At 61.0% G+C, this 230686-nt stretch carries 213 protein-coding genes and 3 tRNA genes (1 of these 216 cut by a window edge); 88 read left to right on the plus strand and 128 right to left on the minus strand.

The window, feature by feature from the left end; all coding sequences use genetic code 11:
* Nucleotides 1-50: 50 nt before the first annotated feature.
* On the minus strand, nucleotides 51-1547 hold the full coding sequence (locus tag FAA97_RS06475) for a CoA-acylating methylmalonate-semialdehyde dehydrogenase (RefSeq protein WP_136597734.1): 1497 nt from the start codon (nucleotides 1545-1547) through the stop codon (nucleotides 51-53).
* A 106-nt stretch (nucleotides 1548-1653) separates the two neighbouring features.
* Nucleotides 1654-2559 carry an NAD(P)/FAD-dependent oxidoreductase gene (locus FAA97_RS06480; RefSeq protein WP_136597735.1) on the minus strand — a complete coding sequence of 302 codons (906 nt, stop codon included), beginning with the start codon at nucleotides 2557-2559 and terminating at the stop codon, nucleotides 1654-1656.
* 139 nt (nucleotides 2560-2698) lie between these two features.
* Here FAA97_RS06480 and FAA97_RS06485 point away from each other — a divergent pair, with 139 nt between their 5' ends.
* Nucleotides 2699-3160 (plus strand): Rrf2 family transcriptional regulator, encoded by a 462-nt coding sequence (locus FAA97_RS06485; protein WP_136597736.1) that lies wholly within the window; start codon nucleotides 2699-2701, stop codon nucleotides 3158-3160.
* A gap of 32 nt (nucleotides 3161-3192) precedes the next feature.
* On the plus strand, nucleotides 3193-4074 hold the full coding sequence (locus tag FAA97_RS06490) for a LysR family transcriptional regulator (protein WP_136597737.1): 882 nt from the start codon (nucleotides 3193-3195) through the stop codon (nucleotides 4072-4074).
* Nucleotides 4075-4084: 10 nt separating this feature from the next.
* Here the strand turns inward: FAA97_RS06490 and FAA97_RS06495 are convergent, their stop codons facing one another.
* The 3 genes from FAA97_RS06495 to FAA97_RS06505 are packed head-to-tail and all read right to left on the minus strand — an operon-like array spanning nucleotide 4085 to nucleotide 6026.
* Nucleotides 4085-4684 (minus strand): DUF1007 family protein, encoded by a 600-nt coding sequence (locus FAA97_RS06495; protein ID WP_136597738.1) that lies wholly within the window; start codon nucleotides 4682-4684, stop codon nucleotides 4085-4087.
* Nucleotides 4681-5433: a hypothetical protein gene (locus FAA97_RS06500; protein ID WP_136597739.1), complete on the minus strand. Its 753-nt coding sequence runs from the start codon at nucleotides 5431-5433 to the stop codon at nucleotides 4681-4683. The genes FAA97_RS06495 and FAA97_RS06500 overlap by 4 nt, the downstream gene beginning before the upstream one ends.
* Nucleotides 5430-6026 carry a HupE/UreJ family protein gene (locus FAA97_RS06505; protein ID WP_206109978.1) on the minus strand — a complete coding sequence of 199 codons (597 nt, stop codon included), beginning with the start codon at nucleotides 6024-6026 and terminating at the stop codon, nucleotides 5430-5432. Before FAA97_RS06505 ends, FAA97_RS06500 begins: the two co-directional genes overlap by 4 nt.
* A gap of 219 nt (nucleotides 6027-6245) precedes the next feature.
* Between FAA97_RS06505 and FAA97_RS06510 the strand changes: the two genes are divergently transcribed.
* The 3 genes from FAA97_RS06510 (at nucleotide 6246) to FAA97_RS06520 (ending at nucleotide 9148) form a co-directional block, all read left to right on the plus strand.
* A complete protein-coding gene (locus FAA97_RS06510; protein WP_246041359.1) occupies nucleotides 6246-6881 on the plus strand; it encodes a HupE/UreJ family protein in 636 nt (211 codons plus the stop codon).
* A gap of 165 nt (nucleotides 6882-7046) precedes the next feature.
* Nucleotides 7047-8144 carry a branched-chain amino acid aminotransferase gene (locus tag FAA97_RS06515; protein ID WP_136597741.1) on the plus strand — a complete coding sequence of 366 codons (1098 nt, stop codon included), beginning with the start codon at nucleotides 7047-7049 and terminating at the stop codon, nucleotides 8142-8144.
* Nucleotides 8145-8323: 179 nt separating this feature from the next.
* On the plus strand, nucleotides 8324-9148 hold the full coding sequence (locus tag FAA97_RS06520) for a heparin lyase I family protein (protein ID WP_136597742.1): 825 nt from the start codon (nucleotides 8324-8326) through the stop codon (nucleotides 9146-9148).
* Here FAA97_RS06520 and FAA97_RS06525 read toward each other — a convergent pair.
* Both FAA97_RS06525 and FAA97_RS06530 read right to left on the minus strand, forming a co-directional pair.
* Nucleotides 9093-10157 carry a glycosyltransferase family 2 protein gene (locus tag FAA97_RS06525; protein ID WP_168800948.1) on the minus strand — a complete coding sequence of 355 codons (1065 nt, stop codon included), beginning with the start codon at nucleotides 10155-10157 and terminating at the stop codon, nucleotides 9093-9095. The genes FAA97_RS06520 and FAA97_RS06525 overlap by 56 nt on opposite strands.
* Nucleotides 10154-10888, minus strand: a complete 735-nt coding sequence (locus FAA97_RS06530; protein ID WP_136597744.1) for a glycosyltransferase — start codon at nucleotides 10886-10888, stop codon at nucleotides 10154-10156. The genes FAA97_RS06525 and FAA97_RS06530 overlap by 4 nt, the downstream gene beginning before the upstream one ends.
* A 289-nt stretch (nucleotides 10889-11177) precedes the next feature.
* Here FAA97_RS06530 and FAA97_RS06535 point away from each other — a divergent pair, with 289 nt between their 5' ends.
* On the plus strand, nucleotides 11178-12425 hold the full coding sequence (locus FAA97_RS06535; protein ID WP_136597745.1) for a hypothetical protein: 1248 nt from the start codon (nucleotides 11178-11180) through the stop codon (nucleotides 12423-12425).
* 5 nt (nucleotides 12426-12430) lie between these two features.
* Complete coding sequence (locus FAA97_RS06540) at nucleotides 12431-12817, plus strand: GtrA family protein (protein ID WP_168800949.1); 387 nt, start codon at nucleotides 12431-12433, stop codon at nucleotides 12815-12817.
* A gap of 63 nt (nucleotides 12818-12880) precedes the next feature.
* Here the strand turns inward: FAA97_RS06540 and FAA97_RS06545 are convergent.
* Both FAA97_RS06545 and FAA97_RS06550 read right to left on the minus strand, forming a co-directional pair.
* Nucleotides 12881-12957 (minus strand) — tRNA-His (locus FAA97_RS06545).
* Between the two features lie 139 nt (nucleotides 12958-13096).
* Nucleotides 13097-13537: a phasin gene (locus FAA97_RS06550; RefSeq protein WP_136597747.1), complete on the minus strand. Its 441-nt coding sequence runs from the start codon at nucleotides 13535-13537 to the stop codon at nucleotides 13097-13099.
* Nucleotides 13538-13786: 249 nt separating this feature from the next.
* Here FAA97_RS06550 and FAA97_RS06555 point away from each other — a divergent pair, with 249 nt between their 5' ends.
* From FAA97_RS06555 to FAA97_RS06565, 3 genes are all read left to right on the plus strand, one after another.
* The gene (locus FAA97_RS06555; RefSeq protein ID WP_136597748.1) at nucleotides 13787-17521 is read left to right on the plus strand and encodes an ATP-binding protein; all 3735 of its coding nucleotides are present in this window, start codon (nucleotides 13787-13789) and stop codon (nucleotides 17519-17521) included.
* 135 nt (nucleotides 17522-17656) lie between these two features.
* Nucleotides 17657-18253 carry a LysE family translocator gene (locus FAA97_RS06560; RefSeq protein WP_136598298.1) on the plus strand — a complete coding sequence of 199 codons (597 nt, stop codon included), beginning with the start codon at nucleotides 17657-17659 and terminating at the stop codon, nucleotides 18251-18253.
* A gap of 147 nt (nucleotides 18254-18400) precedes the next feature.
* A complete protein-coding gene (locus tag FAA97_RS06565) occupies nucleotides 18401-20020 on the plus strand; it encodes an ABC transporter permease (protein WP_136598299.1) in 1620 nt (539 codons plus the stop codon).
* A 250-nt stretch (nucleotides 20021-20270) separates the two neighbouring features.
* Here FAA97_RS06565 and FAA97_RS06570 read toward each other — a convergent pair whose 3' ends face one another.
* Nucleotides 20271-22223, minus strand: a complete 1953-nt coding sequence (locus tag FAA97_RS06570) for an acetoacetate--CoA ligase (RefSeq protein WP_136597749.1) — start codon at nucleotides 22221-22223, stop codon at nucleotides 20271-20273.
* A 159-nt stretch (nucleotides 22224-22382) separates the two neighbouring features.
* Here FAA97_RS06570 and FAA97_RS06575 point away from each other — a divergent pair, with 159 nt between their 5' ends.
* Together FAA97_RS06575 and FAA97_RS06580 are read left to right on the plus strand one after the other, a co-directional pair.
* Nucleotides 22383-24239, plus strand: a complete 1857-nt coding sequence (locus tag FAA97_RS06575; protein WP_136597750.1) for an AsmA family protein — start codon at nucleotides 22383-22385, stop codon at nucleotides 24237-24239.
* Between the two features lie 89 nt (nucleotides 24240-24328).
* A complete protein-coding gene (locus FAA97_RS06580; protein ID WP_136597751.1) occupies nucleotides 24329-24571 on the plus strand; it encodes a DUF6460 domain-containing protein in 243 nt (80 codons plus the stop codon).
* Nucleotides 24572-24585: 14 nt separating this feature from the next.
* Here FAA97_RS06580 and FAA97_RS06585 read toward each other — a convergent pair whose 3' ends face one another.
* From FAA97_RS06585 to FAA97_RS06605, 5 genes are all read right to left on the minus strand, one after another.
* Complete coding sequence (locus FAA97_RS06585; protein ID WP_136597752.1) at nucleotides 24586-25407, minus strand: ABC transporter permease; 822 nt, start codon at nucleotides 25405-25407, stop codon at nucleotides 24586-24588.
* A gap of 10 nt (nucleotides 25408-25417) precedes the next feature.
* On the minus strand, nucleotides 25418-26323 hold the full coding sequence (locus FAA97_RS06590; protein WP_136597753.1) for an ABC transporter permease subunit: 906 nt from the start codon (nucleotides 26321-26323) through the stop codon (nucleotides 25418-25420).
* Between the two features lie 10 nt (nucleotides 26324-26333).
* Nucleotides 26334-27488: an ABC transporter ATP-binding protein gene (locus FAA97_RS06595; protein ID WP_136597754.1), complete on the minus strand. Its 1155-nt coding sequence runs from the start codon at nucleotides 27486-27488 to the stop codon at nucleotides 26334-26336.
* An 84-nt stretch (nucleotides 27489-27572) separates the two neighbouring features.
* Nucleotides 27573-28673, minus strand: a complete 1101-nt coding sequence (locus tag FAA97_RS06600; protein ID WP_136597755.1) for a polyamine ABC transporter substrate-binding protein — start codon at nucleotides 28671-28673, stop codon at nucleotides 27573-27575.
* Nucleotides 28674-28809: 136 nt separating this feature from the next.
* Nucleotides 28810-30237, minus strand: a complete 1428-nt coding sequence (locus tag FAA97_RS06605; protein ID WP_136597756.1) for a helix-turn-helix domain-containing protein — start codon at nucleotides 30235-30237, stop codon at nucleotides 28810-28812.
* A gap of 227 nt (nucleotides 30238-30464) precedes the next feature.
* Between FAA97_RS06605 and aceA the strand changes: the two genes are divergently transcribed.
* The gene (gene aceA, locus FAA97_RS06610) at nucleotides 30465-31754 is read left to right on the plus strand and encodes an isocitrate lyase (RefSeq protein ID WP_136597757.1); all 1290 of its coding nucleotides are present in this window, start codon (nucleotides 30465-30467) and stop codon (nucleotides 31752-31754) included.
* Nucleotides 31755-31862: 108 nt separating this feature from the next.
* On the plus strand, nucleotides 31863-32111 hold the full coding sequence (locus FAA97_RS06615) for an SMc00767 family acetate metabolism repressor (protein ID WP_054150807.1): 249 nt from the start codon (nucleotides 31863-31865) through the stop codon (nucleotides 32109-32111).
* A 115-nt stretch (nucleotides 32112-32226) separates the two neighbouring features.
* Here the strand turns inward: FAA97_RS06615 and FAA97_RS06620 are convergent, their stop codons facing one another.
* On the minus strand, nucleotides 32227-33102 hold the full coding sequence (locus FAA97_RS06620) for a LysR family transcriptional regulator (RefSeq protein WP_136597758.1): 876 nt from the start codon (nucleotides 33100-33102) through the stop codon (nucleotides 32227-32229).
* A gap of 84 nt (nucleotides 33103-33186) precedes the next feature.
* Here FAA97_RS06620 and FAA97_RS06625 point away from each other — a divergent pair, with 84 nt between their 5' ends.
* Nucleotides 33187-33483, plus strand: a complete 297-nt coding sequence (locus FAA97_RS06625) for a hypothetical protein (RefSeq protein ID WP_136597759.1) — start codon at nucleotides 33187-33189, stop codon at nucleotides 33481-33483.
* Here the strand turns inward: FAA97_RS06625 and FAA97_RS06630 are convergent.
* The 3 genes from FAA97_RS06630 to FAA97_RS06635 form a co-directional block, all read right to left on the minus strand.
* Nucleotides 33456-35981: a methyl-accepting chemotaxis protein gene (locus FAA97_RS06630; RefSeq protein WP_136597760.1), complete on the minus strand. Its 2526-nt coding sequence runs from the start codon at nucleotides 35979-35981 to the stop codon at nucleotides 33456-33458. The genes FAA97_RS06625 and FAA97_RS06630 overlap by 28 nt on opposite strands.
* 223 nt (nucleotides 35982-36204) lie before the next feature.
* Entirely contained in the window at nucleotides 36205-36354 is a 150-nt protein-coding gene (locus FAA97_RS21050) for a hypothetical protein (protein ID WP_168800950.1), read from the minus strand.
* Between the two features lie 161 nt (nucleotides 36355-36515).
* Nucleotides 36516-37697, minus strand: coding sequence for a BaiN/RdsA family NAD(P)/FAD-dependent oxidoreductase (locus FAA97_RS06635; RefSeq protein ID WP_136597761.1), 1182 nt, complete (start codon nucleotides 37695-37697; stop codon nucleotides 36516-36518).
* A gap of 121 nt (nucleotides 37698-37818) precedes the next feature.
* On the opposite strand from FAA97_RS06635, the gene FAA97_RS06640 reads away from it, so the two are divergent.
* The 7 genes from FAA97_RS06640 to FAA97_RS06670 all read left to right on the plus strand — a co-directional run bounded on the left by FAA97_RS06640 (nucleotide 37819) and on the right by FAA97_RS06670 (nucleotide 47223).
* Nucleotides 37819-39255 (plus strand): glutamine synthetase family protein, encoded by a 1437-nt coding sequence (locus FAA97_RS06640; RefSeq protein ID WP_136597762.1) that lies wholly within the window; start codon nucleotides 37819-37821, stop codon nucleotides 39253-39255.
* 11 nt (nucleotides 39256-39266) lie between these two features.
* Nucleotides 39267-40553, plus strand: coding sequence for an NAD(P)/FAD-dependent oxidoreductase (locus tag FAA97_RS06645; RefSeq protein ID WP_136597763.1), 1287 nt, complete (start codon nucleotides 39267-39269; stop codon nucleotides 40551-40553).
* Between the two features lie 3 nt (nucleotides 40554-40556).
* Nucleotides 40557-40961 carry a hypothetical protein gene (locus tag FAA97_RS06650; protein ID WP_136597764.1) on the plus strand — a complete coding sequence of 135 codons (405 nt, stop codon included), beginning with the start codon at nucleotides 40557-40559 and terminating at the stop codon, nucleotides 40959-40961.
* Between the two features lie 86 nt (nucleotides 40962-41047).
* Nucleotides 41048-42520: a glucose-6-phosphate dehydrogenase gene (gene zwf / locus FAA97_RS06655; protein ID WP_136597765.1), complete on the plus strand. Its 1473-nt coding sequence runs from the start codon at nucleotides 41048-41050 to the stop codon at nucleotides 42518-42520.
* Nucleotides 42521-42532: 12 nt separating this feature from the next.
* Nucleotides 42533-43231 (plus strand): 6-phosphogluconolactonase, encoded by a 699-nt coding sequence (pgl, locus tag FAA97_RS06660; protein WP_136597766.1) that lies wholly within the window; start codon nucleotides 42533-42535, stop codon nucleotides 43229-43231.
* A 110-nt stretch (nucleotides 43232-43341) separates the two neighbouring features.
* On the plus strand, nucleotides 43342-45159 hold the full coding sequence (gene edd, locus FAA97_RS06665; protein ID WP_136597767.1) for a phosphogluconate dehydratase: 1818 nt from the start codon (nucleotides 43342-43344) through the stop codon (nucleotides 45157-45159).
* A gap of 270 nt (nucleotides 45160-45429) precedes the next feature.
* Nucleotides 45430-47223 carry a methyl-accepting chemotaxis protein gene (locus FAA97_RS06670; protein WP_136597768.1) on the plus strand — a complete coding sequence of 598 codons (1794 nt, stop codon included), beginning with the start codon at nucleotides 45430-45432 and terminating at the stop codon, nucleotides 47221-47223.
* A 232-nt stretch (nucleotides 47224-47455) separates the two neighbouring features.
* Here FAA97_RS06670 and FAA97_RS06675 read toward each other — a convergent pair whose 3' ends face one another.
* From FAA97_RS06675 to FAA97_RS06710, 8 genes are all read right to left on the minus strand, one after another.
* On the minus strand, nucleotides 47456-48832 hold the full coding sequence (locus FAA97_RS06675) for a DUF2778 domain-containing protein (protein WP_136597769.1): 1377 nt from the start codon (nucleotides 48830-48832) through the stop codon (nucleotides 47456-47458).
* Nucleotides 48833-49005: 173 nt separating this feature from the next.
* On the minus strand, nucleotides 49006-49710 hold the full coding sequence (locus FAA97_RS06680) for an SDR family oxidoreductase (RefSeq protein ID WP_136597770.1): 705 nt from the start codon (nucleotides 49708-49710) through the stop codon (nucleotides 49006-49008).
* Between the two features lie 125 nt (nucleotides 49711-49835).
* Nucleotides 49836-50192, minus strand: a complete 357-nt coding sequence (locus FAA97_RS06685; protein ID WP_168800951.1) for a hypothetical protein — start codon at nucleotides 50190-50192, stop codon at nucleotides 49836-49838.
* A gap of 200 nt (nucleotides 50193-50392) precedes the next feature.
* Nucleotides 50393-51484, minus strand: coding sequence for an ABC transporter ATP-binding protein (locus FAA97_RS06690; RefSeq protein WP_136597772.1), 1092 nt, complete (start codon nucleotides 51482-51484; stop codon nucleotides 50393-50395).
* A gap of 15 nt (nucleotides 51485-51499) precedes the next feature.
* The gene (bglA, locus tag FAA97_RS06695; protein WP_136597773.1) at nucleotides 51500-53155 is read right to left on the minus strand and encodes a beta-galactosidase BglA; all 1656 of its coding nucleotides are present in this window, start codon (nucleotides 53153-53155) and stop codon (nucleotides 51500-51502) included.
* Between the two features lie 37 nt (nucleotides 53156-53192).
* Nucleotides 53193-54353: a carbohydrate ABC transporter permease gene (locus FAA97_RS06700; RefSeq protein ID WP_136597774.1), complete on the minus strand. Its 1161-nt coding sequence runs from the start codon at nucleotides 54351-54353 to the stop codon at nucleotides 53193-53195.
* Nucleotides 54354-54367: 14 nt separating this feature from the next.
* Nucleotides 54368-55609 (minus strand): carbohydrate ABC transporter permease, encoded by a 1242-nt coding sequence (locus tag FAA97_RS06705; RefSeq protein ID WP_136597775.1) that lies wholly within the window; start codon nucleotides 55607-55609, stop codon nucleotides 54368-54370.
* A 92-nt stretch (nucleotides 55610-55701) separates the two neighbouring features.
* Nucleotides 55702-57054 carry an ABC transporter substrate-binding protein gene (locus FAA97_RS06710; RefSeq protein WP_136597776.1) on the minus strand — a complete coding sequence of 451 codons (1353 nt, stop codon included), beginning with the start codon at nucleotides 57052-57054 and terminating at the stop codon, nucleotides 55702-55704.
* A gap of 280 nt (nucleotides 57055-57334) precedes the next feature.
* On the opposite strand from FAA97_RS06710, the gene FAA97_RS06715 reads away from it, so the two are divergent.
* Nucleotides 57335-58366: a LacI family DNA-binding transcriptional regulator gene (locus tag FAA97_RS06715; RefSeq protein WP_136597777.1), complete on the plus strand. Its 1032-nt coding sequence runs from the start codon at nucleotides 57335-57337 to the stop codon at nucleotides 58364-58366.
* Nucleotides 58367-58379: 13 nt separating this feature from the next.
* Here the strand turns inward: FAA97_RS06715 and folD are convergent, their stop codons facing one another.
* From folD to flgF, 38 genes are all read right to left on the minus strand, one after another.
* Complete coding sequence (gene folD / locus FAA97_RS06720; protein WP_136598300.1) at nucleotides 58380-59279, minus strand: bifunctional methylenetetrahydrofolate dehydrogenase/methenyltetrahydrofolate cyclohydrolase FolD; 900 nt, start codon at nucleotides 59277-59279, stop codon at nucleotides 58380-58382.
* A gap of 123 nt (nucleotides 59280-59402) precedes the next feature.
* The gene (locus FAA97_RS06725) at nucleotides 59403-60224 is read right to left on the minus strand and encodes a WecB/TagA/CpsF family glycosyltransferase (RefSeq protein ID WP_136597778.1); all 822 of its coding nucleotides are present in this window, start codon (nucleotides 60222-60224) and stop codon (nucleotides 59403-59405) included.
* A gap of 127 nt (nucleotides 60225-60351) precedes the next feature.
* A complete protein-coding gene (locus FAA97_RS06730; protein WP_136597779.1) occupies nucleotides 60352-60885 on the minus strand; it encodes a flagellar basal body-associated FliL family protein in 534 nt (177 codons plus the stop codon).
* A complete protein-coding gene (locus FAA97_RS06735) occupies nucleotides 60885-61250 on the minus strand; it encodes a hypothetical protein (RefSeq protein WP_136597780.1) in 366 nt (121 codons plus the stop codon). Before FAA97_RS06735 ends, FAA97_RS06730 begins: the two co-directional genes overlap by 1 nt.
* A gap of 27 nt (nucleotides 61251-61277) precedes the next feature.
* Nucleotides 61278-61835: a rod-binding protein gene (locus FAA97_RS06740; RefSeq protein ID WP_136597781.1), complete on the minus strand. Its 558-nt coding sequence runs from the start codon at nucleotides 61833-61835 to the stop codon at nucleotides 61278-61280.
* Nucleotides 61836-61865: 30 nt separating this feature from the next.
* Nucleotides 61866-62279 (minus strand): hypothetical protein, encoded by a 414-nt coding sequence (locus tag FAA97_RS06745; protein WP_136597782.1) that lies wholly within the window; start codon nucleotides 62277-62279, stop codon nucleotides 61866-61868.
* Nucleotides 62280-62292: 13 nt separating this feature from the next.
* Complete coding sequence (fliR, locus tag FAA97_RS06750) at nucleotides 62293-63042, minus strand: flagellar biosynthetic protein FliR (RefSeq protein ID WP_136597783.1); 750 nt, start codon at nucleotides 63040-63042, stop codon at nucleotides 62293-62295.
* Nucleotides 63039-65126 carry a flagellar biosynthesis protein FlhA gene (flhA, locus tag FAA97_RS06755; RefSeq protein WP_136597784.1) on the minus strand — a complete coding sequence of 696 codons (2088 nt, stop codon included), beginning with the start codon at nucleotides 65124-65126 and terminating at the stop codon, nucleotides 63039-63041. Before flhA ends, fliR begins: the two co-directional genes overlap by 4 nt.
* Before the next feature lie 92 nt (nucleotides 65127-65218).
* On the minus strand, nucleotides 65219-65485 hold the full coding sequence (fliQ, locus tag FAA97_RS06760) for a flagellar biosynthesis protein FliQ (RefSeq protein WP_136597785.1): 267 nt from the start codon (nucleotides 65483-65485) through the stop codon (nucleotides 65219-65221).
* 57 nt (nucleotides 65486-65542) lie between these two features.
* Nucleotides 65543-66013: a flagellar hook assembly protein FlgD gene (gene flgD / locus FAA97_RS06765; RefSeq protein ID WP_136597786.1), complete on the minus strand. Its 471-nt coding sequence runs from the start codon at nucleotides 66011-66013 to the stop codon at nucleotides 65543-65545.
* Nucleotides 66004-66453: a flagellar biosynthesis repressor FlbT gene (gene flbT / locus FAA97_RS06770; protein WP_136597787.1), complete on the minus strand. Its 450-nt coding sequence runs from the start codon at nucleotides 66451-66453 to the stop codon at nucleotides 66004-66006. The genes flgD and flbT overlap by 10 nt, the downstream gene beginning before the upstream one ends.
* Nucleotides 66450-66797 carry a flagellar biosynthesis regulator FlaF gene (gene flaF / locus FAA97_RS06775; RefSeq protein WP_136597788.1) on the minus strand — a complete coding sequence of 116 codons (348 nt, stop codon included), beginning with the start codon at nucleotides 66795-66797 and terminating at the stop codon, nucleotides 66450-66452. Before flaF ends, flbT begins: the two co-directional genes overlap by 4 nt.
* Nucleotides 66798-66833: 36 nt before the next feature.
* The gene (locus tag FAA97_RS06780; protein ID WP_136597789.1) at nucleotides 66834-67898 is read right to left on the minus strand and encodes a flagellar hook-associated family protein; all 1065 of its coding nucleotides are present in this window, start codon (nucleotides 67896-67898) and stop codon (nucleotides 66834-66836) included.
* A 6-nt stretch (nucleotides 67899-67904) separates the two neighbouring features.
* Nucleotides 67905-69359 (minus strand): flagellar hook-associated protein FlgK, encoded by a 1455-nt coding sequence (flgK, locus tag FAA97_RS06785; protein WP_136597790.1) that lies wholly within the window; start codon nucleotides 69357-69359, stop codon nucleotides 67905-67907.
* 21 nt (nucleotides 69360-69380) lie between these two features.
* Entirely contained in the window at nucleotides 69381-70610 is a 1230-nt protein-coding gene (locus FAA97_RS06790; protein WP_136597791.1) for a flagellar hook protein FlgE, read from the minus strand.
* Nucleotides 70611-70757: 147 nt separating this feature from the next.
* Entirely contained in the window at nucleotides 70758-71429 is a 672-nt protein-coding gene (gene rem, locus FAA97_RS06795) for a transcriptional activator Rem (RefSeq protein WP_136597792.1), read from the minus strand.
* 278 nt (nucleotides 71430-71707) lie between these two features.
* On the minus strand, nucleotides 71708-72250 hold the full coding sequence (locus FAA97_RS06800; protein ID WP_136598301.1) for a transglycosylase SLT domain-containing protein: 543 nt from the start codon (nucleotides 72248-72250) through the stop codon (nucleotides 71708-71710).
* Entirely contained in the window at nucleotides 72213-73631 is a 1419-nt protein-coding gene (gene fliK / locus FAA97_RS06805) for a flagellar hook-length control protein FliK (protein WP_136597793.1), read from the minus strand. The genes FAA97_RS06800 and fliK overlap by 38 nt, the downstream gene beginning before the upstream one ends.
* Nucleotides 73628-75001, minus strand: a complete 1374-nt coding sequence (motC, locus tag FAA97_RS06810) for a chemotaxis protein MotC (RefSeq protein WP_136597794.1) — start codon at nucleotides 74999-75001, stop codon at nucleotides 73628-73630. The genes fliK and motC overlap by 4 nt, the downstream gene beginning before the upstream one ends.
* Before the next feature lie 3 nt (nucleotides 75002-75004).
* A complete protein-coding gene (locus FAA97_RS06815; protein ID WP_136597795.1) occupies nucleotides 75005-76315 on the minus strand; it encodes a MotB family protein in 1311 nt (436 codons plus the stop codon).
* Entirely contained in the window at nucleotides 76312-76959 is a 648-nt protein-coding gene (locus FAA97_RS06820; RefSeq protein WP_136597796.1) for a GTPase, read from the minus strand. The genes FAA97_RS06815 and FAA97_RS06820 overlap by 4 nt, the downstream gene beginning before the upstream one ends.
* 256 nt (nucleotides 76960-77215) lie before the next feature.
* Nucleotides 77216-78202 carry a flagellin N-terminal helical domain-containing protein gene (locus FAA97_RS06825; protein WP_136597797.1) on the minus strand — a complete coding sequence of 329 codons (987 nt, stop codon included), beginning with the start codon at nucleotides 78200-78202 and terminating at the stop codon, nucleotides 77216-77218.
* Nucleotides 78203-78504: 302 nt separating this feature from the next.
* The gene (locus FAA97_RS06830; RefSeq protein WP_136597798.1) at nucleotides 78505-79695 is read right to left on the minus strand and encodes a flagellin N-terminal helical domain-containing protein; all 1191 of its coding nucleotides are present in this window, start codon (nucleotides 79693-79695) and stop codon (nucleotides 78505-78507) included.
* Between the two features lie 239 nt (nucleotides 79696-79934).
* Nucleotides 79935-81125, minus strand: a complete 1191-nt coding sequence (locus FAA97_RS21370; protein ID WP_136597799.1) for a flagellin N-terminal helical domain-containing protein — start codon at nucleotides 81123-81125, stop codon at nucleotides 79935-79937.
* A gap of 290 nt (nucleotides 81126-81415) precedes the next feature.
* The gene (locus FAA97_RS06840; RefSeq protein WP_136597800.1) at nucleotides 81416-82606 is read right to left on the minus strand and encodes a flagellin N-terminal helical domain-containing protein; all 1191 of its coding nucleotides are present in this window, start codon (nucleotides 82604-82606) and stop codon (nucleotides 81416-81418) included.
* 239 nt (nucleotides 82607-82845) lie between these two features.
* Nucleotides 82846-83583, minus strand: coding sequence for a flagellar type III secretion system pore protein FliP (gene fliP, locus FAA97_RS06845; RefSeq protein ID WP_136597801.1), 738 nt, complete (start codon nucleotides 83581-83583; stop codon nucleotides 82846-82848).
* Nucleotides 83580-84107: a flagellar basal body-associated FliL family protein gene (locus FAA97_RS06850; RefSeq protein WP_136597802.1), complete on the minus strand. Its 528-nt coding sequence runs from the start codon at nucleotides 84105-84107 to the stop codon at nucleotides 83580-83582. The genes fliP and FAA97_RS06850 overlap by 4 nt, the downstream gene beginning before the upstream one ends.
* A gap of 23 nt (nucleotides 84108-84130) precedes the next feature.
* The gene (flgH, locus tag FAA97_RS06855; RefSeq protein ID WP_136597803.1) at nucleotides 84131-84850 is read right to left on the minus strand and encodes a flagellar basal body L-ring protein FlgH; all 720 of its coding nucleotides are present in this window, start codon (nucleotides 84848-84850) and stop codon (nucleotides 84131-84133) included.
* Nucleotides 84847-85383, minus strand: coding sequence for a MotE family protein (locus tag FAA97_RS06860; RefSeq protein ID WP_136597804.1), 537 nt, complete (start codon nucleotides 85381-85383; stop codon nucleotides 84847-84849). The genes flgH and FAA97_RS06860 overlap by 4 nt, the downstream gene beginning before the upstream one ends.
* Nucleotides 85380-86501 (minus strand): flagellar basal body P-ring protein FlgI, encoded by a 1122-nt coding sequence (locus tag FAA97_RS06865; protein WP_136597805.1) that lies wholly within the window; start codon nucleotides 86499-86501, stop codon nucleotides 85380-85382. Before FAA97_RS06865 ends, FAA97_RS06860 begins: the two co-directional genes overlap by 4 nt.
* Nucleotides 86498-86974, minus strand: a complete 477-nt coding sequence (gene flgA, locus FAA97_RS06870) for a flagellar basal body P-ring formation chaperone FlgA (protein WP_136597806.1) — start codon at nucleotides 86972-86974, stop codon at nucleotides 86498-86500. Before flgA ends, FAA97_RS06865 begins: the two co-directional genes overlap by 4 nt.
* Before the next feature lie 18 nt (nucleotides 86975-86992).
* Nucleotides 86993-87781, minus strand: a complete 789-nt coding sequence (flgG, locus tag FAA97_RS06875; RefSeq protein WP_136597807.1) for a flagellar basal-body rod protein FlgG — start codon at nucleotides 87779-87781, stop codon at nucleotides 86993-86995.
* Between the two features lie 15 nt (nucleotides 87782-87796).
* Entirely contained in the window at nucleotides 87797-88135 is a 339-nt protein-coding gene (fliE, locus tag FAA97_RS06880) for a flagellar hook-basal body complex protein FliE (RefSeq protein ID WP_136597808.1), read from the minus strand.
* Nucleotides 88132-88554, minus strand: a complete 423-nt coding sequence (flgC, locus tag FAA97_RS06885) for a flagellar basal body rod protein FlgC (protein ID WP_136597809.1) — start codon at nucleotides 88552-88554, stop codon at nucleotides 88132-88134. Before flgC ends, fliE begins: the two co-directional genes overlap by 4 nt.
* Nucleotides 88554-88949 carry a flagellar basal body rod protein FlgB gene (flgB, locus tag FAA97_RS06890; protein WP_136597810.1) on the minus strand — a complete coding sequence of 132 codons (396 nt, stop codon included), beginning with the start codon at nucleotides 88947-88949 and terminating at the stop codon, nucleotides 88554-88556. The genes flgC and flgB overlap by 1 nt, the downstream gene beginning before the upstream one ends.
* Nucleotides 88950-89020: 71 nt before the next feature.
* The gene (locus FAA97_RS06895; RefSeq protein WP_136597811.1) at nucleotides 89021-89584 is read right to left on the minus strand and encodes a flagellar protein; all 564 of its coding nucleotides are present in this window, start codon (nucleotides 89582-89584) and stop codon (nucleotides 89021-89023) included.
* A 2-nt stretch (nucleotides 89585-89586) separates the two neighbouring features.
* Complete coding sequence (fliI, locus tag FAA97_RS06900; RefSeq protein WP_136597812.1) at nucleotides 89587-90978, minus strand: flagellar protein export ATPase FliI; 1392 nt, start codon at nucleotides 90976-90978, stop codon at nucleotides 89587-89589.
* 13 nt (nucleotides 90979-90991) lie between these two features.
* Entirely contained in the window at nucleotides 90992-91726 is a 735-nt protein-coding gene (gene flgF, locus FAA97_RS06905) for a flagellar basal-body rod protein FlgF (RefSeq protein ID WP_136597813.1), read from the minus strand.
* Between the two features lie 225 nt (nucleotides 91727-91951).
* Between flgF and motA the strand changes: the two genes are divergently transcribed.
* The 6 genes from motA to FAA97_RS06935 all read left to right on the plus strand — a co-directional run bounded on the left by motA (nucleotide 91952) and on the right by FAA97_RS06935 (nucleotide 97250).
* The gene (gene motA, locus FAA97_RS06910) at nucleotides 91952-92830 is read left to right on the plus strand and encodes a flagellar motor stator protein MotA (protein WP_136597814.1); all 879 of its coding nucleotides are present in this window, start codon (nucleotides 91952-91954) and stop codon (nucleotides 92828-92830) included.
* Nucleotides 92827-93783, plus strand: a complete 957-nt coding sequence (locus FAA97_RS06915; protein WP_136597815.1) for a FliM/FliN family flagellar motor switch protein — start codon at nucleotides 92827-92829, stop codon at nucleotides 93781-93783. Before motA ends, FAA97_RS06915 begins: the two co-directional genes overlap by 4 nt.
* A 60-nt stretch (nucleotides 93784-93843) precedes the next feature.
* Entirely contained in the window at nucleotides 93844-94479 is a 636-nt protein-coding gene (fliN, locus tag FAA97_RS06920) for a flagellar motor switch protein FliN (RefSeq protein WP_136597816.1), read from the plus strand.
* A gap of 28 nt (nucleotides 94480-94507) precedes the next feature.
* Nucleotides 94508-95545, plus strand: coding sequence for a flagellar motor switch protein FliG (fliG, locus tag FAA97_RS06925; RefSeq protein WP_136597817.1), 1038 nt, complete (start codon nucleotides 94508-94510; stop codon nucleotides 95543-95545).
* A 176-nt stretch (nucleotides 95546-95721) separates the two neighbouring features.
* Entirely contained in the window at nucleotides 95722-96804 is a 1083-nt protein-coding gene (gene flhB / locus FAA97_RS06930; protein WP_136597818.1) for a flagellar biosynthesis protein FlhB, read from the plus strand.
* A gap of 5 nt (nucleotides 96805-96809) precedes the next feature.
* On the plus strand, nucleotides 96810-97250 hold the full coding sequence (locus FAA97_RS06935) for a hypothetical protein (protein ID WP_136597819.1): 441 nt from the start codon (nucleotides 96810-96812) through the stop codon (nucleotides 97248-97250).
* Nucleotides 97251-97311: 61 nt separating this feature from the next.
* Here FAA97_RS06935 and visR read toward each other — a convergent pair whose 3' ends face one another.
* The 13 genes from visR to FAA97_RS07000 form a co-directional block, all read right to left on the minus strand.
* Nucleotides 97312-98061, minus strand: coding sequence for a transcriptional regulator VisR (gene visR, locus FAA97_RS06940; protein ID WP_136597820.1), 750 nt, complete (start codon nucleotides 98059-98061; stop codon nucleotides 97312-97314).
* A gap of 9 nt (nucleotides 98062-98070) precedes the next feature.
* Nucleotides 98071-98817 (minus strand): transcriptional regulator VisN, encoded by a 747-nt coding sequence (gene visN, locus FAA97_RS06945; protein ID WP_136597821.1) that lies wholly within the window; start codon nucleotides 98815-98817, stop codon nucleotides 98071-98073.
* 282 nt (nucleotides 98818-99099) lie between these two features.
* Nucleotides 99100-100794 (minus strand): flagellar basal-body MS-ring/collar protein FliF, encoded by a 1695-nt coding sequence (fliF, locus tag FAA97_RS06950; protein ID WP_168800952.1) that lies wholly within the window; start codon nucleotides 100792-100794, stop codon nucleotides 99100-99102.
* Between the two features lie 153 nt (nucleotides 100795-100947).
* Nucleotides 100948-101337 (minus strand): chemotaxis protein CheT, encoded by a 390-nt coding sequence (cheT, locus tag FAA97_RS06955; protein WP_136597823.1) that lies wholly within the window; start codon nucleotides 101335-101337, stop codon nucleotides 100948-100950.
* Nucleotides 101338-101350: 13 nt separating this feature from the next.
* A complete protein-coding gene (cheD, locus tag FAA97_RS06960) occupies nucleotides 101351-101905 on the minus strand; it encodes a chemoreceptor glutamine deamidase CheD (RefSeq protein ID WP_136597824.1) in 555 nt (184 codons plus the stop codon).
* Nucleotides 101902-102291: a response regulator gene (locus FAA97_RS06965; RefSeq protein WP_006726293.1), complete on the minus strand. Its 390-nt coding sequence runs from the start codon at nucleotides 102289-102291 to the stop codon at nucleotides 101902-101904. The genes cheD and FAA97_RS06965 overlap by 4 nt, the downstream gene beginning before the upstream one ends.
* Complete coding sequence (cheB, locus tag FAA97_RS06970; RefSeq protein ID WP_136597825.1) at nucleotides 102291-103346, minus strand: protein-glutamate O-methylesterase CheB; 1056 nt, start codon at nucleotides 103344-103346, stop codon at nucleotides 102291-102293. The genes FAA97_RS06965 and cheB overlap by 1 nt, the downstream gene beginning before the upstream one ends.
* Entirely contained in the window at nucleotides 103346-104248 is a 903-nt protein-coding gene (gene cheR, locus FAA97_RS06975) for a protein-glutamate O-methyltransferase CheR (RefSeq protein WP_136597826.1), read from the minus strand. Before cheR ends, cheB begins: the two co-directional genes overlap by 1 nt.
* The gene (locus FAA97_RS06980; protein WP_136597827.1) at nucleotides 104245-104712 is read right to left on the minus strand and encodes a chemotaxis protein CheW; all 468 of its coding nucleotides are present in this window, start codon (nucleotides 104710-104712) and stop codon (nucleotides 104245-104247) included. Before FAA97_RS06980 ends, cheR begins: the two co-directional genes overlap by 4 nt.
* A 4-nt stretch (nucleotides 104713-104716) precedes the next feature.
* Complete coding sequence (locus tag FAA97_RS06985) at nucleotides 104717-106969, minus strand: chemotaxis protein CheA (protein ID WP_136597828.1); 2253 nt, start codon at nucleotides 106967-106969, stop codon at nucleotides 104717-104719.
* Nucleotides 106970-106985: 16 nt separating this feature from the next.
* Nucleotides 106986-107351: a chemotaxis response regulator CheY1 gene (cheY1, locus tag FAA97_RS06990; RefSeq protein ID WP_136597829.1), complete on the minus strand. Its 366-nt coding sequence runs from the start codon at nucleotides 107349-107351 to the stop codon at nucleotides 106986-106988.
* Nucleotides 107348-107647 carry an STAS domain-containing protein gene (locus tag FAA97_RS06995; protein ID WP_136597830.1) on the minus strand — a complete coding sequence of 100 codons (300 nt, stop codon included), beginning with the start codon at nucleotides 107645-107647 and terminating at the stop codon, nucleotides 107348-107350. Before FAA97_RS06995 ends, cheY1 begins: the two co-directional genes overlap by 4 nt.
* 136 nt (nucleotides 107648-107783) lie before the next feature.
* Complete coding sequence (locus tag FAA97_RS07000; protein ID WP_136597831.1) at nucleotides 107784-109409, minus strand: globin-coupled sensor protein; 1626 nt, start codon at nucleotides 109407-109409, stop codon at nucleotides 107784-107786.
* Between the two features lie 684 nt (nucleotides 109410-110093).
* Here FAA97_RS07000 and FAA97_RS07005 point away from each other — a divergent pair.
* From FAA97_RS07005 to FAA97_RS07020, 4 genes are all read left to right on the plus strand, one after another.
* Nucleotides 110094-110354 carry a DUF2934 domain-containing protein gene (locus FAA97_RS07005; protein WP_136597832.1) on the plus strand — a complete coding sequence of 87 codons (261 nt, stop codon included), beginning with the start codon at nucleotides 110094-110096 and terminating at the stop codon, nucleotides 110352-110354.
* Nucleotides 110351-111949, plus strand: coding sequence for a glycogen synthase GlgA (glgA, locus tag FAA97_RS07010; RefSeq protein WP_246041360.1), 1599 nt, complete (start codon nucleotides 110351-110353; stop codon nucleotides 111947-111949). The genes FAA97_RS07005 and glgA overlap by 4 nt, the downstream gene beginning before the upstream one ends.
* A complete protein-coding gene (locus tag FAA97_RS07015; RefSeq protein ID WP_136597833.1) occupies nucleotides 111946-112251 on the plus strand; it encodes a hypothetical protein in 306 nt (101 codons plus the stop codon). Before glgA ends, FAA97_RS07015 begins: the two co-directional genes overlap by 4 nt.
* Nucleotides 112252-112332: 81 nt before the next feature.
* Nucleotides 112333-112608: a BON domain-containing protein gene (locus FAA97_RS07020; RefSeq protein ID WP_136597834.1), complete on the plus strand. Its 276-nt coding sequence runs from the start codon at nucleotides 112333-112335 to the stop codon at nucleotides 112606-112608.
* Between the two features lie 148 nt (nucleotides 112609-112756).
* Here the strand turns inward: FAA97_RS07020 and FAA97_RS07025 are convergent, their stop codons facing one another.
* The 17 genes from FAA97_RS07025 to FAA97_RS21255 all read right to left on the minus strand — a co-directional run bounded on the left by FAA97_RS07025 (nucleotide 112757) and on the right by FAA97_RS21255 (nucleotide 127267).
* On the minus strand, nucleotides 112757-112999 hold the full coding sequence (locus FAA97_RS07025) for a hypothetical protein (RefSeq protein WP_136597835.1): 243 nt from the start codon (nucleotides 112997-112999) through the stop codon (nucleotides 112757-112759).
* A 158-nt stretch (nucleotides 113000-113157) separates the two neighbouring features.
* Complete coding sequence (locus FAA97_RS07030) at nucleotides 113158-114213, minus strand: glycoside hydrolase family 25 protein (RefSeq protein ID WP_136597836.1); 1056 nt, start codon at nucleotides 114211-114213, stop codon at nucleotides 113158-113160.
* A gap of 154 nt (nucleotides 114214-114367) precedes the next feature.
* Complete coding sequence (locus FAA97_RS07035) at nucleotides 114368-116416, minus strand: 3'-5' exonuclease (RefSeq protein ID WP_136597837.1); 2049 nt, start codon at nucleotides 116414-116416, stop codon at nucleotides 114368-114370.
* A 10-nt stretch (nucleotides 116417-116426) separates the two neighbouring features.
* Entirely contained in the window at nucleotides 116427-116948 is a 522-nt protein-coding gene (locus FAA97_RS07040) for a hypothetical protein (protein ID WP_136597838.1), read from the minus strand.
* Nucleotides 116949-116984: 36 nt separating this feature from the next.
* On the minus strand, nucleotides 116985-118811 hold the full coding sequence (locus FAA97_RS07045; RefSeq protein ID WP_136597839.1) for a DUF294 nucleotidyltransferase-like domain-containing protein: 1827 nt from the start codon (nucleotides 118809-118811) through the stop codon (nucleotides 116985-116987).
* Nucleotides 118812-118894: 83 nt separating this feature from the next.
* The gene (locus FAA97_RS07050; protein WP_136597840.1) at nucleotides 118895-120664 is read right to left on the minus strand and encodes a sodium:solute symporter family protein; all 1770 of its coding nucleotides are present in this window, start codon (nucleotides 120662-120664) and stop codon (nucleotides 118895-118897) included.
* Between the two features lie 12 nt (nucleotides 120665-120676).
* A complete protein-coding gene (locus tag FAA97_RS07055; RefSeq protein ID WP_136597841.1) occupies nucleotides 120677-120937 on the minus strand; it encodes a DUF4212 domain-containing protein in 261 nt (86 codons plus the stop codon).
* A 244-nt stretch (nucleotides 120938-121181) separates the two neighbouring features.
* Nucleotides 121182-121257: transfer RNA gene (locus FAA97_RS07060), tRNA-Phe, on the minus strand.
* Between the two features lie 207 nt (nucleotides 121258-121464).
* Nucleotides 121465-121677 carry a DNA gyrase inhibitor YacG gene (gene yacG, locus FAA97_RS07065; RefSeq protein WP_136597842.1) on the minus strand — a complete coding sequence of 71 codons (213 nt, stop codon included), beginning with the start codon at nucleotides 121675-121677 and terminating at the stop codon, nucleotides 121465-121467.
* A 2-nt stretch (nucleotides 121678-121679) separates the two neighbouring features.
* Nucleotides 121680-122300, minus strand: a complete 621-nt coding sequence (locus tag FAA97_RS07070) for a Maf-like protein (protein WP_136597843.1) — start codon at nucleotides 122298-122300, stop codon at nucleotides 121680-121682.
* Between the two features lie 24 nt (nucleotides 122301-122324).
* Nucleotides 122325-122543, minus strand: a complete 219-nt coding sequence (infA, locus tag FAA97_RS07075) for a translation initiation factor IF-1 (RefSeq protein ID WP_004435948.1) — start codon at nucleotides 122541-122543, stop codon at nucleotides 122325-122327.
* 138 nt (nucleotides 122544-122681) lie between these two features.
* The gene (locus FAA97_RS07080) at nucleotides 122682-123146 is read right to left on the minus strand and encodes an arsenate-mycothiol transferase ArsC (protein ID WP_136597844.1); all 465 of its coding nucleotides are present in this window, start codon (nucleotides 123144-123146) and stop codon (nucleotides 122682-122684) included.
* Nucleotides 123147-123148: 2 nt separating this feature from the next.
* Nucleotides 123149-123622 carry a UPF0262 family protein gene (locus FAA97_RS07085; protein ID WP_136597845.1) on the minus strand — a complete coding sequence of 158 codons (474 nt, stop codon included), beginning with the start codon at nucleotides 123620-123622 and terminating at the stop codon, nucleotides 123149-123151.
* A 2-nt stretch (nucleotides 123623-123624) separates the two neighbouring features.
* Nucleotides 123625-124923, minus strand: coding sequence for a histidinol dehydrogenase (gene hisD, locus FAA97_RS07090; protein WP_136597846.1), 1299 nt, complete (start codon nucleotides 124921-124923; stop codon nucleotides 123625-123627).
* A 64-nt stretch (nucleotides 124924-124987) separates the two neighbouring features.
* Entirely contained in the window at nucleotides 124988-125425 is a 438-nt protein-coding gene (locus tag FAA97_RS07095; protein WP_136597847.1) for a DUF2948 family protein, read from the minus strand.
* Between the two features lie 145 nt (nucleotides 125426-125570).
* A complete protein-coding gene (gene murA, locus FAA97_RS07100) occupies nucleotides 125571-126863 on the minus strand; it encodes a UDP-N-acetylglucosamine 1-carboxyvinyltransferase (protein ID WP_136597848.1) in 1293 nt (430 codons plus the stop codon).
* A gap of 173 nt (nucleotides 126864-127036) precedes the next feature.
* On the minus strand, nucleotides 127037-127267 hold the full coding sequence (locus tag FAA97_RS21255) for a hypothetical protein (protein WP_136598303.1): 231 nt from the start codon (nucleotides 127265-127267) through the stop codon (nucleotides 127037-127039).
* Between the two features lie 211 nt (nucleotides 127268-127478).
* Here FAA97_RS21255 and FAA97_RS07110 point away from each other — a divergent pair.
* Nucleotides 127479-127553 (plus strand) — tRNA-Thr (locus FAA97_RS07110).
* Nucleotides 127554-127619: 66 nt separating this feature from the next.
* Here FAA97_RS07110 and FAA97_RS07115 read toward each other — a convergent pair.
* On the minus strand, nucleotides 127620-127823 hold the full coding sequence (locus FAA97_RS07115; RefSeq protein ID WP_136597849.1) for a hypothetical protein: 204 nt from the start codon (nucleotides 127821-127823) through the stop codon (nucleotides 127620-127622).
* 153 nt (nucleotides 127824-127976) lie between these two features.
* Here FAA97_RS07115 and FAA97_RS07120 point away from each other — a divergent pair, with 153 nt between their 5' ends.
* From FAA97_RS07120 to FAA97_RS07145, 6 genes are all read left to right on the plus strand, one after another.
* On the plus strand, nucleotides 127977-129788 hold the full coding sequence (locus FAA97_RS07120) for a sensor histidine kinase (protein WP_425467414.1): 1812 nt from the start codon (nucleotides 127977-127979) through the stop codon (nucleotides 129786-129788).
* The gene (locus tag FAA97_RS07125; RefSeq protein ID WP_136597850.1) at nucleotides 129785-131134 is read left to right on the plus strand and encodes a sigma-54-dependent transcriptional regulator; all 1350 of its coding nucleotides are present in this window, start codon (nucleotides 129785-129787) and stop codon (nucleotides 131132-131134) included. Before FAA97_RS07120 ends, FAA97_RS07125 begins: the two co-directional genes overlap by 4 nt.
* A 212-nt stretch (nucleotides 131135-131346) precedes the next feature.
* Nucleotides 131347-132327: a tripartite tricarboxylate transporter substrate-binding protein gene (locus FAA97_RS07130; RefSeq protein ID WP_136597851.1), complete on the plus strand. Its 981-nt coding sequence runs from the start codon at nucleotides 131347-131349 to the stop codon at nucleotides 132325-132327.
* Nucleotides 132328-132430: 103 nt separating this feature from the next.
* Nucleotides 132431-132892 (plus strand): tripartite tricarboxylate transporter TctB family protein, encoded by a 462-nt coding sequence (locus FAA97_RS07135; protein WP_136597852.1) that lies wholly within the window; start codon nucleotides 132431-132433, stop codon nucleotides 132890-132892.
* A gap of 9 nt (nucleotides 132893-132901) precedes the next feature.
* On the plus strand, nucleotides 132902-134407 hold the full coding sequence (locus tag FAA97_RS07140) for a tripartite tricarboxylate transporter permease (protein WP_136597853.1): 1506 nt from the start codon (nucleotides 132902-132904) through the stop codon (nucleotides 134405-134407).
* Between the two features lie 198 nt (nucleotides 134408-134605).
* A complete protein-coding gene (locus FAA97_RS07145; protein ID WP_136597854.1) occupies nucleotides 134606-135505 on the plus strand; it encodes a helix-turn-helix domain-containing protein in 900 nt (299 codons plus the stop codon).
* 56 nt (nucleotides 135506-135561) lie between these two features.
* On the opposite strand, the gene FAA97_RS07150 is transcribed toward FAA97_RS07145, so the two are convergent.
* Entirely contained in the window at nucleotides 135562-137721 is a 2160-nt protein-coding gene (locus FAA97_RS07150; protein WP_136597855.1) for a TonB-dependent siderophore receptor, read from the minus strand.
* A 306-nt stretch (nucleotides 137722-138027) separates the two neighbouring features.
* On the opposite strand from FAA97_RS07150, the gene FAA97_RS07155 reads away from it, so the two are divergent.
* The 5 genes from FAA97_RS07155 (at nucleotide 138028) to FAA97_RS07175 (ending at nucleotide 143045) form a co-directional block, all read left to right on the plus strand.
* Nucleotides 138028-139032 carry an iron-siderophore ABC transporter substrate-binding protein gene (locus FAA97_RS07155; RefSeq protein ID WP_136597856.1) on the plus strand — a complete coding sequence of 335 codons (1005 nt, stop codon included), beginning with the start codon at nucleotides 138028-138030 and terminating at the stop codon, nucleotides 139030-139032.
* A gap of 5 nt (nucleotides 139033-139037) precedes the next feature.
* A complete protein-coding gene (locus FAA97_RS07160; RefSeq protein ID WP_136598305.1) occupies nucleotides 139038-140081 on the plus strand; it encodes a FecCD family ABC transporter permease in 1044 nt (347 codons plus the stop codon).
* Between the two features lie 83 nt (nucleotides 140082-140164).
* Nucleotides 140165-141133, plus strand: a complete 969-nt coding sequence (locus FAA97_RS07165) for a FecCD family ABC transporter permease (RefSeq protein WP_136598306.1) — start codon at nucleotides 140165-140167, stop codon at nucleotides 141131-141133.
* Nucleotides 141130-141972, plus strand: a complete 843-nt coding sequence (locus FAA97_RS07170; protein ID WP_136597857.1) for an ABC transporter ATP-binding protein — start codon at nucleotides 141130-141132, stop codon at nucleotides 141970-141972. Before FAA97_RS07165 ends, FAA97_RS07170 begins: the two co-directional genes overlap by 4 nt.
* Nucleotides 141969-143045 (plus strand): siderophore-interacting protein, encoded by a 1077-nt coding sequence (locus FAA97_RS07175; RefSeq protein WP_136597858.1) that lies wholly within the window; start codon nucleotides 141969-141971, stop codon nucleotides 143043-143045. The genes FAA97_RS07170 and FAA97_RS07175 overlap by 4 nt, the downstream gene beginning before the upstream one ends.
* Nucleotides 143046-143090: 45 nt before the next feature.
* Here the strand turns inward: FAA97_RS07175 and FAA97_RS07180 are convergent, their stop codons facing one another.
* A complete protein-coding gene (locus FAA97_RS07180) occupies nucleotides 143091-143999 on the minus strand; it encodes a hydrogen peroxide-inducible genes activator (protein ID WP_136597859.1) in 909 nt (302 codons plus the stop codon).
* A 255-nt stretch (nucleotides 144000-144254) separates the two neighbouring features.
* Here FAA97_RS07180 and katG point away from each other — a divergent pair, with 255 nt between their 5' ends.
* The 13 genes from katG (at nucleotide 144255) to FAA97_RS21055 (ending at nucleotide 159854) form a co-directional block, all read left to right on the plus strand.
* Nucleotides 144255-146429: a catalase/peroxidase HPI gene (gene katG / locus FAA97_RS07185; RefSeq protein ID WP_136597860.1), complete on the plus strand. Its 2175-nt coding sequence runs from the start codon at nucleotides 144255-144257 to the stop codon at nucleotides 146427-146429.
* 356 nt (nucleotides 146430-146785) lie between these two features.
* The gene (locus FAA97_RS07190; protein WP_136597861.1) at nucleotides 146786-147076 is read left to right on the plus strand and encodes a hypothetical protein; all 291 of its coding nucleotides are present in this window, start codon (nucleotides 146786-146788) and stop codon (nucleotides 147074-147076) included.
* A 684-nt stretch (nucleotides 147077-147760) separates the two neighbouring features.
* Complete coding sequence (ytfQ, locus tag FAA97_RS07195) at nucleotides 147761-148723, plus strand: galactofuranose ABC transporter, galactofuranose-binding protein YtfQ (protein WP_136597862.1); 963 nt, start codon at nucleotides 147761-147763, stop codon at nucleotides 148721-148723.
* Between the two features lie 114 nt (nucleotides 148724-148837).
* Nucleotides 148838-150358 (plus strand): sugar ABC transporter ATP-binding protein, encoded by a 1521-nt coding sequence (locus tag FAA97_RS07200; RefSeq protein ID WP_136597863.1) that lies wholly within the window; start codon nucleotides 148838-148840, stop codon nucleotides 150356-150358.
* A complete protein-coding gene (locus FAA97_RS07205) occupies nucleotides 150355-151362 on the plus strand; it encodes an ABC transporter permease (RefSeq protein ID WP_136597864.1) in 1008 nt (335 codons plus the stop codon). The genes FAA97_RS07200 and FAA97_RS07205 overlap by 4 nt, the downstream gene beginning before the upstream one ends.
* Nucleotides 151359-152339 carry a galactofuranose ABC transporter, permease protein YjfF gene (yjfF, locus tag FAA97_RS07210; protein ID WP_136597865.1) on the plus strand — a complete coding sequence of 327 codons (981 nt, stop codon included), beginning with the start codon at nucleotides 151359-151361 and terminating at the stop codon, nucleotides 152337-152339. The genes FAA97_RS07205 and yjfF overlap by 4 nt, the downstream gene beginning before the upstream one ends.
* Nucleotides 152336-153070, plus strand: coding sequence for a FadR/GntR family transcriptional regulator (locus FAA97_RS07215; protein WP_136597866.1), 735 nt, complete (start codon nucleotides 152336-152338; stop codon nucleotides 153068-153070). The genes yjfF and FAA97_RS07215 overlap by 4 nt, the downstream gene beginning before the upstream one ends.
* A 98-nt stretch (nucleotides 153071-153168) precedes the next feature.
* Nucleotides 153169-154212, plus strand: a complete 1044-nt coding sequence (bchI, locus tag FAA97_RS07220; protein WP_136597867.1) for a magnesium chelatase ATPase subunit I — start codon at nucleotides 153169-153171, stop codon at nucleotides 154210-154212.
* Nucleotides 154205-156055: a VWA domain-containing protein gene (locus tag FAA97_RS07225; protein WP_168800953.1), complete on the plus strand. Its 1851-nt coding sequence runs from the start codon at nucleotides 154205-154207 to the stop codon at nucleotides 156053-156055. Before bchI ends, FAA97_RS07225 begins: the two co-directional genes overlap by 8 nt.
* Entirely contained in the window at nucleotides 156052-156963 is a 912-nt protein-coding gene (bchO, locus tag FAA97_RS07230) for an alpha/beta fold hydrolase BchO (RefSeq protein WP_136597869.1), read from the plus strand. The genes FAA97_RS07225 and bchO overlap by 4 nt, the downstream gene beginning before the upstream one ends.
* Complete coding sequence (locus tag FAA97_RS07235) at nucleotides 156960-158531, plus strand: phytoene desaturase (RefSeq protein WP_136597870.1); 1572 nt, start codon at nucleotides 156960-156962, stop codon at nucleotides 158529-158531. The genes bchO and FAA97_RS07235 overlap by 4 nt, the downstream gene beginning before the upstream one ends.
* A complete protein-coding gene (locus tag FAA97_RS07240) occupies nucleotides 158528-159697 on the plus strand; it encodes a phytoene/squalene synthase family protein (RefSeq protein WP_136597871.1) in 1170 nt (389 codons plus the stop codon). Before FAA97_RS07235 ends, FAA97_RS07240 begins: the two co-directional genes overlap by 4 nt.
* Complete coding sequence (locus FAA97_RS21055) at nucleotides 159690-159854, plus strand: hypothetical protein (protein WP_168800954.1); 165 nt, start codon at nucleotides 159690-159692, stop codon at nucleotides 159852-159854. The genes FAA97_RS07240 and FAA97_RS21055 overlap by 8 nt, the downstream gene beginning before the upstream one ends.
* Here FAA97_RS21055 and FAA97_RS07245 read toward each other — a convergent pair.
* Entirely contained in the window at nucleotides 159851-160702 is an 852-nt protein-coding gene (locus FAA97_RS07245) for a carotenoid 1,2-hydratase (protein WP_136597872.1), read from the minus strand. The genes FAA97_RS21055 and FAA97_RS07245 overlap by 4 nt on opposite strands.
* Nucleotides 160699-162282 (minus strand): 1-hydroxycarotenoid 3,4-desaturase CrtD, encoded by a 1584-nt coding sequence (crtD, locus tag FAA97_RS07250; RefSeq protein ID WP_136597873.1) that lies wholly within the window; start codon nucleotides 162280-162282, stop codon nucleotides 160699-160701. Before crtD ends, FAA97_RS07245 begins: the two co-directional genes overlap by 4 nt.
* A gap of 108 nt (nucleotides 162283-162390) precedes the next feature.
* Here crtD and FAA97_RS07255 point away from each other — a divergent pair, with 108 nt between their 5' ends.
* From FAA97_RS07255 to pufC, 12 genes are all read left to right on the plus strand, one after another.
* Nucleotides 162391-163257, plus strand: a complete 867-nt coding sequence (locus FAA97_RS07255; RefSeq protein WP_136597874.1) for a polyprenyl synthetase family protein — start codon at nucleotides 162391-162393, stop codon at nucleotides 163255-163257.
* Nucleotides 163258-163262: 5 nt separating this feature from the next.
* The gene (locus FAA97_RS07260; RefSeq protein ID WP_136597875.1) at nucleotides 163263-164459 is read left to right on the plus strand and encodes a methyltransferase; all 1197 of its coding nucleotides are present in this window, start codon (nucleotides 163263-163265) and stop codon (nucleotides 164457-164459) included.
* A 113-nt stretch (nucleotides 164460-164572) separates the two neighbouring features.
* Nucleotides 164573-165511, plus strand: a complete 939-nt coding sequence (bchC, locus tag FAA97_RS07265; protein ID WP_136597876.1) for a chlorophyll synthesis pathway protein BchC — start codon at nucleotides 164573-164575, stop codon at nucleotides 165509-165511.
* The gene (locus FAA97_RS07270) at nucleotides 165508-166515 is read left to right on the plus strand and encodes a chlorophyllide a reductase iron protein subunit X (protein WP_136597877.1); all 1008 of its coding nucleotides are present in this window, start codon (nucleotides 165508-165510) and stop codon (nucleotides 166513-166515) included. Before bchC ends, FAA97_RS07270 begins: the two co-directional genes overlap by 4 nt.
* 13 nt (nucleotides 166516-166528) lie before the next feature.
* Complete coding sequence (bchY, locus tag FAA97_RS07275) at nucleotides 166529-168112, plus strand: chlorophyllide a reductase subunit Y (protein ID WP_136597878.1); 1584 nt, start codon at nucleotides 166529-166531, stop codon at nucleotides 168110-168112.
* Nucleotides 168106-169557: a chlorophyllide a reductase subunit Z gene (bchZ, locus tag FAA97_RS07280; protein WP_136597879.1), complete on the plus strand. Its 1452-nt coding sequence runs from the start codon at nucleotides 168106-168108 to the stop codon at nucleotides 169555-169557. The genes bchY and bchZ overlap by 7 nt, the downstream gene beginning before the upstream one ends.
* A 44-nt stretch (nucleotides 169558-169601) precedes the next feature.
* On the plus strand, nucleotides 169602-169835 hold the full coding sequence (locus tag FAA97_RS07285; protein ID WP_136597880.1) for a hypothetical protein: 234 nt from the start codon (nucleotides 169602-169604) through the stop codon (nucleotides 169833-169835).
* Between the two features lie 115 nt (nucleotides 169836-169950).
* Nucleotides 169951-170172, plus strand: a complete 222-nt coding sequence (gene pufB, locus FAA97_RS07290) for a light-harvesting antenna LH1, beta subunit (RefSeq protein WP_136537885.1) — start codon at nucleotides 169951-169953, stop codon at nucleotides 170170-170172.
* Between the two features lie 11 nt (nucleotides 170173-170183).
* On the plus strand, nucleotides 170184-170381 hold the full coding sequence (gene pufA, locus FAA97_RS07295; protein ID WP_136597881.1) for a light-harvesting antenna LH1, alpha subunit: 198 nt from the start codon (nucleotides 170184-170186) through the stop codon (nucleotides 170379-170381).
* A gap of 101 nt (nucleotides 170382-170482) precedes the next feature.
* Nucleotides 170483-171328, plus strand: a complete 846-nt coding sequence (gene pufL, locus FAA97_RS07300; RefSeq protein WP_136597882.1) for a photosynthetic reaction center subunit L — start codon at nucleotides 170483-170485, stop codon at nucleotides 171326-171328.
* A gap of 13 nt (nucleotides 171329-171341) precedes the next feature.
* Complete coding sequence (pufM, locus tag FAA97_RS07305; protein ID WP_136597883.1) at nucleotides 171342-172307, plus strand: photosynthetic reaction center subunit M; 966 nt, start codon at nucleotides 171342-171344, stop codon at nucleotides 172305-172307.
* An 11-nt stretch (nucleotides 172308-172318) separates the two neighbouring features.
* Complete coding sequence (pufC, locus tag FAA97_RS07310; RefSeq protein WP_136597884.1) at nucleotides 172319-173590, plus strand: photosynthetic reaction center cytochrome PufC; 1272 nt, start codon at nucleotides 172319-172321, stop codon at nucleotides 173588-173590.
* A 203-nt stretch (nucleotides 173591-173793) separates the two neighbouring features.
* Here pufC and FAA97_RS07315 read toward each other — a convergent pair whose 3' ends face one another.
* From FAA97_RS07315 to bchF, 15 genes are read right to left on the minus strand one after another with little or no spacing between them, the layout of a single operon-like run.
* Nucleotides 173794-174327, minus strand: coding sequence for an isopentenyl-diphosphate Delta-isomerase (locus tag FAA97_RS07315; protein WP_136597885.1), 534 nt, complete (start codon nucleotides 174325-174327; stop codon nucleotides 173794-173796).
* A gap of 54 nt (nucleotides 174328-174381) precedes the next feature.
* Complete coding sequence (gene hemA / locus FAA97_RS07320) at nucleotides 174382-175599, minus strand: 5-aminolevulinate synthase (protein ID WP_136597886.1); 1218 nt, start codon at nucleotides 175597-175599, stop codon at nucleotides 174382-174384.
* Complete coding sequence (gene puhE / locus FAA97_RS07325; RefSeq protein WP_136597887.1) at nucleotides 175599-176498, minus strand: putative photosynthetic complex assembly protein PuhE; 900 nt, start codon at nucleotides 176496-176498, stop codon at nucleotides 175599-175601. The genes hemA and puhE overlap by 1 nt, the downstream gene beginning before the upstream one ends.
* 10 nt (nucleotides 176499-176508) lie before the next feature.
* Nucleotides 176509-177558, minus strand: a complete 1050-nt coding sequence (gene acsF / locus FAA97_RS07330) for a magnesium-protoporphyrin IX monomethyl ester (oxidative) cyclase (protein ID WP_136598307.1) — start codon at nucleotides 177556-177558, stop codon at nucleotides 176509-176511.
* A 56-nt stretch (nucleotides 177559-177614) separates the two neighbouring features.
* Nucleotides 177615-177920 carry a hypothetical protein gene (locus tag FAA97_RS07335; protein WP_113376834.1) on the minus strand — a complete coding sequence of 102 codons (306 nt, stop codon included), beginning with the start codon at nucleotides 177918-177920 and terminating at the stop codon, nucleotides 177615-177617.
* A complete protein-coding gene (gene puhC, locus FAA97_RS07340) occupies nucleotides 177917-178411 on the minus strand; it encodes a photosynthetic complex assembly protein PuhC (RefSeq protein WP_136597888.1) in 495 nt (164 codons plus the stop codon). The genes FAA97_RS07335 and puhC overlap by 4 nt, the downstream gene beginning before the upstream one ends.
* An 11-nt stretch (nucleotides 178412-178422) precedes the next feature.
* The gene (gene puhB / locus FAA97_RS07345) at nucleotides 178423-179097 is read right to left on the minus strand and encodes a photosynthetic complex putative assembly protein PuhB (protein WP_136597889.1); all 675 of its coding nucleotides are present in this window, start codon (nucleotides 179095-179097) and stop codon (nucleotides 178423-178425) included.
* Nucleotides 179094-179873 (minus strand): photosynthetic reaction center subunit H, encoded by a 780-nt coding sequence (gene puhA, locus FAA97_RS07350; RefSeq protein WP_136597890.1) that lies wholly within the window; start codon nucleotides 179871-179873, stop codon nucleotides 179094-179096. Before puhA ends, puhB begins: the two co-directional genes overlap by 4 nt.
* 33 nt (nucleotides 179874-179906) lie before the next feature.
* Complete coding sequence (locus tag FAA97_RS07355; protein ID WP_136597891.1) at nucleotides 179907-181346, minus strand: BCD family MFS transporter; 1440 nt, start codon at nucleotides 181344-181346, stop codon at nucleotides 179907-179909.
* Nucleotides 181343-182059, minus strand: coding sequence for a magnesium protoporphyrin IX methyltransferase (bchM, locus tag FAA97_RS07360; protein WP_136597892.1), 717 nt, complete (start codon nucleotides 182057-182059; stop codon nucleotides 181343-181345). Before bchM ends, FAA97_RS07355 begins: the two co-directional genes overlap by 4 nt.
* A gap of 7 nt (nucleotides 182060-182066) precedes the next feature.
* Nucleotides 182067-182996 carry a ferredoxin:protochlorophyllide reductase (ATP-dependent) iron-sulfur ATP-binding protein gene (gene bchL, locus FAA97_RS07365; RefSeq protein WP_136597893.1) on the minus strand — a complete coding sequence of 310 codons (930 nt, stop codon included), beginning with the start codon at nucleotides 182994-182996 and terminating at the stop codon, nucleotides 182067-182069.
* Nucleotides 182993-186763, minus strand: a complete 3771-nt coding sequence (locus FAA97_RS07370; RefSeq protein ID WP_206109994.1) for a magnesium chelatase subunit H — start codon at nucleotides 186761-186763, stop codon at nucleotides 182993-182995. The genes bchL and FAA97_RS07370 overlap by 4 nt, the downstream gene beginning before the upstream one ends.
* Nucleotides 186738-188294 carry a ferredoxin:protochlorophyllide reductase (ATP-dependent) subunit B gene (gene bchB, locus FAA97_RS07375; RefSeq protein ID WP_136597895.1) on the minus strand — a complete coding sequence of 519 codons (1557 nt, stop codon included), beginning with the start codon at nucleotides 188292-188294 and terminating at the stop codon, nucleotides 186738-186740. Before bchB ends, FAA97_RS07370 begins: the two co-directional genes overlap by 26 nt.
* A complete protein-coding gene (locus FAA97_RS07380; protein ID WP_136597896.1) occupies nucleotides 188291-189589 on the minus strand; it encodes a ferredoxin:protochlorophyllide reductase (ATP-dependent) subunit N in 1299 nt (432 codons plus the stop codon). The genes bchB and FAA97_RS07380 overlap by 4 nt, the downstream gene beginning before the upstream one ends.
* On the minus strand, nucleotides 189586-190131 hold the full coding sequence (gene bchF / locus FAA97_RS07385) for a 2-vinyl bacteriochlorophyllide hydratase (protein ID WP_136597897.1): 546 nt from the start codon (nucleotides 190129-190131) through the stop codon (nucleotides 189586-189588). Before bchF ends, FAA97_RS07380 begins: the two co-directional genes overlap by 4 nt.
* A gap of 378 nt (nucleotides 190132-190509) precedes the next feature.
* On the opposite strand from bchF, the gene FAA97_RS07390 reads away from it, so the two are divergent.
* From FAA97_RS07390 to FAA97_RS07415, 6 genes are read left to right on the plus strand one after another with little or no spacing between them, the layout of a single operon-like run.
* Nucleotides 190510-191292, plus strand: coding sequence for a cobalamin B12-binding domain-containing protein (locus FAA97_RS07390; RefSeq protein WP_136597898.1), 783 nt, complete (start codon nucleotides 190510-190512; stop codon nucleotides 191290-191292).
* Nucleotides 191289-192740 (plus strand): transcriptional regulator PpsR, encoded by a 1452-nt coding sequence (gene ppsR / locus FAA97_RS07395; protein ID WP_136597899.1) that lies wholly within the window; start codon nucleotides 191289-191291, stop codon nucleotides 192738-192740. Before FAA97_RS07390 ends, ppsR begins: the two co-directional genes overlap by 4 nt.
* Before the next feature lie 60 nt (nucleotides 192741-192800).
* The gene (gene chlG / locus FAA97_RS07400) at nucleotides 192801-193724 is read left to right on the plus strand and encodes a chlorophyll synthase ChlG (RefSeq protein ID WP_136597900.1); all 924 of its coding nucleotides are present in this window, start codon (nucleotides 192801-192803) and stop codon (nucleotides 193722-193724) included.
* Nucleotides 193725-193733: 9 nt separating this feature from the next.
* The gene (locus tag FAA97_RS07405) at nucleotides 193734-195101 is read left to right on the plus strand and encodes a BCD family MFS transporter (protein WP_136597901.1); all 1368 of its coding nucleotides are present in this window, start codon (nucleotides 193734-193736) and stop codon (nucleotides 195099-195101) included.
* Between the two features lie 33 nt (nucleotides 195102-195134).
* Complete coding sequence (locus FAA97_RS07410) at nucleotides 195135-196340, plus strand: geranylgeranyl diphosphate reductase (protein WP_136597902.1); 1206 nt, start codon at nucleotides 195135-195137, stop codon at nucleotides 196338-196340.
* Complete coding sequence (locus FAA97_RS07415) at nucleotides 196337-196639, plus strand: hypothetical protein (protein WP_136597903.1); 303 nt, start codon at nucleotides 196337-196339, stop codon at nucleotides 196637-196639. The genes FAA97_RS07410 and FAA97_RS07415 overlap by 4 nt, the downstream gene beginning before the upstream one ends.
* Here FAA97_RS07415 and FAA97_RS07420 read toward each other — a convergent pair.
* Nucleotides 196606-197052, minus strand: coding sequence for a TspO/MBR family protein (locus FAA97_RS07420; protein ID WP_136597904.1), 447 nt, complete (start codon nucleotides 197050-197052; stop codon nucleotides 196606-196608). The two genes, FAA97_RS07415 and FAA97_RS07420, sit on opposite strands and share 34 nt — an antisense overlap.
* Nucleotides 197053-197222: 170 nt before the next feature.
* Between FAA97_RS07420 and FAA97_RS07425 the strand changes: the two genes are divergently transcribed.
* The 3 genes from FAA97_RS07425 (at nucleotide 197223) to FAA97_RS07435 (ending at nucleotide 200742) form a co-directional block, all read left to right on the plus strand.
* Nucleotides 197223-197612: a c-type cytochrome gene (locus FAA97_RS07425; protein ID WP_136597905.1), complete on the plus strand. Its 390-nt coding sequence runs from the start codon at nucleotides 197223-197225 to the stop codon at nucleotides 197610-197612.
* 192 nt (nucleotides 197613-197804) lie between these two features.
* A complete protein-coding gene (locus tag FAA97_RS07430) occupies nucleotides 197805-199694 on the plus strand; it encodes a 1-deoxy-D-xylulose-5-phosphate synthase (RefSeq protein ID WP_136597906.1) in 1890 nt (629 codons plus the stop codon).
* Nucleotides 199695-199815: 121 nt separating this feature from the next.
* Nucleotides 199816-200742, plus strand: coding sequence for a cobalamin B12-binding domain-containing protein (locus tag FAA97_RS07435; protein ID WP_246041363.1), 927 nt, complete (start codon nucleotides 199816-199818; stop codon nucleotides 200740-200742).
* A gap of 13 nt (nucleotides 200743-200755) precedes the next feature.
* Here the strand turns inward: FAA97_RS07435 and treZ are convergent, their stop codons facing one another.
* The 3 genes from treZ to FAA97_RS07450 all read right to left on the minus strand — a co-directional run bounded on the left by treZ (nucleotide 200756) and on the right by FAA97_RS07450 (nucleotide 204502).
* Nucleotides 200756-202498 carry a malto-oligosyltrehalose trehalohydrolase gene (treZ, locus tag FAA97_RS07440; protein WP_246041364.1) on the minus strand — a complete coding sequence of 581 codons (1743 nt, stop codon included), beginning with the start codon at nucleotides 202496-202498 and terminating at the stop codon, nucleotides 200756-200758.
* 144 nt (nucleotides 202499-202642) lie between these two features.
* Entirely contained in the window at nucleotides 202643-203773 is a 1131-nt protein-coding gene (locus tag FAA97_RS07445; RefSeq protein ID WP_136597908.1) for a Gfo/Idh/MocA family protein, read from the minus strand.
* A gap of 24 nt (nucleotides 203774-203797) precedes the next feature.
* Nucleotides 203798-204502, minus strand: coding sequence for a GntR family transcriptional regulator (locus FAA97_RS07450; RefSeq protein WP_136597909.1), 705 nt, complete (start codon nucleotides 204500-204502; stop codon nucleotides 203798-203800).
* Between the two features lie 107 nt (nucleotides 204503-204609).
* Between FAA97_RS07450 and FAA97_RS07455 the strand changes: the two genes are divergently transcribed.
* From FAA97_RS07455 to FAA97_RS07485, 7 genes are all read left to right on the plus strand, one after another.
* Nucleotides 204610-205767, plus strand: coding sequence for an LLM class flavin-dependent oxidoreductase (locus FAA97_RS07455; RefSeq protein ID WP_136597910.1), 1158 nt, complete (start codon nucleotides 204610-204612; stop codon nucleotides 205765-205767).
* A complete protein-coding gene (locus FAA97_RS07460; RefSeq protein ID WP_136597911.1) occupies nucleotides 205767-206660 on the plus strand; it encodes an aldo/keto reductase in 894 nt (297 codons plus the stop codon). Before FAA97_RS07455 ends, FAA97_RS07460 begins: the two co-directional genes overlap by 1 nt.
* On the plus strand, nucleotides 206660-207181 hold the full coding sequence (gene smoA / locus FAA97_RS07465) for an NADH-dependent FMN reductase SmoA (RefSeq protein ID WP_136597912.1): 522 nt from the start codon (nucleotides 206660-206662) through the stop codon (nucleotides 207179-207181). The genes FAA97_RS07460 and smoA overlap by 1 nt, the downstream gene beginning before the upstream one ends.
* A 189-nt stretch (nucleotides 207182-207370) precedes the next feature.
* Nucleotides 207371-207955 (plus strand): TRAP transporter small permease, encoded by a 585-nt coding sequence (locus FAA97_RS07470; protein WP_136597913.1) that lies wholly within the window; start codon nucleotides 207371-207373, stop codon nucleotides 207953-207955.
* Complete coding sequence (locus FAA97_RS07475) at nucleotides 207955-209244, plus strand: TRAP transporter large permease (RefSeq protein WP_136597914.1); 1290 nt, start codon at nucleotides 207955-207957, stop codon at nucleotides 209242-209244. Before FAA97_RS07470 ends, FAA97_RS07475 begins: the two co-directional genes overlap by 1 nt.
* 25 nt (nucleotides 209245-209269) lie before the next feature.
* Nucleotides 209270-210325: a TRAP transporter substrate-binding protein gene (locus FAA97_RS07480; RefSeq protein WP_136597915.1), complete on the plus strand. Its 1056-nt coding sequence runs from the start codon at nucleotides 209270-209272 to the stop codon at nucleotides 210323-210325.
* 96 nt (nucleotides 210326-210421) lie between these two features.
* Nucleotides 210422-211474: a YeiH family protein gene (locus FAA97_RS07485; protein WP_136597916.1), complete on the plus strand. Its 1053-nt coding sequence runs from the start codon at nucleotides 210422-210424 to the stop codon at nucleotides 211472-211474.
* On the opposite strand, the gene FAA97_RS07490 is transcribed toward FAA97_RS07485, so the two are convergent.
* The 6 genes from FAA97_RS07490 to mscL form a co-directional block, all read right to left on the minus strand.
* Nucleotides 211475-212587, minus strand: coding sequence for an ABC transporter permease (locus tag FAA97_RS07490; RefSeq protein ID WP_136597917.1), 1113 nt, complete (start codon nucleotides 212585-212587; stop codon nucleotides 211475-211477).
* A 2-nt stretch (nucleotides 212588-212589) separates the two neighbouring features.
* A complete protein-coding gene (rbbA, locus tag FAA97_RS07495) occupies nucleotides 212590-215394 on the minus strand; it encodes a ribosome-associated ATPase/putative transporter RbbA (RefSeq protein WP_136598309.1) in 2805 nt (934 codons plus the stop codon).
* Nucleotide 215395: 1 nt separating this feature from the next.
* Nucleotides 215396-216466: an HlyD family secretion protein gene (locus tag FAA97_RS07500; RefSeq protein ID WP_136597918.1), complete on the minus strand. Its 1071-nt coding sequence runs from the start codon at nucleotides 216464-216466 to the stop codon at nucleotides 215396-215398.
* Nucleotides 216467-216593: 127 nt separating this feature from the next.
* Nucleotides 216594-217628, minus strand: coding sequence for a UDP-glucose 4-epimerase GalE (galE, locus tag FAA97_RS07505; protein ID WP_136597919.1), 1035 nt, complete (start codon nucleotides 217626-217628; stop codon nucleotides 216594-216596).
* Between the two features lie 165 nt (nucleotides 217629-217793).
* Nucleotides 217794-218963 carry a pyridoxal phosphate-dependent aminotransferase gene (locus tag FAA97_RS07510; protein WP_136597920.1) on the minus strand — a complete coding sequence of 390 codons (1170 nt, stop codon included), beginning with the start codon at nucleotides 218961-218963 and terminating at the stop codon, nucleotides 217794-217796.
* Nucleotides 218964-219098: 135 nt separating this feature from the next.
* Nucleotides 219099-219524 carry a large conductance mechanosensitive channel protein MscL gene (gene mscL, locus FAA97_RS07515; RefSeq protein WP_136597921.1) on the minus strand — a complete coding sequence of 142 codons (426 nt, stop codon included), beginning with the start codon at nucleotides 219522-219524 and terminating at the stop codon, nucleotides 219099-219101.
* 196 nt (nucleotides 219525-219720) lie between these two features.
* On the opposite strand from mscL, the gene FAA97_RS07520 reads away from it, so the two are divergent.
* Entirely contained in the window at nucleotides 219721-223227 is a 3507-nt protein-coding gene (locus FAA97_RS07520) for a PAS domain-containing hybrid sensor histidine kinase/response regulator (RefSeq protein ID WP_136597922.1), read from the plus strand.
* A 62-nt stretch (nucleotides 223228-223289) separates the two neighbouring features.
* Here the strand turns inward: FAA97_RS07520 and FAA97_RS07525 are convergent, their stop codons facing one another.
* A complete protein-coding gene (locus FAA97_RS07525; RefSeq protein WP_136597923.1) occupies nucleotides 223290-225005 on the minus strand; it encodes a GH32 C-terminal domain-containing protein in 1716 nt (571 codons plus the stop codon).
* Between the two features lie 227 nt (nucleotides 225006-225232).
* Between FAA97_RS07525 and FAA97_RS07530 the strand changes: the two genes are divergently transcribed.
* The gene (locus tag FAA97_RS07530) at nucleotides 225233-226261 is read left to right on the plus strand and encodes a glycerophosphodiester phosphodiesterase family protein (RefSeq protein ID WP_136597924.1); all 1029 of its coding nucleotides are present in this window, start codon (nucleotides 225233-225235) and stop codon (nucleotides 226259-226261) included.
* Nucleotides 226262-226322: 61 nt separating this feature from the next.
* On the opposite strand, the gene FAA97_RS07535 is transcribed toward FAA97_RS07530, so the two are convergent.
* Together FAA97_RS07535 and FAA97_RS07540 are read right to left on the minus strand one after the other, a co-directional pair.
* Nucleotides 226323-227282, minus strand: a complete 960-nt coding sequence (locus tag FAA97_RS07535) for a bile acid:sodium symporter family protein (RefSeq protein WP_136597925.1) — start codon at nucleotides 227280-227282, stop codon at nucleotides 226323-226325.
* Nucleotides 227283-229479: 2197 nt separating this feature from the next.
* Nucleotides 229480-230686, minus strand: the 3' portion of a protein-coding gene (locus tag FAA97_RS07540) for a 3-hydroxyacyl-CoA dehydrogenase NAD-binding domain-containing protein (protein WP_136597926.1). The gene runs 1007 nt beyond the window's last position; the window shows 1207 of its 2214 coding nt (coding positions 1008-2214); the start codon falls outside the window, past its right edge; it ends in the stop codon at nucleotides 229480-229482.

Consider the following 230686-nt stretch of genomic DNA (forward strand, 5'->3'; position numbering starts at 1 on the left):
CGCAGCAAACGAAGTGCCGCGAGGACGTCGAAACAGGCAATCGTCCGGCATCATTTCATCGTCGGCATGACGAATTCGGCGCCGTCCTTGATGCCGGACGGCCAGCGGCTCGTAACCGTCTTGGTACGGGTCCAGAACTTGATCGAGTCCGTGCCGTGCTGGTTGAGATCGCCGAAGGACGAGGACTTCCAGCCGCCGAAGGAGTGGTAGGCGAGCGGAACCGGGATCGGCACGTTGATGCCGACCATGCCGATGTTGATGCGCGAGGCAAAGTCGCGGGCGGCATCGCCATCACGGGTGTAGATGGCAACGCCGTTACCGTATTCATGCTTCATCGGCAGGTCGAGGGCTTCCTCGTAGGTCTTGGCGCGGACGACCGAGAGGACAGGACCGAAGATTTCGGTCTTGTAGATGTCCATATCAGGCGTGACGTGGTCGAACAGGCAGCCGCCGACGAAATAGCCGTTCTCGTAGCCCTGCAGCTTGAAGTCGCGGCCATCGACCACGAGCTTGGCGCCGGCTTCGACGCCGCTGTCGATCAGGCCCTTGATGCGCGCCTGGGCTTCCTTGGTGACGACGGGGCCGAGATCGGCCTTGTCATCGGTGTAGGGGCCGATGCGCAGGCTTTCGACCATGGGGGTGAGCTTTTCGATCAGGCGGTTGGCGGTTTCCTCACCGACCGGAACGGCGACCGAGATCGCCATGCAGCGCTCGCCGGCCGAGCCGTAGCCGGCACCCATCAGCGCCTGGGCGGCCTGGTCGAGATCGGCATCCGGCATGATGATCATGTGGTTCTTGGCGCCGCCGAAGCACTGGGCGCGCTTGCCGTTCATAGCAGCCGTTCCATAGACGTAGCGGGCGATCGGGGTCGAGCCGACGAAGGAGACAGCCGAGATATCGGGATGCGTGAGGATGCCATCGACGGCTGACTTGTCGCCGTTGACGACGTTGAGGATGCCGGCGGGAAGGCCTGCCTCGATCATCAGTTCGGCAAGGCGGATCGGAACGGAGGGATCGCGCTCCGAGGGCTTCAGGATGAAGGCGTTACCGCAGGCAATCGCCGGGGCAAACATCCACATCGGGATCATGGCCGGGAAGTTGAACGGCGTGATGCCGGCGCCGATGCCGACGGGCTGGCGGATCGAATACATGTCGATGTTCGGGCCGGCACCTTCGGTAAACTCGCTCTTCGACAGATGCGGGATGCCGATGACGAATTCGCAGACTTCGAGACCGCGGACGATATCGCCCTTGGCATCTTCGATCGTCTTGCCGTGTTCGCGCGACAGGGTTTCAGCAAGGCTGTCCATGTTGTCGTTCAGAAGCTGGACGAACTTCATGAAGACGCGGGCGCGGCGCTGCGGGTTGGTGGCGGCCCACTTGGCCTGGGCCGCCTTGGCATTCTCGACAGCTGCGTTCAGTTCCTCGGCGCTGGCGAGCGAGACTTCGCCCTGTACTTCGCCGGTGGCCGGATTGTAGATGCCCTGCTTGCGACCCGAGGTGCCGGCGACATGCTTGCCGCCGATGAAATGACCAACCTGATACATGGGTTTCCTCCTGAATAGTTCTGGAGGCAGTATGCGCTTCGGTTTTCACAAATCAACAGCATGATTTACGCATCCGTTGTGCAAAAATCGAAGCGCGATGTCGTCTTCAGGTCCACAGCGATGCGTCAGTCAAAGCGCGGTGGGCGGCGACACCCGCCATGACGCCAGAGGCGCTGGCAAATGTGGCATTGTGCATGGCGCTTGCGGCATCGCCGGCGGCGAAGACGCCCGGCAGGCTGGTCGATCCCATCTCCACCTTGATGTAGGAGCCCTGCGGCCCCTCCTCGAGCGCGAGAGCGAGTTGCGCAGCAAGAGGCGAGGCGATGGACACTTTGGACTGGGCAAAAAGCGCATGGACTTCCACGACCCGGCCATCCGCCAGCCGCACCGCCTCAAGCGCCGTGCCCTCCCCGAGGAGCTCCACCACGCGCTCGGTTTCGATCGTCACACCGCGGGCGGTTAGCATAGCCTCATGCTCCTCGTCGAAAATGACGCCCGGCTCGACAAACATCGTCGTCTTGCCCCAGTCCGGCAGAATGCCCCCTTGATGCGCAGCAAGCGGTGACGAAGCAAGGATGCCGATGGGGCCGCCGCCGATCTCATAGCCGTGGCAATAGGGGCAGTGCAGCACGGTCCGGCCCCAGCGCTCGGAAAGTCCGGGAATGTCTGGCAGGCTGTCGGTGACGCCGAGTGCCAGCACCAGCACCTTGGCTTCAACGACGCGGCCATCGGCCATTCCGACCCTGAATCCGCCCAGGCACCGTTCGGCGGTCATGGCCTCCCCTTCCAATAGGGCGAAGTTGGGATAGCGTGCCAGCTGCTCCAGCCCGCGGCGGCGGATTTCAGCGGGAGCCACACCATCCTGACCGAGGAAGCCATGCGACGCTTCGGCAAAGCGATTGCGCGGGCGCGCGGCATCGATCAACAGCACGGGTCTGCGTGTGCGGGTCAGCTGCATGGCGGCGGAGAGGCCGGCAAAACTGCCGCCCACGACAATAGCATCATATTCCATGGAGTGCTCCTTTCATGTAACTTTTGAAGTTATGTATCTTATTAAGTTACGTGAAAGGTTTCCGTCAAGTGATGTAACTCGACTTGTTGCATGAGCCTGACTGCGCTAGGCATCAAAGGATAGCCGAGAGGAGGAGCGGATGCGCGGAGACAGCCGCCTATCGCGAATGCTGCATGTGCTGATCCATCTTGGACGCCGCAAGCAAGCGGCGACCTCCGAGATGATAGCAAAAATGCTGAACACCAATCCCGTCGTGGTGCGCCGGACGATGGCCGGGCTTCGCGAGCGCGGCTATGTGCAATCTGAAAAGGGGCATGGCGGCGGATGGACGCTGAGCAAAGGGCTTAATGAAATCACGCTCCTGGATGTCTACGAGGCACTGGAGCGACCGGAACTTTTCTGCCTGGTCAGCGCATCCGACCATCCGGGCTGCCTGGTCGAACTTGCCGTCAATGAGGCGCTCGAAGATGCCAGACGGGATGCAGAAGCACTTCTGCTCTCGCGCTTTGCCACCTTGAGGCTTTCCGATATCGCCACAAACTTCGACAATCGGCTGTCCATGCTCAATCTCGGCCACGACCTGCCGGGATTCGATGCCTGAACACCGCCAGCGGAAGGGAGGAGAACGCCACGATGAACTGGGATGACGTACGGATCTTCCTCGCCGTGGCGCGCACGGGCCAGATCCTTGCGGCCTCGCGGCGGCTGGGCCTCAACCATGCCACCCTCTCGCGGCGTCTGACGGCGCTCGAAACGGCATTGAAGACGCGGCTCTTCATCCGGCGCACCAATGGCTGCGAGCTGACAGCCGAGGGTGAAGCCTTCCTCGGCTCGGCCGAGCGCATGGAAACGGAGATGCTGGAGGTGCAGGCGCGGCTCGGGCGCACCGACACGCAAGTGGCAGGCACGGTGCGGATCGGCGCGCCTGACGGCTTCGGCGTCTTCTTTCTCGCCTCCCGCCTCGGCGCACTGATCGAAAAGCATCCCGGCCTCAAGATCCAGCTGGTCCCGGTTCCGCGTTCCTTTTCCCTGTCGCAACGCGAGGCCGATATCGCCGTGACGCTGGAGCGTCCCGACCAGGGCCGCCTGATCTCGTCCAAGCTCGTCGACTATAGCCTCGGGCTTTACGCCTCCAAGACCTACGTCGATGCAAACGGCCTGCCCAAGACCGCCGAGGATCTGAAAGGGCATCGCCGGATCGGCTATGTCGAGGATCTGATCTTCACGCCGTCGCTCAACTTCACCGGCGAGGTGATGCGCGACTGGAATGCCGGCTTTGAAATCTCGTCGGCCATTGGCCAGACGGAAGCCGTGCTCTCCGGCGCTGGCATCGGCATTCTGCACAGCTATATCGCCCGCCAATATCCCGATCTCGTTCGGGTCATGCCTGAGGTCACGATCCGGCGCGCCTATTGGACGACCTTCCACGAAAGCGCGCGGGAATTGGTCCGCGTGCGGGCCGTCGTGCAGTTCCTGCAGGATGCCGTGGAACGCGACCGCGAGATCTTCAGCTAAGGCCGGGTCCTCAGCGGCAGGAGAGCCGGATGGCCCGGGGCACGATGAGGCCGCCGAAATAGGCGTCATCGGGACGCTCAACAAGCTTGTGGTCGCAGGTCAAATCGCCTTCGCCCCGTGTCAGGGCCGGACGATCTTCGGCATAGCGAAAAGCGACGGTGTAATCGCGGTCACGGATCATCACCTCGACGGGTCTATCCTCGGCAACGACAAGCGGCTCGCCCATGGCGAAGGCAATCGCGATAGTGACCGCCCCGCCCTCGTTTTTTGCCGTGAAAGCGATGGGGCGCCCGAGCACCTGCAGGCGCCCGGAAGAGCGCATCTCCAGAAAGAAGGCGTGTCGCCCGAAGTCGGCGCTGATCTGGCGCGCCATATCCTCCTGCTCCTCGGGGCTGAAGACACCGTCATCATTCACATCATGATCGCGTAGCAAAATGCGACTGCGGGCTTCATCGAATGTCAGACTCTCTACCAGCCGGACAAGACGACCGTCCTCAAAATCGAACAACAGACGGGCCGTGGCCGAGATATCCGGATGCGCCTCAGCGCCGCTTGCCGATAGCAGCAGGCCGGCCGCAAGCGCCAAACGCTTGCAAAACGACAAACTCATGGGGTCACCCTTGCCTTTCCGGTATCGATCACCGCGAGGATTTCGGCAAAGCCGGGATGGTCACCGGCAGCGGGTGGGGTGGCGAAAGGTAGCGGGGTCAATTGCGTCCTGTTCTCATCGACCATCAGCACGCCGCCATAGAGCAGGCTGATGGCAATCATCCAGCTGGCCAGGATTTGCCCGGCGGTCACGGCGAAAGGATGGCTGACAGCCCTTATGAGCCCCATGACCACGAAGACGGTCCAGACTTCAAAGAGGAGGGCTGCCGGAAGATAGCTGAGAGCATGGAGGGTCGGATCGTCGAGTGCCGTGCCGACAACGAGCGCGGCTCCGGCAACAGCCAGAAGCGGCGGCGCCAGATAAGGCCTTGCTTTGCGCGGCAGGACAAGAACCAAACCAACCGCGAGCCCGGCCGCCGGCGCGGTGAAAAAGGCATTGGGCGCTGCCGTCGGCAGGGTGACCAGGATCTTGAAAATCTCTTCCCGCACGATGTAGGCGCTGAGGCCGCTCGCGACCATCACGCCGATTGCGAAAGGGACAAAGCGCGGCGGAAACTGACCGAACAGGATGCCAAGGCCGATCAGTGCCAACATGCGTTCCGGCGTTATGACCGCCGCAAGCGGCCATTCGGCAACCGGGTGGCCGTCGTTGAGCAGTGGCAGGGCTGCAAGCGCCAGGACCAGCATCCCGACAAGAAGCGGTAACGCCAGGCGAAAGCCGGCGCGGGCAGTCGCGGCATCCATGCTCATGCAGCGGACACCAGGAAATAGACCCCACCGAGGCTGATCACGGCGCCGAGCACCCGCGCAACTTCTCCGCCACGCATCCGATAAAGGCCAAGACCGACGGCCAGCCCGACGATGTGGATAAGGCCCGTCGCGATGACGAAGCCAATGGCATAATCCGTCGGGTCGGCCGCATTGGGCAATTCCACACCATGCGCATAGCCGTGATAGACGGCGAAAACGGCGACAAGGGGTGTTGCCATCCAGAGCGACGGACGCCAGGGAAAGGCGATGGCCGCACCCAGCAGGATGACAGAGAGGGCAATGCCGAGCTCGACGAGCGGCAGCTCCAGGCCGCCGATCCCCGCCATGCCGCCTGCTACCATGACCAGCGGAAAGATGATCGGCAGGAGCCAGACCGACCGCCCTCCCATCTGCGCGCCCCAGAGACCAACGCAGAACATGGCGAGCAGATGATCAAGGCCATAGAGCGGATGCTGAAATCCATGCACAAATCCGCCGCCATCGCCGGCCAGGCTATGCGCGAGGGCGACCTTGGGAAGAACCAGGACAGCCGAAGCGAGGGCAAGACGGGAAAGGATTTGGCGTGGCAACATGGGCATTCTCCTGCTTTCATCCACGGAAAGGCGGTTCTGGCGGGTTCGAACGCAAGGCCGACACCTGCAGGGCGTTCCGAAAAACCGCGGATCGGGCGCCTATCTATATCCGAATCGTGCAAAACGTTAGACGCAGTTCTCAAGGGCACGATCATGGGCATAGGGTAGATCGCGGCTGTGCCCCCTGCGCCACAGGCGCGAGATGAGGACGGACCTAAAATGACATTGCCACCCCTTAAATCCCAGATGCGGCGATCACTTGCCATGGCGCGGATCATCGCGTTCTTTATCGCTGCCTTCTCATTTGCCCCTTCAGCAAATGCGCATGTGATGGATGGTCCGCTTGGCGGCTTCGGGTCTGGCTTCGGTCATCCGCTTGCCGGCTTTGATCATCTGCTCGCCATGCTTGCCGTCGGGCTCTGGGGTGCGCAAATGGGTGGCCGGTCCGTCTGGACCCTGCCGGCGACCTTTCCGCTGATCATGTGTTTGGGCGGGGTCTTTGGCATGCTGGGTCTCTTGCCCGAAGCACCGGTGCAGATCGGCATAGCCCTTTCTGTGCTTGTCCTTGGCGCGGTGATTGCAGCCGCCTGGCGCGCGCCAGAATGGCTCGCGCTTGGTCTGATTGCCGTCTTTGCCGTGCTGCATGGCGTGCCGCATGGCATTCTGGCACCCCGGGCTGCCGATCCTGCCGCCTTTACCGTCGGCTTTGTCGTGTCGACAGGCGTCATTCACGTGATCGGCATTGCAATTGGCGCCGGCTTGAAGCCGATTCTGCGCGGAAAGCTTGTCCAGGCGCTTGGCGCGGCAATCGCAGCAACCGGCCTCTGGTTTCTCGTGCAAGCGCTGATCGGCTGATCCCCGCCTTATCCGCTTTGACTTTCCGTGGTTTTGCCGCGCCTTCTCCCGATGGTTTCAGTTGACAAACCCCTTGGGAACCGGACAAACCACGCGACCGGCTGTCACTGCCCTTAAGGCTTAAGGACAGCCAAAGACCAGCAACAGCTCAGGCACAGGCGCTCCATGACGACCACTTCCGCAATGCTCGACTTCCAGATCGTTCCGAATGCATCGTCGATGCCGGAGGCCGATCGGCTCAAGGCATTTGAAAACCTTGGCTTCGGCACGCTGTTCAGCGATCACATGGCCGTGGTGCGCTGGCATGTCGATACAGGCTGGCACGATGCGGAAGTCTCGGCCCGCAAACCGTTTCAGGTCGATCCCGCCGCAAGCGTTCTGCATTACGCGCAGGAAATCTTCGAGGGCATGAAGGCCTACAAGGCGGCCGACGGCAAAATCACGCTCTTCCGTCCGGAAGAAAACGCCCGACGCTTCAATCTCTCCGCCGAGCGCATGGCAATGCCGGAACTGCCGGAGGAGATCTTCCTCAAGGCGGTCGAAGAGCTGGTGAAGATTGACGCCAAGTGGGTTCCGGAAGGCGAAGGCAGCCTTTATCTGCGGCCCTTCATGTTTGCGAGCGAGGCTTTCCTCGGTGTGCGTCCTTCGCGCGAATACATCTTCTGCGTCATTGCCTCGCCGGTTGGCCCCTATTTCAAGGGCGGCAGCAAGCCGGTGACGCTCTGGGTCAGCGAGCACTACACGCGCGCAGCACCCGGTGGCACCGGTGCGGCCAAATGCGGTGGCAATTATGCGGCAAGCCTTCTTGCCCAGAAGGAAGCATCGAGCCGCGGTTGCGATCAGGTGGTCTTCCTCGATGCCGCCGAGCACAAGTGGATCGAAGAACTCGGCGGTATGAACGTCTTCTTCGTCATGGACGACAATACGGTGGTCACGCCGCCGCTTTCCGGCACGATCCTGCCGGGCATTACTCGCAAGTCGATCATCCAGCTGGCAACCGACAGCGGCCTGACGGTCGTCGAGCGTCCCTATTCCTTTGAAGAGTGGATGGCCGATGCGAAGAGCGGCAAAATGCGCGAGGCCTTTGCCTGCGGCACCGCCGCCGTCGTGGCTGCCATCGGCACCGTGCGCCACCCCGAAGGCGAGTTCGTCATTGGCAATGCCGGCACCGGTATGGAGACCGAAAAGCTGCGCAACCAGCTGACCGGCATCCAGCGCGGCAGCGTTGCCGACCCTTACAATTGGGTAAAGACCGTCGCCTGATTTCCCCGACCAGACAGCCCAGCAGATTAACCAGTAAACCTATCGCCCGCGCATCAGCCACTCCGGTGGATTGCGCGGGCGCAATTTTTCATGCCTAATGTGAGCGCAAACAAATATGCCGTTACAAACGGTTGGCCTTGCCGCAGCATGCGGTGACAAACGGAAGCGAAAGGGGGATCATGGGCGCGCTGCACTGGAACGCTCTTATCCTCTATGGTGTCGTGGGCGCGGTTGGCCTCACCGCAGCCTCGCTGCCGATTGACAGCTACACGCCCGCCTTTCTCGTTGAGGCCGGCACGCCCGCCCGCTCCGTCGAATTGCAGGATGCCGGGATTTTTCGCTTTCATGTGGACAAGAACGATTGCGGCGAGCGCAATGGCTTCAACGACTGTGACCATGATCGCGAGCGTGCGGAACTGACGAGCCTCGCCGACAAGCTGCCACTCAATCAACAACCGTCAGGCGGCATGCGCTACAAGGCGCGCATCTACTTCCCCAATACATTCGAGCATCCGCGTGGTGGAATGGGTGTGACGGTGTTTCAGATCAAGGTGCCGGGATCACATCCAGCGCTTGATCTTTTCCTGCGCGACAGCGGCGATCTCCGGGTCAAGATGGACCATGCCTACAAGCTCGATCGCTGGGACAGCAAACAATCCAAAAGTCGCCAGCCGGTGATCATCCCGGCCAACCGTCTCAAGGGCCGGTGGCACGATATCGATATCACCGCCTATTGGGCGGACAACAAACGCGGCAACGTGGCCATCAGCGTCAACGGCAAGCGCGTGTTTTCCTACAAGGGCGCCAACGCCATCGGCGCCGACGCCGTTTATGTGAAGCACGGCGTCTATCGGTGGGATGTCGACAAGGATCCGAACCGCAAGGGTACGGAAGTGCTCTTCAGGGATGTTTCCGTCTCGCCCGCAAGCGGGAGCTCTTCGCTGCGGCTTACGCCTGGAACAAAAGTCGCCCTTCGAACGAGCCAAGCCTACCCTGTCGAATGAGGTAGAGGCCATAGCCTGCAGCGAATGCAACGAGGCACATGGCAAATACGGGCCCGAACAGCATAGCTTCCGGCAGACCTGACCGCCAGGCATTCAACAGGCCAAAGGCCACAAGCGCGAGGACACCAAGTCCGACAGCGTAAAGAGGCGCGAGGACCAAAAGGACTGCGCCGAGAAAGAGCGCCAGCATCGAGATCTGCGCCTGAAACAAGCGGCGGCGGCCGAACTCCGATTGCGGAAAGGCCCGGCGGAACTGTGCCGCTGCCCAGCCGGTGCGCAGATATTCGCGAGCAAAATCGCGCAGTGAATTGCGATTGGCATGCTCGACGAGAAAGCCCGGATGGCAGTCGATCTCGACGCCGCGCTCGATCAAGAGGCGAACGGTGGAATAGTCTTCATAGGAAACCTTGAACTCCTTCGGAAAACCGCCGGCCTCATGCAGAAGCCGTGCCGTGGCCCGCGTGAACATCAAGGCGCCGGTAACCGGCCAGCTATCTCCCTCGCAATCGTTTTCGAGCGACAGCAGATAGCCTTCCTGTCCGAAATCCGGGTTCTTGCGCACCAAGGAATGATCGGCATAACGCGCCAGAAAATTCGCCCAGAGGCTCGAGCGCTGGGTCGTATCGCGGTAGTGTCCGGCAAGCGCGCCGGGGAATTCCGGATCGGCAAGCCAGATCCACCGCGCGATGCAATCAAGTGCGCCCTGGGTGGGGGCAACCTTGCGGTCGGTCATCAGCACGAAATCCGGCGAATGCCGTTCAAGGGCGCGCTGAAGCCCCAGGGAACGGCGGGCATTGGCATCACGCCCAACCCAATCCGATGGGCGATCGAAGGGCACCCGATCACAATAGCGAGCGAGCGAGGATGAGACGGCCTCCCCCTCCTGCCCGCCCACCAGGATAATCGAGATATCTGCGACGACCTCCAGGGCGGTCCAGCGCTCGAGATTGCGCTCGAGCGGCTGGTCGATGGAGAAGGTCGGGACGACGATGCTGATGCGGGGTCTCACGCAATCATCCTTGCGGCACAGCGCAGCTCCCAGAGGATGCGGAAGGATGTGCGCAGCGACAGCTTCGATTCCCCCGCAAGGCGCGGCGCGATCGAAAAACCGACTTCGCTATACTTCAGCTGGGCGCGGCGATCGGCCAGATTGTGGGTCAGGATGAGGAAGCCTGCCTTCCAGCCACCATGCGAGGTGCTCGGAAGCGTGACCGCCCGCTTGTCGACCGCAAAGAAGCCCGACAGCGGATCCGTGCAGCAGATGTATTTGCCCAGCGTGCCGATCAAAAAGCGGTTGATCGTGCGCGAAGCCACGCGACGGATAGCGTGGGACAAGCCTGCATCTCCATTAATGTGAATATAGCGGCTTGCGAAGACGACTGAGCTGTTGGTGAGTTGGTTGGCCAGATTGACCAGCATGTCCGTCGGATGCTGACCATCGCCATCCATGACGATGACCTGCTCGTTGGCTGAAACACGCAAACCATGCAGGATCGCGCCGGTGAGGCCATCGCGCTCCTGAGGGGTGCGATGGATCAGATTGAGGGCGATGCCGGTTTCGCTCGACAGCGCTTCGCGCGCGGCTTCAACCGTCGACAGGTCGTCGGAATCGTCCACAAGGACGATCTCGTGGCGACCGGCCGGCGCCGAGGAAATGGTGGACAAGGTTCTGACAACGGAAGTCAGGACATCGCGGATGGCAAGAGACTCATTGCGGGTAACGATGACAACACTTAGCATAACATAGATGCCTAATATTACTCGGGTTGACACAAATTTGTTCAGAAAGCAAAAATTATTGGTTGTTGCATATATAATTGCAACTGTCGGTATTTATGTTGCCTTTCATTCGCTCATTTCTTCAGACTTCCCTGGAGTTGAGTGGGACGAGTCTGTCTATGCTTGTATCACCGAGAGTCTTAATAAAGAATTTGAACTTAAACATGTATCTGATATTACTCGCGAAGGGCAGTTCTACGGGTGGCACCCTCCTTTTTACTTCTACTTGTCCGGAGCTGTTAGCCACTTCATGAGTGGCGAAGATTTCCTTCAGATGAACCGGGCACTGAACAATCTCTTCATGGGATTTGCCATGGCGATTGTGGCGGTTGGACTTCACCGGATCGGGAAACTCCCGCTGGCGACTGTTTCCGTCGGCATGCTGTTTGCCTGCGTTGACGTGTGGAACATGATTTCCGGGCGGATAGGTTGGTTTGAGAACGTCCAGTTCGTGCTGGTTGCGGCGACCCAGCTGTCGCTGATGGCGCTCCTCCTGAGCGGCACCTACCGTTCCGCGATCCTTGTCGGCTTCTTTGCCGGCTGGGTGGTGATCTTCAAGCATATCGGCGCCTGGGAGATCGTGCAGCTCGGGCTCCTGTTCCTGCTGTTCTCGTCGCGCCGCAAGCAGCTGATCGTCACCGGCGCCGTCATCGCGCTGATGGTCGTCCTCTATGGTTTGCTGCAGCTCTACCGCGGCGGCGAAGACTACATCAATCAGCAGCTCCACCACACGATGCGGGCTGTCGGCAAGAAGAAGTCACCATCGGTGAACTTCGACCTGAAGCAGGCGATCAACATTTTCCTCGATGCCTATGGCGTGTTCTGGCCAAGCATTCTGGCCACGCTCCTCGGGCTGGCCGTTGCTGGCTTCACCTATCTGCGCGCGGGCTTCATCGTCTATTGGTGTAAGGCCCAGCAGGTCTTCCTCTCCAGCCGCCGCGATGTGGGGCTGCTGGTCTTGAACACCTGGCTGCTCGGCGCCTTCATCAGCCTGTTGGCGATCAAGCTGCGCAATCCGCACTACTATTTCCTGATCTTCATTCCGGCGACCTTCACCGTCGGGGTCTTCCTGATGAACCTCTACCGGGTGCGGAAATGGCGCTACGTGGCAGCCGGCCTCCTGACCCTGTTCCTTGTCGGCAATGCCACCAGTTTCGCGATGCGGGTGCAGTGGGACGATAGCGTGCTGACGAACTTCTATCGCACCTACCACGACACCCTGAAAGGCCGGATCATCCTGACGGAAGAGCCGCTTGCCTGCCTTGCGGGCGAGATTGACGGGTTTCGTGACATCCGGCTTGCCCATAATCGCGAGCTTAAACTGCTCAATCAAGACGACATCGGCGCGGTGGTGCTGCTCAGCAGCCGCTCCTACAAACCACCGGTCAGCGAGGCCTGGAGCGACAAGCTCGCGACACGCTACAAACAGATCTACAAGGACAGTGATTGGAAATGGAACATCGAGATCTGGCTCCCAGCCACGCGCGTGGCGCGGTGAACCGAATGAAGGCCATGCTTGACCAGAAGGTGGTCCGCTTCGCCATCGTTGGAACCACGTCGCTTGTCGTCCCGGCAGCCCTCTCCGCCTGGCTGCGCCTGACGACACCGCTTGCCGACCAGACGATTTTCGCGATCTCTTCGGTGATTGCGATCGAGATGAATTATCTGCTGAACCACTTCTTCACCTGGAAGAAGGCCGGCACGTTCACGGCACTTGCCGGCACATGGCTGCGCTTCCACATCACCAAGGCCTTCACGTTCCTGATCGGGCAGATCCTGTTCTTTGGCGCAAACTACCTGACGGGCAATTTCTTCCTCGCCTATTGCCTGACCGTGCTGATGATGACCTTTGCCAACTTCGGGCTGCAGAAGCACTACATCTTCAAATAGGGAGAATTCACTCTCCCCTCCTTGGAAGTCCAATACAAAGCAAGACTTTCAAGAAGGGGAGAGTGGTACGGTTGAGTGGGGTCGAACCACCGACCTCAGGTGCCACAAACCTGCGCTCTAACCAACTGAGCTACAACCGCACAAAGCGCCTCGTGGAGACGTTGGGGTCACATACGAGCACTGGCCGAAGAATTCAAGCCCTTTTTGCAGCGGATGTGAAAAGGGCCGGCCCTTAAAGGGCCGACCCTCTTACTGATCGGGAATTGCCGTCGACGATCCTCAAGCGGCCTTGAAGGACGACATGGCCTTTTCAGCAGCGTCCTTGCCAGGCTTGGTCACGGTTTCAGCAACCTTCTTGACCGTTTCCTGGATCGCCTTGGCCTGCTCCATCGTCACTTCAGCCTGCTTGCGGATGAAGGAGGTCTGCAGCTCAACCAGTTCGGCGACCGACTTCACGCCGAGAAGCGCTTCCATGTGGGAAAGCGAGAGATCGGCATTGGTCCGCAGTGCATCGATGGCCTTCAGGCCAAGTTCAACGCTGCCGGCCTGCGCGGTCTGCACGGTGGCTTCAACGGTACGCGTTGCGTCTTCCGTGGCCGACTTCAGCTTGGAATAGGCTTCCTTCGACTGGGCAGCGCCCTTCTCGGCGAAATCGCGGAAGCTTTCCTGCATCTTGGACGGATCAAACGTGGAGAAGGAGAAGATGTCCTTAGTGGTCATTGCGCATTTCCTCATCATGGATGGGCCTGAGCGGACCCTTTGGTTTCTGGGATGACGTCTATATAACATCGCCAATTGTGCATTGCAATATCATTGTGCAGTGCACAATAAGAAAAAACGCATGTGGGAAACTCTGCGGAATTAACCTTATCCAATGAAAGGGCGGGGGTTTTATGGACCCCTGGGGTCTGTCTAGCTATTAAAAATCTGTTAATTTGGTTCGACTGCCCGCAAGCGACAGGTTTGGCAATGCCCGCTCAATACCCCTTCATCGATGTGGCCGTGCATGACCTCATTCGCCCGCGCCTTGCGCGCGGCGAAGCGCTGGTTCTGTTCACCGCCGACCTGCAAAGAGTGGTGTGGTGCAATGGCCAGGGTGCGCGCTTTTTCGGCCAGCCCTCCATCTATGATTTCCTTGAAGCGGGTCCCAACCGCAGCGATCTGAGCTTCCGCCAGATCGCCGCTGCGGCAAGGCCTCTGAACGCCTCGGGAGATCGTCGGGGCCTGATGCTGCGCGTCACGTCCGGTTTTCGCACGGTGCCGCTGCAGGCAAGCGTCGAACGCCTCGCGGTCAGGGGTGAAGACCTGGTGCTGTTGGCACTGCCCTTAGCGGAGGCAAAACCCGGCAGCCGGGCGCTGGCGCACGACCTGATGGTCGGCTTTGATGACCCCGATACGCATATGGCCGTTCTCGACGGCCAAGGTGCAATTGTTGCCGCCTCCTCAGAGTTCACCGACCTCGGCATCGCTGATTCGGTGCTACGCGACCTCGTCGCGCAGGTCTCGCTGGACCCGACGCGCCTGATCAAGCGCCCGATCGCGACCGGACGGGGACATCTTCCAACCGCAATTGGCCGGATCTCCGATGAGCCTCCGATCCATCTCCTGTTCACGGTCGACCTCCATGGCGAGATGGACACGACCGCTGATGAACCGGTGAAGGCCACGCCGCCGGCGGCTGCCCTCGATACTGCAGCATCGGTCGAGGCATTGGGAGATGAGGAGCCGCAGGCCGATGACGTGTTGGAAGATCCCGACACGATCGATCTTGCAGAGACTGCAGCCGACGCCGAAACTGTGTCCGACTGGACCGATGAGGTTCCGGATGACGATGCTGAAATGCCCGTCGACAGCTCGCCGTCGGAGGATGTGCCCCCTACAGACGACCGGATGTCGCTGATTGACGCCATTGCGGTCGACGAGCATGACGACGAAAATCCTGACGATTGGGATGATGACGACGATCTCGACGCAATTGATGACGGCGATGAGGACTTGAGCGCACTTCAGCCGGAGACCGTGGCCGCTGCACCGACTGTCGAACCGCAGCCGACCGTGCCCTCCCCGCGCGATGAGAGTGACGCCAATCGTTTCGTCTTTGACCGAGACCGTCGCGCCATCCGCTTCGTCTGGAAGATCGATGAGAGCGGACGCTTCAGCGAAGTCTCGCCGGAATTTGCCCAGGCAGTCGGCCCGCGGGCGTCCGACATCAATGGCGTTGCCTTTTCCGATCTCGCAGCCCTCTTCAACCTCGACCCCGATGGCCGGATCACCGAACTTCTGAAGAAGCGCGACACCTGGTCGGGCAAGACGATTTATTGGCCGGTCGAAGGCACGCGCCTGGTGGTTCCGGTCGACCTGGCCGCCCTGCCGACCTATACGCGCAACCGTGATTTCGACGGCTTTCGCGGCTTCGGGATCGTGCGCGTTGCCGATGCCATCGAGGACCCCAATGCCACCGGGATGACCTTTGTCGCAAATGCCACGGCAGCCGCTGACATGGTCGAAGAGACGACGGCGGAAGAGGATCTTGAAGAATTCCTGTTTGAGCTCGCCGCAGGCGAGCATCATGGTCCAGACGACGTCAGCGAGGAAGAGGAGGCAGCAGCCTCTGAGGCGCTGGATCGGCTTTGGGGGGAAGACACCGATGAGGAAGATGGCACGGAAGGCGATGACGTCTCGGAGACAGAGGCGCCCGCGGACAATGGTCCCGATACAGGCTCAGCCGCATCAGAGGATGTGTTGAGGTTTGAACCGCCCGTCATCCGCTTCATGGAGCCTGACAGGCACAAGCCAGCCGACAAGATCGTGCAGCTTGATCCGCATCGGCGCGACAAGGATCGGCTGACGCCTGGCGAACAGGCGGCTTTCCGCGAGATCGGGCGCAAGCTCGATCCGCTTGGCCTTAGAGCCCGCGTCCAGGCCTCTTTGACGCCGGCTGCGTCAGAGCCTCCTGCGCTGAGAGAAGCCGCTCGGCCTGAGACGCCGTCGGTTTCGCCCGCAAAGCCAGAAAACAAGCCTGAGCCTCAGTCCGAGGCCGTCGAGCCTGCCGAGGCGGAGAAACCCGCAGCAGTTGCCGACACTGCCGATGAGAGCAACAACGAGCCGACGCCGGCGACGCCATCCGTGGTCGAGCCGCCGCTTACCTATAGCGAGACCTTGACGGGACGGCGCGAGCGGAGCCTGAATGCCGATATTGTCGACCTGATGCCCGTTGCGCTGCTGGTGCATGTCGGCGACCGGCTAATTCATGCCAACCCGGAATTCTTCAGCCTGACCGGCTACACATCGCTTGCGGCTCTTGACGAGGCCGGCGGACTGGATGAGCTCATCCAGCGTCAGGATCTGCATGAGGCTGGCGATCAGGCAGGCCCGATGGCGGCGATCACGGCGGACGGCAAAATTGTGCCGGTGACCGCACGGCTGCAATCCGTGCGCTTCGACGATGCCAGTGCACTGATGCTTGCGCTGATTGCCCAGCCGGCCTCTGCCGCTGAGCCATCGGCACCGGCCCCGGCTGCTGCAATCGACGTGCCGACTGCGATGACGCAAGAGCCTGTCCCATCCGGTGAACTGGCGCGTCTCAAGGTCGAAGTCGAAGAGATGAAGGCGATCCTGGAGACCGCGACCGATGGCGTGGTGATCCTCGATGCCGATGGCGACATCCGCTCAATGAACCGGGCAGCCAGCGCCCTGTTCAACTTCGACGACATGGAAACCCGCGGCAAACCTTTCGTGATGCTGTTTGCCCATGAGAGCCAGAGGTCCATCCTCGATTATCTGAATGGCCTCTCCGGCCACGGCGTCGCGAGCGTGCTCAATGATGGCCGAGAGGTTATCGGCCGGGAAGCCTCAGGCGGTTTCCTGCCGCTCTTCATGACCATCGGCCGCCTTCATTCCTCCAATGGCTACTGTGCCGTCATCCGTGACATCACCCAGTGGAAACGGACCGAAGATGAATTGCGCAGCGCAAAGCGCGCGGCCGAGACGGCCAATGCCCACAAGACGGACTTCCTGGCGCGTGTCAGCCACGAAATCCGGACACCACTCAATGCCATCATCGGCTTTGCCGACATGATGGCCAACGAGCACTTCGGGCCAGTTGGCCATCCGCGCTACGGCGAATATGCCCATGACATCGTGCGTTCGGGCCGCCATGTGCTCGACATCGTCAACGACCTGCTCGATATCTCCAAGATCGAAGCCGGCGAGATGGAACTCGATTTCGCTTCCGTCGGTTTGAACGAAACCGTGCAGGCTGCCGTTTCGATCGTGCAGCCGCAGGCCAATAGCCAGCGCGTGATCATTCGCACCGCCCTCTCTCAGGCGGTTCCGAGCGTTGTGGCGGATGATCGCTCGATCAAGCAGATCGTGCTGAACATTCTTGCCAACGCGATCCGGTTTACACCGTCGGGAGGCCAGATCATCGTTTCATCCTCTTATGAGCCCAATGGCAGCGTCGTTTTGCGGATCCGTGATACCGGCATCGGCATGTCGCGCACCGAGCTGGAGCAGGCAATGAAGCCGTTCCGCCAGGTCTCGACTGGTACACCGCGCAATCGTGGCGACGGGACAGGTCTTGGTCTGCCGCTGACCAAGGCCATGGTGGATGCAAACCGTGCTCAGTTTGCGATTTCCTCGACACCCAACGAGGGGACGCTGGTGGAAATCACCTTCCCTTCGCCCCGGGTGCTGGCGGACTGAAACATCCCTCATCCCTGGCTGACCCTGGCATTTGCCGCTCCTGATGGGGTTGGCGATACCTTTAAATCACCTCAAGCTTTGGAGATCGCCTTGCTCTCGTTTGCTGCCCTTGGCGCCATTCTCCTTGCGATCGCCATGGGCGCCATGAGCCCCGGCCCGAGCTTTGTGCTGGTTTCGCGCATCTCGATTGCAAATTCGCGCCTGCATGGACTGGCCGCGGCCATTGGCATGGGGCTGGGCGGCGCGTTTTTCTCGGTGCTTGCCCTGCTCGGGCTTGTTGCCCTGTTGCAGCAGGTCGAGTGGCTCTATCTACTGCTGAAGATTGCGGGCGGGCTTTATCTGATCAAACTCGGCATCGCCATCTGGCGCGGCGCCTCGGAGCCTTTGGCGATGGGTAATAATGGCGAGGCAAACACCATGCCGCTTGCCCGCGCGCTTGCCGTGGCATTCGGCACGCAAATCAGCAATCCAAAGACGGCCGTCGTCTATGGCAGCATCTTTGTAGCCCTGATGCCGAAAGATCCTTCCGGGTTTTTCCTTGCCGCCCTGCCGCCCCTCGTCTTTCTGGTCGAAGCAGGCTGGTATGTGATCGTCGCCGTGGCCTTTTCCGCCAAGTCCTCGCAGCGCGTCTATCTTAGCGCAAAAATCTGGATCGACCGCCTTGCCGGTGCGATCATCGGTGTGCTTGGGCTGCGGCTCGTCAGTGAGAGCATCGGGTCGTGGCAGCGTTGAGACATCAGGCGGCGAATGGCGCGGTTTGATTCTCCATCGGTTTGAGCTAGAGGAGGACAGGAACCGCCAACGCGAAGGACTGGCCGCTTGTTGCCACAGACACGCCCGGAAGCATCCGTTTCGATCGAACCGACACGTCGGCGTTCCATGCCGGCAACATGGTTCGCGGTGGCTTCCGCCGTCGTCGTTGCCATTCCGATCCTGTCGATCTTCGTCATAGGCTTCGGCTCGGATCCCGATACCTGGCAGCATGTTCTGACCAATGTCGTTCCGCGGGCGGGCGCACGCACCTTCTGGCTCCTCCTCTTTACCGGCATCGCGACCGCAATTTTCGGGATCGGCACGGCCTGGCTGGTCACGACCTGCGACTTTCCGATGCGGCGCTTCCTCTCCCCCGCCCTGGTCCTGCCGCTTGCCATCCCCTCCTATCTTGCGGCCTATGCTTTCGGTGAGTTTCTGGATTTCACCGGACCCGTTCAAACCGCCTATCGCACGATAATGGGCTATCGCTCGGCCCGGGATTACAGCTTTTTCGATATTCGCTCGCTGCCGGGGGCCGTTCTGGTGATGTCGGCGGTCCTCTATCCCTATGTCTACCTCGCCTGCCGCTCGATGTTTCTGATGCAGGGGCGTGCGGCAGCAGATGTGGCCCGCACGTTGGGTGCCTCTCCTTTCAGGGTGTTCTGGAAGATCCAGGTGCCAATGGCGCGCCCGGCCATCATGATCGGGCTGACGCTGGTGATGATGGAGACGCTGAACGATATCGGTGCCGTCGAATATCTCGGCGTGCAGACGCTGACCTTCTCCATCTACGACACCTGGCTCAATCGCGGCAGTCTTGCCGGTGCGGCCCAGATTGCTTGCGTGATGCTGATCTTCGTCGTCGGCTTGCTGTGGATCGAAAGGCAGGCCCGCAAACAGCAGCGTTTCGCCACGCACAAGACCACGGCGATGGTGGCAAAAGCGGTGCGCGTTCGCCTTGGCGGAGTGCGCGGTCTTCTCGCGACCGGCTTTTGTATCTTGCCGATCATCCTGGGCTTCTGCATTCCGGTCACGGTTCTCGGCGGCTTTTCGCTGCGACGCCTCGACGAATTTCTCGAGCCGCGCCTGCTGGATGCCCTCTGGCACTCCGTTCTGGTTGCAGGTGCCGCCGGCATCATCACCGTCATCCTCGCCTTCCTGCTCACCTATGCGGTGAGAAATGATCGTTCGACATTGTCCAGGGTGGCGAGCCGCGTGGCATCACTGGGATACGGAATACCCGGGACGGTTCTCGGCATCGGCGTTCTGATCCCGCTTGCAGGCTTCGACAACATGCTGGATGGCGCTCTGCGGCAATGGATCGGCATCTCGACAGGCCTGCTGCTCTCCGGGACGGGATTTGCCATTGTCTACGCCTATTCGGTGCGGTTTCTGACCATGGCGGAGGGCACGCTCGATGCCGGCTTCCAGAAACTGTCGCCGCATCTCGACATGGCGGCGCGAACACTGGGACGCAACAGCAGGCAGACGCTTTGGCAGATCCTCCTGCCCAACCTGAAACCGGCCGTGCTGACTGCGGGCCTTCTGGTGTTCATCGAAGCCCTCAAGGAGTTGCCGGCAACCATTCTGCTGCGGCCCTTCAACTTCAATACCCTGGCAACGCTGGTCTATGAGGATGCCTCGCGGGGAATGCCGCAAAGCGCTTCCGTCGCTGCAATGATCATCATCGTTGCGGGGCTGGTGCCGGTTGTCCTTGTTTCGCGCTCGCTCGATCGCACGTCCTGACCGGCCATGACACGGCTTGCAGACAAGAAAAAAGGGCGGCTTTCGCCGCCCTGAAAGGTAATGCTGTCAAACCAGAAAACGAGAATCCGGGCCTAAACTTCGCGCATAACGCGCCAAGTGCTGACGAACCTTCGTCCTGAAGTTGGGTACAACATGCAGCACATCGCTTAACAAATCCTTACCAATTGACGGATGCCAACACCCCAAATTTGACGTACCGGCGCTCAGTCGAACGTGAGCGCTGGTCACTTTAGACCCGCAAGGCCTCCAAATTTGCAAAATGCTCCAGGGCTTGCGGATTTGCGAGCGCTTCCTTGTTCTTGACCGGCCGGCCATGGACGACCTCGCGAACGGCGAGTTCGACGATCTTGCCGGACTTTGTCCTGGGGATATCGGCAACCTGAAGGATCTTTGCCGGGACATGCCGCGGCGAGGCACCGGTGCGGATGCGGGCCTTGATCCGCGTTTCCAGATCGGCATCGAGCGTCACGCCCTCCGCCAACCGGACGAACAGCACGACACGCACATCGTCCTCAAAATCCTGGCCGATGCAGATGGCCTCAAGCACCTCTTCCATCTGCTCGACCTGATTGTAGATTTCGGCAGTCCCGATTCTCACGCCCCCGGGGTTGAGGGTCGCGTCCGAACGCCCGTGAATGATCAGACCGCCATGCTCTGTCCATTCGGCAAAATCGCCATGGCACCAAATATTGTCGAAGCGATCGAAATAGGCGGCCCGGTACTTGGACCCATCCGCATCGTTCCAGAACATGATCGGCATGGAGGGGAAGGCCGCTGTGCAGACGAGCTCTCCCTTTTCGCCGCGAACGGGCTTTCCCTCATCATTCCAGACATCGACGGCAAGGCCGAGGCCAGGCCCCTGGATTTCACCGCGCCAGACGGATTTCAATGGATTGCCGAGCACGAAGCAGGAGACGATATCGGTGCCGCCAGAGATGGAGGCGAGCTGCATATCGGCCTTGATGCCTTCATAGACAAAACTGAAGCCTTCGGGCGACAGCGGCGAGCCGGTCGATGTCATCAGACGCAGGCTTGAGAGATCATGGGTCTCTATCGGCTTGAAGCCGCCCTTGCGGACCGCGTCGATATACTTGGCCGAGGTTCCGAAAACCGCGAAGCCTTCATCCCGCGCATAGTCGAAAAGGACATTGCCATCCGGATAGAAGGGGGAACCATCAAACAGGCAGAGCGTGGCACCGCAGGCAAGGCCTGTGACCAGCCAGTTCCACATCATCCATCCGCAGGTGGTGAAGTAGAACAGGCGCTCCCCTTCCCGCAAACCACAGTGAAGGCGGTGTTCCTTCAGATGCTGCAGAAGCGTGCCGCCGGCAGAATGCACGATGCATTTGGGAACACCTGTCGTGCCCGACGAGAAGAGGATGTAGAGCGGGTGCGAGAACGGCAGGCGCTCATAGGTGATCTCTTCGACGGAAAAGCCGGCGATGAATTGCTCGAGGCTTTGACCCTCGGCAAGTTTTTCCAGCAGTGCCGGGGTATCGCCCGCATAGGGAATGACGAGGACAGGGACGCCCAGTTTCCTGGAGACCGAGACGACCTTGTCGGCGACGTCCTGACGTTTTCCGTTGTACCAATAGCCGTCGCAACTGATGAAAAGTGAAGGTTCAATCTGGCCGAACCGATCAAGCACGCCCTGCTCGCCGAAATCGGGAGAGCAGGATGACCAGATGGCACCCAGGGACGTTGCAGCCAGCATCAAGGCAATCGTTTCGGGCATATTGGGCATCATGGCGGCGACACGATCGCCTTTGCCAATTCCCATGGACCGCATCGCCTGCTGCAGGCGCGATACCATGGCCGTCAATCTGCGCCAGGTCCAACGATCGGCAACCTTGTTCTCGCCCCGAAAGATCAGGGCATCCCCCTCGCCGGCCCGAGCGAGAAGGTTTTCTGCAAAATTGAGCCGTGCCTGAGGGAAGAACTTCGCCTTAAGCATATCGCCGGGATCGTCGAGAACGGTCTCACCCTTTTCACCAACGACCTCTGCCCAGTCCCAGAGGCTAGACCAGAAGCCAGCACGATCTTCCAGCGACCAGCAATAGAAGGCATCGTAACCGTCACCAGGAGCGCCATAGTTATCAGCCGACCACTGCATAAACTCGGTCAGCGGCTGTCGCTGCTTAAAGGTCTCCGTCGGGGTCCAAAGCGGTGTTTGTTCGGCCATATCAATCCTCCATCCACGCCTGATATAGCATACCGCACTGCGATAAAAAGCAATCCGAAAGGCTGGGGTGACGGACGAGGTTTGCCCGTTTCAGACATTTGGTGTAGTGCCGGCCCTACCATTTTAGAGAGACTGTTTGCTCGAAATTAGGAACGCCGCATGATCGCGAGACCAGAGGGGGGAGCCAAGACAATTGGGACCGCCACCCGATTGGCCAGACGCTTTATCCGCATTGCGCTCATTGCAGTCATTCTGGTGATCGCGACGCTTACCCTTTCGCGGATTGCGGCCCCCTATCTGGTCTCGACCGCAATTGTGCGCAGTGCCTTCGCATCCGCCATGGCGCGCTGGACGGGTCATGACGTCATCATTTCTTCCATTCCGGCCGTCAGCTTCTGGCCGACCCCTGAGGTTACCCTCATGGGAGTATCCGTCACCCGTCAAGACGGAGAGGAGCGCGTGGCGCTTGGACAGATCGACGCGATCGAAGCGCGCTTCAGCCTGATGTCGGCGATCAAGGGCCAACCGGATTTCAAGTCGTTCAGACTGCTGCGACCGAAGATCCGGATTGAGCGGGATGCCGATGGTCGCCTGGATTGGACAGATGAAGGACTTCTGAGCGAAGCGGTTCGTGCGGCCAAGGCTGCACCTGATGGCAGCCAAAGCCTGGCTGGCACGTTCGACGCCGAAATCGGCAGTGTCGAGGTGATCGATGGCGAGATCACCCTGATCGACAATCGCGATGGCCATCAGGTGGTCCTCGATCAGTTCGATGCCAGGCTCAACTGGCCTCGACTTTCAGCACCTGTGTCGGGCACGGCATCGATGGCGCTCTTGGGCGAAGCGATAACGGTGGAACTTGCCACCCCCTCGCCGCTGCTCCTCATCAAAGGGGAGACGGCGAGGGTGACGGCGGAGGCGAGCCTGACCGCCGGCACTGGAAAATTCGAGGGCACTGTCAGCCTCACCGACGGCCTGGTCGGCCAGAGTGCCATCGAGCTTACCATTTCCGATGTGCCGGCAATTGCCAAGCTGGCGGGGCTGAGGCTTGCCGGCACCGAAAACTGGCGAAGCTTCAGCCTGCAGACGACAGTGCTGCGCGATCCCACGGAGTGGCGGTTTGATACCCTTGCCTTCCAGATTGATGGCAGCCGAGGCCAGGGGCTGGCGGCATTGCGCTGGTTGCCAGATGGCAGGTCGCGATTGAGTGGAACGCTTGCAATCGATCATCTTGGCCTCGATCGGCTGCTCGTTGCGCTGGCCCTGCCGTTTGATGATGCAGTTGCCGTGCGCCTGCCGAGCATCCTACGCTGGTTGGATCTCGACATCCGCCTTTCTGCTCCAACGGCCAGCTTTCAAGGCCTGACCCTGACGGACCTCGGCGCAAGCCTTGTCGGCGGCGCTGAGGACATCGCGCTGGTCATTGGTGATGCCCGCCTCTTTGGGGGAACATTGAGTGCCCGTATCGGTGCCAAGACCGGGATTGCTTCGACGAGCAACCTTTCCCTGAACCTCGCCAACGCACAGATCGGAGAGCTTTTTTCCGCTCTTGGGGTCGATGGCCCCCATCCCGTCGGGCCAGGTTCGCTGGAAATGCGCCTGGCACTGCCGCCCGGCAACTGGCAGAGAAACCCCGATGACATAACCGGTCATGTCAAACTTTCAGCCGACAATGGCGTTCTGCAAGGGTTTGATGCCGCAGGCGTGCGTAAAATGCTGAAGGACTACGCTCATTTTCAGCTGGACGCCGCAGGCAATGACGATTTCCCGTTTGAACAGTTCGACCTTTTCGTACGGCTCAACAAGGGAGTGGCCGAAATCGAGAAGGCGGCCATCCGAGGACGGCAGGAAGAGCTGACATTTTCGGGGATCGCCCCGCTTGGCCCTCTCGCGCTGGCGCTGAGCGGCGAGCTGAAACCTTCCTCTGTGGCAAGCACGGCAAACGCCCCGCCCCTCAACTTCTTTGTTGGCGGCACGATCCACACACCGGTCATTTCTGGCTCGACCAACCATTGAGGACAATGACCGATCCGGCGTTGATGCCCAAGCTTCGCGAAACCAAGGTCGCGCTAATATAGCTGCGAATCGAACTGTCTGGAGGGGACATGCAGGCGCTCATCGCGGGAATGATCAAACTGGCGCTCGCCTCGCTTCTGGCGGGAAGCCTGCTCTCGGTGGTCGGCGTGACACCGCGCTCCGTTATCGAAAGCATGGGCGTTACCCCGCAGGATTTGCAGAACGGCATTCTTAATGCCCTTGCCTGGACAGCACCACGCCTCCTGATGGGCGCGGTCGTCATCCTGCCGGTGTGGTTTCTCACCTATATTCTTGCACCGCCACGCAGTTGAGCGAGCCTGCCCCTTCAGGAAACGGAACCGCGCAAGGCCACATGTTCGTCGCGCTGCCGCTGCAGTTCCCGCTGCTTAGTGCCAATAGACGCCACAATGACGCCGATGGTGACCAGCCCGATAAGGATGGTGCAGACCGCGTTGATTTCAGGCGTCACCCCGAGACGGACCTGCGAATAGATCTTGATCGGTAGCGTCGTAGCACCCGGCCCCGTGGCAAAACTTGCGATCACCAGATCATCCAGCGAAAGCGTGAAAGCGAGCATCCAGCCTGAAATCACCGCCGGCAGAATGAGCGGCAGAGTGATCTTGAAGAAGGTCTTGACCGGCGGGCAGCCGAGATCGCTCGCCGCTTCTTCCAGGCTCGTATCGAAGGTCAGCAGACGCGATTGAACGACGATCGCCACATAACACATGGTGAAGGTCGTATGCGCAATCACCACCGTCATCAGGCCGCGATCGATGCCGACGGCGACGAAGAGAAGCAGGAGCGACAGGCCGGTGATCACTTCGGGCATGACGAGCGGCGCATAGACCATGCCGGAAAACAGCAGACGTCCGGGAAAGCGGCGGAAGCGTACCAGCGTCAGCGCCGCCAGCGTGCCAAGCACGGTGCCGAGACTTGCACTCAGAAGGCCAACCTGGAGCGTCACCCAGGCAGCGCTCATCAGGCCCTCGTTGCGCCACATCTCGCCATACCATTTGAGCGAAAAGCCGCCCCAGACGGTCACCAGCTTCGACTCGTTGAAGGAGTAGACGACGAGGATCAGGATCGGAATATAGAGAAAGGCAAAACCAAGGGTCAGAATTGCCGGATCGAATTTCCCAGGTCTCATGCTCGCCCCCTTACACCTTCTGCTGCTGGTTCTGGAAGATGGCGATGGGAATGACCAAGACCAGCAGAAGCAGGACGGCGACAGCCGATGCGAGCGGCCAGTCCCGGTTGCCGAAGAACTCGGTCCACAGCGTCTTGCCGATCATCAGAGTATTCGAGCCGCCGAGCAGGTCGGGAATGACGAACTCGCCGGTAATCGGGATGAAGCAGATCATCGAGCCGGCGATCACCCCGGGAAGCGACAGCGGAAAGGTGATTTTCCAGAAGGCTTTCCAGGGAGGGCAGCCCAGATCGCTTGCAGCTTCCAGCAGCGTCCCGTCCATCTTTTCCAAAGCCGCATAAAGGGGCAGCACCATGAAGGGCAGATAGGAGTAGACGATGCCGATGAACACCGCGAGTTCGGTGCGGTAGATCTGCACCTGCTGCCCCTCCTCCATCAGCCCCAGGGATTGCAGGAGGACGGTGAGCAGGCCCTCCGGCTTCAGAATCCCGATCCAGGCATAAACGCGGATCAGGAACGAGGTCCAGAATGGCAGGATGACCAGCATGACCAAGGTCGGGCGGATGGAAACGGAGGCGCGCGCCATGGCCAGCGCCATCGGATATCCGATCAGAAGCAGAAGCAGCGTCGAGATGAAGGCGATGCGCAGCGAGGACAGGTAGGCATTGATATAGAGCGGGTCTTCCGTCAGGAAAAGATAGTTCTCGAAATCCAGCTGGCTTAAGAAATCGCGGATTGCGGCAAAGCCCTCGAACACCGGTGTGTAGGGCGGCATTGCGATCGCCGTGTCGGACAGCGAGATTTTCAGGATGATCGCGAAGGGCGCCAGAAAGAACAGCGCCATCCAGAGATACGGCACGGCCACCACCAGCCAGCGGGCGGGGCTCGACTTCGGCGCGGTCACGGGTTCGACCATGCTCGCCTCCTCAGCGCGTCAAGACAAGACCGGCTTCGGCCGGCCAGGACAACCAGACCATATCGCCAAAGGTAATCGGTCGATCGACAAGGCGCGAAACATTGGCCTGAGCGGCGCGGAACATGCGCCCGTCATCGAGACGCACGATAAAGACCGAGAAATCGCCGAGATAGCCGATGTCCCAGACTTCGCCATGCAGCATGTTGGCGGCGGAAATCTCCGGCTTGGTCGTGGAGATGCGGACCTTTTCCGGTCGGATGGCAAAGGCAACGCTGTCGCCCGCCACGGCATTGCAGGCCTGATCGACCTTGATCTTCAAACCGTCGCTGTCGATGTGGACGATTTCGCCTGCCGCATGGCTTTCCTTGCTCTCGACCTTGGCTTCGAGAATATTGATGTCGCCGATGAAATCCGCGACATAGCGGGAATTTGGTGCCTCGTAGATTTCCGCCGGTGTCGCGACCTGCACCAGCACGCCCTTGTCCATGACGGCGATCCGGTCGGACACGGTCATCGCCTCTTCCTGATCATGGGTGACGATCAGGAAGGTGAGCCCCAGCGTCTGCTGGATGTCCATCAGCTCGAACTGTGTTTCTTCGCGCAGCTTACGATCCAGCGCGCCGAGCGGCTCGTCCAGCAACAGAACCTTCGGGCGCTTGGCAAGCGAGCGGGCGAGCGCCACACGCTGCCGCTGACCGCCGGAAAGCTGGTTGGGCTTGCGCTTGGCAAACTGCTCGAGCTTCACCAGCTTCAGCATTTCGCGGACACGATCCTCGATCTCTGGCTTCGGCAGATTGTCCTGCTCAAGGCCGAAGGCGATGTTCTTTTCGACGCTCATATGCGGAAAAAGTGCATAGGATTGGAACATCATGTTGGTCGGGCGCCGATACGGCGGCACACCCGACAGATCCTGGCCTTGCAGGAGAATGCGGCCTTCCGTGGGATCTTCGAAGCCCGCCAGCATGCGCATCAGGGTGGTCTTGCCACAGCCGGAGGGACCGAGCAGCGAGAAGAATTCGCGCTCATAGATGTCGAGCGTCAGATTATCCACCGCAACGAAATCGCCGAAGCGCTTCGTCACATTTTCAAAGCGGATGAACGGGGTGGCCTCAGGGTCAGCCCATGGTGAGAATTTACGCTTAACAGGCCCCAGTGTCTTCGCCATCTAACGATCCCAGCCGTTCACATCCGTCCAAGCATGAAGAAAAACGCCGGACGCTTGGGGCGCCCGGCGTGAGTATGTCGACCGTCAACTGCCGGTCTTGATCGTTGTCCAGACCCTGTTGAGAACGCGCTGCTCCCGAGGGCCGTAAGGCGAGATGGTGAAGAGTTTCTGCATTACGTCTTCCGGCGGATAGACGGCCGGATTGTCCTTCACGGCGGGATCGAGCAGATCCTTGGAGGCGAGATTGCCATTGGCATACTGAACATAGTTCGACGCCTTGGCGATCACATCCGGCCGCATCATGAAGTTGATGAACTCGTGGGCTTCGGCAACATTCTTGGCATCCGCCGGGATCGCCATGTTGTCGAACCACATATAGGTGCCTTCCTTCGGGATCACGTAGTTGATCTCGACACCGTTCTTGGCTTCTTCGGCGCGGGCCTTGGCCTGCAGGATGTCGCCGGACCAGCCGATGGTGACGCAAATGTCGCCGTTCGCGAGGTCATCGATATAGGCCGAGGAGTTGAAGGTGCGGACCGAGGGGCGGATTTTCATGTAGACATCGCCGCCAGCCTCGAGATCGGCAGTTTCCTTGCTGTCGGGATCCTTGCCGATGTAGTTCATCGCGATGGCGAAGGTTTCGTCCGATGCGTCGAGAATGTTGATGCCGCAGGCCTTGAGCTTTTCGGCGTTCTCCGGCTTGAAGATCGCGTCCCAGCTGTCGACGGTGAAGTCGGCGCCGAGCGCTTCCTTGACCTTGGCGACGTTGTAACCGATGCCGGTCGTGCCCCACATGTAGTTGATGGCGTATTCATTGCCCGGATCGTACTTTGCCAGGCGCTCCGAGACCATCGGCCAGAGATTGCCGATATTCGTCAGCTTCGACTTGTCGAGTTTCTGGAAAACGCCGGCCTGGATCTGGCGCGCTAGGAACGGTGCCGTCGGCACAACGACGTCATAACCGGAACTGCCGGCAAGCAGCTTGGTTTCGACCAGTTCATTGCTATCGAAAACGTCATAGACAACCTTGATGCCGGTTTCCTTGGTGAAATCCGCAAGCACGGATTCATCGATATAGTCGGACCAGTTGTAAACGTTGACGACTCGCTCCTGCGCCTGGACGGCCGATGCGATGAAGATCGTGGCAAGCGCCACGGACGCCGTGCGGATGAAATGAGCCTTCATTTTTTCTCCTGTTCCAGCCAGAGGGCGGAGCGCCCCCGATGCCATTCCCATTGTTTTTTAAGAGACTAGAAAGGAATTGCACGGGCGACAAGCGAAATTCTTCGCAGTCGCAAAGGCTTTATTAGGGACCACTTCCTCACTGGAAATCGAAGGCGGAGAGCCCCGTGACCATCTCATCTAGCCCGAGGGGACGGGTGAGTGGCGGCTCGGCCCGGGCAAGGCAACCGGAGCGTTCGCACAAGCGACAGGCAGATCCGACGGCGATTGCGGGGACGGCCCGATCCGGAAGGGCTGCTGCATAGGCCACCTCATCGCGGTTGGATGCGTCGCATGCAAAAAGCAAAGCCGTGCGGCGAATACGCTCGCCAAAGGCGGCTTGCGGCCCCTCAAGTGTCCGCGACATTGTCAGGAATGCGCTGCCGTCTGGCATCTCCACCTGCTCGACCAGAACCTGACCCGGCTGGGCAAAGGCCGCATGGACGTTGAGCTTGGGACAGCCACCGCCAAACCTGGCCTGGGGAAAGCCTTGCGCACCGGCCCTGCGGAAGCGGTTTCCGGCATTGTCGATCTCCATCATGAAGAAGGCGACACCCGTAGCACCCGGCCTCTGCAGCATGGTGAGCCGATTGGCCGCCTGCTCGAAGGATACGTTGAAGCGCGCCCGCAGCACATCGACATCGTAGCGTGCGCGGATGGCGGCGCCAAGAAATGCGCCATAGGGCATCATCAAGGCGTGCGCGGCGTAACGGGCAAGCTCGAAGCGCCCTATGCGTCGCGCCTCCCCAGACGACAATCCGAGAGCCTCCAACTCCGCCTGAACCTCTTCCCCCATCGCAAGAAGCGCCACTTCCATGGCGATCTCGCGCAGCTGATCGAACGGCGAAAGACGCTCCGACAGGAAGAGGCGCATGGAGTGGCGATCATACCGGCGGCGAAGCGATGGCATGGTCTGGACAGGGAGCGCCCGCACGACGATGCCATGGGTGCTGCGCAACCAGGTCTTCAGCGCAACGCCGAGATCGTCTCCAGCCGAGAGTCCCAGGGCGGCATGGAATGTCTCTGCCGCATCATCCAGCCTTGCGAAATGATTGGGTCTGCGCTCGAAGGCTTCGCGCACCTCGTCGATCGGCAGCCGGGCACCCGATAGCGATGTCTGATGGCCCTCTCGGGCCAGAAGGTCGGCGAGATCGGAAAGGCGGGCCGCCTGCTCGCGGTAAGCCCTGTAAAGCTTGACGATGCCGCTTGCGGCATTGGGGGCGGCCTCCGCCACTTCAATCAGCTCCTGGTCGCCCGGCAATTCGCCAGACAGCAACGGATCGGCAAAAACCTCGCGCAGCTGGCTTGTCGATCCGCCCGCCTCGCCCTGCAGCTCATCGAGATCGACTTTGTAGACGGACGCGAGCTTGATCAGCAACTGGACCGTCAGCGGCCGCTGGTTGCGCTCGATCAGATTGAGATAGGAAGGGGAAATTTCGAGCGCTTCCGCCATCGCCGTCTGGGTAAGGCCAAGGCCGTTGCGAATGCGCCGGACCCTGGGGCCGGCAAAGATCTTGCGCTCCGCCATTTTACAGATCCTTACAAGATCGGAGCCAGCTCGCGACCCAGTATTATTTACAGATTTTACAAATTTACAGCGAAAATCTGTCAAAGGCAAGACAGCATAACCTCTTTCATCTCGCTGATTTCTCGAATTTTCTGGCAGTTTTTGCAGTGCGATGTAAATCTCGTCACATCAGAGCCGACCTGCAGATGCGATTTTCTTCGGCACTTTCTGAGACAGGGAGAAGATATATGACTGATTTTGACAAGCTCGTTCCGAACGCCCCCAAGGGTCGCTTTGACGGCATTGAGCGCCCCTACACGGCGGCTGATGTCCAGCGCCTGCGCGGCTCGGTGGAGATCAAGTACACGCTGGCCGAAATGGGCGCGAACCGGCTGTGGCAGCTGATCAACGAGGAGGACTTCGTCAACGCACTTGGCGCGCTTTCCGGCAATCAGGCCATGCAGATGGTCCGTGCGGGCCTGAAGGCGATCTATCTCTCCGGCTGGCAGGTTGCCGCTGACGCCAATACCGCCTCTGCCATGTATCCCGACCAGTCGCTCTACCCGGCGAATGCCGCTCCGGAACTGGCCAAGCGGATCAACCGGACGCTGCAGCGCGCCGACCAGATCGAGACGCAGGAAGGCAAGGGCCTTTCGGTCGACACCTGGTTCGCGCCGATCGTCGCCGATGCGGAAGCTGGCTTTGGCGGACCGCTCAATGCCTTCGAGATCATGAAGGCATTCATCGAGGCGGGCGCTGCTGGCGTCCATTTCGAGGACCAGCTGGCGTCGGAAAAGAAGTGCGGCCATCTCGGCGGCAAGGTTCTGATCCCGACCGCAGCGCATATCCGCAACCTGACGGCTGCGCGTCTGGCCGCCGACATCATGGGGGTTCCGACACTGATCGTCGCCCGCACGGACGCCGAGGCCGCGAAGCTTCTGACATCCGATATCGACGAGCGCGACCGGCCTTTCGTCGACTACGATGCCGGCCGCACGGCGGAGGGTTTCTACCAGGTCAAGAACGGCATCGAACCTTGCATCGCCCGCGCCGTTGCCTATGCCCCGCACTGCGACATGATCTGGATGGAAACGGGCAAGCCGGATCTGGAACAGGCCCGCAAGTTTGCCGAGGCCGTGCACAAGGTTCATCCCGGCAAGAAGCTTGCCTATAACTGCTCGCCCTCCTTCAACTGGAAGAAGCACCTGGACGACGCGACGATCGCCAAGTTCCAGCGCGAACTGGGTGCCATGGGCTACAAGTTCCAGTTTATCACGCTCGCCGGCTTCCACCAGCTGAACTACGGCATGTTCGAACTGGCCCGCGGCTACAAGGATCGGCAGATGGCAGCCTATTCGGAGCTGCAGGAGGCGGAATTCGCAGCCGAGGTCAATGGTTACACCGCGACCAAACACCAGCGCGAAGTCGGCACCGGCTACTTCGACGCCGTGTCGCTCGCCATCACCGCCGGCCAGTCTTCAACCACGGCGATGAAGGAATCGACCGAAACCGAGCAGTTCCGCCCGGCGGCAGAATAGCATCCGAGGCAATTGTCCCTCACCCTGCCCTTTCCCCGCCAGCGGGGAGAGGGACAGAACTAAGATCCACCGCACTCAAGAACCCCTGATACCAAGAGGAGAAATGTCATGACACCCCAGACCCGAGTCAAGGAACGCGCCGAAGAACAATCCTCGGCGATGAGCACCGACCAGCAAGCAATGATCCGCATGCTGGCCAATGATCTGCACCGCCTCAACCACTCGATCATGAAGGCCGTCGATGCCGGCGTTTCGGTCGAACTCGTCCGCTCCGCCCGCCACCATGGCGGCGACGGCAACTGGGGTGATCTGCTGATCCCCGTCATCGTCACCCAGGGCAACCATCAGGCTGCCTGAACCAGTCCCAATCCGGTCGCGCCTACGGTCGGACCCACTGCCCGCACGGCAAATGCCTTCTTGGAGGCCATGCACGGTGCGGGCTTTTTTTACCCCTAGCCCGGCTCGAAACCAGTCAATCCGATGTGCTGGGGCGTTTGCCGGCGAAAATATCGCGACGGGATTTCAGGAGCTTTGACAGCCGTTCGACAACGGTCCTGATGTCGCGACGGTGGCGATCATCGTTGTTCATGACGATCCACTGGCGGTGGCGCAATTCTGCAATCTCTTCACCGACACGTTCAAGGCCGGGATCGAGGTCGCCGACGAAACAGGGCAACACGCCGGTGCCGGCGCCGGCACGCACCAGATCGTACAGCGTTCTTGGCCGATTGGCGGTGATGGCGATGCGTTCCGCCCTTTGTTCATGCGGCCAGCGAAGATAGGCGGAAACGGCCGCCTCGGTATCCACTGCGAGCCAGGGATCCAGACCGAGCCAATCGCGATTGCGCGCTCGATAGGCTGCATAGGCCACGTCGCCAGCGGCAATCGATGCGAGATTGGGCTCCTCGGGCTCGAAAGCGCGCATGGCAATGTCGCTTTCGCGGTGCGTCAGGCGTGCCCTCTGCTCGGCCACCGCAATCGCAAGCCTGAAGGTGTCCCGCTCGGTGCGGATCTGCTGCATGTTCTCGCCGACCAGCCAGGCATTCCAGGTGCCGAGCATCAACCGCACAAGGCTCTGGCCCGCCGCACCCTCACGCCACTGATCGACACGCCGGCTGCCCGCCTCGAACTCCGCGACAAAATCGAGAAGCTGGCTGCCATCTGCCGTCAGCGTGTAGCCGCTCTGGCTGCGCAGGAAGAGGTCGCGGCCGAGAGCCTGCTCAAGCTCGACCATCCGCCGCCCCAGCGTCGCGGGGCTCAAACCCGTGATCTCGGAGGCCGCAGACAGGCCACCCTGACGGGCGACAGCGACAAAAAGCTGATAGGCGTCCCAAGCGATGTTTTTCATGGATGAAACACATCGCACAGAATGGTCCGTTTATCCATCCAGATATGAAGGATAGTTTCGGTCCATCAAAGCAGGAGTTCAATCATGCACAGTCTGGTTTTGCCTTTTTATAAGAAAGAACCCCACACGATGAGCCAGAAGGAAAGGCGGGAGGCGGAAGAGCGCTTCTATAGGGAGCACGCCCATCCGCGGCTCGCCGCCTTTACCGCGTGGATGCGACGAGCAGGCACACGGGTCGAGGATGCGCAGCACCCGGCCTCGGCCGAAGTTTTAGTCGCGACAGAAGACAAGATGCGGCGGCGGGAAGACAGGTGCTCAGGCGAGGCCGGAGCTGCGAGCCGATCTTGCCACGCCTATGCCACCCGGCTCAAGGCCGGCTGAGCATCCGGTTCTATGCGGAACTGCTGCAGAAGGTCCCTCAGCGCATTCGTCTGACTGGCCAGTTCCTGGGTGGCCGCCGTGGCTTCCTCGACCATGGCCGCATTCTGCTGGGTCATCTGATCCATGCGCGTCACAGCGCCGTTCACCTCGAGCAGGCCACCGGATTGATCACGACTTGTCATCGCAATCGTTTCGACATGCGCGCTGATTTCGGCGATCTGGGTACCGATGCGCGACAGGACTTCGCCCGTTTGCTGAACATGGGATGAGCCCGCCGCGACCTCTGCCGCCGACCGATTGATCAGCGCCTTGATTTCCTTGGCAGCACCTGCCGAGCGCTGCGCAAGCTCACGGACCTCCTGGGCAACAACGGCAAATCCCTTGCCGGCTTCGCCGGCACGAGCGGCCTCTACACCTGCGTTGAGGGCGAGGAGGTTTGTCTGGAAGGCGATCTCATCGATCACGCCGATAATACTCGAGATCTGGCGAGAGGCCTCCTCGATCCGTCCCATGGCGGAAATTGCACTGCCGACCACCATGGCAGATTCATCCGCATTCTTCTTCGCTTCGCGCACGACACCATTGACCATGTCGGCCCGCCCCGAAGACGCCCGAACGGCTTCGGTAATCTGGTCGACGGCGGCTGCGGTTTCCTCCAGCGAGGCAGCCTGCTGCTCGGTGCGCCCTGCAAGATCGAGCGCAGAATGGGCCATCTGCCGGCCGTTGTTCTGGATCTCGTCCACATTGCCGGCAATCTGCCGCATGGTATCGCGCAGGCGTGCCAGAGACAGGTTAAAATCGGTGCGCAGGCGCTCCAGCCGACCGTGGAAACGCTCTTCAATCTCGAAGGAGATATCGCCCACAGCAAGGCGCTCCAGAGCCCGGGCCAGCTGGCCGACGGCATGATCGATCTGCTGGTCGAGCGCCTGCTTTTCCTCGTCATTGCGCTGGCGCTCGGCATCGGCCGTCATCTGGTCTCGCTGACGGTCATGCTCCATCGCGATCTTGGCACGGGCATTCGACTTGAAGACAGACAGGGCTCGCGCCATGGCGCCGATCTCGTCACCACGCCCGTCTCCGGCGATACCGGTTTCCAGGTCACCTTCCGCCAGACGCTGCATGGTGGCCGTGATGCGTGCTATCGGGCGCTGCAAAGTCACAACCAGGGCAAAGCCGCCGATCAAGGCCAGAATGACGCCGGCGATTGTCGTGCCGATCGAAAGCTGGTTGGCCTCCTGGCGTTCTGTGCCGGCTACATCTTTCTGCAGATCGGCAAAAGCGGTGAGCGAGGACCAGATGGCGTCCATGGCGCCGGTGGCCTCGGCAAAGCTCGCCTCGCGGGCCGTTCCGGTCTCGATGAGCTTGGCTGTGTCCTCGGCAAGCGCCGCCATGATCGGCGTCATCGATCCGACCAGGCTGTCATAGAATACCTTGTCGGCAATGCTGCCGCCCAGGATGGCGAGATTGTCGCCAATCAGCTTGATCTGGCGAATGACGGGCTCGCGCGCCTTTTCATCCTTTGCGGCAAGAAAGGCCGTGGTTGCGATGCGAAGGTCGTAGACATCCGAAATCAGCGTGCGACTTCCGACCTGGATTTCGGCGGATTGGACGGCAGCGGTCTCGACCGTTGCAAAACGCTCGGCAGACAGGGCGTATTTGGTTTTCGCAGCAGCGCGCAGGATTGCTTCGAAGCCCTTGAAGCGGCTGACCATGCGACTTGTGTCGATTGCGGCTTCCAGGCTGAGATCGGCTTTTTGCAGCAGGGCTTTCAAGTCGGACACGGCTGCCTGATAGTCTTTGGCCATCGCCTTGTTTTCAGGCGGCAGGGCATTGGTGACCTTGCGCTGCGTCTTCACCAATTCGCCGACCTGAGCCGCAAGATAGGAATGCTGCGCTTCCGGAAGTCCGGCCGCGAAGTAACCTTTGACGAAGGCTGCCATGTGATCGGCGCCAGCTGCCAAGCGCTCGGCCTCGCGGAGCGCGGCCTTGGCTTCGTTTTCGCCGGCAAGCACGGCGCGCTCCAGCTTCAACGCTTCGTCGGATACGCGAAACTGCTGGGCCATCAGCCCCTTGAGGTGGTCGTTGATGGCAGCCACCCGTTCGGTTTCCTGCTGGTGCAACTGCCACAAGAGATCGATCTTCTGCTGGATCTCGCCCGTGCCGACCACCGCCTGCCCGAGAAAACTGCGCCCGGCGCCGGTTTCGCCAATGGCGGCAAGATTGTCTTCAAGGTTTTTCGTCTGGTCCGACAGGCCGCTGATCACCGCATCGCGGTTCTCCTCGGAAGCGTTTGCCAAAAAGCTGTTCATCCGGGCCGTAACATCACGGAACCCATTGAGCGACCGCATCGTGCCGTTTGAAATCTCCATGCGCTCCTGCAGCAGGCCCGAGGCATAGAGGCCCATGAAGCCGACTGCCGAGATCGACAGCACAAACGGCAGGACAAAGGCCATGACCTTGGTCGATATGGAAAAACGCGAAAAAAATCGATCGAACATGCTTCCCCCAAGCCGGGCACAACAGCCCACGATCACATTCGTCGTGCGCAGCACCCCTCCCGGCGCTTTGCACAAACATGCGTCAAACTTCGCCGACAAATGTCAATTTGAGGTTAAATGCTGAAAAGCTGATCTGCCGATTGGGGACACCTGCTGCAAGCACCGCCACGCAATGCCGATCTGGCGCTTGGCCAGATCACAGGGAGATTGAAAGCACTTCGGATCAGCCGAGGAATTTCAGAGCCAGCAGCGTCAGAGCGACGGTGGCAGACAGGCAGGACACGGTGAGATAGGCAACCTGGCGGCGGAATTCTGCGGCCTGGCGGGTCGCAGCAATCGCGATGGCGCGGGGTTTACGGATTTCCTTGGTCATCGGCGCCTCCTGGCTTGGCACATCACCTGTTCGTCTTCGCCTGTTCAATGGCCCAGCCCCGTGGGCAGGTCGCGCTGGCGGCATTCTGTCAGACTATGACGAGCATGTTAACAAGTCCTGAAATTTGCGCTGATTGGCAGCAAATGGCAAGGGATTTCCGCTCAGACGCTTTCACCCGCCGCATGCCCCGAGGCCCAGGCCCATTGGAAATTGTAGCCGCCGAGCCAGCCCGTCACGTCGACACACTCGCCGATGAAATAAAGCCCCGGCACCGATTTCGCTTCCATGCTGCGGCTGTCGAGGTGGCGGGTGTCGACGCCGCCCAGGGTCACTTCGGCCGTGCGATAGCCCTCCGAGCCGGCGGGCTTTATCTTCCAGCTTCGGATGCGGTCGGCAAGGGTGGCCAGTGCCTTGTCGGGCAGATCGGCGAGCGGACGCTCCAGCCTCGCCGTTTCGGCAAGATACTGGGCAAGTCGCTTCGGCAGGTGGTGGGCGAGGACTGTCTGCACCTGCTGGCGGCCGTTTTCCTGCTTGGCTGTCTTCAGCAGGGCTGCGAAATCAACGCCCGGCTCGAGCGACAGAGTGATCTCGTCGCCCTCCCGCCAATAGCTGGAGATCTGCAGGATGGATGGACCGGACAGGCCGCGATGCGTGAAGAGCAGCGCCTCGTTGAACCGCGTCTTGCCGCAGGCAACGTCGGCATTGACCGCGACGCCCGACAGGTCCGAGAGTTCGCCAAGCAGGTTCGGCTCAAGCGTCAGCGGCACGAGGGCCGGCCGCGTTTCCGTGACCGACAAGCCGAATTGCTCGGCAATACGATAGGCAAAGCCTGTTGCGCCCATCTTCGGGATGGATTTGCCGCCACATGCAACGATCAGGCTTGAAGCGTGGATCTGGCCTTGGCTGGTTGAAAGGCAGTAGCCGCCCTCATCCCGGGCGACCTCCGAGATTTCGCAGGAGAGCCTTAGTTCGACGGCCACCGCGCGCATCTCTTCGAGCAGCATGCGGATGATGTCCTTGGCGCTGTCATCGCAGAACAATTGCCCCAAGGTCTTTTCATGCCAGCCGATGCGGTGGCGGTCGACCATGGCGATGAAATCCGCCGGTGTGTAGCGCGCAAGCGCTGACTTGGCGAAATGCGCGTTCTCGGAGAGATAGTTCTTCGGTCCGGCATGGAGATTGGTGAAATTGCAGCGCCCGCCGCCGGAAATGCGGATCTTTTCACCCGGCGCTTTCGCATGGTCGAGCACGATGACGGAGCGCCCGCGCCGACCGGCTGCGATGGCCGCCATCATGCCGGCGGCCCCTGCCCCGATAATGGCAACGTCATAGTTTCTGGCCATGGCCGCACTCCTGAAATTCCGTCGCCTGTCTTGGCAAAGTCGCCATCAAAGTCAACGTGTCCCCTCGCCAAAGGCCAAACTCCGGTTATGATGGCCCCCATCAACAACGAACTGGTGAGACATGCCCGCGAAGAAATCCATGCCGAAAGCCCAGAACGCAGCCTCCAAAAAAGCGGTTGTACCGCCGGACCCGGGATCGCTGCGCGGCGTTTCGAACTGGACCGAGGCGGCAAGCTGGCTGAGAGCCCGCGGCATCGAGGATATCGAATGCATCACGCCCGACCTCGCCGGCGTGCCGCGCGGCAAGATGATGCCGTCTTCGAAGTTCACCTCGAACACATCGCTTGCTCTGCCCTCGGCGCTCTACCGCCACACCATCTCCGGGGAATATCCCGACGAGACCGAGAATTTCCGCTACGAACCGCGCGACAGCGACCTGAAACTGCTGCCGGATCTGTCCACGCTCTCCGTCGTGCCCTGGGAAAGCGACCCGACCGCCCAGGTGATCTGCGACATCGTCAATGTCGACGGGGAAAATGTCTCCTACACGCCGCGCAACGTTTTGAAGAACGTTCTGAGGCTCTATGAAGACAGGGGCTGGAAACCGGTCGTGGCACCGGAGATCGAGTTCTATCTGGTCGCGGTGAATGATGATCCGGACTATCCGCTGCATCCGCCGAAGGGACGATCCGGCCGTTCGATCGTTGGCGGCCAGGGCTATTCGATTGCCGGCATCAATGAATTCGACGAGTTGATCGACGACATCTACCACTTCTCGGAAAAGCAGGGCCTCGAAATCGATACCCTGATCCATGAAGAAGGTCCGGCGCAGCTGGAGATCAACCTGCGCCACGGCAATCCGATCGAACTGGCCGACCAGGTCTTCATGTTCAAGCGCACCATTCGTGAGGCGGCGCTGAAGCACGGCATCTACGCCACCTTCATGGCCAAGCCGATGCAGGGCCAGCCGGGATCGGCCATGCACATCCACCAGTCGGTCGTGGATATCAAGACGGGCAAGAATGTCTTCTCCAAGCCGGACGGCACAGCCTCGCCGGAATTCTTCCACTTCATCGGCGGCATGCAGAAATACGTGCCCAAGGCGCTGGTCATGCTGGCGCCCTATGTGAACTCCTATCGCCGGCTGACGCCGGATATGGCAGCGCCGGTCAACAATGCCTGGGGCTATGACAACCGCACGACCGCTTTTCGCGTGCCTGTCTCGGATGCCGCCGCACGGCGCGTCGAAAACCGGCTGCCGAGTTCGGATGCCAACCCCTATCTCGCGCTCGCAGCCTCGCTTGCCTGCGGTTATCTCGGCATCATCAAGGAGATCGAACCGACGGCACCGGCTGAAGGATCCGAGAACGAAGGTTCGATCGACCTGCCGCGTGGCCTTCTGGAAGCCGTGGCGCTTATGGAAAGCGAGCCCGATTTCGAGGAGGTTTTCGGCAAGGAGTTCATTGGCCTCTACGCCGGCGTCAAACGCGGTGAGTTCGAGACCTTCATGCAGGTGATCAGCCCCTGGGAGCGCGAGTTCCTGCTGCTCAACGTCTGACGGAGGGCGACATGGCCTGGCAAAGCCCGATCGCACCGGGGATTTCCTGGTATCAGGACAGTGTCGGAGAGCGTCCGGACTATACGGCGCTCGACGGTTCCATCTCGACCGATGTCGCCATTATCGGTGGCGGCTTCACCGGCCTGCAGGCGGCCTATAACCTGGCGAGGCTCGGCGTCTCCGTGGTCTTGATCGAGGGCCATCGCTTCGGCGATGGCGCGTCGGGCCGCAATGGCGGGCAACTCGGCACCGGCCAGCGCGCCTGGCCGGACGAGCTCGAGGCAGAGCTTGGTTTCGAGCGCTCCAAGGCGTTGTTCGACATGGCGGAGAATGCCAAGCGCTACCTGCTGGATTTCGCCGAACAGCACGGCATCGACATCGACTATCTGCCGGGCCAGATGAACGTAGCGCATAAGGCGAAGTATGCCGGCGAATATCGCCGCTCGGCCGAGATCATGGCGGCGCGCTACAACTATCCGCATGTCGCCTTCATGGAACGCGACGAGACGCGGCAAAGGCTTGGCTCCAACCGCTATCATTACGGCGTCCGCGATACCGGCACAGGCCACATTCATCCGCTGAAACTGCTTGTCGGACTGGCGCGCGTAGCGGCAGGTGCTGGCGCGCAGATCCACGAGATGACGCCCGCCTCCGCCATTCGCCAGGCGAGCGGCAAGACGCTGATCGATACACCGAAGGGCACGATCACCGCCGACCGCGTTCTGATCGCCACCAATGCCTATATCGGCAATCTGGAACCGGTGACGGCCGCGCATGTGATGCCGATCCGCTCCTTCATCGGGGCGACGGAGCCTCTCGACAAATTTTCATCGATCATCCCCGGCTCGGAGGCCGTGGCCGACAGCCGGTTCGTCGTGCGCTATTTCCGCAAGAGCCGCGACGGGCGGCTGCTCTTCGGCGGACGCGAAGCCTATACGGCCGACAGTCCGCGGGACATTTCGAGCCATATCCGGCGGCAGATCGCCGAGATCTATCCGGATCTGGGCACGATCACGATGACGCATGCCTGGGGCGGCTCCGTCGGCATCACCCTGCCGCGCAAGCCTTTCGCGCGGGATGTCCTGCCGGGAGTGACCTCGCTTGCCGGCTATTCCGGACACGGCGTGATGCTGTCCAATTATGCCGGCAAGATGTATGCGGATACCGTGGCGGGCAATGCGCGCGAACTCGATCTGTTGAAGGACCTGAAAATCCCGGCCTTTCCGGGCGGCGCGACGCTCAGAAAACCGCTGCTGTTCCTGGCCCTGACCTGGTATGCACTCAGGGATCGAATGTGACTGATGGCAACAACATCTTGTGCAACGAGCCGTGGCGACAGAGTGACCAGGATCGGCTCGGCCTTTGGCCTCCAGGACTACGCCATAACCGACAGCTATCTGCGTGCCCATGGCATGGTGGTGGGGACACCGGCGTGGAATGTGGCGACCAACCTGCCGCATTACATGGGTGCTATCGGCGGCATTCCTATTTTTGTACCAGCACGACAGGCTGAACGGGCAATAAAGCTGCTGGAGGCGGTGGCAGCCGCGCCAGACAGCGCGGGGCGCCGACGCAGCAGCACTTACCATGTCACGATCGCCTTGCTGTGCATTGTCCTCACCGGGTTTGGCGCAGCCCCACCTTCCTCCGGTCTTGTGGTCAATCGCCGTGACCATACCTCAGGTCGCCCGCATGAGATGCCGTAATCGCAAAATCCACCGTTCCGGGGTGGCTTTTTTAAATCGATTAGATTAGAACACCTCCAACCAAATTGCCGAATGAGAGATGCCGCATGAGCAGCCAGATCATCCCCGTGGAACCCTTTGACTACGTCGTCTTCGGCGGCACCGGTGACCTTGCCGAGCGCAAACTGCTACCGGCGCTCTATCATCGTCAGCTGGCCGGGCAACTGACCGAGCCGACCCGGATCATCGGTGCATCGCGCACCGCGATGACGAATGAAGAGTATCGCAATTATACGCTTGCCGCGCTGAAGGAGCATCTGAAGGCTGAAGAGCTTGAAGAGACCGAGGTCGCGAATTTCCTGGCGCGCATCCACTATGTCTCTGTGGATGCCAAGTCGGACCAGGGCTGGGACGACCTGAAGAAGCTGCTCGATACCGGCAAGGACATTGTCCGCGCCTTCTATCTGGCCGTCTCCCCATCCATCTTCGGCGATATCGCCGACAAGATCCGCGACCACAAGCTGATCACCAAGTCGACGCGCATCGTGGTCGAGAAGCCGATCGGCCGTGACCTCGCCTCCGCCCAGGCGCTGAACGACACGATCGGCAAGGTGTTCAAGGAAGAGCAGATCTTCCGCATCGACCACTACCTCGGCAAGGAGACGGTGCAGAACCTGATGGCGCTGCGCTTTGCCAATGCCCTCTATGAGCCGCTGTGGAACTCCGCCCATATCGACCATGTGCAGATCACGGTGGCCGAATCCGTCGGCCTCGAAGGCCGCGTCACCTATTACGACAAGGCCGGCGCGCTGCGTGACATGGTGCAGAACCATATCCTGCAGCTGCTCTGCCTCGTTGCGATGGAGGCCCCCTCCTCGCTCGACGCCGAAGCCGTGCGTGACGAGAAGCTGAAGGTGCTGCGCTCGCTGAAGCCGATCACCGACGGCAATGTCGAGAAGCAGACGGTGCGCGGCCAGTACCGTGCCGGCGCCTCGGCCGGTGGCCCGGTCAACGGCTATCAGGACGAACTGGGCGCGGCTTCCGACACGGAAACCTTCGTTGCGATCAAGGCCGAGATCAACAACTGGCGCTGGGCGGGCGTGCCCTTCTACCTGCGCACGGGCAAGCGGCTTGCCACCCGCATGTCGGAAATCGTCATCGCCTTCAAGCCGATCCCGCATTCGATCTTCGGCGAGAGCGCCGGCCGCATCGAGGCCAACAAGCTGGTGATCCGCCTGCAGCCGGACGAAGGCGTCAAGCAGTGGCTGATGATCAAGGATCCAGGCCCGGGCGGCATGCGCCTGCGCCATGTCTCGCTCGACATGAGCTTTGCCCAGGCCTTCGACGTGCGCAATCCCGATGCCTATGAGCGTCTGTTGATGGACGTCATCCGCTCGAACCAGACGCTGTTCATGCGCCGCGACGAAGTGGAAGCGGCCTGGAACTGGGTCGACCCGATACTCAAAGGCTGGGAAGAGATCGGCCAGAAGGCGCAAGGGTATACGTCCGGCACCTGGGGCCCGAGCCAGGCCATCGCGCTGATCGAGCGCGACGGCCGCACCTGGCACGAAAACGACTGAGGCTGACGCACCATGCCGTACACCATGCACAACTTCGACAACGGCGCGGACCTTGCGCAGGCCCTTGCAGACCGCGTTGCGGCAAGCCTCGCCGCTGCAGTAAAGGCCCGGGGCGAAGCCACGCTCGCCGTTTCCGGCGGCTCGACGCCGAAGGCCTTCTTCGAGGCGCTCTCGACACGCGCGCTGGACTGGGGCAAGGTCAAGGTGACGCTGGTCGACGAACGTTTCGTGCCCGCGGACAATGCACGGTCGAACCATCTTCTGGTGAAGACCCATCTTCTCAAGGCAGAGGCAGCGCAGGCCGCGTTTGCGCCGCTCTACCGCCCGGAAAAGACGATCGAAGACGCGGCACGTGCCGCCTCGTCAGCGGTGCCCGGCATGGATCGCCCGTTCGACGTGGCGATCCTCGGCATGGGCACGGATGGCCATACGGCGTCTTTCTTTCCCGGCGGCGACCATCTCGCGGCAGCGCTTGACCTGAACGAACCCCGCCGGGTGATGACGATGGAAGCGCCAGGCGCCGGCGAGGCCCGTCTGACACTATCATTTTCAGCGCTGCACGATGCAGGCCTGCTGATCGTGCATATCGAAGGACCCGAGAAGAAAGCCGTGCTCGACAAGGCTCTCGCCGGATCCGACGAAGCCGAAATGCCCATCCGCGCGGTGCTTGAACGTGCTGCGACCACGCCCGACATTTACTGGGCATCCTGACCTGACGTGCGGCCCCGCCAAGGCCGGGGCACGCACATAAACAATCCCTGGGGCCAAAGTCCCGTGCGCGGCATGCGCCCAAGCGTCCGCGCCAGATGGAGTTTAATCCAATGAGTGCAGACCGCCGTATCGAAGCCATCACCAAGCGGATCGTTGAGCGATCCAAGCCGACCCGCGAGGTCTATCTCGACCGGACGCGCCGGGCGATTTCCAAGGGCGTGCATCGGTCGACACTGTCCTGCGGTAACCTCGCGCATGGCTTTGCCGTCTGTTCCCCCCGCGACAAGGATGCCCTCTCAGGCGATGTCGTGCCGAACCTCGGCATCATCACCGCCTATAACGACATGCTGTCGGCGCACCAGCCGTTCGAGACCTATCCGGCCCTTATCCGCCAGGCCGCCTCGGAAGCCGGTGGCGTGGCGCAGGTGGCCGGTGGCGTGCCCGCGATGTGCGATGGCGTCACACAGGGGCAGCCGGGCATGGAGCTTTCGCTGTTTTCGCGCGACGCAATTGCCATGGCAGCCGGCATCGGCCTCAGCCACAACATGTTCGACAGCACCGTCTATCTCGGCGTCTGCGACAAAATCGTCCCAGGTCTGATGATTGCAGCACTGACCTTTGGCCACCTGCCCGCCGTCTTCGTGCCTGCAGGTCCGATGACGTCCGGCCTGCCGAATGACGAGAAGTCGCGCATCCGCCAGCTCTATGCAGAGGGCAAGGTCGGGCGGGCAGAACTGCTCGAGGCGGAATCCAAATCCTATCACGGCCCGGGAACCTGCACGTTCTACGGCACTGCCAACTCCAACCAGATGCTGATGGAGATCATGGGCTTCCACATGCCCGGCGCCTCCTTCATCAATCCCGGTACGCCCCTGCGTGACGCATTGACCAAGGAAGCCACCAAGCGGGCACTCGCCATCACGGCACTCGGCAACGAGTTCACGCCGGCCGGCGAGATGATCGACGAGCGCTCGATCGTCAACGGCGTGGTCGGCCTGCATGCGACCGGCGGCTCGACCAACCACACGCTGCATCTGATCGCCATGGCGCGGGCCGGCGGCATCCAGCTGACCTGGCAGGATATCTCCGATCTTTCCGACATCGTTCCGCTTCTTGCCCGGGTCTACCCGAACGGGCTTGCCGACGTGAACCATTTCCATGCCGCAGGCGGCATGGGCTTCCTGATCAAGCAGCTCCTCAAGGCAGGCTTCGTGCATGACGATGTCCGCACCGTCTACGGACAGGGGCTCTCGGCCTACACCATCGATCCGAAGCTTGCCGAAGACGGTACGGTTTCACGCCAGGCGTCATCGGAGGAAAGCGCCGATCCGAAGGTGCTGACGACCATCGACAAGCCGTTCCAGCCGAATGGCGGCCTGAAGATGCTGACGGGAACGCTGGGCAAGGCCGTGATCAAGATTTCGGCGGTAAAGCCCGAACGGCATGTGATCGAAGCCCCCGCCATTGTCTTCCACGACCAGCAGGAACTGCAGGACGCCTTCAAGGCCGGTAAGCTGGAACGGGATTTCATCGCCGTAGTGCGCTTCCAGGGGCCGCGGGCCAACGGCATGCCGGAGCTTCACCGCCTGACCCCACCGCTCGGCGTGCTGCAGGATCGCGGCTTCAAGGTGGCGCTCGTGACCGACGGGCGCATGTCGGGCGCGTCCGGCAAGGTGCCGGCCGCCATCCATGTGACACCCGAGGCCGTCGACGGTGGACCGATTGCCAAGATCAAGGATGGCGACATCCTGCGCCTGGATGCGATTGCCGGCACGCTTGAGGTTCTGACCGACGCTGCAGAGTTCGCCGCGCGACCGCTTGCAACGGCTGATCTCGACGGCAACGAGTTTGGCATGGGACGTGAGCTTTTCGCCAATTTCCGGCGCATCGCGGGGCCTGCCGATCAGGGCGCAAGCGTCCTGTTCTAAGCCGACTTCACGGGAACAAAACAGACGAGGGTCGCGATGCATCGCGACCCTTTTTTGTTCTCAATTTTTTGACAAAAAACAAATGTGAAGGGTTTTCCAGCCACTTAACACTTTCGATACCGCTAATTTTGTAGATTTGAATGCAGATTGGTCCACAGAATCAGACGGGTAGACACGAGCTCCCGAAAAGCTCGATTTTGCGTGACTTTGTCTGCCTTCGCATTTTGCGGACGGCGCGATTTCCTCAATCTGGCAAAGGACCAGGCGCAAATGTTCGGCATGTCCTCTAACAAAAATTCGCAACTCGCCTCACTTGAGGTCATCACCGCAAAAATCATGATCGCGGACGTGAACCTGAACATTCGGTATATGAACACTGCGGTGAAGGACCTCTTGCGCGACGCCGCAAGTGACTTGAAAAAGGAATTGCCGCGCTTTGAATTCGACAAGCTGATCGGCAGCAACATCGACATCTTTCACAAGAACCCCAGCCATCAGCGCAACATGCTGGCCGCGCTGAAAAACCAGCACAAGGCGACGATCTGGGTCGGACATCATGCATTCGACCTCATCGTCACCCCGCTGATCGATGGGTCCAAGACCACCGGCTTCGTCGTGGAATGGGCAAATGCCAAGGAACGGCTGGAGAACCAGGACTACAGGGGCCAGTTGCACGCAATCAGCCGCTCGCAAGCGGTCATCGAATTTACGCCGCAGGGCGAAATCCTGCATGCCAACGAAAACTTCCTTGCCGTGACCGGCTATACGCTCGCGGAAATCAAGGGCAAGTCACACCGGATCCTGCTGGCCCCAGGGCCTGAGGGCGACCGCTACTTCGAAGAAATATGGAACGATCTGCGCGCCAACAAGCCGCGCATCGGCGATATCGTGCGCTACGGCAAGGGCGGCAAGAAGCTTGATCTAAATGCTTCGTATAACCCGATCGTCGACGAAAAAGGCAATGTCGTAAAGATCGTCAAGTTCGCGAACGACGTGACTGACCGCGTTCACGCGGTGTCAACGATCGGCGGTGCGCTCAACAAGATGGCAAAGGGTGATCTCAGCTTCCTGATTGACAAGCCTTTTGCGCCTGACTTCGAACCACTGCGGACAAACCTGAATGAAGCACTTAACCAGCTGTCCGATGCCCTGAGCGCAGTCTCGCTTTCCACCGACCAGCTGGATAGCGGCAGCCGGGAAATCAGCCACAGCGCCAATGACCTGTCGAAGCGCACCGAGCAGCAGGCGGCAGCCCTGGAAGAGACGGCAGCGGCTTTGGACGAGATCACGGTCAATGTCAGCAATGCGTCCAAGCGTGCTCAAGAAGCGCGACATGCAACAGAGACAGCCAACCAGAGTGCCACACGCTCTGGGGAAATCGTTGCCGAGGCGGTGGAAGCCATGGCGCGGATCGAGCAATCCTCCAACCAGATTTCCAACATCATCGGCGTGATTGACGAGATCGCATTCCAGACGAACCTTCTGGCGCTCAACGCCGGCGTCGAGGCGGCGCGCGCTGGCGAGGCCGGCAAGGGCTTCGCCGTCGTTGCCCAGGAAGTCCGCGAACTTGCCCAGCGCTCCGCCCAGGCCGCGAAGGAGATCAAGGAGCTTATCCGCAATTCATCGAATGAAGTTGATCGCGGCGTCAAACTTGTCAGCGAGACCGGCGGCGCTTTGAAGACGATCCAGGAAAACATCATAGCCGTCAACGATCATATGCAGGCTATCGCCAGCTCGGCACGCGAACAGTCGACCGGTCTTTCCGAAGTCAATTCTGCCGTCAACCAGATGGACCAGGTCACACAACAGAATGCGGCGATGGTCGAGGAATCCAATGCGGCCAGCGCATCGCTTGCACAAGAGACCATGCGTCTGCGCGAACTGATCAGCCGCTTCCAATTGGGCAGCAAGTTTGCGCAACAGGCAGCGCAGCCGAGCACATTCGGTTCGCGCCCGATCGCCTCCCCTTCCCGCGGGGACATGGCCATCGGCCGCCCGCAATCGCGCCCTGCAATGAGCTACGGCAATACGGCCCTGAAGCAGGATGAATGGCAGGAGTTCTGATCTCCTGGTGAAACCTTGAGAGCGGCCGGCGCACTTGCAGCCGGCCGCTTCTGTTTGGTCGTAAGACGAACTGCAGGTGCCGGGATCATTCCAGCAGTTTCAGGTTCCAGCCCGAGACGACACTGCGAAACGAAATCACCCGCCGCAAGTTTGTCCATGCGGCGGGCGGTTATGTTTTTACTCAGGATGTTCCAGTTGCCGGCACCTGTCGCTGGTGGCCAGCCAGGCCTTCTCACAACATGGCAGTATATCTGGGCAGGTCCCGCATGCTGGGCACGACGATCAGGGTTCGGACATCACCGCGCTTGAACGCTTTCAGGAAGCGGTTGTAATCGGCAAAGACCACGCAGCCGGAGGAATCGCCGGGGCGACGCAGAAGGTAGGTATGCGTCAGGAAACCATCGCGATTATACATCTTGGCACTGCCGACTGGCGTCATGCGAATTGCTTCAACGCCGTGGAAGCGGGCTTCCCGCATGCGCAAGCTGTAGACGTTGGGCGGCGTTGGGCCGAAATTCTTGACATGAACATATTTCGGATTGTCACGCATCTTGCCGCGGCCTGAACTGGCTTTGAGCTTCTCGCCGTTCGGCATGTGCACGACCTGGTCTTCGATCACATAGACCGCTATCCGGCTGCCAGGACCTGGCAGCTTGTTCTTGCGGTTGAAGATGCCGCCGGCACCGTCATCCGTGGTGACGGGATTGTCTGGCTTGGCATAGGCCAGCATGTTGAACAGCGTCTTGCGCTTGGGCTTTTCCTGCTCAACCGGCCTTTGCGGGGCAGCCACGACAACCGGTTCCGGCTGCGGGATTACCGCAATGCGGGGCTTTGACAATGGCAGGGGACCATCGGCCGGGAGAGCGCCATGATCATCCGTCGCCTCTTCCGTCAGCAATTCGGAAAAGGGAGCCGCTTCCACTTTTGCCACAGCAACAGCCGTGGTTTCGGCAGCGGGCGCATAGGCGAGAGCGGGCGTCAGAGCCGCTGTGGCAGCCTCCTCCGCTATCGTCGCGCCCGTCTGCGGGGCAATCGACGCTGTCTTGATCGGGTCGATTGCGACCGGCTCGGGTTTCGGTTCAAGCTGCGCCTGCTCGGCAGCAGCCGAAGCGGCCAGGGCCTGACGCATATCCGCATCGGCCTTGGTCAAGACATCGCGCAACACGCCCATCGCCTCAGCAGTGACCACGCTACCGACCCGCGTGAAGATGAGCCGGTCGGACTTTGCAACTTCGATGAGCTGCATGGCGCGCGGCAGCATGAGGAGACTGATCTTGTCCGATTCGGCAATGGCCGCAGCCATCCGGGCGTTGACGTCAGCCTGGAAGGCTAGATCGCGCATCTTCTGGCGTTCGGGCGCGGCCTTGATCGGGGCTGCCAGAGTAAGAGTGGGACGAGGGAGATTATGGCCGACAGCCGTTGCGGGTTCGACCGCAGCCGGTGACAGCGCGTTGAGCGCCGCCAGCGAACCGACACCCCAGACGAACAAAGCCGAAGTGACGCCGAGGATCGCCGTCAGGCTGGATATCCCGCGCCCGGTTCTGCGCGGAGCCGTCTTTGCAACGGCGACAGGCTTGCCACCGGAAACCCTGCTGGTCGAGGACGCCATACTCTCACTCGCTTACTGACACATCGATCCGGCATCTCTGACAAAGGTGCCGATACGCTTGGACAGGAGGCCTGAAGCCAGACTGTCAATATCAACCGAGGATGAAGATGTTTGGTAACCAACAGGTTTACAGCATAGCGAAATTCGACAATTTTCCGCACATCCCAGTGGGATTACACGTGCCGCGTCAGGCCTCCATCGACCCTCAGGTTCTGGCCCGTGATATAGGCTGCTCCCTCTGACGCAAGAAAAGCGACGGTCGCCGCAATCTCTTCGCTGGTTCCATAGCGCTTCATCGGCACCATCTCGCGCCGTGATTCGGTTGAAGGCAAACTATCGATCCAACCGGGCAAAACATTGTTCATGCGAATATTTTCTCCCGCATAGGCATCTGCATAGATCTTGGTGAAGGAGGCGAGCCCTGCCCTGAAGACTGCCGAGGTCGGGAACATCGCAGACGGCTCCATGGCCCAGGCCGTCGAAATGTTGATGATGACACCGGACTTCTGCGTCTGCATGATGGGCGTTACAAGCCGGGTGGGCCGGATGACATTCATCAGATAAACATCCATACCCTCGAGCCATTGCTCATCAGTGATCTCAAGGATCGGCGCGCGTGGGCCATGGCCTGCACTGTTGACGAGGACGTCGATCCGTCCCCATCTTTCCATGGCACCGTCAACCAACCGGGCGAGATCCTCTGATGAGCGGTTGGAGCCTGTGACGCCAAAGCCGCCACGCTCGACCGCAAGCGCCTCGCCCTTGCCGGAGGAAGACAATACGGCGATGTGAAACCCATCATCGGCCAGCCGCCTCGCAGCCGCTGCCCCCATGCCGCTTCCGCCCGCCGTGATCAAGGCAACCTTCTGATCTGTCATGATATGCTCCCCATTGTTTGCGGGAAGATCGGAGTTTCACCGGGACAAGTCCAGTCAGAAATGCTGAAGGCCGATGCAGGCTATACTGCACCGGCCTTCAAGCCTCTGTCTGATATCTCGGCGGCCTACCAGCTGCGAACGTCGAGCACGCGGTCGCGATGTGCGGGATGAGTGGAGAATACGAAGATGCGGTCCAGTTCCTTCTGTGTCAGGAGACGCAGAAAGCGGATTTCCGCTGTGTTGTTGGCATAATTCTTCATCAGAACACTGCCGATCTTGGTGATCCGCGCATCCGGAATATCGAGATAGAACTGGCGAGGAAGGTCGACCTTGGTCAGGAACAACAGAACTGCGCCGCTCATCGAAATGCGCACGACGTCGCATCGGCGCGCGGCCACATGGGTGATGCCGTTTTCGGTATATTCCAACCGACCGGCGTTCATCGTGTCCTCCATGCGATACCGGTTTTCCCGGTCGTACATGAAGGATTCCTCTTTCTTCAGGAAATGTGATCCACCTGCCGCGCCCATTGTTTCTGCCTTGGTCTTTTACAAGTTCTTATTGGCAAAAACCTAGCAAGGACACCTTAACAGTGCGTGTCGCTGGCGGGGTGAGAGATGGCCCTCAGAGGGCGGCAGAACCGCCCCCGTATTTCTAGGGATAACGATGGGTTAAAGCAGCCTTAGCGGCGGTAAGTTTTGCCATCCTGATCGAAGAGATGCAGCTTGGTCCGGTCACCGGCAAAACGTATTGTCTGGCCCTTCTTGATATCCACAATGCCCGGCAGCTTCACGACAACCGGTTCATCCTCAACCGGGCCGTCTACATAGAGCAAGGTGACCTCACCGAGTGCCTCGACGATCGAGACCGTCCCTTCGAACAAGGCGGCCTCACTGCCCGTGGCGATGGCGATGTCTTCCGGGCGTATGCCGAAGCTTACGGCCTTGCCAACCTCGGAAGCATCGGTCGCGATGTCGGCAGTGACTTCCGAACCATCGCGCAGCCGGACTGTGGTTGTTGGGCCGGCTGAAACAATGGTAGCCGGCATGATGTTCATCGATGGCGAGCCAATGAAGCGGGCGACGAAGAGGTTAGCCGGGCGCTCATAGAGCTCCAATGGCGGGCCGACCTGTTCGATACGTCCGGCAGACAAGACGACGATGCGGTCAGCCAGCGTCATCGCCTCGACCTGGTCGTGGGTGACGTAGATCATCGTCGTGTCCGACATCGTGTCATTCAGCTTGGAAATCTCGATACGGGTGGCGACACGCAAGGCCGCATCGAGGTTCGACAAGGGCTCATCAAACAGGAAGACCTTGGGATCGCGGCAAATGGCGCGTCCGATGGCGACACGCTGGCGCTGGCCACCCGAGAGCGCCTTGGGCAGACGGTCGAGATAGGGCTCAAGCTGAAGGATCGCCGCCGCCGATTTGACGCGGCGGTCGATCTCTTCCTTGCTTTCGCCGGCAATGCGCATGCCGAAGGCCATGTTGTCGTAGACCGTCATGTGCGGATAGAGCGCGTAGGACTGGAAGACCATGGCGATGCCGCGCCGCGAGGGCGGGACATCGTTGACGAGCATGCCGTCGATCCACAGTTCGCCGCCGGAAATCTCTTCAAGACCTGCGATCATGCGCAGCAGCGTGGACTTCCCGCAGCCCGACGGGCCGACAAAGACCACGAATTCGCCCTGCTTGATCTCCAGATCGACGCCGTGAATGACCTTTACCTGGCCATAGGCCTTGCGGATATCCTTGAGAACCAGACCCGTCATGCTCTTCCTCCCCTGTCAGGCCCGGCGCGCGAAGTGCGCACCCCAGGCTGGCAATTCCACCTTGTTGTCGTTGATCGTGCTTTCGAAGCCGTGGCCGTCAAGCGCCACCCACGCGCCTTCCGGCAGGCTCATTGCCTTCGGCTCGGCGCCCATGTTGAACAGGCAGACCAGCGTCTCATTGCCGAAGCTGCGGCTATAGGCGAGCGCCTCCTCTCCCGCTTCGTGGAAGGTGATGTCGCCCTTGGCAAAAGCCGGATGCTGCCGGCGGAAGGCGAGGAAGCGACGATACTGTTCCAGCACCGAGTTTTCCTTGCCTGCCTGCGTGTTGACGGCGCGCAGCACATGCTCGACCGGGATCGGCAGCCAGGTCTTCTGGGCTGTCGAGAAGCCGGCTTGAACGGCATGGTCGCCCCACACCATCGGCGTGCGGCAGCCATCGCGGCCCTTGAATTCCGGCCAGAACTGGATGCCATAGGGATCCTGAAGATCCTCGAAGGCGATCTCCGCTTCGGTGAGACCGAGTTCTTCGCCCTGATAGATGCAAACCGAACCGCGCTGGGTAAGCAGCAGCGCCGCCATCATCTTGGTATAGGCCTCGCGATCGGCGACAGCCGCACCCCACCGGCTGATGTGCCGCACGACGTCATGGTTGGAAAAGGCCCAGCAGGCCCAGCCTTCGGGCGCCGCCGTCGCGAAGGCGTTTTGCGTGTTGCGCACGACTTCCGGCGTCAGCGGCTCTGGCGCCAGGAATTCGAAGGCGTAACACATCTGCATCTTGTCATTGCCGGAGGTGTATTCGCCAACGATTTCCAAACCGCGCTGACTGTCGCCCACTTCGCCGACGGCGGCAATGGCCGGGTATTCGTCGAGCAGCGCCCGGAACCGTTTCAGGAAGTCGATGTTCTCAGGGCGGTTCTTGTCGTAGATGTGTTCCTGGAAATTGTAAGGATTGACGGCGGGCGCCGTCGACGCGTTGCGACGCTCGGGCGCAAGCGGCGGATTGTCCCGCAATTCCTTGTCGTGGAAATAGAAATTGATCGTGTCGAGGCGGAAGCCATCGACGCCACGGTCCAGCCAGAACCGGGTGGCTGCCAGAAGTGCATCCTGAACCTCCGGATTGTGCAGGTTCATGTCCGGCTGCGAGGTGAGGAAGTTGTGCAGGTAATACTGCATGCGGGTCGGATCCCAATGCCAGGCCGAACCGCCAAAAATCGACAGCCAGTTGTTTGGCGGTGTGCCATCCGGCTTCGAGTCGGCCCAGACATACCAGTCCGCCTTGTCGTTGACCCGGCTGGAGCGGCTTTCGACGAACCAGGGATGCTGGTCGGAGGAATGCGACATCACGAGGTCGATCATCACCTTGATGTTCAGGCGATGGGCCTCGGCAATCAGGCCATCGAAATCGGCGAGCGAACCGAACATCGGATCAACATCGACATAGTTCGAGACGTCGTAGCCGAAATCCTTCATCGGCGAGGTGAAGAAGGGCGAGATCCAGATCGCATCCGCACCGAGATCGGCAATATGCTGAAGGCGCGCCGTAATCCCCTTCAGGTCGCCGATACCGTCACCGTTGGAATCCTGGTAGCTGCGCGGATAGATCTGGTAGATCACCGCGCCGCGCCACCAATCCTTGTCCGGTGCTGTGACGGAAGTCTGGTCTGCAGTCATAAGTTCGTTCCTGTTGGCTTTTTATATTCGCGCCTCGTCAGCCGCCCTTGACCGAACCGGCAAGGAGACCGCGCACGAGGTAGCGCTGCATGAAGAAGAAGACGAGAAGCGGCACCGCAATCGACACGAAGGCTGCCGTTGCGAGAATTTCCCAATTGCCGCCACGAGTCCCCAGCAGTTCGACGATCTGGTTGGTCATGACCGTCGTCTCGCCGGTCGCATCGATCAGGAAGACCTTGGCGACAAGCAGGTCATTCCAGGTCCAGAGGAACTGGAAGATGGCAAAGGAGGCGAGTGCCGGGAAGGACAGTGGCAAAATGATGCGGGTGAAGATCTGGAAGTCCGTGGCACCATCCACCTTGGCGCATTCGATGATATCGCGCGGCAGGCCGACCATGTAGTTGCGCAGAAGATAGATCGCGAGTGGCAGACCAAAGCCGGTATGGGCGAGCCAGACTCCGAGATAGCCTTTGCCGATGCCGATCGACAGATGCAGGCGCAGGAGCGGGATCAGCGCAAGCTGCAGCGGCACCACGAGGAGCGCGACAACGCCGGCAATCAGCAGAGCGCGTCCGGGGAACTCCATCCATGCGAGCGCATAGGCCGCGAAAGCGGCAATGACGATCGGGATCACCGTGGCCGGGATGGTGACAGTCAGCGTATTGAAGAACGCCTTGGCCATCGAGTCCGTGGTGGAGCCGGAAAACAGGACGGTATTGTAATTGTCGAGGGTAAATTCCGGCGGCAGTTCGGCAGTCACGAAAATGCGCTCGCCGCGGCTCCCGGAAAATTCGCTGTTGTTTTCCAGGCGGTAGTCACCGTTTTCATGAACGGTGACGCGGCCGTCATCACCCAGATCGGCAGTGTCGCCCGGTGCATAGGCATCGATGGCCTGCGAAGAACTGCCCCAGGCGCCGATGGGTGCGGGGGTCGCCTTGTTGTCGACGAAAAGATTGCCGGAGACGACATACAGATTGCCCTCCTGCTTCTGCGTCGAAGGCGCTGCCGTTCTTAAAACAAGGTTCTGTTCTTGCGAGAACAGTGCGCCCCACCATCCGCTTGTCGAGATCTGATCCGCCGTGCGGAAGGAGGAAATGAACAATCCGAGGGTCGGCAGCAACCAGAGCACCACCAGAACCACCACCGAGATATGCACCGCCCATACGAGGCCGGATTTCTTGCCTGCGATCTTTGCCATGGTCCCGCCTCCCCTCAGCGCATTTCTTTGCGTGCGTTATAGACGTTCCAGACCAGGATCGGCAGGACGAGCAGCATGATCACCATGGCGCTGGCCGAACCGACACCCCAGTCATTCGAGCGGAACAGCTTGTCGAACATGTAGTTGGCAAGCACCTGGGTCTCCCACTGACCATTGGTCATGGCGAAAACGATATCGAAGACCTTGAGGACAACCAGCGTGATGGTGGTCCAGACCACGACCACTGTCCCCATGATCTGCGGGATCTTGATCTTGAAGAAGATCTCGAAATCATTGGCCCCATCGATGACGGCGGCCTCGATCGTTTCCTCTGGAATGCCGCGCAGGGCCGCCGAGAGGATGACCATGGCAAAGCCGGTCTGGATCCAGATGAGCACCACCATGAGGAAGAAATTGTTCCAGAACGGAATGGTGAGCCATGTTTGCGGCTGGCCATAGGGGTAGTCGAACATAAGAACCGAATAGATCGAGACCAGCGCCTTGTAGCCGAGCCAGGCGGCCGCCAGCGTGACCGCAATCCGGACGACCAGACCGAACCTGGAGCTCCCGCCATGGCGTCCGACACCGCCGGCAAGTGGCCGGAGCAGCTGGTAGACCCCGTAGACGACAAAGGCGAGGAATGCGGCAAGCAACAGAACGGGCACGATGCGCAGAGCGATGACCGTGCCGATGCCGCCGTCGAAGGAAAGCCAGATGGCGTTGAGGATACCAATCTGCTCTTCGCCAGCCGGGCGGGTATCATAGACGAGCTTGAAGATGACCGATGCGCCGACGAAGGAAATGGCCATCGGCATGAAGATCAATGATTTGGCGATGCTTCCCCAGGAGATACGGTCCGTGAGCTGGGCGGCCAAAAGGCCGAATGCCGTGGACACGGCAGGCACCACGGTCAACCAGAGGAGATTGTTACTGATCGCTTCCCAGAACTTGGGCTCGTTTGCCATTCTTTGATAGTTGGCAAGTCCGACGAAAGCGCCGCCGGCGCTACGATCCGTCAGAGACAGCCACAGCGTGGCGACAACCGGATAGGCGAGATAGAGACCCAAGGCAAAGATGGCGGGGAACAGGAATAACCAAGGCCGTACCATGTTGGCGCGGTTGATGTTGCGCCCGGCATGCGGCCCGGTTGCGGGGAACAGAACCTTGTCGATGAAGAGGTTCGACAAGTAGAAATAACCCACGCATCCGCCGACGCCGACGATGATTGTAAGCAGTGCCTGAAACGCTGGATTCACGGTGGTCCTCCCCCCTGCTCGCCCTTGTCTTTATTGTGTGTGGGTTGCCCGGGATATCTCCGGGCAACCCACAGGCGTTCACGCGATGTGACTTACTTTACACCATCCCAGGCGGTCTGGATCGACTTGCCGACATCCTCCGCGGACTTGCCGCCAACGAAATCGACCATGCCGGTCCAGAACGCGCCCGCGCCGACGGCGCCCGGCATCAGGTCGGAACCATCAAAGCGGAAGGTGGTGGCCTGCAGCAGGATATCATTCATCTTGCGGACCGTCGGGTCGGTGAAGACTTCGGTGTTGACGCCCTTGTGCGGGGTCAGGAAGCCCTTCTGCGCCATCCAGATCTCATGAGCGATCGGCGACTTCAGGAACTCGATGAAAGCGCGAGCGGCCTTGCTGTCCTTGGTGATGGCGAAGGTGGTGCCAGCGCCGAGAACCGGGTTGCCAAGGTTCTTGTCGGCATAAGACGGGAAATAGAAGAAATCGGCATCTTCTCCAACCGACGTGCCTTCCGGGAAGAAGGACGGGATGAAGGACGCCTGGCGGTGCATGTAGCACTGCGGCGGCGCGGCAAAGAGACCCTTGGGGCTATCACGGAAGTCGGTCGAGGCTACTGCACCAGCACCACCGACAACGAACTTGTCGTTCTTGGCAAACCAGCCGAATTCGTTGATCGCATTGATGACGACCGGATCATCGAACTTCATCTCGTTCGAAACCCACTTGTCGTAGTCTTCCGGCGAGGCCGTGCGCAGCATCAGGTCTTCGACCCAGTCGGTGGCCGGCCAGCCGGTGGCAGCGCCCGAGCCCAGGCCGATGCACCAGGGCGTGCCGCCATCCGCAACGATCTTTTCGGTGAGAGCCTTGAGCTCTTCCAGGGTCTTCGGCACTTCATAGCCGGCATCTTCAAAGTTCTCGGGCGAATACCATACCAGCGACTTCAGATCGGTCTTGAAGGGGAAGCCATAGAATGCCTTGTTGCCGTCCTTGCCGGCATAGGTGCCGAGATCAACCCAGGACTGGCCTGCCGCATAGTTATCCTTGAGCCAGGATGCCTGCTCGGCGCCGAGATCCGTCAGGAAGCCGCGCTTGGCCATGTCGGATGCCAGACCCGGCTGCGGGAAGATGGCGATGTTCGGGGCAGAACCGGCCTCGAGGTCGACGACGATCTGCTGCTCGAAGCTGTCAGAGCCCGTGTAACGGACGTCGGCACCGGTGGCTTCTGCGAAATAGGCAAGAACACTTTCTACGAGCACCTGGTCTGGCCCAAGCCAAGGTCCAAAGATGGTGATCTGCTCTCCGTTCAGCTGCGTCTTCTTCAGCTCTTCGTAGCTCGCCCAATTGAACTTGGAATCTTCACCCGGTGCAAACTTCAGGTCAGCAGCGGCAGCAGAGCCGGCTGCGAGCGCGGCAGCCGCCACGGTCATCAGGAAAAACTTCTTCATGTGATATACCTCCCATCACATCGGACCGCCAAAGGTCCGCTGGTTTTCGCTCATATTCAAAGCGCTTTGGCCCTCAATTCATCACATCGGCATGGAACATGAGTCAAGCGCTTTCGTCGCGCTGCCTCAAATAGACGCAAGGGTGCCGCTATCAAGAGCAGGTTGATCTTTAAATCGTCAAATTGGGCTTGTGCTCAGATAGGCCGCTGATCCATATTCGAAGCGCTTTGGTTCGCGAGTGAGGAGTTTGTGACCAAGCATGGGAAGAGGATAGCACAGCGTGAAACTGAAGGAACTGTCGGCACTGCTCGGCCTGTCGCAGACGACGATCAGTCGTGCCCTGAACGGCTATCCCGAAGTCAATGAAGACACCCGTCAAAGGGTTCTGAAAGCGGCTGAGGAGACCGGCTACAAGCCGAACAAGGCTGCGCAAAGACTGGCAACAGGGAAGGCAGGATCGATCGGCCTAATCATGCCGACGGCGCCGGAGCACAGCTCTGACATGCATTTTGCAGAGTTCCAGGCGGGATTGGCGGATGCAGCAATCAACCGTGATTTTCATTTCGTCATCATGCCGGCGCACCGGGAGAACGAAGAACAAGCCATCCGCTGGCTGGTCGGCAGCAGCAGTGTCGACGGCTATTATCTTGCTTACATGAAAGCTGCCGACCCGCGCATCGCGCTGGCGAAGTCGCTGCGTTTGCCCTTTGTCGTGCACGGTCGCTCGATAGGCCTTGATGAAGACTATCCGTATCTGGATGTCGACAATGAAGGCGCCTTTTTCAACGCGACGCAGCTGCTGCTGCAGCTTGGCCATCGTCGCATCGCCCTGCTCAATGGACCTGCCGAACTTGACTTTGCCGCACGCCGCAAGCTGGGCCTCGAAAAGGCGCTGGCACAAGCAGGTGCTGCTCTCGATCCTCTGCATGTCCGCCACAGTTTCATGGGCGATGAGCAAGGGTATCGCGGCATGCGGGAAATTCTATCCGGTCCGGATCGTCCGACAGCGGTGCTGTGCGCCAGTACGGTTCTGGCGCTCGGCGCGGTGCGGGCGATGAACGAGGCAGGCTTGAAGCTTGGCCGCGACATGTCGCTGATCGCCCATGACGATGAACTGCCGCTTTTGAAGCCGGAGAATTTTTTGACGCCGCTCACAACCACACGCTCATCGTTGCGCGCGGCAGGGAAACGCATCGGCGAGCGCTTGATCGCAATGATCAACCGCGACAGTCCCGAGCCACCGATGCAGGAACTCTGGAAGGCCGAACTGGTCCTTCGGGCATCGACCGGCCCCGCTCCGCGGGACCGGTGACGAGCTCCTTCAATCAGAAGGAGGGCGCCTCTTCGCCGGCGCGGCGGTAGGCGGCAATCACGGTGTTTGCCATGAGCATGGCGATGGTCATCGGGCCGACCCCACCGGGAACGGGCGAGATCGCACCGGCAACCGGTCTGCAGTCGGAAAAATCGACATCGCCGACCAGCTTGAACTTGCCCTCGCCCTTTTCCGGCGCGTCGACCCGGTTGATGCCGACATCGATGACCGTGGCTCCCGGCTTCAACCAGTCCGCCTTGACCATTTGCGGCCGGCCAACAGCGGCGACGACGATATCGGCCTGGCGAGCCAGCGCCGGCAGATCGCGGCTGCGGGAATGGCCTGTTGTGACCGTCGCATTGGCATTCAGCAGCAGCTGCGCCATCGGCTTGCCGAAGAGGTTGGAGCGACCGATGACGAGAGCATTTAGGCCGGAGAGGTCCTTGCCGTGGATCTGGCGCACCAGGATCATGGCCCCCGCTGGCGTGCAGGAGATGAGACCAGTTTTCAGATCGCCCGTTGCGAGCTTGCCAGCGTTGACGACATGCAGGCCGTCGACATCCTTTTCGGGCAGGATGGACTGGATCACCGGCTCGCTGTCGAGCGGCTTCGGCAGTGGCAGCTGGACGAGAATGCCATCAATCTCGACATCTTCGTTCAGCGACGCAACAAGCGCCATCAGATCCGCCTGCGACGTTTCGGCCGGAAGGGTGTGCTGGATGGAGTTGAAGCCGCATTGCTTGGCCATTCGGCTTTTTGCACCGACATAAGCATGACTTGCCGGATCGTCACCGACAATCACCACGGCAAGGCCGGGCTTTCGATGGCCGCGCGCTTCAAGCTTTGCCGCCGCCTCTGTCACCGCATCGACAACTGACGCTGCGGCTGCCTTCCCATCGATCACTGTCGTCACTGCGCTCATCCCCGTATCCATTGGCAAGAGGCTAATCCCGCTTGATGCACGGCAATTGCCTGTCCCCGCCCCCTATGCGGTCAAATTGCGCAGCAATCAACAGGCAAGCGCTTCAGAGCACCTTCAGCGGACCGGAGCCTCGCGGCGTTTCTCGCTGAGGACATGGAAAAGGAAGACCGGAATGCCGAGGATGTAGCGGCGCCACAGGCGGGAGGGCTCGAGCCATAAGCGGTAGAGCCATTCAAGTCGCAGCGCCCTGACCCACGAGGGCGCGCGCGGAATGTCACCGGAGACGAAATCAAAAAGCGCGCCGACGCTCATAGCCACGCGCACCTCGCCGGAACCGAGGCTGCGATCAATCCAGCTTTCCTGCAGGGGCGTGCCCATGGCCACCAGAAGGAGATCGAGGTTCGATGCTGCAAGTCTGTCAATGACCACCTCGGGCTGCGCGGGATCGAAATAGCCGTCCGAGATACAGATGAATTGGTGCCAAGGCGCATGCTGCTGCAAATTTGCAGTGGCTTTTTCCAGCACCTCGGGCTTTGCGCCCAGCAGGCCGACGCGCAATGGACGTTCCACATAGGTCAACAGGGTCGGGACAAGATCTGTGCCGTTCAGATTGGCGAGAAACCGGTCCCCATACAAAATGCGAGCAGCGATATCGACGCCGATCCCGTCGGGCAGGACAAGACTGCGTCCAAGGACCCTGCGGTAGCCTTCGTCGCTCACCATGATATTCGCATTGTTGGCATTCAGGAAGGCAATGTGCGTAAAGCTTTGGTCCTCGCCGAGCCGCTCTTCGATCAGTGCGAGGGCGCTGCTCCAATCGAGGTTGGCGACTTGCGCTCCCAAGATGGCTAGCGAACTGATCACCCGCGTGTCGTGAGCGGCGCTCCTCCTTTCAGAGGGGGCAGAGGCCGCGTCGTGCAAAGTGATGGATTTCATGATCGGGTCCTGATGCCGGGCCGGATGACCCTATGCGGTAAGCCTGAAATCCGGGTAAACGAAAAGGCCCGGATTGGCTCCGAGCCTTTCATGGAAAATTAACCGCTTGAAACCGCCCGTAAAGGCGTCAATGGCCGGATGCCGGCTTGGCATCTTCGGGCACGGCCTCCTCGGCGATCTTTGTGCGCTCCATCGGGCCGGACTGACCGTCAGCTGCACGCCTTGCCTCTGTTTGCGACACATAGTCGATCTGTTCGATCAGGACCTGCTGGATGATCTCGCCGCCCAGCCGTTCATTCATCTGCGTCTTGATCTTGTCCCGGAATGCATTGACGTCGAAATCGTTGACGTTGTCGAGATCGACCATCTTGTCGCCGGTCAGCATCGTGAAGAGCTGGTCGGTCATCAGTTCGGTCATCGGCAGCTCTTCGGCCTTGGCCTTTTCCTGGTCAACCATGAAGGAGATGCGCGTCAGGAAATATCCGGTCACGCCGCCCTGCTGAATGACCGGAACGGTGATCGATTCACCACGGACCAGCTGCAAGGCCTTTTCCGGTTCGCCCGCCGGCTCGCTCGGCGCCGTGGCAAAATAGATTGCCCCGTAGACTGCACCGAGGGTTACCAGACAGGCCCACAGCCCTATGGCCAGAAGCTTTCCCATCAGAACTCGCTGAAGATGAACTGTTCCTGGGAATAGGTACCATCACCATCGGCCTGTTGCACGGCATTCTTCAGAAGATCCGCAACTGCCCTGACGGCGTTGAGATGCGCTTCGACGCGGCGGGCATTGACGGCAAGCTTGTCTTTGAGCGTATGCAGCTGGTCGACGTAGTTGACCGCGAACTCTGACGGATCGGTGTCGCGGAACAGCATCGTCAATTCGTAGAGGCACCTGCTTTTGTGGGCATTCGAGATCTTGAAATCGAATTCCGGGTCCTTGCCGATACGCTCATTCTCATTGTCGATGATGCGCTCCAGCCGGCTCAGAACCGTCTTGACGCGGTATTCGCTTGAAATCACTTCCATGAATTGCACCCTAGTCTTGAAATTATATCAGGAATTCTTGTCGCTCGATCCCGCACCGAGCGTGCGGCGCTCCAGATCAGTGACCCAGCTCATGGCGGCATTCAGATCGGTCGCATCTGTCTTGGCATTCACCGCATCTTCACCGCGCTGACGCTGCAGCGCATCGGCATACATCTGCTTGGCAATGCCGACGCCCCCGGATTGGGCCAGGACGCCACCGATTTGCTCGGCCATCATGCTCTTCCACATCTCGCCAGCATTGCCTTTGCCGTACACTTCCTCACTCTCGGAAGGCAGAATGGACTGGACAAAATTGGTGAGATAGACGGCCTCGAAGTCGCGGTAGACCTTTGGCGGCGTACCGGGCGCTTCCGTGCGATCGGCGGAAAGCTCTATACGAGCAGCCGAGGTCGTGCGGTTGAGGATATCGACGGTCGCGCCGAATCCCTCGCCTTTTTCAGCCAGACTGGTTGCGGCGAAGTTGGCGCGGTTGACTTTCAACTGCTCCTGGGCGGCGGCTACTTGCAGCGGGTCTGCAGCGCGCACGACATCCAGAACGAGATCGCTCGGAGGGGATATAGCCACGGGTCAAATCCTCGATAGGTGTTTGACGGACTATCTCTCTTCAACCTTGCTGGAGGCTGGCGTCGCATAGCGGATATCGAGAAGATCGTAGATCGCGTCGTCCTCTGCCTCGCGATCCTCAAGATCCCGCGCGTCGCGCATGCTCTCTTCCAGCCGGTCGCCCTTGGCCCTTTCCCGCATGACCTTCATTTCCTGCACCTGCTGCAGACTGGCCAGCTGCTTGCCCGTATTGGCCAGACGATCAAAACGGTCTGCATAGTTTTGCGCGAAAAGCCGGTGGACGGGCTCCAGGGAGCCGATGGCGTTCATCACGGTTTCCATCGAGGCATTGTTTTCCTCGATGCGCGATGTCGTCAGTCGCACGTCGCTCTCGGCCATGCGCTCCATGTGCCGCTGAACGGCGACCAGGCGCTTGAGCTTGTCGGATTTCTTTTGCGGCGCCATGGTTCCCTCCGTTTCAGAAGTCGAAGATGACGGGGAAATAGCGGGCAAACTGCACAACCAGCGCCGAAATCGACAGGTACAGGAGCAGCAGGCCACCCAGAAGCAGATAGGGTGTCGAGATATAGAAGATTGGGATCTGCGGCGCGAGTTTGTTCACCAGGCCGACGGCAACGTTGAACATCAGGCCGAAGATAAGAAAGGGGCTGGCCAGCCGCAGCATCAGGAGAAACGTCGCAGACAGCGTGTCGGTCAGCGTGATCAGCATCTTCTGCGCGTCCGGCATCCCACCAATCGGCATCACGGCATAGGAGCGAACGAGCGCCTGAAAAACGACGTGATGAAAATCGAGCATAAAGAGAATGAGCAGACCCGCGAAACTGATGATATTGGTCAATGCCGTTTCGTTGGAATCTTCGAGAACATCGCCCGATCCGGGAGAACTCAGGCCGATGGCCATAGAGATCGACGTGCCGGCGAACTGCAATCCGAGCACGAAGAAACGTGGCACCAGCCCGAACATGGCACCAATCAATATTTCGCCCACGATGACGCCGATCATGCTGGCGCCAGACGCGGATACGCGCGGATAGACCGTATCGAAGAGGAGCGGCGTAAACGCCATCGAGATGGCCACGGCCAGAAGCAGCCTGACATTCACGGCAATGCGGGCGGACGAAAAACCCGGCAGGGTCATGATGCAGCTTCCGATCCGACAGAAGATCGCAAACAGCACCAGAACTGTCCCCTGCGGGTCGGCTATCATGAAATGGAACCCAGGATCTTTATCTCGATGCCCTTGGCGAGTTCGACATGCGAGAGCACGGGCAAGGTTGCAAAGAGTCGCTCGATGATCATGCGCACATAGGACCGCGTTTCGGGCGATGTGACAAGCACGAAGGGCAGGCCCTTATCCATGAATTCACGGATTACCCTGCTTGCCTGCTCGGAAAACTCCTCGAGGCTGCGCGGGTCGATGTCAAATTCGACGATTTCACCCTTCGCATCACGCTTCAGCGCCTGGTGGAAGACGAGATCCCACTTCGAGCCTAGACGCAGGACGCGCAAGACACCGTTGTCGGTCAGATCGCCGCAGAGCTGCTGGGCCATGCGCACGCGCACATGTTCGACGATCTGCTCGGTCTTACGGACATGCGGCGCGAGTTCGGCAACGGCTTCCAAAATGAGGTGGAGGTTGCGGATAGAGACGCGCTCGGCCAGCAACAGCTTCAAGACCGCCTGCAGGCCCGAATAGGACATGTGCGACGAGCAGATCTCGTCTGCGAGTTTCTTATATTCCGGGTCCAGCCTGTCGATCAGGATCTTCACGTCCTTATAGGAAAGAAGCTGCGGCAGGTTGTTGCGGATCACTTCGCTCATGTGGGTGAGCACGACCGAAACGTTGTCGATGGGGTGGAAGCCCTCGCGCTTCAGTTCTTCGGTGAAGGTTTCGAGGACCGAAACGGCGGGCATGCCGAAGGCGGGTTCTCGGATCTCGTCGCCGGGCACCTTCGGCTTGCGACCCGAGCCGGTTACCACAAGCACTTCGCCGACGCGCAAGCTGTTGGATGCGATGGTCGTACCATGGATACGGATCTGGTAGGATTTTTCGGGAATGCCGATATCGTCCGTGACCTTGATCTCAGGCACGACAAACCCGTACTGGCTGGCGAATTTCTTGCGCATCTTGCCGACGCGGAAGGCGAGCTCCTGATGCGCGCCGAGAAGCCTTGTCGAGACCATCTTGCCGAGCGCGAGCTCGATCTCGGAGGTCTTGAGTACGGACTTCACCGATTCCTTCTCGGCCTCCTTGGTCTGGATGACCTGCTTCTCTTCCTGATCGCGCTTGGCCTGTCGCTCGGCTTCGATCTGCCGCGGAATGAACCAGGCGCCGAAAGCCATGATGCCGCCCAGCGCGACGAAAGGTATGAACGGCAGTCCTGGCACGAGAGCAAGAGCAGCCATCAGGGCAGCGGCAACAAAAAGCGCGCGGGGATAGCCGCTCAGCTGGTTGACGACGGCCTGATCCGTGGAACCCGGCGTGCCGCCGCGCGACACGAGAAGGCCGGCGGCCAGCGAAACGATGAGTGCCGGAACCTGCGAAACGATACCATCACCAACTGACAGCTTGACGAAGACGTCAGCGGCCTGGCCCAATTCCATGCCGTGGCGGAAATAGCCGATGATGATACCGCCGACGACGTTGATCGCGGTGATGATGAGGCCGGCGATGGCATCGCCGCGCACGAATTTCGAAGCACCGTCCATGGCGCCGAAGAAGGAGCTTTCCTGCTCCAATTCCTTGCGGCGGTGCTGGGCTTCCTTCTCGTCGATGATACCGGCGGAAAGATCCGCGTCGATCGACATCTGCTTGCCGGGAATGGCATCGAGGGTAAAGCGGGCGCCGACTTCCGCGATACGGGTGGCGCCCTTGGTGATGACGATGAAATTCACCGTGATCAGGATCATGAAGACGATCAGACCGATCACGAAGTCGCCGCCCATCACGAGGTTGGCGAAGCCTTCGATGACACCGCCGGCGGCACCGTGTCCTTCGTGACCGTGCGACAGGATCACACGGGTCGTCGCGATGTTGAGCGACAGGCGGATCATGGTCGCGATCAGAAGGATCGTCGGGAAGGACGAGAAATCCAGCGGACGCTGGATCCAGAGCGAGACCATCAGGATCAGCACCGAAAAGGCGATCGAGAAGGCCAACCCCATGTCGATCATGAATGGCGGGATCGGCAGGAAGAGGATGCACAGGATTGCGACAATACCGAAGGCGAAGCCGAGATCTCGGCCCTGCGGACTGGCCTTCGGAATTACGAGTGCAGGAGGTTGCGCCATGTCTTGCCCATCTCTTCATGAGAAGTCAGCCGGAATCACATCTTCCGGCAGTCTGCCTCAAGAGCTAGAGACTGAAGCTTGCGCGAGGGTGGCTAGAAACCGGATTGGACGCGCGAAAACACCATGTTGGCAAACAGGGATATCTGTGCTCCCACAAACGGAGCGGAAATGCCGATGGTGATCATGATGGCAAGAATTTTCGGCACGAAGGTGAGCGTCATTTCCTGCACCTGCGTCAGCGCCTGGATCAAGGCGATGACCACACCGACAATCATGCCAGCAGCAACGGCCGGGCCTGAGGCCACGACGATCGTCCAGATGGCGGCCTGCAGGATATCGAGTGCATCTGCCTCATTCATGAGACTGTTCTCCCGGAGTGGCGAATCATGCCCTCCACTCCGGAAGGCTTAGCACTTTTACGTGGTGGGCGTCGTGGGGGTCTTCGGCGGCAATGTACCGACGCGGACGCCGACGACGATCGGGATTTCCTTGCCGTCCGTGGTCGTTGCGACCATGGTGTCGGAATAGACACGGACGGATGCCACGACCCCGGTGGTCTTTTCGTCGGCACTGGTGATCGTCTTGCCGATGTAACCAGACGCATTGGTCAGGGCGTTGCCGCTGATCAAGGTTTCGAGGTTCGAGTTCATCTGGATCGACTGCTCGACCTGCGAGAATGTCGCCAGCTGGGCAATCTGCTGGCTGGCATCCATCGGGTCTGTCGGGTCCTGGTTCTTCATCTGGGCAATCAGAAGCTTCAAGAAGCTCTGATAGTCGACGGAGGCCTTGGCCGATGCGCTTGCAGCCGACTTTGCTGTAGACGCACTCGAGGTCGGAACATTGGTCGTCGGCGTGGTTGTCGCCGACGTGACTGTGTCTACCGCCATGGGGCGATCTCCTTGCGGATCTGTTCGATGGTCGCGGGCGCCATTTCCTGATTGTTGAGGATGCGATCCTCGATCGGATAGAGCGAGCGGATGGCCTTCAACGCGTCGAATGCGCGACCGGAGGACACCATGCCGTCGATGCGCTTCAACTCCGCGAGGATTTCCTCGTTTTCGAAGCAGGAGAGCAGCATGATGACCGACTTGCGGAACATCGCCATCGACTGATCCTTGCCTTCCGGATTGATCAGCATCATCTGCGCGATGAAATAGAGCTGACGCAAAGGCGTGGTTGCCTGTTCCGGCTGCAGGACGTGGTTTTCCAGGAGGAAGGTGACGTCATTCATGAACTCGAGAGCAACCTTGCGGTCGACACGCAGCACCGCTCCGTTGATAAAAATACGTTCGCCCGACTTGAGCGAGATGCGCAAAGTGCTCTTCATTTAAGTCCATCCCTGATGATGGTTGTCACGTCGATGATGCCCTGGAAGTTGTTGGATTCGCGCTTCCGGATACGGTCGCATTCCTTCAGTATCCAAATGGCTATGGAAATCAGATTGGCCCGAACTTCGTCTTCGAGCTGGTTCTCCGGATTTTGCAGATCTTCCACGAGGCGGATCCAGACCCGGCGGGTGTAGTAGATCGCTTCAATGGCTTCCCGGCTATAACCAGAGGTGTTGCGGGCTGCGCCGAGCAGCTCAATACAGCGGTCGAGGGCCTGCCGTTCGCGATCCTTCGCGTCGGCAACGCCATCCTCCATGATTTCGGCGTATGAAAACTGGTACATTCAGTCGCCCTTCAGTGTCATTTCACCCTTTGCTCATCAAAGGTAATTTACAAGAGACAGTCCCTGGATCTTCGCGGTTAGCGTGTAAGAAGCTTCCACCATGGAAAGCAGAGAGTTAACGCGAGTCGAGGCTTCGTACGCATCCACTTCAATCTTGCTCGAAAGGCTGGTTTCCAGAATATCGATCTGCACCTTGAGCGATGCATCGGCCTTTTCGATCCGGTTTTCCGACAAGCCGAGGCTGGACCTGGTCGAATTCAGCCCGGTGATCGCCCGTCCCGTGTATTCAATCGCCTTGCTCACGGCGACATTGACCGCATTCGCGGGCGCGCCGATCAGCAGCAGTTCCTGGGTGATCACGGACGACAGCGCGAAAAAGCGGAAGCCATTGGCATTCGCGGATGCCGAGGTCGCAACCGTCTCGGACTGCGTGATGCGGCTGGTCATGACTTCATCGGTTGCGCCGGACCAATCGGTGTTCCAGTCAGCGCCCGTATACATCGGCTCCAGCACGTTGGTGATGAAGTCTTCCATGCTTGGCGCTGCACCGGTTGCCGCGATCGTCGCAGTTCCGACAGTGTCGGTCGGCGGGAATGTGAAATAGGTCGTAAAGGCCGCGTCGAAGGCGAGCTTGGCCGGAGATGTCGCGTCATAAGGCGCAAGCGGCTGCACATCCGTGTTGATACCGGCAAACAGATATTCACCATTGGCCGACTGGTTCGCCATGCTGATCATGGTCGACAGCGAATTCTGCACGGTCATGACGGTCGTGCCGATCGTATCCGTATTGGAAGACCCGGAAATGGTAATCAGCGCATTGTTCATGTCTTCAGCAGCAGTTGAGATCTGCTTCAGCGCTTCCTGCGAGGCCGACAGACGCTGGGTCGCGATCGAATTGTTGCTGACCATCGACCCCAGCCGCATGCTTTCGCGGTTCAGGTCGATGACTGTCGACGTCTTGCTGCCAAGCTCCGCACCGACATCATAGAACTGGCCGGTGCTGACCTCCTGCTGTGCCTTCAAGAGTTCCATCTGGGCCTGACGAATGGTCTGGCGCATGGAGGTCTGTATGGAAAGATTGGATACGCTGGACGTCGACATTAGGGGTTACCCCGCCATTTGAAGGACAGCCTGCAGCATTTCGTCCACGGTGGAGACGAGTTTCGCCGCAGCCTTGTAGGACTGCTCTACATCGAGCAGCAGAGAGAGTTCTTCATCCAGGCTAACCGCAGTCTTGGCGGAATAGGTCTGGAAGCTGCGCTCATAGAGCGCCGTCTTGTTTTCCTCGGCCGAGGTGGCGTTGGACCGCAATTCCTCAAGCCAGCCGATGGAATTGCTGGAAAAGGAGAGGATGGTTGCCGTGGTCTTCAGGCCGGCATCGGCGGAAAATGCGCGCTCGGCCGAAAGCTGATCAACATAGGCGTTGATGAGCGCCGTATAGCCTGTGGCACCGGCCGTGTTCTTGATGTAACCCGCACCATTGATCCCACCGTCGCGCAGGAGCATCGGATCGCCGCCGGCATCAGACCGGACAGCATTGTTCACGCGGATGAGGGCTGCGAGACCAGGCTGAACGGTCCCCGTTGCAGGAACGGTGGAGCCAGACCAGGTGAAGAGGCCCGGCAGTGGGTTCAGACCACCAGCATCGGTTTCCTGGAATGCTTCGATCAGGCCGCGCGCGATCTCATCGAGCTGGGTCTGGAAGATCGGTGCTGCAACGTCTCGCAGCTGCACGAGAGCGGCGAGCGATCCCTGGCCATCCGTGTTGCCGCCGACGCCGGCACGAACTGCCGTTCCATCGATAAAGATCGGCAGGCCGGTAACGGTGGAATCGTAGGTATAGGTACGCACGAAGCTGACTTCGCGCGGGTCTGTCTCAAACAGTGTCGTGCCGTCGGTCGTGTAGAGCACCATGTCGCTGTTGTCGCGCATGTTGACATTGACGCCGACGATCTTGGAAATTTCCTTGAGCAACGTGTCACGCCGGTCCAGGTAATTGCTCGGATCTTCCTTGGTGGCCGTCAGGCGCACAACGGTATCGTTGACGGTCTTGAACTCGGCCAACAACTTGTTGAGGGTTTCCACCTGCTCGAAGATCTGAGCATCGACGTCGCCGCGCAGCGTCTGGGTTGCGGCGGTCGCATTGTTCAGCGAATTGGCAACGTCGATGGCGTCGGTGACAACGGTCGATGCGAGCGCATACTCGCCCGGTGCCGCCGCAAACGACTGCAGGCTGCTTTGCAGGTTTGCGAGGTAGGTGGAGGGCGACAGTTCGTAGTCATTGCCGCCCAAGGCGTCGGAGAGGGTGGTCAGCCCGTCGAGCAGGTTCGACTGCGCGCTTTGCTGCGACGTTGCCGATGACAGCTGCCGCAACAGCGCCATGTGCTGCGACCGCTCGTTCTGTGTCGACGTGGCGCCGTAGATCGTCTGCACAACGACGGACTGGCGACGAACATAGTTCTCGTTGCCGTCATTGGCGATGTTCGTCGAAAGCACCGCAGTCTGCTGCGAGGTGTTTCGGAAAATCGAATTGGCCGTGTTGAGCGACGATGCAAGCGACATAGGACTAACCTACTCTTTCGATTATCTCTTCAGGTTGACCAGGACTTCCATCAATTCGGAGCCGGTCTGGAATACCTTGGAGTTTGCCGTGTAGTTACGCTGGGACTCGATCATCGCCGTCAGTTCTTCGGCCACGTCGACATTGGAGTCTTCAAGCGCGCCGGAGATGATCGAGCCGAAGCCGCTGGAGCCTGCGTAACCCATGACGATGACGCCCGACGAGTTCGACTGGGTGTAGAGGTTGCCGGCAACGGGGTTCAGCTCGTCCGGGCTCTGCACGCTGGCAAGCGCCACGCGATACTGAGGAACGAGGTCGCCGTTCTCATAGGCCAGCGATACAATGCCGGCCTCGTCGATTTCGTAGCCCTTGACCTTCGACGCCGCGTTGCCGTTGGCATCACCCTCTTCGACCGAGAAGGGCGAGGCGAGCTGCGTGGTGTTGCCGATTTCAAGCGCGATACCGCCGGCAGGTGCCGGAACACCGCCCCCGACTTCGGCACCATTGATCATGTAACCGTCGATCACCAGCTGACCCGAAGCCGGCGTGAGAAGCTTTCCAGCAGCATCAAATGTCAGTGGCTGCGTCGCAACGACCGTCGTGCCACCCTCCACTTCAACAGCAGTGACGGTCCAATCGTTGGCAGCCGTCTTCTCGTAGGTAAATTCGATCAGCCGGCTTGAACCCTGGCTGTCGAAGACCTTCAGTGAGGTCTTCTGCTGAAAACCAGGGGCCTCACCGTTCGGCAAGTTGACGTTGAGAATTGCTTCAGTTGTCGGAACGGCGGAGATACCCGACCCCGAGAGATCGACTGGCTCCAGGCCGTCGAAGCCATTGACCACGATCGTCGGGTCTACGTTGGAATCGTATTTGTAACCCATCAGCGTGTAGCCGGCGGTGTTCTTCAACGTGCCGTCTTCCTGCGGCACGAAAGAACCGGCGCGCGTCAGGTAGGGCGTACCATCGGCACCGGTGACAACGAAGAAGCCGTCGCCGTTGATTGCCATGTCCGTCGTCGAGGTCGTGTAGCTGAACGTGCCCTGGCTCGAAATGGAGTAACGTACGTCCGTCTCGACACCGCCGGAGTTATAGGCACCGTTGGTTGTCGGCAGGATCATGGAGGAGAACTGCACGGAGGCTTTCTTGTAGCCGACCGTGCTGGAATTGGCGATGTTGTCGGCGACCGTGCTCAGTCGGTTGGACTGGGCATTCATGCCGGAGACACCGGTTCGCATCGTTCCATAAAGGCTCATAGTAAATCCTCGTATCCGTGATTATGACTGAGACTATTCGGTGGGCCTTGCGTGAAGCTGTCTCTGAAAAACCGACCTCTTCCATTGAAAACGGCCCCGTCCGAACATGTCGGAGGGGCCGTTTGCCGGGCCCGCTATGCAGGCTATTCAGGACCAGTCGATGCAGTAGCCAAGGAAGCGCTTGGAATCGACCGGATCGAAGCCAAGCTTCTTGCGCAGCTTCTTGCGCAGCTTGGAGATATGGCTTTCAACGACGTTCTCTTCGACTTCCTCGTCGAAGATGCCGTAGATCGCGTTGAAGATCTGCGTCTTCGACACGCGGCGGCCGCGGTTTGCGACCAAATATTCGAGAATGCGGCGCTCGCGGCGCGGCAGGGGGAAGACGTCGCCGGCGATCTCGGGATCACGGCCGTCGGAAAAGACCTTGATCGGACCGATCTCGGTAAAATTGGTGATGGCACGCAGACGACGCCGGATGGCTGCTGCACGGGCCAGGATTTCACGAGGATGAACCGGCTTGCGCACCACGTCATCGACGCCACAGTCGAAGAGGGCAAGGGTTGCCTCAAGAGAGGGCTGATCGCTGACTGCGATCACCGGCGCCTGGGTCCGATCCCGGATCGCACGGGGCAATTCGAGCGTCATTTCGCCCTGCCCCAGCAAGAAGGCTTCGACCGCCGCAATGTCGGAATCCGCCGCCGTGCTGACCCAATCCCCAAACTCCCGGGGATCAAATCCTGTCGAGGGAATGCCCTCGCGCCCAAATAGTGAAGTATAGCCGTCCTTAACGAGCTCGCGCTCATCAACCACTACGATCATTCGTCCGCCTCCGAATCAGTGTGGTGTTGCGATAGCCATGGGTACGAATCGGGCGATTTCTGGACAACTGGGGGAAGTTAACTATAGATATTAATAGTTGATTAACCTTTAAGGCGCGATTTGACCTAGATGTAGTAGGTACAGCGGCAAGTCAGCACAAGAAATTTAGTTAAAAGTTAACGCAAGTTTCACGCAAGCTACTGAATGTGGCACTAAATCACAGTCTTGCCGCAATTCGCAAATCGCCATAATTGTGATCGTCAAGCAACTTACGATTGCTATTCACCGCAAAATTCCCGCGCCTGCCCTGTCCAGTTTCCGTAGCCTGTGGCGACCAGATTGGCGATCACGCGGCACACATAGCGCTTCTGCGCCGGATCGTTGTTGGGACCGGCGTGGTAGCGCGCCACCGCCATGGTCCAGGTTTCGTGTCTGCGATGAAGATTGCTCAGAAAGTGGGCGGCATATTCGACATTGCGGCCGGGGTCGAACATGGCCTCGACAGACGTAAAGTGCTCCCCATGGAAGTGCTGGTTGATCTGCATGCAGCCGACATCGATCAGTTTCTTGCCGGACGAGCGCGCCGCATCGAAGCCGGCAAGCGCCTCATCCAGTGTCTTGAAGTAGTAGGCCTTGCCTTCGACGTTCATTGCATAGGGCTGTAAAGACCCCTTGCGCCCCGTCTCTGTCAGGCCCACCGAATAGAGAATTCCCGCCGGAATGCCATAGCGCTGCGCGGCCTCAACGATCGCGCCTTCACAAGATCCCGTGCTCGCTGCGGCTTCAGAGGTAAAGCTGGTCAGGGCGAGCGCGAGCAGCATCGGAAGAGGGAACCGAAAGCTCTTGCGCACCGCGATCATCGATTTGTCCCATCTGGCTGAATGGCGCGCTGCGGCGCTCCTGGTTTCCGCTCTGGCTGCCCGATTGCTGCGCCTGCTGGCCCAGCTGCTGGCCCGATGCCCCGTCCTGTCCACTGCCAGCGCTCTTGTCGCCTGGTGCGATCTGGAGAGTGACCTGAACCTGATCCACGGCAAGCCCCTGGGCTTTCAGGGCGTTGATCATGTCGGACTGATCGGCCTGCAACTGACGAAGCGCTGCCTGATTGTCGACGGTCAATTGGACGCTCAGTTCTTCGCCCACAAGCTTGAGCGTGGCCGTGACATTGCCCAATTCGATGGGTGTCATCTGGATCTTCAAGGTATGGACCACACGCCCCTGGCTGGATTGCGTTGCCGCATTTGCCAGCTCCGAGCCCGGCTGCATGGCGCTCAGCCACTCGCTGTCACCCAGCATCGCCGCGGTAATGTTGGCGCCATTGGAGGTGGAAGCCGGTGCGATGATACGGCGACTGTCCACGACCGTAACGGTTTCGACCTGAACGCCCTCATCTGCTGCAGCTGCCGCTTTCTCCGCCGCCTGCAGCACCAGTGGCTCCCCCTTGCCATCCACCCGGACGAAACGGAAAGTCTTGTCATCTGACGAACCGCGATCGCTGGCCTGCTGGTTTCCACCATCAGCATCAGCGGAAACCTGACCCGTCAGATGGCCAGCCTCCAACAGTCTGTCGGATACCGTGTCTCCCATCGCCTGCCGGTTGCCCGCGCCATCACCTTGAGGTGCAGCCGAAGCGCCATCACCGATGGAAGCGACGAGCAATTGCAAGGCATCATCCGCCCCGCTGCCCTTCCCGGTTGGAACGGCATCAAGCTCGTGATCGGGATCGACAATCTCCCCGGCAGCCGGATCGACCAGCACGTCAACGGCCTGCTCGAGGGCAGCGCTCAGCTCGCCTTTGGCCCGGACGCCTCTGGGATCATCCGACTTGCCATTGGCCTTGCCAGTTTTCTCATCGTTCAATCCGGCCTGACTGGCATGCGCATCCTTGGAACCTAGGTGCTTGCCCATAACGTCCCGCACCAGGGCCGAAGAGATATCGATGATCGGCTTTGTTGCCTTTTCGCCAGCGCCTGTCTGGGATTGCTTTGCGTCCACCCCCGTTTCGCCGCCTTCAAGCACGGTATCATCCATGCCCTGCTTGTCCGACGGTTCACCATTCTGGCCGCCTTGCTGCCCGGTGCTGGACATGACCTTGGAGAAGCCCCCCTCCCCTTGCGTCTCGCCGCGACCGGCGGTGCCAGCGCGTCCGATACCCGTATCGGTCGCGGGGCCGCGAGGCGTCGATAGTGCATCCATCATCGTCATGGGTCTTCCTCCTTGAGGAGATCATCAATCGCGTTCAGCTTCGACCGGCCTGTTTCCAAAAAGGTCTCAAGCTGAGGATCCATTTTGGACTCCGTTGCTTGCTCGGGCGTTGCGTCGGCAGCAGCGGTAGGCTCAGCAGCCTCGCCTTCGGCTGCCACTGGAGCTGCATCGGCCGATGGCGGCTCCGATGCCGCCGGCGGGACTGCCGCATCTGGCACGGGCGCAAAGGGATCTTGCAGCTCCGGGTCCGCAGTGGCCATTTCTGCATCGGCAGGCGTTGCGGACGCCGGAACAACCGGCCCAATAACCTCCGGCGCAGCCGGCTCCGGTTTGCGCAGAACTTCCTTCGCCACCAGTTCTGCAGCCTGGCGCAAAGCTTTGTCTCTTGGAGAAAGGGCGTCCGTCGGAATGGTGTTCAGAACCGCCATGGCATCACTGACCCCTTCGGTGGGGACCTTGACGAGCGTACCGTAAAGCTTGGCCATGGCATCATCCGCCGCGGCCTCTCCCGAAAGACGCTTTGCCTGTTCAGATGCCATGAGCGCAAGTTCACCATGGCCCAGAATTGCCGCACGGCGCGCCATTCTCAGATAGACCTCTCGACGCCGGTCCTTGTCCATGTAGAGAAGGGTCGCATCGACATCTGCCGGATCGATCGCCTTTGGATTGGCAACGACCAGCTCGACAAACAGATCGGCAAACTGGCTTGCATAGGGAGAATAGAGAAAGCGGCGCGCGTAGCTATTGGCATAGCGGCTGGCCTCATCGAGAAGGCCTGCTTCGACAGAAATTGCAAGCGAACGGCGAAGCGCCGCCTCTTCAACGATGGTCCCGGGCGCCGTCAACCGCGCCCAGTCATAATGCTTCAAGGCTGCGGCCGGATCGAGGGAAATCGTGACATTGCCCGCGACCAACGCAAGATAGGGACCAATCTCGGTTTCCTTGTATTCGGCCAGGATCTCGCCCATCGTCTTGGCAACCAGTGTGCCTTTGCCGCTCAGATATTTGCGCAGCGCGTCGGCAACGCGTGTATCGAAATGCCCGTTGATATCACGGGCAATCAGATATTCGAGCGTCTGGGGATTACCGCCACTCATGGCGTAAATGAGGGCCGCATCGATGTTGCGCGGGTCCGAAAAGACCTCGGGATCAACCTCACGCAGACGCTTGTCGATCGTGCTCAACATGAAACGCTGCATGTCGGCGGCAGAGTGATCGCCACGCACCACGCTGTCCTGCACGAATTGCAGCGATCTCAGCATCCGGTACGGCTCGATGCTTTCCGTGCCCTGGCCGCGCGCCGGCAGGCTGCCCATCAGGGCAACCGTACAGCCAGCCAGCAGCGAGAGAGAAAAGCGTGTGAGCTTCATGGATCAGCCCTGCTCCGCCTGGATCAGGATCTCGATACGCCGGTTTGCATCTGCCAGCGGATCCTCCGGAACCTGCAATCGACGGTCTGCAAAGCCAGAGACCTGCTCGACACGCCCTTCCGACAGACCACCACGCACCAGCATATAGTAGGCCGAATGCGCGCGGGCCATCGACAAGCGCCAGTTATCGTTTTCGGTACCGCGGAACTGACGACCATCGGTATGACCGCGGATCACGATCTGGCCAGGCTTGTCCTTCAGCAGGGCGCCGATCTTTTCCATGGCAACGACGAGATCGCGCCGCGGTACCGCCGATCCGACGTTGAACATCGGGTCCTCGCTCTGATCGCTGATGGTCACAAGAATACCGCCTTCGGCAGGCGTCACGATCAGGCCTTCGGGCAGTTTGCCGGCGCCGCCGCCGATTGCGGCAACAATCGTTTCCTTCAGCGCCTCGGCTTCAGCCTGCTTTGCTTCGAGCTGCTGCTCGGTGGACTTGTCTTTGTCTTCTGCCATTGTTGTCTTCGCAGTATCAACCGCATCAGACTTGGCATCGTTGGTGTCGACAGCCACAGATTCCTGTGCCTGGTCCATCACCTGAGCGTCCATGACAGGCTTCTGACCGGGCACGACAAGCGCCACTTGCGGCTCGCCATCCGGCGGCGTGGTCTCGTCGGTTACGACTGTCTGCTGCTCGGAAGGGTTTGGCGCTTCGGTTGCTTCCCCTGTCGGGCCAGTCGCCGTCTGCACCTTCTGTGTCCAGAAATCCGGATCGAAGGGATCACGGTATGCCTCACCGCCCTGGGCACCCGTTGAAGGGCCGGAATCGGCTGCACCGCCCTCGCCTTTTGCGCTGACATTGGCCTGCTGGCCGACTTCCTGCGCAATTTCTGCCAGAACGGAATAGGGATTCTCGAAGAAGTCTGCTTCTGAATAGTTGGCGTTTTCACCTGATGAGGCGGTCATATCCTCACCGGTTGCAGCAGCCGACCCTACCTTGTCCTGCTGCTCATCAACTTGCGAGCGCTCTTTCTTTTCCTCGCCCTCGGCCTGATCGACGGGCTTCTTCAGCCCCTTTTCGGTCGGCTTTTCGTCGGCAAGCTTGATCGGGTTGAAGTAGCTCGCGACCGATGCCTTGGTTTCTTCGTTCGACGCATTGACCAGCCACATCACAAGAAAGAAGGCCATCATTGCTGTCATGAAGTCGGCGAAGGCGATCTTCCATGCGCCGCCATGGGCGCCGTCGTGGTCGCCCTTGTGCCGCTTGACGATGATGATTTCGTTTTTGCCGTGGTGGTGGTTTTCGTCGCTCATTCCATGACCTTCTTCAGGCTGGCCGCAAAGGCCGAGATCCGCGTAACCAACGCGGCATCGCCGAACTCGACCGAGAGATCGAGATCCTCGGCTTCCGTGTGGCGCAGAAGCGCTGCATGCTCAGGCATGGCTGCCGACAAATCTTCAAACAGACCGCGCGGCCCCTTGACCGTGATTGTGCCGACCTCGCCACTGGCGACAGCAGCCTCGATCTGCTTGGCCAAAGCGTCCACGGCCCGCGCAGCAACCGCTTCGCTGAACAGCGGAACGAGCGCGCGCGCCACCTGTTCGCTGACGGCAATCGACATTTGAGCAATCAGGTTCGGGAGCTGCTCGCCCAGTGCTTTGGCAAACTCGGTTCGCAGACGACCGTCGCGCTCCGCGAGCATCTGGGCGTGACCGATCTCCAGCGCCTGACGATCGACCTCGAAGCTTGCGGTTGCCTCCGCGACACCGGCCTCGTGGCCCTCTGCAAACGCCTCCCGCTTCACCGCTTCGATATCCACCGGATCAGGTTCCGGCAGCGCGGGAAACGCCAGATCGAGACCATCATCTTCGGCAAAATCAAACGCAGGCGCCACCGGCGCAGGCGGCGACGGCGGGGCTGAGAAATCCTTGAGGTATCGCGTCAGTGGCATGGTCATTGGCAATCGCCTCCATCGGCGAGGTGCGAGGGACCAGGATTCTGGCCCAACACAGCGGGTAGATCGGTCATCGTGGCGTCCCGAAAAGCGTCGGTCATTGTCGTTGTTCGATCTTACTTTCGGGTAAGCGGCATCAGCGTGGAGCTGTGCCATTTTCAGTCAGGACGCTAGGGGACCAAACTTGCGCGAGGGTGTAGGCGCAAACGAGACGTAATCGGTGAAGGTGGCGGGGCAAAAGCCCCGACCGGGACCGCCATCAGTTCTGGAAGAGTGTCAGGAGCTTTTCAGCGCTGGTATTGGCAATCGACAGCGACTGGATACCGAGCTGTTGCTGGGTCTGCAGGGCTTTCAGACGTGTCGATTCCTCGTTCATGTTCGCGTCGACAAGACGTCCGACGCCCTTGGAAATCACGTCCATGAGATTGGAGACGAAGTTGTCCTGCATCTCGATGCGGCTAGTAATGGCGCCCAGGGTGGCTGCAGAATCCGTCAGCTGCTGGATGATATTGTCGACAACCGCGATCATGTCGTCGAGCTGTTCCTTGGTGGTGCTGGTGTCGATGGCAATTTCATTGACGGTATCAGGAGGAACGGCCACGGGGGCGTCGCCCATATCCAGCAGGAAATAGTCTCGCCGCGTCACGGGAAGTGGCTGATTTTCGACAAGCGGGTACGCGTCGATTGCCTTCGTCAGAAATCCCCGGCTCGAATCCTGGATGTCGATCAGAATGGAATCCGCCGTGTCGAAATCCAGCGTCGTCACCTGAACGCTGCCATCGGCGCCGCGAACGAAGGAGGACACAACCTGCTTGACGCCCAGCGGATTGACACCCGAATTGTAGAGCCAGTTTTCCCCGGAGAAGGAAGCGGACTGCGCGGACGAAACGAGCTGGTTCTTCAGCTGCTTCATCTCCTCGTTGATCTTGTTCTTGTCGACGCCCGGCTCGCTGGCGGCAACAAGCTTCGCCTTGATCGAGGACATGACCTCCACGACATTGTCGAGAGCCGTGTAAGCGGTATCAACGGTCGCAGCGCCCAAACCCAGCGCGTCCGAAACGGTGGAAAGCGCCGCATTGTCCGAGCGCATGGTTGTCGCGATCGACCAGTAACCAGCATTGTCCGACGCCGTTTCGACCCGGTAGCCCGAAGAGACCCGTCGCTGGGTCATCTCAAGATTGGTATCAATCTGACGAAGGGTCTGAAGCGCTGCCATGGCGGCGGCGTTGGTCATAATACTGGTCATGCAGAATGCCCTTGAAAATTGGTATGCGCATCCGGCACCACGAGCCGGTCGCGACGAGCGGGCATCATGCTGACCGCCCAATGGCGGCCTCGTCGCACAGTTAACAAATCATTAACTGTGCTTATTAAACAAGGGCGAAGGAAGATAGCAAGCGCCGAACCCACCCAAAATGGCGGATTGAAACGGCGTCAAAAGCCTCACGCAAGGCTCAAAAAGAAATCCGCGCCCCAGAGGGGCGCGGATCTTGCCGAAGGCGCTGACGCGGTCAGGGCGGGACGAAGTCATCCCTAGCCGGATGCCGCTTACTGACGGAAGAGCGTCAGGATGCTTTCGGAAGCGGTGTTGGCGATGGAGAGCGACTGGATGGCGAGCTGCTGCTGGGTCTGCAGGGCCTTCAGGCGAGTCGATTCCTCGTTCATGTCGGCATCGACCAGACGGCCGATACCGCTGTCGATCGAGTCCGTCAGGGAGGCGACGAAGTCTTCCTGCATGCCGATTCGCATGGCAATCGAGCCGAGGGCGGCAGCGGCGCTGGTCATGGCTTCGAGGGCGACATCGGTGGCCTGGACCATGACGTCGAGTTGCTCGTTGGTCAGAGTGGTAATATCAACCAGGTCGAGGGAGGCCGGGGCGACGACGACCGTTGGTGCTGGGATCGGGGTCAGATCAACCGCCCAATTCCCGGCTGGAGCAGTCGTCACGGCCGCAATCTCCTGGCCGGGCACCGTCGCCTGATCGACGGCGAGCACCCAGGTCCCGTTCACCTTGACGTAATCTGCCGCAGGCACTGTCGTGTTGGCATAATTGCCTTCAAAAGTTGCGCCGTCGGCGATCAGGTCATCGATCGAGTAGGCCATGACCGTGTATTTGCTGGTAACACCGTTGACGTTGACGTCAAGCGTTACGGAAGCCGGTGTCACGTTATAGATGCGGTCGAGAATACCGAGGTCGCCGCTTTCATCGAAGAGTACGGAATTGCCGTCCAATTCGTAGTCGATCTTCTTGACCGAGACTGCGCCGGTTTCGGTGCGGATGAAGGAGGCGACGACGTTCTTTGTCACCGAACCGGCATTTGCCGTCAGATCCGCCTGCATCCAGTTTTCACCGGAGAAGGACGCAGAGGATGCGATGCTGCGCAGCTGTTCCTGAAGCTGGGCGATCTCTTCCTGGATCTTCTGCCGGTCGACGCCTTCTTCCACGGCGGCGACCATCTTTGCCTTGATTTCCTTGACGACTTCGACAGCCGTTTCCATGGCGGCATAGCCGGTATCGACTTTTGCGGCGCCGAGGCCGAGTGCGTCCTGAACGGCGGAGAGCGCCATGTTGTCAGAGCGCATGGTGGTCGCGATGGACCAGTATGCAGCGTTATCCGAAGCGCCGCCGACACGGAGGCCGGAGGAAACGCGGGCTTGGGTATCCTGCATCTTCGAATCGATGGAGCGGAGGGTCTGAAGTGCAGCCATGGCTGCGTTGTTGGTCAAAATGCTGGTCATGATCGTGTCCCTTGAATGGCTAGTTTTCGGGTGGGACATCCCGGTCGGTCCGGGCACGATGATGTTGGCCTAATGCCTTTAACCAGTTCTTCGTCTTGGTTAATTCATCGTTACATGAGGCCATGTAACGCGGTCATGGTTAATGACGGGTTAATTCCGCAGTGTAAAAGTTTACGAATTGAAAACAGCAGAAGCCGCCCCGGGTGGGGCGGCTTCCAGATGACGATAAGATCGAGATCTTAACGGAAGAGCGACAGGATGACTTCCGAAGAAGAGTTGGCGATCGAGAGCGACTGGATAGCCAGCTGCTGCTGGGTCTGCAGGGCCTTGAGGCGGGTCGACTCTTCGTTCATGTCGGCATCAACGAGGCGGCCAACACCCGAGTCAATGGAGTCCGTCAGCTTGGCGACGAACTCTTCCTGCATCTCGATGCGCATGCCCATCGAACCAAGATCGGCAGCAGCGCTGGTCATATCTGTCAGGGCTTCGTCAACGCCCGAGATCAGGGCGTCGAGCTGTGCCGGCGTCAGACCCGTGATGTTGATGTTCGCGATGGAGGAAGGCGCAGCAACTGCAGCCGGCGGCGCGTTTGCCGTGTCTACGCCGTAGTAGACGCCAGCTTCGTCGTGGACAGCTTCCTGGCCAGTACCGGTAACGTCAACGGCCTGGACCCAGTTGTTGTCATCAACCTTGACGTAGAAGACACCGCCTGCATCAGCCAGCTGTGTCGTGGTGGCGCCAACAGTGTTGGTGGTGAACGTTGCGTTGAGTGCGATCAGCTCATCAACCGTGAAGGCTTCGACGGTCACTTCTTCCGATACACCATCGGTGTTGACCGACAGAGTGACGCTCTTTGCCGAGACGTCGTAGGTCTTGTCGAGAATACCCAGATCGCCACCCGAGGTGTCGAACAAAACGTTGTTGGTGTTCAGCGGGTAATCGACCTTCTTAACCGAGACGCTGCCGTCGTCGGCACGGACGAAGGAGGCGACAACCGATTTGGTGACGGCACCCGAAGCATCAGCCTGCAGCCAGTTTTCGCCGGAGAACGATGCGGCAGAAGCGATCGAGGTGAGCTGATCCTTCAGCTGGTCGATTTCTTCCTGGATCTTGGTCTTGTCAACGCCGTCTTCGGTGGCGGCAACGAGCTTCGCCTTGATTTCCTTCACCACTTCGATGGCGGAGTCCATACCGGCATAGGCAGTGTCAACCTTGGCAGCGCCGAGGCCGAGCGCGTCCTGGACAGACGACAGTGCCATGTTGTCCGAACGCATGGTGGTGGCGATCGACCAGTAAGCAGCGTTGTCGGAAGCGGAGCCGACGCGCATGCCGGAGGAAACGCGCGCCTGGGTCTCTTCCATACCCGAAGAAATCGAACGCAGAGTGGAGAGGGCAGCCATAGCTGCGACGTTGGTCAGAATGCTAGTCATAGAAATTTGCCCCTTGATGGCAGGAATAGAAGGGACATTCCGGCATCTACCGGGAAACGGCGGTCAGCATCATGCTTGTTAACCAATTAATAATCATGGTTAACTCGTCGTCTTCATGACTAAGCTTTAACCTTGACTTGGTTAACGAAGATATAAGCCCGAAATAAACTTTGAAATATTTCTACGGCACTTCAAAAATCAAACTTCGCGCGCTTAATACGTAAGATTTAAAAAAAAATGAAGCCGCAGCTGAAATCAGCTGCGGCTTCGTATTTTCTAAGATCCGTCGATTAACGGAAGAGCGACAGGACGTTCTGCGAGTCGGAGTTTGCGATCGAGAGCGCCTGGATCGCCAGCTGCTGCTGGGTCTGCAGGGCCTTGAGGCGGGTCGACTCTTCGTTCATGTCGGCATCAACCAGACGGCCGACGCCCTTCTCGATCGACTGCGACAGCTTCTTGACGAATTCGCCCTGCATGTCGATACGTGCAGAGACAGAACCCAGAGAAGCAGCAGCGCTGGTCATCTCGGTCAGAGCTTCGTCAACGCCCGAGATCATGGCGTTTAGCTGCGTTGCGTTCATACCGGTGATGTCGACATCAGCGATCGAAGACGGAGCAGCAACGGCAGCCGGCGGCGCGTTTGCCGTGTCTACGCCGTAGTAGACGCCAGCTTCGTCGTGGACAGCTTCCTGGCCAGTACCGGTAACGTCAACGGCCTGAACCCAGTTGGTATCGTCAACCTTGACGTAGAAGACACCGCCGACGTCAGCAAGCTGAGTGGTCGTGGAGCCAACAGTGTTTGTGGTAAAGGTTGCGTTCTGTGCGATCAGCTCGTCAACCGTGAAGGCTTCGACGGTCACTTCTTCCGATACACCATCGGTGTTGACCGACAGAGTGACGCTCTTTGCCGAAACGTCGTAGGTCTTGTCGAGAATACCCAGATCGCCACCCGAGGTGTCGAACAGAACATTGTTGGTGTTCAGTGCGTAGTCGACCTTCTTGACCGAAACGCTGCCGTCGTCGGCACGGACGAAGGAGGCAACAACCGACTTGGTGACGGCACCCGAAGCATCAGCCTGCAGCCAGTTTTCGCCGGAGAACGATGCGGCAGAAGCGATCGAGGTGAGCTGATCCTTCAGCTGGTTCAGTTCCTGCTGGATCTTGGTCTTGTCAACGCCGTCTTCGGTGGCGGCAACGAGCTTCGCCTTGATTTCCTTGACGACTTCGATCGCCGAGTTCATGCCGGAGTAAGCCGTGTCAACCTTGGCAGCGCCGAGGCCGAGCGCGTCCTGGACAGACGACAGTGCCATATTGTCCGAACGCATAGTGGTGGCGATCGACCAGTAAGCAGCGTTGTCGGAAGCAGAGCCGACGCGCATGCCCGACGAAATGCGGGACTGGGTGGATTCCAGGTTCGAGGAGATCGAGCGCAGAGTGGTCAGCGCAGCCATTGCGCTGTTGTTGGTCAGAATGCTGGCCATAGGTGTTTGTCCCTTTGAACGAAATACTTGGTGGGGACATACCGGACTAGGAAATACCGGTTATCGACGGTTCGGCGTCATGCCATTTGGTCTATCTTTTTTTGAGAACCAGACCCGTCGTGCGAGATCGAAACTCGCAGCCAATCCTTGCCAAGCTCTTAACTTGGCAGGTACCGGACGGGATTCAAAAACCCATGGTAAACAAGGGGATAATGGTTAATGTTGTTTAAGTCTAATTCTTAAACAAACGACCTGACAAGGCTGCCGACCAGCAGATTCCAGCCGTCGATCAGGACGAAAAACAGGATCTTGAAGGGAAGCGAAATCGAGGTTGGCGGGAGCATCATCATACCCATGGCCATAGTGATCGTGGCGACGACCATGTCGATGACGAGGAAGGGCAGGATGATCAGGAAGCCGATTTCGAAACCGCGGCGGATCTCAGACAGCATGAAGGCTGGAACGAGAACGCGGTAGTCGATCTTGCCGTCGACGACGGTGGTCTGGCCGCGCTCATTGGCGAGGTCTACGAAGAGTCTCAGATCCTTGTCGCGCGTATTGGCGGTCATAAAGGTGCGGAAGGGTTCGGCAATGCGTGCCACCGCTTCGGCCTCCTGGATTTCGCTGTTCAGCAAAGGTTGCACGCCGTTCTGCCAGGACTGGTCCATGGTCGGCGCCATGACATAGAAGGTCATGAACAGGGCCATGCTGGTGAGGATCATGTTGGACGGCGTGGTCGCAAGCCCCATACCGGAGCGCAGGATGGCAAAGGCGATCAGGAAACGCGGGAAGCTCGTCACCATGATCAGGATGCCCGGCGCCACCGAAAGCACCGTCAGCAGTCCAAATGTCCTGATGATCCAGGCCGCCACCGATCCATCGACCGGGGTGTTGAAAATGTCGGTCGGGAACTGCTGTGCCAAAGCCAGTTCCGGCGCCATCATCATGACGGCGACGAGGGTGAGGATGCGAATCATTCGATCACAAACGTTCTGAACATCACTTTCGATACGCGCCCTTCGGAACGAAGGTCAACACGCTCTTCTATGTCATCCTTGAGATATTGAAAGCCGCGCGGTCCTTCGATCTGCTGAAGGGAAACCGTGCGCAGATAGGCCATGATATCCTGGTGCACATCCTCGGCCACCTTCACGTCGGGTGGCCCGTTGAACAGGATCGCCACTTCGAGGCGGACCCAGTTCTCGGAGGGATATGCAAGGTTGGTTGTGATCGGCTCCAGCGCGACCACGCCATTGGCCTCGGTCGAAATGGTCGGGAGGCCCTCCTCGGCCTTCTTGCCGTCCTTGCCCTCGGCACCGGCTGCGGCCTCTTCTGCAGCCTTTGCAACGTCAGCCGCCTGTTGCACGCGTGGCGACAGCATGCCGCCGATCACCCAGCCGCCACCGCCGCCGACAAGGGTCAAGACAACCAGCGGAATGACCAGCCCCATGAGACCGGACTTCTTCTTGCCGCCATCTTCCTGATTTTCATCCAAGCTCATACTGCCCTGCCCTTCGCCTGCGATCAGAACGGAGAGTAGATGTCGACGACCTGCTGGCCGATCGGCGGCTGCTGAACTTCCATCAGGCGACCACGGCCACCATAGGAGATGCGCGCCTCGGCAATGCGATCATACGAAATCTCGTTTTCGGCATCGACATCCTGCGGACGAACGATACCGGCGACGTTGAGAATGCGAAGCTCGTGGTTGACACGCACTTCCTGCGATCCGCTGATCAGGAGGTTGCCGTTTTCCAGAACGCCCGTGACCACGGCTGCGACCAGCAGGTTCAGCCGCTCGGAGCGTTCGGTCGAGCCCTTGCCGGACGAACTGGTCGATGAATCGGTGGACATGTCGCCCGCCGTCCCCGTGTCGGTGGAAAAACCGAGGAAGTTCGTCACATTCGCACCCCAGCCAAGGCTGGTCGAATTCGTGCGGCTGCGGTCGGTGTCGTTGTTGAACGAAGCGCGGTCGTTGATCTCGATATTGACCGTCAGGATGTCGCCGACATTCAGCGCGCGCGCATCCTTGAACAGGGCAGAGCGGTTATCGCTCCAGAGCGAATAACCGCTGGCGGTCGGCGCGACCTGCTTGGGATACATGGCCATCTGCGGTGTCTGGCTGTAGCGCAGACCCGAACCGATCGGGCTCATGGACGGCGCATTGCCGATTTCCTTGACGGTCTGGCTCTGACATCCGGCCAGCAAGAGGGCGGCGACAAGAGCCGGGATACGCTTCGTCATGATGGGTCCTTCGATGTATTTCGGTCGGATGCACTCGACATGATCGAGGCGACCTTGGCCGCAACCTCGGGATTCATCTCGGTCAGGATGAGGCTCGATTGGCGCGGCGGAAGTTTCATGATGATGGCGGCTGCCAGAATGACATCCGTCTGCTCCAGTTGCGGAGCGGCGGCATCCGGGGCCATCTTCTTGTAGATCTCGAGAAGCTGGCCTTCCGCCTGCTTCATGAATTCGTTGCGGCGGGTGAGCCAGTCTTCGTACTCCTCGCGACGCTTCTCAAGCACCGCTATACGCCCGTCGATATCGGCCTGCAGCTTGTCGAGCTCCTGCTTCTGCAACAGGTAGCGCTGGTCACGCGCGGCATCGGCGATACCGGTGCAGAACTGGCGAATTTCGGCCTCTGTAGCGCTATCGAGCGCAGACTGCTGGCCGACGGCGGTTCCTGCGAAAGCAGGCAAGGTGGCAATCAGAGCAACGATGCCAAGGTTGCGAAGCGCCGTGGTCGACTGGAAGATGCCTGAACGCTTGATCATTGCAGCACGAGCTCCGCTTGCAGGGCACCGGCCGACTTGATGCCCTGGAGGATGGCGATGATGCCGTCCGGCTTGACGCCGATGGAATTCAAGCCGCTGACCAGGGTGCGCAGATCCGGACCGTCGACGATGGCGATCTGGTCACCTTCTTTCTGCACATAGATATCGGTCTGCGGCTGGATGGCCGTTTCGCCTCTCGAGAAGGGTTCAGGCTGGATCACCTGAGGCGTTTCCGTAACCTGTACCGTGAGCGTGCCATAGCTGATGGCAACGCGCGAGACGCGCACATCTGCGCCGATGACAACTGTCCCCGTGCGTTCATTGACGACGACGCGGGCCGGGGAATCTGTTGTGACCACCAGGTTCTCGATATCGGCCATGAGCCGTGCCAGATCAGCCGTGCGCGGTTTGGCAACCACGATTTCCTGGCTGTCCCGCGCTTCGGCGATCGGGCCGCCATAGGTGGCCGCGGCATAGGCGTTGATCGTATCGGCAATACGCAGCGAGGTGGTGAAGTCTGGATTGCGCAATTGCAGTACCAGGTTGACGGCATCCTTGAAGCGGGAAGGAAGTTCGCGCTCGACGATTGCGCCATTCGGCACGCGCCCCGCCGTCGTGATGCCTTCCTGCACGCTTGCCGCATCGCCCTGGGCATTGAAGCCGGAGACTACAACCGAGCCCTGGGCCACGGCGTAGATCTGGCCGTCTGCGCCCGTGAGCGACGTCATGACAAGTGTGCCACCCCGCAAGGAGGTGGAATCGCCAAGCGAGCTGACGGTCACGTCGATGCGGCTGCCGGGGCTTGAGAATGGCGGCAGGTTGGCCGTGACCATGACGGCGGCAACGTTCTTGGCATTGGATTGCCCGCCCTGCGTCGAGATGCCGAGGTTCTGCAACATTGCCCGCATCGACTGGTCCGTGAATGGCGAGGATCTCAGACTGTCGCCAGTGCCCTGCAGGCCCACCACCAGACCGTAGCCGATCAACTGGTTGTCACGGCCAGACTGCAGGGAGGCGATGTCCTTGATCCGAGAGTTCGCAGCGAAGGCCGGCTGAAGGGGTGCAAGTGCAAGAGCAAGGCCACAGACGGCGATACGGAGAGCGCTGAAGATCTTCATTTCGCCATTACCTGTACAGTACCGTCGGCCATAACCGTGCCGGAAACGATGGAACCGGAATCCGTGTTGCGGACCTTGATCAGGTCGCCGACCATGGCGTCCGTCAAAGGCGTGCCAGCGGCGCTGATGACCATGTTGCCGATGGCGAAGGTAAGCCGAACATTTGCACCTCGCTTGATGGCATAGGCTTCGCGCAAGCCGTTGACCGGGATCGTGCGGCCGGGAAGCAGCGTGCGTTTGGCCACGCGACCAACCACCTCTTCGGCGATGCGCGCATAGCCGCCGGCAATATTCGGATTGGTGACCGTCACGACATCGATCTGGTTCGCCGCAATGGTTTCGCCCGGATAGATCACCTGTTTGGGCACCACAGCGGTCTCCGTCGACTGGGCAGCGAAGACACAGCTTGCCCAGGCGGCAACGGCGATGATCGCCAGACGCGAGCTGGAACGCGATGACGGGCGAAACCTCATGTTTGCCTCCTGTCGGACTTACTTCAGGTTCTTGCTGACGATCTGAGCCATCTCGTCGGCGGTGGTGATGACCTTGGAGTTCATCTCATAGGCGCGCTGCGCGGAAATCATGTCGGTGATTTCCTTCACGGCGTCGACGTTGGATGCTTCCAGATAGGACTGCTTGATGTAGCCAAAGCCCGGATCTTCAGGGGCGGCGATGGTGGCCGTGCCCGAGGCAGCGGTTTCGGCAAACAGGTTGTCGCCCAGAGGCTTGAGGCCGGCTTCATTGACGAAGTTCGCAATGGTCAGCTGGCCAAGCTCGGTAAATTCATTGTCGTTGCCGATCCGCGCCGAGACCTGGCCCGTGCGGCTGACGACAACTTCGGTCGCATCCTGCGGGATCGTGATGTTTGGCGTTACCAGATAACCGTCGATGGTGACCAGCTGCCCCTCGGCGTTCATGTTGAACGCGCCCGAACGGCTGTAGAAGGTCTGGCCATCGGGGGTCTCGATCTGGAACCAGCCACGACCGATCAGCGAAAGATCGAGTTCGTTGCCGGTCTGCACGAGCTGACCCTGCGTATGAATGTTGCGCACGGCAGCGGTTTGAACGCCAAGACCGATATTGGCACCTTCCGGTACGATTGCCTGGTTGGCCCGGTTTGGCACGCCCTGGGCCCGTTCAGTCTGATAGAGAAGATCGGTAAATTCCGCACGCGCCCGCTTGTAGCCGGTGGTGTTGATGTTGGCGATGTTGTTCGCGATGACCTCAAGATTGGTCTGCTGGGCATCCATACCCGTCGCGGCGATGGCAAGCGCTCTCATTGTCCGATACCCCTACTAGATCTGCATTTTCGTGATTTCGAGATAGGCATTGACGATCTTGTCGCGGAACGCGATCGCCGTCTGGAGCGACTGTTCTGCCTGCATGACCGCATCGACCACCTCGCGGGTGTTGGCCTTGCCCGTCAGCCCGTCGAAGGAGACTTCCTCGCCGCGCTTCAGGTTGTTGGCTGCCTGCATGGCGACATTTCCGAGCGCGGACATGAAGGTCTCGCCGTTCAGGGCGGTTGCGCCGGTCCCCTCCAGCGTTGCTGCGGGTGCCTCGAAAAGGCTCGAAAACGATTCGGTTGCCTTTGTGCCGCTTACGGCGCTGGCTTTGGAGATGCTCTCAATCATTGCGAGGCCTTCAGCAGGGAAATTGTCTGGGAAACCATGTCGCGGGTCTGCTTGATCATCTGCAGGTTCGCTTCATAGCTGCGGTTTGCTTCACGCATGTCGCCCATCTCGATCAGGACATTGACATTGGGCATCTTGACGATGCCGCGCTCATCGGCGGCCGGATTGCCGGGATCGTACTCCTCGACGAACTCGGATCTGTCGAAGCCGAGCTTCTCGACCTTGACCCTTTCGGCACCGCTCAGACGATCCAGCTCGCTCCCGAAGGTGATCGTCTTGCGACGGTAGGGATCGGCCCCCGGCGTGTCGCCGGTCGTACGGGCATTGGCAATGTTTTCCGAAACGATGCGCATGCGTGTCGATTGCGCTTCGAGGCCGCTTCCGGCGATTTTCGAGGCTGCACTTAAAGGATCAGTCATCAGCGTTTCACCGTCATCAGCATCATGCGATGGAAAGAGGACATCAGCGAGGTATTCAACTCGTGCTGACGTTTGATTTCACCTGTCTTGGTAAGCTCTTCGGCAATGGCGACGGAGTTGCCAGATTCCTGAACACCGATCTCGTCGTTCAGTTCGGATTCTTCGATGCCGATGCTGCGATCGCTCAGATCATTGGCTGCCATATGGCCCGGATGCGTCACCGCCATGGGTCTCACCATGGACGTCTTGTCGAGGACCGCGCTGAAAGGCGTTACATCCTTGGCCAGAAACTTTGGCGTGTTGGCGTTTGCGATGTTGGTCGCAACGACCTGCTGGCGGGCCGAGAGCCATTCGGCCTGTCGCGACGCCAGCTCGAACAACTGGATGGGGTTCATGGCGATACTCCGTCAAATACAATTCGGAGCCTAGGCCTGCAATCTTGCGTGGGACTTGCCCACGCAAGCTTTTACTGATTTTCGTAGATTTCGCCCGCTGAGGTCACGATGGCCCACTTGCCGTCGCGACGCTCGATCGTCGCCACCCGGCTTTCGTCCGGCAGTATGGAGCCGACGCGCACGAGGAACATGCCCGTGGAGGATTCGATCAGCGCTCGGCCATTGGCGACGTGCAGCAGGCGGAAGCCCTGCTGGCCCGGAAAGGGTTGAGAGATCTGCCTGCTGGGCGCATCGGGGCGTTCACGACCGAGCGTTGGCACTGTCGCCGTAATGATCTCGTCAACCGGTGGCGGGACCTGAGCTTCTCCCGCATCATCCTTGTCCACCAGGGCAAGAGGCGAAACGCTGAAGACCTCGCGGCCCGGCCCCTCCGGCAAATCGCGTGTCCGTGTCCAGTCTGCCGGACGCACGCCGAACTTTTCTGCGTTGAGAAAGACGTACCAGGGGAACATCGCGGCTGCCACGGCCATGGCAATGCCGGTCATCGTCAACAGTCGATCGATCCTTGAGCCCGTCGACACTGCTTTTGCGGCCTTGAGCGGCGCGACGCTTTCGTCGGCATCGAAATCAGTCATGGTCATCCCCTTTGTCTCATGCCCGTTCCACCGGCTGCCGCCTTCAGGGCGCCAGCTAGATCGGCATAGGCATCAGCCGCGGGCTTTTCGCCCGGCGTCTGCTTCAAAATTTCGTAGATGACCGGCACCTGCTTGATCGCCATGTCGAGATCGGGATCGCTGCCATTGCGGTAGCCACCGATCAGGCGCAGGTCGCGTGTCTCCTCAAAGCGGTGGATCAGGGCTTTCAGGCGCGAGACAAGCTTTTCCTGCTCCGGCGTCCAGGCCTTGCGTGCCAGGCGCGAAATCGAGGTCAAGGGATTGATCGGCGGGTAGCGCCCCTCGTCCGCGAGCGAACGGTCAAGGACTATGTGTCCGTCCAGAATGCCACGGGTCGAATCCGCGATGGGGTCGTTGTGATTGTCGCCGTCGACAAGGATCGAAATGATCGCCGTAATCGTGCCGGCTCCCTCGGCGCCTGGCCCTGCCCGCTCCAGAAGGCGCGGCAGCTCCGTGAAAACGGAGGCCGGATAGCCGCGGGCAATCGGCGGCTCACCGGCCGCCGTTGCAACCTCACGTATGGCATGGGCGAAACGCGTCACGCTGTCGACGATGAAAAGGACGTTTTCACCACGATCGCGGAAATGTTCGGCAATAGTCATGGCGGTGAGCGGCGCCATCTTGCGCAGCATCGGGCTTTCATCGCTGGTTGCGACAACCGCAATCGACTTCGCCATGTTGTCGCCGAGGGTATCCTCGATGAATTCACGCACTTCGCGGCCGCGTTCGCCGACAAGGGCAATCACCACCTTGTCGAAGGCATCGGCGCGGGCCAGCATGGACAAGAGTGTCGACTTGCCGACACCCGAGCCGGCAAAGATGCCGAGGCGCTGCCCGAGGCACAGCGGCGAGAAGATGTCGATGGCACGCACGCCGGTCGTAAACCCGGTCTCCACCCGACTGCGCGTCATCGAGGGTGGTGCCGTGGTGGAGATCGGCCTGCGTTCGGTTCCCGGTGCAAGTGGGGGGCCGTGATCGATGGGATCACCGAGCGCATTGATCGTTCGGCCGCACCAGCTTGCATCGGGCGCCACGCGAAAGGCACCCTTGCGGATCACCACATCATGAATGCCGATCGGCTCACCGGGCTCGATCGGGCAGACATAGCAGACGTCCGGCTCGACCCTGACAACCTCGCCCAGATGAATGCCGGTCGGCGAGCGATGCGCGACGAATTCGCCCAGGCGCACATGCCGTGACAAGCCTGCAACCGTATAGTGACCCGCGGCAATGGTGCGGACATGGCCGCCCTCAGTTACCGCCTGTTCAGGCCGCGCGTAGCGTTCCGCGAGCCCGGCAAGCTGCATCAGCTTGGGCGATAGCGGAAACTCCTGAGCAGTGGGGTCGCTTGTCATGCCAGGTCAGACCTTAATTGCCGCCACCGAGGACCTTGATCGCCTCGCTGAGTGAATTCTCGCTTTCACGGATCATGGCGCTGACGCTCTCGAAGGCACGGTTCACCTGGATGAGCTGCGTCATCTGACTGATGCCGTTGACATTCGAATTTTCCACATAGCCCTGCATCACCGAAATCTCGGGGTTGTCCACGACAGGCTGAGGATTATCGACGGTGGTTACGCCACTGTTTTCATAACGGACAAAGCCGTTGCGCACATCGGCTGAGAAAAGCCCGAGCGTTGCGACCTGGACGCCGTCTTGGCGAAGGGTGCCGTCTGCGCCGACCTCCGGTGGTCCGCCTGCACGGTTCAACTGAATCGGAGCGCCACCTGCGTCGAGCACGGGATACCCCCGGATCGTCACCAGAGCCCCCTGATCCGTCATGGTGAAACGACCGTCACGGGTGAGCACCTGCCCGACGGGTGTATCGATGGCAAACCACGCATCGCCCTTGACCGCAAAATCGAGCGGGTTGCCCGTCTGCGCCAGCTCACCATTGCGGGTCGACAGATAGTCATTGCCCTGATTGACGAAGGCGATCTTTGCATTCAACTCGTTGCCGGTCCGGCTGAGTACCTCATCGAACTTCACCTCCGTGCCGCGGAAGCCGACGGTGTTCACGTTGGCCATGTTGTCGGCGATCGTCGTCAGACGACGTTCGAGTGCCATTTGCGATGACAGGGCCACATAAATTCCGGATTGCACTGAATTTGCCTCCGCGCAGGATGTATATGAGTAATTCATTATCCAAGGCGGGATATCCTGCCCGGTATCACATCGTTCTTGCGGTAAAAGGCTTGCGCGAACCTGTCGCAAACGTTCTCCTCGGCGGATGACCGGCCGGGATTAGCGCGAGCGCCAATCGAACAGCCTCACGCAAGGCTTGGGCCGTATCGCTCAGGTTGAAGAGTAACGTTCAGGTGCGGGCAAATGAATATCATCATCGGATTTGTGATCACATTGGGCTGCGTGCTCGGCGGTTATATGGCGATGGGCGGGCATCTCGACGTGCTCTTTCAGCCATTCGAACTCGTGATCATCGGCGGCGCCGGCATTGGCGGTTTCATTATGGCCAACCCGATGAAGGTCGTGAAGGACACCGGCAAGGCGCTTGGCGAGGCTTTCAAGTACAAAGTGCCGAAGGAGCGCGATTACCTCGACGTTCTCGGCGTTCTCTACTCTCTCATGCGTGACCTGCGCACCAAGTCGCGTAACGAGATCGAAGCCCATATCGACAATCCGGAAGAGTCCTCGATCTTCACCGCCGCACCGAACCTGTTGAAGAACAAGGAACTGACGTCTTTCATCTGCGACTATGTTCGCCTGATCATCATCGGCAATGCCCGCAGCCATGAGATCGAAGCGCTGATGGATGAGGAAATCGACACCATTCTCTACGACAAGATGAAGCCGTATCACGCGATGACCTCGATGGGCGACAGCTTCCCGGCTATCGGTATCGTCGCGGCCGTTCTCGGCGTTATCAAGGCCATGGGCAAGATCAACGAGACGCCGGAAGTACTCGGCGGCCTCATTGGCGCGGCGCTGGTCGGCACCATGCTCGGCATCTTCCTGTCCTACTGCCTCTGCAACCCGCTGATCGCACAGATCAAGGGCGTCCGCGGCAAGCAGCATCGTCTCTACATCATCGTGAAGCAAACGCTGCTCGCCTACATGAACGGCTCCGTTCCGCAGGTCGCCCTCGAGTATGGCCGCAAGACCATTTCCTCGCATGAGCGTCCGTCCATCGACGCCGTCGAGCAGGAAATGATGAACCCAGGCGGCGGCGGCGAAAGCAAGGCGGCATGACCATGACAGAGACCACAACCACAACCGCTCCTCTGACCATGGACACGGCGCTGCTTGCGCGTCTGACCGGTGGGCTTGGCGATTCCAAATCGCTGCAGAAGCTTTGCGCTGATTTCGGCCAGCTTTACTGCGAGTTTCTGCCCGATGTCTTTCAGAGCGAAACAGGTCTGACGCTGCAGGTTCACTATCACGGCTTCGAAAGCGGCCTGATGACCGATCTGATCGCCGAACTGGGGGAAAACGTCGCCCTGAGCGATGGCCAGTTGCGCAACTGGTCGCCGAATTTTGTCTTGGCCTGCGGCAATGGCTTTGTCATCACCTTGATGGAAAATCTGCTTGGTGCACTGCCGGAAACGATCGAAGAGCCGATCGAACGCCCACTGTCCCAGATCGAGCTCGATCTTTCCCAGATGGTCTTTGAAAAGATCGCCAATGTGCTTCGCAGCGGCATCAACGTCGCAGGCAGCTTCGAGCCTCTGCTGGAGAAGGCGCACAACGCCGAAGACCGCCCGAAGCCTGAGGAAGATCACGTCGACGAGTTTGCCGTTTCGATCCGCATGGAAGTGTCTCTTGGACAGGTCACCTCCGAATTCTTCCTCGTCATTCCGCAAAAGGCATTGCTGAAGACAGTCGTGACCCTGCCGAAGTCGGCCGGCCAGGGGGGCCGCGGTCGCAAGGAATGGCAGGAGCAGATCGCCGAGCAGGTGCGACGCTCACAGGTGACGCTTGAGGCGCGCATCCGGCTCGAAACACTCACGCTCAATACAATCTCACGGTTGGTCGCCGGTGACGTCATTGCCTTCCAGGATAAGGGCGACGTGATGGTCGATGTGAGTGCCAATGGCAAGGACCTCTACCGCTGCGAGTTTGGCCGTGCCGGCGACCGCTACACAGTCAGGGTCAAGGACAATGTCAGCACCGAAGACGACATCCTTCAGCATTTCATGACGTAAGGTTTCGCCTGGCTTCGTCCACGGCAGTTTGACGCAAGTTTCAACGGGAATAATCACTCCATGGCTACCAAGAAGACACCACAGATGGACGATGATGCGCTGGCGATGCCGGGCGCAAGCGACAGCGATTTCGATCAGGCGGTCGACGATCTTCGGGGCGTTCTGAAGGCTGACTCAGACGGCGGCCTTGCCGATTTCGGCGCAGGCATCGGCGGTCTGGACGACAGTGCCATCGATCCGCTCGCAGCCTTCGAATCGGATTTCGGCGGCGGGGCTGCAGCACCCGCTGATGATTTTGGCGGTGGCGCTTTCGGCGGCAGCGACTTTGGCGGCGGCGATTTCGGCGGCGACGCCCTTGGCGGAAGCGACTTCGGCGGCGGGCTGGACGGAGGCTCCGACTTCTCCGGCGCAGCAGCCCAGCAGATGGCAGGCAGCGGCCTCACGGCCAATCTCGACCTGATCATGGATATCCCGATCGATGTGCAGATTGTGCTCGGATCGAGCCGCATGCAGGTTTCGGGACTGATGAGCCTTGAGGAAGGCGCCATCATCGCTCTCGACAAGCGCATCGGCGAGCCGGTCGAGATCATGGTCAATGGCCGGCGCATTGCGCGCGGCGAAATTACCGTGCTTGAAAATGACGATACCCGCTTTGGCGTCAAACTGATTGAAGTGATGGCGACCAAGACATCCTGATCCATTATGGATCGGAGAGGAAAAGACCATGATGGACTTTGAAGATTTCGGTAGCCCAATCGCTGGCAAGCCCCTTTCCCAGGCAGACAAGGCAGCCGCTGTGCTGCTGGCCATGGGCAAGGGTGTTGCCGGCAAGCTGCTCAAATACTTTACCCAGGCCGAATTGCAGATGATCATTGCATCGGCCCAGACGCTGCGGACCATCCCGCCGGATGAGTTGACCGAGCTGGTCAACGAGTTCGAAGATCTCTTTACCGAAGGCGCCGGTCTGATGGACAATGCGCGCGCCATCGAAGCCATTCTCGAGGAAGGCCTGACGCCCGAAGAAGTTGACGGGCTTCTCGGCCGTCGTACCGCGTTCCAGGCCTATGAAGCCTCGATCTGGGACCGGCTGCAGGATGCCGATCCCGATTTCATCGCCAAGTTCCTCACGCGCGAACACGCGCAGACGGTTGCCTATATTCTGTCGATGCTCCCCTCGTCCTTCGGTGCCAAGGTGCTCCTGAAGCTTCCCGAGAGCCGCCGGGCCGACATCATGAACCGCACGGTCAACCTGAAGAATGTCAGCCCGAAAGCCGCCCAGATCATCGAGAACCGCGTGCACGACCTGATTGCGCAGATCGATGCCGAGCGCAATTCGACCGGTTCGGCCAAGGTTGCCGAGCTGATGAACGAGCTGGAAAAGCCGCAGGTCGACACGCTCTTGGAATCGCTCGAATCGATCAGCAAGGAATCGGTCAACAAGGTGCGTCCGAAGATCTTCCTGTTCGAAGACCTTCTCGCCATGCCGCAGCGCAGCCGCGTTACCCTGCTCAACGACATTTCCGGCGATATTCTCACCATGGCGCTGCGCGGTGCCAATCCGGAGATCAAGGAAACCGTGCTGTCGTCGATCAGCCCACGCTCGCGCCGCATGATCGAATCGGATCTGCAGTCGGGCACGGCCGGTATCAACCCGCGCGAAATCGCCATCGCCCGGCGCGCCGTCGCCCAGGAAGCGATTCGCCTTGCCAATGCCGGGCAGATTCAGCTCAAGGATACAGAAGGTGAAAACCAGGCGGCATGACCGGCTGCTTCTGTTGAAAACCAGTGCCATCTGGCGCCTGCCGATTGAACCACAATCGGCAGGCGTTTACGTTTGATCACTGTCGACGCGAACATGCCACAGTCAATTCGGAGCGAGCGCAGGCCGCCTGGCGCGCCCGGCTTTTCTCCTCACGGCCCTGAAGGATTACGGCGTCCATGGCCGACGATGAAGACAAGGATAACAAAACCGAAGACCCGACAGAGAAGAAGATGCGCGATGCCCGCGAAAAGGGCAACGTGCCCTCTTCTCGCGAAGTCCCGATCTTTGCCACCTCGCTCGCCTTCTATGTCTACTCGGTCTTTTTTCTCCCAGATGGGATGAGCCGGCTCGGCGAAACGCTGAAAGACATCTTTGACCGGCCGGAGCAATGGCGCCTCGGCACAGCCGTCGATACGGTGTCGCTTTTTACCCATCTCGCTTGGGAGATCAGCGCAATGCTGGCTCCCCTGCTGCTTCTCTTGATCCTGCTTGGCGTTGGGGCAAACGTCGCCCAGCACATGCCCGAATTCGTGCTTGAACGCATCCGCCCGCAAGCCAACCGGATCTCCCCGATCAAGGGCTGGAACCGCCTTTTCAGCGCGCAGGGCATGGTGGAATTCGGCAAGTCCGTGTTCAAGATCATCGTTGTGTCGACGATCATCGTGTTCATGCTGATGGACGACTACTACGCCGTCATTGACGCCATGTTTTCCGACCCGCAGGTCATCTTCGTCAAGTTTGCCGACATCCTCCAGAAAATGATGCTGATCATCGTCATGGCGACCGGCGTGCTCGCGGCTGTCGACGTCTTCTGGACGCGCCATCATTGGTATGAACAGCTGCGTATGACCAAGCAGGAGATCAAGGACGAGTACAAGCAGGCCCAGGGTGACCCGATCGTCAAGGCACGCCAGCGTTCGATTGCCCGCGACCGCGCGCGCCGCCGCATGATTGCCAATGTGCCGCGCGCCACGCTCGTAATTACCAATCCGACACACTATGCCGTCGCGCTTCGCTACGTGCGAGAGGAAGGCGATGCGCCTGTGGTTGTGGCAAAAGGACAGGATTTGGTCGCGCTGAAGATCCGCGAGATTGCGATGAACAATGAAATACCAATTTTTGAGGACCCGCCGCTTGCCCGCTCCATGTTTGCGCAAGTCTCGGTCGATAGCGTCATTCCGTCAATGTTCTACAAAGCGGTCGCGGAACTCGTCCATCGAGTCTACGCCAGCCGCGCCCCCAAGAGACGGATGCGCTAACGACCATGAAAAAGTGCTCTTTTACCAACCAGCGTGAGCGTATCGTAGCCGAAGCCATCAGCCCCGTTGCAAGCGAGTTGCGGCTGCTCGATGCCGCCGATCTGATATCGCTTCTGCGATTCGAGCTGTATGGTAACCTGTCGGATCTCGTTGCATCCGCCGCGGAACTTTATTTCCATCCGGGCACGGTCTCCTTCGGCGCAGGCGGCGATTATCGCCTGGAATGGGGCGGTCCGCCTGAGATCGTGCTGGATGTGGAAATCAAGCCGCGCGATATCACGATCTATGCGCAGCTGATCCTGACCGACGCACATGCCGCGATCGATATAAAGCACATCGCATTTCATACGACCGCCGGAGACCCGGATGCCAATACGGCGATGCTTGCCGAGCGGCTTCAAGAGGCGCGCTTCGTCAAGACCACGGCTTCACCGCTTTACGGTTGAATTGCCCTTGGAGGCGGCAGGGTCACCCTTACCGTCACCTTAGAATGCCAGCGGCCTCCACTCAGGTGATGTAGCCGAGACGTATGGCCTTTGCGATCGCCTGGATACGGTTGACCGAATCAAGCTTGATCGTTGCCGATCCGAGATAGGCGTTGACCGTGTGAACCGAGAGGCCCAGGCGATCGGCGATCTCTTCGCTGATGCGACCATCACCAGCGAGCTGCAGGCATGCGATTTCGCGCTCGCTCAAGGTTTCGGCAGGGGCCGACCGCCTCTCGTCCAGCGACAGGATTTCCGTCATGACGCGATAACAGCGGCTGTGCACCGAGAGAATGAGCTCGCCCGGAAGGTCCGCACCGCCTGATGTCGGGAAGATGACATAGCCATTGCCGACGGCCCCGAGCCGAACGGGAAAGGCGATGCCTGAATATGGCAGCAAACGCTCGTCGAGCTGCACCACGAAGGGTGTGAAGTCCGAGGCATCGAGAAAGCCGGTCCTTTCCTGTGCGTTCCACAGAACCGGCAGGGTCGATGTCTCTATGTGGTTGAGAATCGTTTCGCCGTAGGCCGCCAGGAAGGCATCGCGACCGCTGGAGAGGGTCGGGCTCCAGTTCTCGAATTCCACGTTCAGCCGGCGCTTGTGCGGCAGACTTGCTCCAGCGATACGAAACGCCGCGAAGCCGCGTGCATTTAGCATGCGCTGCAAGGACACCAGTTTCGGAAATATGTCAGACCGCGATGTCGGCAATCGTTGGCCGGTCCATGAGACATCTTCGATAACGGTTCCGCCAGATCGGGTCTGCGTTGCCATCCTCATCCCCTAAACCAGATTGTTTCGAACAGCATAGGCGATCGCTTCCGACCGCGTCTTGGTCGCCGTCTTTCGCATGACGCTCGTGATGTAGTTGTTGATCGTGTTGCGGGAGATGCCGAGAATCGTCGCGATCTCGTCGCTCGTCTTGCCCTCGGCGATCCAGTAGAGGCATTCCAGCTCGCGTTCCGTCAGATCGAAATCGCGGTCGCTCTTGTTTGCCTTGGCATTGGACAGGCTGACCGCGTAGCTGGCCAGAAGCCCTGTCTCGCGCAGGCGCTCCGGAGACAGAACGAGATCCTGCCGATAGAGAAGCAGCAAGGCCAGGCGATTGCGACCGACAGTCAACGTCATGGTGCAGTACTGCCGGCTCAAGCCTGCCGGGACAAAGGCATCGTCAGGGATGATTGCGTATTTCGGCTGCAAGACCGACAGGCACTTTTCCAGCTCCGTCGAGCGGGAATAGGCGGTGGCCAATTCGCTTTCGAGACGCCGGACGAGATCGAACGGCCAATCGGACGCAACGACAAAATCCAGCCCGACTTCCTGAACGAGATCGTAGCGCGCAAGCAGATAGTGCGAGGCGCCGACATAATCGCATAGCAATCTGAGACACTGGGCCATGTCGCGCGACAATGCGGGCGAAACCAGCTTGCGGATGAGCACATCTCGTGATGACGACGCCCCGCCGGGCGCAGCGGCTGTCGGCTCAACCGGACGGCCCTTCAAACCACTCTTTGTGAGCTCGGCATCCATTCAATAGCCCCTTTGAACTGATCGCCTTGCAAGATCAATGCTTTCACCTGGTTGAAGCATAGACCCCGAATCGGCGCGGATCGTACCCCCAAACCCAACGAATCATGCAGATTACAAAATATAAAGTGGCACAGATCACAACGCAGGTCTTCCTCCTGCCCTTGATAAAGCATGCGCGGTCCACGCCTATCGCTCAACACTGAGTTTTAGGGGGTAAAACGAATAAAGCCGCACCTTGTGGTGCGGCTTTGTCTCGTTTTGTCAGTTTTCGGTGTGACCCGATCAGGCGGCGTTGTCGACAGCCCACTTGCGCAGGATCTTGGCGGCACGCTCCTCGGAGATTTCCACCATCCGCGCAAGGCGCCGCTCGGGGCCTTCCTTGACGCGACGGTTGAAGCCACCATTCGGATCGTCGTCCATGGTGAGGAGGTCGTCGGTGGAATCGAAACCGAAGTCCGCACCGAAGCCGTCCATGAGACCGCCGCCGCCGCCAGCGCCCATCGGGGGCGAGAAATCGGGCAGCTCGAGACCTGCGGCCTGCTCGCCGATGCCACCTGCCAGAGCCGGCTCGCTGCCGCCGAAGCCGGCCGAGCGGACCATCGGACGGATGCCCATCCAGATGATGAGGAAGGCAACGGCAACAAAGGCGAGCGAGTTGATAATCCCGCCGACATTGCGGCTGACGATTTCCATGAAGCCCGGGCCTGTCGCGGACTCTTCCAGAAGCTGGTTCTCAAGGAAGTCCATGGCTGTCAGCGTGACCACGTCGCCGCGCTGCTGGTCGAGACCGGCAGCCGAAGTGACGATCTTCTGCATTTCAGCGAGATAGGCATCGATCTTGGCCTGATCGACGGGCTCGCCGACCATGGTTGCGATACGGCCCCGGTTGACCACCACGGCCACAGAGATCTTCTCGACCGTATAGCTGTTCTTGACGGTCGCAACGGTCTTGCTGTTGATTTCGTAGTTGGTCTGCTCTTCTTTCTTGTCCTGCTCGTCAGACGATTCCGGCCCGCCTCCCCCGGCTTCCGGGGCGGCCTGCGGAATGTTCTGCTCGACCGTTGCCGCTGTATCGGACTGCCGCTGCAGCGACTTCTGCGCTTCCTTGGTCACGCGGACAGAGCGCTCGACGCGCGATTCCGGATCGTAGATCGTCTCCTGGATCTGCTGCGTATCGGTGTTGATCTGCGCCGTGACGCTGGAGCGGAAGTTGTCCATACCCAGGAAGGGAGCCAGCGCCTTGTCGATATTGGTCTCGATCTCGTTTTGAACCGACTGGACGACGCCAAGCGAGCGGGTTGCTTCGCCACCGCTTTCATCGCCCGCGGCCAGTAGCTGGCCGGTGGAATCGAGAATCGTGACGTCTTCCACTTCAAGCGCGGGCACCGATGAAGCGACCAGCTGGCGAATCGAGGCGGCAGCCTTGCGGCCGGCCTCGGACGATGCGCGGATCATGACGGAGGCGCTCGGCTTCTGTTCGCCGCGGCGGAAGTTGCCGACATCCGGCATCACGATGTGGACGCGGGCGGCAGCGATGCCAGCGATCTGCTGGATGGTCCGGGCGACTTCACCTTCCAGCGCGCGGACGCGGGTGACTTCCTGCATGAAGGAGGTGAGGCCAAGCGAGCCGACATTGTCGAAAAGCTCATAGCCGGCATTGGCGCTGTTCGGCAGACCGCGCTCTGCGAGAAGCAGACGCGCCTTGCCCGTCATGCCGGCAGTTACGCTGATGCTCTGGCCATCGCTGCCTGTCTCAAAATCGATGCCGGACTCGGCCAGGGCAATGCTGATCTGATTGAGATCGACGGGCTCGAGGCCAACATAAAGCGTTTCATAGGAGGGTTTGTTGACGTAAAGGGCACCAGCGAGAATGAGAGCAAAAGAAACAATTGCAACGCCAGCCATGGCAAGCAGCTTGGCCTGCCCCATCGCGGCGAAATTCTTTGATACCTGAAGTAACTGATTTAACAGATTCATTCTGTCTCGCACCCTCAAAACAAAGGTCAGGGCGTTCTTGCCCTCGGTGCGACCTTAGAAAGCGAAACTTGTGCGAGCGTTTCGTCGGGCTGATATGCCGAAATCATTTCGGCAACCGGCCAATCCGGATCATGGGCATCCGGTTGAAATGGATCAAAAGAAATCGAAGTCCCCGGCAGCCTTAATCAGCGGCTGCGAGTGGCCATGGCGCAATCCAGCCCCCAGAGCCTTCTGCATGTCTGCGAGCTTGACGAGGCTCAGCGCGGTCGTCATGTCGATCATCCAGTCCGATGGGATGGATGCCGTGATGGTATCGATGAATTCCGCAAGACCGCGTGCCTTCTGGACAGCCAGATCAATTCCCTGCAGGACCTTCAGACCATCGGGATGCTCGAGCACATGCGGGCCACCCAATTCCAGCAGATGCGGCTCGACACGCTCGATCAGATAGGCAACGTCATGCAGTTCGCTGACGATGCGCATCAAGATCTCGGGCAGTTCTTCCTGGAGATCCTGAGGTCCAGAATTTGTATCTTTGTGCATCCGATTTCCAATATCAGAAAAACTCAATTGATGTTTCCACGGGCTTCGACACAGGTGCCGGACGCTGTTCCATGGCGACCGTCTTCTGCGTTTCCGCGCCCGTTAGCGGATATTGCCGAGCCCGACCGCTGACTGGCCAGAACTCCAGCTTACGCCCATGCTCGCCGCCCGTCGAGGAACCGACAACCTTGATGCCTTCGTCCCGCAGGAATTGCATTGCGAAGGCGGCGTTCTGTTCCCCGACATTCGAGAATGTCGCAATCGTCTTGGCTCCGCCAAAAATCTTGGCTTCCAGCCTGTCTCTCCGGGCGCCCTTCTTGAGCAGCCCGTTGATCAGCAGTTCCATCAAGTGAACCCCGTAACGTGTGGCGTCGCCGCCACCAGCACCGGGGACCGCCGAGCCCGGCAGGAGGAAGTGGTTCATGCCCCCTACCCCCGCAATCGGATCTCGGATGCAGGCAGCAACGCACGAGCCGAGGATCGTCGATAGGACCACATTCGGGTCGTTCACGACTTTCCATTCGCCTTGTATGATATGGACGCGCTTTGCTGCACTGTCGTCAATCATTTTAGTGCTCCGAATACAGCCTCGATGGCCGCCTTCATTTTTTCGATGGTGAACGGCTTGGCGAGAACATTGTTGGCGCCGAGCTGGGCCGCCTTCTGGACCAGCGCACGGTCGCCCTGTGCGGTGAGAATGATGAAGGCTGCCTTCTTGGTGTTCGGGTTTGTACGAACTGCCTGAAGAAGACCGAGACCATCCATCTTCGGCATGTTGAAGTCAGAGATGACAAGGTGATGGGGCTGCTGCTCCATGATTTTCATGCCCTGCTCGCCATCGCCGGCGGCAGTGATCTGCTTGAAGCCGAGCTGGGTCAGGGCATCGCTTAGGAGGAGGCGACTGGTGACCTGATCGTCAACGATCAGAACTTTGATTTTTTCGGCTAGTGACATTATTCGATACCTTCTTTTCGGGCGGCAGTGAGCTTGAGGATTTCCTCCCCAATGGAACCGAGGGGTAGTTGTTGCTCCACGGCGCCCAGTTCCTGGGCGACGCGCGGCATTCCGTAGACCACGCAGGTCTTTTCGTTCTGACCGATGGTGCTTGCACCGGCGTGACGCATTTTCAGCAGGCCAGAGGCGCCATCGCGCCCCATGCCGGTCAGGATGACACCAACCGCATTGCGGCCGGCAAGTTCCGCAACCGAATCGAACAGCACATCCACCGAGGGGCGATGTCCGTTGACCGGAGCGCGCTCGACCAACCGGCAGCAGGGCGCCGACGCGTTTGCGACCTGCAGATGACGATCGCCGCCGGGGGCCAGATAGATCTTGCCGATCTCGAGCCGAGCGCCGTCGGTTGCCTCTTCGACGACAGGAGCGCAGAGACGGTTGAGGCGCTCCGCGAAGCTCTTGGTAAATGTCGAGGGCATGTGCTGCGTAATGACCGTGGGCGGGCAATTGCGCGGAAACTTTTGCAAAACCGTGATCAGCGCTTCCACACCGCCCGTCGAAGACCCGATGGCCACGATCTTGCGCCCGACGCGGAATTCCTTTGCGGGAACCACAGGAGCAGGCGCAGGCTGCACCGAGCGCGCCGACGGCTGGAAACGATGCTGCGAGCGGGCCGCAGCCTTGACCTTGTCGGCCAGCTCGCCAAAGGGCCGTGGTTCACCCGGCTGCGGTTTCGCCACACAATCAAAGGCACCGATTTCAAGCGCCGCGAGCGTGGCCTCGGCACCCCGATGCGTCATGGTCGAGACCATGATCACCGGCATTGGCCTCAGCTTCATGATCTTTTCGAGAAACTCCAGACCGTTCATGTTCGGCATCTCGATGTCGAGCGTAACGACATCGGGATTGAGTTGCTTGATCGCGGCGCGAGCTTCCATGGCGTCGCCGGCCTGGCCGACCACATTCACGTCGGGATCCTGATTGAGGACCGCAGTGATCAGGCCGCGCATGGTTGGGCTGTCATCGACGACGAGGACGCGTGCGGGTGATGCCATTATTTGCGCCCTCCATTCTTGCCGAGATAGCGGTAGGTGGTGATACCGATATTGTCGAAATCGTTCTTCGGATCCCCCGAAACGCGTTCCGAATGCCCGATATAGAGGTGGCCGCCAACCGGCAGGAGGTCGGCGAAACGAGTCCAGATACGCACCTGGGTCGGCTCGTCGAAATAGATCACGACGTTGCGGCAGAAGATGACGTCGAACTGTCCCTTGAAGGGCCATTGGGTCATCAGATTGAGTTCGTTGAAGGTAATGATCCGTTTCAGCCGGTCGTCGACCTGATGCTTGCGGCGACCACCGACATCGACCTCCTTGAACCACTGCTTGCGCATGGCCGGCGACACGGTTTCCAGCGCCTGGTCGTCATAGGCACCCTGGCGGGCGATCGCCAGAATCTTCGGATCGATATCCGTTGCGAGGATCTTGAAATCGTAGTCCGCCGCATTGGGGAATGCCGTCAGAACCGTCAGCGCGATCGAATAGGGCTCCTGCCCGTCAGAACAGGCAGCCGACCAGATGCGCACCCGGCCACCGGCCTTGGCGCGGGCGATGAGGCCGGGGAGGACTTCGTCACGCAGATGCTCGAAGTGGTGATTTTCGCGGAAGAAACGGGTGAAGTTCGTCGTCAGATGCGAAAGCATCTCCCGGCGCTCCGCCGAACCTTCCGGGGACGATACAAGCTGGCAATAGGCGCGAAAACCCGAGAGACCGAGGTTGCGGATATGTTTCGACAGACGCGAGTATACCAGCGAAGCCTTTGAATCGTTGAGAGCGATCCCGGCATCCGAATAGATCATCGCTGCAATCTCGTTCAGATCGCGCCGCGTCAGCGGATACTCCCCGCTGGCGAGGACTTCATCGTCCGAAAGACGAGAACTCTGGACTTTTACGGTCATGCGGCTTCGCTTTCGGAGTCGTTGAACAAACCACCCAGCTCGATCAGACAGATCATGCGGTTCTCAAAGGCAAGAATTCCGCGTGCGTACTGCTTTTCGAGATCAGATGAGATCTCAGGCGTCGGTTGAATATTCTCGTCGGTCACTGTGAGGATGTCTGAAACAGCATCCACCAGAAGGCCAACCACTCGTGTTTTCACCTGCGCCACGATGATGACATGACGCTGTGTCGGCTCTGCCGGCTTCATGCCGAGCCGGAGGGAGAGATCGACAATCGGCAGCACAGCGCCACGCAGATTGATCACTCCCAGAACATAATGCGGGGCGTGCGGTAGAGGCGTGGCCTGTGTCCAGCCTCTAATTTCACGCACCGACATCACGTTGACGCAAAATTCCTGATCTCCGATCCGGAAGGCGATGAGCTCCCGATTGCCGGCGACCAAGTTTTTCACCGCATGCTGCATTCTCTTATCCCGCAACTGCCAAGGACATTTCCTGTTTCAGTGACTGACCGCGCGAAGCGGCAACCACGGCGTCCACATCAAGGATCAGCGCGACCCGGCCATCGCCGAGGATGGTGGCAGCCGCGATACCCGGCACGTGGGTGTAGTTGGCTTCGAGCGACTTGATGACGACCTGACGCTGCCCCTGGATCGCGTCGACCATAAGGGCGCGCTGACCGCCACCTTCGGATTCGACCAGAAGAGCCACACCCTCGACCGGATTGGCCTGCGTGCCGCGGAAGTTCAGGATCCGGCCGACATCCACCAGCGGGCAGAAGGAATTGCGGATCGAGATCAGGCGCTGGTTGGCACCGAAGGAGTGAATGTTCTGCGCTTCCGGCTGGAGCGTTTCGACGATCGCGGTCAGCGGTACGACGAGGGTCTGGCCGGCAACCGTCACCACCATGCCATCCAGGACGGCAAGCGTCAGCGGCAGGCTCATGGTGAAGGTCGAGCCGTGACCCGGACGCGAGGTGATCGAGATGCGGCCGCCGAGCGCCTGGATGGAGCGCTTGACCACGTCCATGCCAACGCCACGGCCGGAGATGTCGGAGATCTTGTCCGCAGTCGAGAAGCCGGGGGCGAAGATCAGGTTGTCGATTTCTTCGTCCGTCAGGTTGGCATCCGGCGAAATCAGTTCGTTGTCGATCGCCTTCTGCTTGACGCGCTCGCGGTTGATACCGGCGCCGTCGTCAACCAGCTCGATCACGATACGGCCCGAGCGATGCTTTGCCGTCAGCTTGATCGTGCCTTCCGGATCCTTGCCGGCGGCTGTACGCTTTTCCGGGCTTTCGATGCCGTGGTCGACGGCATTGCGGATCATGTGAGTCAGCGGTTCGGCCAGCTTGTCGATGACGGTCTTGTCGACTTCGGTGTTTTCGCCTTCCGTCACAAGACGGATCGACTTGCCGACCATGTCGGCCACTTCACGAACGATACGCGACATGCGCTGGAAGACCGGCTTCACCGGCTGCGCACGGATCGCCATGACCGAGTCCTGGATCTCGCGGGTGAGCTGCTGCAGCTCTTCAAGCCCCATATTGATCGAGGAGGTTCCGTTGTTGTCGTTCTCGATGACGCTCTGCGAGAGCATCGCCTGATTGATGACAAGCTCGCCAACGAGGTTGATCAGGCGGTCGACGCGGTCGAGATCGACGCGGATCGTCTGGCCAGCTGTGGAGTTGGCAGCGGTTGCGGCGGCAGCGGCTGCGGCAGCGGCGGCAGCCGGGGATTCCTTCTTCTCCACCTTGGCAGCTGTGGCAGTCATCTTCATGACATTGCTTGCCGTCTGGGCGGCGTCGACAGCCTGTGCGACATCAGCGGAATCCGACTGAACCTCAGGGCCGTCATCGAGCATCGACAAGTCAAAGGGGACGGCAACCATCGGTGGCTCTTCGCCAGCCGGTGCCTGTTCCTCGACAAGCTTCACATCGAGATCGCAATCCCATTCTGCAAATTCGAAAACCTGCCGGATCGCTTCTTCGCCCTTCTGCGCCTGGATCTTGATCGTCCAGTGGAAGTAGGCGCCTTCTGGATCGATATCGTCCAGCGAGGGCAGATCGTCCATATTGCAGTTGATCGTCATTTCGCCGAGACGAGCGAGGTCGCGCAGCAGCAGGGCTGCCTCGTTACCCTTGGCATAGAGATCGCGGCGTGGCTTGAACGTCACATCGAACGTCGGCACGTTGGTTTCGGTCTCTTCACCGTCAAAGCCGTCAAAGGTGAAGGGGATCGGCTGGAATCCGCTGTCATCCGTCGGCGCTGCTTTTTCGACAACCGGTGCAGGTGCGGGCGCGGCTTTGGCGACAACCGGTGCAGCGGACGCAGCTGGCGTCTCACCATTGGCAAGCGCTTCCAGCTCCTTGACCAGACCGCTCGAGCGGCTTTCATCTACGCTGCCGCCGTCGCGCGAGGCGGTGACGAGGTCAGCCAGCACGTCGGCCGACTTCAGCATCACCTTCATCACTTCAGGGCCGGGTTCCAGCTTGTTGGATCGAACGCAATCAAGAGTGGTCTCGAAGACGTGTGCGAAGGCAACCAGGTCATCGAGACCGAAGGCGCCGGCACCGCCCTTGATGGAGTGCACCGCACGGAACACGGCGTTGACCGTTTCCGGATCGCGATCCCCATCGTTCATTTTCAGAAGACCGGATTCCAGTTCAGCGAGCTGTTCCTCGCATTCCTGGAAAAAGATCTCTTTGATTTCGTTCATATCCATAGGAGAAATTCCCGGCTTAGGCGGTTACACGCTCGATGGCATCGATCAGCTTGGTCGGGTCAAACGGCTTGACGATCCAACCGGTCGCACCGGCCTGGCGGGCACGGTTCTTTTTCTCAGCGTCGCTTTCCGTGGTCAGAACCAGAATCGGAACGGCGCGATACTTGTCATTCTTGCGAACACCCTCGATGAAGCCGAAGCCATCGAGACGCGGCATGTTGATGTCGGTGACGATGACATCGGGATTGCACTCTTCGAGGACTTCCAGACCTTCTACGCCGTCTTCGGCCTGAATGGTCTCGAAGCCAGCATTGTTCAGGGTGACCAGCAGCATGTTTCTGATGGTTCTGGAGTCGTCCACGGTCAGGACTTTTTTCTTCATTTCCGGATCTCCTTGGCGAGCAGATGATCGATGTTGACGCCGATTAGTTGCATTGTCTTCAGGAAGGCCTCAGAGGCCTTTTCAAACGAGAGAGGATGCTTGTCGGATTCCCATGCCTTGGCTGCCGCCATAAGAACCTGGACGCATTGCGTGCCAACCCGCTCTACCCCCGATGCGTCGATGGCCAGAGGCGCACCGCGCAAAGACAAGAGATTGGCCTTGAGGTTCGAGGCCTCGTTCAGGTCCAGAACTGCCGGAAGTTTCAAGCCCTTCCGATCGCCTTTCTTAGTTGCCATCATTCATTTCCTTGTCTTACGAGGCAGAGTCTTTCACTGCCGAACAGTCGTCTCGGTTGAGCCAATCTCACGGTGTGTCTGTTCGCCCTGTCCGCCCCTAGGTTTCTTGTGTATCGCAAGGTGGTAAACAATCTTCTCAACGCCCTAACCCCGCTATTTGCAGTGGTTGGGCGAATTCGACCTCAAAAGCGTCAGAAGGCCTGCCGTCAGGGCCTGATGCGTTGAATCCGTGGTCCGGATGCACCTGAAAATGCGCCCGCTTCGGCGATGCCTTTGCCGCGCGATGCTGCTGCTCGATATGGAACTCCCGAACTGTCTGGCCGAGCTCCAGGATGACCTTGTGCAGATCCTGTGATTGATTGGCGGCTCGGTCGGCAACGGCAACGGAATTGGAAAGCTCCCTGCCGATTTCAAAGACGGTTCCGGTGGCAGCTGAAAGCTCGCCTTCGCAGCGTCCGGTATCCATGACGATCTCGGCCATGGCACCGCTGATGCCTTTGACCTGACCAACGATGTCGGCAATGGCGCCTTGCGTCTTGGCGACCATATCCACACCCGCCTCGACCTGGTTCTTGGTCGTGGAAACGAGGGTCTTGATCTCGCGGGCCGCATCGGCCGAGCGCTGCGCAAGCGCCCGGACTTCCTGCGCAACGACCGCAAAGCCGCGACCGCTATCGCCAGCACGGGCCGCCTCGATACCGGCGTTCAGAGCAAGCAAATTCGTCTGAAAAGCGATTTCATCGATGGCACCGATGATATGGCCAATCTGTTCCGCCGAGGTTTCAATATCGGCCATGGCGCTGATGGCCTGACCCACCACTTCGCCGCTCGCTTCCACGGAGGCACGCGCCGCACTCACCGAGGCTTCGGCCTTGCGGGATTTCTCTGCCGTTTCGCGAAGGCCATGATTGATGGAGCCCAAGGACTGGCTGGCATCATCGAGACGTTGCGACTGCTCTGCCGCACGGCCTGAAAATTGCTGCGCGGCCTGGACGACCTCATCCGTTGTGCGCGCGGCCTGGCCGAGTTTCTGGTCGGAGGCAAGAAATGCCGTCTGCAGATGCTCGATGGCTTGGTTCATCTGGGCGGCGAGATCGCTATAGGTGTCCGGCACGTCGCTTGGCGCCCGGACCGTCAGATCGCCGTCAGACAGGCCCTCGAAAACCGGCCGGAAAATCATCTCGACCATCGAGCGATCTTCCTCGCGCGCTTTTGCGAGTTCCCGGTGGTGCTTGAGGCGCAGTTCATTGAAGCGCAGAGAAACTGCAATCTCGACGTCGACCATGACCAGCCGCAGCAGGGCGTTGATGAGGTCCGAGGCGTCCTGGTTTCGCCGCCGTGAAGACGAGAACAGGCCTTTGCTGCCCTGCTCGTTCAAAAGCGATGTGACGATGTGCTCCAGGACAACGGCGTGACCGGCGATATGCCAGCGGGGATCAAGTCCCATGCGGCTCTCGGTATCGGCGAGAACCTTAACCCGTTCGGCATAGAGGCCGTCAAATCGCGCGTCGGTCAGCACATCCCAATGCGACGACAGGAGGTCGTGGAGACGATCGTATTGATTATCAGATGTGAAGGCGCGTGCGGCATCCGGCGATGTCTGAAGTCTTTGAAACAGATCGCGAAGGGCCGCCTGGACCGGCGTGGTAAGCGCCGGGCGGTTGTGACGGAGCAGATCTCGGTCGCTCTCTTCCAGTCCGGCAAAACGCAGCCGATCCCGCAGGCTGCCAGCCTGCGCACCTGTTGCCTTCTCCGTGGACATGTCCTGAGCCACCATTGCACCCGCATTCGCCGCCCTTTGCGGGTCGGCTCATGCAGCGCGGTCATCGATCGGGGCGGATGCCCGGCAAGGCAGGGTCAGCGACCTTGCTCCGACGCATCACGGCCAGTCGCGGCGCGCTGCTTTCATGATCATTGCAGACCGGACCTGGACCGGTACGACGGGATGGCGTCATGCCCGAAGGAAATCTGGATGGAATCCCACTCCGACGTGTTCTTGAATCATTATGGTTAATTCCTTGCTTGAAGGTTAATAATGTCTCCACGAAGAACAGCAGAATGTAATAGATTTCCAATTTCTTACCTTTGGTAATCCTCTTCAAGGGCATTGCCACGTGGGGATGTAACCCAACGCGATGAGGTTGGTGGAGAAATCCGTTTATTGTCCCGACTTAGCCGCAGGCTGAGAACCTCAGGTTGCTCGTGATAAAGAATATCGGAAATATCTGATATCATTACAGATCACGGAAAATATCCTTCGCCATTGGGGGAACCCGCGGGCTAGCCCGGCGTTCTACCCTTGCCTGTTTCCCACAGAACGAAACTATGCCGGCAAGCTTGACTATGGGGGTCGCGTCAGCCGGAACATTGGTGGTGCCTTCGCGCATTGCCGATCATTCGTGACTGCGGGCCTGAGCATTGTGCGGCGACGACGGAGACTGTGACCATGCCGGATCGAAATGACGATTGGATCGCAAGACGAGCCTATGCGCTCTGGGAGGAAGAGGGGCGCCCCGACGGCAGGGATTCCGATCACTGGCGCGCCGCGCTTACAGAATACGAAGCCATGCTCGAGGCGTCCCGGGTAACCACCGAGAGTGCCGACCGTCGGATCGCAATGGCGCAAGCGCGGCTTAACGACGATGTCACGTCCCCCTTGGAAGACGGCAATGCCTCCTCTGCATTGCCGAGAGGAAAAGCGTCATGATCTCAATCGCCAACCCCCTCCCCTTGCCCCGAATGAAGTATGACGAAGCTTTGCCCTTGCCCCCTTATCGGCAGGCGCCCGCCGCAAGCGAGGAAGTGGCAGCTCGGATCGTTTCGAGGCCTCTTCAGGTTCTGGCCGTCACTTCGGAAGTTTTCCCCCTCATAAAGACTGGCGGTCTCGCCGATGTGACGGGCGCGCTTCCGAAGGCGCTGACACGATTTGGTATCCGTACGCATACCCTGGTGCCCGGTTATCCCTCAATTGTCAGCATGGCGCGTCTTCATCCACCGCTGATGGAGTTCGACAACCTGCTTGGCGAACCTGCTACCCTGCGCCATCTGGAGATCGACGGCCTCAGCATTTTTGTCCTGGATGCCCCGAGCCTGTTTGATCGCCCCGGTGGCCCCTATGTCGATACCAATGGCCTGGATCACCCTGACAACTGGAAGCGGTTCGCCGTGCTTTCGCTTGCCGGGGCGGAGATTGCTGCTGGAGCCCTTCCCGGCTGGCGCCCGGACCTCGTCCATACCCACGACTGGCAGACGGCGCTGACATCCGTTTATCTCAAGCAGATGGGGGCTTCGGTTCCAACCGTCCTGACCATCCACAACCTCGCATTCCAGGGGCAGTTTTCCGCCAGTCTGTTGCCGCAGATCGGATTGTCACCGGAAGCCTTCAGTATCGATTGCCTCGAATACTACGGTGATATCAGCTACCTGAAGGGCGGCTTGACAACGGCGGCCCATATCACGGTGGTCAGCCCGACCTATGCCCGCGAGATCCTCTCCTCAGCCTTCGGCATGGGGATGGATGGCGTCTTGAACGCGCGGCTCGATCAGCTCGAGGGTATTGTCAACGGCATCGACACAGAGATCTGGAACCCCGCCACTGATCCCTATCTTCCCCATCGCTACGATCAGAAGTCGGTGCGACACAAGGCAAAGAACAAGGCCATTCTGCTGGATCGCTTTGGACTGGACCCTGGCGAAGGCCCGCTCTTTTCCGCCGTGACGCGCATGACCTGGCAGAAGGGCATGGATATGCTGGCCGACGTTGCCGACGAAATCTTCCGCTGGGGTGGCAAGCTGATCGTGCTCGGCCAGGGCGACTCGGAGATTATCGCCCGGCTGAACGAGACAGCAGCGCGGTTCCCCGGAAAGATGGCGGTATCGAGCGATTACAACGAGGCGGCTTCCCACCTGATCCACGGCGGCTCCGACGCAATCATCCAGCCGTCTCGATTTGAGCCTTGCGGCCTTACCCAGCTCTACGCCCTTCGATATGGCTGCGTTCCCGTCGTGTCCCGCACGGGCGGCCTCGCGGAGACCATTATCGATGCCAATGATGCCGCGATGGCGGCACGGGTGGCGACCGGATTTCAGTTTCACCCCGTAGAGCCAGAAGGCCTGAGACACGCCCTTCGACGGACAGCATCGACCTATCGCGACAAGCGCAAATGGGATCGTCTGCAATTGCAGGCCATGCGGGCGGACTATTCCTGGGATCGCAGCGCAGAACGTTATGGCGACGTCTATATGCGACTGGCTCGATCGGGACATGCTGACCGTATCCAGGACCGAGGAGTGGACCCATGACCACCTCGCTGCAGACACTAGAGGCGCGGTTGAACGCTCAGCGCGAAATCGTCATCGCGCTTCTCAGTCATGCTTTGCTTGAGCGTGATACCGGCCTGGCTCTGCTTCGCAGTCTCGAAGAAGAAGTGATCGCACAGGATGGCGCCGAAGATCCAGGCTCGCAGCCTTCAGCCGGCTTTGCGCGTGGCAACGAGAAAAGTACCGAAATCCGGGAAATTCTCGACACCGCCAAGGCGCGGGCCAAGGCCATTCAGGCCCTGCAACAGCAGGATACAAAGTCGATTGGAGCAGGAAAGTTCTAACGCCGCGATCGAATATGGGGGCGCGGTCGGCGCCCCGCATGCGGCTTTCCGGATGTAACTTCGCCATAGGAGGTGCGCGACATGATCTTCAAACCACAGACATTTCATGGGGAGGCCCCAGCCGTCGAGCAGCAATATCCGACGGAAGCGGCACTTGAGGAAGCTGCAGCTGCGGCCCTTGCTGTTACGGAAGGCGTTGATGCGGCCGAATTGAAAGTCAAAGTGACGGGCGGCGAAGTCTTTCTGATGGGTTCGGTGACACGACGCGAGGAAATCGACCGGGCCGTGGAAACACTTCTCGCGGTCAACGGCGTCGAGAAAGTCAGTGTAAACGTTCAATGTGACAGTCCGCTCTGACGCGGCGCTGGTGCAGGGAGGTGAAGGCAAACGCCGACCGTCCCTCGAGAACAGTCAGCACATCGCGCCCGTCGCCTTCCGGAACGTGCAGTTGCACGTTCCTAGCGCCGCGCCTGTCCTAACCCGCAGGCTATTTTCGAGGAGGTGTTTACGTGTTGGCTTGGGACAAGGACGCCCAAGCATGCTGGTGGGGTGCCGTCTCGAGCATTCGTCCGGTCAGATCCTGTCGGCGCAGCACGAAGGCACGGATGCGGCCTCTGGCTTTCAGTGAATGATTGCGTGCCGCGTCCGCCGCAAGTGCGTGGCTTGGATAGCAGCCAGAATGATAACCCTCGTGGACGAAGGCCCAGCCGTCGCAGGTGGGAACGATGTCGTAAACTGCTTCGACCATGATAGGAGCCCTTGTTGGTTTTCAACCAAAAACGCCTATCACCCGCTTCCGGTTCCCTTCCCTTGCAGGAATATTGCCGCATGCGTCGAGCGCTCAGATCTGGGGATCAGGGACCCTTTCCAGGACGATCGTAGAGGCTCTTTGCAGGTTCGATCGCCTTATCGCAGACCGGCAACCCGTTCCCAGCTGGTCTTGCCCTCAACCCAGCGCTGCCAGTCCTTGACCGAACCGTAGAAGACATTGAGGTCGATCTTGCCATTGACGCCCTGGGACAGGCCCGAACCGGAATACTGCCAGAATACCCACTTGCGGCCCGGATAGGTCTTCGAAGGATGCGCTGCAACCGAGCGCAGCCAGAAGGGGTAGTCCAGGAAGTGGCCGCGCAGATTGTCCTTGTAGAAATCGGGGGCGGTGTAGATCACCGGACGTTTGCCGTAATGCCGCTCCAGACGATCCATGAAGACCTGCATCTTCTCGCGGGCCTTTTCCGGCGAAAGTTTGAAACGGCAGCTCGACTCGCCGTTATATTCGACATCGATGACCGGCGGCAGCGCATCCGGATCCTTCGGTACGTTGCGGATGAACCAGTCGGCCTGTTCGGACGCGACACGGCACCAGTAGAAGAAGTGATAGGCGCCGCGCTTCAAACCTGCCGCTTTCGCGCGATCCCAGTTCGTCCGAAACATCGGATCGAGATGATCGCCGCCGTCAGTCGCCTTGATATAGGCGAAGTTCGCACCGTTCTTGCGCAGGGTGTTCCAATCGATATTTGCCTGCCAGCGGGAGACGTCCACGCCATGCACGGCATGGTGCTTGGGTGTGACCTTGCCGAAATTGATCGGCTTGGCGTCGCTGAAACGCTGATTGTAAACCTTGTGGCGATCCCGCGACAACGGCGCAAGCAGGGACAATGGCCGCTGATTGGGCACCGGCATGCCGGCTGTCGTCGTTGGTGTTTCGAAATGCGTTGACGCAGGCGCGCTGGCAAAGGCGAGCGCTTCTGCATGCGGTGCCTCGGGGGATTGGACCGCAGGGGCGATGCTGCCCGTCTGCTCATTCACAGCCACGGTCGGCGTCGGTGCGGCAGCCACAACATTGGCCTGGGGCCGCTCGGCCCTGCCGATGCGCAATGCATCAATCGGGCTCGTTCGTGCGGTGCAGCTGCTAAGCGCCAGGCACAGGATCAGAGTGGTCGAGAGAGCATTGGAACGCATGAGAAACTTACCGCAACGTGAGCAGATGCAGGCAACCGCCGCATCAATTCTATTTTCGCTAACGAATGGTAGCGCTCATTGCTGAACGCAATCTCTACAAACATGGTTAACGTGCCGAAGCGGTTCAGCCCAGCTGGTCACTATGCTCCGCCGACTATGCAATCCGAGCGTCGTCGTTCAGATCGCGCAACAATCGTCCATGGCGTCGGGTCTGTGTCAGGAGATCGCCAAACCGGTGGCAACCTTGGCCAACCAGCATCTCCTTCATCTTGATGAACACATCCGCCGTCGCGATGGCATCCCCAAGGGCTGTATGTCTGACCTTTTCGTCGATCGTTACACCCAGCCGCTTCGCAAGCGCGTCAAGGGTGTGGACCTCGGCCTGGCCAAAGACGCTGGCGGAGACCAGCACCGTATCGACGATGGCATGGTGGAAGCGCAATCCCAATTCTCTCTCGCGCCGACTGAGGAATTCCATGTCGAATGGAGCGTTGTGGGCAACGAGCACGGCGCCCTCGGCAAAGCGATGGAACTGCCGCACGGCTTCTGCGACATCGACGGCATCTCGAACCATATCATCTGTCACGCCATGTACGGCTGTCGAGGACGCGGGTATGGGACGCCCCGGATTGACGAGAAGGTCGAAGACCTCCGTTTTGATGCGTTTGCCGTTGACAATGCGCACCGCGGCAATCTGCACGATCTCGTCGCCCTGCTCCGGCAGGAGGCCCGTCGTTTCGGTATCAAAGACGACATAGGTCAGCGCATCGAGTTTGGCATCCGAAAGCTTCTCGTAGTGCAGGCGCGACAAGAGCTCGAAATCATAGGTGACATCGCGGGACAGATCACCGCCAGCACCCGTCGGCCTCTCGACACTTTTGAGCTCCGTAGCGATGAGATTTCGTCCGCCCTCCTGGCCAAGGCGCATCTGACTTCCATGCGCCTTGAGGATCGTATCGCAGGTGACAGCCCCCTCGAAAACCGGTTGCTTCAGCCAGGCGTCAAGCTCCTCGCGGTCGGGCGCCGGACCATCCCAGACCAGACCGATGCTGACCCTCTCGCCCTCTGCGGAAACGGACAATGCGAAATGCAGTGCCGCCGTTGCCTGACGAACCTGAATAGCGATATGCGTGAGCAGGCTGACGATATCAAAGGCGTTGCAGCGAACTGTCATCGCCGCCACATCAGCGTGAAGCGTCAGCCCCGCCCCTGCCATTTCGCGTCGCAACTGCTCGGCCAATTCCCTAACCTCCGTCGAGGCCATCGGCCATCCGTCGGACCGGCAGGCTTCGAAACGAGCCTCAAGGGCATCGAGCATACGCTCCAGAGCATTGAGCGGGCCCTGGCTTGAAGGTCCCGGTACCATTGAACGATGCAATTCAGTGACGGCAGGGCGGATCTGCATGAAGATATCGCTGAGCAGGACATCCCGCCTTGCATAGGCAGCAACTTCCTGCGTCACATCGCGGAGCGTCATGACATAGGCACCCGCGTCCCCTTCATTGTCACCAGCCAGGCGCATGCGACCGGCGAGCCTTCGCAGGCCGCAGGGGCTGAGACAGAGGAATTCCGCCACCCCATCGGGATCGCCGGCTTCCAGGAGCCTGTGATGGGCATCGCGGATCGGCCCTTCGCTCAGGTAATCGAAGACGTTCCGATCGAGACAGACGGGCCGTTGTCCGCCGGAAAGCAGTTGGCGGGCGATGCCATTGTAAAAAACAAGATGGTGACGGCCGGTACACAAGAGGACCGCCGGCGGCACATCCGCAAGCAGCTGCTCCAGCTTCCCCTTGTCGGAGGAGAGCCGCGCCGTCTCGCGCTGCACTGCCTCCGTCAGGCCGGCACGGGCAGTGGCAAGGGTCGCCGTCGTCTCTGAAGCCGCAGCGGCGAGATCGCCGAGATAGCGCACGTCTTCGGCCTCTAGAACCTCCTCGACATCCGCATGCGCCCGCGCGCGCATGGCCGATGCCATCTTGTCGATCGGTCGCGCAATATGGGTATCGAAGAGGAACCAGATCCAGGTCACGAGAGCAAGGATCAGGAAGCCCGCGGCAATCGCGCCCTGCATCAGCGCGCCAAACATCTGCGGGCTACCGCCGCGATGATAGCCGAACCACAGACCCGCGGCCAGCGCAGCCACAGCGCCGAGCGCAATCGCCACGAAAAACAGAAGGATGCGGGTGCGCAGTCCAAGCTTGAGCAAGAGGCCCCCTTCAGCCTGCCGAACAGGCTATCTTCAACGCGGCATCATCCGCTGGCACTGCCTTCCAATCAGCACCAACCAATGCGCCATCGGCGGCAATCGAAACGCTCTGATCCAGCATGTCGGCGCGACGCAGGCCGGTGCAGTCATAGACTACCTTGACCGCCGAGACAGGTTGCCAGCGTGCAACAAGCAGCACATCGACCATCACCAGCCCCGACTGCTGCGGATGCCGCTTTGCGTTGCGCATATCCAGGGCTGTGAACCGTGTGGTCACCGGCTCGACATAGGACCACGGACGCCAGAAGGCCCGATCCTCGTTCTTCCAGGCAACCGCGATACCCGGCATCGCAATGTTCATACGCTCGAACCAGCTGTATTCGCTCCAGACGGAATAGCCGAGCATGCCCAGTCCGGCGAAAACGGGCACGATCCACTTTGGCAAGTATCCGCGGCTGAGCCAGCGCAACGCCATGGCCAGACCTGCCAGCGCAACGCCCGTGACAACAGCGGCAATCAATTCAAACAGCATTCCCTATTCCTTCAGAACAGCCCCGGTTGGAGCGCATCAGACAGGCGCACGCCCGCGGTTGGCAAGCGCCGATTGCATGGTCCGCACCACGACGAAGGCATCGCGCAGATGCGATCGCTCAAAATCGCCGAAATCATAGGGCGCGAGAAAATTATCCGGTTTGCGCCCATCGCGGACCTGACGCACCTGGTTGCGCAGGCGCATGTCGGCGATCAGATCGTAAGCCGCAATCAGATCCCGGGCACCGGCGCCGGAAATGATCCCGGCTTCTTCCGCCCCCAGAAGACGGGCGCGCGTATTCACCGCCGGCAGTTGGCCATACAGCGAATAGACGCGGCCAAGGTCCACGATGGGCACAACGCCATTGTGCTTCATGTCGATCTGATTGCGATGTTCGCCACTGCGAATTGTTGCAAAGCCGCGCAGCAAACCGAGTGGCGGCGCGTGTTTGAGTGAATTGCTGACCATATGCGCGACGAAGATCGAGTTGCGGCTGGCCTCTTCAAGCGTCTCGCTCTGCAGATCCTGATAGAGGGAAGAGGCGCCGCAGATCGGACGCAGATCGAACATGACGCTTGAAAGCATCTGTGCCATCGGATCCGGCTGTGCGATCCAATCCTGAAAATAGCTGCGCCAGACCGAGACCGGCTGGCACCAGCGCGGATTGGTGGCCATCATGTCGCCCGGGCAGTAGTAGTAACCGCAGATATCGAGCCCCCGGCTTACCTTGGCCGCAAGTTGCGTGAACCATGGCATGTCCTCAGGTTCAACACTGTCATCAATGAAGATGCAGTTGTCCTGATCGCTGACGCCGCTTTGCTCCTGCCGGCCCTGGCTGCCGCAGGCGAGCCACACATAGGGAACCGGCGGCGGCCCAAGCTCGCGCTCGGCGAGCATGATCAATCGTCGTGTCACGCTATCAGCAATGTCGGTGATCAGCCGGGTCACGACCTCATGCGCGTTGTTGGCGCCAACCAATTGCACCAGCAACTGCGGTATCCGTGCCGTAAAGTCACGCATTTCCTCCGGCGTTTCCGCAGCAGCGACATCACGGATCAGTTGGGCGGAGCTGATGGCGTGGAAGCGGATCAGGTCGGTCTGCGTGATCATGCCGACCAGCCGCTCGCCCTCGACAACAGGCAGATGTCCGACGCGCCGCTCAAGCATCAGATGCAGTATGTCCGACCCCAGTGCTTCGGCCGGCAGCCCGACAGGATCGGGCGTCATCACGGCAGCGACCGCCGTTGTTTCAGGATCGAGCCCCTCGGCAACGACGCGACCTGCGAGGTCACGCGTGGTCAGGATACCAAGAAAACGTTCGCCATCGACAACGCCGAGACTGGAGACATGGCGCTCCCGCATGATGGAGGCAGCCTGGCGCACGCTGTCGCCTGGCGCGCAAACCACAGGCGGACGCGACATAAGTTCGCTGACCTTCTGGATTGCAACATCGCCGCGACGCGGATCGGCAAAGCGGCCGCGCGTGAAGAAACGGGCGAAAACCGGCTGTTCCTGCATCAGTCGGCGGAATTCGTCGCCGGGCAGGATCAAGAGCCGGCAATCGGACAGCGCGGTGGCCGTGGTCACCGCCAATCCATCCACGAGGAGGCCGCGTTCGCCGAAGGAATTGCGGGACGCCAGTTCGGAGACCACGGTGCCGGAGGCATCCTTGATCTCGACCGTGCCATCCATGATCAGATAGAGGCCAGCGAGAACGTCGCCGCGCGTGTAAATCGGCGCTGCGGCAGGATAGGCCTTCGGTTCAAACCGGGTGGCAACACGGACAAGCTCGTCGCGTGGCAGGCTGTCATAGGGATGAACGGTTTCAAGAAAGGCCAGAGCCTCGGACGGTGTCTTTGACATCGCGTCTGCCCTCACATGGCGGCTTCGCGCCTCAGCTAGTTGAGGGAAAGGAGGGGCAATGAAATGCCCCTCCCCGATCGTGATCAGTGATGCGCCGTCGCTGCACCTGCGCCCCGCGGGACGCGGATGGATTCGACGAGATCCTGGACATGCTTCGGCGGAGCCTGGGTCATCATCGACACGATATAGGCCGTGGCGAAGTTGAGCAGGGCGCCAATCGGTCCGAACGCTGTCGGCGGGATGCCGAACAGATAGTTGGCCGGAACGTTTTCAACCATGTTGGTCCCTGCGACAAAGAACCAGCCCAGATAGGTGAACAGGTAGACGCAGGTAATAACCAGACCCACGATCATGCCGAGCGTTGCACCGAGCGAATTGATGCGCTTGGAGAAAATGCCCATCATCAGAGCCGGGAAGATCGTCGCAGCGGCGAGACCGAAGGCAAGTGCGACAGTCTGGGCGGCAAAGCCTGGCGGGTTGAGACCCAGCAGGGTTGCGACCAGGATGGCGCCGGCCATGGCGATACGAGCAGCCAGAAGTTCGGACTTTTCGGAGATGTCCGGCTTCAGGAAGTCCTTGATCAGGTCATGGCTGATGGCCGACGAGATGGCGAGCAGCAGACCGGCTGCGGTCGACAGGGCTGCGGCAAGACCACCGGCCGCGATGAGGCCGATAACCCAGCCCGGAAGCTGAGCGATTTCCGGATTGGCGAGAACGAGGATGTCGTTGTTGATCGTCAGCTCGTTGCCCGTCCAGCCACGCTGCGTGGCGGTATCGGTGAAGCCTGCGGCAGCATCGTTATAATACTGGATGCGACCGTCGCCGTTCTTGTCCTCGAAGGTCAACAGACCCGTGACTTCCCAGTTGCGCATCCAGTCCGGGCGCTCGTCATAGAGAACCGCTTCCTGCTGCGTACCACCCGGATAAATCGTGTCGAGAATGTTCAGGCGAGCCATGGCGCCGACAGCCGGAGCCGTCAGGTAAAGCAACGCGATGAAGACCAGCGCCCAACCGGCAGACCAGCGTGCATCCGCAACCTTCGGAACGGTGAAGAAGCGGATGATGACGTGTGGCAGACCGGCAGTACCGATCATCAGCGACAGGGTGAACAGGGTCATGTTGAGCATGGAGCCCTGGGCGGTATAGGCGTTGAAGCCGAGGTCGGTCACGACCTGGTCCAGCTTCTGCAAGAGCGGAAGCGCGGATTCGGTGTGCGTGCCGAAGAGGCCGAACCACGGGATCGGATTGCCGGTCAGCTGCATCGAGATGAAGATGGCCGGGATGGTGTAGGCGATGATGAGAACGATGTACTGGGCAACCTGCGTATAGGTGATGCCCTTCATGCCGCCAAGAACGGCATAGACGAAGACGACGGCGGACGCGATCCAGAGACCGGTCGAAACGTCTACTTCGAGGAAGCGCGAGAAGGCAACGCCCGCACCGGTCATCTGGCCGATAACGTAGGTTACCGAGATGATGATCAGGCAGACGACAGCCGTCAGGCGTGCGCCCTGGCTGTAGAAGCGGTCACCGATGAACTGCGGAACCGTGTATTTGCCGAACTTGCGCAGGTAGGGAGCAAGCAGGAGCGCAAGCAGAACGTAACCGCCCGTCCAGCCCATGAGATAGGTGGAGTTGCCATAACCGACGGTCGCGATCAGGCCGGCCATCGAGATGAAGGAAGCCGCAGACATCCAGTCCGCAGCGGTTGCCATGCCGTTCATGACCGGATTGACGCCACGGTTTGCAGCGTAGAATTCGGCCGTCGAGCCGGCTCGGGCCCAAATGGCGATACCGATGTAGAGCGCGAAGGACGCTCCCACGATAATCAGATTGAGTGTGTACTGATCCATTGTTGATCCGCCTTACTGCTCGTCGACGCCGAATTCGCGGTCGATCTTGTTCATGTACATCGAGTAGCCGAAGATCAGCACGATGAAGACGACGATCGAGCCTTGCTGGGCAAACCAGAAGCCGAGATCACTGCCGCCAACGGCGATGCCGGACAAGGCCGGACGAAGCAGGATGCCAAAGCCGTAGGAGACAATGGCCCAGATCGCCAGGCAGATGTAGATGATGCGTACGTTTGCAGACCAGTATGCGTTAGACGAAGATCTATCCGTCACGAGTACTCCTCCCTTTCCTCGACGAGGCGCCGCAGGGGGCGCCTATTCCTCCTTGTCATCCCACCCTTCCATGTCCCATGGCGGAATAGACAATTGTCTAGGAGTAACCAATCTCCCGGAGATCGTACATTCTCCGTTAGTCGCAGGAGAGACCTGTTGAGCTGTGGAAATCATCCGATGCACAGCTGCCGAACTGAAGGAGTTCGGCGGGGCATCCGTAAGTCGTCGATTTTTGAGAAGTGAATGGTGCCCGGAGGCGGATTTGAACCACCGACACGCGGATTTTCAATCCGCTGCTCTACCAACTGAGCTATCCGGGCATCTGGGCTTTCTAAAAGCCTATCAGCCGTTTCCGGCTGACCGGAGGGCGTTTCCCCCGGGAGCGAGCGGGGTTATAACATCTTGTTCGGCCATGGCAAGCGGTTGAGAGCACTTTTTTGAAGAAGATGTGAAAATCGCCAAAAAGCCAATGCGAACAAGCAGATCCGGAAAGTGGAAAAGCGGCTGTCAGAACCGCGTTTCCAGTTTCAGCCACGATCCTCGTCGTCGGCCTTGCTCTCGTCTTCTGCCACCGGAATGGCATAGGAGCCTTTCAGCCAGCGGGAGAGATCGAGATTGCGGCAACGGTCGGAGCAGAAGGGGTAGTTGTCGCGCGTCGAGGGCTTTCCGCATTCCGGACAGGGCCGCGATTTGCGCAGCGGCTCCACCTTGGCCGACCGGGTGATGTCATCGTCAGCCATGGTCAACCCTCAGTCCAGGGCGTGTGGACGTCGTAGCCCTCGCCTGAGAGCATCTGCAAAGTTTCGAACAGCGGCAGACCGACGACATTGGTGTAGGAACCGACCATCTTCTGGACGAAAGACCCCGCGATGCCCTGGATCGCGTAAGCGCCAGCCTTGCCGCGCCACTCGCCGGAGGCAAGGTAGCATTCGATATCGTAACCGGAGAGACGCTTGAAGCGCACCTTGGTTTCGACGATCTTCTGGCGCAGCTTACCGTCGGGCGTGATGAGGCAGACGCCGGTATAGACGACATGGCTGCGTCCGGAGAGAAGATGCAGCGCCGAAGAGGCCTCTTGCATCAGTTCCGCCTTCGGCAGGATACGCCGACCAACGGCCACCACCGTATCTGCCGCAAGGATGTAGCTGCTGTTCCAGGCGATGTCCTTGCGGATCTGCTGATAGGCAGCGCTCGCCTTGTCGGCCGAAAGGCGACGGGCAAGAGAGCGCGGATGCTCCGACTTCTTCGGTGTCTCGTCGAGATCCATCGGCATCAGGCGCGCCGGTACGATATGCGCCTGTCTCAAGAGGTCCACCCGGCGGGGCGAACCCGATGCCAGGATCAACTTGTTTTTCAATTCCATGAACCCTCGCGGCCGAAGGCGCGCTTATTTGAAGCGATAGGTGATACGACCCTTTGTCAGGTCATAGGGTGTCATCTCGACCAGGACCTTGTCGCCGGCGAGAACACGGATACGGTTCTTGCGCATGCGGCCTGCCGTGTGGGCGATGATTTCATGTTCATTTTCAAGCTTTACGCGGAATGTGGCGTTCGGCAACAGTTCGGTGACGACACCGGGGAATTCGAGGACTTCTTCTTTAGCCATTGATTGCTTGTCTTTCCTGGGGTTTCAAAGGGGCTACATTGGGGCGCCCCGAAAAATGTGCGCGGAAACTACACAATCCACGTCCCTTTGTGAACCGTGTAGATCAGGCTTTTCGGCATTGGCGGAAACTGGGCCTTTCTAGCGGTTTTCCACCCGAACGAGACGGTCGACGATCCGCTCCTTTATACGATCCCGGACGTCCCGATAGGCATCCAGTATCTGGTTCCGAGTGCCCGTCGTTCCCGAGGGGTCTGGCATCGGCCAGTATTCCACCTCGACTGCCGAGGACCGGGTCAGTTCCAATGCCGCATGATGGGCTTCGGGGGAGAGCGTCACGACGAGGTCAAAATAGTCATCATCGAGATCTTCGAGCGTTCGGGGCTGGCGCTTGGGTAGAGAAAGACCCTCTTCTTCCAGAACCGCATCGACGAAGGGATCGCGCTCGCCTTTGCGCACTCCGGCGGAGGCGACAAAAACACCTGAGGGCAGCATGGCGCTGGCAATCGCTTCTGCCATCGGCGATCTGATCGCGTTCATACCGCAGACGAAAAGCACGGCATCCGGACGTCGCGGCTTGATGGCAGCTGCGGGCAAATCTTCCATTCTCAGCCGCGCCAATAGAGCACGCAGACCAGCGTGAACAGCCGGCGCGCGGTGTCGAAATCAATGACGATCTTGCCCGAAAGCCGGTCCATCAGGGTCTGGGATCCGTCATTGTGAATGCCGCGTCGCCCCATGTCGATTGCCTCGATCTGCGACGGCGTCGAGGAGCGGATCGCCTCGTAATAGCTTTCGCAGATCATGAAGTAGTCCTTAATGATCCTTTGCAGCGGCGTCAGCGAGAGGATGTGGACAGCCACGTCTTCCCCGGCTTCCGTCTTGATCGAAAAGACCAGCTTGCGATCCATCAGGGACAGGAACAGCTTGTAAGGGCCGCCCGGATGTCCCACCGGCTGGAAGGAATTCTCCTCGATCAGATCGAAGATGGCGACCGCCCGCTCATGCTCCACATCCGGCGTGGAGCGCCCGATGGTCTCGTCCAGCACGACATCTGAGAGCCGGTAGTCGCCCGCCGCCATCTCTAGTCTCCGAGATTGAGGCGGATGGAGACGGATCGGGCATGGGCTTCCAGCCCTTCCGACTTCGCCAGCGCAATCGCGGCCGGTGCCAGCTTGCGCAACTGCTCCGGCCCAAGCCGCAGGATCGATGTGCGCTTGACGTAATCCAGCACCGAAAGGCCCGAGGAGAAGCGGGCCGATCGCGCGGTGGGCAGTACATGGTTCGAGCCGCCGACATAATCGCCGATCACTTCCGGCGTGTGACGACCGACGAAGATCGCACCGGCATTGCGGATGCCTACAATCAGCGGCTCGGGATCGTCGACGGCGAGTTCCAGATGTTCGGCGGCAATGCGGTTGGCGAGCGGAATGCTGTCCTCCAGCCGCTCGACCTTGATGATCGCGCCGAAATCGCGCCAGCTGGCAGAGGCCGTCTCCGTGCGCGGCAGGCTCTTCAGCTGACGCTCGACCGCAGCCATGACGGCCTCGCCAAGCGCGGCATCATCGGTGATGACGATGGACTGGGCGCCCGGATCATGCTCGGCCTGCGCAAGCAGGTCCGCTGCCAGCCAGTCCGGATCATTGTCCTTGTCGGCAATCACGAGCACTTCGGACGGGCCGGCGATCATGTCGATACCGACAGTGCCGAAAACCTGGCGCTTGGCGGCTGCCACATAGGCATTGCCGGGGCCGACGATCTTGGCAACGGGTGCAATCGTCTCGGTGCCATAAGCGAGTGCGGCCACGGCCTGGGCGCCGCCAATGCGGTAGATTTCGGCGACACCGGCAATCTTCGCCGCCGCCAGCACCGTCGGATTGATCGCGCCACCGGCAGCCGGCACGACCATGACCACGCGGGGCACGCCGGCGACCTTGGCAGGCAGCGCATTCATCAGAACCGAGCTCGGATAGCTTGCCGTGCCGCCCGGCACATAAAGGCCGACGGCATCGATCGCCGTCCAGCGCGAGCCGAGGCCAACGCCAAGCGCGTCCTCGTAGATATCGTCCTTCGGCATCTGGCGGGCATGATGGCGCTCGATACGCTCGGCCGCGAGATTGAGCGCATCGATCAGCTCGGGCGAGGTCGCGGCCGTCGCTGCCTCGATCTCCTCTTCGCTGACACGCATCGGCACGGTTGCGAAATCCACGCCATCGAAACGCTTCGAATAATCTGATAGCGCCGCGTCGCCGCGGGCGCGCACATCGTCGATGATCTTGCGGACGACATCGTTCACATCGTCGGATACTTCACGCTTGGTCGTCAGGAAGGCGGCAAACCGCGCCTCGAAATCCCCCGATGCCTGATCCAGCCAGATTGCCACGTCCCCACTCTTCCTTCTCAGAATTCCAGTCCAGCCCCTTGCTCCGCACTTATACGCAGCAACGTCAGTCGGCCTCGTGCTCCGGCTTTGCCGTGGCCTCCCAGGCGCCGCCGATATCGGCGAGCTGGGCCTCGATGCATTCCACTTCCAGCGCGATTGTGCCACCGCCGGCAAGAACCAGTTCGATCACCCCGTCCGGCCCCTCGCCAGTCGGCGTGTAGCGGATCGCCAGGAGGCTCATCACCTCATCCGCCCTGCCGCGGTCGAAGCCGATCGAACGGACCGCCTCGACACGCTTGAAGCTCAAGCCCGCGCGACGGCGCTCGAAGCTTTTCCCCGCGCGCTCGACCTTTTCCCAGACAAAGCGGTTGGCGGCGAGCGAAAAGAGGCCGGATCGCGCCGAAAAGCTCAAATCTCCGACCTTGAATACAGCATCCTGCATATGGGCCGAAAGAATTGAAAGGTCGTCAGCGTCGAGTGCCAGAAGTTTAAGGTCCAAAATGCCACCTCACCTATTCGGCATGCTGTTGCAGGGCACGCCTTATCGAGACTTATGTTGTCGACATAGGTTGCCGCTTGTCCAGTGGCAACGGGACAAAATGACTTTTCGTCCCGCTGCAGGCCTGGATGGGTGGCCAGACGGTCGATCAGTCGCTGATGCGCTCGACGATCGCACCGCAGCGAGTGAGTTTTTCTTCCAGCCGCTCGAAGCCGCGATCGAGGTGATAGACTCGGCTGACCATGGTTTCGCCTTCGGCCGCCAGACCTGCAATGACCAGCGAGACGGAAGCGCGCAGGTCGGTTGCCATGACCGGGGCGCCGCGCAGGCGCGACACGCCTTCAATACGCGCCGTCTGGCCGTTCAGAGTGATCTTGGCGCCGAGACGGGCAAGTTCCTGCACATGCATGAAGCGGTTCTCGAAGATCGTCTCCGTCACATGCGATACGCCCTGGGCGCGGGTCATCAGACCCATGAACTGCGCCTGGAGGTCGGTGGGGAAACCCGGATAGGGTTCGGTGACGATATCGACCGGGCGGATCTGGTCGCCATGGCCGATGATACGGATGCCGTTCTCGACGGCGGAGACCTCGGCACCGGCGCGGCGGATCGCCTCGATCGCGGTGTCGAGCAGGCCAATCTCGGTGCCGGCAAGCGTCACATCGCCGCCGGTCATGGCGACGGCCATGGCATAGGTGCCGGTCTCGATACGATCAGGCAGAACCCGGTGGCGGGCGCCGGACAGGCTGGTGACGCCCTCGATGGTGATGGTCGAGGTGCCGGCGCCCGTGATCTTGGCGCCCATGGCAATCAGGCAGTTGGCGAGATCGACGACCTCGGGCTCGCGGGCGGCATTGCCGATCACGGTGGTGCCGCGGGCAAGCGAGGCTGCCATCAGCATGACATGGGTCGCGCCGACCGAGACCTTGGGGAAGGTGTAGCGCGCGCCGATCAGACCGCCCTGCGGGGCCCTGGCATTGATATAGCCGCCGTCGATTTCCATCTCGGCGCCGAGCGCCTCAAGCCCCTCGATGAAGAGGTCGACCGGACGCGTGCCGATGGCGCAACCGCCGGGCAGCGAAACACGGGCTTGGCCACAGCGGGCGAGCAGCGGGCCGATGACCCAGAAGCTGGCACGCATCTTCGAGACCAGCTCGTAGGGCGCCGTGGTATCGGCAATCGTGCGGCAGGTGAAATGCACCGTGCGCGAATAGGAGCCGTCCTGATGCTCGCGGCGGCCATTGACCGAGATGTCGACGCCGTGATTGCCGAGGATGCGCAGCAGGTTTTCAACATCGGCCAGATGCGGCACGTTTTCCAGCGTCAGCGTATCGGAGGTCAGAAGCGAGGCGATCATCAGCGGAAGCGCTGCATTCTTGGCGCCGGAGATCGGGATGATCCCGTTCAATGCGTTGCCGCCAACGATCCTGATGCGATCCATGTGAACCTACGATACGGGCGCGGACGCCCGCCTTTCCTTTAAGAGCGAGTGAGGGATGAGCCAGCCTGGCAAGGCCCGCTCTTTAGACGAAATGCTGGGACGGTTCAACGAAGGCCGTCACGTTGGGTTAATCACCGGGTTGAGACGAATTTGCGGCAGAGTTTGGGCTTGCCTCAATCCGCGTCGGTTTCGCTCCGCAGTGTCTGGTCTGCGGAGCCCCCGCTTGCGGCGGGCAAGCCATTGCCATCCTCGGCTTCCCCCGCGCGCCTTGCGCGGGATTGCTGCTTTCTCCGAGCGAGATTCTCTCTGAGTTTGGCAGCAGCGCGCTCGCGCCGCCGTTGTTCCGCATCGCTCAGCGCAGGTTTCTCACGATTTTTCAGCCGCACATTTGCAGCATCCTTCATGACGGCGCTCTCTTTCGAAATCGGCCCGAGGCCCTCGATTTGCTGATCTTTGCTCATGCGGGCGTGATAACCGAAACAGCGCGCAACCGGAAGCCCAAGGCGCCTGCTTCACAAAACATCCGGTACAGATCGCATTTCCGGCTTGCACTACCCAAAACTCTGTGGCAATAGGCGCCTCGTTCCGGACAACACAATGTTTTGTCCGCCAGATGCTGCTATAGCTCAGGGGTAGAGCACTCCCTTGGTAAGGGAGAGGCCGAGAGTTCAAATCTCTCTAGCAGCACCATTTTTCTTCAGAAAAATTCTCCTTTGATCAGGTGCCTTGCAAACTGTTCGCGGGTTTGACCTCGCCTCAGTGGCTATGCTTTGAGAGCCACCGCTGGACGCCGATGATGTCTTCGCGTGTGATGACAGGTACGGGATCCGTCAGGATCGCCTCCAGAACGTCCATGGAAACAGATCCATTGCGGATGGCCGTCGCAAAGGCCTCGCGCGTTTCGCGTTCGGCCCTGAGCTGCGCGGCGAGAGATATGATTAGTCGGTCCCGGTCGTCCATGTCTTCTCCGCCTTGTCTTCTCCGCCTTGCAAGCCTGAGGATCGTAAACACCAGGTGGTCAAGTCACAACGCCGCGGAAGGTTCCCATGAAGCCTTGGAAAGCATGGGCCCGGTCGCTATCCTTGCGTCGGGAGGAGTTCGATTGTGACGAATATAGTAGCGAAAGCGCAGGCTTTCTGGACTGCGAGGCGGCTCATCGGGGTCTTGCTGGCTGTTCTTGCCGTGTCGGTGCTGACGCTCCTCACGGTTGGCAATCGCTGGCTGACGCGCAACGTTATGGCGGAGGCGTCGCTGCAGGCAGGCAGTGCCTTGCGATTGGCGACGGCGGCACTTTCAGGACATCTCAGCCGCTTCGAGCCATTGCCGGCCCTGATTGCCGATCATGACGACATGAAGGCACTGGCGCTTTCCCCCAATGATCCGAACCTTCGGGCAGAGGCGAACCTTTATCTGAAAACGATAAACGCACTGCTGAAATCCTCAGACATCTATGTCATGACCATGGATGGCAACACGATCGCCGCCAGCAATTTCGACCAGCCAACGAGCTTTGTCGGCGAGAACTTCAGCTATCGTCCGTACTTTCAGGAAGCCGCGGAAGGCAGACAATCGCGTTTCTACGCTCTTGGGACGACGTCTGCCAAAAGGGGCTATTACTTCGCCTCCCCGATTGAAGCGGCCGGTGCCGTGCGCGGGGTCATCGTTTTCAAGGTCGATATCGAGGGGATCGAAAGCTCTTGGCAGGGCGGCCAATACAAGATCCTGGTGACCGACCCGGAAGGCATTGTCTTCATGAGCGGCAATCCAGCCTGGCTCTACACGTCTCTTCTGCCGCTGACGACAGATAGGCGTGAACGCACCAGCGGCTCGCGACGCTATTCCGATGCCGACCTGCGGGAGCTGCCCGTCACCTCTACATCGGATGGCCAGACGACCCTGCTGACGGTGAGGAGCAAGACCGGCGCCCAGGAATACCTCTCGCTCGATCATTTCATGGCGGATGCCGGATGGACCGTGACGGTGTTGCTGGAGACAGGTTCGCTGCATGCCCAGGCCCGCACAGCGCTTGTCGCCATTCTGCTCTTCCTCTGCCTTTCCACGCTCGGTCTGTCCGTCGTCGTCCAACGCAGGGCGCGGCTACGGGAACGCATGCTGATGCAGATCGAGGCGCAGAGCGAACTTGAACGTCGTGTCGAAGAGCGCACGTCGGATCTGGCGCGGGTAAATTCGCAGCTCCGCCAAACCCAGGCCGATCTCGTACAGGCCGGAAAGCTGGCCGTGCTGGGGCAGATGTCTGCGGCCCTTTCCCACGAATTCAACCAGCCGCTGGCCGCTGCCAAGGCCTACGCCGATAGCGCCACCCTGCTGATCGAGCGCGATCGGACCCGCGAGGCACAGGACAATCTTACCCGGATCTCGAAACTCATTGATCGGATGGCCTCGATATCAAGGCATCTGCGCAATTTTGCCCGCAAACCGAATGAAAAACTGTCAGCCGTTTCGCTGGCTGACGTCGTTGAAGACACGCTGGAAATCATCGCCTCGCGGCTCTCGTCCGCTCAAGCCGAGCTTCAAGTCGACGTCGATCCGGCACTTCCGAAGGTGCTTGGCGGCTCCGTGCGCTTGCAGCAGGTGCTGGTGAACATTCTCACCAATGCGTGCGATGCTGTGGAAGGCCTGCCTGATCGCCACATCGATCTGCGCGCGTTCACGCAGGGCAAGTCAGTCGTCCTTGAGATCGAGGATCGCGGTCCGGGCGTTCCGGCGGCGATCACTGAGCGCATCTTCGATCCGTTTTTCTCGACCAAGGGTGTTGGCAAGGGGCTCGGCCTTGGGCTTTCAATTTCCTACAACATCATCAAGGATTTCGGCGGCACGCTTTCCGTCGGCCCGCGCGAAGGCGGTGGTGCGCTGTTTCGCATTGAGCTGGCGGCGGCTGAAGCATCAAGGGAGGCTGCGGAATGAGCGAGGGCACTGTTTTGCTCGTCGACGACGAAGAAGAACTGCGTCATTCAACCCAGCAGGCCCTCGAATTGCACGGGCTGAAAATCCGGACTTTCGCATCAGCCGAGGAGGTTCTCAGCCATGTCGGATTCGGCTTTCACGGCGTGGTGGTTTCCGACATTCGGATGCCCGGCATGGACGGCATGACGCTGCTGCATCGGATCCGCGAACTCGATCACGAAATTCCGGCCATTCTTCTTACAGGGCACGGTGACGTGCAGCTTGCGGTGAAGGCCATGCGGGAGGGTGCCTACGATTTCATCGAGAAGCCGTTTTCAGCCCAGGCGCTCGCCGGCGTCCTGCGCCACGCGCTCGATCGCAGGTCACTGGTTCTGGAAAACCGCCGCCTGAAGGCGGTTGCCGGCAAGCACGATGATCTTGAAACCCGGATGCCCGGCCGCACAGCGGTGATGGTGGACCTCCGCTATCGTATGCGGGCGATCGGAGCGACCGACGCGGACACGCTGATCATCGGCGAAACCGGGGTCGGCAAGGAAGTTGTGGCGCGCGGTCTGCATGACATCAGTGCGCGAGCGAAAGGGCCCTTCATTGCCATCAACTGCGCATCGCTGCCGGAGACCTTGATCGAAAGTGAGTTGTTTGGTCACGAAGTCGGCGCCTTCCCCGGAGCGCTTCGCACACGCTATGGGAAATTCGAACACGGGCGCGGCGGCACGATACTTCTCGATGAGATTGGTTCGATGCCGATCGATCTGCAGGCCAAATTCCTGCGGGTCTTGCAGGAACGTACCATCACGCGCCTTGGCTCCAACGAGAGCGTGCCGCTTGATGTCCGCTTTCTTGCCACCAGCAAGGTCGATCTGGCAGACGAAGTGGCGGCAGGTCGTTTTCGCGCGGATCTGTTCTACCGCCTCAACGTCGTGACCATCCACGTGCCGTCGCTTGCGCAGCGACGCGCCGATATTCCTCTGCTTTTCCTGCATCTCGTGCGGGAAGCGTGTGCACGCTACGGGCGCGACGAAATGGAGATTGCGACTGACGTGCGCTCCGAGATCGGAGAGCGCGACTGGCCGGGCAATGTGCGAGAGTTGCGCAACGCGGCCGATCGGCTTGTTCTGGGCCTGGATACGGGGCTGAAAAGCGCGGCCTCCAGCGGCGAGACGTCCCCGAGGCTGGCGGACAAGGTTGCCGCCTATGAGAAGCGGTTGATTGCCAACGCGATTGCCGCGAATGGCGGTGCCTTAAAACCCGTTTACGAACAGCTCGGCATCTCGCGGAAGACGCTTTACGAGAAGATGCAGAAATATGGCCTGGAAAAGAGCATGGCGCTCGACATGGGAGAGTGAGGCAAAGGCCGTTCGCGGCAATGGGTGGAAATCCACACAGGTTTCCCCTGCCATGGGCGGGAACCTACCCAACCCTTCCCTTTCTCTTTGCGATTTTTGAGCACAGGGCGCGGCGGAGCATTGAAGGCGCCGAGATCGCAGTGATGATCGCGCCATCCAGAGCCGGCGGGAGGAGCCGATCCGGCGGGATCTGTCATATCGGGAGGATATCCATGACCTTGTTCAAGTCGCTTGTCGGCGCAACTGCGCTTGCGGCCACCCTTATTGCTGCTTCGGCCTCGGCGGAAGGTTACCCTGAGCGCAACATCACGATGGTGGTTCCCTTTGCCGCTGGGGGTCCAACGGATACCGTTGCCCGTCTCGTCGCTGAATCCATGTCCAAGGATCTCGGTCAGCAGGTTCTTGTCGAAAATGTCGGCGGTGCCGGTGGCACGCTTGGTGCCGGCCGGGTGGCAAGTTCGGAGCCGGACGGGTACACGATCCTGCTGCACCATATCGGCATGGCAACCAGTGCCACGCTCTATCGCAAGCTCGCCTATGACACCCTGAACGCCTTCGACTATGTCGGCCTCGTCACCGAAGTGCCGATGACAATCGTTGCCCGCAAGGACTTCGAGCCGACCGATCTCAAGGGCATGGTGGAATACGTCAAGGCCAACAAGGACAAGGTGACCGTTGCCAATGCCGGTATCGGCGCTGCCTCACATCTGTGCGGCATGCTGTTCATGAGCCAGATCGAGACCCCGCTCGTCACCGTTCCCTACAAGGGCACGGGTCCGGCGATGACCGATCTGCTCGGCGGCCAGGTCGATATCATGTGCGACCAGACCACCAACACCACCAAGCAGATCCAGGGCGGTACCATCAAGGCCTATGCTGTAACATCGCCGGCGCGCCTCGACGTTCTTCCAGACGTGCCCACAGCGACGGAAGGCGGGCTTGCCGACTTCCAGGTCGGCATCTGGCACGGCGTCTACACCCCGAAAGGCACACCGGCAGACGCGATCGCCAAGCTCAATGCCTCCCTGAAAAAGGCGCTGAAGGATGAGAACGTCGTTGCCCGCTTTGCCGAACTGGGAACGACGCCTTCAGCCGATGCCGACGTGACGCCGGAAGCACTGAAGGCCAAGCTGGAGAGCGAGATCGGTCGCTGGAAACCGGTGATCGAGGCGGCCGGCCAGTACGCCGACTAAGCCAGACAGCACCCACGGGCGGAGGCGGCAAGGGCCGGCTTCGCCCGACGTCTGCGCCGGCGTCACGTTCGGTCGCCGGGCGCTTCTCGCCTAGAGGGCCTCCATGAAATCCTTACGCTTCGATACCGCCGACCTGCTGTGCGGCCTGATCTTCATTGCGCTCGGCCTGTTCTTCGCCGTCCAGTCGCTGGGCCTGGAACTTGGCACTGCGTTTCGCATGGGCCCTGGCTATTTTCCGCTGGTGCTGGCCTCGATCCTGACCCTGCTCGGCGCAATGATACTCATCCAGTCGATGAAGATCACGGCAGGCCCCGTCGGCGCACTTGCCTGGCGCGGCATGCTGTTCATCCTGCCGGCACCAATCATCTTCGGGCTTCTCGTGCGCGGTGCCGGTTTCGTGCCGGCGCTTTTCGTCGCCGCCTTCATCGCAAGCTTTGCCTCCGAGCGCCTAAGGGTGCCGGCAGCGCTGGCGCTGGCGACGGGCATCACCTTCTTCTCGGTCCTTGTGTTCAGCTACGGCCTCGGCCTGCCCTTCGAACGCTTTGGCCCCTGGTTCCGTTTCTGAGGGCCAACCATGGATTTCATCAGCAATCTCGCGCTTGGCTTTTCCACCGCAGGCTCCATCGAAAACCTGTTTTTCTGCCTCATCGGCGTCATTCTCGGCACGCTGATCGGCGTGCTCCCCGGCATCGGCGCGACGGCAACCATTGCCATGCTCCTGCCGATCACCTTCCAGCTCGAGCCGGTCTCGTCACTGATCATGCTGGCCGGCATCTATTACGGCGCGCAGTATGGCGGCTCGACCACCGCCATCCTGATCAACATGCCGGGAGAGTCCTCCTCCGCCGTTACGGCCATCGATGGTTACCAGATGGCCCGCAAGGGGCGTGCCGGTGCAGCACTCGCCATTGCCGCCATAGGCTCGTTTTTTGCAGGAACGGTATCGACCTTCCTGGTTGCCATCTTTGCCATCCCATTGACCAAGATCGCGCTCGAATTCGGCGCTGCCGAGTACTTCTCGCTGATGGTTGTCGGCCTTGTCTCATCGATCGCGCTGGCGCATGGATCGATCCTCAAGGCGCTGGCCATGGTGTCGCTCGGCCTGCTGCTCGGCCTTGTCGGTACCGACATCTATTCCGGCACGCCGCGTTTCACGCTCGGCATCCGCGAATATGCTGATGGCCTGAACTTCGTCGCGGTCGCCGTGGGCGTCTTCGGGGTGGCAGAGATCCTGCGCAACCTGGAGAGCGATCGAAACCGGTCCGTGCTGATCACCAAGGTCTCCGGGCTGATGCCGACGCGCGAGGACTTCCGCCGTATGGTGGGCCCCGTGCTGCGCGGCACGGGCATCGGTTCGGCACTTGGCATCCTGCCGGGTGGCGGCGCGATCCTCGCCTCCTTCGCCTCCTACACCGTGGAAAAGCGGATGGCGACGAACCCGAAGGAATTCGGACATGGCGCCATCGAAGGCGTGGCGGGACCGGAATCGGCCAACAATGCCGGCGCGCAGACCTCGTTCATCCCGCTGCTGACACTCGGCATTCCGGCCAATCCGGTGATGGCGCTGATGGTCGGTGCGATGATCATCCAGGGCATCGTGCCCGGCCCGAATGTCGCCAGCGAACAGCCCGCGCTGTTCTGGGGCATCATCGCCTCGATGTGGATCGGCAACCTGATGCTGCTGGTGCTCAACCTGCCGCTGATCGGGCTCTGGGTGAAGCTTCTCACGATCCCCTATTACGTGCTCTTCCCAATCATCATGGCCTTCTGCTCGATCGGGGTCTACAGCGTCAACGGCAATGTCTACGACCTCTATGCCGTCGCCCTGTTCGGCCTTGGCGGCTACCTCCTGGTCAAGCTGCGCTGCGAGCCCGCGCCCTTGCTGCTCGGCTTCGTACTGGGGCCTCTGCTGGAAGAAAACCTGCGCCGCGCGATGATCTTTTCCCGTGGCGACCCATCAACCTTCGTCACACGCCCGATCAGCGCAACCCTGCTTCTGATCGCTCTTGCCGTTCTCGTCATCGTCTTCATGCCGAGCGTCAAGAAGAAGCGCGAAGAAGTCTTTCAAGAAGAAGACTGAGGCCTCGCAGACTTCGCCACAACTAGGGCCGGCGCCTCAGACGCCGGCCTTTCTTTGTCTCCCGCAGGCGTGCCCTTCACACAAAAGATGACAATAATTATCATCTTTGTTGACCGAGACGGTTTTCTGGCCGATGTTAGGCGCTTTCCTGGCGGCCCCCGGCGCGCCCCCAGCCAAAGTGGCGCGAGACTGACCGAAGTGACCTACCTCCATTCCATGCAGACAAAAATCGAGGGCATTCGTGCTGTTGCCCCGCCACGATGGCGATCCCTTGACGGCGTTGTCGGCGTGCATTGGGATGCCGAAGCCCATGCCGGAGCCAGCGGCTACTACATCTCTCCCGACCCGCGCATCATGCTGTTTTTCAACACCGTGAGTGACCAGGTCAGAGCTGCTCATCGCCAGGAGGATATGGGCAGAAATGATCGCGGGCTGGCGAAGATCCTGTTCATCCCGGCGGGCGTGCCGCTCTGGACCCGCTTCACCCAGCGGCATCGCTTCTCCCATCTCGATCTGCATCTGCATCAGGATCGCTTGATGCGCTATCTGACGCCGACGGTTGGCGCCTCCCAGGCGAGAGCCACACTGAAGAAACCGATTGAGCTGCAGGAGTCGGAGCCCCTGACGAGGCTGGCTGATCTCGTAACCGGCGAACTTTCCGGGAATGGGCGCAACTCGGCGTTTGCCGAAAGCCTGGTGGGCAGCATCGTGATCGGATTGCTGGAACCGGAAGCCTCGGCAAGCGAGGCACGCCCAGCCGCGGGGCGGCTCACCCAGGCGCAATTGAACCGGCTTTCAGCGCATTTTGCCTTGACAGGCGAACACCGGCTGACGGTCGCCGAAATGGCCGAAGTCGTCGGTTTATCGGAGAGCTGGTTCGCGACTGTTTTTCGGGAAACGACCGGGAAAACGCCGCTGCAATGGCAGCTTCAGCGTCGCATCGAGGCAGCTCAGGCACTCCTTGGAGATGCCTCACTGACAATCGCAGATATCGCAGCGCAGCTTGGCTTTTCCGATCAGGCGCATCTGACCAAGGTCTTCCGCCAGGTTGTGGGCGAGACCCCGGCGGCCTGGCGTCGGAGCCGAGAAGACGGCTAAACGAGAAAGCCCCGGACGTTTCGCCCGGGGCTTTGCTTTGACTACCAGGTCTGGGACTACCAGGTCTGGCGGATGGTGGCGTAGATCGCCCGACCGGGGTTGTAGTAGTAGGCACCGCCGTCATCATTGGCGATGTGCTTTTCATCGAAGATGTTGCTGACATTCAGCTGGAATGTCGTGTTTTCCTTGATGTTGTAGGAATAGGCGGCGTCGAAGACGACGGCGTTGTCCGACTTCAGCGTATTGTTGTTGCCGAAGTAGTAGGAGCCGACGAAGCGCGCACCGGCGCCGAAGGTCATGTCGCCGCGCGCGCCTTCGCCTTCCAGCGTGTAGCTCGCCCACAGCGACGCCATGTGCTCCGGAACCTGGGCAAAGCGGTTTCCGTCGATGGAGCTTGCCGCCGTGCTGGTATCGACGATCTTCGAGTCGATGTAGCTGTAGGCCGCAATCAGCTCGAGGTTCGGCGTGACTTCCGCCTTGGCTTCGATGTCGAAGCCGCGATGACGGACCTTGTCGACGGTCGATGCAAGGTAGAACGGCCCTTCACGCGAGGTGATGTTCTCGAGCGTCAGATCATAGATCGACGCGGTGATCATGCCCGGGAAGGCGTCGGGGCGATATTTGAGGCCCGCCTCCAACTGCTTGCCATAGACAGGCTCGTTGCCGGTGCTTGGCGGCGCGACGGATTCCGCGTAGCTGGCATAGGCTGCAAGCTCCTCGGTGATCTTGTAGCTCAGGCCCGCGCGCTTGCTGATCTCGCTGTAGTCAGCCTGTTCGGTCGTGTTGGCCAGAAGATCGTTTTCCGTGAGATCCAGCCAGTCGTTGCGCAGGCCGACGCTGGCCGTCAGCCTGTCGGAGAAGATCAGATCCTGCTGAAGGTAGATGGCCGTCGCAGTCTGGTCGTTATTGCCGCGTGTGGAGGGATCGAGTGCAGGGATACCTGAGTAGACAGGGTTTTCCCAATCGATGCCGGGTGCATTGCCACCCCAGATCGGCGGATAGAGCGCGTAGGAATCGTTGGTTGACTTGAGGCTCTTGCCATCGACGCCAACAAGTGTGCGGCTTTCCACCTGATCGAAATTGGCTTCATAAAGCAGGTGCGCGTCAATGACGAACTGCTCGTTGGAACCGTCGCCGCTCGAGAAGATGCGATCGACAACCGTATCTGACGTGTCGGACGCGCCATCTGCATCATAGATATAGGCAAAGCCCGATTTGCGATTCACTTTGCTGTAGCGCGCATTCGACCCGAATGTCAGGCCATTGCCGAAATCATGGTCGAACATGACGCTCAGCGTGTTGCGGTTGGTCTCATCGTAGTTGAAGTCTGGCTCGCCAAAGAAGCGATCGCGGTCGAAATCGGTGAAGCGCGGATGGCCGCCGCCGCTCGGTGTGGCGTCGCGATCCAGATGGTCGAAGACGACGCTCAGGCTGGTCATATCGGTGGGGCGCCAGGTCAGACCACCCATGATGAAATTCTCATCATTTTCCGAGAAGTCGAATTCTCCGTCGGCGCGCTGGAACTTGCCGGTGAGGCGATAGGAAAGCGTGTCGTCTTCGGTGAGATTATCGCCGAAATCGAAACCCAGCTCCTTGTGGGCAAAGGAGCCGGTCGTGCCATAGACCTCGCCGAACCGCTCGCTGCGCGGCGTCTTGGTGACGTAGTTGATGGCGCCGCCGGGATCGGACACGCCGAAGCCGGTGGAATTCGCGCCCTTCAAGACCTCCAGACGCTCGAAGGCATAGGGTTCTTCCTTGACGCCCAGCCAGGTGCGACCGATCGCCAGGCCATCACGATAGGTGAAAGGGGAGAAACCACGGATCGTGACATAGTCGAAGCGATTGTCGGAACCGTAATAGTCCGTCGTCACACCTGCGGTGTATTGAACCACCTTCTCGACGGAATCCGCACCACGTTGCTCGATTTCCTTGGAGGTGATGACCGATACGGTGGCGGGCGTCGTGTGGATCTCGCCGGGCATCTTGCCGACAGCCGTGCTCTCCGTCGCAACGACCGTCTTGGAATCGGCGTCACCCTGACCCGCTCCATCAACATTGATTGTCTCAAGAACCGTCGTGCCATCGTCGGTCGCGGCGTCCTGCGCCTGGGCGAGGCCGGGTGCAAGCGCTGCAAGTGCGGTGCATCCCAACAGGATGGCTGTGCGGAGGCGGATGGAGGATCGTGTCGTATGTCCGGCGGTTGTTACTCTGACCATATCAGTTTCCAGTGATTTGACGTCCCAAATCCCCATCACGGCTCGATATCCGCGCTGGAGGTCAACCAATGCCGTCCGCATGGATCACCCGCTCCCCCTCAGGGCCGGCGACTTTGCTGCGAAATCCTCGACACGGTCACGGACCCCTTTAACTGGATATATTTACTCCAGTATTGTATGATTCCGTGTTTTGTAGAATCCCCCTGAAAATCAGGGTTGCCGTTTACCGTGCGGGCTGGAAGGCGCTTGACCTTCCTGTATGAAGCTGAGAGTGACAGTCAACTTAAAACTGGAAAGAGCCTGCTCATGCACCGCCTTTTGCGTCCTTTTCGTATCACCCCTGCCCTCAGCCTTCTGATCACCTCACTCACGGTTGGGCAGGTGTCGGCGGAGGAGACCAAAGGATTTCCGGTGAAGATCGAGCATGCGCTTGGCACAACAGAATTGGCGGCAAAGCCATCGCGGGTGGCAACTGTTGCCTGGGCCAATCATGAGGTGCCGCTTGCGCTTGGCGTCGTGCCGATCGGCATGGCGGCAGCGAATTTTGGCGATGAGGATGGTGATGGCCTACTGCCTTGGGTCGCCGAGCGACTGAAGGAATTGAAAGCCGAGACACCGGTCTTGTTTGACGAGGGTGATGGCGTGGATTTCGAGGCTGTGGCTGGCACCGAGCCGGATGTCATTCTCGCCGCCTATTCCGGCCTCAGCCAGGCCGATTACGACACGTTGAGCCAGATTGCGCCTGTGGTCGCCTACCCGCAGGCACCCTGGTCGACCGATTGGCGCGAGACAATCCGGCTTGGCAGTGCCGGTCTTGGAATGAGCCGCGAGGGAGATGCCCTGATTGCGGATATCGAGACGAAGATCGCAGCCGAGGTTGCCAAATATCCGGAGCTGAAGGGCAAGACCGCGATGTTCGTGACCCATCTCGGCGCCAATGATCTGAGCATGGTCAACTTCTACACGACGCAGGACACAAGGGTGCGCTTCTTCCAGGATCTCGGCCTGTCGATGCCGAAGAGCGTGACAGAGGCATCGTCCACCGGCAGCTTTGCCGGGTCGATCAGCGCTGAACGCATCGACGATTTCGACGATGTCGATATCCTCGTCACCTATGGCGATCAGACACTTCTTCAGGCCATGAAGTCCAATCCCCTCCTGGCGCATATGCCGGCGGTCAAGCACGACGCCATCGTGCTGCTTGGCAGGGATGCCGTCGGCACCGCGGCCAATCCGACCCCGCTTTCCGTCACCTGGGTGCTTTCCGACTACGTTGCATTGCTGGCAGAGGCAGCCCGCAAGAGCCCATGATGCCCATGCCAACAGGCCGCACGGATGCAGGGACAGAGCCTCACAAAAGAGGCGCGCGAGCTGGCAAGCGCTTGCTTTGGCTTGCGGCCCTGCTGGCCCTTGCCCTGCTGCTTGCCCTGCTCTCGCTTGCGATTGGCACGCGCAGCGTGCCTCTTGCAGAGGCGTTCGAGGCGCTCTCTGGAGAAAACACGACAATCGGGCAAGCGGCTGTCGCCACCCGCATTCCCCGCACGCTGCTCGCCATCGTGGCCGGTGCAGCGCTCGGGCTTTCCGGTGCCGTCATGCAGGGCGTCACCCGCAACCCCTTGGCGGATCCCGGCATTCTCGGCGTCAATATTGGCGCTTCGCTCGCCGTTGTCATCGCCGTCGTCTGGTTCGGCATCACCTCCGCGGAGGCCTTCATCTGGACGGCGATCTTTGGGGCCGGGCTGACGGCGGTCTTCGTCTACGGCGTTGGCTCACTTGGGCGCGGTGGCGCAACCCCGCTGAAGCTTGCCCTTGCCGGTGCTGCCACCTCGATTGCCTTTTCCTCGCTGGTGATTGCCGTCGTGCTGCCGCGTGCCGATATTGCCGGCGGTGTGCGCTCCTGGCAGGTTGGCGGCGTGGGCGGCGCCACCTTTGAGCGCATCGAGCCCGTCCTTGTCTTTCTCGCCGTCGGCTTTCTCATTTCCCTCCTCTCGGCCCGGCGCCTGAATTCCCTTGCACTCGGCGATGAACTGGCTGCGGGTCTCGGAGAACGCGTCGCTTTTGCGCGGGCCAGCGCATCGCTCGGCGCCATCCTGCTGTGTGGTGCCACCACGGCAGTTTGCGGACCTATCGGATTTGTTGGCCTGGTGGTGCCGCATGCCTGCCGGCTTCTGGTCGGTGTCGATCACCGCTGGCTCCTGCCATTCTCCGCCATTGGCGGTGCCATTCTGCTGACCGCTGCCGATATCGTCGGACGCCTGGCGGCCAGACCGTCCGAGCTTGAGGTCGGCATCGTCACGGCTTTGATCGGCGGGCCGTTTTTCATCTTCATCGTGCGCAGACAGAAGGTCCGGGACCTGTGACCAGACCCTTCCTCACCGCAGCAGAGCTTTTGACCGCGACCATTGCCAGCAGGCGAAGGCGGCAATCGCGCAAATGGAGCTGGATGCTGTCCGGCATGGGCGCAATGCTCCTGCTCGGATTCATTGCCACCCTCATGCTCGGACAGACCACGACGCCTCTAAGCGATGTGCTGAGGGTTCTCTCGGGAGAGACGGTGCCTGGCGCAAGTTTTACCGTTGGGCAGCTTCGCCTGCCGCGCGCGGTGATGGCGCTCCTTGCCGGGGCGAGCTTCGGTCTGGGTGGTGCGGCCTTCCAGACCCTGCTGCGCAATCCGCTCGCCAGCCCCGACATTATCGGCATCACCTCAGGCGCCAGTGCCGCTGCCGTGTTCGCGATTGTCGTCCTGTCGATGAGCGGGCCTGCTGTTTCGATTTTCGCGATTGTTTCGGGACTCGGCGTTGCGCTCGCGGTCTACGCTCTTTCTGCCAAGAACGGGGTGGCCGGTCCACGACTGATCCTGGTCGGCATCGGCGTCTCTGCCATGCTGGAAAGCATGATCGCCTATGTGCTGGCACGTGCACCCGCCTTCAGCCTGCAGGAAGCCATGCGCTGGCTGACCGGCAGCCTCAATGGCGCGCAGCTTTCACAGGCGCTCCCGGTCGCCGTCTCCCTCATGGTCTTTGGCGGCATCCTTCTTGCCAAGTCGCGCGATCTGGAAGCCATGCGGACAGGTGAAGATACGGCGACCGCTCTCGGCGTCTCGGTTGGCCTCACCCGCATTCTCGTCATCGTTTCAGCGGTGGGCCTGATTGCAACGGCAACGGCCGTCACCGGTCCGATCGCGTTTGTCGCCTTTCTCGCCGGCCCGATCGCCTCCCGCAGTATCGGCCGGCGCGGATCCGTACTCCTGCCGGCAGCGCTTATCGGTGCCGCACTGGTGTTGACAGGGGATTTCGTCGGCCAGTTCCTCCTGCCAGGTCGCTATCCGGTCGGCGTGGTCACCGGCGCACTCGGCGCTCCCTATCTCATCATCCTCATCATCAGGGTCAACCGAAGCGGAGGTGCCGCGTGACTGATGCACACCTGGAAGCGCGCAACCTGTCGTCAGGCTATGGCGACACCGTCATCCTCTCAGACCTCGACATCGCCATTCCCACGGGCAAAATCACCGCGATTGTCGGCGCCAATGCCTGCGGCAAGTCGACCTTGCTCAAGACCATGTCCCGGCTGATCAAGCCTTTGTCGGGTGAGGTGCTGCTCGATGGAGAAGCCATCCATCGTCTGCCGACACGCGATCTCGCGCGCAGACTGGGTCTTCTGCCGCAGTCGCCGATTGCGCCGGAGGGCATCACCGTTGCCGATCTCGTCAGCCGTGGCCGGCATCCGCATCACGGGCTGTTTGCCCGCTGGACAAAGGCCGATGATCAGGCGATTGCCACAGCACTGGAAGCGACGCAGATCGTTGAACTGGCGGAACGCCCTGTCGATGAATTGTCCGGCGGGCAACGGCAAAGAGCCTGGATTGCCATGGCGCTCGCACAGGAGACGGAGATCCTGCTGCTCGACGAGCCGACCACCTTTCTCGATATCAGCCACCAGGTCGAGGTCCTTGATCTCCTGACGGATCTCAACCGGCATAGAAACACCACGATCGTGATGGTGCTGCATGACCTCAATCTCGCGGCCCGATACGCCGATCATCTGGTTGCCATGCTTGGTGGACGCCCGCATGTCACGGGCACGCCTCAATCCGTTTTGACGGAAGAGACCGTCCGTCAGGTCTTTGGCCTGGATAGCCGGATCATCACGGACCCGACCTCCGGTCGCCCCATCATGCTGCCCATCGGACGCCACCACATGAGCGCAGCAGCTTCGCATCCCCTTCCCCAGCCCCTGGAGTTTCAACCATGACCGCGCATCATGATTTCCTGCTTTCCGGCCTTGCCCGGCCTGCCCATGTCGATGCCATGCTGGACGAAATCTGCGAGCATTTTGTCGAACATGCCGACGTCCATCGCGACCTCGGTGTGGCCACGCTGCACAGCGATGACTGGACAATCGAAATTGCCCGCGAAGACGATCTTCTGCGCATCGCGCTCGGCTGCGACAGCGAGGAAGAGCTTGAGGCCACACGCACCATGTTTGCGGAGCATCTCTACTATTTCGCTGGCGATAAGCCTTTCTCGCTCGATTGGGCGAGACCTGCCCCGCAGATTACCCCAGCCAATCTGCAGGAGGTAACGGTTGTCTCGACTGCCGTCATCACACCGAAGATGCGCCGCGTGACCTTCGCCTGCACCGATGTGAAACCTTTTCTCGACCACCACATGCATGTCCGTCTTCTGGTGCCGCCGAGAGGTCGCAAGCCACGCTGGCCGGCGCTCAAGGAAGACGGTCGCATTGGTTGGCCCACGGGCGAGGATGCGTTGGTCGTCAGGATCTACACCATTCGTTCGGTGGATGCCGAGAAGGGACATGTCAGCATCGATTTCCTTCAGCACCCGGCGGAAGGCATTGCCACTCCCGGCGCCGATTTCGCCCGGGACGCGAAGCCTGGCGACCGGGTCGCCCTGATGGGCCCCGGCGGTGGCGGGCTGCCAGATGCCGAGCGGATCTTCCTGGCTGGCGACGAAAGCGCCCTGCCAGCGATTGCCCGCATGGCAGAGGAAGCTCCTGAGGGGGTAACACTGCAAGCCATCATCGAGGTGGAAGATGCTGCGGAAGAACAGGTCTTCCAGACAGCCGCCAACCTTTCGGTGCGCTGGCTGCACCGTTCTGCCTACGCGGCTGACGATGTCGGCCTACTCCGACGCGAGGCCTGTGCGGCGGTTGAGGGCCTTGATGATGATAGCTTTGTCTGGTTCGCCTGCGAGAAGGATGACGTGCGCGCTTTCAAAGCCTATCTCGCCGCACGCGGACGCAAACGCCGCAAGCAATATTGCGCCTGGTACTGGGAACGCGGCGCAGCGGCCACGACAGACTGAGGGCGGCAATCGCCACCCCTCTCGCCTCCGGCCCCTCCGCCAGAATCAACCCGCTGTACAGCCGCAGCGGGTTGCCGCCAGCCGGACAATATCGGCCACTTCGGTCAACTGACGCGCAATCGGGCTTGTCTTGCGCCAGATCATGCCAATGGTCCGGGAGGGTTGCGGGTCCTCGAAATGAGCAACCGACACCTCCGCGGAACGGGTTTCAACCGGCATGGCGATCTCGGGGATGAGGGTAACGCCGATGCCGGCGCCGACCATCTGCACCAGTGTCGACAGCGAGCTGCCGTCGAGGATCTCGCGCGGGCGGGTCGTGCCCATTTCGCAGAAGGAGAGCGCCTGGTCGCGGAAGCAGTGTCCCTCCTCCAGAAGCAACAGGCGCATTTCCCTTAGCCTGTCGCGGCTCGGCACCGGCTTTCCCTCGTCCGCGCGCGGCCGCACCAGCACAAAATTTTCGCGAAAGATTGGTGTTTCCTGCATTGCCGGCTCTGACACTGGCAGCGCAACGATGGCCGTATCAAGCCGCCCTTCATGCAATTCCTGCAAAAGCTTCGGTGTCACGCTCTCGCGGATATGGATATCGAGGCCGCTATTGGCCCGGGTGATGTCGGAGATCATCGCAGGCAGGAGATAGGGCGCGACGGTGGGGATAACGCCGATGCGCAGACGCCCCTGCAACTGGCTCTGGTGAGCGCGGGCGAGGTCGCCGAGCTCATCCACCGACCGCAGCACGTCACGGACCCTGATCACGAATTCTTCGCCAAACGCAGAAAGGCGAACCTGCCGCGCGGCACGTTCGAACAACTCGGCGCCCAGTGCCTGTTCCAGATCCCGGATCTGCACGGAGAGCGCCGGTTGTGAAATTGCGCAGTCTTCAGCGGCTCGGCCAAAATGCCCGTGCCGCGCGAGCGCTTCAAAATACCGCAACTGACGCAAGGTGAAATTTATCATAACCTTTTCCTATGGAACTGATCACTATTTCCAAATTACATTAATCGTCGCGGTTTGCTAGAACGATTCCAGATGAGGCTGAAACTGGGCAGCGACGCCCGGACGGGTGGCCTGTTCGCAAAAGGGGTGGGCAGGTCACGCACGGCGGTAACGGGGTCCCCGGACCGCGTCTCGATTTCATCAGGTCGTAATGCAGGCGTGCTCTAGAACGCCGGGAACGACTGAAAACATGCGGGTTCTTCAAGGAGGTAGATCATGGATACCCTGAGCAAAAAAGGCGCCGGCCAATGTCCGGTCATGCACGGTTCGAACACCGAATCCGGCTCCACTGTCATGGCCTGGTGGCCGAATGCGCTGAACCTCGATATCCTGCATCAGCACGATACGAAGACCAACCCGATGGGCAAGGACTTCAACTATCGTGAGGCCGTCAAGCAGCTCGACGTGGCAGCGCTGAAGGCCGACATGAAGGCCCTGTTCCGCGACAGCCAGGACTGGTGGCCGGCCGACTGGGGTCACTACGGCGGCCTGATGATCCGTCTCGCCTGGCACTCCGCCGGCTCCTATCGCCTGGCCGACGGCCGTGGCGGCGGTGGTACCGGCAACATTCGTTTCGCGCCGCTCAATTCCTGGCCCGACAATGCGAGCCTCGACAAGGCCCGCCGCCTTCTCTGGCCGCTGAAGAAGAAATACGGCAACAAGATCTCCTGGGCCGACCTGATCATCCTCGCCGGCACCGTCGCCTATGAGGACATGGGCCTGAAGACCTTCGGCTTCTCCTTCGGTCGCACCGACATCTGGGGTCCGGAGAAGGACGTCTACTGGGGCGCCGAGAAGGAATGGCTCGCCCCCTCCGACAATCGCTATGACGACGTCTCCAAGCCGGACACGATGGAAAACCCGCTGGCTGCCGTGCAGATGGGCCTCATCTACGTCAATCCGGAAGGCGTGAACGGCAAGCCGGACCCGCTGGCGACCGCCGCCCAGGTTCGCGAAACCTTCGCCCGCATGGCAATGAACGACGAAGAAACCGCAGCTTTGACCGCCGGTGGTCACACCGTCGGCAAGGCCCACGGCAATGGCAGCGCGCAGGCGCTCGGCGTCGAGCCGGAAGCCGGCGACCTGGAAAACCAGGGCTTCGGCTGGATGAACCCGAACCAGAACGGTAAGGCGAGCCTTGCCGTGACCTCGGGTATCGAAGGCGCATGGACGACCAATCCGACGGTCTTCGACATGGGCTATTTCGAGCTGCTGTTCGGCTATGACTGGGAGCTGACCCACAGCCCTGCCGGTGCTCAGCAGTGGCAGCCGATCGGCATCAAGGAAGAGCACATGCCGGTCGATGCGTCCGATCCGTCGATCCGTCGCATGCCGATGATGACCGATGCCGACATGGCGATGAAGGTCGACCCGGCTTACCGCGCCATCTGCGAGCGCTTCATGGCGGACCCGGCCTACTTCCAGGACACGTTTGCTCGCGCCTGGTTCAAGCTGACCCACCGCGACCTCGGCCCGAAGGTCCGCTACATCGGACCGGAAGCACCGACCGAAGACCTGATCTGGCAGGACCCGATCCCGGAAGGTCCGCGCGACTTCGACATCAACGGCGTGAAGGCGAAGATTGCGGCCTCCGGCCTGTCGATCGCCGACCTCGTTTCGACAGCCTGGGACAGCGCCCGCACCTATCGCCAGTCCGACATGCGCGGCGGTGCGAACGGTGCCCGCATCCGGCTCGCCCCGCAGCGCGAATGGGAAGGCAATGAGCCGGCCCGCCTCGGCAAGGTTCTTTCGGTGCTGGAACCGATCGCCGCGGAATTCGGCGCAAGCGTTGCCGACGTCATCGTTCTCGCCGGCAATGTCGGCATCGAGCAGGCCGCCAAGGCTGCCGGCTACGCCGTCACCGTCCCGTTTGCCGCCGGTCGCGGGGATGCCACCGCCGAGCAGACGGATGCGGCAAGCTTTGCGCCGCTTGAGCCGCTGGCCGATGGTTTCCGCAACTGGGCCAAGAAGGACTATGTCGTCAGCCCCGAAGAAATGCTGCTCGACCGCGCCCAGCTGATGGGTCTGACGGGTGCGGAAATGACCGTGCTGCTCGGGGGTCTGCGTGTGCTTGGCACCAATCACGGCGGCACCAATCATGGCGTCTTCACCACCCGCGAAGGCCAGCTGACGAACGATTTCTTCGTCAACCTGACCGACATGGCCTTCACCTGGAAGCCGACGGGCAAGAACTCCTACGACATCTGCGACCGCAAGACGGGTGAGAAGAAGTTCACCGCGACCCGCGCCGATCTCGTTTTCGGTTCGAACTCGGTGCTGCGCGCCTATGCGGAAGTCTATGCCCAGGACGACAACCAGGAGAAATTCGTGACGGATTTCGTCGCCGCCTGGGTGAAGGTGATGAACGCAGATCGCTTCGACCTGCAGTAAGCTGCAGCAAGACTGCATCGCAAAAACGAAGGGCCAGCCGCACCGCGGCTGGCCTTTTTCTTTCGTTGCCATCAATTATGCTCAGAGATCACCCTCTTGCAGCCCGTACTTTGCCGCCTTCTAGGAATGAAGGACCTGCGTAGGCGATTGAAACTCGTGGTATTATGTAGCGAATTTGCCAAAAATTACGATTTTTCGTCGAATTTGGCGTCGTTATCTTCAAATGCAATGTTGCCCGAAGCTGCGTTAAGGTTGCATTTAGTAAAGTTCACACTTCCAATGCCGTTGATTTCCGTGCTACTACAGCCCATGTAGTGGGGACGAACGGATGCCGGGCCGAATTTGCCGGAGACGCCTTGAACAATATCGCTTCACCGCTCGTTAATGTGAGCGGCATAGAATTTGTTCACGGTAGTAACCGTGGGAGTATGAAGATGGATGACAACCCGATCTTTGCTTTGATGTTTGCAGGTTACTTGAGCGTGATGGTCGCCCTCGTTGGCGCAAACGTCGCTCTCATGCTCCTGCGCGTATCTCATAAGGAGAACAGTAGGCTGGCGGCGTTGATCCGTCGCGTCGGTCATCGCCTGTCCTTCTTGCGGCTTGGCGGTGGCAATGGCCGCCGTCATTTGAGCGATCACGCTTGAGCGTCTGGAATTTCGTAACCAATCTCCCCACCTTCTTTTGGTTCGGTTTTCTAGGCAGCATAGCAGTAGAATTGCTTGCAGCGCTCCGTGAGTGCACGGATCTCGGTGGTGCGATGCCACCGAGATACAAGAAATTTCCCTTTCTGCTTTTCCGGCTTAGCTTTGCGTTTGTCGCAGGCTCTGTCGCAATAATGATGGACGCCGCCAGCCAACTCTCCGCGTTTTACCTGGGAGCGAGTGCCCCGCTCTTCCTTGACAAATTACAGCGTGGCGTCGACCCCAACACAAACGGGTCCTGATTCAAGCCTTCCAAACGCAATCGGTGAACGCCGATCGTATCCATGCACATCATGAGAAGGCTGAGGTGACTTTGCCTCGTCTCAATCGCGGCGGGCCATTTCCGTGCACGGTGTCTTGCTGCGAAATAGCGGCCTGCGGTGCAGCGATGCGCGCCTTGCACCCGTGGGCTGATAGGGATGCTGCAAGGAAGGAAGACCCGGCTTTCGCGGAGCAACAAGCAGCTCTCTCAAGTCTGGATGCCCAACACGGCAGGACGCGCCGGATCGCAAATGCTGCACCGCACAACATATAATAGTACTTTTGCGCTTTACAGTCGAAATTCTTCGGCTTACATATTTCTGCGGCACCAGGGAGGTGGTGTCGCAATTTTTGGGAGGACTATTCATGACATTTCTTCGCAAGCTTGCGCTCGGCGCAAGCGTGATCGCGCTCGGCTGCTCTTCAGCTGTTGCCGCAGACATGACCGTCGGCTTCTCGCAGATCGGCTCTGAATCCGGTTGGCGCGCCGCTGAAACCTCGGTCACCAAGATGGAGGCCGAGAAGCGCGGCATCGATCTGAAATTCGCCGATGCCCAGCAGAAACAGGAAAACCAGATCAAGGCTATCAGAGGCTTCATCGCCCAGGGTGTTGACGCCATTCTCGTTGCTCCGGTGGTTGCCACCGGTTGGGAAGAGGTCCTGACGGAAGCCAAGGAAGCCGAAATTCCGGTCGTCCTGCTCGACCGCGGCGTCGATGCGCCTCAGGACCTCTACCTCACGTCCGTCGCATCGGACCAGGTGAAGGAAGGCCGCGTTGCCGGCGAATGGCTGGCGAAGACCGTCGGCGACAAGCCGTGCAAGGTCGTCGAACTTCAGGGCACCGTTGGCTCGACCCCTGCCATCAACCGCAAGAAGGGCTTCGAAGAAGCCATCGCCGGTAAGTCGAACATTACCATTGCCCGCAGCCAGACCGGCGACTTCACTCGCTCCAAGGGCAAGGAAGTCATGGAAGGCTTCCTGAAGGCCGAAAATGGCGGTAAGGACATCTGCGCCATGTACGCCCACAACGACGACATGGCCGTCGGCGCCATCCAGGCGATCAAGGATGCCGGCCTGAAGCCGGGCACTGACATCCTCGTCGTCTCGATCGACGCCGTTCCGGATATCTTCGCCGCCATGGTTGCCGGTGAGGCCAATGCAACGGTCGAGCTGACGCCGAACATGGCAGGACCGGCCTTCGACGCGCTTGACGCCTTCAAGAAGGACGGAAAGCAGCCGGAGAAGTTCATCATCACCGAGTCCAAGCTCTACACCCCTGCCGATGATCCGCAGGGCGAGTACGATCGCCGCAAGGGCCTTGGCTACTGATTGACCTCTCTGGTGCGGTCCCGCCACCTTCCTGACCGGTGGCGGGACTTTTCCGCACTTTTGCTGGACCGCTCAAGCGGCTAGCCTTCGGGGCGATCGAGGGAACAACAGACCATGACAACAAATGATGGCGCGGTGCTCGCAGCTGAGGGCATCACCAAGCGCTTTGGCACCCAGACAGCACTGGATGCCGTCCATTTTTCGCTGCGGCGCGGCGAAGTGCACGCACTTCTTGGTGAAAATGGTGCCGGCAAATCGACGCTGATCAAGATCCTGACGGGCGCCTATATTCCCGACGGCGGCACGATCCGGGTTGACGGCGATCCCGTTTCCTTCACCACGCCGCAGCAGGCGCAAGCGCTTGGCATCGGCACCGTCTACCAGGAGGTCAATCTCCTGCCGAACATGACGGTGATGGACAACCTCTTCATCGGCCGCCAGCCGACGCGGTTCGGCCTTGTCGACCGCAATGCGATGACAAAGGCTGCCCGTGACATTCTCGCCCGCTACGGTCTCGATATCGACGTGCGCGCCGAACTGTCGACCTTTTCCGTGGCCATCCAGCAGATCGTCGCCATCGCCCGCGCCGTCGAACTTTCCGGCAAAGTGCTGATCCTCGACGAGCCGACCGCCAGCCTCGATCGCCATGAGGTCGAAAAACTCTTCGAAATCATTCGCAATCTGCGTGCCGACGGCCTTGCGATCGTCTTCATCACCCATTTCCTCGACCAGGTTTTCGAGCTTTCCGACCGTGTGACGGTGCTGCGCAATGGTAAGCTGATCGGCACGGAGCCGATCGCCAACATCGACCGGACGCAGCTGGTGCGCATGATGCTCGGCAAGGATCTCGTCTTCCCGCATCATGATGTGGCAGGCGAAGAGGCCGCGGTCGGAGAGCGGCTGATGTCGTTTGCCAATTTCGGTCTGGCAGGCAAGGTGCACCCCTTCACGCTCGACATCCACAAGGGCGAGGTCATCGGCGTCGCCGGCCTGCTGGGCTCCGGTCGCACGGAAATGGCGCGGCTGATGTTCGGCGTCGACCAGGCGGATTGCGGCACGCTCACCATCGACGGCAAGACGGCCGTCGTGGCATCACCGCGTGACGGCGTCGAGCTCGGCTTCGGCTTCTGTCCGGAAGACCGCAAGATCGACGGCATTTTTGGCGAACTCTCGGTGCGCGAGAACATCGTCATCGCCATGCAAGCCCGGCTCGGCTGGTTCCGGGCGCTCAATCGCGACGAACAGCTTGAGATCGCCGGCAATTTCATCGAGGCGCTCGACATCCGCACGGCTTCGGCCGAACTGCCGGTCAAGCTTCTGTCCGGCGGCAACCAGCAGAAGGTCATCCTTGCCCGCTGGCTTGCCACCGATCCGCGCTTCCTCATCCTCGACGAGCCGACGCGCGGCATCGATGTCGGCGCCCATGCCGAAATCGTCCGCATGATCACCCGGCTTCGCGAAGACGGGCTGGCGCTGGTCGTCATATCCTCGGAACTGGACGAAATCGTCAGCTATTCCTCGCGCGTCATCGTCATGCGCGACCGGGCCATGGTGGCGGAACTGCACGGCGCCGATATCACGCCGTCCGTCATTGTGCGCACGATTGCAGAACAGCCGCATGGAGAGCCGGCATGAAGAGATTTTCGCCCGCCTCGATCCTCAAGCCGCAGCTTCTGGCGCTTCTCGGCATCCTGCTGTTCAACTGGATGCTGTTTCCCGGCTTCTTCAATGTCACCTGGCAGGATGGCAGGCTGTTCGGCAGCCTGATCGATGTGCTCAATCGCGGAGCGCCGGTGGCGATCCTTGCCATCGGCATGACGGCGATCATCGCCACCAAGGGTGTCGATCTCTCGGTCGGTGCCGTCATGGCGGTGGCCGGTGCGGTTGCTGCCACCTGCGCGGTCTCCGGCCAGCCGCTCATCGTGACGCTCGCCGCAGCCCTTGCCATCGGTGTTGCCTGCGGCCTCTGGAACGGCGCGCTCGTTGCCTTTCTCGGTATCCAGCCCTTCGTCGCGACCCTCGTGCTGATGGTCGCGGGGCGCGGCCTTGCGCAGCTGATTACCGAGGGCTCGATCGTCACCTTTTCCGATCGTGCCCTGATCTTCGTCGGCACAGGCTCGCTCTTCGGCCTGCCCATGCCCGCCGTCATCGCCTTTGTCCTGATGATCGCCGCCCATCTCCTGATGCGGCGCACGGCGCTCGGCCTCTTCGTCGAAGCCATCGGCACCAATCTGTCGGCGGCCAACTATACCGGCCTCAGCAGCCGTACCGTGATCCTTGCGATCTATGGTTTCGGCGGCTTCTGCGCCGGGATTGCCGGCGTCATCGCGGCAGCCGATATCAGAGGAGCGGACGCCAACAATGCCGGCCTCTGGCTCGAACTCGACGCGATCCTCGCGGTCGTCATCGGCGGGACGTCGCTGATGGGCGGACGCTTCTCGATCCCGATGTCAGTGCTCGGCGCCATCATCATCCAGGCGATGAATACCGGTATCCTGGTTTCGGGATTCCGGCCCGAATTCAACCTCATCGTCAAGGCCGGCGTGATCATCCTGATCCTGGTGCTGCAATCCGACCGCATCGGCGAGATCGTCTCGCGCCGTCTGGGTCAGTCTAGACTTACGGAAAAGACCCGATGAACCCGCGTTATCGTCCCCTTGTTGCCACCACCGTCATCTTCATCGTTGCCTATGCCATCTGTATTTTCCAGTATCCGGCCATGTGGTCGACGCGGGTGTTCGGCAATTTCCTGACCGACAATGCCTTTCTCGGCATTGCGGCCGTCGGCGCCACCTTCGTCATCATTTCCGGCGGCATCGACCTTTCCGTCGGTGCGGTAATCGGGTTGACCGGCGTTGTCACCGCCGTGCTGATCACCTGGTTCGGGCTGCATCCGCTCGCCGTCTTTGCCATCGTGCTTGCCTTCTCCGCCGCCTTCGGTGCCGGCATGGGCGCTGCGATCCACTTCCTGCGCGTGCCGCCCTTCATCGTGACGCTGGCCGGCATGTTCCTCGCCCGCGGTCTCGCCTCGGTGCTGACGCAGGATTCCATTCCGATCAACCACGAATTCTACAAGTTCATCTCGACGCTCTATTACAAGCTGCCGGGCGGCGGGCGGCTCAGCGCCATCGGTCTGCTGATGCTCTTCGTCTTCCTCGTCTGCGGTTTCATCGCACACAAGACGCGCTTCGGCTCTTACGTCTATGCGATCGGCGGCAATCCGACATCGGCGGCGTTGATGGGGGTTCCGGTTGCCCGCACCACGATCGGCATCTATGCGCTTGGCTCCTTCCTCGGCGGTCTCTCGGGCATCGTCTATTCGCTCTACACCTCGGCCGGTTACCCGCTTGCCGCCGTCGGCATCGAACTTGACTCGATTGCAGCCGTGGTGATAGGCGGAACCCTGCTGACCGGGGGCTATGGCTTCATCTTCGGCACGCTTATCGGCGTCATGCTGCAGGGCCTCGTCCAGACCTATATCGTCTTCGACGGCACGCTCTCCAGCTGGTGGACCAAGATCGCCATCGGGATCCTTCTCTTCATGTTCATCCTGCTGCAGAAGCTCGTCTTCACGGCACAGACCGGGCGCAAACGCCTGAAGAAGGGCATGGCATGAGCGAACCAGGGAGCCTGCTTCGCTCCCTTTCCGGACGCGTGGCGGCACGGAATTTCCACTCCCACGTGATCAATGAAATCGGCATAGGCGTGATCTCGGGCCGGTTCCCGATCGGCACGACATTGCCCAACGATGCTGCCCTGATCGACGAATTCGGCGTCTCCCGCACCGTGCTGCGCGAGGCGCTGAAGACGCTCGAGGCCAAGGGATTGCTGGAGGCGCGGCCGAAGGTCGGCACCAAGGTCGCCAAGAAAAGTCGGTGGAACCTCTTCGATCCGCAGGTGCTTGCCTGGCATCTCTCGGCCCCGCCCGACGAGGAGTTCCTGCGCGGGCTTGCCGAAACGCGCCAGGCGCTGGAACCGCTCGCAGCCGGGCATGCAGCCGAGCGGCGCACCGCCGACAATCTGCGCCTGATGCATTACTGGATCCGACAGATGGAAATGTCGCTCGACCAGCCGCTCAACTTCTGTCTCGCCGATTTCGAACTGCATCGCATCGTCGCCGATGCCTCGCACAATCCCTTCATGCGGGCGCTTTACGGTGTGATCGAACTCTCCCACGCCTTTGCCTATCAGCGGGCGGTGGCCGAACCCCGGGACGGCGAGCTTCAACCCTTCGTCCATCTGCATCGCGATCTCGTGCACGCGATCGAACGCGGCAAGGCCGCAGATGCGCAGGCCGCCATGCTGGGGCTTATCGATTTCGAAGCCGAGTTCGCCGCAGCCGGCTGAGTTCGCCGATCGATCCGGCATAAATTTCCCTCACCCTCTTCAAACGGACAGCAAAAAGTGTAAACTTGACTTTACACTCAAGCTTGAGGCGGGGATTTATGGCCAAACCATTCCCATTTGCCGCGATCGTCGCGCAGGAGGACATGAAGAAGGCCCTCCTGATGGCCGCGGTCGAGCCACTGCTTGGCGGCGTGCTGATCTTCGGCGACCGCGGCACGGGTAAGTCCACCGCCGTACGCGCACTGACGGAGCTGCTGCCGGCCATCGAGACGCGTGAGGGCTGCCGCTACAATTGCCTGCCCGCCCAGCCGCAATCCGCCTGCACCGTGTGTAACCCGGTCCATGGTCGCAAGCCGCCGCCGATCTTGAAACGTCGTGCGCCAATGATCGACCTGCCGCTCGGGGCGACCGAGGATCGCGTTTGCGGTTCGCTCGACATCGAGAAGGCACTCGTCGCGGGGGAGAAACATTTCGAACCGGGCCTGCTGGCGGCCGCCAATCGCGGCTTTCTCTATATCGACGAGATCAACCTCCTTGAGGATCACCTGGTCGATCTTCTCCTCGATGCGGCGGCATCAGGGGTCAATGTCGTCGAACGCGAGGGCTTGAGTATCCGCCACGCGGCACGTTTCGTGCTGGTCGGCAGCGGCAACCCGGAGGAAGGCGATCTTCGCCCGCAATTGCTGGATCGGTTCGGCCTTTCGGTCGATGTCCGCACCATCGACGATCTCTCCCAGCGGATCGAGGTCATCCGGCGGCGAGACGCCTACGAAACCGACCCCCTGGCCTTCTGTGATCTCTGGGCCAAGCGTGATGCTGCAATCGGTCGACGTGTCACCGCGGCACGCAAGATCCTGCGGCAGGTCGAGATCCCGGATGCTGTCGTCATGCGGATGTCGCAGCTCTGCCTGCGGCTCGGGATCGACGGCATGCGCGGCGAGCTGACCCTGATGCGTGCAAGCCGGGCGGCGGCGGCACTTGCCGGGCGCCATACCGTCACCTGGGACGATGTCTTTGATATCGCCCCGATGGTGCTCTGCCACCGCCTGCGCCGAGATCCCCTTGATGATGCGGGGTCGACACCCCGGGTGGAGCGGGCGCTCGCCACCCTCGACGCCGGGCCTGGACTCGGCCATGGCTGAGCTCGGGCCCCACGACGCTTTCCTACGGGCCCTTGACAGCAAGGGGGCTGCGTCATGGGCCGACGCCTTGCTTGTCATTGACCTGCTTGGCCTTGGCGGCAGCGCGCTTGGCGGCGTCTGGCTGAAGGCGCGAGCCGGTGGCGTACGCGACCTTTTCCTCACGCGGCTGCAGGCGCGGCTCGGTCCCGATGTCCGCTGGACACGACTGCCACCAGGCAGCGCGATCTTGAACCTCACCGGCGGGATCGATCTTGCCGCAACGGCAGCTACGGGCCGCCTGCAGCGCCAGCAAGGTCTCTTGGCGCTGGCGCAAGGCGGCGTGCTCATGGTTTCGATGGCTGAGCGTCTCGATCCCTCGCTGGCCGCAATGGTGGCGACGGCGATGGATGATGCCTCCTCGCCGGGCTTCCTGCTGGTCGCCATCGACGAGTCACTTGAGGACGAGGCAGCCCTCTCCCAGACGCTTGGCGACAGGCTTGCCCTGCGCATCGATCTCGATGGCATCGGCTGGCATCACGTGGGCGGTGAGGCTCCTTCGGTGGCGCGCGGCGCACCGACAGTCGACGCCTGGCGCGGCATCGACATCGATGACCGTCTGCTGAAGGGTCTGGCTTCGCTGGCGGAACTTGCGGGGCATCGCTCGCCACGCATGCTTTCGCACCTCGCCCGCACGGCACGCCTTTTTGCACTGCATGAGGGGCGCCCGGCCGTCGAAGAAGCGGATGCGCTGACCGCCCTTCGCTTGTGTCTCGGCATCAGCATTGCGCCTCAATCCACGACCGCGGAGACGGAGAACAACGAGCCACCGCCGCCACCCTCAGGCGATGCCGGATCCGCCTCCGAGACGGCCACCTCCAACAGCGACGTCCATGACGACTGCAGCGCTGAAGCGCAACCGACCAAGCTCGATGCCCTGACGGACCTGCTTGCGGCAGTGCAGGCCGGATCACTGGTGGCAGATCCCTGGCTATCTGTCAGTCAGCGTCCGTCTCGCAACGCTGGATCCGTGGGAAAATCCGGCAGCTTGGCCAAGAATGCGCGACGCGGACGCCCCTACGGCATAGGCCTCTCACCGCCCTATGCACAGGCGCGACCCGATATCGTTGCGACGCTGCGGGCCGCAGCTCCTTTCCAGAGGATCAGGGCTGCGCAGCGCGCTACTCTTGTTGCGGCAACTTTACCCTCAACGCCCTGCGGGATGGCCAACGGGTCAGGTTCGCCACGCGCCTTCGTTAGCCGCGAGGACTTCCGCTATGTGCGGCTGCGCCATGCCGCGCCTTCGACTGCCATCTTCATCGTCGACGCCTCCGGCTCGACGGCGCTGGAGCGGCTCGGCGAAACGAAAGGTGCCATCGAGAGCCTGCTTGCCCGCTGCTACATCCGCCGCGACGAGGTGGCGCTTGTCGCCTTTCACGGCACAGGGGCAGAGCTGTTGCTTGCCCCGACCCGCTCGCTGACCGCAGCAAAACGGACACTCGCGGCCCTGCCGGGTGGAGGCCCGACACCGCTTGCGGCCGGGCTGAAAGCCGGCCTCGAACTCGCGATTTCGGTCGAACGCCGCGGCAGCACGCCTATCCTCGTGCTGTTGACCGACGGCAGCGGCAACATTGCCCTTGATGGCAGACCCGATCGCGCTGTCGCCGCCGAGGAGGTGCAACGATTGGCGACCAACTGCAGGATGCATGCGTTCAAGACGATCTGCATCGACATCGCCAGACGCCCGCGCGACAGCGTTGCGAACCTTTCCCGTCTGCTGGGCGCTGATCTGCATATTCTGCGTCGGGCCGATGCAGGGCGCATTTCGCATCTCGTCGATCGCTCCATGCAGGAGGCCCAGGCATGATCAGGGCACAGGACGGGCTGGATTGGGAAACGGATGGCCGCACCTGGCCCAACCGCAGTGCAAGCCGCTTCATCACGACGGCGTCATGCCACTGGCATGTTCAGATTTCCGGACCTGAGAGCGCCCCCATCATCCTGCTTCTGCACGGCACGGGTGCAGCCTCCCATTCCTGGCGGCATCTTCTGCCACTCCTCGCCACCCGCTTTCGTGTGGTGGCACCCGATCTGCCGGGCCATGGCTTTACCCGTCCGCAGGAGCCTGTCGATCTCTCGCTTGCAGGCATGGTCCAGAGCCTGACGGAACTGCTAGGAGAGTTTGATCGCTGCCCCGTGATCGTGGTTGGCCATTCCGCCGGTGCAGCCATTGCTGTGACGCTTGCCGCCAGCCACGCGAATGCCGTGCCCCGCCATGTGATCGGGATCAATGGCGCCTTTCTGCCGATCAGGGGCAATGCGCTGTTCTCACCCCTTGCCAAGGCGCTGTTTGCCAACCCCTTTTCAGCGTCGATGTTCTCGCTGATGTCCCGCGTTACGCCGCTGGGCGGCAACCTGCTCACGGCAACCGGCTCTGACATCGATCAGGAAGGCCGCTCAATCTATCGCCTGCTGCTATCCTCCCCGGCCCATGTCCGTGGCGCGCTTGGCATGATGGCGGCCTGGGATCTCTCGCGTTTCGATGCGACGCTGCAGCGACTGCCCTTCCCGATGACCCTGATCGCGGCCAGGGACGACCCTATGGTGCCGATCGAGAACTCCGTTCATGCCGCAGGCCAGGCAACCGGCAGCCGCCTCGTGCTGACAGACCGCGGCGGCCACCTGCTGCATGAATGCCGTGCCGCCGACATTGCCCGCTGGATCGACGAGGCAATCAGCGAACAGAAGAGACCCGATGGAGCGGATGCAGCATGAACATTGCAGGTCGCTTCGCAAAACCAAGACCTGATCCCGCCGATATCAGGCCGCATGCGGTCATCATCGGCGCTGGCGTCGGCGGGCTTGCCACCGGTGCCCTCCTCGGCGCCAAAGGCTACCGCGTCACCATCGTCGATCCGCTGGACGAGCCCGGTGGTCGCGCCTATGCGCATCGGCAAGACGGCTTCACCTTCGACGCGGGCCCCACCATCATCACGGCACCCTGGCTTTTCGAAAACCTCTGGCGGGACTGCGGCGGAAAATTAAGCGACGACGTCGAGTTGAGGGCCAATACGCCCTTCTACCGCGTCCGTTTCGACGATGGCACGGTCTTTGACTATTCCGGCGATCGTACGGCGATGGAAGCGCAGATCGGTCTTATCGAACCGCAGGATGTCGCGGGCTATCGCAGCTTCCTGGAGGAAAGCCGGCGCATCTACGAAGTGGCCTTCGAGCAGTTGGCGCACAAGCCCTTTCACAGCCTCCTGTTTACCGCAAAGACGCTGGCCGGGCTTGTTCGGCTTGGCGGTTATCGCTCGGTCTATTCGGTCGTCTCGAAACATTTCAGAAGCGACAAGCTTCGGACGCTGTTTTCCTTCCACCCGCTGCTGATCGGCGGCAATCCCTTTTCGGCCACGTCCTTCTACTGCCTGATTGCCCATCTCGAGGGTAAATACGGCGTGCATCATGCGATCGGCGGCACCAACGCGCTGGTGCGCGGCATCGCCTCTCTGGTCACTCGAAATGGCGGCAGCATTCGGCTGCGAGAAACGGTGCGCGAGATCGAGACGGAAGGACGCCGAGCGACCGGCGTTCGTCTCGCGTCGGGCGAGCGTCTGTCCTCCGACATCGTCATTTCCAATGCCGACCCAGCCACCACCTATGGCGCGCTTCTGAAAAGCCATCCCCGCCGGCGCTGGACGGATGCCAAGCTTGCCCGTGGAGACTATTCCATGAGCCTCTTCGTCTGGTATTTCGGCACCAACAGGCGCTATGACGATGTCCTGCATCACACCATGCTGTTTGGACCACGCTATCGCGGCCTGCTGGATGACATCTTTCGCAAACACAGGCTTGCCGAGGATTTCAGTCTCTACCTGCATCGCCCGACTGCCAGCGATCGGTCGCTCGCCCCGCCCGGCTGCGACACCTTTTACGTGCTGAGCCCCGTGCCCAACCTTGCAAGCGGCACCGACTGGAGCGAAGCAGCAGAACGCTATCGGCAGAAGATCGAGGCGCGTCTGCACGAAACGATCCTGCCGGATCTCTCACGCCACATCGTCAGCTCGCGCATTGCAACACCGCTCGACTTCAGGGAGCGCCTGCTGTCCTGGCAGGGGGCCGCCTTCGCGCTTGAACCCAAGCTCTTCCAGAGCGCCTGGTTTCGTCCCCACAACAAAAGCGAGGAACTCGACAACCTCTATCTCTGCGGTGCCGGCACCCACCCGGGTGCCGGTCTGCCCGGCGTCGTTTCCTCGGCCCGCATCGTCGCCGATCTGGTGCCGGATCCAGCTCGCCTTCTGGCCGGGACCTGGCATCGCCAGACAGGGGAGACGCATCTATGACCCTTGCCGACAGCACATCCTTGGACAGCCTGCTTGCACGTCCGCTCGCCCGCCGGCCGATCCTGGTGAACTACGGCTTTTCGGGCGATTTCGAGGACCAGAAAGCCTGTTCGGCCGCCATCCGCCGTGGCTCGAAATCCTTCCATCTCGCATCTCTTCTCCTTCCCCGGGAGACACGCCGGGCTGCCCGAGCGCTCTACGCCTTCTGCCGCCATTCGGACGATCTGATCGACGATCCGAAAAGCGGCATGCCCGCGCTTACACGCCTGCGTGAACGCCTTGATCGCATCTATCGCGGCGATCCAGCACCCTTCGCCTGCGACCGGGCCTTTGCCCGGGTCGTGCATGATCACGCCATCGCAAAGCCCATCGTGGAGGCCCTGCTCGATGGCTTTGCCATGGATCTCGAAGGTGATCGCCACCAGACGATCGAAGATGTTAAGGCCTACGCGACATGTGTTGCCGCAAGCGTCGGGCTGATGATGGCGTCGGTCATGGGCGTCGGTGATCGGGCAGCACTTGCTCGAGCGGCCGATCTCGGCATTGCCATGCAGTTGACAAACATCGCCCGCGATGTCGGGGAAGACGCGCGCAACGGACGCCTTTACCTGCCTCTCGACTGGCTCGCCGAAGAGGGCATTGATGCAGATGCCTTCCTGCGCAATCCGCGCCACACACCGGCCCTTGCTGTCGTGGTCAAGCGGCTGCTGGATGACGCCGCGCGCCATTACCGGCTGGGGCATGCCGGCATCCCGAGCCTGCCGAAACCATGTCGGCATGCCATCCGTACGGCAGCCCTTGTTTATGAGGCCATCGGCACGGCGATTGCGGCCAATGGCTATGACAGCGTGACACTTCGGGCGACGACGGGACTTGGCACGAAACTCGGCCTGCTGCTCCGTGCCCGGCGCGAAGATATGCGCTTTGCGGCGACTTCCGTGCGGGATCTGCACAGCCAGACAGATCCCGCCGCCCGCGACCTTGTGACGCTCAGCGCGATGCAGCCCGAAAGCCGCCTGGCAGGAACGATCCCTGTGGCAAACATCCAGACTGAAGCGGCGATAGGGCGGGTCACCACGATCCTGCTGCGTCTCCATGGCGATGCACAGCGTGAGACACGCAGACACCGCGAGACCGCGCGGGAAAGGGCGGCGAGCCTTGTTTGAGAACTATTTCGGCATCATCGAAGCAATCTTCGTCTTCAGTCTCGCCATCGCATTTTATGTCTGGCAGATGCGCGATCTCAAGAAGGAGAAGGCGAAAGCCGAAGCGCGCGCCCGCGAGGCGGCTCAGAAGACAGCCAGCGAGACGGAAGAGGCTTAAGCCCGGCGAGGCATTCGAAACGGAAGCATCAGCCTGACGATTGGCATGGCGAGCCGCCGACAATCGAGCGTCTCATGCATCATCCTGACCCGATCGCCAAAAAGCACGGTCTCGACCAGCGACCGACGATAGAAGGGCGTATCTTCGCAGGCCGCTGCCAAAGTGGGCCTTTCCGTTTCGTCGCAGGCGATCCCTCCCCCCACGCCCCAGAAACCGCGCTTGAGGCGCTGACGGTTGGGTGGCTTAAATTGCACAACGACGCCGCTCTCCGAATACGTGAGCCCGAAGCGGTTGTTTTCACCGTTTCCCCGGATGGAATCGTAAAGCAGGATCGCCCGCCCATCCGCCGTTTTGCCGCGTGCCCAGTCCCAACCGGCGAAATCGGCTTCGAGCGGCCGGCTGCCGAAGTTCATATCGTGATAGCCTTGCCCGACCCAGCCACCATTCGACATTGCATCACAGGAGACACTGACCAGCCCAGTCGGTGCCACGGGCTGCCAGCTATGGCGCCCCTCCGGATCGAGTGCATAGGCTATATCCGCGAGAAAAGCCGGCTCAAGCTCGATTCTGCCGCGCATCCGCCTGGGCAGGAGGCGTTGCCCCGGCCACGGCAGAAAAGTCTCGTCAAAGGCAATCGCAATCAGCCGCCCGTCGAAGCGGATCGAGGATTTGCCAATATGCAGGCACGAGCGATCGCGGCTGAGGGCTGCGCGCCCCCGCTCCGTCATCGCCCAGGCATGGCCGTCCGGCCCATAAAGCGCGACATTGAAGGTCACGTGATTTTCCGGATCGCGCCGGCCCGACCAGTGATAATAGGGCGAGAAGACCGAGCCGATGAAGGCGATCACGGTGAAGGCGAAACGCCCACAATCGCTCGTTCCGTCGACATACCACCAGTGATAGCCGCCGGGCGGGACCGCCTGATCAAAGGCCGGTCCGCCATCACCCTTTCGGCTGCGAGCCGGCCCGAGATCGCCGCCATCGGCAAACCCGGCCCCGGATGCACGCTGCCCCCCGCCAGATAAAGCCCCCGTAGCGGCCCCAGCGATCCCGGCCGGGCGAAGGACGCCATCCAGCCGTGCGAGGCCATCCCGTAAAGCGCCCCGCCCGTCGCCGGATAGAGGTCCGCGAAGCGATCCGGCGTCGTGATGTTCGGTGGCTCTGTTTGGTTCGAAAGGGTGAGACCGTTCATCGCGAGCCTCATATCCATGCTGTTGAGACATGCGCTGACCTCACTTTCGTCGAGCCGGTGCCGATCGCCATTCGCCGGCAGGTTCATGAGTGTGTAGATGCGCTCCGGACCGGAATGCTGCTGCGTCGGTTGACCGGCAGCATTGCGGTCCTGAGCACAGAGATAGACCGTCGGATCCGCCGGCGGCCGACCTTGCGAGAAGATAGCCTCGAACTCCCGCTGGTAGTCGTCGGAGAAAAATACCGTGTGGTGGGCAAGCGGGGCGCCGGACGGCTCTGCCAGCCGACAGGAGACGAGGGCAGACAGGGAGTGCTGCCCCTCGCTCCTTGGGCCGCCTTGCGAGAGGCCGAGGAGACGCGGCAGGGCCGCGACATCACCGTTATAGACAATCTGACGCGCTGGAATCCGGCGTCCAGAGCGGGTAACGACCGCAGCGACAGCCCGCCGGGACGGATCGGCCACGATCTCGGTGACGGCATCGCCGTAGCAGAACTCGACGCCGAGCGAGACGGCGACCTGCTCCAGGCGGGCAGCGAGCGCCCGGACGCCACCCTGTACCGTCCAGACGCCTTCCTGCTCGACATGCGCGACAAGCATCAGCGTGGCTGGGGAAAGATAGGGCGAGGAACCGCAATAGGTCGCATAGCGCGCAAAGAGTTGCCGAAGCCTGATATCGGCAAAATACCCGCCCAGCGCAGACCAGAGGGTCGAGAAAGGCTTGATCGCAAAAAGATCGCCGGGGCGGCCAAGGCCGATCCGGCGCGACAGCGACACAGGATTGGGGCGCGGCGCATCGATAAAGCTGTCCTTGAGCACCTCATAGACACGGCGACTATCCGCCGCAAAACGGCGATAGCCATCCGCCTCTCGCCTGCCGGCGAAATCGCAGATCGCCCGGATCGTTTCCATCTGGTCGGCATGCAGGTCAAGGCAGGCCCCGCCCCGCCAGTAGTGCCGGGCAATGACAGAGGAGGGAATGAGCGTAAGCTCATCGTCGAGCCTGCGCCCTGCGGCAGAAAACAGTGCCTCGAAGACCCATTTCATTGTCAAAACGGTTGGGCCTGCATCGAATGCCTGACCGGCCACCTCAACCCTGCGCATCTTTCCGCCGGGCCCGTTCTGCCCTTCGCACACAATCACGCGGTAGCCTGCCGCCGCCAGCCTGATGGATGCAGAAAGCCCTGCCATGCCGGCCCCGATCACCAGCACCGCAGACGCCTCTTGCGAATTCGACATGGCCCCTCCTCGGCGCAGTTGACTTACCGGAGAAATCTGTCAATTTTCATTTACACATTAGATGGTCGTATATTTTTTACAACTGCGCAATTACTGGAGGTGAACCTTATGGATTTCCCCGAGCGCATAGAAGCCGGCATGCAGCGCGCCTTGCGTTACGCGACCGCTAGTGGATGTCCGCCCATCCTCGCGCAAGCTCTGAGACACGCCGTGTTTCCCGGTGGTGCGCGCATAAGGCCCCGCCTCTGCCTCGCGGTCGCCGCCGCCTGCGGCGACCGCGCCCCCCTTGCGGCAGACAGCGCTGCCGTGGCGATCGAACTCCTGCATTGCGCCTCGCTTGTTCACGACGACATGCCCTGTTTCGACAATGCCGCGACCCGCAGGGGAGCGCCCAGCGTCCATGTCAAATTCGGGGAGGAAATCGCTCTTCTGGTGGGGGACGGCCTGATCGTGGCCGCCTTTGAAACAGTGGCGCGAGAAACCCAGCAGACACCCCTTTTGACAGCGCCGCTCGTCGCAACAATCGCCAATGCCGTCGGCACGCCCTACGGCCTGGTCGCCGGCCAGGCCTGGGAAAGCGAACCGCAGATCAACATCGCTGCCTATCATCGCGCCAAGACAGCCTCATTGTTCAGCGGCGCCGTCTCCACCGGGGCAATTGCTTCCGGCGGCAATCCGCGCGAATGGCTGGTCCTCGCAGATGCCCTGGGGGCGGCTTATCAGGTGGCAGACGATCTCTACGATGCCGTCGGGCAGTCCGATGCCGGAAAACCGACAGGCCAGGACAGCCGCAACGGCAAGCCGAACATTGTTGCCAGCATTGGTCTGGAAGCAGCGCTCGCACGCCTCAAGCAGCTGGTCGTCGAGGCGGCCGACAGCGTTCCGGATTGCCCGGGAGCCGAAGGGTTCCGTGCGATGATCCGCAATGAAGCGACGCGCCTGATGCCCAAAACGCTCGCCACAAGCGCTGCGTGACGGGGATGGATACCGGTGCCAGACGAGCGGTGCCGGCAAAACAGCCCCTGACTGGCGCCCCTGATCTGGCACGCCAGGCGCCCGGGTTTGTCCAGGCATTGCGAATCAGGATCAGGCTTTGGCGAAACCGCCAGATTGCCTCGCCTCGCTTCCGATCGCTGTTGTCCCGCCTGCCGCTGCTCAGCGCGATCTCTCATCGGAAGGCAAACAATCTCTTCCGCCTCACCTCCGGCTTTGTGCACGCCCAGATCTTGCTGGCCTGCGTCAAATGCGGCCTGTTCGAAGCCCTTGAGGAAAAGGCGCTGACTTGCTCGGCACTTGCACTGCGCTGCGGTCTGCCGCTCGAACATATGCAAAGCCTGCTCAAGCAGGCACGGCGCCTGGACCTTGTCTTGGCGATCGAACCGGACCACTGGTTGCTGACCGATGCAGGGACCGTTCTTGCCGCCGACAGAGGCTTGCGCGAAATGATCCGGCACCACGAGATGCTGTACCGCGATCTCGCCGATCCCTCGGTCTTGTTTCGCAGCGACCCGCGGGACACGGAACTTCGTCGTTACTGGTCTTATGTCCGCGAGCAAGATCCGGCAAAGATGGGGGGTGATGCGGTTGCGCCCTACTCCGCATTGATGCGTGAAAGTCAGGCCATGCTGGCCGATTGCATCCTCGCCTCCTGGGATTTCCGGCCGTATCGACGTCTGCTCGATATTGGCGGTGGTGAAGGCGCGTTTCTTGCTGCGGTCGGCACCCGATATCCGCATCTTCGTCTTGCCCTTTTCGATCTCCCCGCAGTGACCGATCTGGCGTCCAGACATTTGCGGGACAGCCGCCTCTCGGCCAGAAGTGAACTCCATGGCGGAGACTTCAGCATCGACGTCATTCCAAACACTTCAGACTGCGTTACGTTGATCCGCATTCTTTGTGATCACGATGACGATCGCGCAGAACAGATCCTATCGAACCTCCATGGCCATTTAGCCCCTGGAACGCAGCTGATCATCGCAGAAGCCACGGCCGGCGAAAGCGAGGGCGGCAAGCTCGCGGCGCTCTACTTCGACGCCTACTTCGCGGCCATGGGGTCCGGGCGCTGCAGATCGCCGCAGGAAATCCAGCATCTGCTTCTCCGCAGCGGCTTTCGCAGCGTACGGACGGCTCCCACCACAAATCCGCTTCTTGCAACCATAGTTGCTGGAATTCGGTGAGATGCAACTTCTATAAATCTTCAAGTGTGTAAATTTAGATTGACACCCATGCATGTCACTCTAAGATGACATTTGGGAGCAGAGGGCATCCCGTGTCCGGGGAGGGCACGACAATGCACAGTGCAGCCATCGTCTTTGAACAACCTCGCAAGCTCGCCCTCAGGCGCCTGGCACTGACCACAGCTGAGCCCTCTGACATCGTGGTGGAATCGGCTTTCAGCGGCGTTTCCAGCGGCACTGAAAAGATGCTCTTCGAAGGCACGATGCCGGCCTTTCCAGGCATGCGCTATCCCCTCGTTCCAGGCTATGAGACCGTCGGCACGGTGGTCGAGGCCGGGGCAACATCCGGTCACGCGATCGGGGAGCAGGTTTTTGTCCCCGGCGCCAATTGTTATGCCGATGCTGCCGGATTGTTTGGCGCTACCGCCTCACGGATCGTGCTGCCGGGCGCACGTGCTGTGAAGATCCGGTTCAAAGAGACAGAGGAGGCAACGCTGCTTGCACTTGCAGCAACCGCTCACCACGCGGTTTGCCGTGTGTCTCGTCCAGCGTCCCTCGTCGTCGGTCATGGCGTGCTGGGCCGTCTTGTCGCCCGAATGCTGATTGCCACCGGCAATCCGGCACCCAGCGTCTGGGAGAGGCAAGAGTCCCGTCGCGATGGCGCCGAAGGGTATGCCGTCACCGCGCCCGACATCGACAGGTCGCTCCGCCATGATGTGATCATCGATGCCAGTGGCGATGTGTCGGTTGTCGACCTGGCGATCCAGCGCCTTTATCGGCGCGGCGATCTCGTCCTCGCCGGCTTCTATGGCGAGCGGATCGATTTTGCCTTCCCGGCAGCCTTCATGAAGGAAGCCTCAGTGGCGATCGCCGCTGAATTTACTGCCGAGGACGTTCAGGCGGTTCTCGCACTCGTCGAGACCGGCCGCCTCTCACTGGCCGGCCTGATCACCCACCATTCCGCCCCCTCCGACGCGGCCTCAGCCTATCGGACGGCATTCCACGACCCCGATTGCCTGAAAATGATCATTGACTGGAGGAAAGCCGCATGAGCCTCGACCTCGCACCGGACGGACTGGAGCGCCTGCAGGAAAACCTCCGCGAGGAAGCCGCGCTCGAACCCGATGCACCTGTTGCCGGCAAGGTGACCAAGGAAACACAGATCATCGCGATCTACGGCAAGGGCGGCATCGGCAAGAGCTTCACGCTCGCCAATCTCTCCTACATGCTGGCCCAGCTCGGCAAGAAGGTCCTGCTGATCGGTTGCGACCCGAAAAGCGACACTACCTCGCTGCTCTTCGGTGGCCGCGCCTGCCCGACCATCATCCAGACGGCATCCCGCCGCAAGGAAGCCGGCCAGGAAGTTTCGATCTCCGACGTCTGCTTCAAGCGCGACGGCGTCTTCGCCATGGAACTCGGCGGACCCGAAGTCGGCCGCGGCTGTGGTGGCCGCGGCATCATTCATGGCTTTGAAACCCTGGAAAAACTCGGCTTCCATGATTGGGACTTCGATTATGTCCTGCTGGACTTCCTCGGCGACGTGGTCTGCGGCGGCTTCGGCCTGCCGATCGCTCGCGACATGTGCCAGAAGGTCGTGGTGGTCGGCTCGAACGACCTGCAGTCGCTCTATGTCGCCAACAATGTCTGTTCGGCGGTCAAATACTTCCGCAATCTCGGCGGCAATGTCGGCGTCGCCGGCCTCGTGATCAACAAGGACGACGGTACGGGCGAGGCTCAGGCCTTTGCCGAAGCGGTCGGCATTCCGGTGCTGGCCTCGATCCCGCAGCATGAAGACATCCGGCGCAAGAGCGCCAACTACCAGATCATCGGCACCCATGACAGCCAGTGGGGTCCGCTGTTCGAGGCGCTCTCGATCAATCTTGCTGAAGCCCCTCCGGTCCTTCCCCGACCGCTCGATCAGGATGGCCTGCTCGGCCTCTTCGACGCCAGCGAAACCGGCGCCGACTACAAGCTCCAGCCAGCTCTGCCGGAAGACATGTGCGCCTCGGGCGCACTGAAACGGCCGTCGCTGGAAGTCGTCTACGACAACGTATGAGATCGGGAAAACAATGGATGATCTGCGCAAGGAATTCGAGCCGGACGACGCTAGCGGGATCACACCCGTCGGCAGCGAAGCCGCTGTCCTTGCAGGCGGCGGAGAGCAAGACGTGTCCGGCATCGGCTGCCATGGCGGCGTCGAGCTGTCCAAGGCCGCTGCCCGGGCCGCCGGCCAAGGCGAGTTGATGGACCGCTTTGAAGCCGACTATCCGAAAGGTCCCCATGACCAGCCACAATCCATGTGCCCGGCTTTCGGTTCCTTGCGCGTTGGCCTTCGCATGCGGCGCGTCGGCACCATCCTTTCCGGCTCGGCCTGCTGCGTCTACGGCCTGACCTTCACCTCGCATTTCTACGGCGCCAAGCGATCGGTCGGCTATGTGCCGTTCAGCTCGGAAACCCTGGTCACAGGCAAGCTTTACGAGGATATCGTTGAGGCCGTGCACCAGATGGCGGACCCGGAAAAGTTCGACGCCGTCGTCGTGACCAATCTTTGCGTACCCACCGCATCCGGCGTGCCGCTCAAGATGTTGCCGCGCGAAATCGACGGTGTCCGCATCGTCGGGATCGATGTCCCCGGTTTCGGCGTGCCGACCCATGCGGAAGCGAAGGATGTGCTCTCCGGCGCCATGCTCGCCTATGCCCGCCAGGAAGTCGGCGAAGGCCCGGTCCAGCGTCCGCGCGGCGGACTCAAGGATCGGCCGACGGTCACACTGCTGGGTGAAATGTTCCCGGTCGATCCCGTCGTCATCGGCGGCATGCTCGAACCCATGGGCCTTGCGGCCGGTCCGACGGTTCCGGTTCGCGAATGGCGTGAACTCTATTCCGCGCTCGACTGCGCCGCTGTTGCCGCGATCCACCCCTTCTACACGGCAAGCATCCGCGAATTCCAGGCGGCCGGTCGCCCCATCATCGGCTCGGCCCCTGTGGGTGTCGATGGAACGGATGCCTGGCTAAAGGCGATCGGCGAGAGCTGCAATGTCCCAGAGGCGAAGACCAATATCAGCCGCAACGCCATGCGGGGCGCGATCAAGGCAGCGCTCGCCGAACACAGGATCAAGGGCCGCATCACGCTTTCCGGCTACGAAGGCTCAGAACTGCTCGTCGCCCGCCTGCTGGTCGAGCTTGGCGCAGACTTGCGCTATGTCGGCACGGCCTGTCCGAAGACGCCCTACAACAGCGACGATGCGGAATGGTTGAAAGCCCATGGTGTGGAGCTGCGCTTCCGAGCCTCGCTCGAGCAGGACCTTGCCGCCTTCGAAGAGTTCAAGCCGGATCTGGCGATCGGCACCACGCCTGTGGTGCAGAAGGCCAAGGAGAGTGCCACCCCGGCGCTCTACTTTACCAACCTGATTTCCGCCCGCCCGCTGATGGGGCCTGCCGGTGTCGCTTCGCTGCCCGCAGTGATCAATGCCGCGATTGGCAACAAGGACCGGTTCCTCGCCATGAACGCCTTCTTTGAAGGTGTCGGCTCTGGCGATGGCGCGGGCATCTGGGAAGCCATCCCAGAGGACCGCAGCGCCTACCGCAAGAAGTTTGCGGCCAAGGTCAAGCAGTCCCGCAACGCCGTCGACAATGGGGAGAGCGTCGGATGCTGATCCTCGACCACGACAGAGCCGGCGGTTACTGGGGCAGCGTTTATGCCTTTACCGCGATCAAGGGCCTTCAGGTGATCATCGACGGCCCAGTGGGCTGCGAAAACCTGCCGGTCACCTCGGTGCTGCATTATACCGATGCCCTGCCCCCGCACGAATTGCCGATCGTCGTCTCCGGCCTTTCGGAAGACGAGCTTGGCCAGCACGGCACGGAAGGCGCGATGAAGCGGGCGCGTCTTGCGCTCGATCCGGATCTGCCCGCCGTCGTCGTCACCGGCTCGATCGCCGAAATGATCGGCGGCGGCGTGACGCCGGAAGGGTCCAACATCGTCCGCTTCCTGCCGCGAACCATTGATGAGGATCAGTGGCAGAGCGCTGATCGCGCGCTGAAATGGCTCTGGACGGAATTTGGACCCAAGGGCGGCAAGGTGCCGGCGCCGCGTCGCCGTCCGGAAGGTGCCAAGCCCCGCGTCAACATTATCGGGCCGATCTACGGCACCTACAATATGCCCTCGGACCTCGCCGAAATCCGTAGGCTGGTCGAGGGCCTGGGCGCCGAGATCAACATGGTCTTCCCGCTCGGCAGCCATCTCGAAGAGGTGCGCAAGCTTGCCGACGCCGATGCCAATATCTGCCTCTACCGGGAATTCGGCCGCCTGCTCTGCGAGGCGCTGGACAGACCCTATCTGCAGGCGCCGATCGGCATCCATTCGACGACGGCCTTCCTGCGCGAACTCGGGCAAATGCTGGGTCTCGATCCGGAGCCCTTCATTCTGAAAGAAAAGCATACGACGCTGAAGCCGCTCTGGGATCTCTGGCGCTCGGTCACCCAGGACTTCTTTGCGACCGCGAGCTTCGCCATCGTCGCCAACGAAACCTATGTCCGCGGCATCCGCAATTTCCTCGAGGAGGAAATGGGCCTGCCCTGCAACTTCGCGGTCCCACGCAAGGCGGGCTCGAAGACCGACAATATAGAGGTCGCCGACCTGACAGCGAAGAAGCCGCCGATGATCATGTTCGGCTCGTTCAACGAGCGCATGTACATGGCCGAACGTGGCGCTCGCGGCAAGTTCGTGCAGCTGTCCTATCCCGGCGCCATCGTTCGCCGCCATCCCGGCACGCCGGTCATGGGGTATTCGGGCGCGGCCTGGCTAATCCAGGAAGTCTGCAACGCGCTTTTCGACATGCTGTTCGACATCCTGCCGCGTGCCGGAGAGCTCGACGCGATCGAGGCGACGACCGCTCGCCCGCGCAGTGAAATGGCCTGGCAGTCGGATGCCCAGGCCTCGCTTGAGACATTCATCGGCAATGAGCCCGTGCTCGTGCGCATTTCGGCGGCCAAGCGGCTGCGCGAGGCGGCAGAGCGCGAGGCACGCCGGGCCGACGATCACGAAGTTACCCGTCACCATGTGGAGAAGGCGGCCCGCCTCGAAGGGGCCTTCGCATGATGACGGGAACAAGACCCCTTGAGGGGACCATTGGAGGTGAAGCCATGATCACTGCAACCCGATCCGATCCGACTTCAAGTCGCACCCGCGATCGTCAGGCCGAGCGACAGAACATGCGGCGTCTCTATCTGCTGCTCTATCCGCTCTGCCTGTTTGCGGCTGTTGCGTCGCGCCTCACAGGCCATGCCGAAGACGCAACCCAGCGCCCGGCACAATCCGTTTTCGCCGAGGCCCGGTCCGCGGCCTATGCAGCTGCCGGTTACGCCTTCCACGCGTAACCCGATGCCTTTGCTGGTGTTCTCGACACCGGCAGAAACCGGCAGGTCCGTCAAACGGCCTTCCGAAACCCCGCCGCGGGGGCGCCGCGGTGTTCGAGACTAGGAGGTGAATTTGATGGCAGAGACATCAAATGTTTCACTTTCGGGTCTGACCGAAAGCGAAGCGCGCGAGGTCCATGGATTCTTCATCCAAGGCTTCATGATATTCACGGCGATTGCCATCGTCGCGCATATCTTGGTCTGGATGTGGCGTCCCTGGATCCCGGGTCCGGAAGGTTACAGCTCTCTCGAGGGCATTAACCAGACGGCTCTCACGCTTCTGCCGATGTTGGCCTGAGGAGGCGTGATATGTGGAGAATCTGGCTTATGTTCGATCCGCGCAAAGCGTTGGTCGCACTCTCCGTATTCCTTTTCACCCTCGCCATCCTGATCCACTTCATCCTTTTGAGCACGGAACGCTTCAACTGGCTGGAGGGCAAACCGCTCACCACCAGTTCCATCGAGCAATCCCTCTCTGAAAGTGTGGATCTCAGGCTGATTGGCTGAAACCCAAGACGGCAGCGGGCGCAGCTCAACATGCGTGCCCGCCGCCAATACTGCTCGACCCGACATCGCCGCCTGGCGGATGACCTCTGGAGGAAACGGACATGGCGCTGCTGAGTTTTGAACGCAAATATCGCGTACGAGGCGGGACGCTCCTCGGAGGCGATCTCTTCGATTTCTGGGTAGGACCCTTCTATGTGGGCTTCTTCGGTGTCACCACCGCATTTTTCGCAACCCTGGGAACCGCGCTTCTTGTCTATGGCGCCGCAATCGGTCCGACCTGGAACATCTGGCGCATCTCGATTGCGCCACCCGATCTCTCCTACGGTCTGGCGCTTGCGCCATTGAAGGAAGGCGGCCTCTGGCAGATCGTCACGGTCTGCGCGCTCGGAGCGTTCATTTCCTGGGCGCTGCGTGAAGTGGAGATCTGCCGGAAACTCGGCATCGGGTATCATGTGCCCTTTGCCTTTTCGTTTGCCATCTTCGCCTATGCGACGCTTGTCGTCTTCCGTCCGTTGCTGCTCGGCGCCTGGGGACATGGCTTTCCCTATGGCATCTTCAGCCACCTCGATTGGGTGTCAAACGTCGGCTACCAGTATCTGCATTTCCATTACAATCCGGCGCACATGATCGCGGTGACCTTCTTCTTCACCACGACACTGGCGCTCTCCCTGCATGGCGGCCTCATTCTATCGGCAGCCAATCCGGGCGCATCAATCACCGAAGCCGGCAAACAGGCCGAAGTGAAGACGCCCGAATACGAAGACACTTTCTTCCGCGACATCATCGGCTACTCGATCGGCACGCTCGGCATCCACCGCCTCGGCCTGATCCTGGCGCTGAATGCGGGCTTCTGGAGCGCCGTCTGCATCGTCATCAGCGGACCCTTCTGGAATCAGGGTTGGCCGCAATGGTGGAACTGGTGGCTTCAGCTACCGATCTGGAACTGAGGGGGACCGGACCATGTTCTTTTCACAGTATCAAAACATCATCACGCCCATTCAAGTCAGCGGTCCACTGGAAGAAGGCATGCCTCTACCCGCAGGCGACAGCCCGCGCGCCGGCAAGCCGTTCCTGGTTCGCCTGTTCGGCATGATCGGCAACGCCCAGATCGGACCGATCTATCTCGGCTATCTCGGCACGCTGTCGCTGGTCTTCGGCTTCATCGCCTTCGAGATCATCGGCCTCAACATGCTGGCCTCTGTTGGCTGGGATCCGATCCAGTTCGTGCGCCAACTCTTTTGGCTGGGGCTCGAACCGCCGAGTGCCGAATACGGCTTGAAAATCCTGCCGCCGCTCGCAGACGGTGGCTGGTGGCTGATTGCCGGCTTTTTCCTCACCACCTCAATCCTCTTGTGGTGGGTGCGCGTTTATCGCCGTGCGCGCCAGCTTGAACTCGGCACGCATGTCGCCTGGGCCTTTGCCGCCGCCATCTTCCTGTTCCTGTCGCTCGGCTTCATCCGCCCTCTCCTGATGGGCAATTTCTCAGAAGCCGTGCCTTTCGGCATCTTCCCGCATCTGGATTGGACGGCCGCCTTCTCGATCCGCTACGGCAATCTCTACTACAACCCGTTCCACTGCCTCTCGATCGTGTTCCTCTATGGCTCGGTCCTGCTCTTTGCGATGCATGGGGCAACCATTCTCGCCGTCGGCAAGTATGGCGGCGAACGTGAGCTGGAACAGATCACCGATCGCGGTACGGCCTCTGAACGCGCGGCCCTCTTCTGGCGCTGGACCATGGGCTTCAACGCCACGATGGAATCGGTCCACCGCTGGGCCTGGTGGTTTGCCATTCTGACCCCGATCACAGGCGGCATCGGCATTCTGTTGACGGGTACCGTGGTCGACAACTGGTATCTCTGGGGCATCAACCACGGGATCGTCTCCCCGCTGCCGGGCTATCCCGGCGTCGTCGACCCGGCGCTATAAGGAGAAGGACGATGAAACTCTGGATTCCCTTCGCTATCTCCGCCGGTTCACTGCTGACGATCGCAAGCTTCGTCGGCGCCGGCTGGGATGCGCCGCCCGTCGAGAGCACGCAGATCGGCTTCCGCGGTACGGGCATGTACATCCATCGGGATGTCGAAAAGCAGGAAGCTTTGAAGGTGGCAAATGTCGTGCCGCCAGCCCCCTGGCAGGCAGATCCCGCCGGCGACAAGGCGCGGGATCTCTATGAGAATGTTCAGGTTCTCGGTGACCTCTCGGACGACCAGTTCAACCAGTTCATGGCCTCGATTACCGAATGGATTTCACCGGAAGCCGGCTGCAACTACTGCCACAACCCTGAAAACCTCGCCTCCGACGAGGTCTATCAGAAGGTTGTTGCCCGCCGCATGATCCAGATGACCCAAGCAATCAATGTCGACTGGAGTGCCCATGTGGGCCAGGCCGGCGCGACCTGCTACACCTGTCACCGCGGTCAGGCGATCCCTGCCAACTACTGGTACGAGGATCTCGCACCGAAGCCGGCGGGTGGCATGACCCAGAACCGGGCGGGCCAGAATGTCGTCGCCAAATTCGGCGGCAATTCATCGCTGCCACAGAATGTGCTCAAGGATTACCTCCTCGATGCCAAGCAGATCCGGGTTCACTCAACCACGGCGCTGCCGACGGGCACAAACTTGACCGGCACGAAACAGACCGAAGCCACCTGGTCGCTGATGATGCACATGTCCGAGTCCCTCGGCGTCAACTGCACAACCTGCCACAACTCCAGGGCCTTCAATGCCTGGGATGAAAGCCCGCCGCAACGCGTGACCGCCTGGCATGGCATCCGCATGACGCGAGACATCAATGCCAACTACATGGTTGGTCTCACGCCGGTCTTCCCCGAGCATCGCAAGGGGCCGGAAGGCGATACCTTCAAGGTCGGCTGCGCCAGCTGCCATGCCGGCGTGCAGAAGCCACTCTATGGCGTTTCCATGCTGCAGGATTATGTGGATGCTCTCGGGAAGAAGGGACCGACGGAGGTACCTGATTTCACCACCTATCAGCCCGGCACAACACAACGTATGGCCGCGGCAGGAGCAGCAAGCCCAACGGCAGTTTCCCCTGCCGCCACAGCCAACGATCCCGCGACCGCCTCCCCACCGAGCGAAACACCAGCGGCCAGCCCGCCGGCTGAAACGCCGGCTGCGACACCGCCGACCGATGCCCCAGCCGCGGAACCACCCGCCGCCGCACCGCCGGCTGCAACGCCACCGGCGAACTGAACGGGCGGCATCCCAAGGCAGGCCGCGATGACGGGAAAGGGGAGCTTTCGAGCTCCCCTTCTTCGCGCGGAGTGGGTGACCTGCTCCAAGCGGCATCGATACAACTGGCCGGGAGGGGAAGCCTGACAGGCGAACGGCTTTGCCGCATTGCCAGTCCGAGACGCTAGGAAACATGGGGGATGGTGGCGGGGAGACTGGTCGCCTCAAGCCGCTTCGGCGAAGCTCAGGCCTGGAAAGCGCTGCAGGTAGATACGGAACCAGGGGGTAAACTCCTGCGGGCGCTCGCGCACCTCCCGCATCAGGTCGCGCGGTCCGATCCAGCGAACCGCTTCGACCTCGCCCGCTACGGGTTCGACTTCAAGCCTGCGGTGGTCGACCTGAGCGCTGAAGAGCGTCACACGCTCATGCTCCTTCAGGCCCTGCCCGACATCGGCGACATATTCGACAGTCTGGTGGCGGGTGAGCGGCACCGTAAACCCAAGTTCTTCGGTGAGACGGCGCTCGGCACACCCCTCGAGTGTTTCATTCCAGTGCGGATGCGTACAACAGGTGTTCGCCCAAAGGCCAGCGCAATGGTATTTGGTTGAAGCGCGCTTCTGGATAAGCAGAAGATCCCCGTCGAAGACAAAGACCGAGACGGCCAGATGCAGCTGTCCGTCGAGATGCGCCTGCATCTTTTCCATCGGATAGAGCGATCCGTCACCGGCGATCGCCGGGATCATTATGCTGTCCGTCATAGCAAGAGCATCCTGAAGTGTCTTTTGCGGGTGCCGATAAGGCCTTTGCCGCACTTAGGCAACCGCTCTCGCAAGAGCGCATTTCGACCACAGTGAACAGAGCGCTTCGGCAAGGTGGTCAATGTCGGCATCGCTGTGCAGAGGTGTCGGCGTAATGCGCAGTCGTTCCTTGCCAACCGCGACCGTGGGGTAGTTGATCGGTTGGACGTAGATGCCGAAATCATCGAGCAGGACATCGGAGATCCATTTGCACTTGGCCGCATTGCCGACCATGACCGGTACGATGTGGCTCGGGTTATGCATATGCGGGATACCACGAACGTCGAGCGCACGTCTGACCTTGGCCACGGCCGCCTGATGCATATGGCGCTCAAAGGGGCTTTCTTTCAGATGGCGGATCGACGCAGTCGCGCCGGCCGCAAGCGCCGGTGGGATCGCGGTGGTGAAGATGAAACCCGAGGCGAAGGAACGCACGAAATCGATCAGCACGGATGGACCGGTGATATAACCGCCCATGACGCCGAAGGCCTTGCCGAGTGTCCCTTCAATGACGGTGAGCCGGTCCATCAGCCCTTCGCGTTCGGCAACGCCGCCACCGCGCGGACCGTACATGCCGACAGCATGCACCTCATCGAGATAGGTCAGGGCGCCGAACTGGTCGGCGACATCGCAGATCTCCTTGATCGGCGAGATGTCCCCATCCATCGAGTAGACGCTCTCGAACGCCACAAGCTTCGGGGCGGCCGGATCGTCCGCTGCCATCAGCTCGCGCAGATGCTTGTAGTCATTGTGGCGGAACTGCCGCTTGAGGCAACGCGAGTGGCGAATGCCCTCGATCATGGAGGCATGATTGAGTGAATCGGAATAGCAGATGATATCTGGGATCTTCGCAAGCAGTGTGCCAAGTGCTGCCCAGTTCGACACATAGCCGGAGGTAAAGATGAGGGCGCCCTCCTTGCCATGCAGGTCAGCCAGCTCCTTTTCCAGGAGCACGTGATAGTGATTGGTGCCGGAGATGTTGCGCGTGCCGCCCGCACCCGCGCCGCATTTGCGCACCACCTCGATCATCCGATCCGTCACAACAGGGTTCTGCCCCATGCCGAGATAGTCGTTCGAGCACCATACCGTAACGTCACGCTGCGTGCCGTCGGCGCTATGAAAGGCGGCTTTCGGAAAGGCCGAGCAATGACGCTCCAGATCCGCGAACACGCGGTAGTTACCGGCCGTGTGCAAGCCGGCGAGCGCCTCTTCCATGTGCTGGAAAACAGTCATCAGTCTTTCCTCTTCCCGATCGTGTCGTGTCCGATTGTTGTCCAGGCGGTATGCGGCCCGGACACCGGCCCACCCTCCTTGAATGCGGAAATGCTATCGGCCGCTGGGCCAATGGCGAGATTGCCCCTGTCCTGCCGCGCCATGGCCCAGCGCCAAAGCGCCGTATCCGAAACGGGCAGGACAAGGACGAGGTGCTCAACGATGGCGAGCGCCATGAAGGTCGCGAGCAGCGTATGGCCAACGACCGAATGTGCCTGGGTTGCCCTGTTGGCACCGACGACGAGGACGACAAAGACGCCAGCAGCAATCGCCAGAAAAAGCGGAAAGAGCGGCGTCATCCGATCTGTCTTGAAATAGCTTTTCAGATGCCGGACGCCCTTCGGCATCAATTCGCTGACGGCATGCGGCGCACCCAGAAAGATCACCAGCTTGGCGGAGATGCGCATGCCCCAGAGCAGGCCGAAGGCAGCAAGGCCGAAGAGATTGGCCGATCCCTGGAGCGAAAACCACAGGGCCATCGCGGTCACCAGGATGGCAATCTCGTGATCGCTCACAGCCTCCCAGGCTGCCCGGAAGCGGCTGAAGCCGGTCAGCCCCGCAGGGCACTCACCCGTCCGCCGTCCTGTCAGCAACCCTGTCAGGAAAGCCGCCTCATGCCAGGCCCAGACGAGCAGCGCACCGAAGAAACCGAGATAGGAACCGATCACGGTCGGCGCCTGCGCGCCCCAGAGCATCAATCCGACACCGAATGCGCCGATAAACGTCATCAAGGCCATGAGCACGAGGCCCCTGGCGCGCGGCCCCTCCGACCGGTTGACCATGGCGAGCACCAGCCCGGTCGAAAGCCACCACACGGAGATGGCGACGAGAACGACCGAGAGCGGGTGTGTGAGGGTCATGGCGATTTCCTCACCAGACCGGTTGCAGACGGGAGGTCGCCGGGATGGCATTCGATTTCGTCGGGATCATATACATCCTGACGAAATTGACCGCTGCAGCCGCCGACCAGAAGCCCTTGGCGATCTTGCCCGAAAGGCCACCCTTTTCGTTGGCCGCCATGACGTTTCGGTTGATCCGCTCCATCCGGCGGAAGCCCTCATGCAGGCTCGGATTGTCGAGATTGAGCACGAGCGGGAAGCACTGGCGCGAGATCTCGCTCGTCAGCCGGAAGACCTTCATGTCGTAATCGTCGATATCGACGCCGAGACCCTTGTGAAAGGCCGGCCGCATGTGATCGCGCACATACATTGTGGCGAAGACGGCCAGCAGGAAGAACTTGATCCAATACTTGTTTTTGCCCTCCATCAGCCGCTTGTCGGAGCGGATGATCAGCGAGAAGGCCTCGCCATGGGAGAATTCGTCATTGCACCACTCGCGGAACCACTTGAAGATCGGGTGGAAGCGCTTGTCCGGATGCTGTTCGAGATGCCGGAAGATCGTGATGTAGCGGGCATAGCCGATCTTTTCGGAGAGATAGGTCGCATAGTAGATGAACTTCGGCTTGAAGAAGGTGTATTTCTTGGCCTTGGCGAGAAAGCCCATGTTCACGCCGATGCCGAAATCCTTCAGCGCATCGTTGATGAAGCCGGCATGGCGGGATTCGTCGCGGCTCATATAGCCGAAGAGCTCGCAGATCTCCTGGTTCTTGCCGCGCCGCTTCATCTCCTTGTAGAGCACGCAGCCCGAGAATTCGGAAGTGAGCGACGAGACGAGGAAGTCGATGAACTCTTCGCGCAGATCGTCCGGCAGAGCTTCAATGTCGATATCGTCCCACTGTTCATTGCGCTTGAAGTGCCCGCGGTTCGGATCGCTCTTCATCTGGGCGATCAGTACATCCCATTCGGCGCGCACCGGCTCGACATTGATCTTGTCCATCTCTTCGAAGTCGGTGGTGTAGAAGCGCGGTGTCAGCATGGTCGAGACAAGCGCGCTGCGGGTCGTGTCGCTGACCCCGGCCATGCGCTCTTCCACCGTCGGTTCGTGATCGGCCAGATCAACAGGCGAAACATGGTTGTTCATGACAATGCCCTCTCCGTGAAGCTGAATTCGCACAATTCCATCATGTCGAGATCGCCGGTCGCGCGGATCCAGGCGCGTTCCAGTGCGCCCGCGCGCGTAATCGTCGCCTTGCGACGGAAGTTCTGGCTGGAACCGTAGGGGATCTGGACCGGTGCACCATGCACCTGCACCTCGTCACCCGGATGGACAACGACACCGTTGTCGAACCTCAAGTGCGCACCGAGCGCTTCGAAGGTGTTGTTGATTTCGACGGTACAATCGACCGTCTCCTTCCGTCGCATCAAGGCAAAGACCGGGTTCATTGGCTTTCTCCTCCCTGTGAGCCCAGAAGGGCTGCGAATGCGGCCACGTTGTCCGGGCCGAAGGCATCGAGATAGATCCGCTCGCCGGTGCCGATATCGGACAGGCTGACGGCACCGGCTTCCCATTTGATGAGCCGGTAGGGGGTGTCGAACGGCACCTTGGCCACCTGGCGCATACGCTCGAAGGCCCTGAGTGATCCGCGAACGAAACCACCCGCCTGCGGGCCGTAGCTTGCGATCTCGCGGCCCGTTGCCAGGTCCGTGACAACGACGAAATCCGAGGTGCTGCGCGCGATCATAAGATCGCGCATGGCGACCGGGGCACCCAGCTGCTGCTTGACCACACCGAGCCCCGTGGTCTGGCCGAAGACGATCGCAGCCGCCGTGAAGGCGAGCAGCCCAACGAGGCCGAAGAACACCCCGCGCGGCAAGCGGTTCGGTGTCTTGCCCTTGCGGTCCGCCCAATATCCGAGATGCGAGGCCGATCCCATGACGCGCGTCCCTATTCCGCCGCGACGACGGATGGTGGCATGGCACGTCCGGTCGCTTCGTTGATGACGATACGGGGCTGTTCACTGCGCGCAGCGCGATACTGGCCGATGGCCGCTGCCAGGATGTTTGCTACCTTTTCGGCGTCCGGCAGGCAGATCAGGCTCGGCTCGGGCCGGGAGAAGCGGAAGCCCCGCACATGCGGCCATTGGATGAGCCAGGACAGGCGCTGCTCAGGCTGAAGGGCGATCGCAATTTTACCCGCCTTTTCGCCGAAATGGGCAAGAGCAACGCCGTCGATCTGTCGGAACGGCAGGTTCAGCGTCATCGAAATCGCAACACCGAAGCGCATGACGATACGCTCCGTCGTGATTGTGTAGAGGGTCGTCTTCTCGACGGCCCAGGCAAAGAGCTCGATCATGCCGATCAGCACGCCCGCCAGTGCGGTCAGCACGGCAACGGAAAACAGGATTCCGCCTGCCGCTTGACCATCGTTAAACCCCGCGAGCACCGCCCATCCGCCGAGAACCAGGAAATAGCCAGTAATCCAGCGGATTTTGAGAAAATGGCGGGCGACAAGGGCAGACGACGGCCGTCCTTGCCAGAGGATGACTTCACCGACGGGCGGCACACCGGGAAGTCCCGGCAGCGGCTCGATCTCATGTTCACGGATGACAAACTGGTTCACAGCAGTGGCTCCTGACGAAAGCGATCCGCATAGAGGAGACCAGCGCCGAAATAGGCGGCGATCTTGTCTTCCTCAAGCAAGGTTACGAGTTCAGGGCGAGCCGTTGCGGGGACGTCTGCAAACTGCGCGGCGGTGACGGCATGCACATAGAGATGCCGGAGATTGCCGCGACCCGTCTGATAGACGACGAAGTTGTTCGGCAACAACACGGTGCGTCCGCCTTCGCCGAGTTCGACTTCATAATAGCGGATCAAATGCTCTGCGCGGTCGACCCAGATATCCTTGATGGTGCCAGCCACATGCTTGTCGCAACCGAGAACGGCAAGCCCACGCGGATCGGTCGCGCCTTCAGCAAGGCCGAAACCCTCTGCGACACGGAGGGGCACAATGCGGGCGTCGCCATGAGCGGTCACGTCAGGCTTGTCGGAACGCTCGGCCCAGGAACCCGGGCCAATGCCGGCAAGCAGCGGATTGCCGACCGGCTCGGAGGGATAACCGGGAGCAGGCGCGATGCGGCGGCTTGAGAACGTCCGCTCGTCACGCTTGAAATCAGGAGCATGCCGGATGCCCTGGCCATGCGGCAGGACGAAGGTCTTCTTCGGCGGCACGAAGAGCCAGGGGCTCTTGTTGTAGCGGCCCGTCACATCCTCTTCGAGCGGATAGCCCTCCCGACGATCTTCCTGACGCAGATACCAGATCAGCCCTGCGAAAAAGAGCCAGAACGCGTAGAGCACCACTTGTGCGACATCGATATTCCCAACCAGCGACCCGGTCATGTCAGACCCTCCAGTAGAGCGTTGCCACCGGCCTCAGCCGGGCAGCTCCGCCAATCCAAAACGCATGTCCTGCAGATAATCCCTCTGATAGCGCCGGCCGGTCAGCGGACCCAAGACCGCCAGGCACAGAAAGAGGATAATGATTTCAAAGCTGTAGACCACGAGATAGCCGGCCGCCGGCGTCATCATGGCCTCACCGAGTGTGCCGTTCAGCGCGAGCGCATTGACCGTGTTCTTGATGACGCCGCCGGCCAGCATGGCGGCCCCGATGGCGGTCGCCTGCACCGCCCCCCAGGCTCCGACGACAAGGCCGCTGTCGGAGCGCTCGGCAATGCCCATTGCCGCCAGCATGGTGCCGACAGCAAAGAGGCCGCCGCCAAGACCGATGCCGAAGGTCCCGAGGTGGAAAAGTGCGTTCACGCCAAGCGGCGAGGCAAAGATGACGGCCGAGAAGGCGAAAATGCCCATCAGGAGCCCGCGCGCGGCGACCCGGTACATCTGCACACCGTGTTGCAGGCTGTGCGCCGCCCAGGCGAAGCCGAGCAAGGTGCCGAAGGCCCAGAGGCCTGTAAGCCGGGTGGTTTCGCCGACCGAGAGGCCGAGGATCTCGCCACCATAGGGTTCAAGCAGGATATCCTGCATCGAAAACGCGGCCGAACCGAGCGCGACGGCCAGCAGCAGCCGCAGGACGCCGGGCGCGCTTCGATAGTCATCGAGCGCATCGACGAAGCTTGAGAGATCCCGTTCGGCCGCGGTGCGGCGCACGTCGCGCGGCTCCTGCTTCCAGATGGCGATGACATTGATGACGATGGTCAGAAGCGCCGTGCCCTGGATCACCTGGATCAGGAGCTTCGGCGAGAAATTGACGAGGAAGACGCTGTAGACGCTGGAAGCGCCAATCATGCCGGCAAGAAGCAGGACATAGAGAAGGGCGACGACCCTTGGGCGCTTGTCTTCAGGCACGAGATCGCTGGCAAGGGCAAGCCCCGCCGTCTGCGACATATGCATGCCGAAGCCTGTCAGGATGAAAGCAAGGCTTGCGCCCGCAGCCCCTGCCCATTCCGGACCCACCGTCTGCGACTGCAGGAGAAGCAGCGCGAAGGGCATGATCGCAAGCCCACCGAACTGCAGGAGGCTGCCCAGCCAGACATAGGGCACGCGCCGCCAGCCCAGCACGGATTTATAGGTATCCGAGCGGAAGCCGAAGAGCAGCCGAAGCGGCGCCGCCAGCACGGGGATGGCCACCACGGCGGAAACCAGCGCGACGGAGACACCAAGTTCAACGATCAACACCCGGTTCAGCGTACCCGTCAGGAGAACGAGAACGCAGCCGGCGGAGACCTGGAACAGTGCCAGCCGCAGCAGGCGCGACAACGGCATTTCAACTGTCGCCGCATCCGCAAACGGCATGAAGCGCGTTCCGAGCCTTTGCCAGAACGCGATCATTTTGCGGTTGGCGGCGGCGATCGTCATGACCGGATCACCTCCATGGCCTGTGAGGTGTAAAACCCGACGGCGACCTTGTGGCTGCGGCCGGCCTGCCAGGCGGCAAATTCCGGGTGATGCAGCATTTCGTCGACCAGCCTGGACGGATCGACCGGATAGATGGCTGGCGCACGGTTGCCGCGCGGGAAGACCTTGCCGGCGGCGAGCATGGCGCGCAGCAGCCGCGAACCGGGGGCGAGCGTAAACACCATCTGCCGATCCGTGCGCTCGGCAAGTGCATGCAGCACGCGCACGGCATCGGCCGGGCGATAGTGGATGAGCACGTCCATGGCGACCACCGCGTCGAACCGCCCGTGGCGGGGATCGAGCATGTCGCCGCTGTGGAAGGTAACGGAGCCCCTGAAGCGACCCTGTGACGCTTCGAGATCATGCGCGCGCTGGCGGGCATGGGCGATCATCTGCGCCGAGAGATCGATGGCGACGACGTCTGCGCCGCGGGCGACGAGTTCAAAGGAGAGAACGCCGGAGCCGCAGCCTGCATCGAGGACACGCCAGCCGGTCAGATCCTGCGGCAACCAGGAGGCGAGCGTGCCACGCATCTCCTCGCGACCTTTGCGCACCGTCGCGCGGATACCGCTGACCGGCTGGTCGCCGGTCAGGCGCTTCCAGGCGTCCAGTGCCGTGCGATCGAAGTAGTGTTCGATCTCCCCGGTGCGTCTGATGTAATCGGCCTGGCTCATGGCACCCTCACTCGAAACCGAGAAATTCGAAGATTTCCCGGTCCTTCATCGGTTCGGCTTCAAGGGCCGGCGTGCCCGCCCATAGCCGCTCGGCGAGCTGCAGATATTCGTTCTGGATCGCGACGATCTCGGCGCTGTCGCCCATTTCGAAGAGCGTGCTCTTCTTCAGCCGGCTCAAACGCACCTGATCGCTATCCGGCACGTGGGCGAGGCGCTTGAGGCCGATCGCATCATTGTAACGGTCGATCTGGTCCGTCTCGCGCGAGCGGTTGGCGATCACGCCGCCGAGCCGGACATCGTAATTCTTCGACTTTGCCTTGATGGCGGCAACGATGCGGTTCATCGCGAAGATGGAATCGAAATCGTTGGCCGCAACCACCACGGCCCGTTCGGCGTGCTGCAGCGGCGAGGCAAAACCGCCGCAGACGACGTCGCCGAGCACATCGAAAATGACGACATCGGTATCGTCGAGCAGATGATGCTCCTTGAGAAGCTTTACCGTCTGGCCGACGACGTAACCACCGCACCCTGTGCCCGCCGGCGGACCGCCGGCCTCGATACATTGCACGCCGTTATAGCCTTCGACCATGTAGTCTTCCGGGCGCAGTTCTTCCGAATGAAAATCCACCTTCTCCAGCACGTCGATGACGGTCGGGATGAGGCTTTTGGTCAGCGTGAAGGTGGAATCGTGCTTCGGATCGCAGCCGATCTGCAGAACGCGCTTGCCGATCTTCGAGAAAGCCACCGAAAGGTTCGAGGATGTCGTCGACTTGCCGATGCCGCCCTTGCCGTAAATGGCGAAGACCTTGGCACCGTCAATGTCCATGGTCGGGTCGAGATGCACCTGCACGCTGCCTTCGCCATCGGCCCGCTCCCGGAGCTTTTCGGCGATGCGCGCCTCGCGTTCGGCGATCTTGCCATGGGTGTAGATGTTCATTGGGCAGCCTCCCTGACCAGCCCCTCGAGACGGTCTTCCAGTTCTTCCCCGGCCTGTTTCAGGGCGGCGAGCGTTTCAGCATCCGGCTGCCAGTAATTGCGCTCATGCGCCTCGATCAGCCGGTTGGCGACCCGCGCCGTGGCGGTCGGATTGAGTGTCGCGAGCCGCTGGCGCATGGCATCGTCGAGCACGAAAGTCTCGGTGATCTGCTGATAGACCCAAGGGTCGACGCCGCCCGTCGTCGCAGACCAGCCGAGCGTGTTCGTCACCTGCGCCTCGATGTGGCGCACGCCCTCGTAACCGTGCTTCAGCATGCCCTCGAACCATTTCGGGTTCAGCGTGCGGGTGCGGGTTTCCAGCGCCACCTGTTCGCCGAGCGTGCGCACCCGGCCCTCGCCTTGCGTCTGGTCGGAGATGAAGACCGGCAGCGTGGCACCGCCCTTGGCCTTGGAGACAGCCTTGGTCAGACCACCCAGCGTGTCGAAATAGTGCTCGATCGTGGTGATGCCGATCTCGACGGAATCGAGGTTCTGATAGGCCATATCGACATGTTCGAGCATGCTGTCGAGCACATCGGCCTGCTGGCTCGTCTTGCCCCGGCGGTTGATCGCGAAGCTCTTGCGGTTGCTGTAGGTCTGCGCGATCTCCTCGTCATCATCCCACGCGGATGACGAGATCAGCATGTTGACGTTCGCGCCATAGGCACCGTCCGCATTGGAGAAGACCCGGTAGGCGGCAGCTTCGAGATCGCAGCCGTTCGCGTCGCAATAGGTCAGTGCGTGCTTACGGATGAAATTCATCTCCACCGGTTCGTCCGCGGTTGCGGCGAGATAACTCGCCTCGGCCAGCATGCTTGCCTGGATCGGCAGGAGGTCGCGGAAGATGCCCGACAGCGTCATCACCGCATCGATGCGCGGACGCTTCAGCTCTTCGAGCGGGATGAGGATGGCGCCGCAGACGCGGTTATAGGCGTCGAGCCGCGGGCGGGCGCCCATCAGGGCCATGGCCTGGGCAAGCGGCGCGCCGCCGGTCTTGAGGTTGTCCGTGCCCCAGAGGACGACGGCGACCGTTTCCGGCAGGCGACCATCGGCCTGCATGTAGCGTTCGAGAACGCGGGCCGCCTGGCGCTCGCCATCCTGCACGGCAAAGGCGCTCGGAATGCCGAAGGGATCGAAACCGTGGATGTTGCGGCCGGTGGGCAAAAGTTCGGGCGTGCGCAGCAGATCGCCCGACGGCGACGGCGGCACGTAGCGGGCATCGAGCGCGCGCACGAGACCGTCGAGTTCGCGGTTCGTCATCAACTCGCTGTTCATCGCGGCAAGCCGAGCGATGCTTTCCGATAGCTCCGGCGTGGCGGCCTCTTCGAAGGCGGCGAGAGCAGGTGCATCCTGATCGGCGATCGCGCATAGAAGCGCCCGTTTGTCGGCGTGGCCCGCGATGGCGGGCATGCCGCCCCACATATGCTCCAGCATATCGAGGCGCTCATCACGTGCCATGCCGCGGCCCGCAATGTGAAGACCGTGCGGGATCAGCGCATATTCAAGCTCGGTGATCTCGGCGACAAGAGAGCGGATCGCTTCGCCTTCGCCCTTGGAGAGGCTGTCGCGACCCAGTTCCAACTGTTCGGCCTGGACCGCAATCAGCGAAAATAGGCGCTCACGTTCAACGAAGGCATCAGGCGCGGCCTGGCGATAGCGATCGAGGCTCGCCTTCAGCTCGCTCAGCCCCTTGTAGAGGCCGGCATGGGTGATCGGCGGCGTCAGATAGGAAACGAGCGTCGCGGCAGAGCGGCGCTTGGCAATCGAGCCTTCCGACGGATTGTTGGCGGCGTAGAGGTAGAAATTCGGCAGCGCACCGAGCAGACGGTCGGGCCAGCAGGTCTCCGAAAGGCCGACCTGTTTGCCGGGCATGAATTCGAGCGCGCCATGGGTGCCGAAATGCAGCACGGCATCCGCCCGCCAGGTGTCGCGCAGATAGCGGTAGAAGGCTGCAAAGGCGTGGTTTGGCGCAAAGCCGCCCTCGAAGAGCAGCCGCATCGGATCGCCCTCGTAGCCGAAGGGCGGCTGGATCGCGACGAGCAGCTTGCCGAACTGTCGACCGAGTACAAAGAGGCCGCGGCCATTGCTCATGACCCGGCCTGGCGCCGGCCCCCATTGCGCTTCGATGTCGGCGAGATGCCGCTCGCCCCGCACATGGTCGTCGACCGAAATCACGATATGGACGTTGGCTTCTGCACCATAAAGTGCTGCATTGCCTTCAAGGATTGCCAGCCGCAAGGCCTCCGCATTCTCGGGAACCTCGACATCGTAACCTTCGGCCTTCAGCCGCGACATGGTCTCGAACAGGCTTTCGAAAACCGACAGGAAGGCGGCGGTGCCGATGCTGCCGCTGTTGGGTGGGAAATTGAAGATCGCAACGGCGAGGCGGCGATCGGCGCGGGCTGCGCGACGCAGATCGACCATCGCGGCCAACCGGTCTGCAAGCAGCGCCACCCGCTCTTCGTCGGGCTGCATGCAGGCCCGGCCCGATGGGCAGGCGTCCAGCTGGCGCGAGCAGATGCAGGCTTTCGCTTTTCCCGCGCCGTCCGAGCGGCCGCCGAAGACCATGGAGCCGATGGCCCCGTCGAGTTCGGGGATGGCGACCATCAGCGTGGTTTCGATCGGCGTCAGGCCCTGACTCGACTGCGCCCAGGCCTCGCGCGTCTGGAATTCGGTGACGAAGGCCGAGACATAGGGGACGTCGAGCGTCTCCAGGAGCGCTGCCGCGGCCTTGGCATCGCTATAGGCGGGACCGCCGACGAGGGAAAAACCGGTGAGTGAGCAGAGCGCGTCGATCTTAACGCCGGCCTGGCCTCCCATCATGTAGCGTTCGATGGCACCGCGCATATCAAGCCCGCTGCAGAAGACGGGCACGACGTTGAAACCACGGATTTCGAGTTCTCGAATGACCCGGTCATAATGGCCGGTATCGCCTGAGAGGATGTAGGTCCGCATCAGAAGCAGGCCGATCGTTCCGCGCGCGCCGGGCCTCGTCGGCAAGGCCGAAAGCTTCGTCGTCACGCGCGGCGTCAGATCCGGGTGATAGAGGCCCATATCCGGATAGTCGACGGGATCGCCGATGGTGACCTGGCCTTGAAGCCCCTTGCGCTCGCCCTTGGCGTATTTGCCAACCAACAGGCGCACCATGTTGGCGATGTTCTCGTCCGAGGCGGCGATGCGGTATTGCAGCGTCAGGAAGTAGTTCCGCACGTCCTGTGCGGTGCCGGGAATGAAACGCAGCAACTGCGGCAGGCGGCGCAGCATGGCAAGCTGGCGCTCGCCGGCGGTGCGGCCATTGTCCTTGCCATCGCGCGAGCTTTTTCCGCGCAGCTTCTTCAAGAGTGCGAGTGGGCCTTTCTGCTCCTCGCTCATCTTGAAGCGGCCCATGGTGGTGTATTTCATGATCGTGCCAGCCGACATGCAGCAGACCATGGCATCGCAATCGCGGTGCCGGGCCTCGATGACATCGGCAATGGCGCGCACATGTTCCTCGACGAAAATCATCGAGACGATGATGATATCACCCGCCATGATCGCCGCGCGGCAGGCTTCGAGACTTTGCGGATTCTCGTTCCAGTCGGTCGCCGCATGGACGGAGAGCGTCAGCCCAGGCAGATCCTGGCCAAGTCTGCGGCGCGCGTCATCGACGGCGGCGATGATGTGATTGTCGAGCGTGACCAACACCACCCGGACCGGGGTGCTGTCAGCGGGCGAAATGGGCTTTCGCATCATACAGCGTCTCCACGGTGATCGGACGGATACCCTTGCGGGCGGCGAAGAGTTCGGTGTTGCGGCGCGCCTTGCCGCGCACGAAGAAAGGCACCTTGCGCAGCTCGCGCTCGGCATCCGGGGTCCAGGCGGTATCGCCGGAAGCCGCTTCGGCGATGACAAGCGTGTCGCCGTCGGCCACCTCGACAACGTCGCTCGCAGCCGGGGCAGGCGCATGGAGATGCGAGGCCTCTGCCCGGTCGTTGAACTCAAAATCGTCGCGGAACATCTGCAGCAGATGCTCTTCGAGCCCCATCATCAACGGATGGACCCAGCTGTCGAAGATGACGTTCGCGCCCTCGAAACCCATCTGCGGCGAGTAGCGGGCTGGGAAATCCTGCACATGCACCGGCGCCGAAATCACGGCGCAGGGCACGCGAAGCCGCTTGGCGATGTGGCGCTCCATCTGCGTGCCGAGCACCAGTTCCGGCCGTGCATCGATGATCGCCTGTTCGACATCGAGGTGATCGTCGCTGATCAGCGCTTCCACGCCGAACTCTTCCGCCGCCTCACGCACCTCGCGGGCGAACTCGCGCATGTAGGTGCCAAGACCGCAAACCTTGAAGCCGAGTTCTCGGGCAGCGATGCGGGCCGCGGCAATCGCATGCGTGGCATCGCCGAAGACGAAGACGCGCTTGTTGGTGAGATAATTGCTGTCGACCGAACGCGCATACCATGTGGCGCGATCTTCGGCCTCACCGAGGGGATCTTCCTTCAAAAGACCGGCCAGCGCCCGCACCTCTGCGAGGAACGTCCGCGTCGCGCCAATGCCGATCGGCACGGTGGAGACGAAGGGCATGCCGAACTGCTTCTTCAGATAACGCGCAGCGCTATCGCCGATTTCCGGATAGAGCACGATATTGAAGGCGGCGTCGGGAAGACGGGCTAAGTCATCGACCGTCGCGCCGAGCGGCGCCACGACCCGGACATCGATACCGTTGGCAGCCAGCAGCCGGCAGATTTCCGTGACATCGTCGCGGTTGCGAAAGCCGAGTGAGGACGGCCCCAATATGTTGCAGCTGTTCGGGGCGATCCCGGCCGGACGTTCGCGCCCTCCGGCAAAGCTGCGCACCAAGCGGTAGAAGGTTTCCGCTGCACCCCAGTTTTCCTTCTTCTGGTAGGAGGGAAGCTCCAGCGGCACGATGGGGATGCGGACATCGAGCGTGCGCGCAAGGCCCGCCGGATCATCCTGCAGAAGCTCCGCGGTGCAGGAGGCGCCGACCAGAAGTGCATCCGGCTTGAACCGTTCGACGGCATCGCGGCAGGCGGACTTGAAGACATCGGCCGTCGAACCGGCGAGGTCGCGGGCCTGAAAGGTTGTGTAGGTGACCGGCGGGCGTGCCGGGCGACGCTCGATCATGGTGAACAGCAGGTCCGCATAGGTATCGCCCTGCGGCGCATGCAGCACGTAATGCACCCCCTTCATCGAGGCGGCGATGCGCATGGCACCCACATGCGGCGGCCCTTCATAGGTCCACATGGTGAGTTTCATGACGCAACCCTCCGATTGCCGGAGCGCTCACCGGCGATCATCGCCTTCCGGGTCAGCGGCCGGGCAAAGAGTTCGGCGAGGTCGCCAGCCTGTTCGTAGCCCTGGATCGGCGTGAAGGCGAATTCGATCGACCACTTGGTGACGATGCCTTCGGCCTCGAAGGGATTGGCAAGCCCCATGCCGCAGACCACGAGATCGGGCCTTGCCGCCCGGCAGCGGTCGATCTGGACCTCGACATCCTGCCCCTCGGAAATGGAAACGCCCGGCGGCAGCATGGCAAGCTCGCCCGCCACGTGTTCGCGGTGCAGATACGGGCTGCCCACCTCGATGATTTCGGCATCGAGTTCGCGGTTGAGATAGCGTGCAAGCGAAGGCTCGAGTTGGCTGTCGGGAAACAGGAAGACACGCTTGCCGTCAATCACCGGGCGATAATGGGCCGTCGCTTCCCGAGCGCGCCGGCGCGGCGCCTCGGTCACGGTCGCAAAACGCGCCGGCGAAACGCCGAAGCTGTCGGCGATGGCCTTCAACCAGGCCGTCGTGCCTTCCTCACCCAGCGGGAAGAGCGCGTTGATGCGGGCGGCACCGAGACCTTCGAGGGCCGCGGCCGTCGCACCAAGATAGGGCTGCGCCAAGATGAAGCGCGTGGTCGCATCGATCTTCGGCAGGCGCTCGCTGCTGCGACCGGGCAGAAAGACGACGTCTTCGAGACCGAGCTCATCGAGCAGCCGGGCAAACTGGTCTTCCACCACATCGGCGATCGAGCCCGCAACGACAAGCTTTGCCAACCGGTCAACCGATCCATGCCGGGCCTGGTCGCGGACGAGAGCGGCAAGGAAATTATCCTCGCCCTGGGTGAAGGTGGTTTCGATGCCGCTGCCGGAATAGCAGAGTACGCGTGGCTTCGAGCCGTAGCGGCGGTCCAGACGTTCGGCGGCGCGGGCAAGGTCGAATTTGATGACTTCGGACGGACAGGAGCCGACCAGCACCAGCATGCGGATATCCGGGCGGCGCTCGAGCAGCCTCGCCACTTCGCGATCGAGTTCGTCATGCATGTCGACCATGCCGGCGAGATCGCGCTCCTCCATGATGGCGGTGGCGAAACGCGGCTCGGAGAAGATCATCACACCGGCGGCCGACTGGATGAGATGCGCACAGGTGCGCGAGCCGACCACAAGGAAAAAGGCGTCCTGCACCTTGCGATGCAGCCAGATGATCGATGTCAGGCCACAGAACACTTCATGCTGGCCGCGTTGGCGGATCGTGGCGGAGGGGGCGCAGGCAAGCGGCTGGTTCATGTCGCACTCCCCGTAAACGAGGAACCGTGCGCAAACGCCCCCGCCGACCCAGCCCTTGCCGCCTGATCGAGCCGCGCCAGCCGCAGCTTCCAGAGAAACTGCCCGGCGTTGATGAGATAGGTGACGTAGGCCAGGAGCGCGAGCGCCATCAACTGGCCGGCATCCATCGCGCCGGTGACCAAGGCGACCAGATAGACCGTGTGCAGGGCGAGAACGAGGATCGAGAAGACGTCTTCCCAGAAGAAAGGTCGCGCAAAGAGATAGCGCCCGAAGACCACCTTCTCCCAGATCGAGCCGGTGATCATGATGGCATAGAGCGTCAAGGTCTTGATGACGATTGAGACCTGGGCAGCATACACGCCCTCACCTGTCGCGAGATAACGCAGGATCAAGCCAAGGCTGGCGAGAAAGACCAGGAACTGCACGGGAGCAAGGATGCCCTGCACCAGCGTCCAGACGCTCTCGTCGCGCCGGCGGCGTTCGTCCGACGTGTAAAGCGCGCGGCTCCTAGCCGATGGTCTGGGTATGCGCATGGCGATCATCCCTTCTCCCATCCCTCCCAGAGGAAATCGGGATTGGCCAAAGACTACGCCCGCCACGGCCGAAGTGTCAACTTCGATTGACGTATATTTTGATTTACAGAAATGAAATGAGGGTTCATGCTGTCAATGCTCGTCTGAAGGGATGGCTGCCGTCCCCATGCTGACGCCGCATGAGATCGTTTTCGCGGAAGAGGGGCGCGGTGCGGTATGATGGATGGATCGCTTCGAGACGCACAGGACAGGCCAGACAGACCGAATAGTTTGAACTCTGCGAGCCTGAACCCTTTGATAAAGCTTGCCGCAGAAGGAAAGAGGGCATACCTAACCCGTAGCGACGGGGAAACGCTCCGTCGCCTTATTGAGGGAACGGTGGCTTCTATGACCGCCGAGAAGCTATCGACGCGTTACGACCGAGGTCTGGAGCATGATCGTCTTTATGAAAAGGCGCTCACGGACTTTCGATCCCTGCTGCTTAACCCTCGCACCCGGCTGGCGTCGCTTCTCGCCTTTCTCGAACACCAGCTGCCACAGGGACGCCCTCGCTATGTGCAGGTCCTCTTTCTCGAGACCACAGCCCGGTTGCTGGGGCGAGACTGGGTCGACGACAGCTGTGACTTCATCGATGTCACGATCGCCACGGCGCGGCTGCAGGAAATGGCGACCTGTCTTTCGGACAGGTTTCGTGAGCCCCCCTGCGGTCCTCAGGCACCCAATGCGCTGATCCTGACGCCGAAGGGCGAGCAGCATACGCTGATGCCCCATCTGATCGGTCTGCTGTTCGACAGTCTGCGCTGGTCAAGTCAGGTCCTGGACGGCCATGCGACGAAAACCCGCCTGCTGTCGCGCGCCGTGGATGCGGCCGATATTGTTTGTATAGGCTGGAGCAATATCCGCCTCGCGGGCGAATTCAAAACGCTGGTGCAGGATGTGCGCAAGTTGCGCTCTCCGCACAAACTACCCCTGGTTGTCGGCGGCGCAGCAGCCCTGGAGTCCGTTGATTTTCTTGTAGGTTTGGGGATTGACTGCATATGCGACAGCGTTTACTCCGCCGTCAGGATCTGCGACAGTTACTATGAATTAGAGAGAATCAGCCGCCAGGCGCATGCCTCCGGCCGAACGGCAGTGGTTACACCCAGCGGAATCGATTGGCTCACTCCATGAAGCCCCTGAACGGTCATAGCGGCACGGATGGCTTCGCGGTCGCAGACAGCCTTCTCAAGACCCTCGACCCGGTTTCGATCGGTTCGCTGGTGAGCCTTGGCGTCGATGTCGTATTGCTCATCGACAGCAACGAGATTATCTCGCATATCCATCTCGCAGGCAAGGACCTGGACGATTACGGCCTGAGCAAGATGGTCGGAAAGCGGCTTCACGACTGCGTGACGGTCGAGTCCGTGCCGAAAATCGCGTCGATGCTGAGCGCAGACAGCCACCATCATCCCGCCCGCGGTTACCAGGTCAATCACAAATGCAGCGGCAAGCCGGACCTCCCGGTCGTCTATTCCGCCTATAACGCCAAGGACTTCGGCTACACGATCGTCGTCGGCCGTGAACTTCGCCAGCAGATGATGGATCAGCAACGGCTGGTCCAGACCCAGATGGAACTGGAAGCGGACTACCGGGAACTCAAGGAAGCCGAGACCCGCTATCGCACAGCCTTCAAGGTCGCGACCGTCGCCTATGTGATGCTGGACGGGGAACGCCGCACCATTCTCGATGCCAATCCTGCCGCCAGCACGCTCATGTCATCGACCGGAGCGCCGCTTTCGGGAAAGTCCATTCGGGATCTGTTTGCAAAGACTGATCGTGACCGGATTGGCGATGCCATCAGCGAGGCCCGCCACAGCCCCAATCCGGTTCATGTCGACGGCGCGACGAGCGCGAAGGGGCAGCCTGTCTCGTTGACAATCCGCGCCTATCGGGAAAACGGCATCACCAATGTCCTGCTGGCCCTCTGGCCTGCCGATCAGGATCAGGAAAGCAGACGCCAGCGCGAAGAAAAACCGGTCGGTGGATCGACGCTCGATATCGCCGACTTGCCTGAAGCCGTGGTCCAGACAGACGCAGAAGGCATTGTGCTTAAAGCAAACACCCTGTTTCTCGATCTCATTCACGCACCGTCGTTAAGTCAGGTTCTCGGCCGCGACATTGCCGCGTGGTTCTCAAATGCTTCCATCGATATGCGGGTTCTGTATGCGCGGTTGCTGGACGAACCCTTTGTTCGCGGCTTCACATCGACCCTGACCGATAATCTTCTCAGCGAGAGCGCGGTCAGCATTTCCGCGCGTCGCAACGCCGCAAACGAAACGATCCAGCTGATCGTCCTTCCGCAGCCGGCAGGGAATGATCGCCTGACCATCCCATCACCCGGCACCTCTGAGCATCCGGAGGGGTTTTCGGCATTGGTAGGCAAGGTTCCCTTGAAGGACCTGATCCGTGAATCGTTGGATGTCATCGAGAAGATCTGCATTGAGGCAGCGCTCGACCAGACCAATAACAACCGTGCTTACGCCGCCGAAATCCTCGGACTGTCGCGCCAGAGCCTCTACATCAAACTGCGGCGCTACGGACTGGAAGACTACCGGACAAGCAGCGAGCGTCGTTCGTAGCAGACAAACCATGTGTCAATTTATGTTGACACTCTGGTGGGTGAGGCATAGCCTCTCCGCATGGCCCAGATCCCTTCCCACGTCCCGGCAAGCTCTCCTCCGTCTCTCTCGGCGGTGGTTGAACTGTTGAAGCCGATCACATGGTTTCCGCCGATGTGGGCCTATGCCTGCGGCGCTATCGCCTCGGGTGCCAGCCTTGGTGATCGCTGGCTGCCGATCCTGCTCGGCATCCTCCTGGCCGGCCCCCTGCTCTGCGGCACGAGCCAGGCGGTCAACGACTGGTATGACCGTCATGTCGACGCGATCAATGAGCCGCATCGGGTTATTCCGTCCGGACGAATGCCTGGCCACTGGGGTCTGGTGGTTGCGGTAGCCATGTCGCTTCTGTCGATGGCAATCGCCGCTTTGCTCGGTCCACTGGTGTTTGCGGCAGCAGCGCTCGGGCTTGCTCTGGCATGGGGCTACAGTGCGCCGCCCTTCCGCTTCAAGCGCAATGGCTGGATTGGAAACGGGGTCGTCGGCCTCAGCTACGAAACACTGCCCTGGATCACGGCGGCGGCGGCAGCGCTTGGAGGCACACCATCCTCGACAAACCTCGGGATGGCTCTGTTTTACGGCGTCGGCGCCCATGGCATTCTGACCCTTAACGATTTCAAGTCGATCCGTGGTGATCGTGAGATGGGGATCAACACCCTGCCCGTCCTGCACGGACCGCAAAACGCAGCCCGCATTGCCTGTGCAATCATGGCGGTCGCGCAAGTGGGCATCGTTGTCCTTCTCATTCAGGCAGGGCTTGCCGCGGGCGCAGTTCTGGTTGGGCTAAGCCTAGCGCTCCAGGCGCTGTGCATGATCCGCTTCCTGGGCGACCCGGAAGCAAAGGCCGTGTGGTATTCGGCGGCAGGCGTCGGCCTCTATGTGACCGGCATGATGGCGGCGGCGATTGCCATGCGCACCTCTCCACCTTCCGCAGCCTTGTTCGGATAGGAGGGAAGAATGACCCGGCCAGCCTCCCGATCCATCAAGGGTTTCGCCTCGGACAGAGCTGGGCTGGGCTGGCTGGAGATTGCAAGGCTCGGTCTGGTTCAGGCAGCTCTGGGCGCGATTGTGGTTCTCACCACATCCACGCTGAACCGCGTCATGATCGTCGAACTTGGCCTTGCCGCCGTCATTCCCGGCCTGCTGGTCGGCCTGCATTACGGCATTCAGATAACCCGCCCGGTCTGGGGGCACAAGTCGGACACGGGGCGCTCCCGAAGCCTCTGGATCATTGGTGGCCTCGCATTGCTTGCCTGTGCCGGAACGGGTGCGGCCGCAACCACACTGCTGTTTGAGCAGTCCTTTGCCGCCGGGATTTCAGCCGCCGTCATCGCCTATGTCTTTATTGGCATCGGGATCGGGGCGTCGGGCACCTCGCTGCTGGCACTGATCGCGATGAAGACCGCCGTCGAGCGGCGGGCGGCGGCGGCAACCATAACCTGGATGCTGATGATCGTCGGGATTATCGTCACATCAATCCTGGTCGGACTTCACCTCGATCCCTATTCGCATGAGCGTCTGATTGCCATAACGGCAACAACCGGTCTCGTCGCCTGCCTGATCGGGCTGATGGCTGTGACAGGCATCGAGGCGAAACCGTCGGTGGATGCGCCATCCACCCGGTCGACCGCCATCCCTTTCCAGACAAGCCTGCGCGATGTTCTCGACGACCGGGAGGCGCGCCTCTTCACCCTCTTCATCTTTCTGTCGATGCTGTCTTTCGCAACGCAGGATCTGATCCTCGAGCCCTTTGCCGGCATCCTCTTTGCCATGACGCCGGGCGAAACCACGGGGCTTTCGGGAACCCAGCATGTCGGCGTGCTCATCGGAATGATCCTGGTCGGCGTATCAGGCACCTTTTTCGGTCGCCGCAATCCGGAGCTGTCGCGCCAGTTTATCATCTGGGGGTGCCTTGGCTCCGCCATCGCCCTTGCAGCCCTTGCCGTATCAACGCAGTTTGCGCCGCACTGGCCGCTGAGCCTGACGATCGTCCTGCTTGGCATGGCCAATGGCGCTTTCGCGGTGGCTGCCGTCGGTACGATGATGATCCTCGCCGGACGCGGTCGCCTGTCGAATTACGGGATGCGCATGGGCATATGGGGTGCTGCCCAAGCCATCGCGTTCGGGCTTGGCGGCGTGCTTGGAACGGTTGCCCTCGATCTCGGTCGCTGGCTGAGCGCCGATGATGCAACCGCCTTTGCCGGTGTGTTTTTTATCGAGGCGAGCCTGTTCCTTGTTTCGGCGCTGGTTGCCACCCGCATCAGCCGGCACCCGCAACATGCACCGCAGACAGCGTCCGACAAGGCCTTGGTGACTGGAGAGTGAAGCCCACGCCCGCAACCCGAACGGGAGACACGCATGCGCAAGACCTATGATGTCGCCGTCATCGGCGGCGGCCCTTGCGGCGCCATCGCAGCCGAACGGCTGGCGCATATGGGCCATAGCGTGGTTCTCGTCGACCCTGAAAACCGGATCAAACCGTGCGGTGGTGCCATTCCATCGCGGGCACTTGCTGATTTCGCCATTGATGAGAGCCAACTGGTGGCACGCGCAAACGCTGCCCGCATCATTGCGCCCTCCGGTCGCAGCGTCGAGATGACAATCGGCGAGATCGGCTATGTCGGCATGGTCGACCGCGCGCACTTCGACCCCTATTTGCGCCGGCGCGCCGCGCAGGCCGGTGCAGAAAGGCTGGTGGCGAAACTTGAGGCAATTACCGAAGACCACGATGGCCACCTTGAACTGACGCTTGCAGCGACGTCCGCGTCGGAGCGCACCGAGCCCATTTGCATCACGGCCCGTCGCGTCATCGGCGCCGACGGCGCCAATTCCGCCGTTCGCCGGCTGATGTTTCCAGCCGCGCGCAAGCCGCCTTACGTCTTTGCCTATCACGAAATCGTCGAGAGCCCTGATGCTGCCGGGCCGCAGGACTTCCGCCCGGATCGCTGCGATGTCGTTTATGACGGACGCATCTCGCCCGATTTTTACGGCTGGGTCTTCCCGCATGGAGGGCAGACCAGCATCGGCACAGGCTCCGCCGTCAAGGGGCATAATCTGCGCGCGGCAACGGCGGCCCTCAAACAGTCCGCGGGCCTTAGCGATTGCCGCGTCATCCGGCGCGAGGGAGCCCCCTTGCCGCTGAAGCCGATGCGGCGCTGGGACAATGGCCGCAATGCTCTCCTCGTCGGCGATGCTGCGGGAACGGTCGCGCCTTCCTCCGGTGAAGGCATTTATTATGCCATGCTTTGCGGCCGGCTTGCGGCTGAAGCCATGCAGCAATCCTTGCTGCAAGGGAGCGGCAAACCCCTTGCCTCCGCACGCCGGAGCTTCATGCGCGCGCATGGGCGGGTGTTCCTCATCCTGCGCATCATGCAGCTGGTCTGGTATCGCAACGACAGGCTGCGCGAAAAGTTCGTGGCCATGTGTGCCGATCCGGATGTTCAGCGTTTGACCTGGGAATCCTATCTGGAAAAGAAAATCGTGCGGCGCGATCCCCTCGCGCATCTGCGCGTGTTCGCCAAGGATCTTGCGCAGCTCTTCGGCATTCCGGCAGGGCAAAGATGATGGAGGTGCTGGCAACCCTCTTTGACACGGGCTGGATCAGCGCCATCGCGGTTCTGGTTCTTTGGGCGGTCACGCTCACCGTGTCGCAGCGATCTCATCTCCCCTGGAAGACGCTCAAGACGCTGATGGCAAACGCGGTGTCGGGCACCGCGCTGCTTGTGGCCTTCGGCTTGGCGCTGCGCGGTGCGCCTCCCTTTCTCCTTGCATCGCTCCTGGCAATCGCGCTTGTCGCCTTTCTCGTGGATTTGCGCGCCAGACTGGCCTGTCAGGCTTCCGGATTGAGGCGGCGAACGGAATGATTGAGGCCGGCTGCGGCACTGACCCAAAGCAGATATGGCAGGAAGAGCAGAGCGGCGACGGGCACCACCGTCCAGGTCGTCAGGATGAAAGCCGCTATTGCCAACCAGAGTATGGCGACATCGACCAGCGCCAGATCCATGCGGCGCTGCCCGAAGAAGAAGTAGGACCACAGGGCATTGGCCACCAACTGCAGCCCCCAGAGCGCCATCGGCAGCGACCAGCCGAGCTGCGTCCAAACCAGCCAGCCGGCATAGCCGATCATGACGTACAGCATCGACCACACCACCGGGAAGGCCCATTTTGGTGGCGTCCAGGCAGGCTTGCGCAGGCCCTCATACCAGGTGCCGGGTTTGAAGAGGGCGCCACTCGACGCCGCGGCAAGCACCAGAACAAGAAAGACGATGGCAGCCATGATCCGAATCCCGGTTTGTTGTCGTATACTATGACGTTGAAGGCCCGCGTTCCGTTCCGTCGAGAGAGGACCGCCACCTCGGGCACGCCATCCATTGGTCACTGCAGGATGGCTTATCGCATGCAAGCACCAGATACCATTTTCATCCGCGATGCCATGGGAGGATACACATGTCGAGGATAATTGCAGCAGCATGCACACTTGCAGCACTTTCGCTGTCCAGCGCCGCCTTTGCCCAGGAAGGGGATGCGGCCGCCGGCGAAACCGTCTTCAAGAAGTGCGCGGCCTGTCACAATGTGAGTGACGCCAAACATAAGGTCGGACCATCGCTGCAAGGCGTCATCGGTCGGCAGCCGGGCACCGCCGAAGGCTTCAAATACTCCAAGCCCATGATGGATTTCGGCACAGGCAAGGTTTGGGACGACGCGCAGCTCACCGCCTATCTCGCCAACCCGCGCGGTGTCGTGAAAGGAACGCGCATGGCTTTCGCCGGATTGAAGGATCCCAAGGACGTCAGCAATGTCATCGCCTATCTGAAAACCTTCCCGGCAGCGCAGTAACGGTCCATTCCTGCGGGGCATTCGGCCGAAAATCGCGGCGATGTGTAAAAAAAAGTTTACACATCGCCGATATTCGCCGATGATGCGCCTACTGGACCATTCTCAAGAAGATACTGCCAGACCCGGCCTATCGACCACGTCACGGGCAGAAATGTCGAAAAGAATCGGCCACATGCGTGGGAGGAAAGCGCAGTGGGCTTATCTTGTGCGAATAACGTCGCCACCCCTTTGCTCGACCAGGTTCGATCCCCTGATGACCTGAAGCGCATGGATCAGGCCACACTCTGTCGGCTTGCTACGGAGCTGCGGCAGGAAACGCTGCGGGTCGTCTCAGAGACCGGAGGGCATCTCGGATCGAGCCTGGGCGTGATCGAGCTGACGGTTGCCCTTCACGCCGTGTTCGACACGCCGCGCGATATCGTCATCTGGGACGTCAGCCACCAGAGCTATCCGCACAAGATCCTGACCGGCCGCCGCGGCAAGATGAAGAGCCTCAGGAAAAAGAACGGCCTGTCCGGCTTTACCAGACGACAGGAAAGCGCCTTCGACCCGTTTGGCGCCGCCCACTCCTCCACCTCCATTTCTGCAGGGCTTGGCTTTGCGACGGCGCGTGACCTGAAAGGCGAAGAGGGGCACGTGGTCTGCGTCATCGGCGATGGCGCCATGTCTGCCGGCATGGCGTTCGAAGCCATGAACAATGCCGGACAATCGGGTCGACGCCTGATCGTGATCCTTAACGACAACGACATGTCGATTTCGCCGCCGACAGGTGCGCTTTCGGATCACCTCGCCTCGATGCGAAACGATGCCGCTGGCACAGCCGGAAATCTCTTCGAAAATTTCGGTCTGCACTATCACGGCCCTGTCGATGGACACGACCTCGCAAGCCTTGTGCCGCTCCTGACCGAGCTCAAGGCCTTGGAGACCGGTCCCATTCTCTTGCATCTGGTGACGAAAAAGGGCGCAGGCTACGCGCCCGCGGAACAAGCGGCCGATCGCTATCACGGCGTCAATCCATTCGACATCGAAACCGGGATACAGGTGAAGGCACCGGCCACGGCGCCGAGCTATACCCGCGTTTTCGCGGAGGCCTTGATCAGCGAGGCGACGAGGGACGACCGGATTGTCGCCATCACCGCCGCGATGGCCGCAGGCACCGGCCTTGACCGCTTCGGGGGCGTCTTTCCGGACCGCACCTTCGACGTCGGCATTGCCGAACAGCATGCGGTCACCTTTGCCGCCGGGCTCGCGGCAAGCGGCATGAAACCCTTTTGCGCGATCTACTCGACCTTCCTGCAGCGTGCCTATGACCAGATCGTCCATGACGTGGCCCTGCAGAACCTGCCGGTGAGATTTGCGATCGATCGAGCCGGATTGGTCGGCGCCGATGGGCCGACCCATGCGGGCGCCTTCGATGTTCTCTACCTTGCAAACCTGCCCGGCTTTACCGTCATGGCGGCCAGCGACGAAGCAGAACTGGTGCATATGGTGGCAACCGCCGCCGCCTTCGATCAGGGACCGATTGCCTTTCGCTATCCGCGCGGCGAGGGAACGGGGGCTCCGATGCCGTCGAGCGGGGTTGCGCTCCCCATCGGACGCGGCCGAATGGTCGAGCGCGGCAGCCAGGTTGCCCTGCTCTCCTTTGGCGCACGTCTCGGGGAATGTCTGAAAGCGCGGCGCCTTTTGGCGCTGGAAGGCATTTCCGTCAGCGTGGCCGATGCCCGCTTTGCCAAGCCGCTGGACGCCGCGCTGATCGCCGATCTCGTGAACAATCACGCCATGCTGCTGACCATCGAGGAAGGTGCAACGGGCGGCTTCGGCGCTCTTGTCCTGCATCACCTTGCAAACCAGGGCATGCTGGACGGGCGCTGCATGGTGCGCACCCTCACCCTACCCGATCACTTCATCGCTCAGGCCGGCAGCGACGACATGTATGAGGAGGCGCGGCTGACAGCCCGCCACATCGCGGCAGCCGCGCGCAAGGGCCTTGGCACCTTGCGTGGTCCCGATATTCGCTCCGCGCCACGAAGGGCCGGATCGCAGGAAAATCCTGCGCGTCTTCATCGTGCAGAAGACCGCTGAAATCAACCAGAAGGCGTTTTAGCGGATATAAGACTACGAGAGGTTTGGCGACAGGACGAGAATGGGGTAGCATCCGGTTGGGATGAGTGAATTCGCCGACGCCGATGACCGGGAGGGTGAAATGGCGGGTGATAGATTTGGGGAGCCGCCCGCGGGGACGGGCGAACCTCCACAGAGAGACGAAGCGAACGCGGCACAGGAAACGGCCGGTCCACGCCTTACGGGCTTCGAGCACAGAATACTGGAAAGTGCGATCCGCGGTGCGGTTCCTCGGCTTGTCGTTGCCGCGCACAAGGAATTCGTGACGGATGCGCAGGATGAGGTCGTGCCACCGGAGCTCGATTTCCATCTACATCCGGAGCTGGATCCGAAGGCCCGGGAGCTCCCATGTACGGACAAGGCAATTACCTACCGTACGGCATTGGCTCAGGCCCTGGTCGACCCGGACCCGCGCAGCCACCGGGCCATGATCGAGGAGTTGCAGCGCAACGACATTCCGATGCACACGCTGGCGATCCATCTTTTCTCGCCGGTTGCCGCTCAGCTTGGACGATTGTGGTGCAATGACGAAACCGACTTCATCCAGGTCGCGGTGGCTTCGACGCGGCTCGGCATGATCGTCAACCACCTCTCCCAGAACCGCAGCCAGACCATTCGTGCCCGGGAAAAGGCGCGACGGGTTCTGCTGGCGCGAACGCAGGGCGCCATGCATACGCTCGGGGTCTCCATCGTCGCCTCGTGCTTTCGCGACATGGGATGGGATGTGGATGGCGGAGCGGATCTTGAGCTTGACGATAGCCTCTACATGCGGCTGTCAAACTCCTCCTATTCCCTTCTGGGCATTTCCGTCGCCCGCATCGATGAAGTGGATGAATGCGCGGAAGCCATCAGGCGCATCCACACGAACCGTAGCCTGGACCGGATGAAGATTGCCGTGGGCGGACCGGCAGTCATGAAAACGCCGCTCGCCTTCCAGGCGATCGGCGCCGACATGATTGCAAAATCCGCGCTGGAGGTCATGCAGGTCGCCGACCGTTTGGGCGCCTGAGATTACCCCGTCGTCACACCGCGTCTGGCGCCGACACGCTGAAGATGAGAGACCAGGGGCCGATGGTGCCCGATTTGGTGTCCCCCAACGTGTAGATGATCTCGGTCTCCGCCGTCTGGATGACGCCGGCCTTTGGCTCTGCCGATGGGTTGGCGACAAGCCGGTACCTGCGCCCATCGCCGAGCGGCCAGGACACATGCATGAGACCGCCGTCGACCGTATAGGAGCCTCCTCGCCTCATTTTTTCAACCAGTGGCGTCACCCGCTCGCGCCTGAGCGCGATCAGATCCTTGTATCGGTTAATCCAGGCATTACCCGCCTCTTCGCTCGCGCCTTGCCAGTCCAGAATGGCAGCGCGGAACGTGTCTTCGGCTGCGGGATCGAGCGCCGTATCGGGGTCGAAGCCGGGTGGTTCAAGGATCTCCTCGGCGCGTCCCTTCCGAACACGGGCATTCAGCTCCGCGTCGAAGTCGCAGAAATAGGGAAAGGGTGTCTTGCTGCACCATTCTTCTCCCATGAAAAGCATGGGCGTCTGGGGCGCGAGAAGCAGCAGCGCGGCTGCGAACCTAAGCGTTTGCTCGGGCAAATCCGCCATGACCCGTACGCCGTTCGCGCGATTGCCGATATGATCGTGGTTGTGCAGAAAGGACACGAAGACGCTGGGCGGCCAATCGCCGCTGGGTGCACCCCGGTGACGATCACGATGGGCCATGTATTCGCCCTGGTAGACGAAACCTTCGGCCAATGCCTTGGCCAGCGACTCGGCAACCGGAACATAATCACCGTAGTAGCGCACCGTCTCGCCTGTCGTTGCGGCATGCAGCGCATGGTGAAAATCGTCGTTCCACTGTCCATTGTACAATGATGGCGCCGCCTGCGGGGACGAATGCAGCAGTTGCGGATTGTTGTCGTCGTTTTCGAGAATGAGATGAATAGGACGATCCGGGCACGCCGCGCGCAGCCGATGGGCAAGTTCTTCCAGAAAATGCGTTTCGCTGTCGTCCTTGATCTCATGCACGGCATCCAGGCGAAGACCATCCAACTGGAATTGATCGATCCAGTAGATCGCGTTCTCGATCAGGAATGATCGAATCGGCGCACTGTGCCTGTCGTCCAGATTGATGCCTTCACCCCATGGATTCTCATGGAGAGAGGTGAAGATCGGCGCATAGCTCGGCAGGAAATTGCCGGACGGGCCGAAGTGATTGTAGACAACGTCGAGAATGACGGAGATGCCGCGCGCATGCGCCTGGCGAACCAGCTCCTGCAGGTCCTCCGGCCGCCCATAGCGGCTCTCGGGCGCATAGAGCAAAACACCGTCATAACCCCAGTTCCGATGCCCGGGAAAATCGGCAATCGGCATCAGCTCGATAGCGGTCACACCGAGACCAGCCAGATGATCGAGCTTGTCGATGACCGCACGAAAGGTGCCCTGCTCCGTGAAGGTGCCGACATGCAGTTCGTAGAGAACCATCTCGTGCCACGGCCGCCCAGACCAGCTCGCATCCTGGGCACGGTGAGTTTCAAGGTCCACCACCTCGCTTGGACCGAAAACGTCATCGGGCTGGTGGCGGCTGGCGGGATCGGGAACCCCCAAGCCGCTGGACAAGCGGAATGCATATCGCGCGCCAGCCTTTACACCGGGAACCTTGCAATGGAACCAGCCGTCACCGACGGGGTCCATTGCCCTGCTCGGCATGCCGTCAATTTCGAGAGCGACCTCATCTGAGAGCGGCGCCCAAAAACGAAAGAGCACGCCATCGTCTTCTATCAACGGTCCAAATGTGAATTCTGCCAACGCCCCTGACTCCCCAATCCGATACGACGCAACCAAACGCCCCAGGTGAAGAATGGTTTCACCTGGGGCGTGTATCGGACGAAGCGGCGAAAAAGCTGGGCGTTACGACTTTGGAGAGAAGGCGAGCGGGAAGGTTACAGCCCGTCCGGTTTGCGCGGATGTCTGGGCCGCAAGTCCCATGGCGACGGCCCACCAGCCATCGTCTATGGCGACCTCGACGGAACGCTCGCCACGCACCGCCTTCTGGAACCGCTGATGCTGGTAGAAGGTCGAGCCATTGTGATCGCCCGCCTCCAGGAGCTGCGGATCGACGGAGATTTCCACCATGCGCGGCCCCTTGGGATCGCGCGGCGAGACGATCACCTGGGCAATCGGCGGCTCGCCCAGATGCTCCGGCCAGAACCGGCCCGGCCCCGGCACAAGGCATTCGATCTTGCCCTTAGGCCCGACGGCAGAGATTTCCTCCTGATAGCGGGCGCCTTCGGCGAACATGCAGAGTTCCAGCATGGCGCGAGCACCGGAGGCGAAATCGACGATCACATAGGCATTGTCCCAGATGTCAGACGTCTGGCCGCCGTAAACCTCGTCGAGATGGTTCACCGCCTGCCCGCCCGAGGCCATGATCCGCACCGGATCCGACTTCAGGATATGGCGCATGAGGTCGAAGAAATGGCAGCATTTCTCCACCAGCGTGCCGCCGGTATTGCGGTTGAAGCGGTTCCAGTCGCCGACCTTTTCAAGAAAGGGAAAACGATGTTCGCGGATGGTCAGCATGCGGATGCCGCCGGTCGCCTCTGCCGCCTCCTCGATCATGCGTGCCACCGGCGGCATGTAGCGATATTCCATCGCCACCCAGATCGGGGCGGGATAGGCGACACGGAGTGCAGCAAGCCGCGGCGCATCTGCCGGATCGGTAAACAACGGCTTTTCCACCAGCACCGGCAGCGGCCGGATCGCGGCAATCTTTTCCAACTGTTCGAGATGCAGGTAGTTCGGGCTGGCAATCAGCAGGCAGTTCACCTCTTCGACTGCCAGAACCTCCTCGATGCTCTCCACCAGTCGCGCCGAGGGGACCACCTCCGCTGCCAAGGCTCGCATGCCGGCATCCGGCTCGAATATTGCAACCACCGTCGCATCCGCCAGAAGCGCAATATTGCGCAAATGCTCCTGGCCCATCATGCCGCAACCGATGATCCCGTATTGAAGTCCTGCCACTCGTTCCTCCTCAGGCATGGGCGTTGGGGCTTGAGACCCCATTCATTTCAGTCGCGACACGTAGCGTGCCACGTCATGGTCGAGCCAGGTGCGGGAGACTTCGGCGCGTGCGCCCTCCTGGTCCTGGCTGATGCGTTGGATATGGGGGACGGCTGCACCGGCAGGCTGGCCGAAGGCCGCATGCGCCCAGTCCGGCACGCGGTCGAGGCCGATCTGGTCTTCAGCGCGTGCGATCCAGAGCGACAGCCGGGTGCGATAGAAGAGATAGAGCGATTCCGACACCGCCTCGGGATCGATCGTCTCGACATAGGCGCCATCGAGCCAGATCTCTTCCAGCGCCGCCGGCTTGCCAGATAGCCGGCGCAGGCGACGGATGCGATGTGCTTCGTCGCTTCTGCCGAAAGCCGGAAGCTCTAAGGGCTTCGGCAGCCGATCGATCGACAGGATTTCGGCTGTCGGCAAGCCACCACCGCCAATCAGCTCCAGCCGGAACATGGCATAGACCGACTGTGGATCGGAGTTTGCCCTGACGTAGTTTCCAGAGCCCTGGACCCGCTCCAGCAGCCCTCTGTTCTGCAGCTCGGCCAAGGCCTTTCGGAGCGTGCCGACGGCAATGCCGAGCTCTTCTGCCATCTCGCGTTCCGGTTTGAGCTTTTCCCCGTCGATCAGGCGTCCGGCCGCGATATCGCGCACCAGAAGCTCGGCAATCTGCACATAGATGGGAAGGCTTCCGGGGGCTGCCGTCATGGATCAGAGTTTGCTTTTCGTCACGTCCAGAAAAAATTGATACACTATTGATATATGTCAAGACGGGTGGTACGCAAGTGGAAAGTTGGCAAGCGGAGGAGAACAGCATGACCGTCGTACCCGTCACATCGGCCGATCTGGATGGCGCGGAAGTGTCGTGGTTTGCAGCACTCTGCTCTGACGATTATCAATTCCTCGGCGTGCCGGATGGCGCCCTTCGGTCGAGCTTCGAGCACTGCTCCGATATCGTGCAGAAGGCCGAGCAGCTGGGCTTTCGCAACATACTGTGCCCCTCGTCTTACCAGGTCGGCCAGGACACGCTGAGCTTCGTTGCCGGTTGCGCACCGATCACCTCCAAGATCAACATGCTGGCCGCCATCCGCTGCGGCGAGATGCAGCCGATCATGTTGGCCCGCACGGTCGCAACCCTCGACCACATGCTGAAAGGCCGCCTGACGCTCAACGTCATCAGCTCGGACTTCCCCGGCGAAGTGGCCGATAGCGCGTTCCGCTACAAGCGCAGCCACGAGGTGGTCGAGATCCTGCGTCAGGCCTGGACCCGCGACACGATCGACCACGACGGCGAGGTCTACCAGTTCAAGGGTGTCTCCACCGAGCCTGCCCGCCCCTATCAGCAGAATGGCGGACCGCTTCTCTATTTCGGCGGCTATTCGCCCGACGCGCTCGAACTCTGCGGCGCACAATGCGACGTCTATCTGATGTGGCCGGAAAAGAAGGACCAGCTGGCCGAGCGCATGAAAGCCGTGCATGCCCGCGCCGAAGCGCATGGCCGCACGCTGGATTACGGCTTGCGCGTGCACATGATCGTGCGCGATACCGAGAAGGAAGCCCGTGAGTATGCCGATTACATCGTCTCGAAGCTCGATGACGAATACGGCAAGCTGATCCGCGAGCGGGCGCATGACTCCATTTCACTTGGCGTTGCCCACCAGGCCCGCGCCCGCGAACTGGCCGATCAGTTCGGTTATATCGAACCGCATCTGTGGACCGGCATCGGCCGGGCCCGCTCCGGCTGCGGCGCCGCGCTCGTCGGCTCCACCGACCAGATCCTGTCGGAACTCGAATCCTACCGGAAGATGGGCATCCGTGCCTTCATTCTCTCCGGTTATCCGCATATCGACGAAGCCGTGCATTTCGGCACCAAGGTGCTGCCGCAACTGGACACGGTCTCTCTCCCGCATATTTACGGTCGCGTGCCGGCGCAAACACCGGCCACCCCTCTTGGAAATGGAGTTCGCCGCTGATGCAGCGCGTCAATCTTACCCCCGACCTGACCTTCAGCCGCCTCGTCTATGGCATGTGGCGCATCGGCGACGATGCCGACACCTCGCCGAAACATGTGCAGGCGAAGATCGAGGCCTGCCTTGCCCAGGGCATCACCACGATGGACCAAGCCGATATCTATGGCGGCTATACAGCCGAAGCGGTGCTTGGCGGCGCGTTGAAGGCCGCGCCCGGCCTGCGCGACAAGCTCGAGATTGTCACCAAATGTGATATCGTGGCACCCGTCGGCCGGCACGCGGCCGCCCGCGTCAAGTATTACGATACGTCCGCTGCCCATATCACTGCGTCCGTCGAAGCCTCGCTTACCGACATGGGCACGGATCATATCGACCTGCTTCTGATCCACCGCCCCGATCCGCTGATCGATCCCGATGAGACCGGCCCGGCGCTGGATGCCCTCATTGCTTCGGGCAAGGTGCGCGCCGTCGGCGTGTCCAACTTCCGCCCCTGGGATTTCTCGCTGCTGCAGTCGTCGATGGAGAACAATCTGGTCACCAACCAGATCGAGCTCAGCCTTCTGGCGACCGACGCCTTCGTCAATGGCGATCTTGCCTATCTGCAGGAACGCATGGTGCCGCCAATGGCCTGGTCGCCTCTGGGTGGCGGGCGCCTGTTCGACGGTTCGAAGCCTGCGCTTCTCGCTGCGCTGAAACGCATCGGCGCCGAACAGGGCGTGGATGAAACCGCCGTCGCCGTTGCCTGGCTGCTGCGCCATCCCTCCGCCATCCTGCCGGTCATGGGCACCAATGCGCTGGAGCGGATCGCCAAGATTGCCGATGCGCTGACGGTGGAGATCGACCGACAGACCTGGTTCGAACTCTATACGCTCGCAATCGGGCGGGAGGTTGCCTGATGATGGCCGCCAATGACAGTCAGCGATCCGGCGAAGCCGTTTTTCTGCCCGAGGCGGAAAACCACCGCGCCTATCGCAATGCCCTCGGCAGCTTCACCACCGGCGTCACGGTGGTGACGGCGATGAGCCCGTCGGGCCCGATCGGCATGACGGTGAACAGCTTTGCTTCGGTCTCGCTCGATCCTCCGCTGGTGCTCTGGTCGCCGGCGAAGGGCTCGTCCAAACATGCCGCCTTTGCGGGTGCACATCACTACGCCATCCACGTGCTGGGCGCCGATCAGGATCACCTGAGCGCGGCCTTCACGCGCGGTGGCGCGGCTTTTGACGGACTTGAGGTCGAGATCAATGCGCAGGGCGTCCCGGTTCTTCCCGGCACGCTTGCACGGTTCGAATGCGTGCAGCAGGCGCTGCATGACGCCGGGGATCACACGATCATCATCGGCAAGGTGTTAAGGGTTGCACATCGGCAGGGAGAACCGCTGTGCTTCTCGCAAGGACGTTTCGGCCGCTTTGCGGTCTGAGCGATGAGTGTGGGAGGAGGTCGCCGGGGCGTTCGCGCCATCGGATGACGATCGAGGATCTGGGCCATCTGACCTGCGGGAGAGAATTGCTCCCAACGGGGCAGAATCTGGAACAGTCGTCTTTGCGCCGCAAGGACTTGTCTTCGATAGTCGCCCGAAATTGACCGATGACAAGTGACGGGTGGAGACATGAGTTTAATCGCATACCTGACCAACCAACTCGGCCGGCTGAACGCCGCCGTTTTGACGGTCGGACTCTGGTTGGGCGCCGCAAGCCTTGGCGTCATGCTGTTCTTCATGCTGATGCAGGTCTTCTTCCGCTACTTCCTCGGCAATGCGCTGGCCTGGAGCGAGGAGGCCTCGCGCTTCCTGATGCTCTGGATGACGGGCCTCATGGTGCCGACGGCCTTTCGCCAGGGCGGCTTTGTTGCCATCGGCATGATCGTCGACCTCCTCCCCCGCATCATCGCCAATTTCATCGCCCTTGCCTTCCTGCTCTTGTGCGCGGTGGTGCTCTATGTCGGCATGCGCATCGGCTGGGCCGAAGTCACAGGCATTGGCGGCCGCTTTGCCATGTCGGCAATTGCAGTGCCCACCTCATTTGACCTTTCCACATGGATGAAGGTGCCCCGCGGCTGGATGATGGCCTCGCTCGTCACCGGCATCACGCTAATGTTCGTCGTCAATATCGAACTCATCCTGCGCGCTTTCCTCAATCTCCTCGGTGAGCGGCTCGCGCCGATCCCGATCGCCGGACAGTTGGGAGCGGAATGATGCTCAGCCTCTTCCTGCCCCTTTTCATCGCCTTCCTGCTGTTCGGCCTGCCCATCGTCTTCGGCCTGATCGCGGCCCCTGCCATCCTGCTCTGGATGAACGGCCAGGAGCGCGACATCGTGCTCCTCTACCGCAACATCTATGCCGGCATGGACAGCTTCCCGCTGATGGCAATCCCCTTCTTCATGCTCACTGGCGAATTGATGAACAGGGCCGGCATCACGCTGCGCATCGTACGCTTCGCCCAGGCCATGGTCGGCCACATGCGGGGCGGCCTTGCCCAGGTGAACGTCGTGGATTCCATGATGTTTGCCGGCATTTCCGGCTCGGCCGTCGCCGACGTCTCGGCGCTCGGCGCCATGCTGATCCCGGCCATGGAGAAGGAAGGTTATACCCGCCGCTTCGCCGCCGGCATCACGGCAGCCTCCGCCATTATCGGGCCGATCATTCCGCCGTCCGGCATCATGATCATCTACGCCTATGTGATGGGCGAGAGTGTTGCGGCCCTCTTCCTTGCCGGCATCGTGCCCGGCATCCTGATGGGCGTCAGCCTGATGGTGATGATCCGCCTCCTGGCTGACCACTATGATCTTCCGGCCGCCACCCAACGCGCCTCCTGGCGCGATCGCGGTCGCGCGATGATCGGCGCCTTCTGGCCGCTGCTCACCCCGGTCATCATCATGGGCGGCATTCTCGGTGGCGTCTTCACCCCGACGGAGGCTGCGGCAATCGCTGCGGGTTACGCCTTCTTCCTCGGTCTCTTCGTCATCGGCACGCTGCAATACAAGGATCTCCCCGGCATCCTGATGCGGGCGGCCATGACGTCTGCCGTCGTGCTGCTTCTGATCGGCGCTGCCATGGCCTTCAAGACGGTCGCGTCGCTTGCCCACACCCCGGAACTCCTGGCCGACATCTTCCTTAGCCTCAGCGACAATCCACTGGTGCTTCTGCTGCTGGTCAACATCCTGTTGTTTGTCGTCGGCATGTTTCTCGATGCGGGGCCGGCGATCATCGTGCTTGGGCCGATCCTCGGGCCGATTTTCATCTCGCTCGGCGTCGACCCTGTCCACTTCGCCGTCATCATGGTGGTCAATCTCACGGTCGGCCTTCTCACGCCACCCATGGGTCTCGTGCTCTTCGTCACGTCTTCGGTCTCGGGGCTGAAGGTCGAGACCGTCGCCAAGGCCGTCCTGCCTTTCCTTGCCGCAGAAATCGTGGTGATCTTCCTGATCACCTACTTCCCGGCGCTGACGCTTACGCTCCCGCGGCTTGCGGGTTTCATCGACTAACTTGAGAAAAGGGAGGAAACTGAACATGCTCAAGTCCATGCTGAAAGCCTTGGCTCTGGCCACCGCGCTCACCGTGACGGGTGTCGCGCAAGCAGCCGACATCACGCTGCGGGCGACTGCCAATTCCAATGAGAACGACGAGGATTATGATGGCCTGGTCGTCTTCAAGAACTACATCGAGAATGCCTCGAACGGCGCGATCGGCGTCGAGATCTTCATGGGCACCCAGCTTTGCGCCACCGGCGAGGAATGCCTGCAGGGCATCGCCGACGGTTCGCTCGACGTCTACATCTCCACCTCGGGCGGTGCGGCCGGCCTCTTCCCCTATATCCAGGTGCTCGACCTGCCCTATCTGATGAGCGACGACCGCGTTGCGGAAGCCGTTCTCACCGGCGACTTTCCGCGCAAGCTGCGTGACCGCGCGCTTACCGACAGCGACAACAAGATCCGCCTGATGACCATCGGCAACACCGGTGGCTGGCGCAACTATGCCAATACCAAGCAGACCGTGAAATCGCCTGCGGACCTCAAGGGCCTGAAAATGCGCACCGTGCCCGCCGACCTGCCGCAGCAGGCCGCGACCGCCGTGGGTGCGGCCCCGACGCCGATCCCGTGGCCGGAACTCTTCACCTCGCTGCAGACAGGCGTCGTCGAGGGAACCGCCAACGGCATCACCGACATCATGTCGATGAAGTTCCCGGATGCCGGCCTGAAATACCTGACGCTCGACGGCCACAGCTACATGGGCGCCTTCTGGTGGATGTCGAACGACCGCTTCCAGAGCCTGACACCGGAGCAGAAGCAGATCGTCGTCGATGGTTTCGCCGCCCTCCAGCAGGCAACGTTCGCCTCGCCGAAGCGCAAGGAAATCGCCGCCTATCAGGAGTTCACCAAGGCCGGCGGTGAAATCTATGTGCCGACCCCTGCCGAAAAGGAAGCCTTCAAGGGCGCTGTCTCGCCGGTCTTCGACTGGTTCAAGGGCAATGTCACGGGCGGTGCTGAAGTCTTCGACGAATTCACGGCAGCCGTTGCCGAAGCACAGAAGAAGGTCGACGCTGAACGCGCCGCCGAGCTGAACTGATAGGCTGACAACAGGGATGCGCGGTTTGCCGCGCATCCACGTCTGCCGCGGCCCGCCCTTTGCGCTCGCTGTGCGGCTACATCCCGAAGGTGTCCCATGTCTTATCCCTCACCGCCCCCGCCAGACCCTGCGCGGGACGGATCGTCCGTTGCCGTCGTCCAACGCTGGAACACGCTTTTTCCGGGCGCATCCGTGCCTGTGCTCATCGCGCTCGCCTCGGCCTTCCTGTCAGAGCATTACGGTGCTCCCGCCATGCTGCTTGCGATCCTGATCGGGCTTGCGCTGCATTTCCTTGCCGAGGATCCGAGAACGTCTGAAGGGTTGGACTTTGCCTCACGCACCATCTTGAGGCTTGGCATCGCGCTGCTCGGTCTGCGTGTCAGTGTCGCGATGTTTGCTGAACTCGGCCCGGCGGTCATCGTCATGATCGTCTCGGCGGTGATCCTCACCATCCTGTTCGGGCTGATTGCATCGCGTCTCTCCGGTCAGGGCAGCGGATTCGGCTTCCTCACGGGCGGCGCTGTGGCAATCTGCGGAGCGTCCGCTGCCATGGCGATCTTCGCCGCCCTTGGTGGCCAGCGCGACAAGGAGGCGGACCAGCAGATGGTGTTCACCGTCATCGGGGTGACCATGCTCTCGACGCTCGCGATGATCTTCTATCCACTGCTCGCAAGCTTTGCCGGGCTCGACGGCCATGCCACGGGCATCTTTCTCGGTGCGACCATCCACGATGTCGCCCAGGTTGCGGGCGCAGGCTTCTCTGTCTCCGTACCGGCGGGCGAGACGGCCGTTTTCGTCAAGCTCATCCGGGTCACCATGCTGGCGCCCGTCGTCCTTGTTGCAGCGCTGGCCTTTCGCCGCAGCATCACCGACGGTTCCCTGCAAAAGCCCCCGCTCCTGCCGGGGTTCGTGGTGGCCTTTCTGGTTCTGGCCACGCTCAATTCCCTCGTGACGATCCCGCCTGTCATCGGCGATATCGCCGGCTCCCTCTCCCGCTGGGCCTTGCTGGTTGCGATTGCCGCCATCGGGGTCAAGACCTCGCTGCCAGATGTCTTTCGCATCGGTGGCCGGGCCATCAGCCTGCTTGTGGCTGAGACCGCCTTCCTTGCCCTGCTGGTGCTTGGCGTCCTCCTTTTCCTTCATCCTTGATCAGCGGAGAAAGGCGCGAAAACGTCTGAGCGAAAGGACGAAGAAAACGGAGGTGATAACGAGAAGCCACAGAAGCTGCGGCCAGACGACGGCGAGCCCCGCATCGCGGAAAAGTACCGCCTGCGCCATGATGACGAAATGGGTATTCGGCGCTGCCGACATGATCCACTGGATTGCGACCGGCATGCTTTCGCGGGGCGTCATTCCCCCCGACAGGATCTGCAGCGGCAGAAGCACCAGCATCAGCAGCAGGCCAAACTGCGGCATCGATCCGGCAATGGTTGCCAGGAAGATCCCCATGCAGGTCGCCGCAACAAGTTGCAAAACGGCGCCGCAGAGAAACAGAAGCATCGATCCCTGCAACGGCACCTGAAGTGCGCCTTCGACGATGACGACGAGCGAATAGGCGGTGGCCAGCAGGACCACCAGTCCCATGGACCAGATCTTGGCCAGCATGATTTCGGTTGGACTGACGGGCATGACCAGCAAATGCTCGATGGTGCCGTGCTCCCGCTCTCGGATCAGCGCTGCGCCCGTCAGGATGATCGACAGCATGGTGACGGTCGAGATCACCTCGGTCACCGAACCGAACCAGGCCTCGGAGAGCTGCGGATTGAAGGCCGCTCGCAGCGAAAGGTCGACCGGCGGCGCGGCGCCCTTCTGCCCGCGATCCAGAAATGCGCCAATTTCGCCGCTGACGATTTCCTGGATGTAACGCCCCCCGGAAAAAGCCTGGGTCATGCGAGTCGCATCGATGTTGAGTTGCAGCGAGGGCCGGTGTCCCGCCAGAAGGTTTTTCTGGAAATCCGGCGGAATGTCGATGACGAAGGTATCCAGCCCGGCATTCATCCGGTCATCGACCTCGGAGGCATCGATGAGCCTGGGCGGCAGGAAATGCGGCGGATAAAGCGCATCGACCATCCGGGCCGACAGCGGTGAGCGGTCTTCATCGACGATGGAGACCGCGGCCTTGTTGAGGCTTTCCGGCGCCGCTGTCGCGGCCGTGTAGATATTTAGCGTGAAGGCGTAGACAATCAGGAGCAGAAGTGCCGGATCACGGGCAAGCCCCCGCAGCTCCTTCATTCCGAGATGAAGAATGTTTGCAAGCCGCATGGTCACTCCGCCTGTTTCTTGAGGAGCAAGGCACCCGCGACCAACAGGATCGGGCCGCTGAGAGCCAGCGCCAGCAGGTCCGGGCCGAGATCCGTAAACTCCAGCCCCTTTGAGAAGACGCCACGCGAGATCGTGACGAAATGGCTCGCAGGGAAAAGCTGGCCGATCACGGCACCCGCGCCCTGAAGGGCGGAGACCGGGTCGAGCATGCCGGAGAACTGAACCGATGGGATGATTGTGGCAAGCGTCGTTGCGAAGATCGCGGCAATCTGGCTGCGCATGAAACTCGACAGGAGAAGGCCAAGCGCCGTCGACGCAAAGACATAGAACAGTGCCCCGAGCGCCAGCGTCGGAAAGCTGCCCGTTATCGGCACGCCGAAGGCAAACACCGCAAAGGCAGTGAGCATCAGAAAATTCAAAAGCGCGATGCCGAGATAGGGCAACTGCTTGCCGATCAGAAACTCCAGACGGGTTGCCGGCGTGACGTAGAAATTGATGATCGAACCGAGTTCCTTTTCGCGCACCACGCTCAGCACTGACAACATCGCGGGGATGAGCATCAGGAGCAGCGGAATGACCGCCGGCACCATGGCAACAAGGCTTTCGAGGTCGGGATTGTAGCGATAGCGCAGCGCGATCTCGAAGCGTCCGGCAATCGCTGCATCGCCATGGATCTCGCGGAGCTTTCGCGTCAGCCAGGTGGCATGCATGCCCTGGACATAGCCCGACACGGTTTCTGCCCGCGAGGGCATGGCGCCATCGATCCATGCACCGATCTCCACCGTCCTGCTGCCGCGGGCAATATCGCGGGCGAAGCCTGAGGGGATCTCGATGGCAAGGCTGAGTTCGCCTGAGCGAAGGCGCGCTTCGAGCTCGGCCTGATCCGCAATCGGCGGACGCTCGACGAAATAGCGGGAGCCGGCGATCTCCTGAATGTAGTCGCGGCTTGTGACTGTGTCATCGCGATCAAGGGCCGCAAAGGTCAGATCGCGGACATCGAGGTTGATGCCGTAACCGATGACGAACATCAAGATGACGCTGCCGATGAGCGCAAGCGTCGCGCGGATCGGGTCACGCCTCAGTTCCAGCGCCTCGCGCCGCGTGAAGGCGAGAAGCCGTCTGCGATCAAGCCAATGACGACCGACGCTTTCGACTGGTTGGGACACATTCGCCGGGACCGTGGTCAGTCCTTTGGGACCGCCTTCTGATGCCGACCGTCGGTCATCCGCGTCCATCTCGCCGTCTGACGCGATCGCCTCCTGGAGATAGGCGATGAAGGCCTCATCCAGGCCGTTCGCCTGGCGGCGTTCCACGATCGCCTGCGGGGTGTCGGTCACCAGGACCTTGCCGGCATGCATCAGCGAAATGCGGTCGCACAGGAAGGCCTCGTTCATGAAATGGGTCGAGACGAAGATCGTCACGCCGTCGCGGCGCGTAAGATCCGAAAGAATCTGCCAGAAGGCATCGCGCGCAACGGGATCGACCCCAGAGGTGGGCTCGTCGAGGATCAGGATATCGGGTGCGTGAATGAGGGCAACTGCCAGCGACAGGCGCTGGCGCATGCCAAGCGGCAGATCACCCGGCAGGTCGTCGAGGACGTCGCTGAGGTCGAAGCGGTCGGCAAGTTTGGCCAGCCTGTCGCGAATGACATCTTCCGCAAGTCCGAAGAGCCGGCCATGCAGCTCGAGGTTCTGCCGCACACTCAGCTCCCCATAGAGCGAGAAAGCCTGGCTCATATAGCCAACCCGGCGCCGCAGATCGATGTCCTGCGCGTCGACCGCCTGGCCGAAGACCTCCGCACGGCCTTCGCTGGCCGGCAAAAGCCCGGTCAGCATTTTCATCGTCGTCGTCTTGCCGCAGCCATTCGAGCCGAGAAAACCGAAGATTTCTCCACGCGGGATCTCGAAGCTGACCCGGTCGACAGCGGTAAAATCGTCAAAACGCCGGGTCAGATGATCCGCCCGGATGGCAATCTCGACTGCTCCACCCTCTGCTGCGTCCCGCTTCGGCATGACGAGCGGTGTATGCTGGCCGCGCCGTTCGGCCGGCAGCAAGGCAATGAAGGCTGCGTCCAGGGTGTGAGTGCCGGTGCGGGCCAGAAGCTCCGCTGGCGTGCCACTGTCCAGGATGCATCCACCATCCATGGCCAGCAGCCAGTCGAAGCTGGCCGCCTCTTCCATATAGGCCGTTGCAACGATGACGCTCATCTGGGGCCGGGCGGCCCTGATCCCCTCGATCAACTGCCAGAACTGCCGGCGCGATAGAGGGTCGACGCCGGTGGTCGGCTCGTCGAGGATCAAAAGATCGGGGTCATGGATCAGGGCGCAGCAGAGGCCGAGCTTCTGCTTCATGCCGCCCGACAGCTTGGCGGCAGGCCGATCGGCAAAATCGCCAAGGCCCGTGCCCTCCAGCAGCATGGTGATCCGCCGCTCTCGCTCCTGTCGCCCCAGTCCAAACAGCCGAGCGAAGAATTCGACGTTCTCGAAAACGGACAGAGTGGGATAGAGGTTCTTGCCGAGCCCCTGCGGCATGTAGGCAATGCGCGGGCAGGTCCGCCGCCTGTGCCGCGCATCGGCCATGTCGCCGCCGAAGAGCTCCACCTTGCCGGACTGGATCTTGCGGGCGCCCGAGATCAGCGAGAGCAGGCTCGATTTTCCCACGCCATCCGGGCCGATCAAGCCAACGATCTGCCCGGGCCTGATGTCGAAGGAAATCGCCGTCAGCGCCTGTTGCGCGCCATAGAGAAGGCCGACATCCCTGAGGCGAACCGCGGGTTCAGGTCCTGATGCTGCCCCCTCCGCGTCCATGTCACTCGACCAGTCCGGCTGAAAGCTGCGGCGGCCAGTCGGTTGCCTTGTCGAGCCGGACATAGGCCATGCCCGGCAGACCCGTCTTCACCTGCTCGACATACTTCTTCAACAGCGCCGGCAAAATCTGCGCCTTGACCCGGAACATCAGCTTCTCGCGCTCGGCCTGCGTCTCCACCGTCTTCGGGGTGAACTGCGCCACATCCGCAACAAAACTGATCGTCGCCGGGATGACATAATCGGGGGCAGCATCCAGGACGAGGCGCGCCTCGGTACCGATCGCCACTCGCCCGACTTCCGCGGTCGGCAGGAAGAAGGCCATGTAGACATCGCCGAGGTCGACCAGGTTGAGCACCCGCCCGCCCGCGGCCACCACCTCGCCCGGCTGGGCCACACGATACTGGACACGACCATCGCGCGGGGCCTTGAGCGTGCTGTCATCAATCTCGGCCGCAATGCTGTCGATCGCAGCCTTTGTCGCTTCGACGGCCGCCTCGGCATCGATCACCTGCGCCTGCGCGGCACCGATTGCCGCATCGCTTGCTGCCACTTGCGCATTTGCGGCCGCAAGCGCCGCCTCAGCCCCGGCCAGGGCTGCACGGTCGTCTTCCAGCTGCTGCTGGCTGGTGGTGCGGCTTTCCATCAGCCGTTCGGCGCGGGCAAATTTCAGGCTGGCGGCGTCGAGCTGGGCCTTTCGCTGCGCAACCACGGCCTCGGCGGCCATTCGCTCCGCCTGCCTTTGCGCCACCAGGCTTGCCGCCGTCTGAACGCCGATTTCGGCGCGCCGTTTCTCGGCTTCAGCCTGCTTCAGCCGCGCTTCCAGTTGCTGCGTATCCATGACGGCCAGCACATCCCCGGCACTGACGATATCGCCCTCGGTCACTCGGATCTCCTTCAGCCTTCCCGGAGAGCGGGCAGAGATATCTATCTCGACGGCTTCGATGCGCCCGTTACCGCGGGCGATCGTGTCGGGCAGGCCGTCTCCCTCATACCCCTTCCACGTGAAGTAAGCGCCGCCAGCCGCAACCAGTGCCAGGATCGCGAGCACGAGCCCACTCTTCCGCTTTGCCATGCCGAACATCTCCGTCGCACGCCCTCAATGTCAGGGCATGCGGGAAGACTACCCGGCCAGGTGGTGGCGGAACTTGATTTGCATCAAACGGCCCCGCGTGGCTCTCCTGCCACGCAGGTCAGACGGATCAGAAGCGGCTGCCGACCAGCTTTCGGCGGAGGTCTCGGACATTCTCTCGCGGCAAATCGTCAAGTAGACGTTCCCAGGCAAGGGCGGTCGAGACGATCAGATCGAGATCGTCCTTTTCCGGGCGCCAGCCGAGCACCTTGCGCGCAAGCCCGGAATCGGCAACGACCAGCGGCGCATCGCCTGGCCGGCGGGGGGCATACTCGACCACGAAATTCTGGTTCGTCGTGCGGCGAACCGCATCGATGATATCGAGAACGGAGTAACCGCGCCCATAGCCGCAATTGGCCACCAGCGGACCGCCGCCACGCCGAAGATAATCGAGCGCCTTCACATGGGCATCGACGAGATCGTTGATGTGGATGAAGTCACGCACACCGGTTCCGTCAGGGGTTTCGTAATCCGTGCCATAGACCGACATGGAGCGCCGCTTGCCGAGCGCTGCCTCGCAGGCAACCTTCAGGAGATGCGTGGCGCCCGCCGCGGAATTCCCGGCCCTGCCCTTCACATCGGCACCGGCGACGTTGAAGTAGCGCAGCGCGACATAGTTGAGGCCGTGGGCGCGTGAGGTGTCCTTCAACATCTGCTCGCTCATCAGCTTGGATTGCCCATAGGGCGTTTCGGGCCTGAGCGGCGCATCCTCGCGGATCGGCAGGGGCTTGTCCGGCAGACCGTAGACCGCCGCCGTCGAGGAGAAGATCACCTTGTCGACACCCGCCTTGACCGCGGCCGTCAGCAGCTTGTGGGTATTGCCGGTGTTGTTTTCATAATAGGCAAGCGGATCGGCAATCGATTCCGGCACAACGATGGAGCCGGCGAAATGGATGATCGCCTCGATCTCATGGTCGCCGAAGATCTGCCTGAGCACTGCAGGCTTGCCGATATCGCCGAGATAGAAGCGGGCCTCAGGCGGCACCGCCCAGCGGAACCCCGTCGACAGCCGGTCGACCACCACCACGTCCTCGCCCTGGTCCAGGAGAGCCCAGACCATGTGACTGCCGATATAGCCAGCACCACCCGTTACCAAGATCGCCATGATTTTCTTCCCGTTCTTATATTTGGGAAGACGAAACCACGAAGGACCTTTCCGACTGCTTAGCCAACACCCGGTAGGACGCATTTCACACCGGGTTTTGTCGACGATGCTTAAGGTGCGGCAAAGGCGATATCGACAATTTTAGCAATCGCAGGCGAAGCGCTCTCAGAGCGCCTTGATGTAGCTGACGAGGCGCTCGGCGGCGTCCTCTATATGGCGTGGATTGCGCAGGAAGCAGGCGCGCAGGAACGGCAGCCCGCCTTCCCCGAAGGCCGTGCCGGGCGCCATGCCGACGCCCGTCTTGTCGACGATATCAAGGGCTGCCTGACGGCTATCGGTTATGCCGTCGATCTTGAGGAAGGCGTAAAGCGCACCTTCCGGCTTCAGCGTCTCGACCCTGTTGGTGGCAATCAGCGCATCGCAGAGAATGTCGCGCGAGGCGACCGCACGGGCGATGTTCTCACGCACGAAGTCGTCGCCGTCATCAAGCGCTGCGATTGCGCCGCGCTGCATGAATTGCGCAACGCCGGAGGTGGAATACTGGATGAGGTTCTCGATCACCTGACCGAGTTCCGGCGGCGCAACGATCCAACCGACGCGCCAGCCCGTCATCGACCAGTTCTTGGAAAAGGAGTTGGCAAAGATCACCCGGTCGCCTTCTTCCATCACGTCGAGGAAGGAGGGCGCACGCTCGGTCGCGCCGTAATAATAGAGCGCGTAGATCTCGTCAGCGAGGATCCAGATGCCGTGGCGACGGGCAATGTCGAGGATCGCCTTCAGGTCCTCGCGGGATGCCGTCCAGCCGGTAGGGTTGGACGGCGTGTTGATGAACATGGCGCGCGTCTTCGGCGTGATCGCCTTTTCCAGCCGGTCGAGATCGAGAACCCAGCGGCCATCGGCGAAGGACAGCGGCACGCAGACGGATGTCGTGCCCGCCAGATCAATCGCGGAGACGATGTTGGGCCAGCAGGGCGAGAGATAGATCATCTCGTCACCGGGCGATGTCAGCGCCTGGACGGAAAGCGCAATCGCCTGCATTCCCGAACCCGTCGCGTAGAAATGTTCCGCCGGCAGATCTTTGGCAAAGTGCCGCTTGTAATAACGGGAAAGCGCGCTGCGCAGCTCCGGAATGCCGCGCTGCCATGTGTAGAAGGTTTCCCCACCGAGGAGCGCTTCGCTTGCCGCCCGTGAAACGAAGTCCGGCGTTGGCAGATCTCCCTCGCCCGCCCAAAGGGGGAGCAGGTTCTCTCGGCCTCGTGCATAGTTGACGATCTCGACGATGCCGCTTTCAGGGGCGGCAAGCGCACGCGAGCTCAGGTCATTGGTAAGGGACATCAGGCAGAAACTCCGAAAATCGATGCGGACCTGTCTAGCCCAAGTTGGCGCGGAAATCCCATGATTTTCCGTGAGGTCGGCATCGATCCCGGTGAAGAATGGCGCCAGTGCGAAGGCCCGGCGCCAGGCTTTGATTCAGCGGGTCTTCAAGAGATCGCGGATCTCGGTGAGCAACTGCACATCGGCCGGCGGCGGCGCTGCTTCGGCGGCCTTCTCTTCCTTGTGCTCCAGCGACTTGCGCAGGGTGTTCACCCCCTTGACCATGAGGAAGATGATCCAGGCGAGGATGAGGAAATTGATGAGAACGGTGATGAAATTGCCATAGGCGAAAACGGCCCCCTGTTCGCGGGCGGCGGCAAGCGTCGTCGCAGTGACATTGCTCGACAAGGGCAGGAAATAGTTCGAGAAGTCGAAGCCGCCGAAGATCACACCGACGATTGGCATGACGATGTCCTCGACAAGCGAACTGACGATCAAGCCGAAGGCGCCCCCGATGATGACGCCGACGGCCAGGTCCATGACATTGCCGCGTGCGATGAAAGTTTTGAATTCGTCCAGCATTCCCCTGCTCCTGTCTTCTGGGATCGGTATGGCCGCTGAAGACCACGCCTATATGGTTAAACAAAATCAACCTTTTCGAAAATGGTGATTTATCACCTGCCCCAAGGCCATCTTCGACTAAGGTCAATTTCTCAAACGATTTGAAAAGGCTGCAACATGCCTTAAGGTTCCACCGGGCGCAGTCGAGGAGGAACACGTGCTGCCTGGGTGGATCATCGTCACGGCGGCACTCGGTTATCTGTTGCTGCTGTTTGCCGTCGCGAGCTATGGCGACCGTATCACGCGCATAAACGGCGTTCCCGCCGGCGGGCGTCCCGTGGTCTATGCGCTGAGCCTTGCCGTCTATTGCACATCCTGGACCTATTTCGGCGGTGTGGGCCTGGCTGCCGAACGCGGCCTCGAATTCATGGCGATCTATATCGGACCGATCCTGATGTATACGCTTGGCATGCCGCTGATGCGCCGCATCGTCGAACTGGCCAAGACCGAGAAGATCACCTCAGGGGCCGATTTCGTTGCCGCCCGCTATGGCAAGAACCCGATTGTCGGCCTGCTGGTCACGATCATCTGCCTCGTCGGGATCATTCCCTATATCGCGCTGCAACTGAAGGCCGTGTCGAGTTCGGTTGCGACCGTCATGGATCCTTCCGCCTACGGAATCGGCACCGGCAATCTCTACTTCATCGATCTTCCGCTGATTGTCGCCTTCATGCTCGCCTGTTTCGCGGTCGTTTTCGGCACACGGCATACCGATGCGACGGAGCATCAGGACGGCCTGATCCTGGCGATTGCAATGGAATCGGTCGTCAAGCTGGTGGCGTTCTGGACGCTCGGTTTCTTCGTCATTTTCGGCATCTTCAATGGCCCGGCCGACCTCTGGCAGAAGGCCCTGGACAGCCCGCGGGTGATGGAGGTTCTCTCCTATGAAACAGCGCCCAGCCGATGGCTGCTCTTGATTGCGCTGTCCGCTTTCGCCATCATCATGCTGCCACGCCAGTTTCACGTCACGGTGGTCGAAAACCGGACGCCACGCGAACTCAGGCTCGCCGGCATCCTGATGCCGATCTATCTGATCGCGATCAACATCTTCGTCTTGCCCGCAGCCATCGCCGGCATCATGATCTTCGGCGGCACGGGCGATGCCGATCTTTATGTCCTGTCCCTGCCGTTTGCCGCCGGCTCGAGTACGGTCTCCCTGATCACCTTCATCGGCGGGTTTTCAGCCGCGACGGCGATGGTCATCGTCGCCTCTGTGGCGCTTGCCATCATGATCTCGAACGATCTCGTTCTGCCGATCTTCTTGCGCCAGAAGCTGCTTGGGCCGCCGAGCCAGCGGGAGGATTTCGCCAAGACGCTCCTGCATATCCGTCGCACCGCGATTTTCGGCGTCATGCTGCTCGGCTACATCTATTTCCGTTCGGCTGACAACACGACCGGGCTTGCCAAGATCGGTCTTCTCTCGTTTGCCGCCATCGCCCAGATCGCGCCTGCGATGTTCGGTGGCCTGATCTGGCGACGTGCGAATGCGCGCGGGGCCATCGCCGGTCTCTGCACCGGCTTCTTCGTCTGGGCCTACCTCCTGTTCCTGCCAAGCCTCGGCGCGGAAGACCATTCCTGGATCGCCTCCGGCGTGCTCGGTTTCCTGCTGCCGGGCCTGTCGATGTTCGAGCCCGAACATGCCGATCCCCTGGTCAATGCCAGCCTGTTCAGCCTGCTCGTCAACACGCTCGCCTTCGTCATCGGCTCGCTCAGCCGCAATCCGCGGCCGGTGGAGCGTATCCAGTCGGCCATCTTCATCAAGCGCCAGCCGCGTTCCAACATCGCCACCCGCGGCTGGAAGACCAGCGTCGCGGTCGGGGATCTGAAGGCTGCGATCGCACGCTATCTCGGCAATGAACGGATGGAGCGCTCCTTCCGCTCCTACGAGCAGAGCGTCGGCCGCAAGCTTGCGGATGACAGCCCCGCCGACATGGCCTTCATCCATTTTTCCGAACAGTTGCTCGGCAGTGCCATCGGCTCCTCATCGGCGCGGCTTGTTCTCTCGCTGATCCTGCAAAAGGCGGAGGATCCATCCGCCGATACGGTCTGGTTGCTCGACCAGGCGTCGGAAGCGCTGCAATACAATCAGGATATGATGCAGACGGCGCTTGCCCAGATGGAACAGGGCATCGCCGTCTTCGATGCGACGGACCGGCTGACCATCTGGAACCGGCGCTTCCGCAGCCTGCTGGATCTGCCCGAGCATGTTGGCCAGGTCGGCTTTCCGCTTGCCGACATGATGGCAATCCTGGCGGATCGGGGCAATCTGCCGGGCGGGGACATCCAATCGCTGATCCGCTCCTTCCACCAGTTCGACCGGCCCTTCCAGATCATGCTGTCCGGCGGCGAGCGGATCATCGAGGTGCGTTGCAACCTGATGCCCGACAAGGGACTGGTCGCCACCTTCTCCGACATCACCGCCCGGGTGGAGGCCGATCTGGCGCTGAAGCAGGCCAATGAGACGCTGGAACAACGCGTCAGCGAGCGCACCGCCGAGCTTACCCGCGTCAACCATCAGCTGGCGGAAGCCCGCGCGGCCGCCGACGAGGCCAATATCGGCAAGACGCGCTTTTTTGCAGCAGCGGGCCATGACATCCTGCAACCGCTCAATGCGGCCCGCCTCTATTCGTCTTCCCTGGTGGAGCGCATGGGCGAAACGGACAACAAGGCGCTGGTGCACAACATCGATTCCGCCCTTGAATCCGTCGAGGCCATTCTCGGCGCGGTCCTCGACATCTCCCGCCTCGATACCGGCGCCATGAAACCGCGCTTCTCCACCGTGCCGCTCGATACGCTGCTGCAGCGGATTGCGACCGACTTTGCCCCCATGGCGCGGGAAAAGAACCTCAAGCTGGTTGTCATGCCGACATCGCTCTCCGTGCGGTCGGATCCGACGCTCTTGCGCCGCCTCGTTCAGAACCTCGTCTCCAACGCAATCAAATACACGCCGGCGGGCCGCGTCGTTGTCGGCGCGCGGCGCCAAGGTGACAAGGTGGTGGTCCAGGTGACCGATAGCGGCATCGGCATCCCCTCTTCCAAGTTCCGCACCGTGTTCAAGGAATTTGCCCGGCTTGAGGAGGGTATGCGCACGGCCTCCGGCCTCGGGCTCGGTCTCTCCATCGTCGACCGCATCGGCAAGGTGTTGCAGCACCCGGTGGAGTTATCCTCAAAGCAGGGAAAAGGCACCACCTTCAGGGTCGTCATGCCGCTCGATGTGGCAAAACCGCAGAACAAACGCGCCGTGGCACAACAGGAGTCGCGCTCGGCAACGCCCTCGCCAACCGGGCTTCGCGTGCTGTGCATCGACAACGAGCCGAAAATCCTCGATGGCATGGCGCTGCTCCTGTCCGGCTGGGGCTGCGAGGTGCTGACGGCGGCATCGGTCGCCGAGATGGACGCGGTTTTGAAGGCAGCGCCCGCACTCGATCTCGTCATCGCAGATTACCATCTGGACGACGGATCCGGCATCGGCGCCATCCTCAAGCTGCGCAATTTCTGCGGCACGGCCGTCCCGGCCCTGCTGATCACCGCAGATCGCTCGGCAGAAGTCCGGGCGGAAGCCGAGCGACATCAGATCGCGTTGCAGAACAAGCCGGTGCGACCGGCAGCGCTCAGGGCCTTCGTCACGCAGATCTCTTCGCAGCGCCGCGCCGCGGCGGAGTAAGCGCTACCGGCCTTTGAGCGCCCTCAGCGTTGGCGTCTTTGTCGATGCGGAACCTCTCATGCCTAAAGCCTGAGGCCCCAGACGGTGGCCCGGCTCACGACGTCTGCGTCTGCCGTCAACCGCATGGCCTGAACCGGCTCGAAACCGTCGATCCGCTTGGTTGCGGCCACGCGACCGCCGTCGCCAAAGACCTCGATCGAGCCGTAGTCGATGAAGATCCGCAGCCGCGACACCGATGCACGTCTTGCGATATAGCGCGGGGCCGTCCGGCTCGGCTCCGGCCCTTTCTGGCCATAGACAATCTCCAGCCCCTCCTCGTGCTGAACGAGGGCGAGTTCCACGCCTGGATGATCGAAGTCGAGCCTAAACGGCGCCCCCGCCTCATTGAGGTCGAACAGCACCTCCGACGCCCCTGTCGGCAAGGAGACCGCCTGCCCCGACGCCAGCCGCGTTCGGTCGATCATATGGGCACGCAGGCTTTCTGCCGCCCCGATGGGCGGGGTCAGAAGTTCACCGTCGCTGAGAACCAGCGTGCGCGGCAGGGTCATGGCGGTTGGAAATTCGATGGTCGGGCCGGTATCGGCCCAGTTGCCGAGCCAGCCGATACCAACCGGGGTGCCGGCATCGACAAAGGCCTGGAAGGCATAGTTGTCGGTACCGAAATCGAGCTCCCGGCCGAATTCCTTGGTAAAGTGCTGTCCATCGAACCAGCCGATATCGACCATGGTCAGGTTCTTGCGCCCGGTCCCTTTGTCCTCGGCGTTCATCAGCCCGTAAATCAGTGCCCAGCGGGTTTTCGGATCACGCGGATCGCCATCGACCGGCAAGAGGCAAGGGCATTCAAGCGCCGAGGTCTCAAACCGTGTCTCGACATGCAGCTTGCCGCGATAGGTCCATCCGCCGGCGGCAGAGGGGTCCTCCGTCTCGTAGAGCAGTACGACCCCGCCGGCGCTGCTCTGGCTGCCGAGCAGCATCTTCCAGCGACCATGCGGGCCGCGAAACACGTAAGGGTCGCGGAAGTCGAAGGTCAGATCTTCGCCGTCCGGCCGGCGCGGCAGCACCACCTCGGCGGCGCCCGCGGTGAATAGGTCCGCCGAGGTTGCCGTGAGCTGGATCTCCTGCTCGGGCTGGCGACCGGCAATCTTTTCGGTGAAGAACACGCGGATGCCAGGCCCATCCGTGGCGGCAATCGCCGAGCCCGAAAAGGCACCGCCGCGCTTGTCGGGACGCACGGTCAGGTCCTCGGAGGGAAACAGGAAGACCGGCAGATGGCGCCAGCGCAGATAATCGGACGAGACCGCGTGGCCCCAATGCATGTTGTTCCAGATGCGGCCATGCGAATAATGCTGGTAGAACAGATGCGGCCGGCCACCGAACCGGCCAAAACCGTTGGGGTCGTTCATCCAGCCGAAGGGAGGCCGGAAATGATAGCCATGCGGCAGGTCCGGCGGCACGTTGGACGGATTGGTGTGGACGACCGTGATCCCCGTCTCGAGCACATCGGACGGCGTGAACCAGTAGACCACGGACACCGACGTGATGGCCGGATCATAGGCCAGAACGACGGAGCCACCGGCAAAGATATGGGAGATCCGAAAGGAATTTTCCTCGGCGTTGACCGCCTGAACCTCCCCGAACTTGCCATTGACGCTGTAGAAGGACAAGGCGCCCGGCGCCTCCGTGGTCACCGCCTTCAGCCAGATATGCAGGACGGCATTGACCGGAAGCTCCATTTCGATCCGACGAAGATTATCCGGCACCTCGATCTGCATCTTCATTCCTGTCTCCCCGCTCCTGCATCGCGAATTGTTCCGTCGGTCAACGGAGGCCACCCCTTGTTGTTCCCCAGCAAATGGCAGTGTGCTGCGCCTTCGCCCGCGCGCGGCCCTTGTCCCCGCGCGGCGGCTGCCTGTGTCGCGATTTCATCCTAACGTTAGAAATCCTTCATGTCGCCGTCATCCGACGCACCTATCGCCAGAGGCCTGACATCCCATGGAGTAGGCCCATGCGTTTCATCGTGCTTCTCGGCTGCCTGATGTTTGCGCTCGTTGCGTCCGCCAGCCACGCGCCCCTTCCAGGCGGCGGGCGAACCGAACTGATCCATGCTCGGCTCACCCGCGCAAACGACTGGCGCGACCACGTCATGGTGGTCGCCCATCGCGCCGGCTGGAAGGAAAACGGCCGCATCGTCAGGGCCGAAAATTCCTTCGACGCCATCGACCATGCCGCCGCAACCGGGGTGGAAATGGTGGAACTCGATGTACGGCGTTCGTCCGACGGCGTGCTGGTCATCATGCATGACGCGACGCTCGAGCGCACGACCACCTGCCACGGCCCTGTCGCAGAACGGAGCTTGGCCAGCCTTCGCCAGTGCAAACTGGTGATCGAGGATACCCGGCGGGAAACCGGCGAGCAGGTCTTCACGCTGGAAGAGGCACTGCTTCACGCCCGCGGGCGGGTCATGATCAACATCGACAACAAGCTCGAGCCGGAAGCGCTGGTGGAAATCGCCGATCTCGCCACCCGGCTCGGCATGACCGACGCCATTCTCCTCAAGATGCCTGTCTGGAATGCGGAGCGTTTGCAGATCGCGCGCGATATTCGCCGTGCCATCGCGCCAAAGATCGCCTTCATGCCGATCATCGCCGATGATGGCGTCATCGATCCCGCCTTTCTCGACCATATCCAGGCGCAACTGTCCGCGCCGGCCGCCGAGCTCATTCACTGGCATCGCGAAGCGGGCAAACCGATTACCCCGGATGGCGGCCCGCTTCTTTCTCCGGTCTCGCGCGCCGTTGCCATCCGCAACAATGCGCATCTGTGGATCAACACCTATCCGATCACGGACCGGCCCGAGGGCATGGTGGCCGGCGGACGGGGAGATTATCTCGCCCTATCGGGCGACCGGCCCAACGATGTCTGGGGATTTTTCGTCGAGCGCGGCATAACCATCATTCAGACGGACGAGCCGGATGCCGTCATCGCCTATCTCGACGGCCAGGGCCTGCGCCGGCCTTATGACCTCATCAACTGAGCGATGAGAGATGGCAAAGAGTCGATGGCAGCGGAGCCTTGCGCCCCGCTGCCGATGATGGTCAGGCCTTGCCGGCCTTTGCAGCGCCGGTCTCGGCCTCGATACGGCGGGCAAAGTAGTTTGCCAGCAGCGCACCGGAAATATTGTGCCAGACGCTGAAGATCGCGCTCGGCACGGCGGCAAGCGGCGAGAAATAGGCATTGGCAAGCGCTGCCCCCAGGCCACTGTTCTGCATGCCCACCTCGATTGCGATCGCCTTGCGCTTGGCGAGCGACAGGCCGCATGCACGGGCGGCGAAGAAGCCGAGCAGATAACCAAGGCCATTGTGCAGCACGACCACGGCAAAGATCATCAGGCCGGACTCGATGATGGCACCGCGGCTTGCGCCGACCACGGCTGCAACGATCAGCACGATGCCCGCGACGCTGACCAGCGGCAGTGCCGGCACCGCTTTTGCAACAAGGCCCGGTACCAGCTTCTGCGCGGCAAAGCCGAGCGCCAGGGGTACCAGAACCACCTTCACGATGCTGATGAACATCGCCATGGCATCGACCGGCAGGAACTGGCTGGCAAACAGCCAGACAAGGAACGGCGTGACGATCGGCGCAGCCAGCGTCGTGACACTTGTGCAGGCCACCGAAAGCGCCACATCGCCCTTGCTGAGATAGGTCATGACGTTGGAGGAGGTACCGCCCGGGCAGCAGCCGACCAGGATCACGCCTGCCGCCACTTCCGGCGACATGGGAATGATCTTGGTCAGGATCACGGCAATCAACGGCATGATGAGAAACTGCGCAACAACCCCGATCCCCACCTCATAGGGACGCCGCGCCACTTCGCGAAAGTCGTCGACCGAAATGGTCAGGCCCATGCCGAACATGATGATGGCGAGCAGCGTCACGATCCACGGGATGATCAGCTTGAAGGTCTCGGGAAAGAAGAAGCCGAGCACGGCAAAGAGGATGACCCAGCCGGCAAAGGTCTTGCCGACGAAATCCGATATCGATGTTAGGGCTTTCATGTATTCACTCCATAGGCGACATGCGACCGGTCTATGCCGATCGTCTGGCCTGTCAAGGCAAGCCGGGCACGCAGCGGTACCGACCGCCTCGCCCCGCCTGCGGGGAAATGGCAGCGTGAGGGGCAAGGCCACCGGATGCAGCGCAAGCGGCGCATTGCCCCTTCTCCCTAGCGGGGAGAAGCTGGTCCAAAGGACCAGATGAGGGGGCGCGAAGCGCAACACCAGATGGCACAATGGTCGAGGCTCCGGGCTATCGTTTGCCTGTTGGTATTCGGCTACGCCGCCCCCTCATCCGGCGCTTGCGCGCCACCTCTCTGCCGATGGGGAAACGAAGGGGCCGGCTCTGCGTTATTGCGCGCCCCTTCAGCCCCTCATCCGCCCTTCGGGCACCTTCTCCCCGCAAGCAGGGAGAAGGCCACGCCGGCCAGCCCGCCCACAACACTCCGACGGCACGACGGCAACCCCAACACAAGGCTTCGTCGGGTGGGCTCCATCGGCACAGCGCATCCCCAAGCACAACTTCCCCTCTCCCCGCCTGCGGGGAGAGGGCAGGGTGAGGGGCAAAGGCCACCAGATGCAAGGCAAGCGGCGCGCCCCCGCTTCTCCCCGGCGGGGAGAAGATGGTCCGAAGGACCAGATGAGGGGGCGCGAAGCGCAAGGCGGTATGGCAGACCCTGGCAGGGTCACCGGAACCTTCGCTCGGTGAAGTTCGGCTGCGCACCCCCTCATCCGGCGCATACGCGCCACCTTCTCCCCGTTGGGGAGAAGAGGGAAACCGCCCTCGGCAGCATCGCAAACATCAAAAACCGGGGACGCCCCGCCCAATTTCCCTAACGAAATCAACACCCCGCGCCTTCAATCATCCCCGTATTCCGCACAGGCCCCATACTCGGTGCTGTCCCGCCCTCGGATACACCTGACGATGCGATGTCAGGCGAGGCGGGATCGGCGCCGGGGCGATGTGCTGTCGCAGGCAGAAAACCCCGGCCCGCTTGCAACGGTCTCCCTCCTGACGAAGGGCTGGACGAGGGTGATGGGGTCGGATGCCTCATAACCTGGATACCCTGATCGGAAGGGCGTGCCTCAGAGGCACACAGACAAGGCGCCCGCGCTGTCGCGAACACTCCAGACGGCGGGGCGAAACAAACGGCGGGGATGGGGTCAGTCTTAAAGACAGATCCCATCCCCCGGGCGAGGGTCCCGGTCGGATTGGTGCACCATCCGGCGGGAACCTCCCGGGCCACCGGCCAGGCTGACGCAGACATTCCCTCGGGAGGACTCTGCCAAGCCGGACCCTACGCCCGGTCACCCTCGTCCTCGGGTTTAACCCGAGGGATGACCCGAGGGCCGTCGCCGCCTTGCCAGAGAGACGCATGCAAGCGGGACAAAACGCCGAACGGGGCGCCGGAAGGAGCCATATATTACTACTTAGACAGGCTGCTTCTGGCGCCCCGTCCGAGACAAGTTTCAGGCACACCCGGAGGGAGAGATCCCGACCGGCGGTTTGGCTTGGGTTTTTTGACAGATTGCAGAGGTTTGACGCGCCATAGACGTCAAACCCGGGGATGCCTCGGCAGATCCTCGGGACAAGCCCGAGGATGACGTTCCGCTGAAGGCTCCCCAGTCAGATTCTCTGGTGTCGGTTATGAGAAGCGTCAGTGGAGAATACCAACCGCCACCCCCACCCGCCGTCATCCTCGGGCTCGTCCCGAGGATCTGCCAAGAACAGCAGCGGGGGTGACGGCAATGGCGAATGGTTCCGTCAGCGACGAGCGGGCTTGACCCGACCAGGGCTACACCGCAGATCGGTGTCAACGAGGGGATCGGTTGAGGTGGCAAACAGCAGTATCCACTAAAGATCAAAGAGGCGGGACACACCCCAGCCGTCGATTCCGGCGATGCCTGGATGGATCCTCGGGACGAGCCCGAGGATGACGTTCCGCGAACGGCGCTCTTATTGACCCTCTCCGGCGGCGGCGGCGAGCAGCGACAGCGGAAACCGCCACCCGCCAGCCCACCCGCCGTCATCTTCGTCCTCGGGTTTAACCCGAGGGATGTCCCGAGGATCTGCCTAGGCCAGCACCGGCGGTGACGGTAACGGCGGACGGTTCCGTCGGCGGCGAGATGAACCAGCCTTGGCCCCAAAACGAAACAAGGCCCGTCACCGACGGGCCCCGTTCACTGGAAGCGTTTGGCCTCACGCCGCCTTGGCAGCCGTCCCATAGGGATCAAAGCGGCCATAGAAGGTGTCGCCCTTGGCGGCCATGTCCTTGAGCAGCGGTGTCGGCTGGAAGTGATCGCCATAGGAGGCGGCGAGCTTTTCGCAGAGATCAACGAAAGCCTTCACGCCCATGCCGTCGATATAGGAGAGCGCACCACCGGTGTAAGGCGCAAAACCGAAGCCGAGGATGGAGCCGACATCGGCTTCGCGCGGGTCCGTCACGATGCCTTCCTCGACGGTGCGGGCAGCTTCCAGCGCGATGGTGGCGAGGAAGCGGTCCTGCAGCGTCTTGACGTCGACATCATCAGGCTTCTGCTGCGGATAGAGGTCCTTCAAGCCCGGCCAGATATGCTTCTTCGCGGGCTTGGCCGGATAGTCGTAGAAGCCCTTGCCGTTCTTGCGGCCGCGACGGTCGAGGTCGTCGACCATCTTGTTGATCAGCGCCATATGCTCGGGCTTGACCGAGGCTTCGCCCAGATCGGCAATCGAGGCCTTCATGATCTTCTGGGAAAGATCGACGGCCACCTCGTCGTTCAGCGACAACGGGCCGACCGGCATGCCGGCGAACTTGGCGGCATTCTCGATCATGACCGGCGGCACGCCTTCGGCCAGCATGTCATAGGCTTCGTTGATGTAACGGAAGACGCAGCGATTGACGAAGAAGCCGCGCGTGTCGTTGACGACGATCGGGGTCTTCCTGATCGCGGCGACGTAATCGAGCGCGACGGCCAGCGCCTTGTCGCCGGTTTCCTTGCCGAGAATGACTTCGGTCAGCATCATCTTCTCGACCGGCGAGAAGAAGTGGATGCCGATGAAATCGACCGGGCGCTTCGAATTTTCGGCCAGGCCCGTGATCGGCAGGGTCGAGGTGTTGGAGGCAAAGATCGCGCCTTCCGGCAGCACGGCCTCGACCTTCTCAATCACGGCCTTCTTGACGTCGCGATCCTCGAAGACCGCCTCGATGACGAGATCGGCATCGGCGAGCGTGGCGTAATCGGCAGAGGGCGTGATCAGGGCGAGCAGCTTGTCGCCGTCGTCCTTGCTCATCTTGCCCTTGCCGACGGCGCCGGCGACCAGACCTTCGCAGACGGCCTTGCCCTTGCCCGCAGCCTCCATGTCGCGATCGTTGAGAACGACCGGGATGCCGGCAGCGGCCGTGACATAACCGATCGAGGCGCCCATG

The organism is Peteryoungia ipomoeae, assembly GCF_004912165.1.
Classification (GTDB): domain Bacteria; phylum Pseudomonadota; class Alphaproteobacteria; order Rhizobiales; family Rhizobiaceae; genus Allorhizobium; species Allorhizobium ipomoeae.

Bases quoted from the DNA above. Each gene is read 5' to 3' on its own strand.
- galE (WP_136597919.1), bottom strand. From the start codon at position 217,628: ATGGCGATCTTGGTAACGGGTGGTGCTGGCTATATCGGCAGTCACATG.
- FAA97_RS07450 (WP_136597909.1), bottom strand. From the start codon at position 204,502: ATGACGGCAGCCCCCGGAAGCCTTCCCATCTATGTGCAGATTGCCGAG.
- FAA97_RS07215 (WP_136597866.1), top strand. From the start codon at position 152,336: ATGAGCGAACCAGGGAGCCTGCTTCGCTCCCTTTCCGGACGCGTGGCG.
- flbT (WP_136597787.1), bottom strand. From the start codon at position 66,453: ATGAAGAGCACTTTGCGCATCTCGCTCAAGTCGGGCGAACGTATTTTT.
- FAA97_RS21255 (WP_136598303.1), bottom strand. From the start codon at position 127,267: ATGAAGGATGCTGCAAATGTGCGGCTGAAAAATCGTGAGAAACCTGCG.
- FAA97_RS07130 (WP_136597851.1), top strand. From the start codon at position 131,347: ATGACCTTGTTCAAGTCGCTTGTCGGCGCAACTGCGCTTGCGGCCACC.
- ppsR (WP_136597899.1), top strand. From the start codon at position 191,289: ATGAAGCCCCTGAACGGTCATAGCGGCACGGATGGCTTCGCGGTCGCA.
- FAA97_RS06560 (WP_136598298.1), top strand. From the start codon at position 17,657: ATGGGCGCCATGAGCCCCGGCCCGAGCTTTGTGCTGGTTTCGCGCATC.
- flaF (WP_136597788.1), bottom strand. From the start codon at position 66,797: ATGTACCAGTTTTCATACGCCGAAATCATGGAGGATGGCGTTGCCGAC.
- FAA97_RS07405 (WP_136597901.1), top strand. From the start codon at position 193,734: ATGACCCGGCCAGCCTCCCGATCCATCAAGGGTTTCGCCTCGGACAGA.
- FAA97_RS06690 (WP_136597772.1), bottom strand. From the start codon at position 51,484: ATGACGGGTCTGGTTCTCAAGGATATCCGCAAGGCCTATGGCCAGGTA.
- pufA (WP_136597881.1), top strand. From the start codon at position 170,184: ATGTGGAGAATCTGGCTTATGTTCGATCCGCGCAAAGCGTTGGTCGCA.
- FAA97_RS06530 (WP_136597744.1), bottom strand. From the start codon at position 10,888: ATGCTAAGTGTTGTCATCGTTACCCGCAATGAGTCTCTTGCCATCCGC.
- FAA97_RS06500 (WP_136597739.1), bottom strand. From the start codon at position 5,433: ATGAGCATGGATGCCGCGACTGCCCGCGCCGGCTTTCGCCTGGCGTTA.
- FAA97_RS07150 (WP_136597855.1), bottom strand. From the start codon at position 137,721: ATGGTCAGAGTAACAACCGCCGGACATACGACACGATCCTCCATCCGC.
- FAA97_RS06510 (WP_246041359.1), top strand. From the start codon at position 6,246: ATGACATTGCCACCCCTTAAATCCCAGATGCGGCGATCACTTGCCATG.
- FAA97_RS06735 (WP_136597780.1), bottom strand. From the start codon at position 61,250: ATGGAAGTGATTTCAAGCGAATACCGCGTCAAGACGGTTCTGAGCCGG.
- glgA (WP_246041360.1), top strand. From the start codon at position 110,351: ATGATCTCAATCGCCAACCCCCTCCCCTTGCCCCGAATGAAGTATGAC.
- FAA97_RS07510 (WP_136597920.1), bottom strand. From the start codon at position 218,963: ATGTCCCTTACCAATGACCTGAGCTCGCGTGCGCTTGCCGCCCCTGAA.
- FAA97_RS06895 (WP_136597811.1), bottom strand. From the start codon at position 89,584: ATGACTGATTTCGATGCCGACGAAAGCGTCGCGCCGCTCAAGGCCGCA.
- FAA97_RS06495 (WP_136597738.1), bottom strand. From the start codon at position 4,684: ATGAGTTTGTCGTTTTGCAAGCGTTTGGCGCTTGCGGCCGGCCTGCTG.
- yjfF (WP_136597865.1), top strand. From the start codon at position 151,359: ATGAACCCGCGTTATCGTCCCCTTGTTGCCACCACCGTCATCTTCATC.
- FAA97_RS07370 (WP_206109994.1), bottom strand. From the start codon at position 186,763: ATGCGAAAGCCCATTTCGCCCGCTGACAGCACCCCGGTCCGGGTGGTG.
- FAA97_RS07445 (WP_136597908.1), bottom strand. From the start codon at position 203,773: ATGCCTGAGGAGGAACGAGTGGCAGGACTTCAATACGGGATCATCGGT.
- FAA97_RS07390 (WP_136597898.1), top strand. From the start codon at position 190,510: ATGACCGCCGAGAAGCTATCGACGCGTTACGACCGAGGTCTGGAGCAT.
- FAA97_RS06480 (WP_136597735.1), bottom strand. From the start codon at position 2,559: ATGGAATATGATGCTATTGTCGTGGGCGGCAGTTTTGCCGGCCTCTCC.
- FAA97_RS06730 (WP_136597779.1), bottom strand. From the start codon at position 60,885: ATGGGAAAGCTTCTGGCCATAGGGCTGTGGGCCTGTCTGGTAACCCTC.
- FAA97_RS07435 (WP_246041363.1), top strand. From the start codon at position 199,816: ATGGCGGGTGATAGATTTGGGGAGCCGCCCGCGGGGACGGGCGAACCT.
- FAA97_RS06645 (WP_136597763.1), top strand. From the start codon at position 39,267: ATGGCCTGGCAAAGCCCGATCGCACCGGGGATTTCCTGGTATCAGGAC.
- flgD (WP_136597786.1), bottom strand. From the start codon at position 66,013: ATGGCGGTAGACACAGTCACGTCGGCGACAACCACGCCGACGACCAAT.
- FAA97_RS06985 (WP_136597828.1), bottom strand. From the start codon at position 106,969: ATGGATATGAACGAAATCAAAGAGATCTTTTTCCAGGAATGCGAGGAA.
- FAA97_RS06485 (WP_136597736.1), top strand. From the start codon at position 2,699: ATGCGCGGAGACAGCCGCCTATCGCGAATGCTGCATGTGCTGATCCAT.
- ytfQ (WP_136597862.1), top strand. From the start codon at position 147,761: ATGACATTTCTTCGCAAGCTTGCGCTCGGCGCAAGCGTGATCGCGCTC.
- visR (WP_136597820.1), bottom strand. From the start codon at position 98,061: ATGGCAACGCAGACCCGATCTGGCGGAACCGTTATCGAAGATGTCTCA.
- FAA97_RS07470 (WP_136597913.1), top strand. From the start codon at position 207,371: ATGAGTTTAATCGCATACCTGACCAACCAACTCGGCCGGCTGAACGCC.
- FAA97_RS07040 (WP_136597838.1), bottom strand. From the start codon at position 116,948: ATGCTGTTTGAATTGATTGCCGCTGTTGTCACGGGCGTTGCGCTGGCA.
- katG (WP_136597860.1), top strand. From the start codon at position 144,255: ATGGATACCCTGAGCAAAAAAGGCGCCGGCCAATGTCCGGTCATGCAC.
- FAA97_RS07475 (WP_136597914.1), top strand. From the start codon at position 207,955: ATGCTCAGCCTCTTCCTGCCCCTTTTCATCGCCTTCCTGCTGTTCGGC.
- FAA97_RS06600 (WP_136597755.1), bottom strand. From the start codon at position 28,673: ATGAAGGCTCATTTCATCCGCACGGCGTCCGTGGCGCTTGCCACGATC.
- cheR (WP_136597826.1), bottom strand. From the start codon at position 104,248: ATGACCGTAAAAGTCCAGAGTTCTCGTCTTTCGGACGATGAAGTCCTC.
- fliN (WP_136597816.1), top strand. From the start codon at position 93,844: ATGGCTACCAAGAAGACACCACAGATGGACGATGATGCGCTGGCGATG.
- FAA97_RS06865 (WP_136597805.1), bottom strand. From the start codon at position 86,501: ATGAAGATCTTCAGCGCTCTCCGTATCGCCGTCTGTGGCCTTGCTCTT.
- FAA97_RS07080 (WP_136597844.1), bottom strand. From the start codon at position 123,146: ATGGAAGATTTGCCCGCAGCTGCCATCAAGCCGCGACGTCCGGATGCC.
- FAA97_RS07525 (WP_136597923.1), bottom strand. From the start codon at position 225,005: ATGAAGATGCAGATCGAGGTGCCGGATAATCTTCGTCGGATCGAAATG.
- FAA97_RS07535 (WP_136597925.1), bottom strand. From the start codon at position 227,282: ATGAAAGCCCTAACATCGATATCGGATTTCGTCGGCAAGACCTTTGCC.
- FAA97_RS07380 (WP_136597896.1), bottom strand. From the start codon at position 189,589: ATGAACCAGCCGCTTGCCTGCGCCCCCTCCGCCACGATCCGCCAACGC.
- bchL (WP_136597893.1), bottom strand. From the start codon at position 182,996: ATGAACATCTACACCCATGGCAAGATCGCCGAACGCGAGGCGCGCATC.
- FAA97_RS07425 (WP_136597905.1), top strand. From the start codon at position 197,223: ATGTCGAGGATAATTGCAGCAGCATGCACACTTGCAGCACTTTCGCTG.
- FAA97_RS07255 (WP_136597874.1), top strand. From the start codon at position 162,391: ATGGATTTCCCCGAGCGCATAGAAGCCGGCATGCAGCGCGCCTTGCGT.
- FAA97_RS06780 (WP_136597789.1), bottom strand. From the start codon at position 67,898: ATGTCGACGTCCAGCGTATCCAATCTTTCCATACAGACCTCCATGCGC.
- bchF (WP_136597897.1), bottom strand. From the start codon at position 190,131: ATGATCGCCATGCGCATACCCAGACCATCGGCTAGGAGCCGCGCGCTT.
- FAA97_RS07030 (WP_136597836.1), bottom strand. From the start codon at position 114,213: ATGCGTTCCAATGCTCTCTCGACCACTCTGATCCTGTGCCTGGCGCTT.
- fliE (WP_136597808.1), bottom strand. From the start codon at position 88,135: ATGATTGAGAGCATCTCCAAAGCCAGCGCCGTAAGCGGCACAAAGGCA.
- FAA97_RS07285 (WP_136597880.1), top strand. From the start codon at position 169,602: ATGATCACTGCAACCCGATCCGATCCGACTTCAAGTCGCACCCGCGAT.
- FAA97_RS06625 (WP_136597759.1), top strand. From the start codon at position 33,187: ATGCACAGTCTGGTTTTGCCTTTTTATAAGAAAGAACCCCACACGATG.
- FAA97_RS07480 (WP_136597915.1), top strand. From the start codon at position 209,270: ATGCTCAAGTCCATGCTGAAAGCCTTGGCTCTGGCCACCGCGCTCACC.
- FAA97_RS07410 (WP_136597902.1), top strand. From the start codon at position 195,135: ATGCGCAAGACCTATGATGTCGCCGTCATCGGCGGCGGCCCTTGCGGC.
- FAA97_RS07085 (WP_136597845.1), bottom strand. From the start codon at position 123,622: ATGGCGGCGGGCGACTACCGGCTCTCAGATGTCGTGCTGGACGAGACC.
- FAA97_RS07115 (WP_136597849.1), bottom strand. From the start codon at position 127,823: ATGGACGACCGGGACCGACTAATCATATCTCTCGCCGCGCAGCTCAGG.
- FAA97_RS07335 (WP_113376834.1), bottom strand. From the start codon at position 177,920: ATGAACCCGGTCTTTGCCTTGATGCGACGGAAGGAGACGGTCGATTGT.
- mscL (WP_136597921.1), bottom strand. From the start codon at position 219,524: ATGCTGGACGAATTCAAAACTTTCATCGCACGCGGCAATGTCATGGAC.
- pgl (WP_136597766.1), top strand. From the start codon at position 42,533: ATGCCGTACACCATGCACAACTTCGACAACGGCGCGGACCTTGCGCAG.
- rbbA (WP_136598309.1), bottom strand. From the start codon at position 215,394: ATGGACGCGGAGGGGGCAGCATCAGGACCTGAACCCGCGGTTCGCCTC.
- FAA97_RS07165 (WP_136598306.1), top strand. From the start codon at position 140,165: ATGCTGTCCGGCATGGGCGCAATGCTCCTGCTCGGATTCATTGCCACC.
- fliI (WP_136597812.1), bottom strand. From the start codon at position 90,978: ATGACAAGCGACCCCACTGCTCAGGAGTTTCCGCTATCGCCCAAGCTG.
- bchM (WP_136597892.1), bottom strand. From the start codon at position 182,059: ATGAGCCAGGCCGATTACATCAGACGCACCGGGGAGATCGAACACTAC.
- FAA97_RS06630 (WP_136597760.1), bottom strand. From the start codon at position 35,981: ATGTTCGATCGATTTTTTTCGCGTTTTTCCATATCGACCAAGGTCATG.
- FAA97_RS07180 (WP_136597859.1), bottom strand. From the start codon at position 143,999: ATGATAAATTTCACCTTGCGTCAGTTGCGGTATTTTGAAGCGCTCGCG.
- motC (WP_136597794.1), bottom strand. From the start codon at position 75,001: ATGAAGCTCACACGCTTTTCTCTCTCGCTGCTGGCTGGCTGTACGGTT.
- FAA97_RS06915 (WP_136597815.1), top strand. From the start codon at position 92,827: ATGACCATGACAGAGACCACAACCACAACCGCTCCTCTGACCATGGAC.
- FAA97_RS06475 (WP_136597734.1), bottom strand. From the start codon at position 1,547: ATGTATCAGGTTGGTCATTTCATCGGCGGCAAGCATGTCGCCGGCACC.
- flhA (WP_136597784.1), bottom strand. From the start codon at position 65,126: ATGGCGCAACCTCCTGCACTCGTAATTCCGAAGGCCAGTCCGCAGGGC.
- flgG (WP_136597807.1), bottom strand. From the start codon at position 87,781: ATGAGAGCGCTTGCCATCGCCGCGACGGGTATGGATGCCCAGCAGACC.
- bchY (WP_136597878.1), top strand. From the start codon at position 166,529: ATGGATGATCTGCGCAAGGAATTCGAGCCGGACGACGCTAGCGGGATC.
- pufC (WP_136597884.1), top strand. From the start codon at position 172,319: ATGAAACTCTGGATTCCCTTCGCTATCTCCGCCGGTTCACTGCTGACG.
- FAA97_RS07050 (WP_136597840.1), bottom strand. From the start codon at position 120,664: ATGGATCAGTACACACTCAATCTGATTATCGTGGGAGCGTCCTTCGCG.
- zwf (WP_136597765.1), top strand. From the start codon at position 41,048: ATGAGCAGCCAGATCATCCCCGTGGAACCCTTTGACTACGTCGTCTTC.
- FAA97_RS07490 (WP_136597917.1), bottom strand. From the start codon at position 212,587: ATGCGGCTTGCAAACATTCTTCATCTCGGAATGAAGGAGCTGCGGGGG.
- FAA97_RS07005 (WP_136597832.1), top strand. From the start codon at position 110,094: ATGCCGGATCGAAATGACGATTGGATCGCAAGACGAGCCTATGCGCTC.
- FAA97_RS07070 (WP_136597843.1), bottom strand. From the start codon at position 122,300: ATGGAATTGAAAAACAAGTTGATCCTGGCATCGGGTTCGCCCCGCCGG.
- FAA97_RS06820 (WP_136597796.1), bottom strand. From the start codon at position 76,959: ATGACCATGCCACTGACGCGATACCTCAAGGATTTCTCAGCCCCGCCG.
- FAA97_RS06840 (WP_136597800.1), bottom strand. From the start codon at position 82,606: ATGGCCAGCATTCTGACCAACAACAGCGCAATGGCTGCGCTGACCACT.
- FAA97_RS07025 (WP_136597835.1), bottom strand. From the start codon at position 112,999: ATGGTCGAAGCAGTTTACGACATCGTTCCCACCTGCGACGGCTGGGCC.
- pufB (WP_136537885.1), top strand. From the start codon at position 169,951: ATGGCAGAGACATCAAATGTTTCACTTTCGGGTCTGACCGAAAGCGAA.
- bchI (WP_136597867.1), top strand. From the start codon at position 153,169: ATGGCCAAACCATTCCCATTTGCCGCGATCGTCGCGCAGGAGGACATG.
- FAA97_RS06620 (WP_136597758.1), bottom strand. From the start codon at position 33,102: ATGAAAAACATCGCTTGGGACGCCTATCAGCTTTTTGTCGCTGTCGCC.
- FAA97_RS06830 (WP_136597798.1), bottom strand. From the start codon at position 79,695: ATGACCAGCATTTTGACCAACAACGCAGCCATGGCTGCACTTCAGACC.
- FAA97_RS06505 (WP_206109978.1), bottom strand. From the start codon at position 6,026: ATGTTGCCACGCCAAATCCTTTCCCGTCTTGCCCTCGCTTCGGCTGTC.
- fliQ (WP_136597785.1), bottom strand. From the start codon at position 65,485: ATGAATGAGGCAGATGCACTCGATATCCTGCAGGCCGCCATCTGGACG.
- hemA (WP_136597886.1), bottom strand. From the start codon at position 175,599: ATGACTGTTTTCCAGCACATGGAAGAGGCGCTCGCCGGCTTGCACACG.
- fliP (WP_136597801.1), bottom strand. From the start codon at position 83,583: ATGATTCGCATCCTCACCCTCGTCGCCGTCATGATGATGGCGCCGGAA.
- FAA97_RS07420 (WP_136597904.1), bottom strand. From the start codon at position 197,052: ATGGCTGCCATCGTCTTTCTTGTTCTGGTGCTTGCCGCGGCGTCGAGT.
- FAA97_RS06680 (WP_136597770.1), bottom strand. From the start codon at position 49,710: ATGACAGATCAGAAGGTTGCCTTGATCACGGCGGGCGGAAGCGGCATG.
- FAA97_RS06980 (WP_136597827.1), bottom strand. From the start codon at position 104,712: ATGCAGCATGCGGTGAAAAACTTGGTCGCCGGCAATCGGGAGCTCATC.
- FAA97_RS07000 (WP_136597831.1), bottom strand. From the start codon at position 109,409: ATGTCCACGGAGAAGGCAACAGGTGCGCAGGCTGGCAGCCTGCGGGAT.
- FAA97_RS07500 (WP_136597918.1), bottom strand. From the start codon at position 216,466: ATGGCAAAGCGGAAGAGTGGGCTCGTGCTCGCGATCCTGGCACTGGTT.
- bglA (WP_136597773.1), bottom strand. From the start codon at position 53,155: ATGACTGCAGACCAGACTTCCGTCACAGCACCGGACAAGGATTGGTGG.
- bchO (WP_136597869.1), top strand. From the start codon at position 156,052: ATGATCAGGGCACAGGACGGGCTGGATTGGGAAACGGATGGCCGCACC.
- FAA97_RS06725 (WP_136597778.1), bottom strand. From the start codon at position 60,224: ATGAAATCCATCACTTTGCACGACGCGGCCTCTGCCCCCTCTGAAAGG.
- flgH (WP_136597803.1), bottom strand. From the start codon at position 84,850: ATGACGAAGCGTATCCCGGCTCTTGTCGCCGCCCTCTTGCTGGCCGGA.
- pufL (WP_136597882.1), top strand. From the start codon at position 170,483: ATGGCGCTGCTGAGTTTTGAACGCAAATATCGCGTACGAGGCGGGACG.
- cheT (WP_136597823.1), bottom strand. From the start codon at position 101,337: ATGCACAAAGATACAAATTCTGGACCTCAGGATCTCCAGGAAGAACTG.
- crtD (WP_136597873.1), bottom strand. From the start codon at position 162,282: ATGTCGAATTCGCAAGAGGCGTCTGCGGTGCTGGTGATCGGGGCCGGC.
- puhE (WP_136597887.1), bottom strand. From the start codon at position 176,498: ATGACCCTCACACACCCGCTCTCGGTCGTTCTCGTCGCCATCTCCGTG.
- FAA97_RS07140 (WP_136597853.1), top strand. From the start codon at position 132,902: ATGGATTTCATCAGCAATCTCGCGCTTGGCTTTTCCACCGCAGGCTCC.
- aceA (WP_136597757.1), top strand. From the start codon at position 30,465: ATGACTGATTTTGACAAGCTCGTTCCGAACGCCCCCAAGGGTCGCTTT.
- FAA97_RS07175 (WP_136597858.1), top strand. From the start codon at position 141,969: ATGACCGCGCATCATGATTTCCTGCTTTCCGGCCTTGCCCGGCCTGCC.
- FAA97_RS06565 (WP_136598299.1), top strand. From the start codon at position 18,401: ATGCCGGCAACATGGTTCGCGGTGGCTTCCGCCGTCGTCGTTGCCATT.
- pufM (WP_136597883.1), top strand. From the start codon at position 171,342: ATGTTCTTTTCACAGTATCAAAACATCATCACGCCCATTCAAGTCAGC.
- FAA97_RS07455 (WP_136597910.1), top strand. From the start codon at position 204,610: ATGACCGTCGTACCCGTCACATCGGCCGATCTGGATGGCGCGGAAGTG.
- FAA97_RS06825 (WP_136597797.1), bottom strand. From the start codon at position 78,202: ATGACCAGTATTATGACCAACGCCGCCGCCATGGCAGCGCTTCAGACC.
- FAA97_RS06605 (WP_136597756.1), bottom strand. From the start codon at position 30,237: ATGGCGGAGCGCAAGATCTTTGCCGGCCCCAGGGTCCGGCGCATTCGC.
- visN (WP_136597821.1), bottom strand. From the start codon at position 98,817: ATGGATGCCGAGCTCACAAAGAGTGGTTTGAAGGGCCGTCCGGTTGAG.
- fliG (WP_136597817.1), top strand. From the start codon at position 94,508: ATGATGGACTTTGAAGATTTCGGTAGCCCAATCGCTGGCAAGCCCCTT.
- FAA97_RS07205 (WP_136597864.1), top strand. From the start codon at position 150,355: ATGAAGAGATTTTCGCCCGCCTCGATCCTCAAGCCGCAGCTTCTGGCG.
- FAA97_RS06640 (WP_136597762.1), top strand. From the start codon at position 37,819: ATGCCCGCGAAGAAATCCATGCCGAAAGCCCAGAACGCAGCCTCCAAA.
- FAA97_RS07270 (WP_136597877.1), top strand. From the start codon at position 165,508: ATGAGCCTCGACCTCGCACCGGACGGACTGGAGCGCCTGCAGGAAAAC.
- FAA97_RS06575 (WP_136597750.1), top strand. From the start codon at position 22,383: ATGATCGCGAGACCAGAGGGGGGAGCCAAGACAATTGGGACCGCCACC.
- chlG (WP_136597900.1), top strand. From the start codon at position 192,801: ATGGCCCAGATCCCTTCCCACGTCCCGGCAAGCTCTCCTCCGTCTCTC.
- murA (WP_136597848.1), bottom strand. From the start codon at position 126,863: ATGGATCGCATCAGGATCGTTGGCGGCAACGCATTGAACGGGATCATC.
- FAA97_RS07125 (WP_136597850.1), top strand. From the start codon at position 129,785: ATGAGCGAGGGCACTGTTTTGCTCGTCGACGACGAAGAAGAACTGCGT.
- yacG (WP_136597842.1), bottom strand. From the start codon at position 121,677: ATGGCTGACGATGACATCACCCGGTCGGCCAAGGTGGAGCCGCTGCGC.
- FAA97_RS06490 (WP_136597737.1), top strand. From the start codon at position 3,193: ATGAACTGGGATGACGTACGGATCTTCCTCGCCGTGGCGCGCACGGGC.
- FAA97_RS06555 (WP_136597748.1), top strand. From the start codon at position 13,787: ATGCCCGCTCAATACCCCTTCATCGATGTGGCCGTGCATGACCTCATT.
- flgB (WP_136597810.1), bottom strand. From the start codon at position 88,949: ATGAACCCCATCCAGTTGTTCGAGCTGGCGTCGCGACAGGCCGAATGG.
- FAA97_RS06685 (WP_168800951.1), bottom strand. From the start codon at position 50,192: ATGTACGACCGGGAAAACCGGTATCGCATGGAGGACACGATGAACGCC.
- FAA97_RS07415 (WP_136597903.1), top strand. From the start codon at position 196,337: ATGATGGAGGTGCTGGCAACCCTCTTTGACACGGGCTGGATCAGCGCC.
- FAA97_RS06615 (WP_054150807.1), top strand. From the start codon at position 31,863: ATGACACCCCAGACCCGAGTCAAGGAACGCGCCGAAGAACAATCCTCG.
- FAA97_RS07355 (WP_136597891.1), bottom strand. From the start codon at position 181,346: ATGACGATCGCCGCCGCCAACCGCAAAATGATCGCGTTCTGGCAAAGG.
- rem (WP_136597792.1), bottom strand. From the start codon at position 71,429: ATGATCGTAGTGGTTGATGAGCGCGAGCTCGTTAAGGACGGCTATACT.
- FAA97_RS06800 (WP_136598301.1), bottom strand. From the start codon at position 72,250: ATGCTGCTCGCGCTCGCCCTGACCAGCTTTACCTCTGAAGCCGCAGCG.
- FAA97_RS07260 (WP_136597875.1), top strand. From the start codon at position 163,263: ATGGATACCGGTGCCAGACGAGCGGTGCCGGCAAAACAGCCCCTGACT.
- FAA97_RS06790 (WP_136597791.1), bottom strand. From the start codon at position 70,610: ATGAGCCTTTATGGAACGATGCGAACCGGTGTCTCCGGCATGAATGCC.
- flgK (WP_136597790.1), bottom strand. From the start codon at position 69,359: ATGTCGCTTGCATCGTCGCTCAACACGGCCAATTCGATTTTCCGAAAC.
- FAA97_RS07015 (WP_136597833.1), top strand. From the start codon at position 111,946: ATGACCACCTCGCTGCAGACACTAGAGGCGCGGTTGAACGCTCAGCGC.
- FAA97_RS07240 (WP_136597871.1), top strand. From the start codon at position 158,528: ATGACCCTTGCCGACAGCACATCCTTGGACAGCCTGCTTGCACGTCCG.
- FAA97_RS06570 (WP_136597749.1), bottom strand. From the start codon at position 22,223: ATGGCCGAACAAACACCGCTTTGGACCCCGACGGAGACCTTTAAGCAG.
- FAA97_RS07225 (WP_168800953.1), top strand. From the start codon at position 154,205: ATGGCTGAGCTCGGGCCCCACGACGCTTTCCTACGGGCCCTTGACAGC.
- FAA97_RS07045 (WP_136597839.1), bottom strand. From the start codon at position 118,811: ATGTCAAAGACACCGTCCGAGGCTCTGGCCTTTCTTGAAACCGTTCAT.
- cheB (WP_136597825.1), bottom strand. From the start codon at position 103,346: ATGGCATCACCCGCACGCGTCCTCGTCGTCGATGACAGCCCAACCATG.
- FAA97_RS21370 (WP_136597799.1), bottom strand. From the start codon at position 81,125: ATGACTAGCATTCTGACCAACGTCGCAGCTATGGCTGCCCTCTCCACT.
- FAA97_RS06595 (WP_136597754.1), bottom strand. From the start codon at position 27,488: ATGGCGAAGACACTGGGGCCTGTTAAGCGTAAATTCTCACCATGGGCT.
- FAA97_RS06535 (WP_136597745.1), top strand. From the start codon at position 11,178: ATGAGTGGCGAAGATTTCCTTCAGATGAACCGGGCACTGAACAATCTC.
- FAA97_RS06635 (WP_136597761.1), bottom strand. From the start codon at position 37,697: ATGGCCAGAAACTATGACGTTGCCATTATCGGGGCAGGGGCCGCCGGC.
- puhC (WP_136597888.1), bottom strand. From the start codon at position 178,411: ATGGGATCGGCCTCGCATCTCGGATATTGGGCGGACCGCAAGGGCAAG.
- FAA97_RS06580 (WP_136597751.1), top strand. From the start codon at position 24,329: ATGCAGGCGCTCATCGCGGGAATGATCAAACTGGCGCTCGCCTCGCTT.
- FAA97_RS06965 (WP_006726293.1), bottom strand. From the start codon at position 102,291: ATGTCACTAGCCGAAAAAATCAAAGTTCTGATCGTTGACGATCAGGTC.
- FAA97_RS06540 (WP_168800949.1), top strand. From the start codon at position 12,431: ATGAAGGCCATGCTTGACCAGAAGGTGGTCCGCTTCGCCATCGTTGGA.
- flgA (WP_136597806.1), bottom strand. From the start codon at position 86,974: ATGAGGTTTCGCCCGTCATCGCGTTCCAGCTCGCGTCTGGCGATCATC.
- FAA97_RS06670 (WP_136597768.1), top strand. From the start codon at position 45,430: ATGTTCGGCATGTCCTCTAACAAAAATTCGCAACTCGCCTCACTTGAG.
- puhA (WP_136597890.1), bottom strand. From the start codon at position 179,873: ATGACCGGGTCGCTGGTTGGGAATATCGATGTCGCACAAGTGGTGCTC.
- fliK (WP_136597793.1), bottom strand. From the start codon at position 73,631: ATGACGATGATGGATGCACTATCGACGCCTCGCGGCCCCGCGACCGAT.
- bchB (WP_136597895.1), bottom strand. From the start codon at position 188,294: ATGAAACTCACCATGTGGACCTATGAAGGGCCGCCGCATGTGGGTGCC.
- smoA (WP_136597912.1), top strand. From the start codon at position 206,660: ATGATGGCCGCCAATGACAGTCAGCGATCCGGCGAAGCCGTTTTTCTG.
- FAA97_RS07160 (WP_136598305.1), top strand. From the start codon at position 139,038: ATGCCAACAGGCCGCACGGATGCAGGGACAGAGCCTCACAAAAGAGGC.
- edd (WP_136597767.1), top strand. From the start codon at position 43,342: ATGAGTGCAGACCGCCGTATCGAAGCCATCACCAAGCGGATCGTTGAG.
- infA (WP_004435948.1), bottom strand. From the start codon at position 122,543: ATGGCTAAAGAAGAAGTCCTCGAATTCCCCGGTGTCGTCACCGAACTG.
- cheD (WP_136597824.1), bottom strand. From the start codon at position 101,905: ATGATTGACGACAGTGCAGCAAAGCGCGTCCATATCATACAAGGCGAA.
- FAA97_RS07155 (WP_136597856.1), top strand. From the start codon at position 138,028: ATGCACCGCCTTTTGCGTCCTTTTCGTATCACCCCTGCCCTCAGCCTT.
- FAA97_RS06550 (WP_136597747.1), bottom strand. From the start codon at position 13,537: ATGACCACTAAGGACATCTTCTCCTTCTCCACGTTTGATCCGTCCAAG.
- FAA97_RS06585 (WP_136597752.1), bottom strand. From the start codon at position 25,407: ATGAGACCTGGGAAATTCGATCCGGCAATTCTGACCCTTGGTTTTGCC.
- fliF (WP_168800952.1), bottom strand. From the start codon at position 100,794: ATGAATCTGTTAAATCAGTTACTTCAGGTATCAAAGAATTTCGCCGCG.
- FAA97_RS07235 (WP_136597870.1), top strand. From the start codon at position 156,960: ATGAACATTGCAGGTCGCTTCGCAAAACCAAGACCTGATCCCGCCGAT.
- FAA97_RS06860 (WP_136597804.1), bottom strand. From the start codon at position 85,383: ATGATCAAGCGTTCAGGCATCTTCCAGTCGACCACGGCGCTTCGCAAC.
- bchZ (WP_136597879.1), top strand. From the start codon at position 168,106: ATGCTGATCCTCGACCACGACAGAGCCGGCGGTTACTGGGGCAGCGTT.
- FAA97_RS21050 (WP_168800950.1), bottom strand. From the start codon at position 36,354: ATGACCAAGGAAATCCGTAAACCCCGCGCCATCGCGATTGCTGCGACC.
- FAA97_RS06515 (WP_136597741.1), top strand. From the start codon at position 7,047: ATGACGACCACTTCCGCAATGCTCGACTTCCAGATCGTTCCGAATGCA.
- FAA97_RS07135 (WP_136597852.1), top strand. From the start codon at position 132,431: ATGAAATCCTTACGCTTCGATACCGCCGACCTGCTGTGCGGCCTGATC.
- FAA97_RS06650 (WP_136597764.1), top strand. From the start codon at position 40,557: ATGGCAACAACATCTTGTGCAACGAGCCGTGGCGACAGAGTGACCAGG.
- fliR (WP_136597783.1), bottom strand. From the start codon at position 63,042: ATGATAGCCGACCCGCAGGGGACAGTTCTGGTGCTGTTTGCGATCTTC.
- FAA97_RS06700 (WP_136597774.1), bottom strand. From the start codon at position 54,353: ATGGCAAAGATCGCAGGCAAGAAATCCGGCCTCGTATGGGCGGTGCAT.
- cheY1 (WP_136597829.1), bottom strand. From the start codon at position 107,351: ATGAAGAAAAAAGTCCTGACCGTGGACGACTCCAGAACCATCAGAAAC.
- FAA97_RS06815 (WP_136597795.1), bottom strand. From the start codon at position 76,315: ATGAGCGACGAAAACCACCACCACGGCAAAAACGAAATCATCATCGTC.
- FAA97_RS07020 (WP_136597834.1), top strand. From the start codon at position 112,333: ATGATCTTCAAACCACAGACATTTCATGGGGAGGCCCCAGCCGTCGAG.
- FAA97_RS06850 (WP_136597802.1), bottom strand. From the start codon at position 84,107: ATGAGCTTGGATGAAAATCAGGAAGATGGCGGCAAGAAGAAGTCCGGT.
- FAA97_RS06935 (WP_136597819.1), top strand. From the start codon at position 96,810: ATGAAAAAGTGCTCTTTTACCAACCAGCGTGAGCGTATCGTAGCCGAA.
- flhB (WP_136597818.1), top strand. From the start codon at position 95,722: ATGGCCGACGATGAAGACAAGGATAACAAAACCGAAGACCCGACAGAG.
- FAA97_RS06995 (WP_136597830.1), bottom strand. From the start codon at position 107,647: ATGGCAACTAAGAAAGGCGATCGGAAGGGCTTGAAACTTCCGGCAGTT.
- FAA97_RS06590 (WP_136597753.1), bottom strand. From the start codon at position 26,323: ATGGTCGAACCCGTGACCGCGCCGAAGTCGAGCCCCGCCCGCTGGCTG.
- FAA97_RS07485 (WP_136597916.1), top strand. From the start codon at position 210,422: ATGTCTTATCCCTCACCGCCCCCGCCAGACCCTGCGCGGGACGGATCG.
- FAA97_RS07460 (WP_136597911.1), top strand. From the start codon at position 205,767: ATGCAGCGCGTCAATCTTACCCCCGACCTGACCTTCAGCCGCCTCGTC.
- FAA97_RS07200 (WP_136597863.1), top strand. From the start codon at position 148,838: ATGACAACAAATGATGGCGCGGTGCTCGCAGCTGAGGGCATCACCAAG.
- motA (WP_136597814.1), top strand. From the start codon at position 91,952: ATGAATATCATCATCGGATTTGTGATCACATTGGGCTGCGTGCTCGGC.
- FAA97_RS07315 (WP_136597885.1), bottom strand. From the start codon at position 174,327: ATGACGGACAGCATAATGATCCCGGCGATCGCCGGTGACGGATCGCTC.
- flgC (WP_136597809.1), bottom strand. From the start codon at position 88,554: ATGACTGATCCTTTAAGTGCAGCCTCGAAAATCGCCGGAAGCGGCCTC.
- FAA97_RS06520 (WP_136597742.1), top strand. From the start codon at position 8,324: ATGGGCGCGCTGCACTGGAACGCTCTTATCCTCTATGGTGTCGTGGGC.
- FAA97_RS06745 (WP_136597782.1), bottom strand. From the start codon at position 62,279: ATGGCGCCGCAAAAGAAATCCGACAAGCTCAAGCGCCTGGTCGCCGTT.
- FAA97_RS06675 (WP_136597769.1), bottom strand. From the start codon at position 48,832: ATGGCGTCCTCGACCAGCAGGGTTTCCGGTGGCAAGCCTGTCGCCGTT.
- acsF (WP_136598307.1), bottom strand. From the start codon at position 177,558: ATGGCCGGGGTCAGCGACACGACCCGCAGCGCGCTTGTCTCGACCATG.
- bchC (WP_136597876.1), top strand. From the start codon at position 164,573: ATGCACAGTGCAGCCATCGTCTTTGAACAACCTCGCAAGCTCGCCCTC.
- FAA97_RS06710 (WP_136597776.1), bottom strand. From the start codon at position 57,054: ATGAAGAAGTTTTTCCTGATGACCGTGGCGGCTGCCGCGCTCGCAGCC.
- FAA97_RS07530 (WP_136597924.1), top strand. From the start codon at position 225,233: ATGCGTTTCATCGTGCTTCTCGGCTGCCTGATGTTTGCGCTCGTTGCG.